The 230,686-nt window shown below is 50.0% G+C and carries 190 protein-coding genes, 1 tRNA gene, 4 pseudogenes, 1 riboswitch and 2 other annotated features (1 of these 198 cut by a window edge); of the genes and pseudogenes, 138 read left to right on the top strand and 57 right to left on the bottom strand.

The features are described from left to right. Both P6M73_RS10355 and P6M73_RS10350 read right to left on the bottom strand, forming a co-directional pair. Positions 1 to 885 carry the 5' portion of an ABC transporter ATP-binding protein gene (locus P6M73_RS10355; protein WP_277852982.1) on the bottom strand. Its footprint begins 876 nt before the window's first position, so only the first 885 of its 1,761 coding nucleotides appear in the window; the start codon lies at positions 883 to 885; its stop codon lies off the left edge, out of view. A gap of 81 nt (positions 886 to 966) precedes the next feature. Then, a complete protein-coding gene (locus P6M73_RS10350; RefSeq protein WP_277852981.1) occupies positions 967 to 1,401 on the bottom strand; it encodes a MarR family winged helix-turn-helix transcriptional regulator in 435 nt (144 codons plus the stop codon). Positions 1,402 to 1,687: 286 nt separating this feature from the next. Between P6M73_RS10350 and P6M73_RS10345 the strand changes: the two genes are divergently transcribed. Then, entirely contained in the window at positions 1,688 to 2,518 is an 831-nt protein-coding gene (locus tag P6M73_RS10345) for a ZIP family metal transporter (RefSeq protein ID WP_489666444.1), read from the top strand. Between the two features lie 152 nt (positions 2,519 to 2,670). Here the strand turns inward: P6M73_RS10345 and P6M73_RS10340 are convergent, their stop codons facing one another. Beyond that, positions 2,671 to 3,189, bottom strand: a complete 519-nt coding sequence (locus P6M73_RS10340; protein WP_277852980.1) for a QueT transporter family protein — start codon at positions 3,187 to 3,189, stop codon at positions 2,671 to 2,673. Between the two features lie 407 nt (positions 3,190 to 3,596). Here P6M73_RS10340 and P6M73_RS10335 point away from each other — a divergent pair, with 407 nt between their 5' ends. Next, on the top strand, positions 3,597 to 3,764 hold the full coding sequence (locus tag P6M73_RS10335; protein ID WP_277852979.1) for a hypothetical protein: 168 nt from the start codon (positions 3,597 to 3,599) through the stop codon (positions 3,762 to 3,764). 264 nt (positions 3,765 to 4,028) lie between these two features. After that, positions 4,029 to 5,411: an MATE family efflux transporter gene (locus tag P6M73_RS10330; RefSeq protein ID WP_277852978.1), complete on the top strand. Its 1,383-nt coding sequence runs from the start codon at positions 4,029 to 4,031 to the stop codon at positions 5,409 to 5,411. 138 nt (positions 5,412 to 5,549) lie between these two features. Here P6M73_RS10330 and P6M73_RS10325 read toward each other — a convergent pair whose 3' ends face one another. Further along, positions 5,550 to 6,188 carry a phosphate-starvation-inducible PsiE family protein gene (locus tag P6M73_RS10325; protein ID WP_277852977.1) on the bottom strand — a complete coding sequence of 213 codons (639 nt, stop codon included), beginning with the start codon at positions 6,186 to 6,188 and terminating at the stop codon, positions 5,550 to 5,552. A gap of 240 nt (positions 6,189 to 6,428) precedes the next feature. Here P6M73_RS10325 and P6M73_RS10320 point away from each other — a divergent pair, with 240 nt between their 5' ends. From P6M73_RS10320 to P6M73_RS10305, 4 genes are all read left to right on the top strand, one after another. Further along, complete coding sequence (locus P6M73_RS10320) at positions 6,429 to 8,720, top strand: hypothetical protein (protein WP_277852976.1); 2,292 nt, start codon at positions 6,429 to 6,431, stop codon at positions 8,718 to 8,720. A 99-nt stretch (positions 8,721 to 8,819) separates the two neighbouring features. Continuing rightward, the gene (locus P6M73_RS17000) at positions 8,820 to 9,209 is read left to right on the top strand and encodes a rubredoxin-like domain-containing protein (protein ID WP_277852975.1); all 390 of its coding nucleotides are present in this window, start codon (positions 8,820 to 8,822) and stop codon (positions 9,207 to 9,209) included. Between the two features lie 268 nt (positions 9,210 to 9,477). Next, on the top strand, positions 9,478 to 11,262 hold the full coding sequence (gene iorA / locus P6M73_RS10310; RefSeq protein WP_277852974.1) for an indolepyruvate ferredoxin oxidoreductase subunit alpha: 1,785 nt from the start codon (positions 9,478 to 9,480) through the stop codon (positions 11,260 to 11,262). A 1-nt stretch (position 11,263) separates the two neighbouring features. After that, positions 11,264 to 11,833: an indolepyruvate oxidoreductase subunit beta gene (locus P6M73_RS10305; protein WP_277852973.1), complete on the top strand. Its 570-nt coding sequence runs from the start codon at positions 11,264 to 11,266 to the stop codon at positions 11,831 to 11,833. Between the two features lie 542 nt (positions 11,834 to 12,375). On the opposite strand, the gene P6M73_RS10300 is transcribed toward P6M73_RS10305, so the two are convergent. From P6M73_RS10300 to P6M73_RS10275, 5 genes and pseudogenes are all read right to left on the bottom strand, one after another. After that, the gene (locus P6M73_RS10300; protein ID WP_277852972.1) at positions 12,376 to 13,674 is read right to left on the bottom strand and encodes a helix-turn-helix domain-containing protein; all 1,299 of its coding nucleotides are present in this window, start codon (positions 13,672 to 13,674) and stop codon (positions 12,376 to 12,378) included. Positions 13,675 to 13,930: 256 nt separating this feature from the next. After that, a complete protein-coding gene (locus tag P6M73_RS10295; RefSeq protein WP_277852971.1) occupies positions 13,931 to 14,149 on the bottom strand; it encodes an ErpK protein in 219 nt (72 codons plus the stop codon). Beyond that, positions 14,118 to 15,870 (bottom strand): annotated as a pseudogene (locus tag P6M73_RS16995) (IS1634 family transposase). The gene P6M73_RS10295 and the pseudogene P6M73_RS16995 overlap by 32 nt, the downstream one beginning before the upstream one ends. Positions 15,871 to 16,307: 437 nt before the next feature. Beyond that, a complete protein-coding gene (locus P6M73_RS10280; protein ID WP_277852968.1) occupies positions 16,308 to 17,456 on the bottom strand; it encodes an IS91 family transposase in 1,149 nt (382 codons plus the stop codon). Further along, complete coding sequence (locus tag P6M73_RS10275) at positions 17,456 to 18,316, bottom strand: tyrosine-type recombinase/integrase (RefSeq protein ID WP_277852967.1); 861 nt, start codon at positions 18,314 to 18,316, stop codon at positions 17,456 to 17,458. The genes P6M73_RS10280 and P6M73_RS10275 overlap by 1 nt, the downstream gene beginning before the upstream one ends. Positions 18,317 to 18,642: 326 nt before the next feature. On the opposite strand from P6M73_RS10275, the gene P6M73_RS10270 reads away from it, so the two are divergent. The 10 genes from P6M73_RS10270 to P6M73_RS10225 all read left to right on the top strand — a co-directional run bounded on the left by P6M73_RS10270 (position 18,643) and on the right by P6M73_RS10225 (position 28,625). Next, a complete protein-coding gene (locus P6M73_RS10270; RefSeq protein ID WP_277852966.1) occupies positions 18,643 to 19,443 on the top strand; it encodes an alpha/beta hydrolase in 801 nt (266 codons plus the stop codon). A gap of 144 nt (positions 19,444 to 19,587) precedes the next feature. After that, positions 19,588 to 20,007 (top strand): OsmC family protein, encoded by a 420-nt coding sequence (locus P6M73_RS10265; protein WP_277852965.1) that lies wholly within the window; start codon positions 19,588 to 19,590, stop codon positions 20,005 to 20,007. 55 nt (positions 20,008 to 20,062) lie between these two features. Then, entirely contained in the window at positions 20,063 to 20,581 is a 519-nt protein-coding gene (locus P6M73_RS10260) for an NUDIX hydrolase (RefSeq protein ID WP_277852964.1), read from the top strand. A gap of 259 nt (positions 20,582 to 20,840) precedes the next feature. Beyond that, positions 20,841 to 21,734: a M15 family metallopeptidase gene (locus tag P6M73_RS10255; protein WP_277852963.1), complete on the top strand. Its 894-nt coding sequence runs from the start codon at positions 20,841 to 20,843 to the stop codon at positions 21,732 to 21,734. Positions 21,735 to 21,739: 5 nt separating this feature from the next. Then, entirely contained in the window at positions 21,740 to 22,438 is a 699-nt protein-coding gene (locus P6M73_RS10250) for a response regulator transcription factor (RefSeq protein WP_277852962.1), read from the top strand. After that, on the top strand, positions 22,435 to 23,754 hold the full coding sequence (locus tag P6M73_RS10245; protein WP_277852961.1) for a sensor histidine kinase: 1,320 nt from the start codon (positions 22,435 to 22,437) through the stop codon (positions 23,752 to 23,754). Before P6M73_RS10250 ends, P6M73_RS10245 begins: the two co-directional genes overlap by 4 nt. Before the next feature lie 141 nt (positions 23,755 to 23,895). Then, the gene (locus P6M73_RS10240; RefSeq protein WP_277852960.1) at positions 23,896 to 24,390 is read left to right on the top strand and encodes a hypothetical protein; all 495 of its coding nucleotides are present in this window, start codon (positions 23,896 to 23,898) and stop codon (positions 24,388 to 24,390) included. Further along, complete coding sequence (locus P6M73_RS10235; protein WP_277852959.1) at positions 24,387 to 25,676, top strand: M28 family metallopeptidase; 1,290 nt, start codon at positions 24,387 to 24,389, stop codon at positions 25,674 to 25,676. The genes P6M73_RS10240 and P6M73_RS10235 overlap by 4 nt, the downstream gene beginning before the upstream one ends. Before the next feature lie 242 nt (positions 25,677 to 25,918). After that, on the top strand, positions 25,919 to 26,866 hold the full coding sequence (locus P6M73_RS10230; RefSeq protein WP_277852958.1) for a DUF4236 domain-containing protein: 948 nt from the start codon (positions 25,919 to 25,921) through the stop codon (positions 26,864 to 26,866). 412 nt (positions 26,867 to 27,278) lie between these two features. Next, positions 27,279 to 28,625 carry a GerMN domain-containing protein gene (locus P6M73_RS10225; protein WP_277852957.1) on the top strand — a complete coding sequence of 449 codons (1,347 nt, stop codon included), beginning with the start codon at positions 27,279 to 27,281 and terminating at the stop codon, positions 28,623 to 28,625. Between the two features lie 347 nt (positions 28,626 to 28,972). Here P6M73_RS10225 and P6M73_RS10220 read toward each other — a convergent pair. Next, positions 28,973 to 30,131 (bottom strand): IS3 family transposase gene (locus P6M73_RS10220; RefSeq protein ID WP_277852956.1). Its coding sequence is split into 2 segments (ribosomal slippage): positions 28,973 to 29,858 and positions 29,857 to 30,131, totalling 1,161 coding nucleotides; the frame shifts between segments, so codons are not numbered across the junction. A 224-nt stretch (positions 30,132 to 30,355) separates the two neighbouring features. Here P6M73_RS10220 and proA point away from each other — a divergent pair. Together proA and P6M73_RS10210 are read left to right on the top strand one after the other, a co-directional pair. Then, positions 30,356 to 36,121: an anti-phage protein ProA gene (gene proA, locus P6M73_RS10215; protein WP_277852955.1), complete on the top strand. Its 5,766-nt coding sequence runs from the start codon at positions 30,356 to 30,358 to the stop codon at positions 36,119 to 36,121. A gap of 191 nt (positions 36,122 to 36,312) precedes the next feature. Then, a complete protein-coding gene (locus P6M73_RS10210) occupies positions 36,313 to 37,485 on the top strand; it encodes a S1C family serine protease (RefSeq protein WP_277852954.1) in 1,173 nt (390 codons plus the stop codon). Positions 37,486 to 37,600: 115 nt separating this feature from the next. Here P6M73_RS10210 and P6M73_RS10205 read toward each other — a convergent pair whose 3' ends face one another. The 3 genes from P6M73_RS10205 to P6M73_RS10195 form a co-directional block, all read right to left on the bottom strand. Next, positions 37,601 to 37,771, bottom strand: a complete 171-nt coding sequence (locus P6M73_RS10205) for a hypothetical protein (protein WP_277852953.1) — start codon at positions 37,769 to 37,771, stop codon at positions 37,601 to 37,603. A 45-nt stretch (positions 37,772 to 37,816) separates the two neighbouring features. After that, complete coding sequence (locus P6M73_RS10200) at positions 37,817 to 37,978, bottom strand: hypothetical protein (RefSeq protein WP_277852952.1); 162 nt, start codon at positions 37,976 to 37,978, stop codon at positions 37,817 to 37,819. A 97-nt stretch (positions 37,979 to 38,075) separates the two neighbouring features. Next, the gene (locus tag P6M73_RS10195) at positions 38,076 to 38,399 is read right to left on the bottom strand and encodes a putative RNA methyltransferase (protein WP_277852951.1); all 324 of its coding nucleotides are present in this window, start codon (positions 38,397 to 38,399) and stop codon (positions 38,076 to 38,078) included. 70 nt (positions 38,400 to 38,469) lie between these two features. On the opposite strand from P6M73_RS10195, the gene P6M73_RS10190 reads away from it, so the two are divergent. The 8 genes and pseudogenes from P6M73_RS10190 to P6M73_RS10155 all read left to right on the top strand — a co-directional run bounded on the left by P6M73_RS10190 (position 38,470) and on the right by P6M73_RS10155 (position 51,180). Next, positions 38,470 to 40,014 (top strand): Mur ligase family protein, encoded by a 1,545-nt coding sequence (locus P6M73_RS10190; protein ID WP_277852950.1) that lies wholly within the window; start codon positions 38,470 to 38,472, stop codon positions 40,012 to 40,014. A gap of 125 nt (positions 40,015 to 40,139) precedes the next feature. Beyond that, the gene (murG, locus tag P6M73_RS10185; protein ID WP_277852949.1) at positions 40,140 to 41,300 is read left to right on the top strand and encodes an undecaprenyldiphospho-muramoylpentapeptide beta-N-acetylglucosaminyltransferase; all 1,161 of its coding nucleotides are present in this window, start codon (positions 40,140 to 40,142) and stop codon (positions 41,298 to 41,300) included. Between the two features lie 165 nt (positions 41,301 to 41,465). Next, positions 41,466 to 43,049 (top strand): MBL fold metallo-hydrolase RNA specificity domain-containing protein, encoded by a 1,584-nt coding sequence (locus P6M73_RS10180; RefSeq protein ID WP_277852948.1) that lies wholly within the window; start codon positions 41,466 to 41,468, stop codon positions 43,047 to 43,049. A 477-nt stretch (positions 43,050 to 43,526) separates the two neighbouring features. Next, positions 43,527 to 47,030, top strand: a pseudogene (gene nifJ, locus P6M73_RS10175) (pyruvate:ferredoxin (flavodoxin) oxidoreductase); the annotation flags it as partial. A gap of 392 nt (positions 47,031 to 47,422) precedes the next feature. Continuing rightward, positions 47,423 to 48,070, top strand: a complete 648-nt coding sequence (fsa, locus tag P6M73_RS10170) for a fructose-6-phosphate aldolase (RefSeq protein WP_277852946.1) — start codon at positions 47,423 to 47,425, stop codon at positions 48,068 to 48,070. 202 nt (positions 48,071 to 48,272) lie between these two features. Next, the gene (locus tag P6M73_RS10165; protein WP_277852945.1) at positions 48,273 to 48,911 is read left to right on the top strand and encodes a TlpA family protein disulfide reductase; all 639 of its coding nucleotides are present in this window, start codon (positions 48,273 to 48,275) and stop codon (positions 48,909 to 48,911) included. Between the two features lie 3 nt (positions 48,912 to 48,914). Then, complete coding sequence (locus P6M73_RS10160) at positions 48,915 to 49,589, top strand: cytochrome c biogenesis CcdA family protein (protein ID WP_277852944.1); 675 nt, start codon at positions 48,915 to 48,917, stop codon at positions 49,587 to 49,589. Positions 49,590 to 49,656: 67 nt separating this feature from the next. Beyond that, positions 49,657 to 51,180, top strand: a complete 1,524-nt coding sequence (locus P6M73_RS10155; protein WP_277852943.1) for a VanW family protein — start codon at positions 49,657 to 49,659, stop codon at positions 51,178 to 51,180. 72 nt (positions 51,181 to 51,252) lie between these two features. Here the strand turns inward: P6M73_RS10155 and P6M73_RS10150 are convergent, their stop codons facing one another. The 4 genes from P6M73_RS10150 to P6M73_RS10135 form a co-directional block, all read right to left on the bottom strand. Next, the gene (locus P6M73_RS10150) at positions 51,253 to 51,516 is read right to left on the bottom strand and encodes a hypothetical protein (RefSeq protein WP_277852942.1); all 264 of its coding nucleotides are present in this window, start codon (positions 51,514 to 51,516) and stop codon (positions 51,253 to 51,255) included. A gap of 13 nt (positions 51,517 to 51,529) precedes the next feature. Continuing rightward, positions 51,530 to 52,774 carry a DNA polymerase Y family protein gene (locus P6M73_RS10145; RefSeq protein WP_277852941.1) on the bottom strand — a complete coding sequence of 415 codons (1,245 nt, stop codon included), beginning with the start codon at positions 52,772 to 52,774 and terminating at the stop codon, positions 51,530 to 51,532. 277 nt (positions 52,775 to 53,051) lie between these two features. Beyond that, entirely contained in the window at positions 53,052 to 54,008 is a 957-nt protein-coding gene (locus P6M73_RS10140; RefSeq protein WP_277852940.1) for an alpha/beta hydrolase, read from the bottom strand. A gap of 348 nt (positions 54,009 to 54,356) precedes the next feature. Continuing rightward, positions 54,357 to 55,760, bottom strand: a complete 1,404-nt coding sequence (locus P6M73_RS10135; RefSeq protein ID WP_277852939.1) for an ISL3 family transposase — start codon at positions 55,758 to 55,760, stop codon at positions 54,357 to 54,359. Between the two features lie 135 nt (positions 55,761 to 55,895). Between P6M73_RS10135 and P6M73_RS10130 the strand changes: the two genes are divergently transcribed. From P6M73_RS10130 to P6M73_RS10085, 10 genes are all read left to right on the top strand, one after another. After that, positions 55,896 to 57,098, top strand: coding sequence for a vWA domain-containing protein (locus tag P6M73_RS10130; protein WP_277852938.1), 1,203 nt, complete (start codon positions 55,896 to 55,898; stop codon positions 57,096 to 57,098). Continuing rightward, a complete protein-coding gene (locus tag P6M73_RS10125) occupies positions 57,099 to 57,713 on the top strand; it encodes a hypothetical protein (protein ID WP_277852937.1) in 615 nt (204 codons plus the stop codon). Between the two features lie 9 nt (positions 57,714 to 57,722). Then, on the top strand, positions 57,723 to 58,286 hold the full coding sequence (locus P6M73_RS10120) for a hypothetical protein (protein ID WP_277852936.1): 564 nt from the start codon (positions 57,723 to 57,725) through the stop codon (positions 58,284 to 58,286). Next, entirely contained in the window at positions 58,283 to 59,446 is a 1,164-nt protein-coding gene (locus P6M73_RS10115) for a Spy0128 family protein (protein WP_277852935.1), read from the top strand. Before P6M73_RS10120 ends, P6M73_RS10115 begins: the two co-directional genes overlap by 4 nt. A gap of 32 nt (positions 59,447 to 59,478) precedes the next feature. Further along, on the top strand, positions 59,479 to 60,252 hold the full coding sequence (srtB, locus tag P6M73_RS10110; RefSeq protein WP_277852934.1) for a class B sortase: 774 nt from the start codon (positions 59,479 to 59,481) through the stop codon (positions 60,250 to 60,252). 269 nt (positions 60,253 to 60,521) lie between these two features. After that, entirely contained in the window at positions 60,522 to 62,444 is a 1,923-nt protein-coding gene (locus tag P6M73_RS10105; RefSeq protein WP_277852933.1) for a hypothetical protein, read from the top strand. 154 nt (positions 62,445 to 62,598) lie between these two features. Further along, positions 62,599 to 63,981 carry an aldehyde dehydrogenase family protein gene (locus tag P6M73_RS10100; protein ID WP_277852932.1) on the top strand — a complete coding sequence of 461 codons (1,383 nt, stop codon included), beginning with the start codon at positions 62,599 to 62,601 and terminating at the stop codon, positions 63,979 to 63,981. Positions 63,982 to 64,211: 230 nt separating this feature from the next. Then, complete coding sequence (locus P6M73_RS10095) at positions 64,212 to 64,490, top strand: metal-sensing transcriptional repressor (protein ID WP_277855760.1); 279 nt, start codon at positions 64,212 to 64,214, stop codon at positions 64,488 to 64,490. A gap of 3 nt (positions 64,491 to 64,493) precedes the next feature. Next, positions 64,494 to 66,992, top strand: a complete 2,499-nt coding sequence (locus P6M73_RS10090; RefSeq protein WP_277852931.1) for a heavy metal translocating P-type ATPase — start codon at positions 64,494 to 64,496, stop codon at positions 66,990 to 66,992. Between the two features lie 128 nt (positions 66,993 to 67,120). Continuing rightward, positions 67,121 to 67,321, top strand: coding sequence for a heavy-metal-associated domain-containing protein (locus P6M73_RS10085; protein ID WP_277852930.1), 201 nt, complete (start codon positions 67,121 to 67,123; stop codon positions 67,319 to 67,321). Positions 67,322 to 67,820: 499 nt separating this feature from the next. On the opposite strand, the gene P6M73_RS10080 is transcribed toward P6M73_RS10085, so the two are convergent. After that, positions 67,821 to 68,495, bottom strand: coding sequence for a winged helix-turn-helix transcriptional regulator (locus tag P6M73_RS10080; RefSeq protein WP_277852929.1), 675 nt, complete (start codon positions 68,493 to 68,495; stop codon positions 67,821 to 67,823). Positions 68,496 to 68,686: 191 nt separating this feature from the next. Here P6M73_RS10080 and P6M73_RS10075 point away from each other — a divergent pair, with 191 nt between their 5' ends. Further along, on the top strand, positions 68,687 to 68,863 hold the full coding sequence (locus P6M73_RS10075; RefSeq protein ID WP_277852928.1) for a hypothetical protein: 177 nt from the start codon (positions 68,687 to 68,689) through the stop codon (positions 68,861 to 68,863). Between the two features lie 195 nt (positions 68,864 to 69,058). Here P6M73_RS10075 and P6M73_RS10070 read toward each other — a convergent pair whose 3' ends face one another. The 5 genes from P6M73_RS10070 to P6M73_RS10050 form a co-directional block, all read right to left on the bottom strand. Continuing rightward, positions 69,059 to 69,916 (bottom strand): aminotransferase class IV, encoded by an 858-nt coding sequence (locus tag P6M73_RS10070; RefSeq protein ID WP_277852927.1) that lies wholly within the window; start codon positions 69,914 to 69,916, stop codon positions 69,059 to 69,061. Between the two features lie 17 nt (positions 69,917 to 69,933). Continuing rightward, positions 69,934 to 70,566, bottom strand: a complete 633-nt coding sequence (locus P6M73_RS10065; protein WP_277852926.1) for an HAD family hydrolase — start codon at positions 70,564 to 70,566, stop codon at positions 69,934 to 69,936. Positions 70,567 to 70,650: 84 nt separating this feature from the next. Beyond that, positions 70,651 to 71,136: a DUF1292 domain-containing protein gene (locus tag P6M73_RS10060; protein WP_277852925.1), complete on the bottom strand. Its 486-nt coding sequence runs from the start codon at positions 71,134 to 71,136 to the stop codon at positions 70,651 to 70,653. Between the two features lie 90 nt (positions 71,137 to 71,226). Then, a complete protein-coding gene (locus tag P6M73_RS10055; protein WP_277852924.1) occupies positions 71,227 to 72,876 on the bottom strand; it encodes a putative manganese-dependent inorganic diphosphatase in 1,650 nt (549 codons plus the stop codon). An 81-nt stretch (positions 72,877 to 72,957) separates the two neighbouring features. After that, positions 72,958 to 73,377 (bottom strand): hypothetical protein, encoded by a 420-nt coding sequence (locus P6M73_RS10050; protein ID WP_277852923.1) that lies wholly within the window; start codon positions 73,375 to 73,377, stop codon positions 72,958 to 72,960. A 211-nt stretch (positions 73,378 to 73,588) separates the two neighbouring features. Between P6M73_RS10050 and deoC the strand changes: the two genes are divergently transcribed. The 17 genes and pseudogenes from deoC (at position 73,589) to P6M73_RS09965 (ending at position 92,019) form a co-directional block, all read left to right on the top strand. Further along, positions 73,589 to 74,272: a deoxyribose-phosphate aldolase gene (gene deoC / locus P6M73_RS10045; protein WP_277852922.1), complete on the top strand. Its 684-nt coding sequence runs from the start codon at positions 73,589 to 73,591 to the stop codon at positions 74,270 to 74,272. Next, positions 74,250 to 74,606, top strand: a complete 357-nt coding sequence (locus P6M73_RS10040) for a hypothetical protein (RefSeq protein WP_277852921.1) — start codon at positions 74,250 to 74,252, stop codon at positions 74,604 to 74,606. Before deoC ends, P6M73_RS10040 begins: the two co-directional genes overlap by 23 nt. Beyond that, positions 74,599 to 75,264, top strand: a complete 666-nt coding sequence (locus tag P6M73_RS10035; protein WP_277852920.1) for a DNA-3-methyladenine glycosylase — start codon at positions 74,599 to 74,601, stop codon at positions 75,262 to 75,264. Before P6M73_RS10040 ends, P6M73_RS10035 begins: the two co-directional genes overlap by 8 nt. A 1-nt stretch (position 75,265) precedes the next feature. Then, positions 75,266 to 75,799: a hypothetical protein gene (locus tag P6M73_RS10030; protein WP_277852919.1), complete on the top strand. Its 534-nt coding sequence runs from the start codon at positions 75,266 to 75,268 to the stop codon at positions 75,797 to 75,799. Positions 75,800 to 75,886: 87 nt separating this feature from the next. Continuing rightward, on the top strand, positions 75,887 to 76,438 hold the full coding sequence (gene hpf, locus P6M73_RS10025) for a ribosome hibernation-promoting factor, HPF/YfiA family (RefSeq protein WP_277852918.1): 552 nt from the start codon (positions 75,887 to 75,889) through the stop codon (positions 76,436 to 76,438). A 180-nt stretch (positions 76,439 to 76,618) separates the two neighbouring features. Next, positions 76,619 to 76,871: a binding site (T-box leader), on the top strand. A gap of 219 nt (positions 76,872 to 77,090) precedes the next feature. After that, positions 77,091 to 77,975: a substrate-binding periplasmic protein gene (locus P6M73_RS10020; RefSeq protein WP_277852917.1), complete on the top strand. Its 885-nt coding sequence runs from the start codon at positions 77,091 to 77,093 to the stop codon at positions 77,973 to 77,975. A gap of 43 nt (positions 77,976 to 78,018) precedes the next feature. Continuing rightward, positions 78,019 to 78,684 (top strand): amino acid ABC transporter permease, encoded by a 666-nt coding sequence (locus P6M73_RS10015; RefSeq protein WP_277852916.1) that lies wholly within the window; start codon positions 78,019 to 78,021, stop codon positions 78,682 to 78,684. Positions 78,685 to 78,688: 4 nt separating this feature from the next. Further along, positions 78,689 to 79,411: an amino acid ABC transporter ATP-binding protein gene (locus P6M73_RS10010; RefSeq protein ID WP_277855759.1), complete on the top strand. Its 723-nt coding sequence runs from the start codon at positions 78,689 to 78,691 to the stop codon at positions 79,409 to 79,411. A gap of 15 nt (positions 79,412 to 79,426) precedes the next feature. Further along, the gene (locus P6M73_RS10005; RefSeq protein ID WP_277852915.1) at positions 79,427 to 80,863 is read left to right on the top strand and encodes an amidohydrolase; all 1,437 of its coding nucleotides are present in this window, start codon (positions 79,427 to 79,429) and stop codon (positions 80,861 to 80,863) included. Between the two features lie 342 nt (positions 80,864 to 81,205). Beyond that, a complete protein-coding gene (locus tag P6M73_RS10000; protein ID WP_277852914.1) occupies positions 81,206 to 81,901 on the top strand; it encodes a pirin family protein in 696 nt (231 codons plus the stop codon). A gap of 258 nt (positions 81,902 to 82,159) precedes the next feature. Next, positions 82,160 to 82,756, top strand: a pseudogene (locus P6M73_RS09995) (nitroreductase family protein). A 225-nt stretch (positions 82,757 to 82,981) separates the two neighbouring features. Next, positions 82,982 to 83,584, top strand: a complete 603-nt coding sequence (locus P6M73_RS09990) for a nitroreductase family protein (protein WP_277852913.1) — start codon at positions 82,982 to 82,984, stop codon at positions 83,582 to 83,584. A 286-nt stretch (positions 83,585 to 83,870) separates the two neighbouring features. Next, positions 83,871 to 86,384 (top strand): preprotein translocase subunit SecA, encoded by a 2,514-nt coding sequence (secA, locus tag P6M73_RS09985; RefSeq protein WP_277852912.1) that lies wholly within the window; start codon positions 83,871 to 83,873, stop codon positions 86,382 to 86,384. 245 nt (positions 86,385 to 86,629) lie between these two features. Continuing rightward, a protein-coding gene (prfB, locus tag P6M73_RS09980) for a peptide chain release factor 2 (protein WP_277852911.1) occupies positions 86,630 to 87,746 on the top strand; the annotation gives its coding sequence in 2 pieces (ribosomal slippage) (positions 86,630 to 86,707 and positions 86,709 to 87,746; 1,116 coding nt in all). Next, the gene (locus P6M73_RS09975) at positions 87,743 to 89,908 is read left to right on the top strand and encodes a Tex family protein (RefSeq protein ID WP_277852910.1); all 2,166 of its coding nucleotides are present in this window, start codon (positions 87,743 to 87,745) and stop codon (positions 89,906 to 89,908) included. The genes prfB and P6M73_RS09975 overlap by 4 nt, the downstream gene beginning before the upstream one ends. A 151-nt stretch (positions 89,909 to 90,059) precedes the next feature. Continuing rightward, positions 90,060 to 90,175, top strand: a riboswitch (FMN riboswitch). 84 nt (positions 90,176 to 90,259) lie between these two features. After that, positions 90,260 to 90,868 carry an ECF transporter S component gene (locus tag P6M73_RS09970; protein ID WP_277852909.1) on the top strand — a complete coding sequence of 203 codons (609 nt, stop codon included), beginning with the start codon at positions 90,260 to 90,262 and terminating at the stop codon, positions 90,866 to 90,868. A gap of 449 nt (positions 90,869 to 91,317) precedes the next feature. After that, positions 91,318 to 92,019 carry an SDR family oxidoreductase gene (locus P6M73_RS09965; protein WP_277852908.1) on the top strand — a complete coding sequence of 234 codons (702 nt, stop codon included), beginning with the start codon at positions 91,318 to 91,320 and terminating at the stop codon, positions 92,017 to 92,019. A 94-nt stretch (positions 92,020 to 92,113) separates the two neighbouring features. Here the strand turns inward: P6M73_RS09965 and rimI are convergent, their stop codons facing one another. From rimI to tsaE, 3 genes are read right to left on the bottom strand one after another with little or no spacing between them, the layout of a single operon-like run. Continuing rightward, a complete protein-coding gene (rimI, locus tag P6M73_RS09960; protein ID WP_277852907.1) occupies positions 92,114 to 92,569 on the bottom strand; it encodes a ribosomal protein S18-alanine N-acetyltransferase in 456 nt (151 codons plus the stop codon). Next, on the bottom strand, positions 92,547 to 93,251 hold the full coding sequence (gene tsaB, locus P6M73_RS09955; RefSeq protein ID WP_277852906.1) for a tRNA (adenosine(37)-N6)-threonylcarbamoyltransferase complex dimerization subunit type 1 TsaB: 705 nt from the start codon (positions 93,249 to 93,251) through the stop codon (positions 92,547 to 92,549). The genes rimI and tsaB overlap by 23 nt, the downstream gene beginning before the upstream one ends. Continuing rightward, positions 93,232 to 93,705, bottom strand: a complete 474-nt coding sequence (tsaE, locus tag P6M73_RS09950) for a tRNA (adenosine(37)-N6)-threonylcarbamoyltransferase complex ATPase subunit type 1 TsaE (protein WP_277852905.1) — start codon at positions 93,703 to 93,705, stop codon at positions 93,232 to 93,234. Before tsaE ends, tsaB begins: the two co-directional genes overlap by 20 nt. A gap of 96 nt (positions 93,706 to 93,801) precedes the next feature. On the opposite strand from tsaE, the gene P6M73_RS09945 reads away from it, so the two are divergent. Beyond that, positions 93,802 to 94,734 carry a metal ABC transporter substrate-binding protein gene (locus P6M73_RS09945; protein ID WP_277852904.1) on the top strand — a complete coding sequence of 311 codons (933 nt, stop codon included), beginning with the start codon at positions 93,802 to 93,804 and terminating at the stop codon, positions 94,732 to 94,734. Positions 94,735 to 94,838: 104 nt separating this feature from the next. On the opposite strand, the gene P6M73_RS09940 is transcribed toward P6M73_RS09945, so the two are convergent. Beyond that, positions 94,839 to 95,585: a metallophosphoesterase family protein gene (locus tag P6M73_RS09940; RefSeq protein ID WP_277852903.1), complete on the bottom strand. Its 747-nt coding sequence runs from the start codon at positions 95,583 to 95,585 to the stop codon at positions 94,839 to 94,841. Positions 95,586 to 95,599: 14 nt separating this feature from the next. Beyond that, positions 95,600 to 96,328, bottom strand: coding sequence for a selenium cofactor biosynthesis protein YqeC (gene yqeC / locus P6M73_RS09935; RefSeq protein ID WP_277852902.1), 729 nt, complete (start codon positions 96,326 to 96,328; stop codon positions 95,600 to 95,602). Between the two features lie 212 nt (positions 96,329 to 96,540). Here yqeC and P6M73_RS09930 point away from each other — a divergent pair, with 212 nt between their 5' ends. Then, positions 96,541 to 96,786, top strand: a complete 246-nt coding sequence (locus tag P6M73_RS09930) for a hypothetical protein (RefSeq protein WP_277852901.1) — start codon at positions 96,541 to 96,543, stop codon at positions 96,784 to 96,786. A 193-nt stretch (positions 96,787 to 96,979) separates the two neighbouring features. Here P6M73_RS09930 and P6M73_RS09925 read toward each other — a convergent pair. Next, positions 96,980 to 97,053: transfer RNA gene (locus tag P6M73_RS09925), tRNA-Trp, on the bottom strand. 243 nt (positions 97,054 to 97,296) lie between these two features. Between P6M73_RS09925 and P6M73_RS09920 the strand changes: the two genes are divergently transcribed. Then, the gene (locus tag P6M73_RS09920) at positions 97,297 to 97,779 is read left to right on the top strand and encodes a MarR family winged helix-turn-helix transcriptional regulator (protein WP_277852900.1); all 483 of its coding nucleotides are present in this window, start codon (positions 97,297 to 97,299) and stop codon (positions 97,777 to 97,779) included. Between the two features lie 26 nt (positions 97,780 to 97,805). Here P6M73_RS09920 and P6M73_RS09915 read toward each other — a convergent pair whose 3' ends face one another. Beyond that, positions 97,806 to 99,239, bottom strand: coding sequence for a sensor histidine kinase (locus P6M73_RS09915; protein WP_277852899.1), 1,434 nt, complete (start codon positions 99,237 to 99,239; stop codon positions 97,806 to 97,808). Beyond that, positions 99,240 to 99,929: a response regulator transcription factor gene (locus tag P6M73_RS09910; protein ID WP_277852898.1), complete on the bottom strand. Its 690-nt coding sequence runs from the start codon at positions 99,927 to 99,929 to the stop codon at positions 99,240 to 99,242. Between the two features lie 223 nt (positions 99,930 to 100,152). Here P6M73_RS09910 and P6M73_RS16835 point away from each other — a divergent pair. Together P6M73_RS16835 and P6M73_RS09905 are read left to right on the top strand one after the other, a co-directional pair. Next, a pseudogene (locus P6M73_RS16835) lies at positions 100,153 to 100,221 on the top strand (heavy-metal-associated domain-containing protein); the annotation flags it as partial. Positions 100,222 to 100,560: 339 nt separating this feature from the next. Next, positions 100,561 to 102,366 carry a heavy metal translocating P-type ATPase gene (locus tag P6M73_RS09905; RefSeq protein ID WP_347276333.1) on the top strand — a complete coding sequence of 602 codons (1,806 nt, stop codon included), beginning with the start codon at positions 100,561 to 100,563 and terminating at the stop codon, positions 102,364 to 102,366. Positions 102,367 to 102,809: 443 nt separating this feature from the next. On the opposite strand, the gene P6M73_RS09900 is transcribed toward P6M73_RS09905, so the two are convergent. From P6M73_RS09900 to P6M73_RS09890, 3 genes are all read right to left on the bottom strand, one after another. Next, positions 102,810 to 104,213 carry an alanine/glycine:cation symporter family protein gene (locus P6M73_RS09900; RefSeq protein ID WP_489666502.1) on the bottom strand — a complete coding sequence of 468 codons (1,404 nt, stop codon included), beginning with the start codon at positions 104,211 to 104,213 and terminating at the stop codon, positions 102,810 to 102,812. Positions 104,214 to 104,511: 298 nt separating this feature from the next. Beyond that, positions 104,512 to 105,417, bottom strand: a complete 906-nt coding sequence (locus P6M73_RS09895; RefSeq protein WP_277852895.1) for a hypothetical protein — start codon at positions 105,415 to 105,417, stop codon at positions 104,512 to 104,514. 203 nt (positions 105,418 to 105,620) lie between these two features. Next, complete coding sequence (locus tag P6M73_RS09890) at positions 105,621 to 106,613, bottom strand: IS5 family transposase (protein WP_277852894.1); 993 nt, start codon at positions 106,611 to 106,613, stop codon at positions 105,621 to 105,623. Positions 106,614 to 106,830: 217 nt separating this feature from the next. Here P6M73_RS09890 and P6M73_RS09885 point away from each other — a divergent pair, with 217 nt between their 5' ends. Beyond that, positions 106,831 to 107,991 carry a YcjF family protein gene (locus P6M73_RS09885; protein WP_277852893.1) on the top strand — a complete coding sequence of 387 codons (1,161 nt, stop codon included), beginning with the start codon at positions 106,831 to 106,833 and terminating at the stop codon, positions 107,989 to 107,991. 98 nt (positions 107,992 to 108,089) lie between these two features. Here the strand turns inward: P6M73_RS09885 and asnA are convergent, their stop codons facing one another. Further along, positions 108,090 to 109,085, bottom strand: a complete 996-nt coding sequence (gene asnA, locus P6M73_RS09880; RefSeq protein WP_489666443.1) for an aspartate--ammonia ligase — start codon at positions 109,083 to 109,085, stop codon at positions 108,090 to 108,092. Between the two features lie 409 nt (positions 109,086 to 109,494). Next, positions 109,495 to 109,992 (bottom strand): deoxycytidylate deaminase, encoded by a 498-nt coding sequence (locus P6M73_RS09875; protein WP_277852892.1) that lies wholly within the window; start codon positions 109,990 to 109,992, stop codon positions 109,495 to 109,497. A 208-nt stretch (positions 109,993 to 110,200) separates the two neighbouring features. Here P6M73_RS09875 and P6M73_RS09870 point away from each other — a divergent pair, with 208 nt between their 5' ends. Continuing rightward, positions 110,201 to 111,970 (top strand): phosphate--AMP phosphotransferase, encoded by a 1,770-nt coding sequence (locus P6M73_RS09870; RefSeq protein WP_277852891.1) that lies wholly within the window; start codon positions 110,201 to 110,203, stop codon positions 111,968 to 111,970. Positions 111,971 to 112,005: 35 nt separating this feature from the next. Here the strand turns inward: P6M73_RS09870 and P6M73_RS09865 are convergent, their stop codons facing one another. After that, positions 112,006 to 113,535 (bottom strand): Ppx/GppA family phosphatase, encoded by a 1,530-nt coding sequence (locus tag P6M73_RS09865; protein ID WP_277852890.1) that lies wholly within the window; start codon positions 113,533 to 113,535, stop codon positions 112,006 to 112,008. Between the two features lie 458 nt (positions 113,536 to 113,993). Here P6M73_RS09865 and P6M73_RS09860 point away from each other — a divergent pair, with 458 nt between their 5' ends. After that, positions 113,994 to 116,099, top strand: a complete 2,106-nt coding sequence (locus tag P6M73_RS09860) for an RNA degradosome polyphosphate kinase (RefSeq protein ID WP_277852889.1) — start codon at positions 113,994 to 113,996, stop codon at positions 116,097 to 116,099. Further along, entirely contained in the window at positions 116,080 to 116,781 is a 702-nt protein-coding gene (locus P6M73_RS09855; protein ID WP_277852888.1) for a DUF1450 domain-containing protein, read from the top strand. The genes P6M73_RS09860 and P6M73_RS09855 overlap by 20 nt, the downstream gene beginning before the upstream one ends. A gap of 342 nt (positions 116,782 to 117,123) precedes the next feature. Here the strand turns inward: P6M73_RS09855 and P6M73_RS09850 are convergent, their stop codons facing one another. Further along, on the bottom strand, positions 117,124 to 117,366 hold the full coding sequence (locus tag P6M73_RS09850; protein WP_277852887.1) for a hypothetical protein: 243 nt from the start codon (positions 117,364 to 117,366) through the stop codon (positions 117,124 to 117,126). Positions 117,367 to 117,543: 177 nt separating this feature from the next. On the opposite strand from P6M73_RS09850, the gene P6M73_RS09845 reads away from it, so the two are divergent. The 4 genes from P6M73_RS09845 (at position 117,544) to rpsA (ending at position 121,644) form a co-directional block, all read left to right on the top strand. Next, positions 117,544 to 118,212, top strand: coding sequence for a hypothetical protein (locus P6M73_RS09845; RefSeq protein WP_277852886.1), 669 nt, complete (start codon positions 117,544 to 117,546; stop codon positions 118,210 to 118,212). A gap of 440 nt (positions 118,213 to 118,652) precedes the next feature. Continuing rightward, positions 118,653 to 119,573 carry a 3'-5' exonuclease gene (locus P6M73_RS09840; RefSeq protein WP_277852885.1) on the top strand — a complete coding sequence of 307 codons (921 nt, stop codon included), beginning with the start codon at positions 118,653 to 118,655 and terminating at the stop codon, positions 119,571 to 119,573. Positions 119,574 to 119,644: 71 nt separating this feature from the next. Next, a complete protein-coding gene (locus P6M73_RS09835; RefSeq protein ID WP_277852884.1) occupies positions 119,645 to 120,082 on the top strand; it encodes a CBS domain-containing protein in 438 nt (145 codons plus the stop codon). Between the two features lie 101 nt (positions 120,083 to 120,183). Further along, complete coding sequence (rpsA, locus tag P6M73_RS09830; protein WP_277852883.1) at positions 120,184 to 121,644, top strand: 30S ribosomal protein S1; 1,461 nt, start codon at positions 120,184 to 120,186, stop codon at positions 121,642 to 121,644. A 25-nt stretch (positions 121,645 to 121,669) separates the two neighbouring features. Here the strand turns inward: rpsA and P6M73_RS09825 are convergent, their stop codons facing one another. Next, positions 121,670 to 122,098 (bottom strand): hypothetical protein, encoded by a 429-nt coding sequence (locus tag P6M73_RS09825; protein WP_277852882.1) that lies wholly within the window; start codon positions 122,096 to 122,098, stop codon positions 121,670 to 121,672. A gap of 321 nt (positions 122,099 to 122,419) precedes the next feature. Between P6M73_RS09825 and P6M73_RS09820 the strand changes: the two genes are divergently transcribed. The 28 genes from P6M73_RS09820 (at position 122,420) to P6M73_RS09685 (ending at position 151,707) form a co-directional block, all read left to right on the top strand. Then, positions 122,420 to 123,235 (top strand): sulfurtransferase, encoded by an 816-nt coding sequence (locus P6M73_RS09820; RefSeq protein WP_277852881.1) that lies wholly within the window; start codon positions 122,420 to 122,422, stop codon positions 123,233 to 123,235. A 4-nt stretch (positions 123,236 to 123,239) separates the two neighbouring features. Further along, complete coding sequence (locus tag P6M73_RS09815) at positions 123,240 to 124,160, top strand: FUSC family protein (protein ID WP_277852880.1); 921 nt, start codon at positions 123,240 to 123,242, stop codon at positions 124,158 to 124,160. Between the two features lie 266 nt (positions 124,161 to 124,426). Next, positions 124,427 to 124,744 (top strand): hypothetical protein, encoded by a 318-nt coding sequence (locus P6M73_RS09810; protein WP_277852879.1) that lies wholly within the window; start codon positions 124,427 to 124,429, stop codon positions 124,742 to 124,744. Positions 124,745 to 124,863: 119 nt separating this feature from the next. Beyond that, the gene (locus tag P6M73_RS09805; protein WP_277852878.1) at positions 124,864 to 125,433 is read left to right on the top strand and encodes a Maf family protein; all 570 of its coding nucleotides are present in this window, start codon (positions 124,864 to 124,866) and stop codon (positions 125,431 to 125,433) included. A gap of 36 nt (positions 125,434 to 125,469) precedes the next feature. After that, entirely contained in the window at positions 125,470 to 126,150 is a 681-nt protein-coding gene (gene radC, locus P6M73_RS09800) for a RadC family protein (RefSeq protein ID WP_277852877.1), read from the top strand. 11 nt (positions 126,151 to 126,161) lie between these two features. Next, on the top strand, positions 126,162 to 127,208 hold the full coding sequence (locus tag P6M73_RS09795) for a rod shape-determining protein (RefSeq protein WP_277852876.1): 1,047 nt from the start codon (positions 126,162 to 126,164) through the stop codon (positions 127,206 to 127,208). Continuing rightward, positions 127,205 to 128,053: a rod shape-determining protein MreC gene (mreC, locus tag P6M73_RS09790; RefSeq protein WP_277852875.1), complete on the top strand. Its 849-nt coding sequence runs from the start codon at positions 127,205 to 127,207 to the stop codon at positions 128,051 to 128,053. Before P6M73_RS09795 ends, mreC begins: the two co-directional genes overlap by 4 nt. After that, positions 128,053 to 128,538 carry a rod shape-determining protein MreD gene (mreD, locus tag P6M73_RS09785; RefSeq protein ID WP_277852874.1) on the top strand — a complete coding sequence of 162 codons (486 nt, stop codon included), beginning with the start codon at positions 128,053 to 128,055 and terminating at the stop codon, positions 128,536 to 128,538. Before mreC ends, mreD begins: the two co-directional genes overlap by 1 nt. A gap of 102 nt (positions 128,539 to 128,640) precedes the next feature. Beyond that, positions 128,641 to 129,438, top strand: coding sequence for a hypothetical protein (locus tag P6M73_RS09780; protein WP_277852873.1), 798 nt, complete (start codon positions 128,641 to 128,643; stop codon positions 129,436 to 129,438). A 6-nt stretch (positions 129,439 to 129,444) separates the two neighbouring features. Next, positions 129,445 to 130,566: an FtsW/RodA/SpoVE family cell cycle protein gene (locus tag P6M73_RS09775; RefSeq protein WP_277852872.1), complete on the top strand. Its 1,122-nt coding sequence runs from the start codon at positions 129,445 to 129,447 to the stop codon at positions 130,564 to 130,566. Between the two features lie 218 nt (positions 130,567 to 130,784). Then, on the top strand, positions 130,785 to 132,686 hold the full coding sequence (locus P6M73_RS09770; protein WP_277852871.1) for a TIGR03960 family B12-binding radical SAM protein: 1,902 nt from the start codon (positions 130,785 to 130,787) through the stop codon (positions 132,684 to 132,686). Continuing rightward, a complete protein-coding gene (locus P6M73_RS09765) occupies positions 132,652 to 133,344 on the top strand; it encodes a TIGR03936 family radical SAM-associated protein (RefSeq protein ID WP_277852870.1) in 693 nt (230 codons plus the stop codon). The genes P6M73_RS09770 and P6M73_RS09765 overlap by 35 nt, the downstream gene beginning before the upstream one ends. After that, positions 133,341 to 134,675, top strand: coding sequence for a ribonuclease E/G (locus P6M73_RS09760; RefSeq protein WP_277852869.1), 1,335 nt, complete (start codon positions 133,341 to 133,343; stop codon positions 134,673 to 134,675). Before P6M73_RS09765 ends, P6M73_RS09760 begins: the two co-directional genes overlap by 4 nt. A gap of 292 nt (positions 134,676 to 134,967) precedes the next feature. Next, positions 134,968 to 135,279, top strand: a complete 312-nt coding sequence (gene rplU / locus P6M73_RS09755) for a 50S ribosomal protein L21 (RefSeq protein ID WP_277852868.1) — start codon at positions 134,968 to 134,970, stop codon at positions 135,277 to 135,279. A gap of 3 nt (positions 135,280 to 135,282) precedes the next feature. After that, positions 135,283 to 135,615: a ribosomal-processing cysteine protease Prp gene (locus P6M73_RS09750; RefSeq protein WP_277852867.1), complete on the top strand. Its 333-nt coding sequence runs from the start codon at positions 135,283 to 135,285 to the stop codon at positions 135,613 to 135,615. Positions 135,616 to 135,619: 4 nt separating this feature from the next. Beyond that, complete coding sequence (gene rpmA, locus P6M73_RS09745) at positions 135,620 to 135,928, top strand: 50S ribosomal protein L27 (RefSeq protein ID WP_277852866.1); 309 nt, start codon at positions 135,620 to 135,622, stop codon at positions 135,926 to 135,928. A gap of 188 nt (positions 135,929 to 136,116) precedes the next feature. Further along, positions 136,117 to 137,394, top strand: a complete 1,278-nt coding sequence (gene obgE / locus P6M73_RS09740) for a GTPase ObgE (protein WP_277855757.1) — start codon at positions 136,117 to 136,119, stop codon at positions 137,392 to 137,394. A gap of 5 nt (positions 137,395 to 137,399) precedes the next feature. Next, positions 137,400 to 137,696 carry a ribosome assembly RNA-binding protein YhbY gene (gene yhbY, locus P6M73_RS09735; protein ID WP_277852865.1) on the top strand — a complete coding sequence of 99 codons (297 nt, stop codon included), beginning with the start codon at positions 137,400 to 137,402 and terminating at the stop codon, positions 137,694 to 137,696. Beyond that, positions 137,696 to 138,424, top strand: coding sequence for a nicotinate-nucleotide adenylyltransferase (gene nadD, locus P6M73_RS09730; protein ID WP_277852864.1), 729 nt, complete (start codon positions 137,696 to 137,698; stop codon positions 138,422 to 138,424). Before yhbY ends, nadD begins: the two co-directional genes overlap by 1 nt. Before the next feature lie 53 nt (positions 138,425 to 138,477). Then, entirely contained in the window at positions 138,478 to 139,110 is a 633-nt protein-coding gene (yqeK, locus tag P6M73_RS09725) for a bis(5'-nucleosyl)-tetraphosphatase (symmetrical) YqeK (RefSeq protein WP_277852863.1), read from the top strand. Next, on the top strand, positions 139,064 to 140,092 hold the full coding sequence (locus tag P6M73_RS09720) for an RluA family pseudouridine synthase (RefSeq protein ID WP_277852862.1): 1,029 nt from the start codon (positions 139,064 to 139,066) through the stop codon (positions 140,090 to 140,092). The genes yqeK and P6M73_RS09720 overlap by 47 nt, the downstream gene beginning before the upstream one ends. Before the next feature lie 183 nt (positions 140,093 to 140,275). Next, complete coding sequence (gene glgB, locus P6M73_RS09715) at positions 140,276 to 142,207, top strand: 1,4-alpha-glucan branching protein GlgB (RefSeq protein ID WP_277852861.1); 1,932 nt, start codon at positions 140,276 to 140,278, stop codon at positions 142,205 to 142,207. 194 nt (positions 142,208 to 142,401) lie between these two features. Beyond that, positions 142,402 to 143,535: a glucose-1-phosphate adenylyltransferase gene (locus tag P6M73_RS09710; RefSeq protein ID WP_277852860.1), complete on the top strand. Its 1,134-nt coding sequence runs from the start codon at positions 142,402 to 142,404 to the stop codon at positions 143,533 to 143,535. Continuing rightward, complete coding sequence (glgD, locus tag P6M73_RS09705; protein ID WP_277852859.1) at positions 143,535 to 144,680, top strand: glucose-1-phosphate adenylyltransferase subunit GlgD; 1,146 nt, start codon at positions 143,535 to 143,537, stop codon at positions 144,678 to 144,680. Before P6M73_RS09710 ends, glgD begins: the two co-directional genes overlap by 1 nt. Before the next feature lie 15 nt (positions 144,681 to 144,695). Further along, the gene (glgA, locus tag P6M73_RS09700) at positions 144,696 to 146,129 is read left to right on the top strand and encodes a glycogen synthase GlgA (protein WP_277852858.1); all 1,434 of its coding nucleotides are present in this window, start codon (positions 144,696 to 144,698) and stop codon (positions 146,127 to 146,129) included. A 3-nt stretch (positions 146,130 to 146,132) separates the two neighbouring features. Then, positions 146,133 to 148,562, top strand: a complete 2,430-nt coding sequence (locus P6M73_RS09695; protein WP_277852857.1) for a glycogen/starch/alpha-glucan phosphorylase — start codon at positions 146,133 to 146,135, stop codon at positions 148,560 to 148,562. A gap of 8 nt (positions 148,563 to 148,570) precedes the next feature. After that, positions 148,571 to 150,391 carry a glycoside hydrolase family 13 protein gene (locus P6M73_RS09690; protein WP_277852856.1) on the top strand — a complete coding sequence of 607 codons (1,821 nt, stop codon included), beginning with the start codon at positions 148,571 to 148,573 and terminating at the stop codon, positions 150,389 to 150,391. Between the two features lie 149 nt (positions 150,392 to 150,540). Next, positions 150,541 to 151,707 (top strand): amidohydrolase, encoded by a 1,167-nt coding sequence (locus P6M73_RS09685; protein WP_277852855.1) that lies wholly within the window; start codon positions 150,541 to 150,543, stop codon positions 151,705 to 151,707. A 420-nt stretch (positions 151,708 to 152,127) separates the two neighbouring features. Here the strand turns inward: P6M73_RS09685 and P6M73_RS09680 are convergent, their stop codons facing one another. Further along, the gene (locus P6M73_RS09680) at positions 152,128 to 153,459 is read right to left on the bottom strand and encodes a D-alanyl-D-alanine carboxypeptidase family protein (protein WP_277852854.1); all 1,332 of its coding nucleotides are present in this window, start codon (positions 153,457 to 153,459) and stop codon (positions 152,128 to 152,130) included. Positions 153,460 to 154,076: 617 nt separating this feature from the next. Between P6M73_RS09680 and P6M73_RS09675 the strand changes: the two genes are divergently transcribed. Next, on the top strand, positions 154,077 to 154,898 hold the full coding sequence (locus P6M73_RS09675) for a ComEA family DNA-binding protein (protein ID WP_277852853.1): 822 nt from the start codon (positions 154,077 to 154,079) through the stop codon (positions 154,896 to 154,898). A gap of 275 nt (positions 154,899 to 155,173) precedes the next feature. Continuing rightward, positions 155,174 to 155,977, top strand: coding sequence for a patatin-like phospholipase family protein (locus P6M73_RS09670; RefSeq protein WP_277852852.1), 804 nt, complete (start codon positions 155,174 to 155,176; stop codon positions 155,975 to 155,977). A 269-nt stretch (positions 155,978 to 156,246) separates the two neighbouring features. Here P6M73_RS09670 and P6M73_RS09665 read toward each other — a convergent pair whose 3' ends face one another. From P6M73_RS09665 to P6M73_RS09655, 3 genes are all read right to left on the bottom strand, one after another. Further along, positions 156,247 to 156,993, bottom strand: coding sequence for an NAD-dependent protein deacylase (locus P6M73_RS09665; protein WP_277852851.1), 747 nt, complete (start codon positions 156,991 to 156,993; stop codon positions 156,247 to 156,249). Positions 156,994 to 157,081: 88 nt separating this feature from the next. Then, complete coding sequence (gene gltX / locus P6M73_RS09660) at positions 157,082 to 158,545, bottom strand: glutamate--tRNA ligase (RefSeq protein WP_489666442.1); 1,464 nt, start codon at positions 158,543 to 158,545, stop codon at positions 157,082 to 157,084. A 79-nt stretch (positions 158,546 to 158,624) separates the two neighbouring features. Next, positions 158,625 to 159,572, bottom strand: coding sequence for a ComEC/Rec2 family competence protein (locus tag P6M73_RS09655; protein WP_277852849.1), 948 nt, complete (start codon positions 159,570 to 159,572; stop codon positions 158,625 to 158,627). Between the two features lie 95 nt (positions 159,573 to 159,667). Here P6M73_RS09655 and P6M73_RS09650 point away from each other — a divergent pair, with 95 nt between their 5' ends. Beyond that, on the top strand, positions 159,668 to 160,411 hold the full coding sequence (locus tag P6M73_RS09650; RefSeq protein ID WP_277852848.1) for a lysophospholipid acyltransferase family protein: 744 nt from the start codon (positions 159,668 to 159,670) through the stop codon (positions 160,409 to 160,411). A 401-nt stretch (positions 160,412 to 160,812) separates the two neighbouring features. On the opposite strand, the gene P6M73_RS09645 is transcribed toward P6M73_RS09650, so the two are convergent. After that, positions 160,813 to 161,274, bottom strand: a complete 462-nt coding sequence (locus P6M73_RS09645; RefSeq protein WP_277852847.1) for an Lrp/AsnC ligand binding domain-containing protein — start codon at positions 161,272 to 161,274, stop codon at positions 160,813 to 160,815. A gap of 416 nt (positions 161,275 to 161,690) precedes the next feature. Between P6M73_RS09645 and P6M73_RS09640 the strand changes: the two genes are divergently transcribed. Continuing rightward, positions 161,691 to 162,062, top strand: a complete 372-nt coding sequence (locus P6M73_RS09640) for a hypothetical protein (RefSeq protein ID WP_277852846.1) — start codon at positions 161,691 to 161,693, stop codon at positions 162,060 to 162,062. A 147-nt stretch (positions 162,063 to 162,209) separates the two neighbouring features. Here the strand turns inward: P6M73_RS09640 and P6M73_RS09635 are convergent, their stop codons facing one another. Beyond that, a complete protein-coding gene (locus P6M73_RS09635; protein WP_277852845.1) occupies positions 162,210 to 165,242 on the bottom strand; it encodes a vitamin B12-dependent ribonucleotide reductase in 3,033 nt (1,010 codons plus the stop codon). Positions 165,243 to 165,532: 290 nt separating this feature from the next. On the opposite strand from P6M73_RS09635, the gene P6M73_RS09630 reads away from it, so the two are divergent. The 3 genes from P6M73_RS09630 to P6M73_RS09620 are packed head-to-tail and all read left to right on the top strand — an operon-like array spanning position 165,533 to position 167,370. Beyond that, positions 165,533 to 166,030, top strand: a complete 498-nt coding sequence (locus P6M73_RS09630; protein ID WP_277852844.1) for a gamma carbonic anhydrase family protein — start codon at positions 165,533 to 165,535, stop codon at positions 166,028 to 166,030. Continuing rightward, a complete protein-coding gene (locus P6M73_RS09625; RefSeq protein ID WP_277852843.1) occupies positions 166,020 to 166,889 on the top strand; it encodes a CvfB family protein in 870 nt (289 codons plus the stop codon). The genes P6M73_RS09630 and P6M73_RS09625 overlap by 11 nt, the downstream gene beginning before the upstream one ends. Then, on the top strand, positions 166,876 to 167,370 hold the full coding sequence (locus P6M73_RS09620) for a GAF domain-containing protein (RefSeq protein ID WP_277852842.1): 495 nt from the start codon (positions 166,876 to 166,878) through the stop codon (positions 167,368 to 167,370). The genes P6M73_RS09625 and P6M73_RS09620 overlap by 14 nt, the downstream gene beginning before the upstream one ends. A gap of 330 nt (positions 167,371 to 167,700) precedes the next feature. Here the strand turns inward: P6M73_RS09620 and P6M73_RS09615 are convergent, their stop codons facing one another. Continuing rightward, positions 167,701 to 170,385 (bottom strand): cation-translocating P-type ATPase, encoded by a 2,685-nt coding sequence (locus P6M73_RS09615; RefSeq protein WP_277852841.1) that lies wholly within the window; start codon positions 170,383 to 170,385, stop codon positions 167,701 to 167,703. A 133-nt stretch (positions 170,386 to 170,518) separates the two neighbouring features. Continuing rightward, positions 170,519 to 172,420 (bottom strand): NAD(+) synthase, encoded by a 1,902-nt coding sequence (locus P6M73_RS09610; RefSeq protein ID WP_277852840.1) that lies wholly within the window; start codon positions 172,418 to 172,420, stop codon positions 170,519 to 170,521. A 637-nt stretch (positions 172,421 to 173,057) separates the two neighbouring features. On the opposite strand from P6M73_RS09610, the gene P6M73_RS09605 reads away from it, so the two are divergent. From P6M73_RS09605 to P6M73_RS09550, 12 genes are all read left to right on the top strand, one after another. Next, positions 173,058 to 176,783: a phosphoribosylformylglycinamidine synthase gene (locus P6M73_RS09605; RefSeq protein ID WP_277852839.1), complete on the top strand. Its 3,726-nt coding sequence runs from the start codon at positions 173,058 to 173,060 to the stop codon at positions 176,781 to 176,783. An 89-nt stretch (positions 176,784 to 176,872) separates the two neighbouring features. Further along, positions 176,873 to 177,352: a 5-(carboxyamino)imidazole ribonucleotide mutase gene (purE, locus tag P6M73_RS09600; RefSeq protein WP_277852838.1), complete on the top strand. Its 480-nt coding sequence runs from the start codon at positions 176,873 to 176,875 to the stop codon at positions 177,350 to 177,352. A gap of 2 nt (positions 177,353 to 177,354) precedes the next feature. Then, positions 177,355 to 178,077, top strand: a complete 723-nt coding sequence (gene purC / locus P6M73_RS09595; RefSeq protein WP_277852837.1) for a phosphoribosylaminoimidazolesuccinocarboxamide synthase — start codon at positions 177,355 to 177,357, stop codon at positions 178,075 to 178,077. Beyond that, a complete protein-coding gene (gene purF / locus P6M73_RS09590) occupies positions 178,074 to 179,471 on the top strand; it encodes an amidophosphoribosyltransferase (protein WP_277852836.1) in 1,398 nt (465 codons plus the stop codon). Before purC ends, purF begins: the two co-directional genes overlap by 4 nt. 174 nt (positions 179,472 to 179,645) lie before the next feature. After that, complete coding sequence (purM, locus tag P6M73_RS09585; RefSeq protein ID WP_277852835.1) at positions 179,646 to 180,656, top strand: phosphoribosylformylglycinamidine cyclo-ligase; 1,011 nt, start codon at positions 179,646 to 179,648, stop codon at positions 180,654 to 180,656. Further along, positions 180,644 to 181,297 (top strand): phosphoribosylglycinamide formyltransferase, encoded by a 654-nt coding sequence (gene purN, locus P6M73_RS09580; RefSeq protein ID WP_277852834.1) that lies wholly within the window; start codon positions 180,644 to 180,646, stop codon positions 181,295 to 181,297. Before purM ends, purN begins: the two co-directional genes overlap by 13 nt. Before the next feature lie 4 nt (positions 181,298 to 181,301). Beyond that, on the top strand, positions 181,302 to 182,831 hold the full coding sequence (gene purH / locus P6M73_RS09575; RefSeq protein WP_277852833.1) for a bifunctional phosphoribosylaminoimidazolecarboxamide formyltransferase/IMP cyclohydrolase: 1,530 nt from the start codon (positions 181,302 to 181,304) through the stop codon (positions 182,829 to 182,831). Between the two features lie 10 nt (positions 182,832 to 182,841). Further along, complete coding sequence (purD, locus tag P6M73_RS09570) at positions 182,842 to 184,089, top strand: phosphoribosylamine--glycine ligase (protein ID WP_277852832.1); 1,248 nt, start codon at positions 182,842 to 182,844, stop codon at positions 184,087 to 184,089. Positions 184,090 to 184,281: 192 nt separating this feature from the next. After that, complete coding sequence (locus P6M73_RS09565) at positions 184,282 to 184,701, top strand: NfeD family protein (protein ID WP_277852831.1); 420 nt, start codon at positions 184,282 to 184,284, stop codon at positions 184,699 to 184,701. A gap of 4 nt (positions 184,702 to 184,705) precedes the next feature. Next, a complete protein-coding gene (locus tag P6M73_RS09560) occupies positions 184,706 to 185,686 on the top strand; it encodes an SPFH domain-containing protein (protein WP_277852830.1) in 981 nt (326 codons plus the stop codon). Positions 185,687 to 185,885: 199 nt separating this feature from the next. After that, positions 185,886 to 186,614 (top strand): elongation factor P 5-aminopentanone reductase, encoded by a 729-nt coding sequence (ymfI, locus tag P6M73_RS09555; RefSeq protein ID WP_277852829.1) that lies wholly within the window; start codon positions 185,886 to 185,888, stop codon positions 186,612 to 186,614. 136 nt (positions 186,615 to 186,750) lie between these two features. Then, on the top strand, positions 186,751 to 187,278 hold the full coding sequence (locus P6M73_RS09550) for a TDE2712 family protein (protein ID WP_277852828.1): 528 nt from the start codon (positions 186,751 to 186,753) through the stop codon (positions 187,276 to 187,278). A 234-nt stretch (positions 187,279 to 187,512) separates the two neighbouring features. Here P6M73_RS09550 and P6M73_RS09545 read toward each other — a convergent pair whose 3' ends face one another. From P6M73_RS09545 to P6M73_RS09520, 6 genes are all read right to left on the bottom strand, one after another. Continuing rightward, a complete protein-coding gene (locus P6M73_RS09545) occupies positions 187,513 to 188,829 on the bottom strand; it encodes an aminotransferase-like domain-containing protein (protein WP_277852827.1) in 1,317 nt (438 codons plus the stop codon). Between the two features lie 194 nt (positions 188,830 to 189,023). Beyond that, positions 189,024 to 189,785, bottom strand: a complete 762-nt coding sequence (locus P6M73_RS09540; protein ID WP_277852826.1) for an aminotransferase class IV — start codon at positions 189,783 to 189,785, stop codon at positions 189,024 to 189,026. Continuing rightward, positions 189,766 to 191,274 (bottom strand): aminodeoxychorismate synthase component I, encoded by a 1,509-nt coding sequence (gene pabB, locus P6M73_RS09535; protein WP_277852825.1) that lies wholly within the window; start codon positions 191,272 to 191,274, stop codon positions 189,766 to 189,768. Before pabB ends, P6M73_RS09540 begins: the two co-directional genes overlap by 20 nt. Continuing rightward, positions 191,261 to 191,857, bottom strand: coding sequence for an anthranilate synthase component II (locus tag P6M73_RS09530; protein ID WP_277852824.1), 597 nt, complete (start codon positions 191,855 to 191,857; stop codon positions 191,261 to 191,263). Before P6M73_RS09530 ends, pabB begins: the two co-directional genes overlap by 14 nt. Positions 191,858 to 192,261: 404 nt before the next feature. Further along, positions 192,262 to 193,170: a 2-oxoacid:acceptor oxidoreductase family protein gene (locus P6M73_RS09525; protein ID WP_277852823.1), complete on the bottom strand. Its 909-nt coding sequence runs from the start codon at positions 193,168 to 193,170 to the stop codon at positions 192,262 to 192,264. Continuing rightward, on the bottom strand, positions 193,170 to 194,975 hold the full coding sequence (locus tag P6M73_RS09520; RefSeq protein ID WP_277852822.1) for a thiamine pyrophosphate-dependent enzyme: 1,806 nt from the start codon (positions 194,973 to 194,975) through the stop codon (positions 193,170 to 193,172). The genes P6M73_RS09525 and P6M73_RS09520 overlap by 1 nt, the downstream gene beginning before the upstream one ends. Before the next feature lie 561 nt (positions 194,976 to 195,536). On the opposite strand from P6M73_RS09520, the gene P6M73_RS09515 reads away from it, so the two are divergent. From P6M73_RS09515 to P6M73_RS09475, 9 genes are all read left to right on the top strand, one after another. Continuing rightward, complete coding sequence (locus tag P6M73_RS09515; protein WP_277852821.1) at positions 195,537 to 196,796, top strand: M16 family metallopeptidase; 1,260 nt, start codon at positions 195,537 to 195,539, stop codon at positions 196,794 to 196,796. Positions 196,797 to 196,927: 131 nt separating this feature from the next. Beyond that, positions 196,928 to 197,620 (top strand): regulatory protein RecX, encoded by a 693-nt coding sequence (locus tag P6M73_RS09510; protein WP_277852820.1) that lies wholly within the window; start codon positions 196,928 to 196,930, stop codon positions 197,618 to 197,620. A 198-nt stretch (positions 197,621 to 197,818) separates the two neighbouring features. Further along, complete coding sequence (locus P6M73_RS09505) at positions 197,819 to 202,156, top strand: 2-hydroxyacyl-CoA dehydratase (RefSeq protein ID WP_277852819.1); 4,338 nt, start codon at positions 197,819 to 197,821, stop codon at positions 202,154 to 202,156. Between the two features lie 135 nt (positions 202,157 to 202,291). Then, positions 202,292 to 202,504: a binding site (T-box leader), on the top strand. Positions 202,505 to 202,551: 47 nt separating this feature from the next. After that, the gene (locus P6M73_RS09500) at positions 202,552 to 203,184 is read left to right on the top strand and encodes an alpha/beta fold hydrolase (RefSeq protein ID WP_277852818.1); all 633 of its coding nucleotides are present in this window, start codon (positions 202,552 to 202,554) and stop codon (positions 203,182 to 203,184) included. 162 nt (positions 203,185 to 203,346) lie between these two features. Further along, positions 203,347 to 206,001 (top strand): valine--tRNA ligase, encoded by a 2,655-nt coding sequence (locus P6M73_RS09495; RefSeq protein ID WP_277852817.1) that lies wholly within the window; start codon positions 203,347 to 203,349, stop codon positions 205,999 to 206,001. A gap of 1 nt (position 206,002) precedes the next feature. Beyond that, positions 206,003 to 206,575 (top strand): GNAT family N-acetyltransferase, encoded by a 573-nt coding sequence (locus tag P6M73_RS09490; RefSeq protein WP_277852816.1) that lies wholly within the window; start codon positions 206,003 to 206,005, stop codon positions 206,573 to 206,575. A 125-nt stretch (positions 206,576 to 206,700) separates the two neighbouring features. Next, complete coding sequence (locus P6M73_RS09485) at positions 206,701 to 208,017, top strand: bifunctional folylpolyglutamate synthase/dihydrofolate synthase (protein WP_277852815.1); 1,317 nt, start codon at positions 206,701 to 206,703, stop codon at positions 208,015 to 208,017. 42 nt (positions 208,018 to 208,059) lie between these two features. Further along, positions 208,060 to 209,343 (top strand): serine--tRNA ligase, encoded by a 1,284-nt coding sequence (serS, locus tag P6M73_RS09480; RefSeq protein ID WP_277852814.1) that lies wholly within the window; start codon positions 208,060 to 208,062, stop codon positions 209,341 to 209,343. A 209-nt stretch (positions 209,344 to 209,552) separates the two neighbouring features. Continuing rightward, positions 209,553 to 210,152 (top strand): GrpB family protein, encoded by a 600-nt coding sequence (locus P6M73_RS09475; protein ID WP_277852813.1) that lies wholly within the window; start codon positions 209,553 to 209,555, stop codon positions 210,150 to 210,152. Positions 210,153 to 210,312: 160 nt separating this feature from the next. Here P6M73_RS09475 and P6M73_RS09470 read toward each other — a convergent pair whose 3' ends face one another. Beyond that, a complete protein-coding gene (locus P6M73_RS09470; protein WP_277852812.1) occupies positions 210,313 to 210,870 on the bottom strand; it encodes a DUF4364 family protein in 558 nt (185 codons plus the stop codon). A 337-nt stretch (positions 210,871 to 211,207) separates the two neighbouring features. Between P6M73_RS09470 and P6M73_RS09465 the strand changes: the two genes are divergently transcribed. From P6M73_RS09465 to P6M73_RS09405, 13 genes are all read left to right on the top strand, one after another. Next, entirely contained in the window at positions 211,208 to 211,879 is a 672-nt protein-coding gene (locus P6M73_RS09465; protein ID WP_277852811.1) for a single-stranded DNA-binding protein, read from the top strand. 132 nt (positions 211,880 to 212,011) lie between these two features. Continuing rightward, the gene (locus P6M73_RS09460; protein WP_277852810.1) at positions 212,012 to 212,350 is read left to right on the top strand and encodes a YflT domain-containing protein; all 339 of its coding nucleotides are present in this window, start codon (positions 212,012 to 212,014) and stop codon (positions 212,348 to 212,350) included. Positions 212,351 to 212,938: 588 nt separating this feature from the next. After that, positions 212,939 to 213,709, top strand: a complete 771-nt coding sequence (locus tag P6M73_RS09455; protein ID WP_277852809.1) for a class I SAM-dependent DNA methyltransferase — start codon at positions 212,939 to 212,941, stop codon at positions 213,707 to 213,709. Next, positions 213,702 to 214,586, top strand: a complete 885-nt coding sequence (gene hslO, locus P6M73_RS09450; protein ID WP_277852808.1) for an Hsp33 family molecular chaperone HslO — start codon at positions 213,702 to 213,704, stop codon at positions 214,584 to 214,586. Before P6M73_RS09455 ends, hslO begins: the two co-directional genes overlap by 8 nt. 98 nt (positions 214,587 to 214,684) lie before the next feature. Continuing rightward, positions 214,685 to 214,960 carry an HU family DNA-binding protein gene (locus P6M73_RS09445; protein WP_277852807.1) on the top strand — a complete coding sequence of 92 codons (276 nt, stop codon included), beginning with the start codon at positions 214,685 to 214,687 and terminating at the stop codon, positions 214,958 to 214,960. A gap of 270 nt (positions 214,961 to 215,230) precedes the next feature. Beyond that, on the top strand, positions 215,231 to 215,626 hold the full coding sequence (locus tag P6M73_RS09440) for an HNH endonuclease (protein ID WP_277852806.1): 396 nt from the start codon (positions 215,231 to 215,233) through the stop codon (positions 215,624 to 215,626). 470 nt (positions 215,627 to 216,096) lie between these two features. Then, complete coding sequence (infC, locus tag P6M73_RS09435) at positions 216,097 to 216,618, top strand: translation initiation factor IF-3 (RefSeq protein ID WP_277852805.1); 522 nt, start codon at positions 216,097 to 216,099, stop codon at positions 216,616 to 216,618. Positions 216,619 to 216,642: 24 nt separating this feature from the next. Next, positions 216,643 to 216,840: a 50S ribosomal protein L35 gene (rpmI, locus tag P6M73_RS09430; RefSeq protein WP_277852804.1), complete on the top strand. Its 198-nt coding sequence runs from the start codon at positions 216,643 to 216,645 to the stop codon at positions 216,838 to 216,840. Positions 216,841 to 216,857: 17 nt separating this feature from the next. Beyond that, positions 216,858 to 217,217, top strand: coding sequence for a 50S ribosomal protein L20 (rplT, locus tag P6M73_RS09425; RefSeq protein WP_277852803.1), 360 nt, complete (start codon positions 216,858 to 216,860; stop codon positions 217,215 to 217,217). Positions 217,218 to 217,350: 133 nt separating this feature from the next. Then, complete coding sequence (locus P6M73_RS09420; protein WP_277852802.1) at positions 217,351 to 220,272, top strand: insulinase family protein; 2,922 nt, start codon at positions 217,351 to 217,353, stop codon at positions 220,270 to 220,272. Positions 220,273 to 220,516: 244 nt separating this feature from the next. Continuing rightward, complete coding sequence (locus P6M73_RS09415) at positions 220,517 to 221,887, top strand: TrkH family potassium uptake protein (protein WP_277852801.1); 1,371 nt, start codon at positions 220,517 to 220,519, stop codon at positions 221,885 to 221,887. A gap of 154 nt (positions 221,888 to 222,041) precedes the next feature. Then, positions 222,042 to 222,716: a potassium channel family protein gene (locus tag P6M73_RS09410; protein ID WP_277855756.1), complete on the top strand. Its 675-nt coding sequence runs from the start codon at positions 222,042 to 222,044 to the stop codon at positions 222,714 to 222,716. Beyond that, positions 222,706 to 223,473, top strand: coding sequence for a TrmH family RNA methyltransferase (locus P6M73_RS09405; RefSeq protein ID WP_277852800.1), 768 nt, complete (start codon positions 222,706 to 222,708; stop codon positions 223,471 to 223,473). The genes P6M73_RS09410 and P6M73_RS09405 overlap by 11 nt, the downstream gene beginning before the upstream one ends. Before the next feature lie 324 nt (positions 223,474 to 223,797). Here the strand turns inward: P6M73_RS09405 and P6M73_RS09400 are convergent, their stop codons facing one another. From P6M73_RS09400 to P6M73_RS09390, 3 genes are all read right to left on the bottom strand, one after another. Next, the gene (locus tag P6M73_RS09400; protein ID WP_277852799.1) at positions 223,798 to 224,493 is read right to left on the bottom strand and encodes a rhodanese-like domain-containing protein; all 696 of its coding nucleotides are present in this window, start codon (positions 224,491 to 224,493) and stop codon (positions 223,798 to 223,800) included. Between the two features lie 305 nt (positions 224,494 to 224,798). Further along, entirely contained in the window at positions 224,799 to 227,225 is a 2,427-nt protein-coding gene (pheT, locus tag P6M73_RS09395; protein ID WP_277852798.1) for a phenylalanine--tRNA ligase subunit beta, read from the bottom strand. A gap of 11 nt (positions 227,226 to 227,236) precedes the next feature. Then, positions 227,237 to 228,277: a phenylalanine--tRNA ligase subunit alpha gene (locus tag P6M73_RS09390; protein ID WP_277852797.1), complete on the bottom strand. Its 1,041-nt coding sequence runs from the start codon at positions 228,275 to 228,277 to the stop codon at positions 227,237 to 227,239. 1,013 nt (positions 228,278 to 229,290) lie between these two features. Between P6M73_RS09390 and P6M73_RS09385 the strand changes: the two genes are divergently transcribed. Further along, positions 229,291 to 230,172 (top strand): YecA family protein, encoded by an 882-nt coding sequence (locus P6M73_RS09385; RefSeq protein WP_277852796.1) that lies wholly within the window; start codon positions 229,291 to 229,293, stop codon positions 230,170 to 230,172. The last annotated feature ends 514 nt before the right edge of the window (positions 230,173 to 230,686 follow it).

The raw sequence follows: 230,686 nt of genomic DNA, 5'->3' as shown, positions 1-230,686 counted from the left end.
CATCATGAAAGACATGATGACCTGCATGGCATATGCTGAGAAGACAACCATATTGGAGAAAATGGTCAGTTTCTCCATAGCCTGTGCCGCGTCAATCAGGTTTGCACCGATCCAGTAGATTGCCAGAGTCAGTCCGCTCATAACGATGTTCATCATTGGCATCATAATTGCCATGCTCCGACTGGTAAACAGCTGCGTTTCTGTCAGTTCAGCATTGGCCTTCTCGAATTTCGCTTCCTGAAAATCTTCAGCGTTATATGCTCGGACTACGCGCAGACCGGTCAGGTTCTCACGGGTAACTTTGTTCAAATTATCCGTCAGGGTCTGCATTCTTCGGAATTTTGGTATGACAAAGATCATGACGAAGGCGATCATCAGAACCATGACGAGTACCGCCACGCCGGTCGCCATCGACCATTCAAAACCCTTACCAGCTATTTTTGTGATGGCCCACACGGTCATGATGGGGGCCTTAATGATCATTTGCAAGCCCATGGTGACCAGCATCTGAATCTGAGTGACATCATTGGTTGATCGAGTGATCAGGCTGCTGGTAGAAAACCGGTTGATTTCCTCCATGGAGAAAGATTCCACCTGGTGAAACAAGTCACTGCGAAGCCTTTGGGAAAAGGAAGCGGCGATCCGGGCGGCAAAAAAACCTACAACGACGGCTGACGCGACGCTGCCCAGTGCGCACAGCATCATGTAGCCGCCCTGTGTCCAGATTTCGCTCATATCACTGCCGGGCGTTTGGACCAGCCGGGTGATTCCTGACATGTAATCCGGCAGTTTCAGGTCCAGCCAGACCTGGGCTACGATGAACACCAGACTGACCGCAAATTGTACCCACTCGTGGGACTTAAGATGTTTAAATAACTTCAACATGTAATATTTAACTCCTGTCTATGATTGATCCGTTTTTCAGTTGACTTGGTATTTTCGTGATTCTTCCGTCCGGAAAGACAGTTAGTCTTCCTTCGGGTTGTCAGGTTCCAGTACCGCGAGACGGTTCATAATCCGAACCAGCTCTCTGGCGTCCTGCTCTCCCAGCTTCTCGAGCATTCTGGTTACGACACCAAGAGCTAACTCCTGATGATTTCTGGCGATTTCTTTGCCTTCCTCAGTAATATTTACCAGGATTTTCCGACGATCGGAAGGGTCGATCTGCCTTGTGATCAGGTTTTTGCCTTCCAAACTGTTCAGTACAGCCGCAACCCGGGCCGACGTGATATTCATGGCATCGCTGATTTCACTGGGTAAAACACTGCCTCCCCGCTTCATAACGTAAAGGATCAGGAACGTTTCGCCGCGTAATGTTTCATCGACTTTCTTCTGATGATTGTTTTTTCTGAATTGATGGGATGCTTCCAGAAACTGCTGCGCAAGTTTCTCATAATTCATAAGTTGTCCTCCTTGGAATAACTAACACTGTTAGTATATTTACACTGTTAGCTTAATGTGTCAATATATTTTTTGCGAAAATCTGGTTTTCTCTTCATCTCCATGTTCGACCGCAGGATCCATTCTGGTAAAGATGCAAAAAAATCCAATCAGCGGGACCATGTGGATCACAAGGGTGAATAATTTATTAAATTCATGCCTCAGCGAGGCAGCGAATAGTCTTTTAGATTCAGTGGGCGTACAATGACAGTAGTCCTGTCATTGCAATATTACTGGAGGTGAGGTTATGACACTGATACAATGGTTTGAACGATTTGATCCTGTTCTGCAGGCATTATTCGCTACCTTATTTACCTGGGGAGTCACCGCGTTAGGTGCGTCTTTGGTTTTTTTCTTTAAATCCATCAACAAAACGGTTTTGAACGGCATGCTTGGCTTTGCGGCAGGCGTGATGATTGCAGCCAGCTTCTGGTCTTTGCTGGCACCTGGTATCGAACTGGCAGCCGAGTTAGGGCAAAAACCATATGTAACAGCAGCCACCGGGTTTCTTCTGGGCGGCGGTTTCCTGTACCTGGTCGACAAGATTTTACCCCATCTGCACATGGGATTGGAGACCAACGAAGCGGAGGGCATTAAAACGCACTGGCAGCGAAGCATCCTGCTGGTGATGGCCATTACTCTGCACAATATTCCGGAGGGACTGGCCGTTGGTGTTGCCTTTGGCGCAGTTGCCGGAGGGATCGGCAGTTCAGCGACTCTGGCAGGAGCCATCGCTTTGGCTGTCGGTATTGGGCTGCAGAATTTTCCGGAAGGGGCCGCTGTATCCATTCCGCTGCGGCGGGAAGGCATGAGTCGATCGAGGGCCTTCTGGCTGGGGCAGGCTTCAGGGATCGTCGAGCCGATTGCCGGTGTACTGGGTGCCTGGGCTGTCTTAAGGATTCAGCCGTTGCTGCCCTATGCGCTGTCTTTTGCCGCAGGTGCCATGATTTATGTAGTGGTGGAAGAACTGATTCCAGAAGCTCAGAGAGAAGAGGGCGGATCAAAAACGGATATTGCATCGCTGGGAGCAATGCTTGGCTTTGCCGTGATGATGGTCCTGGATGTTGCTTTAGGTTAGCAGTCGGAAAGGGAATGATCCTGGGTACTGGTCTTAAGTGACTGCAAAGCAGAGAGCGACGGAACCTTCGATCTTCATCGAGAGTTGCGTCGCTCTGTGCAATTAAGTGATTCAGTTCATCAATGGGAATACATCAAGGATAGAAGCAATGACTAAGAGGAGGCTGCTTTGCTGACAGGCCATTTGTCAAACTGGTCGGATATGATATAGCGTGGAAGGAATCCGGTCTGTTTTAACATCAGATAAATGGGGATGGAGATTACAGTACAGATCATAATCTCTGAAACGGCTACATAAAGCCAGGTTTCAATCACCGGAGTATTTAATACGAGTTTCAGTTCAACGGCAATAATCAGGGATAATACAGCCGGCCAAAGGGAAGCGGTGATCAAATGACGGGTTTTCCATATTAGAATCAAGGAGAGGAACGTGTGAAGCGTTCCGAACACTACATCAAACAGTCCAAAGGGTGAAAACAGATTGCTGATGAAGCAGCCTAAGGTTACAGCAGCGATGTACATCGGATTGAAAAACGCCAGCAGATTTAAAATTTCGGAAACGCGAAATTGAATGGGGCCATAACTGATGGGGGCGATGCCCAGGGTCAGAATGACATAAATAGCGGCGACGACTGCACTGACGGTTAGATTACGGATTCGATTATTATTCATAGATACTCCTTATGTCTTTCCCCCTCAACGCCAAAAAAAGATGGTTATCCCATCCCTTAGCGCCTGTTATTTTTGCATTGGGCAGTACCCGATACAAAAAAATATTGAAAGACTCCTGATTTTTTAAGTGGGTGCCGAGGGAACACTGTTCATGAGAACTTAATCAGTATAGCAAAAACCACTCATGGTTTTCAATGATTTTGGAACAGTTTTTCATCTACCAGCGGAAAGAAAGCATGGATCCCCCTGATTGGACTCGTGCAATTAGATCGTGTAAAATATGATTTAAGAGGTGATTATTGCTGATGAAAAAGATAACTTATATAAAGGCCAGCTGGTGACCGTATTGTACTTTGGCTGACAGGCTGTTGGCGAAGTTGATTGACCAGAATGAAGCTTATCGGAAGTTGGAAATCGATGTAATCGATGAAGATGAAAGACCGGACGCTGCCTCGGCATACCAATATCGGCTCGTTCCTAACTTCTGGGTAGACGACGAAAAGGTTCTGGAAGGGATTCCCAACCGCGGGAAAATTAAGGATGTCTTAGAGAAAGCTCTGGATCAAAAGGTTTGACAGGATCGATGGATAACAGGGATTGACGGTCCAACAATAGAAATAAGGAGAAGCTGAAGGGCTTCTTCTTTTTATGCTGAAGAACTAAAAAAAGCAAGATATTCAGATTGAGGACAATTCTGTTCCCCTTTGCGGTTTATCTGTCATGGCTTACCAGATCTGCGGGACATGGCAGCATTCGAAAGTGCTATACTTTTTAAATGAGAAAAAATGAGAGGCCGCATACATAAACTACTTGGTCCCTTGTTCAGGAAAGAGGTATTCATGGCAGAAGAAGCACAAACATTAAGTTTATCCAGTGAAGTTAAGCAGAGCCGGCAAAAAGTGATGCAGATTGCATGGCCTGTGTTAGTTGAACTATTCTTAGGTTCTCTGTTTGGCATGGTTGATATGATGATGCTGGGAAATATTCAGCCGACTTCGTTATCGGCTGCCTCCATTGCATCGGTGGGAATTGCCAATCAGCCGCTGTTTATCGGATTGTCCCTGGTTCAAAGTTTCAATGTGGGCGGAACGGCTATTATTGCCCGGTATTACGGAATGGGCCGGATGAAGAAACTCGGCAATATTTTTAAGCATGTCCTGATTCTGAGCATCCTTATCATTATCATCCCATTGTTTGTCCTGGCAATGACGAAAACCGCCGCGATCATGCGACTGTTGGGAGCCGGGGAAGATGTCATAACGGTCGGGACGCTGTATTTTCAGATTGTCCATTTTGGATTTATATTTCAGGCACTGACAATGTGCGGAGCTTCTGCTCTTCGCGGAGTTGGTGAAACGAAAATTCCAATGAAAATCAATCTGCTGTGCAATGGATTGAATGTATTCGGGAATGCGGTGCTGATTTACGGTTTGTTCGGAGTCCCGGCACTGGGGGTCGTCGGGGCAGGTATATCCACCGCTGCTTCACAGGTTCTCGCGGCGATTCTTGTTTATACATACCTGATTCGAGGCAAAAGCAAGATTTCGGTTCGGGACAAATTTGTTTTTGAAGGCAGTACAGTAAAGAATCTTGTCCGGATCGGCCTGCCGGCATCCTTTGAACAACTGGCCCTGCGACTGGGAATCTTCTTCTTCGTCCGAATTGTCGCATCCCTGGGTACCGTGGTCTATGCAGCCCATCAAATCGCGCTGTCCATTCTGGGATTGTCATTTAATCCCGGCCAGGCATTTGGAATTGCAGCCTCAACGCTGGTTGGCCGCTCGCTGGGGGAAGGCAAGCCGAACGATGCGGAAAACTACTCACGCAGCGCCCGTCAAATCGGATCGGTCATATCCAGCATCATTGCTGTTGCGTTCTTTGCCTTTGCCAGACAGCTGGTAGGGCTTTATACCGCAGATGAACAGATCATTCGCAATGCATCGGGCGCGCTGATGATTATTGCTCTGGTTCAACCGTTCCAATCCTCCCAGCTGATTCTGTCAGGAGCACTGCGCGGTGCCGGCGACACCGTCTGGCCCTTGATTGCCACAGTGGTTGGGGTTTTGCTGATACGAATTCAGGTGGCTTCCTTATTAGTCAATCAGATGAATCTGGGACTGTCCGGAGCCTGGATCGCCGTTCTGATTGATCAGTTTATCCGGTGGGCTCTGGTATTTTTCCGTTTCCGAACCGGAAAGTGGAAAGCGATCAAGATTCGATAACAATTGGAACAAGTCTGCTTTCCAGGTGGTTTGATCAATCCTCGATCATTTCATAAACAATTTGAGGGAATGACAGGAACGGGATTGGAAGCGATTCAAAAAAATATGCGGCCCGATTTGGGCCGCATATTTTATATATCAGTCATTGCTGACAAAGTTTGAATCGGAGATCTCGACGTCAACAATTTCACCCTGAGAGTTGATCCGGTGCAGAATGATGTTGACCGGACCGGCATCAATTTTTTCTCCGCTGTGGAGCGGTTCCTTACTGGTCCGAATTTTATGGATGAACTCTTCCAGTGTCTGGTCACCCTCCACCGGGATTTCAACGCCGAGCTTTGATTTTATATCCCGAATCTTCATGGACCCTGGGTAAATCGGATTGCAGGACCCTTTATCCCAGGTTGGCAGGAGATATTTTATGGTGGCGAAGGCGATGGCCAGGGCGATGGTACCGAGGAAAATGTCCATCATGGAGTCCGTATAGATCAGCAGTTTCCGGGCAATGACGAAGATGATCAGCTCCAGCGTGGCCCGGGTTGTATGGGTGATAAGCATGCGGATTAACTCAACTCCGACAATGAGGAGCAATGCGTTGCCCAAAAAATTCTTGAAGCTGTTATAGAACTGCTCTCTGGTGGTGGTGAGAATATGTGGGATCTGCAGGACGGAAGAAACCAGACCGGCCAGCACACCGAACAAAATCATGACCGCCAGGATCATCTCCACGATAAAAATCAATTCTTTCAATTTATTGATTAATTCGACCTTTTTCATCAAACATTCCCCCATGTTCGTTATTGGATTTTCATTCAAATCCCTGTTTGATTATTCATTAACTATACTTTAACACAGATCATACGCCGTCGTAATAAAAACATGGTATCAACGGATATTGCAGAGTGTGAATTCTGCTGAATCACTGGACTTTGCGACATTAGTGGAAAAGAGTGGGGTTTCGGGTTTCATTCAATGTTATAATCAAATCATATTGAAATCATAGGGGAGATCATTTAAATGGAAACAAGAAAATTACTTGAATACTTTTATAATTTCATCCTGTACCGACCAGAGTATCCAGCGCCCAAGAAAAGTGATCACATCGTCACCGATCAGCGCACTTATGTTCCCTATGAAAGCATTTTTGGCGGAGAATCCAACAATGGCTATAATATTTACCTTGGTGTCACGGACACAGAACTTCTGGTCGAAGCCATGGGTGAAGAGGCTCAGGAAATTCAAACCAAGACTTATTTGTGCATGATTCGAAGTGATAAGCGGGGGTACTACATCCGCAACAGCTTCTTTATCTCCCCGGTGCTGTTTGCATTGGCTAAAATGCTGAAGGAACGAAATTCTGGGACACAGCTTGATTTAAGTCTGCTGAACCGCGCGAATGATGACATGGACGAATTCATGGTGACGTTTGATCGAAAACTGGAATACCGTGAGTTGAAGGAAATATTTAATTATGTCGTCAACAAATTGAATCTCTCAGAGTATCTGCCGGAATTCCACTGCCTGATTCAAGAGAGGGATATCCTCAGCCATCATGTATCAGACGGACATCTGATGAATCTGGAAGAGATGATCAAGGATCAGACGGCAGTGCCAAGAGTGGACCTGATGGCTCAGAACATCTCGAAAGTACTCAAGATGGCCAGCCCGCTGGAAGAAGATTATACACCTGAACGGGTCAAGGAAATGACTTCACCGGAAAAGAATCCATTGAGTATGTGGCCCGGACACGACGGGATCAGTCTCAGGGAGCAGCTAGTTCTGAATCAGGCTGTCAACGGACGGGAAAAGCCGTTCAGCTTCTACCGCATGATTCGTGATCAAAGCCAGGGAATTCGCCTGATGACAGAGATCATGTCAGCCAGTCTGATTGAACGGGCGGCGGCGATGACCCGCTATTCAAAGCCGGATGACGCGTTTCATGAAGTAAGTTTCAAGGACAATAAAGAATTTGCGACCGCCTATCATATGCCGGAAGAGCGCCTCCTCAATCAGACGGTCTTGATGTTTGGAAAAGATACCGCCTTTATTCGGGAGCTGGAGAAATCCATCGGCCAGGTAATGAGCGCTGTTCAGCCAACGCCTTATTTCACGGCATACGACAAACCCTATATGGTTCAGAAATTCACTTCAAATCGAGATCTGATCCGCTTTTTGAAGGATGTATACAAAGGAACCGGGAATGGGCTGGCACGCCAGTTGAATGATGCATCTCATGACTGGGAGAATGCCAGAAAGGAATTTCGGCAGGTTCTGGATGAGGTTTTAGCCAAGCGGGAAGAGATCATGCAAGAGTATCGAACGACCTTTGGCTATCAGGAACTATTGGAAAAAGGTTCCGCCGCGTCCATGAGACTGGAGGAGCTGAAAGGAAGAATTGAGTCGAGTGAAGCTTCCCGGGATTTCAAGGAAAATGAAATGCAGAAGCGCCAGAGTCTGCTGGAAGAGCATGATGTTTCAATGAAAGAGCTCGAGATCGATATGGGATTTTTCCGTCGCTTCTTCCGTTTCCTGTTCCGCAATGACGCGAAAGTCATTCAGTATGAGTCCATGAAAGAGGAACAGAAGAAGATCGTGAACTCCATCGACGAGGAAAAGCGCGAGTTGAATCTGGTACTGGGTGAATATCATAACCTGAAAAGTGAGTTTGATTCAGTAACAGAGGATTACAAAGCCAGACAGAGCCAGTTGGAAGAATCAGCCCGCAGCATTGCCCAGTACCGGGGCAAATACGGCAAAGCATTTACTGATGAAGAAATCCTGCATCGGCTGGTTCGGGAGAACTTGCGTCAGGATCAGGGAGTGTGGCTGAGCGAGGAATATAACGATCTGCGCAAGAGGCTTCTCCTGGAAGCATTAAAAGTTCATCGTGCCTTCATGACGAATTGCCGGTCCTTTAAGACAGACATGACACTGTTTGCGATGATTCTGGAAGGGAAAGTCCAGGATCGGGATTTAAACCGGGCTTATGTCGATCTGCTGAAAGTTTTCAGCATGATGACCCCAATCCTCTATATCGCTACAGACTACGAGCCGTACTTCCTGTCAGTGGCCGGGCCGGATGACTTTAAGAATGCTTTCATTCCGGAAGCGGTGCGGATCCCATTAGCCGAAACAGTAGGGATATTGAGCAAATCAAGTCGTATTACAGCATTTAATATCGGGAAGGACCATTGGAATTTCCCGGAAACACCAGATATTATTGCCAAAAACCTGGCATCGCGCATCGTTGGGATAAAGGATCCGCAAACCTTGGATCGGTCTCTGGCAGATTTGCTAAATATCCTGTAAAAAACTGCGCCCAATGCAAATGTTTGTAAATTATATAACGATTTCAGTTATCCTGAGTTATAATAGAATTTAATAGTATTAATCACGGAGGAATTCATCATGAAAAAATGGAAATGTGAAATCTGCGGTTATATCGCAGAAGGGGAAACTGCACCTGAAGTATGCGCCGTATGCGGTGCCGGAGCGGAAGTCTTTGCTGAATCAGACGGTTCGCTGGATGAAAACACCAAGAGCTGGCTGTGCCTTTACTGTGGATTTATTTATGAATCGGAAACGCAGCCTGAAACCTGCCCTGAGTGCCAGGCCAAAGGACATAACATCTTTGTTGAGTATGATCCCGATGCAGAGCAGATGAATGATGCAGGTAACATGTACCGCTGCAATTCCTGCCGGCTGGTAACTTTTGCTGACCAGGCTCCGGAAGAATGTCCAGCCTGCGGCGCGATGACTTTCATTTCCAGAGAGGAATGGTTCAAGAAAAGAGGATAACAAATGGAAGCTCAGCTGTGAGGCTGGGTTTCTTTTTTTGGCTAAATGTCATTTTATTGTTCACTGATATTTCATAGTTGTCATTGAACCTAGTCACTGCTTGCGTTTTAGGGTTCTATTTCTGGTATTTGAAAACAACATGATATTTTCGAACGGGTAAATTGATGTATTTTGTTGAAAATGTTATCATTGTTTTGTGTTAAGTTATTAAACAGTCAATAAACCCCTGTTAAACCATTCACAACAGATAACAGGGGAAGGGGGAAAAATGAAGGAATTATTAACCGGTAATGAAGCCCTGGCGAGGGGCGCATTCGAGGCCGGAGTCCGATTTGCTTCGGCTTATCCAGGGACTCCAAGTACAGAAATCTTGGAAAATACCGCGCTCTACAAGGATGCCATCGTTGCGGAATGGGCCAACAACGAGAAAGTAGCCCTGGAGGCAGCTGCCGGTGCAGCTGTGGCAGGTGCCAGATCGTTTGCCGCAATGAAACATGTTGGGGTCAATGTAGCTGCCGATCCGCTCTTCACCTTCGCCTATACAGGCGTTAACGGGGGCTTTGTACTCATCACAGCCGATGAACCTGGACAGCATTCTTCACAGAATGAACAGGATAACCGGCATTATGCCAAGTTTGCCAAAATCCCATGCATCGAACCAAAGGATTCACCGGAGTGCAAGGATTATATGATCCGTGCATTCGAGATTTCCGAACAATTTGATACTCCGGTACTTCTGCGGGTAACAACCAGAGTCTGCCATTCCAAGGGAATTGTTGAACTGGGAGAGCGCAGAGAAGTACCGATCAAGGACTATGTCAAGGATGTCCGTAAGTACATCACTGTCCCGGCACATGCCAAGCAGCTGCGTGCCAAGGTCGAAGACCGGATCAACAGTATGAGAGAGTTCTCCAACCAGACCGCCATGAACCGGATTGAGTGGAACGATAAGAAGATCGGAATCATCGCTTCCGGCGGATGCATTGATTACGCCCATGAAGTATTCGGCGATACGGCATCCTATCTGATGATCGGCTTTTCCTATCCGCTGCCGGATGAAAAGATTCGCGAATTCTGCAGTCAGATTGAAACAGTATATGTAATTGAAGAAAATGATCCGATCATTGAAGAAGAAGCGCAGCGCTTAGGATTCACGGTTCATGGCAAGGATACCTTCCCACCATTTGGTGAGATGACACCTGATGTGATCAGACAGTCAGTCTTTGGCAAAATGCTGGACTCGGTAGATGGAACCACGGATAAGGTCGTTCCAAGACCTCCGTCACTGTGTGCCGGCTGCCCTCACAGAGGATTCTTCTATGAAGTAGGAAAACTCAAGAACACCATGATCTCAGGCGATATCGGATGCTATACGCTCGGTTTTGCTGAGCCATACAATGCCATGGATATCAATCTGTGCATGGGGGCCTCAGTATCAGTCGGTCACGGAGCTCAGCGCGTCTTTGACATGAAGCAGGACAACAAAATGAGAGTTGTCACCGTTCTGGGAGATTCAACCTTCTTCCATACCGGCATCAATTCGTTGATTAATACTGCCTACAATGGCAGCAATACCATCAATATTATCCTTGACAACCGCATCACCGGCATGACCGGACATCAGGAAAATCCTGGTTCAGGCTATACTCTGCAGGGCAAAGAGGTTCAGGAACTGGATCTGGAAGCTTTAGTCAGAGCCTGTGGCATCAAGCAGGTCGTAACGATTGATCCCAATGACCTGACAGCCGTCAAAAATGCTCTTAAATGGGCACATTCCCTGGAAGAGCCCTCGGTGATCATTACCAGATGGCCCTGTGTCCTGAAAAAACTTCAGGAAAAAGACAAAATTGAATTCGTCAATGTCTTCAAGTCGAAATGCTACGTCGATCAGGATATGTGCATCGGCTGCCGTGCTTGTACGAGAACGGGATGTCCGGCCATTGAATTCGACTTTGAACGTAAAAAATCATACATCAATCGCAACGCCTGTGTTGGCTGTACGGTCTGTCTGCAGGTATGTCCAGTGAAAGCAATCAAGAAGGAGGGGGAATAAAATGACCAAATCAATCCTGTTAGTAGGAGTGGGCGGTCAGGGAACCATCCTTGCATCGAAACTGCTCACTTTGGGCCTGATGGAAGCAGGCTATGATGTTAAAATGTCAGAAATCCACGGCATGAGCCAACGCGGAGGATCAGTCTCCAGCCAGGTACGCTATGGTAAAAAGGTGGCGGCCCCCGTGATTGAAAAGGGCGGTGCAGATATTCTGGTTTCTTTCGAAAAGATGGAAGCGTTGCGTTGGCTGGAATATCTGAAGCCTAATGGCAAGGTTGTTGTCAATAATTTTGAAATCAGCCCAATGCCCGTACTTTCCGGTAAGATGCCCTATGCCAAAGATATTCTGGAAACCATTCAGTCAAAGACTGATACTACAGTAATCAATGCAGCCGAAGAAGCTGAAAAACTCGGCAACCCGAAAGTAATGAACATTATTCTTCTGGGAACCATTGTAAAAGCCATGGGACTGGAAGACATCAACTGGAATGAACTCATTGCCAAGAATGTTAAGCCAGCTTTCATTGATCTTAATCAGAAAGCGCTTTCTGTTGGTATGAACCTGATTTAAGCCCTAAGGAACCCATTCAGTCTGTCTGAATGGGTTCCTTGATTTATAATATATTTTTTTTGAGTGTGAAATATCAGGTATCAGAAGGGCATCCAGTGACCTCATTGGGAATACCGTCATTTCGGGAATAAATCAAGAGGGATATCACTGTGTACGATCAATTGGTAGCCGGACAAATAAGTCCGATCATCGAAATAACTGGATTCAGGGAATTTGATATTTTGTGCCACTATGCCGAGCTTGTATCTTCAATATTTCGTTAATGAAGTGTTAATGGCCAGTTGAAAAACTAACTTCCAGTTTGCAGAAGTTATTTCCAGATTTTCAGAATCAAACTGATTCTCTCCTGGTCTTGTCTTTTAAAAATGAAGTTCAGAATGAACTTTGTTCACCAAAGCTGTACAATTATGGTGATCGGTACCCATTTCGTTTCATTTTTGGCAATGGCAATCCGAGGGTCAAATTTGTCCGATTTTTTGCAGGAGTAAATTCGACCCCTCGCGCCGTCGATATTTCCCGAAGCGATGGTGCCTCCGGTCAGACTATTTCTTAAGCAGTGTTGGGCGCAACGTGATATCAGCCGGTGGTATCTTCTTTGCACCCAACGCTGTTAGGAGTTCCTCCCCATACAGTGCTGCAAAGACTTCATAAGGCGACTTGTTCCCCAGATCCTTGCGGCTATAGGAATTGATATGACTCATCATCAAGTCAATATCAGCCTGAGTCAGACCATCCATAGACGTTCCTTTGGGGATGATTCGCCGCAAGAACGCATGGTTATTCTCTCCAGGTCCCCTTTGGTAAGGAGCTCTTGGTTTGCAGTAAAACACTCGGGTTCGAGACAACCCTTGCGCATTTGTTTCGATGCGGTAAGGATTACTGAACTCACTGCCGTTGTCAGAGAGCAGCACGGGGAACATTCGCTGAAACGCCTCCAGGCCCCAGATTTTCTCCAAGTAATCGAAGATATCGATCACGGACTGGGAGGTATTGGCATCACGAATAAATGCCAGCATTAACTTGGGTGTTTTAAAGTGGATCGTCAGTAATACTTTGCCCCCTTTGGTGCCTTCCACCGAGTCCATTTCACTGATGAGGATGTCCGGATTTTCCGCAAGGAAGACCAGATAATCGTCATAGGTACGAGCTTCCCGACATTTGAGGTCGACCAGGTATCCCTGTTTCAAGGGGTTGCGAAACCCCATTCGAACTTTTCGTGGCATATCAATATTACGTGCGCTGAAGATGCCTAAATCCATCCAGGTGTAGAGGGTTCGCTCATTCTGCATAATCGTGTCCCGGTTATGGATACAGATATGGTGTAACGATTGACCTTTTCGCAGAAGGGGACTGATAATGGCATCCAGCCGAAGTGCTTCTTGTTCAGTCAGTTGGATACCCTTACGCGATTGAGAGAGGACAGTTTCGTATTCGGCCTGGGCTGATTTGGCATCGTAGAGGCGCTTTTCCAATGTGCATTTGGTCTTTGTTTTACACCCGTTGCAGACATAAGGCGGGTTTGACAGTTTGGCGCAAATGTATCCCTTGTAGTCAGGGCATTTAATCCGACATTTGTGGACATTGCAGTATTTGCAGTACGCTCGACAGTTTTTATCCTGACATAGATGCTGAGCAGCGCATTCTTTGGCGTAGAGGCAGTCGTTGAACACTTTGCCGTGGCTACCAATCTTGACAAAGCGCAGGTGATTCCTGATCTCCTTGGAGATTGTGGAAGGATCCTTGTGAAGTTCGCGAGCAATCTGACGGAAGGATATCGATTCTAACAATAGGGCTTGGATCTTCAACCGTTCATCAAAAATCAGATGAGTGTACTTAGCCATTTTTCTTACCTCCAAAAGAGGAGGCACCATCAACTTCATCCTAAATCTTTGAATAAGTAAGTTCCATCTCGACTTTTGCACAAGTAACTTCTATACAACGGACAGTGAGCCATGGAATTTACTTTTTCAATTAAGGATGAAGTGTTAATTAACTCGCCTGCAACAGGCGTAAATCTTCAGATGGGAATTATTATTGTTAACTTCTCACGTTTTACCTACTCAAAGTCCTAATCAGCACCTGGTTTTGCATTTCTTATCAATCGATACTCCCAAGAAATGCCATGATTTCAGCATAAGTTTTGCCGCTTTTCTCAACAGCTTTGATCAGTTCGTTTCTTTGAATTGACCTCTGCTTTTCCTGGAGGTCTTCGAGTTCCTTCGCGGCATTATCATACTTGGCCTTGGCCTTTTCAAAATTCTCCTTTGCCTGGGCTATCTTCTCGTCAATAGAGATTGTCTTCCTCGTACGCGCCATCTTCCTCATCCCTTTCTGGCATCGCGGCCACTTTTAACAGCTCACTTAATCTCGTTGCGCTGGTTTTGATATAGTTTTCATCGATACCGAAGGCTTTCAGTATCGTCTTTTGTGTTGCGGTTATGGCGTGATCAAGCCGGTATACGTTATCCATCTGCCGCACCATTTCGATTTTTTCCAGCTCTTTCAGCGCAGCTGGAACGGTCATGTAATTCGGCTTCTTTGCCATTTCTTTCATCATTGCTTTTAGTTGCGTATAAATCTTGCACCGCACAATCAACGCCACAAATTCAATGAATATCTTCGCGGCGGCAGACTCATTCCCCGCGACTCGCAGGCTTTTATTGCCCAGGTAGGATTTGTCTCCACGGAATAGCTTCTCTGATGCATCTCGGCTCTTATACAACGAGAGCGCTTCTGCGGCTGTCATTTTTTTGGACGTGACGATCACAAAGTATCCGCAAAGATCAATTTCCTTCTCGATCACTTCGCTCTTTTCTTTTGCATAAAGAAACTTTTTTGTGCCATCATTCTTTTCATGGGTAAAGATTTCAAAATACTCATGATAGGCATCTCCGAATGTCAGCGACTTTCCCTCCTGTTTTTTAGAAATTCCGCCATTTTTTGAATTTTATCTTCCAGGCATCCACGCTCTGCACTTTCTTTTTCACTTTATGATAGAGATGGAAATATCGATCCATTTCATCATCCGCATAGAGCTTCTCCTGAATCGTCTTCCCGTAGGCCTGATATTCAGGAATCACGCAAGACCTCTTTTTCTCAAAGCTGCCTTTATGTTTCAAGATGATCTTTTCGACAAAAGAAGCCATCCCCTTGACCATGATCACGAAATCATACTGGCACGCGTCCATGTACTGAATATTTTTCTTGCTGAAATATCCTCGATCAAGAATAAAACCAATCTTGCGATAGCCATATCCTTTTGCCTTCTCCAACATAAATTGCAACTGGGACACGTCGACGATACTGCCGGGGTAGGTTTCATAAAATAGCGGCTCTTTATTATCCACATCATAGGCAATCGAATAATTGAATATGGGGACGCCCTGATCATCCTTGGGATGCCCGAATTCAGCCATCTCGATGTCGCCGGCCTGACAGTTTTTGTTGGTTGAATCGTAGGAAATATAAATCTGCTCCCGGTGATTCCGGGATGCATTCCATTGATTGAGGAATCCGACTTTGTCATCGCTTGTTATCGATGAGAGAAACCGAGATACCGTGGAGTCACTGTAGATCGTCATGTCCTCTGTTAGGAGCGGATGATTATAGGCGTAATCCGGATAGTATTGCCCGGCATTATTTTCACAGATAATAGAATAAGCAGCCAGATCAAGAAACAGTCCGACACCTCGGTTGTCCCAGTAATCGGAAAGAATTTCAGGTAGTTTGTATTCTTCCATGATCTTGCGAATGACAAGAAATGCCCCGACACGAAGGCAACTGCTGCGATCGGAATGATTCCGTTCATCGGGCAGGGCGACCTCTGGGAAAAACTTGATAAAATTTTGGTTTGGCTGCATCATCGCTGGATCCACCCTGGACTGTTTTCCAATCGTAGTTCGCTGGGGAACGTTATACTTCTTTTCGGCGTTGTAATGACGGGCATAGGTGTATTCAATATAAGTGGTTTCACCGCGCCGGTTCACCGTAATTTTGCCTGTATTTTCCGGAATCTTTACGAGAAAATCGTAGTACATTTTTACTCCTTTTTAAGAATGATATCCTACTCAATTAAGTATAGCAAAAACCCCGCATTTCCGCAACCGAAAACGTGGGGGCCAGGCTCTATTCCTTGCTTTAAATGGGTTCATTATGGAATTAATTAGTGTTGAGTAGGAGAAATCATGGGAAGTTCACAATTATGGCATAATTAGTTAGGAAAGAATTGATTCGGGGAAAATAAAAAGCCATCATATGCAGAAAAGCATTGATGACCCGAAGCAATTTTTCCTATTGGACACAATCGCGTGAACTGGATCTGGCTATGGGGATTCAATCAAACCCACCGCCTCATGGATCAGGCAAAAGAGCTGTCTCCACTCTCTAAAACTTTGGAATTGGAACATCGTTGGAAAAAAAGGGGATGCTTCGCAGCCCCACCTGGGTGGAGCTTTTTTTGTATCGGGGCCCATGGTCATTCGATCTTTTTGACACTGGCGAGACTTTGTCGCCGGATGTTTGAACTTCCACAATGTCTGCAACAATTGACGTCGATCCCGTATATGCGGTTGAGAATTTCAACTCCCGTCAGATCCTTTAAGACCGGTTTGACGATTCTCCCTTTGATCAGGATCCGGATCAGCTTAAGTTTTTTGCCTTTCGTTCGGTTGCTGAGCAATCCGTAATGCCGGATTTTGACGAATCCCTTTGGAAGAACATGCATGAGAAATCTTCGGATAAATTCCTCATGCCCAAGAGTGAGCGTTTTTTTCGTACCGGTTTTGTAGTCCTTCACCCGAAAAGTAACCGATTTGTCGCCGACCTCAAGGATCCTGGAGTTGCTGATGGCGATCCGATGGGTATATCGGCCCAAATACTCAATCACCTGGTCCGCGGATTTGAATGGTTCTTTGAGGTAGGGAATCCATTCTTTGGCATAAAGCTTCGTCAGGAATTGGTTGAATTCGCGAGGAAATTGGAGCAGGCTCAGTTCACCAGGGAAAGCCAGAGTCTTTTTGAGTGAGAGTTTTTTAAGACCGTCCAGGAATTTGCCTCGAAAGAGCTTTGAAACAACCTTAATGGGAAAGAGAAATTTCTTGCCTGAAGTCACGAATCGACCGGCATCGGTGAGACCACCGCCCAGAACGATCGCGTGAATATGCGGATGAAACGACAGGTTACTGCCCCAGGTATGAAGGACACTGATGAAGCCGATGTCCGCACCTAAAAACTTTTTGTCGCGGGCCAGATCCATCAGAGTTTCCGAGCTGGCGCTGTACAGGAGGTTGTAGAGTGCCCGTTTGTTGGCATAGATCAGTGGGTTCAACTCTTCGGGCACGGTGAAGACCGCGTGGAAATAAGGAGCATCAATGACATCTGCCTTTTGGGCATCGATCCATTTTTCCTTTTTCAGGGATTGGCAGCAGGGGCAATGGCGATTTCTGCAGGAATTGTAGTGGAAATGGGTTTTGCCGCAGTCCTGGCAAATGGTCTGGTTACCGCCCATAGCCGGTGTCTTGCAGCTCATGATCGCCTCTGCCACTTTGTTCGACTCATAGTTCATTCCGTATTGTTCCAGATAACCAAGGTAACCCTGATCAAAGACCTGCTGGATTTTGTGCATTACAAACCACCATCAAAGGGATTTGTGAAGTTGACAGGCCCGGTTCTTGCCAGATGGATGTATATGGTGGTGCTGTTTATGGATTTGTGTCCCAGCAGTTTCTGGATGGTAAGAAGATCTGTCCCACTCTCATAGAGATGAGTGGCAAATGCGTGGCGAAATGAGTGAGCGGTCACATGCTTGCTCCAGTTAAGGCTTTTCAGATGGAGAGAAATGAGACGTCCGAAAAAAGCGCTCTTCACTGGTCCATCCCCTTTTTTGTTGGGGAAAAGCCATCCCCTGGGTCGCCCATATTGATAATAATATTTTGTTAGGATGAGTACCGCTTTTTTAGAGAGCGTGGCATACCGCTCGGACCGGTTTTTCGAAGCCCGTATAAAGATTCGGCCATCCTGGTAATGGATATCTTCAAAGCGCAAATGACAAAGCTCAGACAACCGGAGTCCAGAGGAATACAGTAATGCAACGCAGGCTTTCAGTCGCAAATCGTTTATGGAGTTGATAAACGCCATGGTCTCATCCACCGAAAGAACCTCTGGAAGGTAAGACTTGATCGTCATGGCGGGAACTTCGTACCGGTCCCACGGTTGCTTCAGGAGATAGAGCCTGAAAAATCGTATTTGAGAGGTATGGGCATTGATGCTGTGGTTGGAAAGCTTCTTTGTCTTCTTCAAGTAGAGGATGTAGGTCCTGATATTTTCGTAGGATGCGTCCTTGGGCTGGATGCCCATGGAGTCAAGCCACTCGAGATAAGATTTGAGGAAGGATCGATAACTCTTTTTGGTATTTGGTGAGAGGTCCCTGAGTTCGAGATAATGTTCCATTTGAGAGAAATAGGATTCTAAAATAAATTGATCCATCGAAGTACTCCTTTTAAAAAAGCGCAGTAATGCATTGGGCATCAGCGCCTTGGGTGGAGACCTGGATGGGCAGATTAAAAAAGTTGTGTTGTTGTGGTGGCTAAAATATGGTAACATAGGCGTGCAAATAGTAGTTGCTCTCCTTTGGTTATTTGTTGTTTGTAGTGAATCCACAATAAACCATAAATGGAGGTGTAGCTACTATTTGTTTTTTTGCACGAACAAACCTCTGTCAAACCAAGAGGCATAAGTATAAAATTGTAACAAAGAACTATCGCGTAGCGATTTTGTTCAATAGAGGAGATAATATAACTGGAGGGTATCAATTGATTCGTAAAAATATTAATTACCCATTCTACGATGGGTCCAAGCGAAAAATTCGGGTTTTGCTTCCGGATGGAGCGAATAAGTCGGCAACCTATCCTGCATTATACCTGTTCGATGGTCAGAATGTGTTTGATCCGGAGGATTCCTATGTCGGTGTGACCTGGGAGGTCAGGGAAGCGATAGAGCTGCTTACAGATCAGGGGAAACTGGCACCAATGGTTATTATTGCGATTGACCACGCCGAAGAACGGCGCCTGAATGAATATGGTCCGTTCTCCATGAAATATAAACGGAGAAAAATCAAGGGGGAAGGAATTCGATTTGCCCAATTCCTGGTAGAGGAACTGATTCCATATCTGGAGAAAAAACTTCCGCTGATCCCCAAGGCTTCTTCCCGCTATTTGGCTGGGTCGTCGATGGGAGGATTGATGACGGCTTATACGGTACTGGCTTATCCGGACTTTTTCGCCAAGGCGGGAATATTTTCCCTTTGTTCATGGATCAGCAAAGATGAATTTTCGTCCTTCATGGATCAGCACCAAGTTGACTCGGATCTGGATTTTTATATTCAGGTGGGAGGACGGGAAGGGCTTGATATCAGTACTGGAAAAGAGCAAAAGAAGACCTCCCGTACCTATCTTCAGGACACTCTTGATTTTACTGAAAAACTGAAAGAAATCGGAACGAAGGAAGACCAGATTCTGCTGCGGATCGGTTCTGATGACTGGCACAGTGAGTCCTGCTGGAAGAACTATATGCCTGAGTTTCTCCAATGGCTTCAAGGGACTGAAAGAAAATAACAGGTATTGGTAGTCATCGAGCGGCAGGTTAAAGATAAACTAAGAATAAGGTTTCATAAGAATAAATATGTAAACAAAACATACTGGTTTGGCAATTTTTTTGAGGAATAGTATCAGTCATTCACTTTATGATTGGAGAAATGAATGGGTAAATATAAAGTAACAACATCACTCAGTTCAAAACGGGTGTATGAGAATCAAACCGGCTCTTTTCAGTCGGACCTTGATTTCGACGAAGTCCAGGCCCCTGGCGCGGCTCAGTATTTCCTGTCCAGCCTTGGATCGTGCAAACTGGTTTCTCTTCTGGAATTAAGAACCAGATTCCAGATAGACATAGAAGAAGCTTACCTGGAGGTCAGCGGAGAAACCGGTCGGGCTGGAACGATCGAAAATACCAGATTTCCCATCTTTCGTTTTCAGCGGATTGAATATGAATTTCATATCCGGAGCCCACATACAGATGACGAACTGATGGAATATCTCAAATATGTCAACGCAGCTTGCACTATGGGTAATTCAATTTCCGAAAAAATCGAACAAATCTATCGGATTATCCGGATTTAAATCAGCCATGAGGGGACCTCTTTTGGTATAATATAATGCAAGATGAGGTATGACTATGGAATTATTGGATATCTATGACCGGGATGGCAAGAAAAAGGGTATCACTGTATTCCGAGGTGAATATATCAGACCGGATGATTATATCCTGGTGGTTCATGTATATATTTATAACGAAAACAGAGATTTCCTGATTCAGAGAAGATCCCGAAAGAAAAAAGTCAATTCCGGCAAATGGGACATCACAGGCGGTGCTGTTCAGGCAGGAGAAGATTCCCGCTCAGCAGCCCTGCGGGAAACGAAAGAGGAGATTGGGCTTGAACTTGATCCGGATCGCATGCGCTTTGTAGGCCGCAGTGTTTCGATCAAGCATCTTGTCGACGTTTACTTTGTGGAAACTGAAGTGGATCCAGCCAACTGCTGCCTCCAGGAAGAGGAAGTATCCGAAGTGAAGCTGATACCTCCCATGAAGCTGCTGGAGGCCCTAAAGATCTCTGATTTTCAGGATCGCAGCTACGCTGAAATTGTGAAGGCTGAGGTACTGCGACTTCTGGCCGCAGAGGGAACAACTGAATAAACAAAGGAGGGACATTCGAACCAGACGTAAGCTGCCGCAGTAAGACAGGCTATTTACGCGGACGAAGCCCTCCTTTGTTATTCTTCGCCTCTTATGACGTATCTGATCCGCCAGTTAAGACTGTGTCTCTTGGAACAAGAACCATTACCAGTGCAACCTATGATGTTTCCTGGATATTCACTGGATATTTCGCGGAAATGCTTCGCTATCATAGGGTTGGATCAAAATAAGTTGTGATCTGCTGGAAGGGGGAATGATTATGAAATTTTTACAGCGAATGTTTTTAGCCGTTCTGACGATCCTGTTGGTCTCGTCATTACTGGTGGCAACCACCTTTTTACTCATTGACCAGAAAGCCGATGCCAAAGAAAAAAAATACCAGGTGCCTCAAGCCCAAACGGCAAAAGCGACCGGAAGTACCCGGCGAGTAAATCCTGTAACGGGAGTGGACACCATAACGGTCCGTACCAGTCAGGTTACTGATTTGGGTACACTGCGGCTGATCAATAGTGAGCATCAGACAAAATCGGCAGTTATGAGCCAACTTTCCAAGGCACCGGGCGGATCGTTTCAGGTTCGAAAAGATATTTTGAAGCATCTTAATCAATTTCTGGCAGAAGCGGATAAGCAAATCGGGGGAATGTATCTTTCAAGCGCATTTCGTACAGAAAGAGACCAACAGAAGATTTACCAGGAAACCGCAAACAAGAAACTGGTTCAAAAACCAGGATATTCAGAGCATCAGACAGGTCTGGCAGTTGATTTGCAGCCGGTCAAAGCATTGAAGGGATTCTACGGCGAAGACTTGAGGAAAGAAAAGGCCTTCATGGCGGCTAATTCCTGGCGCTTCGGCTTTATTCTCCGCTATCCCGAAAATAAGGTAAACATTACGGGAATTGATCATGAATACTGGCATTTCCGTTATGTGGGTCTTCCGCATGCCCAATATATGCATGAGCATGATCTGGCGCTGGAGGAATATCATGAACTTCTGAAATACAAAGGCCAGCTGGAAATCAGGGAGGGAGGTCAGGATTACACAGTTTACTGGCGTGAGGCCCGTGACGGGGTCATTCACTATCCCGGTGGAGTCGAAGCAGAGGTTTCTTCCACCAACACCGGCGCCTACATCATTACGGTGAAAAGGAAATGACAACAATGCCAAAAATTTTAATTTGCGACGACGATCCAGATATTCTTCGTTCCATCGAACTAGTTCTCAAAGGGGAAGGCTATTCCGTGGTACAGGCCCAGGATGGGCTGGAGGCGCTGGAACAGATGAACCGGCATCAGCCGGATTTGCTGATCCTGGATGTGATGATGCCAAAACTGGATGGAATCCATGCTTTAATGAAACTCCGGGAAAAAAACCATATTCCGGTCATCCTGGTAAGCGCAAAAAGCGAGATTGAGGATAAAGTGCTCGGTTTAAATGCCGGCGCCGATGATTATCTGACCAAGCCCTTCCATTCATTCGAATTGATTGCGCGGGTTAAGAGTCAGCTCAGGCGCGCACAAAGCTTCGGCAGTCCTTCGCAGCAGCCTGAATCTGGTATCTACCGGACTGGCGGCATTCGAATGGATGACCAGCGGAAAATTGTGGAAGCAGACGGTCAGGTGGTCAGTCTGACCCCGAATGAATACGGAATACTCCTGTTTCTGATCAGGAACAAGGGACTGGTGTTTACTTCCCGTCAGATCTATGAGGCAGTCTGGCAGGAGGAAGCCTACGACATCAAGAAAATTATCTCTCTGCATATATCCCACATCCGGGAGAAAATTGAGATCAACCCCAGAGATCCGGATTATTTATTCAGTATTTATGGGATGGGATATAAACTGGAGGATCGGTCATGAAGCAGGACAGCTTTAAGCGGGAACAACCGGCGCAGGGGAAATCATTAACGGGACTGCGCCAGACGGCAGAACAGATTGGCTCGAAAGCCAGAGAATGGCTTGCGCGCTATCTTGACCTGTTTCAGGAATTATATGTGGAAGAATTTCTAATCTGGTTTGCAGCTGAATTTCTATTCTTTTTGATTGCAATGGAAGTGATCCGCGGCACGCTGGCCATGCTGCTTATGGTGGTGCTACTGGGCGCATGGCTTCTCCCCATCTCCAAGTATGCCCGGGATCTGAGTCATCGCTCATTGCTCATGCTGATACCCGGTACGGCAATCCCAGCTTACGGGATTTGGCTGTTTGGAGTAATCCTGATTCAATCAGCAACGCATACCATCGCGAGTTCCTTTTTCTACCTGCTGATTGCGACCATGAGCTATGGACTGACCACCGCTTTTATATCAGGGAGGCGTGAAAACTGGATTATGCGACAGACCCTGGCCGGCAACCCGCTGACGGACCGCTCACCTCGAAGTGCGACTCGAAAGGCTATGCTGGAGGCAGTCAAAACCAAGGATCTGGTGGAGCAGGAGGTAGCAAACCGACTGAAGGCAGAACGACTGCGCACCGAGCTGATAACAAATGTTAGCCATGATATTCGAACCCCTTTGACCTCCATTCTGAATTTTTCTCAGCTCCTGGGGCAGGAGGAACTCGGTGAGGTTGGAAGGGATTACCTACAGGTGGTCGAGAAAAGCGCACGGAGAATGAAGGTGATGGTGGATGATCTTTTTACCGCCACCCGGACGGCTTCGGGGAATCTTCAGCTGACGATCGAAACCGTTGACTTAACAGAGGTACTGATGCAGACCTACGCACCCCTTCATGCTGATTTTATGGAAAAGGGGATGGAACTGGTCTGCAGCTGGGGTGACACCGTCGTACCTGTCCGGGCGGACGGAACGCAGTTGTCCCGAGTGATTCAGAATTTGCTGGTGAATGCGCTGAAATACAGTGTGCGCGATACCAGAGTCTATGTCCGGCTGACCCGGACCCAGGACAGCTGTATCATGACAGTGATTAATATATCCCGCAATAAACTGGATCAGTCTCCCGAGGAGCTGATGGAGCAGTTTGTTCGGGGGGATCAGTCCCGTCATACCGAGGGTTCGGGACTGGGGCTCTACATTGCGACGAATCTGGCTCGGGCCATGGCGGGTCAACTGGAACTGGCGATTGAAGGAGACGTCTTCGAAGCCAGACTGCAGCTGCCCCCAGCACAGTCCGCTTCCATCGGACCGGAAGATCCGACGGCGGATCGTCCGAATTGAAAAACACAGCAGGATGCAAGAAGGTGCTTCCTGCTGTGCTTTTCAATTTCCGGCAAAGGGCTTGCTGGTAAGTTTTTAGCGCCCCAGGCACGAATGGGTTATAATGGTTCTTAGAAAGAGATTGAAAGGAACCGCAGGGATATGTATCGAATCGTATTTCCTATTCTGCTGCTCATATACATCGCCGTGAAATATCGTTTAATCAGGGGGGCTGAACTTGAACCGACCGAGGGGAAAGTGCTGTATCCCAGACAGGATGCCCGCCTTGTTCACGGGGCTATGAGCATCCTGGAATCCATTTTTGTTTTGGAATTCATTTCCCATGCCACCAGGGATTCGGCCGCGTTTGGAAGGCTTGGACTGGCGATGGCATTCTTTCTGGCCGTTGATGGATGGTACTGGCTCAAGCTGAAAAATTTTTCCATTACCTATGATCAATCCGGACTGAACATTCGCAACATGTGGGGCAAGGAAAAAGTTTTTGCCTGGAATGAGATTCAGCAGGTGCACACCAGCGGTACAGGCGTCAAGCATGCCCGCCATATTACGCTCAGAACCAGTCGAGGCCGGTTCCGGATCAATGAAAAAAGCGGAGGGCTGCAGCGGTTTCGGCGGTTCATGGAGGAACAGTTATGAAATCGGGAGGCAGAGCTGTTGCGATCCTCTTGTGCCTGGTGCTGACCACAGGCTGCGCGCCGGTATATCGTCTGATTAAAGGAAGCGACCCAGTCCGAACCATTCCGGAGGAGCTGGTTCGATTGGAACGAAATGATTATATTTCAGCCATTGACCTGGCCAGAATGAACGGACATCTCTCCGTCCTGGCAGCCCGTGATGATGCCCGGCTGGCTGGAAGTACCGGTGAGGAAGAAGCAGCCGACTATGTCCGCAACGCCCTGAGTGGATCCGGTCTTTCGATGCGACTGCTGGAATTTCCCGGTGCCTGGAAGAAAAGCGCGTCGATCGGACTCATCGATCCAGAAGGGCTGGCCCGCGAGTCCTACCTGGCTTCCGGATCCCCTATGGCGAATGCCGAAGGAACATATCAACTCCGCCGGATCAACAAAGGAACGCCCGGTGAAATTGAAGCGGGGAATCTGGAAGGGGCGGTGGCACTGATCAAAGCCAATTACTTTGATTTGAACCAGTCAATCCCGCTCTATGAAGCTCAGGGAGCGAAAGCGGTGCTGGTGTATTCCGAAAAAAGTCTATTGCCTCCTCGAATTGTTTTGAATCGCCCAGCATCGATTCCGGTGCTCGGGATTTCACAGATTCAGGGAAAGGAGTGGGATCGCAGGCTGCGTGAGAAAGAGACGGTAGAGATTCGGCTGACCAATTCAGCATATGTCATTCGCGGGATCAGCCGAAATCTGGAAATTAACGCTACGCCAGACGCCACCCCAACCAGTCCGCTCCTGCTAGTCAGCGCAAGACTTGATTCACAGGATAATCCGGGAGCGGCTGAGGCAGCGTCGGCAGCAGTTCTTCTGAAAACCGCAGAGCTGATTCAGACGCTGGAAACCGACTGGGAGATTCGAATGGTACTGCTGGGGTCCAGTTACGATGGACAGGGGCCTAAAGCCTACCTTGATCAGTTGAAATCCGAAGATCTTGATCGAGAGATTCTTCTCATTCATCTGGATGGGATTGGCAGCACCAACATCAATATTGAGGCCTCATCGCAGGTGTGGGATCTAGCCAACCTGGTTCGTGACAGTTTGATTTCCGGAGGCTATCAGGTCAGTTCACAAGAAAAGCAGCCAGAGCATCCGCTGAAAGATTCCGGACTGCCTTCCATTCTGATCTCCAGTGAGCCACAGTCCCCGGATCCGCTTTCAGCTCCAGGGTCGGAGCGAATGGAAGATATGGCCAATCTTCTGATGAATCTCGTGGAGCATCTCGGCACAAATTCATCACCTTAAAATCCTTGCCCCAGTCCTCCAATGACATCACCGTCTTTTAGGGAGCGGCTTCCTGGCCAGGAGATAAGGGGCAATGGAAATGCGGAGGCTCTTCCTGTTGAGACAACAGATCAGATTTACCGCTGAATGAGCCAGGAGTCACCGCCGGAATCCGAACGAAACGGATTCTCGGCAAGCGATCAGAAAAGACGGATCCCTTTGGGAGCCGAGAATGATAAACGGCATAGCGAAAGGAGTATCATATGGGATTTAATTATCGCAAAAGCATCAGTCTGGGAAAGGGGATCCGAGTGAATTTCTCAAAGGCAGGACCTAGCATCAGCTTTGGCAAGACCGGCATGCGGTTTTCTGTCAACAGCAAGGGTCAGGCCAAGGGGACGGTAGGGATCCCCGGGAGCGGGATGTATTACAACAAGCAGGTAAATCTGTTCACGGCGATTAAACGGTTCTTTGGTTCAGATGAAAATCAGAAAAAAGCAGAGCTGGAAGAAAAGCTCCAGGATCCTCAGCTGGGCCAGGCAGATAAAAATCAGGTTCAGGAAGATCTCTTTGATAATTATCTGGAACGGATCAGAAATGTACATAAAGAGGTTGACGAAGCGATTGACTGGAACGATGTTCTGAAGAATCAGGACGGACAGACCCAGGAAAGCATAAATTTGAAAATGCTGGCCCAGCAGGTGCTGGAGGGGGATGACGAGGCCTACCTGACCGTTGTTCAGGAGATGGAACCCTTTGAGGACCTGATGGAGTTTGGCTCAGACTTTGAAGTCGGAATCATTCAGGATGATGTCCTGGGAGTTACGTTCAATGTACACAGCGAGAAAGTTGTGCCGACGGAAGTGGTGAAGATCCTCAAGTCAGGCAAGGAATCTGTAAAGCCAATGAGCAAGACCATGCGCAATGCTCTTGTCCGGGATTATGTGACCTCCACCTCTTTCCGGGTTGCCCGGGATCTGTTTGCGCTCCTGCCAGTTCAGGAGATCGTGGTGAATGCGGAAGAAGCGCTGCTGAATCCATCAACCGGCCATCAGGAAGACATGACGCTTCTGTCTGTGATTTTCCCGCGTCCGGCCTTTGAACAACTGAATTTCGAAGGCGTCGTTCCGTATGAAGCATTGAAGAACTTCCAGCACGCCATCGATTTTAAAACAACCAAAGGATTATCCCCGGTTCTGCCCCTGAAATAGAAGGGTTAATAACAACCGGCTCCCTGTTCAGGGAGCCGGTTCAGGCATTCAAAAAGAAAAAAAAGTGCTGGTTCGGTTGAATCGGCACTCCAGGTAAGTTATTAATCTTGGGGAAGATTATACTGTAACTTGTATTACAGTTCTTATTATACCGCAAAGCTATGCGGAATAATAGTAAAAATTGTATAAATATACATATCAAAAAATACGAAACAATTAAAATCTGAAGATGGCGATATCAAGGCGAGGAGTAAATTGCAGAGATTCATCGTCCTTCTTCATTTTGCTGCTTTTCACATGTCTGTAACTTAAATGTAAAGTATTTTGAAGTTGGCAGTTTATAATGGACTGTAAGCAATTAAACTTTTTAAAGATACCATAGAGATAGATAAATGGGTACGAAAGAGGGTATATGAAAAAGTTTCTCAGTCTGATCTTCGTGATTTTTATCATCACGGGATGTTCTTCTGCCAGACCAGTGATCCGTGTGAATGAAATGACCCCGGAGAAACTTGAAAGCAGTTCAACGTCCAGTGAGAGCAAGCTTCAATCGACAGGATCATCATCGGTAGTTCAGAGCATTCCAGAGAGTCAACTAAAAGGCAATGAAACAACGAAGGCGGATCAGATGATTTCGGCTTCTGATAATAACGTAACAAATCTGGTCCCAGACTCTACCAGAGATCAGGGTTCTTCAACCCGTTCGAATAATGCAAGCAAAGGAACATCCGGTGGATCCGGAGGACAGTTATCCGGAGGCAAGGATTCCTCCAAGAAGCCTGAACCTGATGAAAAAGATCAGATTCTTGAAGATCAGGTGCTTCCAAAGGTGTCCAGGTACAATCTGTTTGATTATTATCCTCTGATCCCCAATCGCCTGATCAATTACCGCAGCGATGGCATGGGCTCTTCTTCCACCATTCTTCAATATCTGCATGAAGAACCCGGCAAGGCGACTGCTCAGATCAAGCAGTCATCCGACTCAGGTTCACGCCTGAATGTCATTCGAATTACACAGGAAAAAATTAATGACCTGTACTATACCCTGGAGGTTCCATTTCGGGGAAATGTCATCGGGTGGAGAGACTATGAAGAACGAACAATCCTGATGGCTCCGATTCAGGAGGGGAATCAGTGGGTCTCCACAGGCCTCTCTTTTGAGATCGTCGCGGTGGACGAACCCCGGGAGATCAACGGAGAAATGATGACTGTCATGGATGTCAGAGTCAGCAATCAGACGGAAACGGTTCTGTTTACGTATGCGGTTGGAATCGGCCTGGTCTCCAATGACTTTATTAATCCCGACGGCACTTTGACCAATATTGTGAGTTTTGACGGACTGAAGGAAAATGTCCGGGACACCTACTACTTCCCGCTTTATTTTCCGAAAACCGGCGGGGGCTATGAACTGGTTTCCACGAAAGTGGATTATATGACCAATGATGCCACCAAAGACCTGATGACGCTGGCCTATCTTGAACAAGCGAAAGCGAAGGGACTCATTCCGGTCTTAGAAGATAAAACAAAGATACAATTTCTCTATCTGAACCAGGATATCGTACAGGTTGACCTGAATGATTCCTTCATCACTCAGCAAAATGATTCCCCGGAACTTGAGAACGCAAGGATTCAAAGCCTGGTAAACACCTTATGTCAGTACTATCAGGCAAAGGGCGTCCAGCTGACCATCAATGATCAGCGCTATGAATCAAATCAGAGAAAAATCGAACCGACTGAAGTATTAACACCGGTTTACTAAAAAAACAGACAGCGTAACAGCTGTCTGTTTTTTATGTTCAAGCTATAACCTTAAGTCCTTCAGTTAAGTGCTCAAGCTATAGCCTCAGGTTTAATGCCCCGGTTAGGGCCTTTTCTAAATAAACTCTGGTGTAATCCCTGGAATAAGCTCCTGTTTATACTCTTGTTTATGCTCTTGTTGGATGATCTTTTTTTGTCCGGATCAAAAGTAAAGGATTCACATTATTCTCCCAAGACCTGCGGAGCAATACTCAGACTATGGTTCCGATCAATTTAATTTCACTCTGCAAGAATTAAAGTGCCCCCTATTGTCAAGACACGGATTTTGATTTCATCCGAACACCTTGTTCAGGCTGCGTGATGGGTTGATTGGTTCTGGCAGAAAGCATAGGGGGTAAGGCCCCCCAGGGATGCATGCGGACGAATGGTGTTGTAGGTGTGGATGTACTTTCTGATCCCTGTGATCATGTCCTTTGGTGTCTCGTACTCCTTGATGTAGAGGTCGTCGTATTTCAGACTGCGGAAGAACCGCTCGGTCCGTACATTATCCAGTGCCTGTCCTTTGCCGTCCATGGAGACCTTAACATCGCAGGAGTCCAGGAGCTTAAGGTAGGCGGGACAGGTGAAGTGGCTCCCCTGATCCGAGTTCATGATCTCAGGCTTTCTCTCGCACAAGGCACGCCTAAGGCAGCGCAGGACAAACTCCTTCTCGAGGCTATAGCTGATCTCATAGTCGACGATCCTGCGGCTGAACCAGTCGATGATGACGAACAGGTACAAGAAGCCTTTCTTGAGGGGAACATAGGTGATGTCGATCCCCCATACCTGGTCGATTCGCTCGATAACCAGGTTCCTCAAAAGGTAGGGCCGGACGTACTGCGCGTGGTAACGTCGGGAGAGGTTCGGGCCAGGATACAGGGCCTGGATGTCCATCAGGCGCATCAGGCGCCGAACCCGCTTACGGTTGATGTCGTGGCCGGAATTGCGCAGATAGTGGGCTATCTTGCGGTAACCCCAGGCCGGGTGCTCCAGATGGATCTTGTCGATGATCGTCATGAGGGTAAGATTCTCTTCTGATTCCCCGTGGTCTATCCGGTCCTCCTTTGTACGGTAGACGCTGGTCCTGTTAACGTCAAGCAATTCGCACTGACGCTTGATGGTCAGGGCCTCATTTCCTGGGGTTACGAGTTCGGTGCGCTCCTTGTGGTCCAAAGACTTCGTCAGATTTTTTTTTTAGCCAGTCACACTCGATGCTGAGCTGACCGACTTTTTGCTGCAGGACCGCGATCTCTTCCTCTTTTTGGGCGAGCGCCTCTTCCTGCTCGGACGGTCCGCTCTGAAAGATCTGGGCTGCCCGTTCCTGGAACTGGCGGTGCCAGTTACTCAACGTGGCAGGCGCGATTTGATGGATCTGGGCTAGTTCATTGAGCGAGTGCTGTCCGCTTAAGAGCTCCAGCACGACCTTTGCTTTAAAATCAGGGCTATAGATTTTTTTCTTCTTACTCATACTCTCCATTCTATTCGGATGGAACCGGTTTGTCGTGTCTCAATTCCTGGGAGCATTATAAATAATACAGAAGAAATGAATGCTTTTCCTGATCTCTGGCAGCAGGAACTCATTGGAATGGAGCGAGTTTCCAGAAGGGGAGGGGGCTTGGTTTAGCGGTCATGTTTCTGATGGTACAGCTTGATGTATAATAAATCTAATAATGAAAACTGAGGTTACAAAATATGAATGAGAGTGTTCGGTTCAGTCTGGACTATTTACAGCATGTCAATTATGCCATGTATGTCAATTCAGCCAGAATCATTCGGCGTCTTCACATTGAGAATCATGGAGAAGAAGAAATTGCGAATGCGGAACTTCGTGTTGCTTTTTTGCCAGCAATTATGGAACCGGTGACCATACCGATTCCACGGCTGCCTGCCCGAAAAAGTGTCGATCTGGGAGATTTTAAACAGGAGCTGGGAGCTCAGCATATCCTGGATCTGACGGAGCCGGTCAAGGTGGAAATGACCCTTCAGCTGAATGCTTCCGGGCTGGAACATCAGGAAGTTTATTCCCTGACCCTTCATCCCTATGAGGACTGGTCAGGCTTTGAAACTCTGCCGGAAATCCTGGCAGCATATTCCATGCCGAATCATCCGCTGATCAAAAACCTGCTTACCCGGATGGGAGACCACCTGAAAGCGATGACCGGAGATGGAACACTGTCCGGCTACAACACCATGGATCCCAACGTGGTGCTAAAGCAGCTGTCTGCTTTGTTTACTGCGATTCGAGAGATGGGCATACGCTACATCGCACCTGGTCCTGATTTTATTCGCGCCGGGAAGCGCATTCGCCTCGTCGATGAGATCACAGAAAAAGGTTATGCCGACGGAATGGATCTGACACTCTTGTTTGCGTCTGTTCTGGAGGCAGCCGGACTGAACCCGCTGATCATCCTGCAGGAGGACTCCTGCCTGATCGGGGTTTGGCTGGAACCATCTGTTTTTCCTGAATCGGTCAATTATGACTTGTCATCGCTTACCAAACGCATCGCCCGGGGCATGAACCAGATTGCAGTACTGGACCCTGTGGCAGCTACAGAGACGGGAGGGGATTTCAATCAGGCGCTTTCGGCCGCTCAGGTTCGTCTGGAGGAAACCGACCGATTCGTTTTATCCCTGGATCTGAAGCGATCCAGGTTGGTTGGAATTCATCCGCTTCCCGTTCGTATTCTGGAAGCGGGCAAATACGTTCTGGCCCCGAGACCTCAGGCGGATTCGACGGCGGTCATCCTGCCAGAGGAGCTAAGCATGCCAGGACCTGATACGGGAGTGTCCAGCGCGAAGCTGCCGCGACAGAAAGTCTGGGAGCGTAAACTGCTGGATTTATCCCTGCGGAATCAGCTGATCAATTTTAAAGAGGATCGCGGACTCCGACTCCTCGTGCCTGACCTGGAGCAGTTTTCGCTGGACTTAATGTCCGAGAAGGACTTCAACATCATGCACTATCCCCAGGACTGGAACCTGGCTTCCGCCGGCGAACAGACTTCGCCGCTGCCCGCCCAGGATGCCGCGCTCGCCGTTGAGACTCATTGGAAGAAACTGGCTTTCGAAGAATACCGAACCGGCCGAATCCGTACCATGCTGGATGATGAGACACTGGATGAACGGGGAGTGAAGCTCACCAAAGGTGCCAGGGCCAGTCTGGAAGAAACCGGCGCCAGTTCGCTGTATGTCGGACTGGGCGAACTCTGCTGGTACTCCAGGCAGGATCCGGACACGCTTCGGAAAGCACCACTGATTCTGCTGCCCGTCGACTGCGAGACGAAAGGACATTTATCCGGACTCCTTTTGAGACCACGGGAAGAAGAAGGGCACTTCAATGTCACACTGACTGAAATGCTCAAAAATGACTTCGGCATTCTGCTTCAGGGACTGGATCCTCTGCCCATGAAGGGCGATGCCATTGATGTTCTGAAGGTCTTCAGCAAAGTCAGAAGTGCCATCATGAGAGAAAAGAAGTGGGATGTGAAAGAAAGCGCCGTCCTGGGTCTCTTCTCCTTCTCGAAATTCATCATGTGGAGTGATCTGACGCAAAACATGGAGGAATTCAAAAAGAGCAGCATGGTCAGCTCACTGCTTTCCGGGAAACTGGAATTCCCCTTTGAACCCATCCAACGAACCGAGGACTTTATCGAAGAGGAACGAGGCAGTGAAACCGTGATATATCCGGTCAGCTCTGATTCCAGCCAGTCTCTGGCCGTACTGGCCGCCAAGGCCGGAAAAACCTTCGTTCTGCATGGCCCTCCGGGTACCGGCAAAAGTCAGACGATAACCAACATTATTGCCAATGCACTGATGCAGGATCAGCGGGTTCTGTTCGTTGCGCAGAAAATGGCGGCGCTGGAGGTCGTTGAAAAGCGACTGAATCAGATTGGAATCGGTTCATTCTGTCTGGAGCTGCATTCCAATAAAGCCCGGAAAAAAGCTGTGCTGGATCAGCTGGAGCAGTCAATGAAAATTCAGCGGATTCCTAAGAACGGCTCGTTTGAAGCGGAAAAAACGAAAGTCCGCAATCGCAAAAATGACCTGAATGAAATCGTAAAAAAAATGTATCGCAAGGATGAATCCGGCTATTCCATCTACGATCTTATCTGTGACCATTCCAAATTGAGGGATTTTTCCAAGACCGTGGACTTGCAGGGAATCGTTCCGCCGGGAAGCCGGAAGGACCATGAAACCGCTTTGACCAGTCTGGCCCGATTCGGCGTCCATGCCGGAGGCCCCTATGGACACCCGCTACGCGGAATTGGTGCGATTGACTATACGCCGCTTTTGAAGGAAACCATTCGCCAGGCCGGCACCATCGAGCTGACGGACCTGCAGATGACTCTGGGCGAACTGATCCTGGCGAATGCCGACCTGGCACCGACTGACATGCTTCAGGCAGAACAGCTGCTGCCGGCTTTGCAGGCTCTGGTGGATCTGAATGACCAGAATCCTCATTTAATGGAATCAGACCCTTCCGAACTGAGGGACGCCCTGATTCAACTGAGGGATAAGCAAAGCCGGCTGACGGATTCCACGCAGCGCCTGATGCAGAAATTTAGCGAGTCCTTCCTCAATGCGGATCCCAACCGGCTGGAACGGGATTACACCCAGTACGAACAAAAGACGATTCTGGGCAAGCTGTTCCGCAAGAATCCGGTGGAAAAGGAAATGACACTTTATGCAAACCAGGGACAAATTGCCCCCGGAGAGATTCTCCCGGTACTGTCTCAGTTAAAAGAATACCAGGCACTGCGCGACCAGGTCCGACAGGATCAGGGACAGTTGGAAACCCGGGTGAAAGGGGACCTGTCTGCCGCCTCCCTGGGCGAAATCATTCCCAAACTGGAGCGATGTCTGACCACTAAAGACACCTCCATTCAGCGCAGCGCGCTGCTTAATGCCGCGCAGCAGCCTGGTATGAAAGAAAAACTTCAGCGCTATGAACTGGCCCTCGATCAGAACCGCCAGACCATCCGGTCTTTCCTTGAACTGACAGCTTTCGAGGAATCTGAACTGGCAAGCTACCAGGGAAATTACTTCGAACGCCTCTCGCGCAAACTGACCGAACTGCTGCCTGCCCTGGATGGGCTGAGAGACTGGCTGATGTACCGGCAGGCGAAAAAGCAGGCGGATGAAGCAGGCCTGCAGCCGTTTGCTGCCAGCTATGACCAGGGACGAGTCAGTGAGTCGGAACTGATTTCGATGTACCGGAAATCCATGGTGACCACTCTGCTGACCCAACGGTTGAAAAATGAACCTGTCTTATTAAACACCACCGGATACGGTCTGGATGAACAGGCAGCCCTGCTGCAGAACCAGATGGCGGAACTGGAACGGCTCGAGCGTAAAGAACTCTATTTCCATCTGGCCGGGCAGGTTCCCAATCTGGTGCTGGAATCCGTTGCCAGCAAGGAAATAGCCGTGCTTCAGCGGGCACTGCGGTCCGGAGCGCGCAATCTTTCCATACGCAATCTGTTCGCTGAAACCGATACGCTGCTTCGCCGCATTGCTCCCTGCATGCTGATGAGCCCGATGAGCGTTGCGCAATACCTCAAACCTCAGGCGGATCTGTTTGACCTGGTGGTATTCGATGAGGCGTCTCAGATCCCAACCCCGGAGGCCATCGGCGCTTTGGGCCGCGCCAAGGCGGCTATCATTGTGGGTGACCCGAAGCAGCTGCCCCCTACCAGCTTTTTCCTGACTCAGTCCAACGGTTCTGCTGAACCGGAAGAATTCCAGGATCTGGATAACATCCTGGAAGACGCCCTGGCCCTTTCCATGCCGGAAAGCTACCTGCTGTGGCATTACCGGTCACGCCATGAGAGCCTGATTGCCTTCTCAAACCGGAATTTTTACGACGGCCGCCTCTATACTTATCCTTCACCGGATGACATGGTCTCCAAGGTCAGTCTGAGAACCAATGACGGCATCTATGAGCGGGGAGGGGAGAGAGTCAATCGCAAGGAAGCAGTGGAAATTGTGGATGAAGTGATCCGACGCGTCAATGATCCATCTCAAGCCCGGCGTTCCATCGGAATTGTCACGTTCTCTGTCGTTCAGCAGAATCTGATTGAAAAAACACTGAACGATCGGATGCGGGCGGATGAATCCCTGGAACAGGCTCTACAGAACCTCCCCGAGCCCCTCTTCATCAAGAATCTGGAAAATGTTCAGGGAGATGAACGAGATGTCATTTTGTTTTCTGTCGGTTACGGACCGGATGAGGACGGTCGCCTGACGATGAATTTCGGCCCGCTGAATCAGGAGGGTGGCTGGCGCCGCCTCAATGTCGCGGTATCGCGCTCCCGGCAGGAAATGATTATATTTACGAATATTGATCCCTCTGGTTTCCAGGTTTCAGATACCACCGCCCGTGGTGTCCGTGAACTGAAAGCATTTCTGGAATTTGCCCAGAAGGGCAGTCGAATGCTCAGCCTGTCGGATCTGAAGCATCAAAGCGAAATCGAAAATCTGAACGATCAGATCGCCGAACGGCTGCGGGAGCGCGGGTGGAAAGTGGAAACTTCCATCGGAACCTCCCGGTTTAAAGTCGATCTTGGCCTGGTGGATCCCCGGGATTCCGGCCGGTTCCTGCTGGGTATTATGTGCGGCGGAGAATCCTTCCGGGAAGCCGATGCGGCCTATGATCGGGAAATTCTGCAAAATTCTGTATTAAAGGGACTGGGCTGGCAGATCCGGCGGGTTTATGCCATGGACTGGCTGGATAACGAAGTGAAAGTAATTGATGACCTTGTAAAAACTGCTCAGGATCTTCTGGCAGCAGAGCCGCAGGAGTCTCATGTTTCGCCTGAACCGAAGAATCTGGCTCCTGTCACCCGTCAGACCCCCTATGTTCCTCATGATCTGAAACAGCGCAAACTGATGATGGATGACTTCCTGAATGTGAACAACGCATCGACAATTGCGGCTGAACTAAAACTGATGATAGACACCGAGGGGCCTATTCCGCGATCATTGCTGGCCAAACGAGCCCGTGCTCTGTATGACTTGAGCCGGGTTACTCCTAAAATGGAAAAGCAGGTTGAGCTGATCCTCAATACCATTCGACCGGTCACGACAAGATCCGGAGATATGCCGGTGTACTGGCCGCAGAACATCAGCCCTGCCGAATTCGACCAGTACCGCAGGACTCTGCCCGATGACACGGACCGGCAGCTGGCGGATATCGCCCCGGAGGAAATCCTGGCCGCCCTCAAGGATGGCTTGCCGGAACCTCAGTCTGAGCGGTCACTGATCCGCCAGACGGCCGAACGGCTGGGACATCCCCAGCTCAATGTTGACAATGAGCATCTTCTCGAAGCTGTCATTAACTTCGGGATTCTGACCGATGTGCTGGAAAAAACCAGTGAGGGCCTGATTCGTCAGATTATGCCCAGGATTTCTAATCCCGTTTCGGAAATACCGTCCGAGCGGATGAATCCGGACAGACAATGATTTTTTGTCAGGCGGGAAGGTGAGCTTCCCGCCTGCTTTTTCTCAAATATAAACAGTCTCATCGATAATTTCAAAATAGTTCAATTTTCTTGTAACATTTTCAGCGTAAGATGGGTATAAGGATGATCCCCGCACAGGCCTCCGGGCAGGCGAGACATCCATAGTTCTAATGTTAGGAGAAGATGATCAGTATGAAATCTAAAATAATGGAAATAACTCTGGGTACAGCGCTTGCATTGTCAGTTCTGTCAGGCTGCGCGGTGACACAAGGTCCCGTCCAGCAAACCAGTACGCTGAATATTCAGACCATGCCGCAGATTCAGACAACTCAGTCTGTTGTGACAGCTCCCGGTAATGTGGCTCAGGGAAATACGGTGCCTGGCACACAGGCCCAGACCAAAGAAAGTGAAATCAACATTGACCGGTCACTTTCGATTCCTGATCTGGTGGAAGCCAACGCACCCGCTGTGGTTACAGTGGCTGTTAGAAAAATTACGGACGGCGGTTTGTTCGGTTCCGGCTATCAGGAAGGGGTCGGCACAGGATTTTTCATCGACGCCAACGGCATTATTGCGACCAACAATCACGTTGTGGAAGGCGCGAAAAATGTCACAATCATCCTGCACAACAGTCAGGAAGTCCCGGGCGAAGTTTTGTGGCGGGATGCCCGAAACGACCTGGCCATTGTCAAAGTCAGCGGCATTCGCGTGCCTGGGGTCGTCACCATCGGCAATTCTGACAACATTCGAGTGGGCGAGGGCGTCATTGCCATCGGAAATCCGATGAGTGCCGAATTTGCCGGAACCGTCACTCATGGCATTATTTCTGCCAAAAACCGAAAGGTACAGGTGAGTGGAGGGGTATTTGAATACATTCAGATCGATGCTGCCATCAATGGTGGAAATTCGGGCGGTCCTCTTTTCAACATGAAGGGGGAGGTCATTGGGATTAATTCCGCAAAGATCGCCCAAACCGGGATTGAAGGAATTGCCTTCTCCATCCCCATTAATGTGCTCATGGAAAAAATCGGAACGAGTTCAGAAACGAAGAATCAGACCAATGAACCGGTCAGCATCGGAGTGGCCGTCCAGGATATACCAGAGGATTTGAGAATCCAGTACGGCGTTCCGCAGGGCATCATGGTGATGGAAGTCATGGCAGGATCACCGGCTGAGGCTGCCGGCATATTGCCGGGAGACATTCTGATCAGCTTCGGCGGAGAAAAAGTGACATCCACGGTCCAGCTGAACACCATCAAGTCCCGCTACAAACCGGGCGACCGGGTTAAATTCACGATCTACCGCGACAGTGACAAGCAAACGTATGAGGGAACCATACAACTGGTCTCCGCCATGCGAAATTAGTTCGGGTTCAGAAAAAAGACAGGCTGCAGTGTGCTGCAGCCTGTCTTATCGTTTCATGAGGCTTGAAGATGAAAATATTTTTTGCCAGGTCATTCAAATGAAGCAGAGAGTTCGCCTACTGATGTTTCTGCAGGGAGTAGATCATGAAGTCAAATGTTACGGCGTCGATGACTGCAGCGATCTGCGCGATGCGTAGGTCATTTGGGGAGATCCATTGCCGGAGCAGGATTTCTTTTTGTGGGACCGTGGGCTGAAAGCTTTTCCGAAAGCGCTGTGCCCTCACCATGCCGCCTTCTTCCTGCAGTTGGTACAGTTCCCGAATTAATGCCGGTTATTCTCTTAGACCAAGCCGACGGCCGGTAAACAGATGACGGCGCAGTTCCAGAAGATGACCCGGTCCCGGGATAATCCGGAACATCCGATGCCCACTGGCCAGAATTCGAAGACTTTCTTCGATTCCGGACTGATCATCCAGCCGGATGACCCGGTCCATGGAACCAGTCGGAAGAGGCAGTCGATCAGCCAGAGCAGTAAAAATCAGCCGGTCCGGATTTTCTTTCAGCTGTAGGTCGACCGAAGGTTGGGCTGCTTCAAAGCCAATTCCGCTGCTTCCCAGAAACGGAGACAGAGAGGAACCGGTCAGGCAAAAGGGTTCCGTAGTTTGTCACACTTTCCAACAATTCCCGAAAGGGCGGCAATTGATGGAGCGCGAGTTCATTGGCGTAACAGGCTCGATCGCGGGCGTGGATTTTCACGGGGATAAAATTGATCGATCCTGATTTGGAGACATTGAAACTATGATTCGAGGTGCAGCGAACCTCATGGGAGATCATTTCCAGCGGATTGTGGCAGATCGGGCATACCATCATTCCGTTCAATCGGGCAAGTTTTTCATTGAGTTGGTTTAATTCCATTTTGCATCACCAATCTGAGTATATCATGCGTTATAATAGGGTTGATTTAATTTTGAAAGGACACGATTGCATGCGTTTGGTCAATTTGTTGAATGAAACTGAAGTGCTGGAGGAGTTTCGGCCTCTGGATAACCTTGATATTGAACGGATCACCAACGATTCCCGCCAGATCCATGCCAAAGCCCTGTATATAGCTATCCCCGGTACACACGTGGACGGCCATCGATTTCTGAGTGATGTCAAAGCACGCGGTGGGGAAGCGGCTATAGTTGAACGGATTGACCCATCCGTTCCCATCGCACAGTATCGGGTGGTTAATTCGCGACAGGCCTGGAGCAGCCTGTCGGCGGCCTATTACGGGCATCCCACGCGAGATCTCTTTGTTTACGGCATCACGGCTACGAATGGTAAAACCACCATTTCCTTTATGCTCGATGAGATTATTCGGGCGGCCGGCATCACTTCCGGACTCATTGGTACGGTAAAGATCCGGATCGGCAGAGAGGTGATTCCGGCCGCGATGACAACTCCGGAAAGCTTTGAACTTCAGGGTTATTTTGCCCGGATGAAAGAGGAGGGAGTCAACACAGTGACCATGGAAGTATCCTCCTCTGCCCTGGAACAGTTCCGCTGCGCGGATGTGCACTTTGATGTCGTCTCATTCAACAACTTTTCCAGGGAACATATAGACCAGCATGGATCGCTTGAAGCTTACTGGGAGGCCAAGGCTTCTCTGATTACCGGGGCCCGGGCCGAAACAGCAACAATCATTAATCTGTCGGATCCGGCGATTGCCCGTCTGGAGGGGAAGAGCAGCGGACAGGAAGTGACCTATTCTCTGACTCCGGGGGTTGGCGATATCTATCCGGAGGCAGTCGATTTATCGGGTGATTCACCCCGCTTTACGCTGGTTATTTCCAGGGCGATTGTACTGCGGGGATCTCATCAGGTCACGATTGAACCCCAAAAGATACCAATAGAACTTTCTACACCAGGTCAGCACACGGTCGCCAACGCGGTAGCCTGCTGTGCCATGGCGCTGTGTCAGGGAATCGACCGTGCCGCCATTCAAATGGGTCTGAAGAATTTCAAGGGACTGGAACGCCGGTTTGAACTGATTTATGATGATCAGTTCAAGATCATCGATGATCACTTTGCCAATATGAACAATATTGAGACTTCGCTGAAAAGCCTCTCCAGCCTGCATTACCGGAAACTGCGCATGGTCTACGCCATTCGGGGCAACCGCGGTGTTACGGTGAACCGGGAAAATGTTCAGACGCTGGCTCGATGGCTGCCGCTGCTGAATCTGGATGAAATCATCGTGACGGAAACTCTGGGGGAAGTGACTGATAAAGATCGGGTCCTGCCGGCGGAAAAGGCGGTATTTTTTGAGGAGATTGAAAAGACTCCGTTGAAAGTGACCTTTCGGGCTGCTATGGATGAGGCCCTGCAGTATGCTTTAAGCGTAGTGGAGCCGGGCGATATCATTTTCCTGGCCGGCACGCAGGGCATGGATCTGGGAGGACGAAAAATTCTGACGATGCTGGCTCACCGGCATCCCGAGCGGGCGGAAGAAATTCTTCGCCCCATGACGGGAAGAGTTTGCGGTTAAGAAATAACACCCATTGAGCCTCCGACCGGTCGGATCCACGGGGGATAGCAGATGAACTGTCTAAAAATCAGACTTATTCAAATGATTTTCATTTCGAGAACAAGAAGAGGAAGGAACCAAAGATTATGACGAAAGTGGTACTCACCGGTGGCGGAACAGCCGGGCATGTAATGGGCAATCTGGCGATCCTGCCGGGACTTCGGACCAGGGGCTATGAGCTGTTATACATCGGATCTCATAACGGGATTGAACGGGATTTGATCCAGAAGGAAGGAATCCCTTACCATCCGATTTCTTCGGGCAAACTGCGCCGCTACAAATCGCTGAAAAACCTGACCGACATCTTCCGCGTAGCGAAAGGTCTCACCGATGCCCTGCGGATTCTGAAACGGGAAAAACCGGATCTGATCTTCAGCAAAGGGGGATATGTTACAGTTCCAGTCGCTATGGCGGCCGCTGCTCTGAAGATCCCCTTCATTGGCCATGAATCCGATCTGACACCTGGTCTGGCCAATCGGATCGCCGCCCGCTATGCTACGAAAATGCTTGTGACGTTTCCTGAAACCAGGGACTCCTTTGGAGAAAAGGGCGTCGTAGTTGGCTCGCCGGTTCGTGATGAACTGTTCCAGGGCGATGCCGGCAGTGGACGGGAATTCATGGGCTTTACTCCGGATAAGCCGGTGCTGCTGGTTATGGGCGGATCTTTGGGCGCAAATCTTCTTAATCAGCTGGTTTGGGCAAATCTGGAACGACTGCTGCAGGATTTTCAAGTGGTCCATCTGGTGGGAAAAGGAAATGTGAATTCACAGCTGGAGCGGACTTCGGGTTATGCCCAGTATGACTATATTGGATCCCGCATGAAGGATGTACTGGCTGCTGCGGGCTATATTGTATCAAGGGCCGGATCCAATTCTATCTTCGAGTTTCTGGCGCTGAAAAAGCCGAATCTGCTGATCCCGCTGGATCTGAACCAGAGTCGGGGGGATCAGATCCACAATGCCGAATCGTTTCAGAAAGCTGGCTATTCGTTGCTGCTTCGCGAGAAAGACCTTACGGCAGAAAGCCTGTTTCAGGCACTGCAGGAGCTGAAGGCCAGGACGGAGGAATTCCGGGACAATATGGACCGGGCGATAGTGAAAGGTGGGGCAGAAAAAATACTTGCTGTCATCGAAGATACTCTCGCCAGTCGTCACCAGGATGGGAAACGGCCGGAACCCTCGGAAAATCCCCCTCTGTTCGAAAAGAACATTGTCAGAAGCAATTTGCAGAAACCTGAAGATCAGTAACATGCGGTTAATTTTTATTGAACGATGGCCTGCCGGCGAGATTCCGGCAGGCCATTCGTCTATAATGAAAGCAGAGTTGGCAATATCTTACTGAGAAAATTTATTTAAAAGACTTAGACCCATTTCGATGCTAAGACCAAATACGATGCATTACTGGAGGTAGGAATGAAATTAAAATTTTCTGGTGCAGCCGGTTCAGTGACCGGTTCGTCCCATCTGCTGGAAGTGAACGGACATCAGGTTCTTCTGGATTGTGGTTTATATCAGGGGGCGGATGCAAAGATCCGTGGAAATGACGTATTCCCGTTTGATCCGGCGAAGATTGAATACCTGATTCTGTCTCATGCCCATATTGATCACTCGGGTCGAATTCCGATGCTTTATAAAAAAGGTTTTCGCGGACGAATTATTTCTACCCCGCCGACGTACGATCTTTGCGGGATCATGCTTCGCGACTCCGCTTTCATCCAGGAACAGGATGCTGAACGAGAAAACCGCCATCGCAAGAGAGGCCGGAAACCGCTGGAAGAACCGATTTACACCATCGAGCACGCCGAAGCCGTGCTGAAACTGTTTGAGACCCTGGATTACAATGAGCAGCTTGACCTTTTCCCAGGCTTCCGGCTGCGCTTCCAGGATTCAGGTCATATGCTCGGTTCGTCGTTTGTAGAGATGTGGATTCAGGAAGAAGGCAGTGACGAGATCAAGGTCGTCTTCTCCGGAGATATCGGCAACCACAACATTCCCCTGATGCGGGAACCTCGCTACATTGACGAAGCGGATGTTCTAATCATGGAATCCACTTATGGAGATCGATTCCATGAACCACAGGTAAATGAAAATCAGAAGCTGCTGGGTATCATCAATTCTACGATTCGAAATGGCGGAAATGTGATTATTCCATCCTTCGCAGTGGGGCGTACGCAGGAAATCCTCTACGTTCTGAATGAATTCGCCGAGAACGGTCAGCTGGATAAGCGTACCCGCGTGTTTGTTGACTCCCCGCTGGCAAGCAAGGCAACAGCCGTTTTTGAAAAGCATAAGGCATATTTTGACCGGCATGCTCAGGAGCGAATGGAGCATGGCGATAATGTGCTGAGTTTTCCACAGCTTCATTTCACGGACAGCGTGGAAGACAGCATGAAGCTCAACCGGACCCGGGAAGGGCTGGTCATCATCTCCGCTTCAGGCATGGCCGAGGCTGGGCGAATTCGCCATCATTTGAAACATAATCTCTGGCGTCCCGAAAGTACGGTGGTTTTTGTCGGGTATCAGGCAGAACAGACCTTGGGGCGACTGATTCTGGACGGAAAGAAAGAAGTTCGGATATTTGGAGAGGAAATTGCCGTTGAAGCCAGAATTGAACAGTTGACAGGTTTATCCGGTCATGCGGATCAAAGAGGTCTGATTGAGTTTGTCGAAGCCTTTACCGTCAACCCGCCAAAGAAAATTTTCCTTGTGCACGGCGATGACGATGCGCAGGCGGTTTTGTCAGCCAGACTCCGGGAAAAAGGCTATCAGGTGGCCATACCGAAAGAAGGCACCATTGTAGACTGTTGTTCCAAGGAAGATCTGGAACGACCGGAAAAGACAACGATTGTTCCTGCAGAACATGTTCGTTTTACCTCCCGGTTCAAGGAACGGATTCTGGAATCCATCGGTCAGATGGATCTGAACAATATGACGGATGAACAGATTCTGGATGAAATCAGAGCGCTGCTTCATGCCAGAAAAACCAATCATCACTGATTCGATTCCATCCATTGATTTGTCAGCCTGTCCCACAGGGAAGAAACGGGATCTGTTACATTCTTCAGGTAATCGCTTCCAGGGATGTCGTATATCTGTATCAATTAACTCGGATATCTATATCATTCAGAGAATGCTCCGCGGGTTTGCTCCGGAGCATTCTTTTTCTTCTGAGTTCTGACAATTTGAACAGAATTGTGAACTAAATCAGCGCGTGATGTTCCGGTTCGGGAGATTTTGGGCTGTTTTCTGCACGGACCAATGATTCAGTCGATGTAAATCGATTTAATTGAGGCAGGCCAATCTGTTGCATTTTATTAACAATAGTATATAATTATAAAGACGGAGACGTTTTTTATAACAAAATAATCGTGTATCATTGAAATGAGTGATCCCGTGCCAGCTGTTTTATTATTGAGCTGTCCGCCGGAATCAGGGAATTTCAAAAAAATTTCATGTAAGGGAGAGATTACAGACATGAGACAAATCAAAACCATGGATGGAAATACCGCTGCTGCTCACGTATCATATGCGTTTTCAGAAGTAGCTGCGATCTATCCGATCACACCGTCTTCCCCAATGCCTGAGTCAGTAGACGAATGGGCCTCCAAAGGAAGAAAGAACTTATTCGGCACGGTCGTAAAAGTCGTGGAAATGCAGTCCGAAGCAGGAGCCGCCGGAGCAGTTCACGGTTCTTTGCAGGCAGGTTCTCTGACCAGCACATACACAGCTTCCCAGGGACTTCTGCTGATGCTTCCCAACATGTACAAGATTGCCGGTGAATTGCTTCCCGGTGTATTCCATGTTGCGGCCAGAGCACTGGCAGCCCATGCACTGTCGATTTTCGGCGACCATCAGGACGTCATGGCAGCCAGAGCTTCCGGATTTATCATGTTGGCTGAATCCAGTGTTCAGGAGGTCATGGATCTCTCCGCAGTAGCTCATCTGACGGCGATTAAGGCCAGCCTTCCGGTTTTGAATTTCTTTGATGGTTTCCGTACCTCTCATGAAGTTCAGAAGATCGAAGTTTGGACTGATGAAGAATTAGCCAAAATGGTTGACTGGGACAAGATTCAGGAATTCCGTTCCAAGTCTCTGAACCCGGAACGCCCTGTCACCAGAGGAACCGCTCAGAACCCGGACATCTATTTCCAGGGCAGAGAAGCTTCCAATCGGTACTACAATGAAGTTCCAGCCATTGTTGAGAACTACATGCATGAAGTCAGCAAAGTAACCGGTAGAAATTATGGTCTGTTCAACTATCATGGGGCAGCAGACGCAGAAAATGTCATTATCGCTATGGGATCTGTCTGTGACGCGGCTGAGGAAGTTGTAGACTACCTCGTAGCCAAGGGTGAAAAAGTTGGACTGGTCAATGTCCATCTGTATCGTCCGTTCTCAGTGAAGCATTTCCTGGATGTCGTGCCAAAGACTGCCAAGAAGATCGCAGTTCTGGATCGGACAAAGGAACCAGGCGCACACGGCGAACCCCTTTATTTGGATGTCCGCACCGCTTTCTACGATGTTGAGAATCGGCCGGAAATTGTTGGCGGACGCTATGGACTGGGATCCAAGGATGTGACCCCGGGCCAGATCATTTCCGTATTCGATAACCTCAAGCGCAACGAAGTGAAGAACGGATTTACCGTAGGTATCGTTGATGATGTTACCTTTACTTCACTGCCGACCGCAGAAGAAGTTAATATCACTCCGGCAGGCACTGTACAGTGCAAATTCTGGGGTCTTGGATCCGATGGAACGGTTGGCGCTAATAAATCCGCCATCAAGATCATCGGTGACCATACCGATCTGTACGCACAGGGTTATTTCTCCTATGACTCAAAGAAATCTGGCGGTATTACGGTTTCCCACCTCAGATTCGGAAAGAACAGAATTCGGGCACCTTACCTGATCCAGCAGGCTGATTTTATTGCCTGCCACAATCCTTCCTATGTTAACAAGTATGACCTGTTAAAGGGCATCAAGGACGGAGGAACCTTCCTGCTGAACTCTCCCTGGGCAGCAGAAGAAGTTGAAAGCAAGCTGCCGAACAAACTGAAGAGAACCCTGGCTGAAAAGAACGCTAAGTTCTACATCATCGATGCCCAGGCCATTGCTGAAGAAATCGGTCTTGGAACCCGCATCAACATGATCATGCAGTCTGGATTCTTTAAGCTGGCAAACGTTATTCCGGTTGAAGATGCCGTGCGTTATCTGAAAGACTCTGTGGTCAAGAGCTATGGCATGAAGGGCGAAAAGATCGTCAACATGAACAATGAAGCCATTGACAAGGGTGTAAACGCTCTGGTTCAGATTGAAATCAAGCCGGAGTGGAAGAACCTGCCGGATGATGCTGCCGCCAAGGCAGAAGTTCCGGAGTTCATCTCCAAGGTTCTAGTTCCAATGAATGCTCAGGAAGGCGACAACCTCCCGGTATCAGTTTTTGCCGATATCGCCGATGGTACCTTCCCGCAGGGAACTGCTGCCTTCGAAAAACGCGGAATTGCAGTCAATGTGCCTGAATGGCAGATCGATGCCTGTATCCAGTGCAACCAGTGTGCTTATGTTTGTCCGCATGCTGTCATTCGTCCATTCCTGGTAAGCGAGGAAGAAAAAGCCAACGCACCGGAAGGATTTGCAACCAAGAAAGCAATGGGCGGAAAGGCCTTCGAAGGTCTTGACTTCAAGATCCAGGTTTCAGTCCTCGACTGTACCGGATGCGGAAACTGTGCTCAGGTTTGTCCCGCACCGGAAAAAGCTCTGATCATGAAGCCAATCGAATCTCAGATGCATGAAACGGCAAACTGGGATTACGCAATGAGCCTGGCTCCTAAGAAGAATCCGATGAACCGGATGACTCTCAAGGGATCCCAGTTCGAGAAGCCGCTTCTGGAATTCTCCGGCGCCTGCGCAGGCTGTGGAGAAACTCCTTATGTCAAGCTTGTTACCCAGCTTTATGGCGAACGCATGATGATTGCCAACGCCACCGGCTGTACCTCCATCTGGGGAGCTTCCGCACCGGCAACTCCTTACACCACCAACCACCTTGGAGAAGGTCCGTCATGGGCTAACTCTCTGTTCGAAGACAACGCGGAATATGGCCTTGGCATGTACCTGGGTTATAATGCGCAGAGAGAACGGATCAAGGGAATGGTTGAAGCTTACCTCGCATCAGGCAAGGCAGAAGGCGAACTGAAGGCTGCCTTCGAGAACTTCCTGGCAAACTACAGCAAGGCCGATGAATCCAGAGCTGCCAAGAATGCAATCCTGCCGCTCATCAAGGATTCCAATGACGAGACCTTGAAGTTCCTCTACAAGAACAAAGAATTCATGTCCAAGAAGAGCCAGTGGATCTTCGGCGGAGACGGATGGGCTTATGACATCGGATACGGCGGACTGGACCACGTGCTCGCTTCCGGTGAGGATGTCAATGTTCTGGTTCTCGATACCGAAGTTTACTCCAACACCGGCGGACAGTCTTCCAAGTCTACTCCGACTGCGGCAATCGCTAAGTTTGCAGCATCCGGAAAACGGACCAAGAAGAAGGATCTCGGCATGATGGCCATGAGCTATGGTTATGTCTATGTTGCTCAGATTGGTATGGGCGCTGACAAGAACCAGGCGATGAAGGCCATCACGGAAGCAGAAGCATACAACGGACCGTCACTGGTTATCGCATATGCTCCCTGTATCAACCAGGGTCTCAAGAACGGTATGGGCATGAGCCAGGAAGAAACCAAACGCGCCGTTGAATCCGGCTACTGGGTACTCTACCGGTACAACCCGACCCTCAAGGATCAGGGCAAGAATCCGTTCACACTGGATTCCAAAGAACCCAAAATGCCATTCAGAGACTTCCTTATGGGAGAAGTTCGCTACGCTTCCCTGCTCAAAGCATTCCCAGAAGAAGCAGAAGCGCTGTTCGCCAAGACCGAACAGGACGCACGGGAACGCAGAGACAGCTATGTTCGCTTAACAGAAATGGATTTCTCCAAATACGCTGTTGCGCCAGAGCTGAAAAAGAGCGAAGACAAACCGGTTGAAACGGTTGTTCATGCATCTGCGGTAGCAAGCCCGGAATCAGCTCCCAAAGCTGGTCAGGACGTGCCCAAGGCTGAAAACAACGACAATCTGGAAGGGGAAGAGGCTGCTCCGACACATCATGCTGGAACAGACAAATAAACCCTGAATAAGTCAATTAAGGAAACCGGGAATCCTCCTGGTTTCCTTGCTTTTGCCCACTCTGCCATGAATCGGCAGGGACATCCATCCGGCAAGGCGGCTCTGTTCGGGATCGAAGGATTTCCTCTCGACTATGAAAGAGAATATGGTATGATGTTATTGGAAAAAAATGATCTAATCTGGAGGTAGCTATGAAATATTTTATAGACACAGCAAACGTTGAAGAAATCCGCAAGGCAGCAGAGCTCGGCCTGCTCTCTGGCGTCACCACCAATCCTTCCCTGATCGCCAAGGAAGGCAGAAAATTCGAAGATGTCATTAAGGAAATTACCGAACTGGTCGATGGACCCATCTCAGCGGAAGTAGTCTCACTCGAGGCAGACGGAATGCTGAAGGAAGGCCGGGAACTGGTTAAAATCCATCCTAATATCGTCATTAAAGTTCCGATGACGGCAGAAGGTTTAAAGGCGACTCATCAGTTCAAGAAAGAGAACATCAAGGTCAATGTAACACTGGTCTTCTCCGCCGAACAGGCTCTGGCAGCTGCCCGTGCCGGCGCAGCCTACGTTTCTCCGTTCATCGGCCGTGTCGATGATATGGGCATAGACGGCGTTCTCCTCATTGAAGAAATCGCCACTATTTTCAACATGTTCGATATCGATACCGAGATTATTGCGGCTTCGATCCGCAATCGCCGTCATATCGCCCAGGCAGCACTGGCTGGCGCTGATATATCAACGGTTCCCTATAAAGTTCTCATGGAATCACTGAACCATCCGCTGACCACGTCTGGAATCGAACGGTTCCTGAAAGACTGGGAAGGCGTTAAAAACCTGTAATCCATCAGTCTGAGACCCCTCTGTCAGTCTGGAAATGTTTCCGATCTGACAGGGGGTTTTGTATACGTTGCGTGAACTTTCATGGTGAAAGGCCCGCAGATCAATTTGATGCAATCAAATTTTGGTATAATAGGAGGAAAGAAAGACTCCCGGAATTAAGAATGAATGGATTACCGACGGAGTCAGAAGGAGATTCACCATCATGAATAGGCAAATCAAATCAATTCTGGCGATTATTGTTTTTATCGCCATTCTGGGAGGCCTGAAACTCGTTTATGACGCAAACGTGAAAAAAGGAACTCTGGAAGGGGTGGCCGGGAATATAACAACCTCGGGGCCGAATGTAACCCAGCCCTCGGCGGCAACAATCCCGCCGGCATCAGGAGCTTCTACTCAGCCTTCGGGTTCGACCGGAGAGCGTCCAACGGTCATGCTGCCCGATGCAACAATCTATGATGCTCAGGGCAACGCAGTGAAGCTGTCCTCGTTCCGCGGAAAAAAGACCATTATCAATGCCTGGGCCAGCTGGTGCGGACCATGCAAGGCTGAGATGCCGGATTTTGCGGAACTGGACCGGGAAGCCGGGGATGACTATCAAATCGTCATGGTAAATATCCAGGGTGGACTGGAGACCAGGGAAAATGCAGATCGATTTTTGAAAGACAATAACTTTGAGTTCAACACCATGCTGTACGATGAAGACATGGATTTTGCCCAAATGCTTGAGATCAGCAGCATTCCCACCACAATTTTCGTCGATGAGGAAGGTCAGATTCATATCTATCAGCAGGGCATGCTCAAGAAGTCACAGGTTCTTGAAGGCCTGAGCTACCTGGAGTAAGCCATGGATGCATCGGAACTGATCCTGCTGCTCATCGAAGGGATGCTGGCATTCATTTCACCCTGTTTTCTGCCGATGATTCCGGTTTACATCAGCTATCTGGCAGGTCAGGGAGAACAGAACCAGAAGACCCTGATAACCAACGCCCTGGGCTTCATCCTGGGTTTTACGGTGGTTTTTGTCAGTCTGGGTTTGACGGCCACCACTCTGGCCAAATTTTTAATTGCCGAGCGTCTTCTCCTGCAGCGCGTCGGCGGGGGACTCCTGATCCTGTTCGGGCTCAATATGACGGGTATTTTGAAGATCAGCTGGCTGAATCGTGATTTTCGATTCCATGGCCCGGCGGCCAGACAGACCTTCTTTTCATCCTTCCTGTTTGGTGTTATCATATCTTTTGGATGGAGTCCCTGTCTGGGAGCATTTCTCGGCGCGGCTCTCATCCAGGCCGGGAATTCTGCCACAGTCTGGATCGGAGGATTCAAACTGCTCATTTTCAGCCTGGGGCTTGGTATTCCTTTCCTTGTTACCGCACTTTTATTCAACAATCTGACCGGCGTGTTTCAAGGTGTCCGCCGACATTACGAGACCATCAGTCTAATTTCTGGGATCTTTCTGATAATCATGGGAATTCTGATGGTATTGGACCGTTTTACTTTTTATGCCAATGTATTCTATTAAATCTGTTTCTGACAGCTTGGAACAGGCGGGCTCATCGACAGGGTGACCCGAATTATGGAGGTTTGAATTGCAAAAGACAAAATTACTGATCATTCCGGCAATCCTGCTGGTGCTTGGCGGCTGTGCCATGGAGGTGACACCGGGAAACCTGAACCAGACAGTTCCCGTGACCCAGCCCGCTCAGACTCAATCCGTCGCGACAACTGTACCGGTGGCGACAAAACCGCCGCTGGCACCAGAAGATCAGGCGAAACTCAAAGAGTGGGAAGAAAAGATTTATCCAGGAACCACCATTAATAAAATTGATGTTTCCGGACTTACACTCGATCAGGCAAAGAAAAAAGTGGAAAAAGAACTGATGGATCCATTAAAAGACCGCCGGGTTCGTTTTTCCTACGCCAACAAGAAAAACTACATGAGCTACAATAAACTGGAAGTAGCAATTGATGAAACCGTCTATCAGCAAGCCCTGGCCAACGGCAAGGATGCCCCCGACGAAGAGAAAGTGAAGTTTATCGAGGAGGGAAAACCCCTGGAACTGGACCCGGTTCTGGTATTCAATGATGCCTATGTGCTGGAAATGATGGAAGAGATCCAGGAAAATCTGACGGCTCTGTCTCATCAGTTTGCCGCCAAACGGGTTGATGGCAAAGTGGTGCTCAAATCCGGCGCCACAGAAGAGGTGCTTGATCGGGATGCCTTCCAGGCAGCTGTCCGCGAAGCGGTGGACTTCAGTCCGAAAAACAATCCCTACATAGAAGTTCCGGTCACGAAAATTCCGGTTACCATCACTCAGGCACAGCTTGATGCGATCGACAAACGGATTGCTAGATTTTCCTCTAACTACGGCTGGTCCTATGACGCGAGAAAATTCAATGTCAAGCATGCCGCGGGCAAGATCAGCGGCAGTCTGATCATGCCGGGTCAGGAATTCTCCTTTAATCAGTCCATCGGCGGCGGTGCCGGAACATCCAACGGCTTCCAGAACTCCGGTGTATATGTCGGACTGGACATGGTTACGGAACCAGGCGGCGGAGTCTGTCAGGTTTCTTCCACCATGTACAATGTTATTCTGAAGCTTGGCATTACCCCGACTCAGCGGAAAAATCACGGAATGAGCATTGGGTACCTGCCTCCAGGCATGGATGCCGTCATTTATGCACCAAGTCTGGATCTGCGCTTTAAAAACCCTTTTGATGATCCGATCTACATCACGACAAGTGCCGACGGAGACACATTGACCTTCAATGTCTACGGAGCAGCCGACGCCATGGGCGGTTATTCCTACAAGTACGAACAGGAAGTGTACAAAGAAGAAAAGGCTGAGATCAAGGAAATGAAAGACCCGACGATTCCCAAGGGAGCCATTGTGCTGGATCCCGTCCCCCATAACGGTTCGTCAGCCCGAGTCTACAAGCTGACTTATAAAAACGGCAAGCTGATCAGTCGCAAACTGTATACGGACAATACCTATCGCCGTTCGGACGGAATCCGCCGGATCGGAACGGGCGTCGGCAGCCAGGTGAATAAAAAATGGTATTTCGAGCGTAAAGTTCTGCAATACCCCAAAGGCTGGGATGGTCCAAGATAAATAAACCACATTAAAAAACGAATGAATCGAACAAGGCCTGGAGCATTCAACTGCTCCAGGCCTTGTTCGGTTCTACATGCGATAGAGAAACCACTCGCCGGTGGAAATCTCATATTTCAGTTCAAACATCCGGATCTGTTCCTGTACCGGTCCGCTGCAGGTATAGATGTCAATGAATGAATTTCCGCTGCGTTCCCGGCGGCGGCGGCTGATCTGATCAACCATGATCGTTTCATAACCGGCATCGGACAGAATAACGCGGAAGCGAAGGGGGGTGATCCGGCCGTCTCTGGAAAAGGTGGCTACCACCTCAATGGGAATCAATAATACTTCCATGGTTTACCCTGCCTTACAGATTACTGTTCATAAATTTGAAGCCCGGTTCATCCACTCCGCCGGAGAATGGTTTCGTATCAGATGAGATGAAGGTGCCCCGGATGAGTGAATCATCCCCAAAACGCTGCCGGATCTGCAGTACAGTATCGTCCAGCTTCTCTTTTTTTTGAATCTGTTCCAGATCAAGCAAAGACAGTTGAACCACCTGATTGGATCTCAGATGGGAGAAGGAGACGCCGAGTTTGCGAACAGCCTGACCCTCCCATATTTCATCAAAGAGGGCCCTGGCAATCTCATAAAGCGCAGTCATGGAATCCGTCTGCTGGGGCAGCTGACGCTGACGCCGCCGGGTTTTGAAGTCAGTGGTGGTGTAGTGAACCGCAACGCAGGTCGTATGGAAACCGGCTGCCTTGAGTCGCGGCACCAGGGTTTCCAGCAGAGACAGCAGCGTGCGGTGGCAGGCTGGACGTTCGGTGAGATCGTGAGGCAGGGTGGTTGAATTTCCCATGCCTTTTGTCTCCAACGTGCCCTCCGGATGAACTTTGGAGGAATCTCTGCCCCAGGCAAAATTCCAGATAACCATGCCGATTTTGCCGAATTGACCGGCCAAAAAACCACGATCGCAGCGAGCCAGCTGACCAATGGTTGAGAGGTTGATGTTTCGCAGCCGTTTGGCCAGTGCCGGACCAACCATAAAAAGATCTTCAATCGGCAGTCCGTGCAGTTTGACTTCGACTTCCTCAGGATATAGCGTATGGACCAGATCAGGTTTTTTAAAATCGGAGGCCATTTTCGCGCACAGCTTGTTGGTTCCGATTCCAACATTCACAGTGAAACCCAAAGTCCGTTTGATTTCACGTCGAATCTGGTGAGCGATGCGCAGCGCTTCCGGTCGGGCCAGCGGCCCCATATCCAGAAAGCACTCATCGATGGAGTACCGTTCCAGCACGGGGCTGTAAGCGGACAGGATTTCGACCATGGCCTCACTGGCTTTGACGTAGACCTGATAACGTGGAGGCACAATCACTAGATCAGGACACTTCGCCAAGGCAGAGAACAGCGTCTCACCTGTCACGATGCCAAAGGCTTTGGCAGGTACTGACTTGGCCAGAACAATGCCGTGCCGGTTTTCCGGATCCCCGCCCACGATGGCAGGCAGCTTCCGAAGATCTCGGACAGCACCGTGAGCCAGATCCCAGACGGCGCTCCAGGCCAAATAAGCTGAGTTAACATCAACATGCAGAATAATGGATTCCATGAGCCGCCTCCTGTTGGTTTCACTGGATCCATGAACTGGATCTTCAGCTTCATTATATCGAACAAATGTTCTAATGTAAAGCGGAAGACTCCAATTATTCGTTGAGATCAGTGCGGATCAATTATCACAAAATAAACATCCAAGCTAACCACTCATCACGGGAACATCACAGTCTCCATGTGTACATCACAGTCACCATGAGTACATTACAGTTTCCCTGGTTACATCACACACCGTATACAGGAAACAGCCGGCTCCACTGGAGTCGGCTGTTTCGTTAAATATACGTTTTGTGGAATCGACGGTAAAGGTTCTCGGTGTTGTCAAGGAATGCCTCGACTCTTCGTTCATATTCTTCCCGATGCTGATAATAGCCTAACAGGTGAGGGGAGTCGGGGGCGATGTAGATCTCATTGTATCCTAGTTTGAAGCTGGCCAGGATCTTGGACATTTTTGGGGGGACCATCTGATCCGCACCGGAATGGATGAACAGGACAGGCACTTCCAGGGCCTGAATTTCGGTGAGGGGTGAAACATTTGCCAAAGAAAAACCGGCACGCCGTTTGATAATCTGGTCAATGAGCATCAGCAGCTTTTTGGAACGGGTTCCAAGGAGTCGCTCCTCAAGTCCCAGCATGACTTCCAGAAGTTCTGAAAATGAAGAATCGGCAATGGCAAAGCCGATCCGTTCATCCTGATAGAGCGTCATGAGAGCAGTAGCAGCTCCGCCTGATTCCCCGTGAAAGCCAAGGAGCGAGTCGGATCCATACCGCTGGAACATCAAATCAGCCTGAGCTTTCAGATCCCATCGCTCGAAATAGCCATAGGTATAGTTCAGTCCGCCACTGGTACCATGATATCTGGCGTCGCACATCAGGACGTTGTACCCAAGCTTTCGGTATAACTGGAGGAATTTATAGGAGGCAATGAGGTTTCGGCCTTCCCGGTGCAGCAGAATAACGCTTTTATCTGACTTTAGATCAAATAAGCGGCCGTTGATCTGATAGCCGTAATTTGAAGTAATCGACACTTCTTCATATGGAATGCTTTTTAGCTGGGCAAATTCCGATTCGCTGTAGCCCAGGCGCTTTTTCAAGTCGGCTTCAATGTCTTCATAGTCATCCTTCGGGGGGTGGATAATCCGCTCAGCAATGAGCCAGGCCCCTCCGGAAGTGAGCAGGGCACTGGCCGGGACCAGACCTGCCAGAATCATGAGGATTGTCTGAAATGGCATGGGGACCTCCTTTCCTGCATAATGCTGATAACAAATTGATACCATTATTCTATCGCATAATCATGAACTAAAAATAGATAATTAAATTTATCTTGAAAATGACTGAATCAAGGCCTGGCAACGATGAAAACATTTTCGTCCGGGGATTGTAGTACCCTCATTATTTGAGACATAAATATTCAGCGGTTTGGAGGAGTTTATTGAGTATTTATGAACATGAGCAAAAACAGACCCTCTTTTTGAAAAAAACACTCAATAAACCCGCAAAAAGATTATGATTATCATTAAAACGTTGGTACACCTAGGAAATTCAGGATTTTCAGTTATGAAGTCTATAATTTTTATGGCTCAATCATAAATTCTGTGGGATGGTGGATTCCTTACGTACGTTTTACGACTCATATCGAATAACTTGAGGAAGAAGTATTCATCATCTGGATAGCCATACCCTTGTCGACGTAGTGTCTTAATCTTGTTGTTGATCCCCTCGATTTGACCATTCGAAATACGGTAGGTCGCATAAGCTATAATCCCTTCAAAATGTCTGTCCATCAGGCGCCCAAACCACTGCAGGTGCTCATTCTCCGAGGCATAGCATACTTCCATGACCTCCGTGATCAGACTAGCCATTTCCGGCTCACTGGCGGCCTTGTACGCCTCCGAGAGCATCTCTTTGACGAGGTCAACTGTGAACAGAAGCTGGTTCTCCTGGATGAGCTGGTCGTACTTCTCCTCACTGCCAGGACGACGCGTGATCTCTGCCCTTTGGAAGAGCGTACCGCCCTTGGACAAGGGTTTGCCCTCCGCGGCCTCCCGGTCTTTGCGCTGCAGCGTCTCCCGAGAAGACATCAGGATATAGCGGGTCCTCTTGAGGGACTCAGCAGCTTTGTACTCACCCATCGCCTGAAGACGCCTCTGTTCGTCTTTGCGCACTTCAGCGACCACTTTGTCATTGAAATTCTTGATGATGTGGAAATGGTCGAAGACCGGCTGGATGTGGGGGCACTTTTCCTCAAAGGCTTCTTGGAAGTCTGAGTTCATGTCCGAGGCGACTGCTTCAACACCGTCCATCCACTCGAGACCGACGTGCTCAATGAAGTCATAGACGACCTGCTTGCGCTTGCCATGGGCGATCCAGAGGATATGGCCAGTCTCTATGTCGATGATGTGGGTGGCGTACTGGTGGCCTCGGTGAAGCTTGAATTCGTCGATACTGAGGTACTTTGCCTGCCTCTGGGGCTTGGTGAGCTTGCCGTCCAGGGTGTACATTTCCTCCAGGCGTTTCAAGTCGATCGCTTTGACTGTGTTCTTGCCAAGACCAGTAATCTCAGCGACTTGCTTGAGGTTGTAGGTTCCGATGGCGAGAAGATCCCTAGTGTATTGCAAAAGTGGTTGCGAGATCCGATGACCTTGTGCCTGAAAGGGCACCTGCTGGACTCTGGTGATCCCGCAGGTTGGGCACAGTAATTGATTCTTGTCGAATTCCAGGGAAGTATAAGTGTGCCCGAAGTTCAGGTGCCAAAGACTACATGAGGACGTATTGTTAATGTGCATGAAGCCCCCGCAGTTGGGGCAGGCGCGATCGGTGTCATCTAGCTTGAGGACTCCATGAAACTGAATCACACTTTTACCGGAAACGGCAGTATGCTGTGAACTATGCGTATTAGTAAACCCAATAAGAGACGAAGGGATGTGCAGATAATTTTGGGAATCAGTGATTGTATTAGCTTGTTCATCCTGTGTATAATTCATTCAGAGCCTCCGCTGTGTTTGGATTTGTACATCCGTCCAGATGCATTTCCATCATAGCGCGGGGCTCGTTCTATTATCAAATGTTATGCCGGTTTGGGGAATGGATCTAGTCGGTCAATCCCACAGAATTTGTGATTGACCCTAAAAAATACGAAAATAGCAGCCAAGGAATTCGGCGAGAAATTGCTGAAAGGGGGGTCCACTACCCGACTGGCGGTGGTCGTTTATGGCTCGGGGCTGGTTGATTCAACAGTATTCTTTGATTCAGCTACAAAGACTCAATTTACGCAATATATTGATTCCATTAATCAAAACGGATATTACGCCAACAACTATGATTCCGGCGGCACAAATATCCAGGCAGGGCTTCACGAGGCGGACCGGATTCTTTATTCAGCTCAGTCTACGGGTACTTTGAAGAATATCGTCCTGCTGAGTGATGGACAGCCTACTCACAGTTACCCCATTGTCGGCACGGCAACCTATGCAAAGTGTTCTTCGAATCATACCAGGTGGGATCAAACTGGCGGGACTTTGACGAATATTCGGTGGTCAGAACCGCTTGCAGTGGATTATGGCATCCTGGTCGGCTCAGGCAGTGATTACACAATGAATTATAATGCCATTGTCAGGGCGACTTGCAGTCACGGTCAAACCGAATTATATTGGGTTGGGAAATTTGATGTGAATGGACAGTTCAGTTCTGGTTCGGGTACCAACAATGGGATTGCAACGATCTGGGAAGCAAACCAAACCAAGGCAAAGGGCACGACGGTCTATTCCATTGCTCTGCAGGCCGGAACAAATGGCGAGGCAGTATTGAAAGCGGTTGCCTCTGACGGAACTCTGGGAAAGGGCTATTTCCGAATTGCTGCCAATGAAACCAATGTCCCCAGGGTTTTGACGAATGCCTTTGCCTCGATTGCCGGCAGCATCGCAATCGCTGCATCCAATTCCCGAGTCACCGACCCCATGGGCGATAAGGTAGCGTTGGAGTTTTCGGGAGCCAGCCCTGTTTCTACGAATGACCTGACCGTATACCGGGCCGGTCTGGCTGATGTCTATCTGAGCCAGGGCAGTCTGACCTATGATCCGGTCACCCGGTCGATTCTATGGCAGGCAGGCAATGTGAATGAAGGAAATGACCCAACGATGATCTACCGGGTCGGAGTTCGGCCGGGAGTCACCATTTTGCCTGGCGAAATCGTTGATACCAATAAAGAAACGACCTTTGAATATACAGACTATCTGCAAAATCCGGTGGTGAAGGAATTTCCTCTCCCCAAGGTCAATGTGGGAGGCGGAACGATCCTGGTACACTGGTACCGGGTGAACTAGTTGGGAGAACCGGTGAACTCCGAGGGGGTACCGGTCGAAGAACCGCAGTTCGCTCAACAGATCCAGCCCGCCGACTATTTTGAATTCAATGGCACGAGTGCTCTGAACTACAACACAAGTTATTTAGTCACAGCTCAGGTGTTTGCGGATTATGAATATCGGGAATTCGTCTGGAACGACCTGACAGGATCCGCCCCATCGGTGAGTGTTACAATCCCGGCAGGAGACAGCAGCCAGGAAGTCTGGTTTGGCTATTATCTCGATGAGCTGTCCGATTTGCGCATTGTGAAAACAATTGTGGGGAATGAAACAGATCCCGAGCAGAAATTCCTGTTTCAGGTAACAGGAACTGACGCGAAGACCGCAGGCATCGACCTGACCGTTTCTCTTTCCGGAAATTCAGAACTTCTGATAAAGGATCTGCCCAAGGGGAATTATACGGTTCGGGAACTGACCGAATGGTCCTGGCGGTATACGCCGGATCAACAGCAGATCGATGTGGCGACGAACCCCAGAAGTACTGCTGAATTCAGCTTCCGTAACCAGAAGACATCGGACCAATGGCTCTCGGGCGATTCCTGGATCCGAAATATTTTTCAATTACTTGGTAAATAGGAGGTAGGGATGAAATCAAATAAAATATTGAATCTGGGCTCCCTGATGAAATCCTCCGGTATGTTCCTGGTAGTCGGACTGATTCTGCTCTTTGGAATCGGATCAACGTATTCCCTGCTTGTATCCAAATCGGACCAGGTGATGAACAGTTTTTCGCAGGGGGTGGTTTCAGTCGAAATCATGGAATCCTTCGATGGACAGACCAAGCGGGATGTGACTGTTGCCAATACGGGCAATGTTTCGGCATATGTCCGGGCAGCCATTCTGGTGACCTGGAGAGACGCTTCTGGAAATATCATCGGGAAACAGCCCGAACTGGGAACGGACTATACCCTCGAACTCAACCGGACAGACTGGTTTATGCAGGATGGATTTTTCTACCATCGCGCTCCCGTGGGCTCAGGTGAGGTTTCCAGCGTTCTGATTCAGGAGGCCAGACAGCTCAGGCCAAATGCGAACAGCCAGCTTTCCATCGAAATACTCGGATCCGGAATCCAGAGCACGCCGTCCTTGGCGGTGGAAGAGGCCTGGAACGTAGCTGTGGTCAATCATCGGCTGGAGGTGTCTCCATGAAGAAAATGCTGACCACTCTGGTTCTCCTGCTGCTTTTGACTGTACCGGGACAAATTGTTCAGGCCCAGCCTGCCTCGGTTACCTATGAGGGAGGAGCTGAGAAATATGTATTTTTCCCTGGTTCGGATTTCTCAGACAGCGATTTATTCCCTGAGTTTAAGAACGCGATGCCCGGAGATGTCATTCATCAGGACATCGCGATCAGGAATAATTACAAAGGGAGTAAGGCAGTCCGTATCTTCTTGAGGGCCGAGGCGCATAGCGGAACAGCTAATCCGATCAGTGAACCGACTGCATCATCAGAAACACTCCCTACGATGCAGGACTTTCTCAGTCAGCTGACCATGACCGTCTGGCAGGGCGATCAACCCATCTACCACGGCTCTCCGGATCAGACAAGGGGGTTGACCAGGAATGTCCTTCTTGGCGTATTCACTCTTGGTCAGACGAGCAATCTGCGGGTCGAACTGGAAGTGCCGACTGAACTGAATAATCGCTATGCCAGCCGAATCGGCGAAGTGGATTGGATATTTCTGGCTGAAGAGATCGGTTCATTTTCCCCGGTTCAGGTGACGCTGACCGCAGAAAAATTTCTGGATGGGAAAGCTCCTGTCGGGAATAAATTCAACTTCCTGCTGAAGGATTCTGCCAATTCAGTACTTCAGCGCAAGCCGAATCGGGGAGGGCAGATCTTATTCGATACCTTGCTGATTGATAGCCCTGGTACTCATGTATACTATGTTTCTGAGGAAACCGGAAAGGATCAGACCATTACCTATGATCCCACGGTTTATGAGGTGCAGATTACGGTCCAGGGATTAACCGATGAGGTGGATGTGAGGATCGTCAACCAGACGACCAACATCCCCAGTGAACTGGTTTTCCGGAATGTGACGAATGGAACCAGTCCGGAAGGGCCGAAAGATCCTGACCCTGAAAATCCAGGTCCACCGGACAAGCCAACTCCCCCAAACCCTACAGATCCCGCCAATCCCACGGATCCGGGAAATCCACCCAAGACAGGAGATGAGTCAGCACCGCTTCTATGGGGCATGGTGTTTCTGCTAGGGGTTGCCGGAATGATTTATGTCATCTATGACGATCGCCGCAAGGCTGCCGGAAAGAGGAACAAAGTGAAAGCCTCACAGCAGCCGGATTGATCGATTGAAATACAAAGGAAGGACCACCACAAATGAATAAGACCGTGCGATGGCTGGTGATCCTGATGGCAGGACTCATGATTGGCTTGTCTGGGTTTCAGCTGTACTCAATCATCTCTGAATATACGGCTGGGGAAAGTGGATATGATCAGCTGACCAGCCAATTTGTCCGCTTGGAATCCAGCACGCAGCCGATAAGGAATCAATCATCGGAAGCAAACCCTTCCGAGAGTCATCCCGAAAACCCTGTCCAGGTGGATCTGCCGGCTCTGGCATCGCTTTATCCGGATGTTGTTGGCTGGATTTACAGTGATAACGGAAAAATCAATTACCCGATCGTCCGGGGAAAAGATAATCAACAATACCTTCACCGTATGGTGGATGGGACTGAGAATAAAGCCGGCAGCATTTTTATGGATTCTCGCAATCAGGCTGCTTTCAGTGATTATCACACGATCCTCTACGGGCATAATATGAAGAATGACTCGATGTTCGGAACTCTGCCTGACTACTCGAAACCGGGTTATTTTGAGGTCCATCCCATGATGTGGCTCATTACTCCGAACATTACCTTTCGGCTGGATCTGTTTGCCGGATTTGTGACCCCGGCTGACTCTGATACGTATCAGCTGATCTCTGATGCCGGGGACTTGCCGGGATTTATACAGGCCATGAAGGCCCGATCAGAGTTTCAAAGTCCTATCTCCACAGAGGCCGCTGGTCAGATCGTAACCCTGTCCACCTGTGCTTATGACTTTGATGAGGCGCGCTATGTTGTTCTGGCCATGATGACGCCTGTCCAGTAAGGCCACGAGGTTGTTCGGAGCACCTTTGACAGGCCGTGGCAGATCCTGCACTCCTACCTCGGGAGGCAGGATCTTTTTTGCGTTCAATGCTACTGCTGGAAGGACGACGACGGGGCTTTTGATGATTTTGGCCGATATCGTGTGAAAAAAAAGTATATTTTACTAAAACTTGGTAAACAAACGCTCCGGAAGCGCTGACTTCAGGGTTTTTGCATTATAATATGATTAGATTTACCCTGGCACAGATTACTCTTTAAGGAGGAACAATAATGAAAGACGACGGAATTGTAAAAAAGACACAAGAGACGATACAGGAAACCATACATGAAAAGGTGGTTCCCGCCGCCAAGGAAGGGCTTGAAACTGCTCAGGAGTTATTTGGCAAGGGAGCGAATCTGGTAGGCGAACTGCTGAAGGATGCCGGCAAGAAAACAGAGCATGTTGCTGAAACAGCTGAAGAAGTCCGTAAGGATGCAGCCAAGGTAATCAGCCGTACCGGTGAAAAGCTGATTGCGACCAAGAATGACGCGATGGCTCATTTTAAAAAGAACTCTGAGGAAACAGCTCAAAAGGTGGCCAAGGTAAAGGAAGACGTGACAAAGGATGCGGAAGCAGCCGGAGCACAGGCTGTCCTGTTCAGCAAGACGAAAGCTGAAGATTTAGGCAAGGCAGTCCCGAAAAAAGGGAAGAAGGTTGTAAAGACCGCTGCCGGTATGGCCGTTCTGGCCGCAGCCGCTGCCGGAGCATATGCCTACTATAAGAATCGCAAGGACCGGGAAGAAGCCGTCAAGGCAGAATTCTCAGAGAAGATGAAAAAATGGAATGAAATGGGAGATGCGGAACTTCTTGAAGCGGAAACCGAAATCCCGGCAAAAATGCATGTACGTCCCACCAAAATATACCAGGTCGGACAGAATGCCCTCCTGGGCGAGGACATCGTAGTCAACCTGTCTTTCCCTGGGGAAGATCTGACTGAATTCAACCCGGACGATCTGGCAGAGCCGATCAACCCGGTCGAAGAACTGAGAAAGAAAGCGGAGCTTGCCATGGGCACAGCCGGGGAGACCGCCCGCCGGGTCGCAGAGACGGTGGGAGACAAAGCCAAGGAAGTATATTCGATCGCCAGTGAAAAGGCTGACGAATTCAAAGAAATGCTGGCTGAAAAACGCCAGGCTGCCCTGGATGAGAAAGATGCTTTTATTCAGGACAATGAAGAAGGACTCGATTCCATGGAAAATGACCTGAAACATGGGTTCAAGGAAGCGAAGAAAGCAGCAGCCGAGGAAGCAGAGGAACTGTTTGAAACCGCCCAAAAGCAGGACGAACAGATCATTCATCAGGTTCAGGATCTGGAAGAATCCTCTGAAGACATTATCCAGAACAATCGGGAAGGCTTGGAAAAGCTGACCGAAGACCTGGAAGAAACCTTTGGTGAAGCAAAGTCCGCCGTGGAAGACAAGGCCGATGACCTCTTCGAAAATAAGATGGAATCCGGAAGCGATGATCCGACTCCGGAAGAAAATCTGGTCGAGAATCCCTATGGCCTGGATGAAATCTCCTGGGAAGACGATGAATCGGTGATCATGCAGAAAACTGAAGAAATTCGGCAGAAAACCTCCGAAGGATTCCAGAATCTGAAGGAGAAACTTCTGGATGCCAAGGATTATCTCCAGGAACGGGTGAACCGGATGAAGACGGAGGCCGAGGAAGCGGATGCTGAGGAATTCTACACCGAAGAACTCGAAGTCACCATTCACAATCGGGGCAATAAGGATTATTTCTTCAGCCCGATGCTGATTCAGCGCTATAACTCCAGATCCCGGGTTACTGCTCCGGTTCCGATTCATGAAGAAGGCACAACGCTGGAACAGCGAATCATTAAGCCAGGCGAAACCTATCAGGGAACCGTAGTTCTGAGAAAGACGGATTCAGATGATGCAGTGATCATGTTTGAAGACATGCTCATGAAAAATTCAGTGGCGATTCTTTTGAACAGTGAACTGGATGATCTGTTTATGGAAGAGGAATCCTATGACATGCAGGATGATCTGCTGTTTGAGGGCATCGAGGGCGACCTGGAAGACTATGATTTCGCGGATGAAACCGGAGTCGACCTGGAGCTGGATGATCTGGAGGTAGAAGAAGCGGAAGAACTCAGCTTTGATTTCCCCGAAGAGGATCCCAACCACTAAAAACGATTCAACATAACGGAAACGGTCGGAGAACTCATCCGTGAGTTCTCCTTTCGTTTGAGAGTAGAATACCAAACAGAAATTAGCCGGGTGAATATCTGTGGAGGCGGACAAAGTGCATCCTGGATGTGAATCCGAAAAATAAGGAGAATTTATGATCCACGAAACAGTGCAAGCCTGCCGGGCCTATTACGCGACAGGCGTTGCCCGGCAAATGACGGTTCGTCTGAATGCCCTCAAACGCCTCCATATTGCGCTTCGGGAGAAGGAGGCGGATCTGGTGAGGGCTCTGGAGCAGGAGCTGGGGAAACCGTCTTTTGAAGCTTTTATGACCGAATTTGCTACAGTCTACCGGGAGATCGAGTATGTGACGGCGCATTTGGAAGAGTGGGCCAAACCGGAAACGGTCCCCCGCTCCATCGATACCATGATGGCAAGGACGGAAATAATCCGAGAACCCCTAGGCGTGGTGCTCATAATCGTCCCGACAAATTATCCGGTTCAGCTGGCGCTGATGCCTTTAATCTCGGCAATCAGCGCGGGCAATACCGCAGTGATACGTATGAGCGGATCTTTGCCGAATGTGTCCAGCGAACTGCGCGATCTGATTCGACGGGTCTTCCGGCCCGGTCATGTGGAGCTGATTGACGGCACGCAGGATCCTCACAATGAACTTCTCCAGCAGCGTTTTGACAAGATTCTGTTTACCGGGAGCACGCATACCGCGACGAAAATCATGTCAGTAGCTGCCCGTACGCTTACTCCAGTTCTTCTGGAACTGGGCGGAAAGAATCCGGCCATCGTGCTGCGCGATGCTGACGTCGTGGCGGCAGCCCGGAAAATCGCCTGGGGAAAATTTGTCAATGCCGGCCAGACCTGCGTTGCGCCGGATCATGTGTATGTCCACCGCGAGGTTGCCGCAGCCTTTCTCGAAGAATTAAAGCGGGCCATCGATGAGTTTTACGGCGATGACCCGGCTCTTGGCCCTCATTACAGCCGGATCGGGAATCAGCGTCATTTCGATCGGCTCTGTCAGCTTTTGACCGCAGATCTGAACCTGGTGAAAGGCGGTCGGATTCTGGCAGAAGAACGCTATATCGCCCCCACGGTGGCAACTGATGTCCCTTTGGATCATCCGCTACTTCGGGATGAAATATTCGGCCCCATTTTGCCGGTTCTCGAATATCGCGACATCAATTCAGTCATCGAGCAGATCCGAGCAAAAGAAAAGCCCCTGGCGGCTTACGTCTTTGGCCAGAAAGAGGCCTTTGCCCGTAAAGTCCTTCTGCGCCTTCCCAGCGGGGGAGGGTGTGTCAATGACACATTGCTCCAGGTTAGTGCTCAGGGCGCGCCATTCGGCGGCGTAGGGCATTCTGGCATGGGTTCCTACCATGGTCGATATGGCTTTGAAGCTTTTTCTCATCAGCGGACGGTGGTAACCTCTCCGGCCAATCTGATGAATTCCATGCTGTATCCTCCCTATGAGAGCTGGAAGGAAAAACTTCTTCGCCGGGTTCTTACAAAAAAGCTGAAGTAAGGATCTTTCAGTCCCGGCGGCGGACGATCCCGTCATCCGATCTGATCACGCAGCCGGCTGTGAATCAAGTGATCAAAGACCATGAAAGACTCTTCTGTCCTGCTGCCCTGGCAGGTTTTCAGAAGAGTCTTTTGCCATCTTGACATCAATCAGAGGAAGAGGGTATACTGAAGATGCACCCCACCCCAGGGGGGGGGAGGAGGAACCGAATGACAACAAAAGCAATACCCATGAATCAGGAACGCAAATTGGCACTAACTCAGTTAAAGACCGCTCGGGGCCAGCTCGACGGGATAATACGAATGATTGAAACCGGTCGCTACTGCATTGATATTTCCAATCAGATCCTGGCAGCTCAGGCCCTGCTTCGAAAAGCTCAAAAGCATATTCTGGTCCAGCATATGGAACATTGTGTACTGGATGCGATGAACAGCGAGGATCCGGTTCTTAAGCAGGAGAAAACGGCGGAGATTGCCGCCCTGATGGAAAAATTACTGGAGGCTAAATAACCGATGAAAAAGACGTATGAAGTAGGCGGCATGGACTGCGTGGCCTGCGCCCAGTCCATCGAACGGGTGCTGGGACGTCAGGAAGGCGTAACGGCTGCCACGGTCAACTATGGAAACAATAAATTATATCTGGATTACGATGAGAATCTGATTTCGGATGAACTGATCCATCAGAAGGTGGAAAAACTGGGGTTCCATCTGACACAGGATGAAATCAGCCGTCAGACGGAAGCGGCGGCTGAACTGCGGAAAAAGCAGTTTACTGTGGAGGGCATGGACTGTGTAGCCTGCGCCCAATCCATTGAACGGGTGCTGGGGAAAAAAGACGGTGTCGACTCTGCCGTCGTCAACTATGCCAGCGGCAAGCTCTATCTGTCGTATGACCCGGCTCTGATTAAAACCGACGAAGTGGAAGCTGCCGTGGATAAGCTTGGATTCCATCTGCGGGAAGAAAGCACGGCAGCAACTGAGGTGCAGGCGGTCAATCCATACCGCATCCGGCTGATTGTCAGCATGGCGTTTACGATTCCTCTGCTTGTCATTGCGATGGGACCGATGCTTGGCCTGCAGCTGCCTGCCGTCATCGCACCGGATCACCAGCCTCTGAATTTCGCGCTGCTGCAGCTGACGCTGACGCTGCCGGTTCTTTTTGTCAGCCGGCGGTTCTATACATCAGGATATGCGAACCTGTTCCGGGGTAATCCTAACATGGATACGCTCATTGCGCTGGGAACGACCGCGGCGTTTGGCTTTTCGGTCTATCAGCTTCTGCTGGTGGCCGGCGGCGAGCATCACGCCGTGCACAACATCTATTTCGAGTCGGCAGCCACCATCCTGGCTTTGATTACGCTGGGGAAGTTTCTTGAGAACATCTCCAAGGGGCGGACCAGTCAGGCTATTAAGAAACTGATGGGACTTCGACCGGACAAGGCAACGATCATCCGCAACGATCAGGAAGTTGTTATCCCGGTTGACGATCTGGTGCGAGGCGATATCATCCTGCTGAAGCCGGGATCCTCAGCGCCCGCAGACGGAGAGGTTCTGGAAGGCAGCAACTATATGGACGAATCCATGCTGACCGGAGAATCCATTCCGGTGGCTAAAGGTCCCGGTGCCGAAATTTACACCGCTTCAACCTCCAGCGGCGGAACCATTCGCTACCGGGCAACAAAAGTAGGGAGTGAAACAGCGCTATCTTCCATCATCCGACTGGTCGAGGACGCGCAGGCGACAAAAGCGCCGATTGCCAGACTGGCAGATATCATTTCCGGATATTTCGTACCGGTCGTTATTGTCATCGCCATCGTGTCCGCCCTGTTCTGGCTGATGCGCGGCGAAGGCACAGCCTTTGCCATGACGATTCTGGTTTCCGTTCTGGTCATTGCCTGCCCCTGTGCCCTGGGTCTGGCTACCCCGACGGCCATTATGGTGGGAACGGGCAAAGGCGCTGAAAACGGAATTCTGATTAAATCCGGAGAGGCACTGGAACAGGCTCATCGGATCAATGCACTGGTGTTGGACAAAACCGGTACCCTGACTCAGGGGAAACCCGTTGTCACCGATGTGCTGCCGCAAGGGGACTTCACCACTCAGGAATTAATCCAGGCGGCGGCTTCACTGGAAGCGGATTCAGAGCATCCTCTGGGACGGGCTATGATTGATTTTGCCCGGGAAGGTCAAATCCCGCTGAAACGGACAGAACAGTTCAAAACATTAACCGGAATGGGCATCCAGGCTGAAATTGATGGCGTCCTCTGGTCCATTGGGAACGAACGTCTGATGACCACCAGGTCCCAGCAGATGGCAGACCCGATTGTCCGACAGGCGGAGGAACTGGCTCAGAACGGCAAGACCCCGATGTTCGTGGCCCGTCAGCATCAGGTCATCGGCATCATCGCCGTCGCGGATACGATCAAGCCGACATCCCGGGAAGCCGTGGATCAGCTGAAGCAAATGGGAATTCGAACTATCATGCTTACAGGCGACAATCAGCGCACTGCCCAGGCCATTGCGGCTCAGCTGGGAATCGACGAGGTGGTGGCTGAAGTCATGCCCCAGGATAAGATTCAGACCATCGAGAACCTGAAACAGGAAGGTTTCATCACCGGCATGGTCGGAGACGGCATCAATGACGCTCCGGCACTGGCAGCCGCACATGTAGGCATCGCCATCGGCAGCGGGACCGATGTGGCCATGGAATCTGCGGACATTGTTCTGATGCATGACGACATCATGGACGTTGCCTCAGCCATCGATCTGTCCCGAAAAACCATTCGAAACATCAAGCAGAATCTGTTCTGGGCATTTTTCTATAATGTCATCGGCATCCCTGTCGCCATGGGTCTGCTGTATCTGTTCACGCAAAATCATTCCTTGCTGCTCAATCCCATGATTGCCGCTTTCGCCATGAGCATGTCGTCCGTCAGCGTCCTGACCAATGCCCTCAGACTCAGAGGGTACAAGCCGCCCCGCGCCACAGCCCGGACAAAGGCAGCGGAATAAGCATCTGACCAAATAACACAGACCAGATCCAACCACAAGGTTTACCCCTTCATATAAAAAGCGATTTGAAGCGATTGAATCAACGAATCAGTATAAAAAATCAAAAAATGAATTAGGAGGAACTCAGAATGAAAGTAAGAATTGAAGGAATGTCCTGTTCCGGCTGCAGCGCCCGTGTGGAAAAAGCCATGAAGGCTCTGGCGGGAATTAAGGAAGTCCGGGTTGACTTGGCGGACCACAGCGCGACATATGCCGGTGAGGTTTCGGAGGCTGCCGTTCGTGAAGCGATTGAGGACATCGGCTACGAAGTCAAGGGCTTTGAAGCCTAAGAGATGATATGACTGGATAATTCAAGGCAACGCCTTGATTTATCCGCTTCAGAAAAGGAAAAGGCCGGATCCGACGCTTTCCATGGTGTCGGATCCGGCTTATTTGATAGTCGTTAACTCGGCTTACTGTTGACCTACTGGAATCATTCTGGAATCTTCCTTGTGACTGCCTCGTATCATCTGAGCCTCCCAGGGGGCTCTTGTCGGTGTTGCGGCTGCTTAGGGCCTGTCGCAATCGAGTGACTGACAGATTGTAAATCCGGTTGACCAAAATCAGTGGGAGGGAATCCTGCAGGAGGAATCAAGTTCGAGCATTCTCTTTTGATGGCAGACAAGAACAGCCACAGGCGAGCAGGGATGCTGTCCTGTGGCTGGTATGCGTCTGGTTCTATCAGGGATAGGTGAATGATTTGCTGAATGGATGGTAAATGGACCAGCTCCAGGGAATGCCGACTGAGCCAGTCATTCGGGTCTTTGAGCCGATCGATACAAACAGTTTCTAGATCTGTCCCGGTTCCGGCAATTCGATCTTGTAGCCTTTTCCCCAGATGGTCTGGATCATGTTGCGATAAGGCCCCAGTTTGTTGCGAAGACTCTTGACGTGTGTGTCGATGGTTCTGGAATCACCAAGGAAATCATATCCCCAGACCTGGATTAGCAGAGTCTCCCGGCTAAAGTAATTGCCTGTGCGCGTGATAAGAAAGACCAAAAGATCAAATTCTTTCGGCGTCAGCTTTACTTCCTTGCCTTCAAGGTTGAATCGCTTCTGGTAATAGTCTATTTCCATCCCCATAAGTCGGAAATAGCGGGGGTCATCACTGGTTCCGAAATGGTGGAAGCTCTGTCGATCTACAAGCTGCCGAATGGTGTTCATATCGTCCGTTTTCTCGAAAAAATCGATAAAGGGAAATTCTTCCGCCAGGTTGAAGTCTTCGGGGGCTCCATAAACCAGAATTGGATGGACTGAGAGGTGTTCGAACCGTTTGAAAAAATCCTTTTCTGAGATGAAGGGCATTTCGCAATTAATCAGATAAATGGAAATCAGTTCCCGGTTGCTGATCTCGATGGCTTCGATGCCATTGTCCGCTTCATAAACCTTATAGGAATCCTGAAGTACATTTCTTATTTTGCGCCGGATGTCTCCGTCTCGTTCCGCTACTAAAATACTCAGCAAAATTTTCACCGCCTGTCATGATGTCTTTCGTTAATAGGTCAAAGTAAGATGAATAAAAATTCTTATTCCATTATATCTCATAGTTATCAAAAAGCTTTGGTATGCCAAAGATTAGTCTATGTTATAATAATCGTATAGTATAAACAAATTATAAAGAGGAGCGGGCTCGAAAGGCCTGCCGGGAGGGAAGCATGAAGTTAAAAAGCAAAATGCTCATCGTACTGGGAGCTATGGCAGCCGGTGCCATGGTTCAAAAGTATGTCCAGGACCACAAGGCTGAGCTGGACCAATTCGTGAATGACTATGGCGCCATGATCGAAGAAACCTATCAGGAAGATGATTTAATCGAGCCTTCCGCCAGATCCTAGCATATCAGACACTTCACAGACAGGGTGGCTTCATCAGCTCTGTCTATTTTTTTTATTGGCATCAGAGTGAAAAAGCCGTTCGTTATAGTTGTGAAGAAATCTTTATAAATAAAAGTAATTTAAAACAATTAATATTTATCGATTTAGAACAACTAATAAACCTTAAGTATTTCACCATTCTTTTCTTTATACTTTTCACATATTGGCTTCGCTATGAATAATTCTGGTATGCACGGCCTGACTTTCTGATATCTCTCGATAAGAATTCAAGTCCTTCATGATCTCCCGATCAAAAGCGGACATGAGGTCCAGCAGGATGGGAAGACGGGCGGACTGAAACGGATGCTCGCCAATGCTTCGAATGGGAAGAATCTTCGGCGACGTCCCGCTGACAAAGGCCCCCTGGAAGGAAGTGACCGAATCTGCTGGTATGAGTTCTTCCCGGACGGGTATGCCCTGCGCCTGAGCGGTTGAGATGATCCGTTGGCGGGTCACGCCGGGAAGTACGCTATGCAGCGGCGGGGTGATCAGGGAAGTGCCATCGGTGAAAAACACATTGGAACGGGAGCCTTCCGTGATGAAGCGATGTCGATCCACCAGGATCAGCTCGTAAGCGCCCGTTTCCCGCCGTCTGGCTTCCACAAGATTTGTAAGTTCCGGGTTCGTAATCTTGGCATTCGGGTCGGATCGGTCATAAGGCATCAGTTCGGTATGAACTCCGGATTCATACAGGCTTTTTTCGGGATAGGACGATGGACTTTCAAACAGATAGACGTCCTGGTTTTTCACATCCAGGATCACCTTCACATTGAAACTGGATTTGGCCTGAGCCTGAATAAAGTGATCGGTCATCGCAAGGAATGAGGAGAAGGACATAAAGTCAGTGACTCCTTTTTTTCGTGCCGTGCTGCAGAATCGATTATAATGCTCCCGAAAAAACAGGGCAGCCCGGTCGATCACCCGGATCACTTCGTAGACCAGGCCGGAGCCCTGCGGGATGGTCAGGTGAGCTTTCTCGTAAAGGCGGTTGTTCTTCATGATTTTTTCCGTCATAGGGATCTCCTTTCCGGCTAACTCCAGTGAAGCACTGGAAAATATGGGTTTTTTTTATGATTAATCAGATAGGCCTGTCCCATCCGATCCATGAGTGGCTTGTCGCTGAGGGAGTCTGAATACATGACAGACTCGGTCCAGTCGACTGGGTCCTGTCCCAGGTATTCCATCAGGCGGTGAATCTTTTCATCGCCTTTATTGTTTCGACCGATCATTTTTCCGGTGAATATTCCATCCTTGATCTCAAATCGGGTGCCCATGGCTTTTTCAATATAAGGCGAGCGCTCAAATTCTCTGATATAGAATTCCGGGGAAGCGGAGATCAGGATCACCCGCATGCCTTCCTCGTGATGATTCTTCAGGCGCCGGATTCCGTCCTGATAGAGCATGGGCTTGACGCTTTCTTCCATGAAGCGGCGGGAAAGCTGGTTCAGGTCGGATTCGGTCAGACCCCGCAGCACTTTCAGATTTTGTTCTTTCGACGCCTTCTCATCATGAAACCCCAGGAGAAAACCCAGAGCAGCCAACGCGCTGTTTGGCAAATAGAGGGCTTTTCGAGGTTCATGGCGGATCAGAAATTTTATGAGCTCCACCTGGGTCTCGCGTTTTGTAAGGGTGTAATCCACATCAAAGATTGCTAAGCGATCCATAGCTTGCCTCCTGTCTGATTCATTGAAAAAAGGCTGGGCATTCAGTGCCTCAGCCCTTGTGATTACTTCGAGACTGGTCAGGGATTACTTGTCTTCATCCTCTGCTTCGTCCATTTCGTCATACTCCTGCTCGAATTCACCGTTCTCATGAACGTTGTCATCGTCATGGAAGTCAGCATCCAGGTCGTCGTCGTCTTCATCTTCGTCGTCGTCCTCATCACCGAATTCATCCATGAATTCGTTGTAGGCGGCAGCGACTTCGTTGAATTCGTCTTCCGTCAGGAATTCGAGATCGCCTTCTTCGCCTACGGAGCGAAGGGGCGTTACGGTTCCATCCGGGTTTTCAACCAGTACGTACACGGAATCATTGTATTCGAACTCATCAACCACCGGATATTCTTCCGAGGTGCCGTCCTCATTTTCCATCATCACAGTGACGCCATGCTCGTGCTCATGGTCATGGTCGTGATTGCAGTGTTCATCGTGAACATGGTCATGGTCGTGATTGCAATGTTCATCATGAACATGCTCTTCTCCGTGTACGTTCTTATCTTTCATATCTTCAGACATATAATGATCCTCCGCTTTCAAATGATTAGTATTAGTATAGCTTATTCTTCCCCCTGCATAAAGTAAATAATGTGAGAACAAGCAGGGAGATCAACCTCTTTTTTTATTCATGACCACTGAAGTCAGTACCGGAATGACCTGTTTTTTCCGGGACAGGACGCCGGGCAGATCGATGGAATTGTTCTGGATTGTCTGGTTGAAGGCCTTTTCAATCAATCCTTTCTCAGGACCGGTCACGACCAGTTCGGAGGATTCCTTGAAAATGTCTGTGATCAGCAGGCCGTATATCGTATAACCGGCCTCCCTGGCTCGGGTGTCCATCAGCTGGAGGAGTTCGTCCTTCATACTGGAAAGGGCAGAGGAGTCGAGGGAATATACCTGGGATATGCCGATTTTCTGGTCATCCACGGTGAAGGTCTTGAAATCCTGAGCCAGCAGATCCTTCGGAGTTCTGCCCTCCAGGGACGTCCCCGCCCGGAACATATCCATGGCGAAGGGTTCGGGATTCAGATCCGCGATTTTTGCCAGGCGTTCCAGCGTCAGTCGGTCTGCCTGCGTGGACGTGGGGGACTTGAAGAACAAGGTATCCGATATGATCGCTGCGCAGAGCAAGCCGGCAATCTTGCGGGACGGGCGGATGCCGTTCTCGAAGAAAATGTTGGCAATGATGGTGGAGGTGGAGCCTACCGGCTCGTTCCTGAAATAGATCGGGGAACCCGTTGCTACATCCGCCACCCGGTGGTGATCGATGATTTCGAGAATCTCTGCGTTCTCCAGTCCGTCCACGCTTTGGCTGCGCTCATTGTGATCGACCAGGATTACTTTCTTCTTCTGGGAAGAAATCAGATGGTAGCGGGACAATGTCCCCTTGACCCGTTTTTCTGCTGTGACGATGGGATAGCTGCGAAAGCGAGTTTCTGCCATGACGGGGGACACATCTTCGATAAAGTCGTCCTGAGTGAAATAGATGATATGATCCTTTGTCATGACGTATTCCACTGGCACCGCCTGAGGCAGAAGACGGGCGGCGGTAAAGGTATCGTAGGGGGTCTGGAGAACAGTGACTTGGCGCTGTTCTGCCAGTTCGCGAATGCCCTCGCTCATGTGATGATTGCCGGTAATGATCAGGAAGGCGGCACCGCCTTCTATGGCGGTCTGCTGCAGATCCCCCAGATTGCCGGTGATGGCGGCATCACCGTCTTCGATCATGATCTGAGCGTCGTCCGGATGGAGGTTGACGACTACCATCTTGCCGGTAATGGGACGGGGGGATTCCGGGATGTAGAGAGGGACAGCGGATAAGGTGTCAAGAATGTTCTCCAGGGGAGTATCTGACTTGGACAGCACGTTGGTATCCCACACGTCCATATAGGAGCGGGTGACGTTGGAGATGGATACCACGCCCTTGAGCAGTTCCTCTTCGTCCACGACGACCAGGCTGTTGACCGCGTTTTTGTTCATCAGATTCCATGCCATTTTCAGCGAAATATCTGCTTCGACCGGCTGGGTTGTATCATAGGACAGATCCCCGACCCGCAGCTTCATGGTTTCCATGTACTGAGGTTCACCGACGCCAAAGTAATCCAGGATGAACCGGGTTTCGCGATTGATCGCCCCCAGGCGGATCGGGACGGCCTGGACATGTCCCTGCTTGTTTTTATATTCCGCATAGGCAATCGCCGCAATAATGGAATCCGTGTCCGGATTCTTATGGCCTGTGATATAGACTGTTTCTTTCACGATGCAAACTCCTCTCATTGACTGATCCGTCTGAATTTTTATTTTTCAGTAAGAAAAAAGTACCTGTGCAGGTACTTTGTCCTAGGTGCGCTGACGCTTGATGTTTCCTTTGATGTTGCGGATGATTTCATCCACCGATAGATCGCCTTCCACCAGCTGGGTCCGATCTGTGATATTCACCACGTTCATGATCGTGACAACTTCAGAGGCATCTTTGCCTTTTTCACCCTTCAATCCCTGGACCAGCACTTCATTCCCCTGACGGATACTTATAAAAGCCGGTTCTTTAAAGCCGGACTTCTTGTACTGGCAACGGGTAACGTTTCTGGATCCGACCGGTTTTACTACCATGCTGACATTGAGCACATTCCAAAACAGAAATTTTTTCGTCCGGTCTATTTTTACAGATAAAACATTTCCATAAACCGGGGTAATCCGGTCGCCATGCTGCTCCATGAAAGTTTCCATCTGATATTCTTCGAACTTGTTTTTTATTCCCATAGTGATTTCCTTTCATCGAGAGGTAGATATCCTAGAAATTATAACATAAAACCGCAGCGGGATTCCTTAATTTAGTTCCATGGTTGAAAAATGTTGACAGATTTGTGACTTTTCACGGAATGAGTTGCTATAGTGCGTGTTGTACCATTTACTTTTTCGATACACTTAACTGGTATAATAGAGAAAACGACGCGTTGAAAAGAGGTTTATTATGGAATATTCGAAACATCAGCTGGCACAATTGATGGATCATACCCTGCTGAAGGCGGATGCCACCAAAGAACAGCTCAGACAGCTCTGTGACGAAGCCAGGACCTACCATACCTGGTCCGTCTGCATCAATCCCTCCAACTTGGAACAGGCGAAAGAATACCTTGAGGGCAGTGAGGTCAAACTGTGTACGGTGGTTGGATTCCCGCTGGGACAGATGACCAGCGAAGCGAAGGCTTATGAGACAGCCGAAGCAGTTTTTCGGGGAGCTGACGAAATCGATATGGTGATTAATGTCGGCCGCGTGAAAGACGGTGACTATGACTATGTCCGGGAGGACATCCAGGCGGTGGTCAATGCGGCTCAGGATAAACTGACCAAGGTCATTCTGGAAACCTGTCTGCTGGAACAGGATGAGATTGTGAAGGTCTGCCAGATTGCCAAAGCGGCAGGAGCTGACTTTGTCAAAACCAGTACCGGCTTTTCCACAGCCGGCGCCAAAGCGGAGGATGTCCGGCTGATGCGGGAGACAGTGGGACCGGAAATGGGCGTCAAAGCCTCCGGCGGCATCAGAACTCTTGCCGATGCAATCACCATGATCGATGCAGGCGCGACTCGCCTGGGCGTGTCGGCCAGCGTAAAAATACTGGAAGGTGTAAGCGATGACACTAAGGAAAACTATTAAAGCGGGATTATTAAAAGATATCATTAAGCTGCCGGACGATATCCAGGAGGACACCCTGGTGGAAATTACCGTTCGGGAAGTTCATCCGGCAGGAGACCATAAGGATCAGGATGATCACAAGAAAACATTTGAAGAGATGAAAAACCTGTTCGAATCCAGGATTCGGGCCGCTTCGACCCAGCTCAACTTCACGGAGGAAGTGTTCCTGCTGGATGAAGTGGAGTGGCAGGATTTGAATGAGATTAAATCGTACTTTGAAAGCCAGGGATATGGTGTCCGGATCGATCAGCAGGATCGACGGGTCAGAATCAAGATCCTCTGGCGCTATGCATAGAATCACTGACCAAAGTTTTTTTGAGCAGGATGCGATTGCCCTGGCCCGGGATCTGCTGGGCAAGCTGATCGTCCATCAAGTCAACGGACAGTCACTCATTCTGCGCATTACCGAGACGGAAGCCTACATGGGAGCGGAAGATCTTGCCAGCCACAGCCGCGGCGGGCGAATCACTCCACGAAACCGGGTTATGTTCGGAGACGCCGGAAGGGCCTACCTGTTCCTGATCTACGGTCTTCACTGGTGCTTCAACATCACGGCAAACCGGCCGGGCTTGCACGAAGCCGTGCTGATTCGGGCCGGAGTGCCGGTAATGGGAGAAGAGGTGATGGCGGCCCATCGCATGACAAGCGGATCAGGATTGTCCGGTTCCCGGCAGATTGCCAATGGTCCGGGCAAGCTCTGCCAGGCTTTGGGATTGAATCGGACGCATTACGGCATAGATTTAAAGGATCAAGCCAATGAACTCCTCTGGATCGCCTCGGATGATTATGTGGCGGAAGCCATTGAAGAGGATGTTCGGATCGGCATCGATTATGCCGGGAAAGACCGGGACCGACCGTGGCGGTTTTATATTAACAATGAGCCGGTCAGTCTCACCCGCGAGCAGCGGGAGAAAAGACATAAAGGAAAACGCAGGACAGGAAGAAGAGGATAAGATGTTTTTACAAAGACGAAAGATGAACGCCCGAGTTGGAGTAGAGCCGAATATTGACAATGTGGCAGATGACCTGCTCCTCAGGATGGAGGGCCGCTGGTATCTGGCCTATTCAGGCTGTCCGCTGTGGCAGAAGCCTGAAATCAATACGGTGAGCTTCAATTTTCATCCCCGCCATCTGGGGGAAGAACTGGTTCTGGAGGACCGGGTGGAATACATAAAGAACGGCAAAATGAGATTTCGACTGGGTTTTGACTATCCCGTCGAAGGCATTTTCAATACCTTTCGCTGGAAGGGCAAGGGGGTCAATCGAACATTCCGCAACCATTTTGAAGTCACCCTGATTACGGAAGACTTTATGGTTCTGTTTTTCGAAAAAACACTGACCAGTCCGACTTCCATCGATATCCTCACCCGGGAGAGGCTGGCTGGAAAAGACTTGATGGTACGGATTTTTGATCAGATCCGGAACAATGAGACCATCCCAGCTTACCTCAAAGATGTCCGCCAAGTGCGGCAGACTCAGCAATTATGAGGTGTTTTATTGGCCTTGTGCCTTGAGTTATCGGCCAATAAAGGGTAAAATAGAACTAACAACAAAATACTAAACGAGGTGACAGATATGAAAGGATCAATTTACTTCAAGGACATGCGGAATTCTGACGCACTGGAAGATCTGATGGTCAAGAAACTGTCCAAGCTTGATAAATACTTCAAGTCAGAGGCAGATGCCAAAGTCACCATGTCCACGATCAAAAAGACGAACTTCAAGGTAGAAGTATTGATACCCTTCAATGGTTTGTTTTTAAGAGCTGAGGAAACCACCGATGATATGCATAAATCCATCGATCGGGTGGTTGAAAAAATTGAACGTCAGCTCAGAAGATACAAAACAAAGATTGAAAAACGCCACACCAAAGAATCGGTTCGTTTCCCTGATTTCAACCAGGCGGCCTTTGCTGAAAATGCAGAACCTGTGCCAGGTGAGGAAGAACCAAGAATTGTCCGGACCAAGAGTTTCGAACTGAAGCCCATGACGGAAGAGGAAGCAATCCTTCAGATGGAGTTGCTTGGCCATGATTTCTATGTCTTTGAAGATCTCAGCGGCATCACCAGCGTGATCTACAAGCGGAAAGATGGAAATTACGGTTTAATTGAACGAGCCACCATCTAGTCCCAAGACCAGCATGTAAAGCAGCTCCCCGGCTCAGTCCGGGGAGCTTTCCTGTTTCCGGGGGGCAGATCCAACCAAAGTGATCGCAGGTTCAGCTGCCGGAACGCGAATAAAATTACAATTTATTTTATAAATATACTTTACGAACCCCGATCCCTGTGATAGAGTGAATGGCATAGCAGAAAAGCTTTGATAAGAACCAGTAACCTGTAATGACCAGATGAAGAGAATGTGCGGTTGGTGCGAGCACATGGAGGTCTGCCGGTGAACACGTCTTTGAGCTGACGGGCGAACCCTCGAATGGGGCAGTAGTCTGATCCGGATCCTCGCACCCGTTACCGTGCAAAAGTATGATTGTACTTGATGAGGTTGACATCGTGAGGTGTCGATAAATGAGAGGTGGAACCACGTGAGCAGCGCTCCCGTCCTCTGGCATAGATGGCCAGAGAACGGGAGCTTTTTGATTGTCTCAGACCGAACAATAAAGACCGTTGGACTCAGAGTGAGGCGGATTTTCGAGACAGATGGACTCAAGAAACAGGAGGGCATAGGAACATGCATCATACGAATTACAGAACAGCTCGATAGAAGTCGATTCGATCAGAACCATACCAGGAAATATGAACTAAAACCAAGCAAAGGGGAGAAACAAATGAAAAACCAAATGAAAAAGCAATGGAAACAGAACCTGGTGAGCGTGATCACCGGACTGGTCATGATGGGGATATTGAGCAGCTGTTCGTCTCTTAATCCGGCTCAGTCAATTGGGAAAAACGCCAGCCGGCTGGAAGCCATCAAAGCCAAAGGGGTATTGTCGGTGGCGATGGAGCCATACTTTGCGCCGAATGAGTTTATCGACCCATCCAAGACCGGGGATGACAGGTACGTCGGCAGCGACGTTGAAATGGCGAAGTATATTGCTCAGAAGCTCGGCGTCGAGCTGGAGATCGTTCCGCTTGAATTTTCTGCCGTTCTCTCCAGCATTACGGAAGGTAAGTATGATCTGGCCATCAGCGCACTGGCCTACACGCCGGCCCGGGCTCAGGCGATGATCCTGTCCGATGGCTATTACTTTTCCGAGGATTCACCGGGCTACGGACTGGTGATCCGCTCAGAAGACAAGGAAGTCATCAAATCGGCTGCCGATCTGGCGAATCAAGTGGTGGTGGCTCAGTCCGGCTCGCTGCAGGAACTCTTTGCCAACGACCAGATTCCGGTGAAAAAAGAGCTGAAGCGGGTTTCCTCAACCACAGACGGCCTGCTGATGGTTCAGGAAAACAAAGCGGACGCCATCGTCGTTGCCAAATCCATGGCGCAGCTCTACATTGATGCGAATAAGGGCTGCGGCCTGGAAATTGTTCAGGGATTTGAATTTACAGTGGACAAAGCTCTGGACGGAACCCGGGTGGGGATCCCGCTCGGAGAGGAAGAACTGGCGGCTGAAGTCAATCGCATCATTGCCGAGCTGCTGGCCTCCGGGCAGTACGAAAAGTGGTACAACGATTATTCCGAATACGCCAAAAAACTCGGTCTGTAATGACGCTGAAGGCTGCAGCGATGAAAAGATAAGGTGAGGTAAAATGCTAGATACATTGATCCAGCTCTGGAACAAATACAATTATGTTTATATCGACGGTCTGGTGGGAACCTTGTCTTTAGCCGCGGTGACTGTACTGGCCGCAACGCTGCTGGGAACTGTCATCGCAATCATGAAGCTTTCCCGGTTTAGGATCTGTCATCTCATCACTGGAACCTATATCAGTGTTCTGCGTGGAACCCCGATTCTCCTGCAGCTGTATTTCTTCTGGCTGCTCCTGCCGAAAGTCCTTCCTTTTGACATCTCCGACATGGCCTGCATCATTATTGCCCTGATCATCAACGCCAGTTCCTATGTGGCGGAAATTGTCCGGGCCGGCATTCAGGCGGTGGACAGGGGCCAGGTGGAAGCAGCCCGCTCCCTGGGAATTACCGCGGTTAATACGATGCGGACCATTGTCCTGCCTCAGGCAGTCAAGAACATCCTGCCGGCTCTGGGCAATGAATACATTAATATGGTCAAGCAGACTTCACTGGCTTCCGTCTTTTTCGTGCCCGAACTGATGACATCTTACAAGACAGTCCAATCCGCCACGTTTCTGGCCGTGCCGTCGCTCATCATTGTTGGAATGATTTACTTTGTTTTGATCAAGCTGCTGGAACAAGGGCTTGATCTGGTGGAAAGGAGGCTGGCCCGCAATGAAGCCTGAAGCACTGATCCAGGTTGAGCACCTGAATAAATTCTTTGGCAAGCTGCAAGTTCTGAAGGATATCAGTGAGACGATCCGAGAAGGGGAAATTGTCTCCATCATCGGCCCGTCCGGCAGCGGTAAGAGTACATTCTTACGGTGCCTGAATCTGCTGGAACGCCCTACTTCAGGCAAAGTCCTGTTTGAAGGCGTTGATCTGGCGGACAAGAACATAGATCTGGATCGTCACCGGCAGGACATTGGCATGGTGTTCCAGCAGTTCAATGTATTTCCGCACCTCAAGGTCATCGACAACATTACGCTGGCACCAATGCTGGAGAAAAAAATGTCCCGGCAGGACGCACAAGCCAGAGCCAGCGAGCTGCTGGACCGGGTAGGTCTCCTCGACAAGCGGGATGAATACCCCACCCGGATCTCCGGGGGCCAGAAGCAGCGTCTGGCGATTGTCCGTGCCCTGGCCATGGATCCGAAGGTCATGCTCTTTGATGAACCAACCAGCGCACTGGATCCGGAGATGGTCAAGGAAGTCCTGGACGTGATCAAGGAACTGACCCGGACTGGCATGACCATCGTTATTGTCACTCATGAAATGGGCTTTGCCCGTGAGGTGAGCGACCGGATTCTGTTTATGGATGAAGGAGTCATTCAGGAACAGGGGACACCGGACATGATATTTAACCACCCGCAAAATCCCCGTACGAAAGAATTTTTGAGCAAGATGCTCTGATCAGGAGAAGAAGCGATGAGACCATTGACACAAATTGATCGAACAATCACCAGCAAAACCGAACTCCTGCTGGATCTGAGCGACCGGATCTGGCACCTGGCAGAGCTGCCCTATGAGGAATTCGAATCCGCGGCGCTGCTTCAGCAGGCGCTGGGAGCCGAAGGATTTGCCGTCGAGACCGGGACAGCCCTCATGCCGACAGCTTTCATTGCCCGCTGGGGGCAGGGCAGCCCGGTCATGGGATTTCTGGGAGAGTATGACGCCCTGGATGGCCTGAGTCAGCAGGCAGGACTCACCCAGCCCGGACCCCTGGGGAATTGCTCTGCCGGTCATGGCTGCGGGCACAATGCCTTGGGTGTTGGATCGCTGGGAGCTGCCCTGGCACTCAAGGAATACCTGGAATCCAATCAACTGTCGGGAACCGTCGTATATTATGGCTGTCCCGCGGAAGAAGGGGCCGGCAGCAAGCAGTTTCTGGCCCGAGCCGGTGTATTTGATCCGGTGGATTTTATTTACACCTGGCATCCGTCAGATCTCAATCAAGTCCAGTCCACCCGGACGGTGGCCATCATGGGCGCGAATTTCAGTTTCAAAGGGATAACAGCGCATGCCGGAAGTACGCCTCATCTGGGGCGGAGCGCACTGGACGCGGCCGAGCTTATGAGTGTCGGGGTCAATTACCTGCGGGAGCATATGATCGACGGAGCCAGGATTCACTACGCCTATGCCTATGCCGGCGGCACAGCTCCCAATGTGGTCCAGGATCGGGCCACCGTCAAGTATGAAGTCCGCTCGCCCAAAGTCAGTCAGGTCAAGGAGCTGTTTGAGCGGGTTGCTGACGTTTCGCGGGGAGCTGCTCTCATGACGGGCACCCAGACAGAATACGAGATTACCATGGGCTTTTCGGATTATATTCCCAATGAGCCGCTGGCAGCCATTGCCAGCGAAGCCTTCCTGGAGGTCGGTGCTCCGCCCTGGGATGAAGCAGACTTTGCGCTTGCCCGAGCCTATCGGGACAGTTTCAGCGAGACGACCCGTCAGAGCATGAACGAATCAATTCGGGAGATGTTCGGCGAGGACCGGCTGGCAGAAATCCAGAGCAATCCGCTGGACACCGAAGTTCATCCTTATTCGGCAGGTCCGACCCGCTACGTGTCCGGCTCAACGGACGTAGGGGATGTCTGTTATGTCGCCCCCACGGTGAATTTCAATGTAGCCGCAGCATTCATTGGTAATGTCGGCCACACCTGGCAGATGACGGGACAGTCTGGGAGTTCCCTGGCCCGGAAAGGGATGCTGACGGCGGCCCGCGTGATGGCTCTGGCCGCAGTGAAGACGATGGAGCAGCCAGAAGTGATCGCCAGGGCAAAGGAATTTGTGCGCAAACAGAACGGCGGAGCCTATCGCTGCCCCTTGCCGGAGGAACTCCAGCCTCCAGTGGGGCGGTACTGATCCAATTTACACAGACCTTCACAAGACCCGATCCCGGAGCTGCCGGGATCGGGTCTTGTCAGTTGAAGCCATTCCCTAATCTCTGCATCGTCGTATGTAGTGAAGCAAGGGAAATCAAATGATGATGATCAGGCGATAAAAATCAAACGATGGAAATCAGGCGATAAGGATTGTGAGATGACGTTGAGGCAGATAATCAGGGTTTGAACAAATGAGAGATTTTGACAGGGCAAGAAAAGAGGTTGACATCAATCGGGAGAACCTGATATATTAACATTAGTTACATAAAGTAATCAACGAATGATAAATAACAATAGTTAATGCGAAACAAAGGAGAAACCAATGAAGGTTATAGATCATAAAACCATGGGCAGCAGTGATTTGGGCTGGCTGCAGAGTATTTTTCATTTTTCGTTTGCTGAATACCGGAATCCGGAGAAAGTTCAGTTTGGCGCACTGCGCGTCATCAATGACGATCTCATTCATCCCCACACCGGCTTTGAGAAGCATCCGCACCGTGATATGGAGATCATCTCCTATGTCGTTGAGGGAGAACTTTCTCATAAGGACAGCATGGGCAATGAAAGCGTACTGAAACGAGGCGAGGTCCAGTATATGAGTGCCGGAACCGGCGTTTATCACAGCGAACATAACCGGGGAGACGAAATGCTCCGAATCCTTCAGATCTGGGTATTTCCGGATCAGCGCAATCATCAGCCAAATTACGGCGAATATCGCTTCCCCTGGGAAGACAGAGTCAATCGCTGGTTCCCGCTGGTTTCATCGCAAACCGGGCAGGCGCCGATCCGGATTCATCAGGATGCCGCATTCCATGTCATCAGCCTGGAGGCTGGCAAGGAAGCTTATTTTGCGGTAGGTGCCGGCCGGCAGGCTTATCTGATTCAGATGGAAGGCGAGTCGGTCATTAACGGTGAGCTGGTTGGCGGGAAGAATGCCGTGGAAAGCCAGGAAGAGGATTTTACCATCAAAGCGCGTACAACTTCTCATATCCTGGTGATCGAGCTGGCAATGAGCTGATCGTCAGACGGGAGTGGACGAACCCCATATTCTTGGCGGAATCCGGTGTGGGATCGCACCCTTTGGCATATGTTATAAAATAAAAAAGTTATAAAAACAAGCTAAGCTCCAGTTGACAATCATTATCAGTTATGTTTAAATCAGATTAGAGGTTACGAATGGTAACAGAAAGACGATTAGTAACTTAGTTACATCAAAATACATCAAAATACATCAAAATACAGTAAATCAATACGAAATCTTAAGGAGACCAACAATATGAACACAGTATTAAACGCCATCAGCCAGAGAAGATCCCAGTACGCCATTTCCCCGAAGTCGCCGATTTCAGAAGCCCGAGTTTCCGAAATTGTGAAGACCGCGGTCAAATATGTCCCTTCCGCCTTCAACTCACAGCAGCACCGCGTGATTGTCCTGTTCGGGGAGCAGAACCATAAGCTCTGGGAGATCACCAAAGAGGAACTCAAATTGATTGTACCGGCGGATCAGTTTGGCCCGACGGAACAGAAGATCAATAGTTTCCAGAACTCTTTCGGAACTGTGGTGTTCTTCGAAGAGAACTCCGTGGTCACCGGTCTGGCGGAGCAGTTTCCGACCTATGCCCACAATTTCCCCATCTGGTCCGAGCAGTCCAACGGAATGCTGTAGTCTGCAATCTGGAATGCACTGGCAGAAGAGGGACTGGGTGCTTCTCTCCAGCACTACAACGAAGTTATTTCGGACTCAGTCAAGAGTGAATGGAACATCCCGGCGAGCTGGAGAATGGTTGCCCAGATGCCCTTCGGAGCACCTGTTGCGGAGCCAGGTGAGAAAGCTTACCCGGATGCGGATGCCTTCGTCAAGATCTACCAGTAAATAATCAGATATGGATAACGGAGCCGGTGAACGCCGGCTCCGTTTTAGTCCTTGAGGGAGATATTCCGCAAGATCTGGCGCTCCCTTCATTCGCCGAAATGATCGGCCGATTGCTCAATTGAATGGAGGGGGTTAAAATGAGAAGAAACAGCCAGCATCTGCTGTTGATCACAGCGGCGGAAATCAGAACTAAAATTTGGCAAATTTGCGCAGGAGGAGAACGTTATGAATGCGATCCTTACAGGACTTAAAAAAAGAAGATCACGCTATGAGCTGAAGCCTGACATTCCGATCAGTGATGACCAGCTCGCAGAGCTGATTGGCAATATATTCAAGACCATGCCTTCACCGATGAACTGCCAATCCTCCCGGGCAGTCCTTCTCTTTGGGGAGGACCATCTGAAGCTGTGGCGAATCACTTTGGAAGAAATGAAGAAAACTGCTTCGGAAGCCGGATATGCCAAAGGTTTGAAGAAAGTTGAAACGTCGTTCCAAAGCGGTTATGGTACCATACTCTTCTATGAGGATGGGGCAATCGTCAGAGAGCTGGAGGAGAAGTACCCCAAGTACGCCCACAACTTCCCAGTCTGGTCAGCCCAGACCAGCGGGATGCACCAGATTGCAGTCTGGTCGGCACTGGCGGATGAGGGGATTGGTGCTTCGCTCCAGCATTATAATGAACTGATCGACGAACGGGTTCGGATGGAATGGAATATACCGGACCAGTGGAAGCTGTACGCTCAGATGCCCTTTGGCCGGGCAGTGGATGTACCAAAGGAAAAGGACATCAAGCCCCTGGAGGAACGAGTGATCATTCATCGAGGCTGATTGATGCAGAAGAGCCCACCTTGGACATCCGTCGCCCTCAGTGTCTGCCCTGCAGTATGAGATCCCCCTGAATCATCCCTTGAAGAGCGGTTTTCTGCCGGTCGCGATGGTTCAGGGGGTTTTATGCTTTCACCAGGATGTGACAGCAGACTGGATTGAATGAAATGTTTCAGATTGAATAATTGTTATGATTGAATGGATATAGGTCATAATTTCCCCTCAAGGGTGTAAGGTGGTATAATATAGCTTGTGAAAAAGTGCGTATAAACCGTATACGGAGGAAAAAATGGGAATACTGAATAAAATCTTCGGAACTTACTCGGACAGGGAAGTCAAGCGGATCTACCCGATGGTGGAGAAGATCAACGCCCTGGAAAGCGGGTATCAAAAGCTCTCCGATGATGAATTGAAAAATAAAACAATTGAGTTCAAGGAGCGCCTGGCTCAGGGCGAAACACTGGATGATATTCTGGTGGAAGCTTTTGCCACCGTGCGCGAAGCATCAGTGCGCGTTTTGGGAATGCGTCATTTTGATGTCCAGCTCATCGGCGGAATCGTCCTGCATCAGGGACGTATCGCGGAAATGAAAACCGGTGAAGGGAAAACGCTGGTGGCCACGCTGCCGTGTTACCTCAACGGGCTGACCGGCAATGGCGTCCATGTCGTTACGGTCAATGATTACCTGGCGAAATTACAGGGTGAATGGATGGGGCAGCTTTATAACTTCCTCGGCCTTTCCACCGGGATTATCCTGCATGGCCTGACCAACCAGGAACGGCGCGATGCCTATCACAGCGATATTACGTACGGAACCAACAATGAGTTCGGATTTGACTATCTGAGAGACAACATGGTTGTTTACGAGGAAGAAATGGTTCAGCGCAAGCTGAATTTCGCCATCGTGGATGAAGTCGACTCCATTCTCATTGATGAAGCCAGAACCCCGCTGATTATTTCCGGCGAAGGGGACAAGAGTACGGAGATGTACAAGGTCGCTGATCTCTTCGTGAAACGGCTCAAGGATGAGGCTGACTTCACAGTGGATGAGAAGGCTCATTCCGTCATTCTGACAGAGGACGGCATTACCAGGGTGGAGCGTTACTTCAACCTGGACAATTTCGGAGATACCGCGCATATGGAGCTGCAGCACCATATCAACCAGGCTCTGAAAGCCAATTATCTGTTCAAGGCAGATAAAGACTATATGGTCAAGGACGGCGAAATCATCATTGTTGATGAATTCACGGGTCGTCTGATGGAAGGCCGGCGCTACTCCGACGGACTGCATCAGGCCATCGAAGCCAAGGAGAACGTGGATGTTCTGAAGGAATCCAAGACTCTGGCAACGATCACGTTCCAGAACTATTTCCGGATGTACCAGAAGCTCTCGGGTATGACCGGTACAGCTCTGACGGAAGAAAATGAATTCCGATCCACCTATAACCTGGACGTTATTGTCATACCGACCAATATGCCGGTCGTTCGACTGGATCATCCGGATGTCGTCTACAAGACGGTAGCAGGAAAATACAAAGGACTGATTCAGGAAATTGTGGAGACTTATCAGAAAGGCCAGCCAGTTCTGGTTGGTACGACCTCTGTGGAAAAGTCCGAACTGGTATCGGAACTCCTGAAACGGGAACGCGTTCCGCACCAGGTTCTCAATGCCCGCTATCATGACAAGGAAGCTGAGATTGTATCACATGCCGGTGAAAGAGGCATGGTTACCATCGCAACCAATATGGCCGGACGTGGAACAGACATCAAGCTGGGCGAAGGAGTCAAGGAACTGGGGGGATTAAAGATCCTGGGTACGGAACGCCATGAAGCCCGCCGGATTGACAATCAGCTGCGCGGCCGTTCCGGCCGTCAGGGAGACCCCGGAGAATCCCGGTTCTACATTTCGCTGGATGACGATCTGATGCGGATCTTCGGTGGTGAAACCCTCAAATCCCGTGTTTCCAAGCTCGGGCTGGGAGATGACGAGGCGATTGAATCCAAGCTCGTTTCCGGTGCCATTGAAAATGCCCAGAAGAAAGTGGAAGGCAACAACTTTGATGCCCGTAAGACTCTGCTGGGATATGATGATGTCATGAATCAGCAGCGTGAGATTATCTATCGTCAGCGCCGTGAAGTCATGCAGGGCAATGACATTTCCGAAAGCATCCAGTCCATGATCGCTCGCGCGGTGGAGAACAGCGTTCAGCGTTTTCTGCAGGATGGCCAGGACACCCGCGAAGATTATGCCAACCTGGCACGGTTTATGCAGATTCTGGTAGCTCAGGCCAAACCAACGCCGGCGGAGGACCTGCAGGCGATGGATCAGGCAGCCATCACAGCTCATTACATTGAAGCCGCCATGGTCAAGTACCATGAAAAGGAACAGAAGTATCCGGAACAGATCCGGGAACTGGAGCGGGTCGTCCTGCTTCGGGTTGTCGACAACAAGTGGATGGATCACATCGACAACATGGACAAACTCAAACGAGGCATCGGACTGCGGGCCTACAAGCAGCAGGATCCGGTACAGGCCTATCAGTTTGAGGGGACTGACATGTTCAACGAGATGATCGACACCATCGACGAGGAAACCACTCGGTTCCTCCTGAATGTTGAGATCCGGACACAGGAAGACATTGAGCGGGAACAGGTTGCCAAAGAAACGGCAACCAACCAGGATGACTCTCTGCCCAATACACCCCAAGTCCGGAAGGATAAAAAGGTCGGCCGCAATGATCCGTGTCCATGCGGATCGGGTAAAAAATACAAAAATTGCCACGGTCGCACAGAACGGGGTTAACCCGGATTCTTAACATGGGATGGAAGGGAACTCTGACACAGGGTTCCCTTCCGTGCCCCCCAGAAGATGATGGAGTCAGAAACGGCTGATCTCCGGCTCGACCGGCAGAGAGCGACTGGTGCCATCCAGGACTGGATCTGAGCCGCAGCCTGGTCCAGACCGATTCCGATTGTTTCCTTTATTCATGACCTTGTATGTTCCACACAGAATCTACAGATATCCAAACAGCTCAAGAGGTGAAAGAAATGTATTTAAAGTTAGCCGAAGCCCTGCAGAAGATCAATGAGCAGGAAGAAAAAATCAATTCGATAAAGGAGAGTCTTTGACGTCCCAAGACTGACCCTGCGGTTGTCGGAGCTGAACATGAAAATGTCGGAGCCGACCTTTTGGGATGATCCGGAGTCTGCCCGTGAATTAAGTCAGGAGGCGGCCGGACTGGAAGACCGGTTAAAGAATCTAAGGACCTTTGAGGAACAGCTCAGCGATATTCAGGTGCTGGCCGAACTGTCCGAAGATGACGAAGATACCGAGAAACAAATCTATAAGGATTATCTGGCACTGGACGAAGCATTGGACCAATACCTGCTGCAGCTTCATCTGGACGGACCCTATGATGCCAATAACGCCATCCTGAATCTCCATGTCGGGGTGGGCGGTACGGACGCTCAGGACTTCACCCAGATGCTGATGCGCATGTATCTGCGCTGGGCTGAGAAGAAGGGCTTTAAAACAGAGCTGCTGAACCAGCTCGATGGCGAGGAAGCTGGGATCCGGGAAGCGGTGATCAAGATCACCGGAGAGTATGCCTACGGCTATCTGCGAAGTGAAAAGGGAATCCATCGCCTGGTGCGAATTTCCCCGTTCAACACCAACGGCAAGCGCCAGACGTCGTTTGCTTCGGTGGAGGTTCTTCCCGAACTGAAACAGAATCAGGATGTACAGATTAATCCGGATGACCTGAAGATCGACACCTATCGGTCCGGCGGTGCAGGCGGCCAGCACGTCAACAAAACCGAATCGGCGGTTCGGATCACCCATCTGCCCACCGGCATCATTGTACAGTGTCAGAATGAACGCAGCCAGCACAACAACCGGGAAGTCGCCATGGACCTGTTAAAGTCCAAGCTGGTTGAACTCAAGGAACGGGCACATATGGAAAAGATCGAAGAGCTGACCGGGGAGCAGAAAGACATGAGCTGGGGCTCCCAGATTCGATCCTATGTGTTCAATCCGTATCAGATGGTGAAGGACCACCGCACCCTGGCTGAGACCACCGATGTATACGGGGTGCTGGACGGAAACATCGATTTATTTATTAATGCCTATTTACAGGCCAGAGTACAGGGGGATTTACAGGAATGATGAGACTGGAAGAACAGATCGCACAGGAACTGGGGATCAGGACGGAGCAGGTAGAGGCAGTGGTTGCGCTCCTTGACGAAGGCAACACGGTTCCGTTTATTGCCCGTTACCGGAAAGAAAAAACCGGTTCACTGGATGATGAAGTTCTGCGTAAACTCTCTGAGCGGCTGACCTACCTGAGAAATTTCAATGCCAAGCGGGAGGATATCGAGCGTCTGATTACAGAACAGGGCAATATGACCGAAGACATTCTGGAAGCCCTGCGTCAGGCCTCGACGGTGACGGAACTGGATGACATCTACCGTCCTTTCCGGCCCAAGAAGCGGACCCGGGCGATCATCGCGATGGAGAAGGGTTTGAAGCCACTGGCAGATTATATTTTGGCCGGGCAAGGCGAAGTTCTGCCGGCAGCTCAGGAGTATGTGGACGAGGAGAAGGGAATCAAGTCGGAGGACGAAGCGATCGCCTATGCCCTGGATATCCTGGCGGAGCAATTTTCAGACGATGCCGAGAACCGGAAATGGATTCGGGATTATGCTCAGAAGCTGGCAGCCATCACCTCCACCGGATCTGGCGAAAATTCACCCTACGAGATGTATTTTGATTTCAATGAACCGATCCGCGCCATCCCCGGTCACCGCATCCTCGCGCTGAACCGCGGGGAAAAGGAAGGGGTTCTGAAAGTCAGCATCGAACTGGATCAGCAGATCATTGAAGACCATATGCTGGATCATCTGGAAACAATCAACAGCAAGAATCGGACCTATCTGGTCCGGGCAGTCAAAGATTCCCTGAAGCGCCTGATCTGGCCCTCCATTGAACGCGAAGTCCGCAATCAGCTGACCGAAAAAGCAGAAGCAGGGGCCATTGATGTCTTTTCCAAGAACTTGTCAGCCTTGCTGCTTCAGGCACCGGTCAAAGGCAAACGCGTGATGGGTTATGATCCGGGATTCCGCACGGGCTGCAAGATTGCAGTGCTGGACGAAAACGGTAAATACCTTGAATCCACCGCGGTTTTCCCCACAGTGCCGCGCAACGACGTGGCGGGAACCATTCGCACGCTGAAAGCGCTGATTCGGAAACATAAGGTGGAAGTTATCTCCCTTGGCAACGGGACCGCCTCCCGGGAATCCGAAGAGGTTCTGGCACAGCTGATTGCCGAACTGAAGAAAGATCAGATCGAGGTCGGCTATGTAGTTACCAACGAGGCAGGAGCATCTGTCTACTCTGCTTCCCAGCTGGCGACTCAGGAATATCCTGACCTGGATGTTACCGTCCGCGGAGCGATCTCCATCGGCCGTCGGCTCCAGGATCCGCTGGCGGAGCTGGTCAAGATCGATCCCAAGAGCATTGGCGTTGGTCAGTATCAGCATGATATTGATCAGAAAAAGCTGGATGAGTCTCTCACCGGCGTCGTTGAAGACTGCGTCAACAGTGTGGGCGTGGATCTGAATACCGCCACACCGAGCCTGTTAACCTATGTATCCGGAATTAACAAGACCCTGGCTGACAATATTATTCTTTATCGGGATGAGGTCTCCGGCTTCAAGTCCCGGAAAGAGCTGTCCAAGGTCAAGCGCCTGGGCCCCAAGGCATTTGAACAGTGTGCCGGGTTCCTGCGGGTGCCTGAATCCGACGAGATTCTGGACCGTACCGGGGTTCATCCGGAGTCCTATCATGTAGCCCGTGAGCTGCTGGAGCTGCTGGGCTATCAGAAGTCTGACGTGCGTTCCGGCGGGTTGGATGACCTCAAAGCCAGGGCAGACCGCTATCCGATGAGCAAACTCAGTGAAGAAACAAAGGCAGGAATTCCAACGCTCCAGGATATTATCAAGGAGCTGATGAAGCCCGGCCGGGATCCTCGGGAGGAGCTGCCGCAGCCAATCTTCAAGACCGGAATCCTGGAACTGAAGGATCTGGAAGAAGGCATGATCCTGCAGGGGACTGTCCGCAACGTGTCTGATTTCGGCGCATTCGTGGATATCGGAGTGCATCAGGACGGCCTGGTCCATATCAGTCAGCTGGCCGACCGATTTGTCAAAAATCCCATGGAAGTCGTCAAGGTCGGAGACATTGTTGAAGTCCGCGTCATCGGAGTTGATCTGGGCCGGCGCCGAATTTCGCTTTCCATGAAGGGAATGGGAAAAACCGCTAAGCGCTGATTGAGGCTGGATTCTGGTCAAAAAAGTCGGAGCCTGCGCCTCAACACCGGATTCAGATCATGGTTTTCAATTCGACAGAGCTTTGATGAAATCTTCACGAACCCGTTGCCAGATTCGATCGCATGTAATATAATACAGATGTAAAATAAATAAATATCTTCAGGGCGGGGTGTAAGTCCCCACCGGCGGTATAGCCCGCGAGCCTTAACAGGCTGATCCGTTGCAACTACGGAGCCGACAGTATAGTCTGGATGAAAGAAGAGATTAGTATGATAATCGAAGCCCTGGCATTTTGCCGGGGTTTTTTTGTCACTCTACTTCTGAAGATATCAAATCTCAGGAGGTTTTATTATGTTAAACACCAGGACATCCACCCAAGTTACCGTGAAAGGCGCTCTGCTTGTCGCCATTGCCTTCATCTTCACTTACTTTGAATTCCCGATTCTTCCGTCCGTGCCATGGCTCAAACTTGATTTTTCAATGGTGCCGCTCCTGCTTGGCGCACTGGCGCTGGGACCTGGAACCGGTGTGCTTCTCACCGCACTGCTGCAGGTGATCCTGTTCGCAACCAAATCAAGCACCGGCGGAGTCGGAGAAATTGCAAATTTTATCGTGATCTCCACCATGATTGTTGTTGTCAGCCTGGTCTATAAGAAGCACCGCAACCTCACCGGTCTGGTAACTGGTCTGCTGCTCGGAACCCTTGGCTTTACCCTTGCGGCGGTACTGGCCAACAAATTCATTCTGGTTCCGCTGTTCTTCCCCGGTGAATTCCCCGGAGGTCAGGCAGCCTATGAGACGTACCTTTACAGGATGGTTCCTCTGTTCAATGCGATCAAGGGTGTTTCAGTCGCATTGCTGTCCGCGCTCTTGTATTCCAGACTTGAGCGGTTTCTGAAAGTGGAATCTTCCAAATCAGTCAGCCAGCTGGAAAATACTCGTCTGCGCAAAGCCAACTAAGCCCCTGCTGATCAGAATATCGTAAAAAGAAGTCGATCCATGTGATCGCCGATTCATCACCACCCCGTCCCACCAAGGCCTTGAGCCGGAAGGGGACGGGGTGGTTCTTTGAGCGGAATTAGACCGATCTGCGCAATCAGGCGAGAAGTGAACATGTAGGAGACACAACTTTTCCGAATTTTCGCATACAGGTGACAGCAGTTAGCTCAGAGATACCAGTGGCCAGAGATGACAGACCAGCCAGTAGCCAGAGAAGACAGACCAGCCAGTAGCCAGAGAAGTGAGAGTAGCCAGTGAAGCTACAGAAGCAAGAAAAGCGAGAGAAGTGAGAGAATCGAGAAAAGTTCAGACAGGATTTCATCCAGAGAGGTTGGAAGATGGCAATCAACCCTCCACTCTGAACGAATGGTATGATAGGGATATAGTATTTACCCAAGGAGGTTCATGCAATGGAACAGCAAACAGTTGTCGTCACAGGGGCTGGCAGCGGACTGGGGGCAGCCCTGGTGAGGAAATACTCTGAAAAGGGGGCTCATGTGTGTCTGATTGGTCGAACCGAGGATAAGCTTCAGACCGTGGCGGCAAGCCTTGTGGGAAGCTGGGACTGCTTTGAGGCGGATATCTCGCAGGTGGCCCAGATTCGAAACGTGATTCAATCAATCCTGGACCGGCGGGGCAGGATTGATGTTTTGATCAACAGTGCGGGCGTCATCGCGCTGGGAGCGGCACAGGAGCTCATGGAGTCCTCCGTCCATGAAATGATTGACACCAATCTCAAGGGCACTATCTTCACTTCCCAGGCGGTCCTGCCTCATTTTAAGGAGCGAAATCAGGGAATTCTGGTGAACATCATTTCCACCGCCGGTCAGGAAGGGAAAGCCGGAGAATCCGTCTATTGTGCCAGCAAATTTGGAGTAAGAGGATTTACCGAAAGTCTTCAGGTGGAGCTGAAAGATACGGATATCCGGGTGATGGCAGCCTATATGGGCGGTATGAATACAGAATTCTGGGACGGAATCTTTCCGGCGGAGAAAACAGCCCGACTGATGGATCCCAGAGATATCGCCGACCTGCTCATTAATAACATTGAATCCAGACCAAATCTTTCGGTCACATCAGTGACCATTAAAAATCATATGGGGAAGAAATAGGCCATCCGAACAGTCAGAAAAATACATACTGAAATATTCCCTGAACGTGAAAAAAAAGAGCCTGCGGGCTCTTTTTCCATATGTTATAGCTGAGTTACCTTTCTGACTGGGGCAGTTTCAGAGACATGACGTGGGCATCCTCTTTATCAGGATAAAAGCCCTTGCGGTAGCCGGCATACTGAAAACCGGCCGACTCATACAGCCGGATGGCAGCCTGGTTTGATACCCTGACTTCCAGAAACATGACGGCCATGCTGCGCTCCCTCATATCCTCAATCAATGCCTGGAGCAGACGGCCTGCAATTCCCCGACCCCGCATTTGAGGGTGAACCGCGATATTGGTGATCTGTACTTCATCAAACACCAGCCAGGCACCGGCATAGCCTACCGTTTGGCCATCCGCCCGGGCTGTCAGGTAATAGGCCTGCTCATTGTGCAGCTCTGCCTGAATCGCTTCCCGAGACCAGGGTGATGAAAAACTCAGAGCATTGATCTGATGAATGGCCTCCAGATCCTGCTCCTCCATCCTATGAATCGAGAACGTGTCCATGTTTGGCCTCATACTCCCGCTGTGCCTGCGGCTTTCTCATGTAGCGGGGCAAAGTGGTATCTCCGGGTGGAATCTGGCGGTCGACATCGGACTTGCATAATCTGGCCAGGTTGGATGCCCGTTGAATGACGGAATCCTCTGCCAGTCTGGCCTGAGGGAATGCGGACTGAATCGCTTCTCGATATTTGATCAGCCCGTCGCCTGCAATGAGGAGAGGTTCACCTTCCCTGAAATGGGATTTCAGTTCAGCCAGATCCCTGACCTCGGGGCTGAGCAGTTCCGTTTGACCCTGCGGGGTATTCTGGATGGCGGCGCTGTAAAACGTCTGTTTCAGCGCGTCATGCAGAATCAGAATATTCCGGTCTGAATGCTTCAGGGACTGGGCGGATGCCGCAAAGGAGTGATAGCCGTACAACGGGATATTCAAGGCATAAGACATTGCCTCAAGTACCGACAGTCCAATGCGGAGACCGGTGAAGGAACCAGGTCCGAGATTGACGCACAGATGAGTCAAATCCCGCGGGGTTACATCGGTTTTTTGCATCAGGTCCTCGATCATTGGCATCAGCAGCACGGAATGCTGTTTTCCAAAATTCATATTGTACTCTGCCAGCAGCTCTTCATCGCGCATCAGGGCGACGGAGCAGTTGGACCCAGAGGTATCAGCGGCAAGTATCAACATGGGGCAGGCTCCTTTCAGACTGGGATGTACTCCAGTTCATGGCAATTTTACGCTCATCGGGCGACTCTCCGAGGGACAGGTTAATTTTCAAAAAGTCATCAGGCAGGATGCTTCCAATCAGGTCGCTCCACTCGATGACGCTGATGTCGGTGCTGTAGATGATTTCTTCAAAGCCAAGATCAAGGATTTCATCTTCTTCGTGAACCCGATAGACATCGAAATGGTTCAGTTGGCCGGGGATCGGCCTCGGGAGGGGATAGCTGTTTAAGATTGTGAAGGTTGGGGAGCTGACATCGCCCCCGTAACCCAATCCCCGGGCAAGTCCTTTGACAAAGTGGGTCTTGCCGGCACCCAGGTCTCCGTCCAGAAGCAGGACATCGCCGGCTCGAAGACAGGAGGCCAGCTGTTCTCCCAACCGCATGGTTTCTTGTGTGGATTTCGTAATATAATTCATTGGTTTGCTCTCTTTGCTCTATTTTCATACTTTTGTAAACTAAAAAATTTCTTGCTAGTATATAATACAGGAAACACGTGGAAAAGGGAAAGATCAATGAAAATATTAAAATCCGGCTTACTGATCCTGATGGCAGGGATTTTTTTGACAGCCTGCGCCCAGACCGGAGAAAGCCAGACCCAGCAGGGTATGACATCGTCTGAATCCGGGCCCCGGGAACGAAATCTGAATATCCTGACTTCAGCGAAGATTGTAGCAGATATGATTGATTCATTATCTGAAGGTCAGCATACTATTCGATATATGACGGAATCCGAATCAGATCTCCGGAGCATTGTTCCGAATCCAGAAATGATGACTGAAGGGGACTACCAGGCATTTTTCTATGTTGGTGCCAGCTATGAACCATTTATTCGGGAGTTTACGGAAAAAATCGACAAGAACAAAGTGAATGTCGTGAATATTTCTCGGGGCATTGATATTCTCCGGCATAAAATCAATAAACTGGATCATGAAAACTACTATTACCTGATGAATTCGACGAATTATAAGATTGCTTTGAACAGCATTAAAAATTCGCTGCAGGAAATGGATCCGGCCAGAAAACAGAAATATGATGAACGCTTCGTTGCCGTTTCCCGAAAAATCGATGATTTTCAGGGGCGCGTCAAGGACTTTATGTCTGACGAGGATCAGCTGGTGTTCGTTGTGGACTCGGATTTGACTGCGTATGTGGTGAAAGAATATCGCAAGGATCCGCTGCTGATTACCAATTTTATCGAGCGCAAGTTAAGTGAAGAATCGCTGAATCTGTCCAATGCCTCTCAGCCAACTGCTCTAAATGGCGCTGAAAAACGGATCTTTCTTTATTCAGATGATGTATCCCTGCAGAAATATGCGGATGACATTACAAAGTATCGCCTGATTCCGGTTCGGATTACGCTGTATGACCCATCAGAGACTCTGGTGGAATCATTCTTCTTTAACTTTGAGCGGATTCAGGATGCGATTTCGCCCCTGGGGAATTAATTCGAGACTGCGATAAGTCGGCCTGAACCGAAATATCTTTCCTTCGATCGGAAGCTTGCCCAGGTAACAATGAAACCTGTATGCGCCATAACGCATACAGGTTTTTAGATTCCCTGAAGGATTCGCTCCCACAAGGGAGAAGGTAGTCCGGCGGACCGGATCTTCTCAGCGGCCAGGGCGGCATCATAGGCGACAGAGCGCTTTTCAAGGGTAAAGGTTTCATCATCGTAAATCAAGTACTGAGCCTTCGGGTTGTGGTTTCTGGGCTGGCCGACGCTTCCGCAGTTGATAAGGTAACGGGCCTTGGAATCAAGCTTCACAACGGTGTCTTCCGCCAGTGAAAGAAAGACTGGGCGACCATCCTTAATAAAAAAATAACCCGGAATATGGGTGTGGCCATGAAACGCCAGCCCCAGTCCCAGTCGTTCGAGTTTGGACAGGGAAAGCGTCAGGTACGGTGAACGTACGTCTCCCGGCATTAAATAGTAAAACCGCTGGGCTCCGTAGGGCGAGCCGTGAGAGAGGTAGATGGCGTCATCGCTCCATTCATAAGGCAGCTGACTGAGCCAGTCGTGATCGGCCGGACTAAGTCTAGTTCGGGTATATTCAGCAGATTCCCTGGCTAAGGGATTGAAATGTTTCAATTCGTTCCAGTCCAGCTGGACTTGCTCATGATTTCCTCGGATGACGATGGCCTCGGACTGGCGGATTCGCTTCACGCACTTGCCGGGATCCGCTCCGTAGCCAATGATATCGCCCAGTACGTAGAGCTGACCCGGCCCGCAGTCTTCCAATACAGCGGTCAGAGCTTCCAGATTGCCATGGATGTCGCTGAGCATGATATGTTTCAACGGGCAGGTACCTCCTAGATTAATTCGTAGGTTTCGTTTAATAACGAACCGATAATGATTCGGTCCGGTGAGGCGGGGGACTTTGCGATTTCACGTGCCAGGTCCCGGGCATATTCTTCGGTTATCGGATTCTCCACCTTGTTGATGAACAGAACCGTGGTACCTTTCGCATTGCGGAACATCATATCCGGATGCAGCACCAGTTTCTTAATATCTTCCCGAGTAATGATATCCCCAACCTTTTTGCCCGTTAAATCACAGAAGACATCGAGATTATGGACGGTTTCGACGGATATCTTGAGACCCAGACAACCGATATCCAATATTGCGATTGTGACATCCGTGGTCTTCGGAAGATCCGGTTCATTGGGGCGCCAGGCTTTGACGGGGCGCTGTCTGGATTCGTCACATTCAATCAGACACAAGTCAAAGCACTCCATCTGACGCTCGAGAACATCCAGGGGCAATCCCCGCATGGTGTTGTCCTGGTCCAGGTCATAAGCCAGAACGTAGACCCCCGGCTTGGGGTACTCGCATAAAGAATAATCCTGCCGGAATTCATAATCGACAAAGTCGATCTCTTTCTCTGGGATGCGCTCCATACTGATCGTATTGGAAACCAGTACGCGCCGTTGGGAGCGGTTTTCTCTGGCCAGAATCCGGATCAGCATGGTTTTCCCACCAGATCCGATCAGAGCTGCAGCGTGATGAGTTTGGTCTAGAATGAGCCTGGACAGGTTCATGGAACACCTCCGCATGATCGTTTGATAGCTTATTATAACAGTGTCATTATTAAAATTGGAGAAAAGAGTTGTTAATTTACAGTCATTTCCTTAGGGGCTCCTGTGGCAAGGGAGAAGATCTTTCGGCAGGCTCTCCCTGTGAAAAATCCAGTTCCAATAATCGAACGCATGTACTATAATAGTGGTATCAGATCAGTTGAAAGGAGAACGCCATGGAAGCAGGTCAGATCAATATGGAAGTCATTGCTGAATTTATCCAGGGAAGAATCATTCCTCGCAGAATCCGCTATTACGATCTTGCTTCGGCAGAATACCGGGAGCGGGATATCCGAAAAATTAGTTATGAGATGCGTAACCAGAAAGAAACACAATTCGGCATTGAATTTTCGGACACTGAATCCGCAATCCTGAACTACAGTCACCGGACGAATCAGTGGCGGATGGTGGAACACCTTTAGTCCGAGAAATTTCTTTCTGTTTTTGAGCATGGGCCGATGTTCCGCCCTCGGAAAAATACCATACACCAGATCAGCAGGTCAAAACAATTATGAGAGAAGAAAAACAACAGGGCAAGGCTATGGTTGACATGCAACAGAGCCGCCGTGAGGTTAAGCAGATAAAAAGAACCGAAGCGTTTGCTTCGGTTCTTTCTGGCAGGGGTAGCAGGGCTCGAACCCACATTAACGGTTTTGGAGACCGTTGCTCTACCATTGAACTATACCCCTTTGCTCTTGAAAACTACTTTATTATTATAAGCAATTTATTAACTCCTTGTCAACGAAATTTGTGATATTTTGTGAGCTCAGGCTGATTTGGAGAAACACTCCAAGGTGGCGGTGGGCGGGAACTTATAATTAAGCAAATATTTACCGTCATTTCACAACGTAGTTATTAATTTGACAATATTTGAATAAAGTGTAAAATAATAGCAGGACGAAATCAATCCAAAAGCAGGGGGAACAAGTTCGATGAATGAGTCATTAAAACTCGAAAACCAACTTTGCTTTGCGGTTTACGCCCTGTCCAGGGAAATCACGAAAATTTACCGTCCGTTTTTGCACCATCTAGGCTTGACCTATACCCAGTATCTGGTGATGATCGTACTTTGGGAAAAAGACGGCATCGCATTAAAAGATCTGGGCAAAAGCTTGAATCTGGATTCCGGCACACTCACTCCCTTGCTGAAAAAGCTGGAAGTTGAAGGGCTGATTGACCGGAAGCGTGACTTCAAAGACGAACGAAATTTGTTGATTTACCTGACAGAAAGTGGCCAGGAGCTGTTGAAAAAGGCAGAAGCAGTCCCTCAGAAGGTCCGTTGCCGGATTCCTTTGGAAGATAAGGAGATCAGCCACGTACGATCGAAGCTTCAGGAAATGCTCAACGCCATGATGAGCCTGCCTGAGGTCGAAGAGGATTATGTCAGCCAGGTAATGTCAGAAGAGAAAAAGTAAAGCGAATGAAAAGGTTCGGACAGCCATCAAGATGGCTGTCCATTTGTTTTTCTATTGGCCTCCTCTGATATTGGGGGAGGAGCATTCCTGAATTTCAAGGTAAAGGTTGTTCCCTTGCCAACCTTGGAAGTGACATGGATCATCGCCTTGTGATTGTCCATGATCCGCTTGACAATGGTAAGACCGATGCCTGATCCCTCGACTTCTTCCCGGGAGCGGTCAACCCGGTAAAATCGTTCGAAAATATAGGGGAGATCTTCGGATGGGATGCCAACGCCATTGTCCCGTATGTCCAGGTAGGTAAAGGTGGCGTCTTTTTTCAGGGTCAGAAAAATCCGTCCGTTTTCCGGAGTAAACTTCATGGCGTTGTGAAGCAGGTTGATGACTACCTGGTAGAGGGAATGGTAATCGCCAATGATGTAGTAGCGATCTCTGCGATAAAACTCGAAGGACAGGTGGATATTCTTTTCCTTGGCGACCCCCAGGAAATTATTGTAGATATCCTGGCACAGGGAGCGCAGGTTTACTTCCTTGTACTGGTGGGTATTGGATTCTGCTTCAAATTCCTTCAGGACATTCAAATTGCCCAGAAGTTTGCCAAAACGGATGACTTCATTGTTGAGGGAGGACAGACGATCCGGCGAAATTGGGACGACTCCGTCAATCATGGCTTCCAGATTCATTTGAAGAACATTCAGCGGATTTCGCAGTTCATGCGATATATCGGATATTAGTCGGCGGCGCAGGGTATCCTGCTGATCCATTTTTTCTCCCAAAACATTGATGCTCTGGCGCAGCTGTTCAATTTCCACAATATCGGTTTTCAGGTTTTCTCTGGTTTTAAAGTTACCCTGAGAGAGCATGAAGCTCGTCGACGCAATGGAAGAGATCGGCTCTGACAGCTGATTGGACAGGAAGAAAGAGAACAGGAAAATTAACAGGGAGCCAATGATAGCGCTGGCCAGTACGGACAGCGTCAGGCTGAACAGAAACTGTTCTTCATTCTTTGAGATTAACAAGGGTGTAAACTGTCCGATGGTGACGTATCCGACGGTGTCGCCGTCAACCAGAACCGGATGGCGGGTGAATTTAAACTGTTCCAGATTCAAAGGGGGCGATCCTTCCGGCTGACGTGTGGTCAGTTGAGCCAGGACCAGTTCCGGTTCCAACTGCCAGATTACTTTGCCCATCCGGTCTTCGAGCTTGACTGAAAAGCCGGAGATGGATGCTTCCCGAATGACGCTGGTACCGGAATCTACCGTCCAGCCGGTTTTTCCGTTTGATACATAGGCATCCCGGAATTCCCCGACGATTCGTTCATCTCTGGACTCCTGGTTGGCCCGTATATAGATGGAATACTGACGGTTGATGTTGAAGTTGATGATGATGTAAGTGAGGATCAATGCCAGAAGAGCGGATACCGTGATGGCTACCGCCAGTTTGTAACGGATGGTATTCAATTACAGATCACCGCCGAATTTATAACCCAGCTTAAAAACGGTGAGGATGTATTTCGGATTCTTGGTGTCCTCTTCAATTTTCTTTCGGATGTTCTTAATATGGACATCGATGGTTCGGTCCACACCATCAAAATCCACGCCCAGTACTTTTTCTATAAGCAGTTCCCGAGACATGACGACTCCCTGATTGGAAGCCAGGATTTCCAAAATATCAAACTCAATGGGGGTCAGGGCCACGTTTTCACCGCGAAGCCGGATTTCGCGCCGCTCCTTGTCGATGATGAGTTCCCCGTTGTTGTAAGAAAAAGTATTTGGATTGACCACCGGTTCATTCAAGCGGCGGAACAGGGCATTGATGCGGGCTGTCAGCTCCCGGGGAGAGAATGGCTTGACCAGGTATTCATCTGCGCCCATCTCCAACCCCTGGATGCGGTCTTCCAGTGCTGATTTCGCAGTGAGCATGAAGACATAGGTGGAACTTTTTTTGCGGATTTTGCGGCAAATTTCTTCACCGGACAGGTCGGGCAGCATCAGATCTAAAATGACGAGATCAAAGGATTCCTGTTCAAACAGCTCAAGACCGCGATAGCCGCGGGTGGCAGTTTTCACTTCATACCCCTCTTTTTTCAAATAGGCTTCAATGGCTTCCAAAACGGAAACTTCATCTTCGATGACTAGTATTTTACTCATATCGCTCTCCTTTGGACCATATGCTCCTATTATATCACGCCAGGATGCAAGGCAAAGGCCGCCCATTCCGGCATCTGTGCGAATTAGTCGCAAATGACAGGGGAATGACTAACTGAGAGGATTTCAGGATATAATTAAATCAGAGTAAGACTGTATGAATTAGGAGGACACCATGAATACAATCAACATTAGACTTTACGGCATGACGTGAGCATCCTGTGCCGCTAAGATTGAACGGGAAATTCAGGAAATTCCAGGGGTGGAATCCGCTTCCATCAGCCTGCCGAATGAATCCCTTCGAATTCTGGCGCCACAAGGTATCGGGGATGCCGTAATCCAACAAGCTGAAAAAATAGTCGCACACCATGAACCGCAAGTGCGGTTTCGTCCGGTGAGAAGTCCGGAATCCGGGATCAAGCCGGGCAGATCACACCCTGGTGAGGGGGAGCCCCACGATCATGAGGCCCATGAAGATGGCCACAGTCATGGGCACAGTCATGACCATGGGGACGATGCGGACAAAACCGGACCATTTGGAATCCCGCTGCTTCATTGGAATCTGCTTCGAATTGTTGTATCACTTGGATTATTCCTTGGCTCATTTCTCGCCCCCAGACCCTGGTCTGACTTCATGCTCTTTGTGGCATACGGGTTGGCAGGATATGAGATCGTTCTGGCTGCGCTGCGCAACCTGACCAGAGGACTGGTTTTTGACGAGAATTTCCTGATGACCCTGGCTACCGTCGGAGCCTTTGCCATAGGCGAATATCAGGAAGCGGTCGGTGTCATGCTGTTTTACATGATCGGTGAATATTTTCAGGATCTGGCCGTGCATCGTTCCAGAAAAAGCATCAAGGATCTCCTGGATATCCGTCCTGATTATGCCATGGTTCTGGTAGACGGAGAATTGATTCGGCGCAACCCCCTGGAAGTTGCAGTAGAGGATCTGATTGTAGTGCGCCCAGGGGAAAGAGTACCCTTGGATGGAATGGTAACCGAGGGGTATTCGCAGCTGGACACAAAAGCCCTCACCGGCGAGTCCATCCCCAGGGAAATTCAGACGGGTGACGAAATTCTCTCTGGATCCGTCAACATTACCTCGGCCCTGACCATCCGCGTGACCAGGCCATACGGAGAGTCCACTGTTTCGCGCATCATGGATCTGGTGGAGAATTCAGCTCATCAGAAAGGCAAGACCGAGAAGTTCATCACGAAGTTCGCCCGGGTCTATACACCGGCAGTCGTTCTCCTGGCCTCAGTGGTCGCTTTCCTGGTGCCGCTGATTTTATCTGAACCATTTAGCCCATGGATTCGCAAAGGTCTGATCTTCCTGGTTGTCAGCTGTCCCTGCGCGTTGGTTATCTCCATTCCTCTTGGCTTTTTCGGAGGACTGGGGCTGGCATCCCGCCATGGCATCCTGATAAAAGGATCCAACTTTCTGGAAGAACTGAAAAACCTGGATACCATCGTTCTGGACAAGACCGGAACCGTAACCAAAGGAACGTTCGAAGTAACACAGATTGAGCCGGCAGAAGGCGTCGAAGTGGATGAAGTTCTGAAACTGGCCGCCCTGGCGGAATTGGACTCACCGCATCCCATTGCTAAGTCCATTCTGGATCAGTTGGATGAAGCGCCGCAACGTTCGAGTCTGATTTCTGCCGAAGAAATCAGAGGGAAGGGACGAAAGGCCACCCTGCCGGACGGCACCATTATATGGGCCGGCAACCAGAAGTTAATGCAAGATCTGGGCATTTCCCTTGAGCCACCGGAAGGAACCATCGTCTATGTCGCACGTCAATCTGCGGGGGAGACGCAATACCTGGGATCTCTTCAGATCGAAGACGAACTGAAGCCGGATTCGAAGCAGGCGATTGCTGATCTTAAATCCATGGGTGTCAGTCACCTGGTGATGTTGTCAGGTGATAACCGGACTATCGTGAAAAAAGTAGCAGCTCAGAGCGGAATCGATGATTATCGTGCGGAACTCCTGCCGCAGGATAAGGTGACCGCTGTGGAGGAAATCACCCAGAAGCAGGGACAGGGGAAGTTTACCGCCTTTGCCGGCGATGGTCTGAATGATACGCCTGTGCTTAAAATGGCAGACATCGGAATCTCCATGGGATCCATCGGATCCAGTGCTGCCATCGAAGCCTCTGATGTCGTACTGATGGATGACTCGCTGCTGAAAATACCACTGGCCATTAACATCTCCCGACTGACTAACCGGATTGTCCTTCAGAATGTCATCCTGGCTCTCGGCATTAAACTGGCGGTAATGATTCACTCCGTCTTCTTTAATGAAAACATCTGGCTGGCCATCTTTGCCGATGTAGGCGTTGCACTCCTGGCAGTGCTTAATGCCTCCCGACTGTCCCGCATGGACCCCGCATACACCCCAACTCAGGGTACACAGATGCTGAAATCGAAGGCAGCGTGATACGAACAAAATAGATAGAACAGGATCCCGGTGTTTCCAAGCCGGGATCCTGTTTTATAGGGGGAGGAGCATACCCAGTCAGTTCAGATATCCAGTCAGTTCAGATATCCAGTCATTATAGAAATCTCGGTACTTCAGATGATCAATCAATATCGCTTCACATATGTTTTACTTGGTGGCAACTCGATCTATCCTGATCTGATTAAGCCCCGAATAATGAATCAACACCATAACGAAACAGGATCTCTTCCCCTGATTTTGATCGGATCAGTCGGCGGTCATGAAATCAGTCAATATTAATCCCTAATTTCAGGTAACATTGGTTTCTGGACAATGGGGTTTGCTTCCTAGTAGATAGATCAGATCAGAGTATACAATTGATTTGGATCGGATTCAAAGCATAAAAAGAAACCGGCCATTGGCCGGTTTCCGAAGAGTATGCGTTATTTTTTCGGGCGTTTCAGCGCGCTTTCATATTCAGCGGGTGAAGTGCGGATGCGGTTGGGATCCCTGAAGAAATCCTTAACCAGTTTAGCAACGACACCAGACAGAGCAATCAGGGCGATGAGGTTCGGGATGGCCATTAGACCATTGAGGGTATCGGAAATATCCCAGACGATTGTCAGGGCGCCGATGGCTCCTACGATGGTGCTGAGAACGAAGACGATGCGGTAGGGGATAATAGCCTTGGAGCCTACCAGATATTCCATACACTTTTCACCATAGTAGCACCAGCCAACGATGGTGGTGAAGGCGAACAGGAGGATTCCGAAGGTAACGATGAGGCCGCCGCCAGTAAAGCCGCTGTTGAAGGCCTGGGTGGTCAGAGCGGCGCCGGTGAAGGCTTTGCCGGTGTTGGGGTCAATTTTGTCTGCCATGCCGGAGGTCAGAATAACCAGAGCGGTCATGGAGCAGATCATGATGGTGTCAACGAAAACTTCGAATGCGCCCCAGAGGCCCTGGCGAACCGGGTGGTCCGTGGTGGCAGCGGCGTGGGCGATTGGAGCGGAGCCAAGACCGGCTTCATTGGTGAATACACCGCGGGCAACACCAAATCTCATGGCCTGCATCACTGTGTATCCAAGGATTCCGCCGCCGGCAGCTTCAAGACTGAAAGCTCTTCCGAAAATCAGGCCAAATGCTGCGGGGATCTGCTTTGCTTCGATGACGAGGATGACAAGAGCGCCGAGGATATAGGCAGCTGCCATGAAAGGAACGATCTTTTCAGCAAACTGACCGATTCGCTTGATTCCACCGATCAGAATAACGCCCGCAGCAACTGCGATGATGATACCCATTGCCAGCTTGGGAATTCCGAAGGAGCTTTCCATCGCGGCTGCGATGGAGTTTGCCTGCGTCATGGATCCGATACCGAAAGCAGCCAAGGCTCCGAAAATGGCGAAAATGGTTGCGAGCCACTTCATGCCGAGACCGTTGGTGATGTAGTACATCGGTCCACCGGAATATTCGCCTGCTTCGTTTCTTTCACGATAGGCAATCGAGAGGGTTACTTCAGCAAATTTTGTGGTCATACCGATGATGGCGGCAAACCACATCCAGAAGACTGCTCCGGGTCCGCCGGAAGCAATGGCAGTTGCGACACCGGCGATGTTTCCGGTTCCAACAGTAGCGGCCAGAGCGGTTGAGACGGCCTGGAAGGGGGTGATTCCGCCTTCAGCAGCTGCGGTTTTGTCGAACATCTTGCCAAAGGTGTTCTTCATGACAAAGCCGAATCTGCGGTAGACGACCAGTCCAGTAACGAATACGAGAATAAGTCCTGCTCCAATCAGTAAGATCAGCATGGGGGGTCCCCAGACTATACCGTTGACCTCGCTGTTCAGTTTCATGAATGCGTCCAAACTAATTACCTCCTATTAAATAAAATGTTTACAATTAAATTATAATCAAAAATTACCCTTGATAACGCTTGATATTAACGCATTGTAAAAGTTTACCAATCTAACAGAATGGAGGGCGGCTAAAAGATGCAAAAGAGTGGTTTCGTAATAAAAACCACTCTCCGATGGAAATTTAATTATGAACAGGAATTAAATTGACAAAAATAAAACAAAAACCAGTAAAAACTGATGATTAATATTTTATCAATCTGAGAAATAGAAGGTTTGTCAATAGGTTGTATCAAATTTATTTTTTGAAATTCTGAAGATAGATCATGTTTTCCAGAATCAGCGAACCTCTCCAGTCTCTCAGGGAATCCGGGTGAACGGGTTCTTCCCCCCAGGTCCAGCTGATATTCCAGTAACCTTCCTCGGTTACGTTGTTTTCCAGGTGTGTGGTGAAGAAGTCTGCCGTTGATTGAATCGAGGGATAGTAGAGACTCCTGGGTGAATTCAGAAAGAAGGTGGGGGTAGTGATGTATTCATCTGACAGATACATGGCCTGATCCGAGGTTACTGTGCTCTGGATCAGCTGTTGCAGTCGTTGCACTACTTCCGCGGACAGAAGGTCGCCTCGAGTATCGTAAAGCATTTCGGTTGCTTTGGCAAAGTTGGCAAGCTCATGGGGGGAGGGCACAAAGTCCGCTTCCATCAGCTGTTTCAGGGCAACCCTGACAATAGTTTCAGCCTTTTCAGCTAAGCTGGTTCGATGCGATCCGGCCACCAGAATGAAAGCTGCCAGTTCGACGGTAGGATTCCAGCCCCAGAATTCGTTCTCCGGACTGTAGTGCCACCAGGGGGCGTGTGGGAAGTCATTCATTGCCGGCATCGTTGCGGCCCAGCGATCACCGGCCAGGGTAGATTCCAGATAATCCAGCAGATGTTCCACCATTTGTGCAGACATTTCGGGCAAGCCGATTTCCTGCAAAATCTGGGTTGCAGCCCAGGTTTGAATGGGGGATGAAGCGGAAGAACGAATATCAGGTTCCAGACCATGTCCAAATCCACCGTCTGGATTTTGGTAGGCCGCCAGAGCTTTCAGTACATCCTGAGCGGATCCGTCCTCAAAGTGGTAATACCAGCGAGCGACATCAAGGGCCCTTCCGTTTCGAATGAGCCAGGTTCGGATTGAGCGCAATTTAGATGATCCCATGGTTCTTTCCTCCTCCCTTTGCTGAGGCCTATGAGATCGTTGATCTCATAGGCATAGATGATCTACGGAAACACTGATTATTTGAGGTTAACGTTTCCCAGTTCGGTCATTATGTTGTTTTTTTACTCATGGGGGCACAAAAATGCTGGATTTTAGTGCGATTTGAGCCCATTTTGTGGGCTAACCCCTAATTTTGGGCGCACTTATCCCATGCAGAATTCTTTCGTTCGTTTTGCACGAATACAATTCAACAAATTGGCGCTGGCAAACAAGATGTTGAATCTATTCAAATTTTTGCTGATCCCCCGATAGACTACTTTGGCATAACCAAAGAACCGTTTGACGATCAAAAATGGGTGCTCCACTTTGCTTCGAACGGATGATTTGCGTTGTTCAATTGCCCGGTCCCACTGGATCCCGGGATAGTTCTTATTGGTCTTGATCTTGGAAGGGCGAACATTGCTGCGAAATTCAATAGTAGATAAGTGCGGATCCTCGGTGAATTCTTTTCTTGACTCGACTCCATTATAGCCGGAATCTCCGTAAGCTACTTCATCATCGGGACGAATCAGTTTGTGTGTCTCGTTTATGTCATGGACATTGGCCGCAGTCCCTGTGACTGTATGGACATACCCACTGCCGGCGCAAACTCCGGTATGAACCTTCATCCCAAAGTACCACTGATTGCCTTTCTTTGTCTGGTGCATCTCAGGGTCTCGTTCTCCCGTCTGGTTCTTGGTAGAACTGGGGGCTGCAATAATGGTGGCATCCACGATGGTGCCGCCATGCATCATTAGTCCGGCAGATTCCAAGCGTCTGGTGACATCATGAAAGATCTTCTCCCCCAAGAGATGGCTTTCCATTAAATGGCGAAAGTGAAGAAGCGTGGTTGCGTCAGGCACTTGCTGCGAGATGAAGTCCAGCCGCATGAATTTGCGCATGGCATAACTGTCATAGATGGCGTCTTCCATTGCAACATCGGAGAGGTTAAACCAATTTTGCATCAGGTACATCCGAAGCATTGTTTCAATTTCGATGGGCTTTCTGCCGCGTTTTCCCTGAGGATAGTAGGGGCGAATCATCTCGATCCAATCTTTCCAGGGAATGATAGTTTCCATAGAATCAAGAAACTCTTCTCTCTTTGTAGTCTTGCGGCGATGTGCGTATTCAAAATCACTGAGAGTCTGCTGCTTCATAAGAAAAACCTCGCTGGTAACGTAATACTTAAATTATATCGTGAGAGCGTTCCTCAGAGTTACAGAAAACAGAATTAATCAGCGTTTCCCTAAGTTTCATCGGTGATTCCATTATACGCCCATTCCGAGAGGATGGGTCCAGACGATTTCGTGGGAGACCTGCTATACTGTTAGTAAACAAGTACCACAGCAAGACGGACACGTGAGGTGAGTGCATATGGCGATATTCAGCCGCAGCAAAAGAAAATCTCCGGTAAGGGATCTTACCATGGGAGTGGATTTGATAGGAGAAATTCTTAACCGGACCGATCAGGAAATGGCAGATATGCCGCCGGTCAATATCATGCTCATTGGCAAAACCGGTGTCGGGAAATCTACTCTGATCAACGAGATTTTTCGTGAGAATCTGGCGGATACCGGGATCGGAGCTCCGGTGACGCCGCATCTATTAAAAATAACAAAAACCGGCGTACCATTGACGCTGTACGATACCAAAGGTCTGGAACTGTCTGAGGAAGCGCAGCGCATGGTTCAGCATGAAGTGGTCGGTCTGCTGAAAGAAAAAGATTTGGCAGCGGATCCAAAGGAAAAGATTCACTGCGTCTGGTTTTGCATCAGCAGCCTGTCGCGCCGGCTGGAAAAAACCGAAAGAATCTGGATCAACGCGCTGGCGTTGCAGCTGCCGGTCATCGTGGTTCTGACTCAGGCGCTGGAGGAATCCGGAACCAGGGAACTGAAGGAATACATTGAACAGGAATGCCCGCAGATACGAGCCTGTATTCCGGTCATTGCCAGAGACTATTCCATCGGACCGCATACTCTTCCGAGCTTTGGTCTGAAAGAGTTGATGCTGACCACCTTTCGAAATATTCCGGATGAATCCCAGCGGGCTTTTATCAACGCCCAGCGCGTGGACATCGATAAGAAGGCCGAACTGGCCTCGCGCTGGGCGAGACGCTTTGTCTATGAGACCTTTGCCGTTGGATTTATTCCGATTCCTTTTGCCGATGCGCCGATTATCGCCACCTCGCAGGTGACCATGATCGCCAAAATCACGGCTATATTTGGAATCTCCTACGACCGGGCTATGCTCACCTCACTGGTGGGTGCCATGGCCGGGATCGGGGGAGCAGTGGTGACCGGCAGGACTTTGACCACCAACATCCTGAAGCTGGTACCGGGGGCCGGAACGCTGGTTACCGGAGTGATTTCAGGATCTACCGCTGCAGCCATTACGCTGACGATGTCCAAGGTCTACATCAGTGCGCTGCGCGAGGTCAGTCTGAGAGAGTACGCCGGTGAGAGGGTCCTGCCGGAAGAAATTCGCTATCTGGTGGAGACAGAGATGAGAAAGTACATGGAACGAACAAGGAAATGATTGACTGGTTCATTCGATAAAACTTAAAGGGAGCCATTCTGCCCAGGCAGGTGGCTCCCTTTGAGATAAAAAGGCCGATTTCAGCGATCGAGTGAACGCTAGAGCAAATCGATGCCCTTTTGGGCCAGTTCATCGATCATGGCCTGGGGCCAGATGCTGCACTGGACTTCTCCGATATGATACTTGTGGAGCAGGAACTGACAGATCCTGGACTGGCCAATGCCGCCGCCGTAGGTCAAGGGAAGTTCTCCGGCCAGAAGCGCCTGATGGAAGGGCAGGTGGGACCGATCTTCCATTCCGCGGGCAATCAGCTGATGCGACAAAGTGTCCGGATCTACCCGGATTCCCATGGAGGACAACTCCAGAGCATCATCCAGGATACTGTTGTAGAAAATCAGATCGCCGTTCAGGCTCCAGTCATCATAATCCGGCGCGCGGCCGTCGTGGGGCAGACCATTGGACAAAGGTGCCCCGATGCCGATAATGAAGATCGCCTTATTCTCCCGAACGAAGGCTCTTTCCCGTTCTTTGGTCGTCAGCCCGGGATAAAGATCCAGCAGTTCCTGACTGGTGATATAGGTAATTTCAGGCGGGAGCTGAGGAATCAGATGGGGATAATCGGCATGAAGCTTCTTTTCCAGATCCAGGAAGATGGAGTAAATAATATCTACCTGATGCTTGAGGTAGTCCACGGAGCGCTCATAGGGAGAGATGATTTTTTCGAAATCCCACTGGTCGACATAGATTGAATGGATTTCATCCAGCACTTCATCCCGGCGAATGGCGTTCATGTTAGTATAAAGACCTTCTCCAAAGGAAAAATCATACTTTTTGAGAGCCATGCGTTTCCACTTGGCCAGGGAATGGACGATTTCAATCTTGCCGGCCTCTTCCATGTGGCGGGCTGAAAATGCGACCGGACGCTCCACTCCGTTCAGATTGTCATTGAGCCCGGTCTGCTCCATGACAAACATGGGAGCGGATACCCGAGTCAGGTTCATGCGGGCGGCCAGTTCGTGCTCGAAATACACTTTGATTTTTTTGATGGCTTGCTGTGTCTCTTTGACGGTCATCTTTGGTTCATAACGTTCCATGGTTGATTCCTCCATTTTTTTCGTCTGGTGAGGTCGGTTCATTCTAACTCCAGAGACAATCAAAACAGCCTTTCGTCTCTGCTCATGCATCATGAACAGGGACGAAAGGCTGCTTCCGCGGTACCACCCTGATTAGTCAAATTGACTCTCTTGTCGGATACTGACATATCCTGATCTTTGATAACGGTGATCCATCCGTCAGGGGTTACTGAGTTCACCCTTGAAGCTCCGGGCTGTTACAACTTTCCGGTATCCTGGTCGCCGGACTTTCACCATCACCGGCTCGCTTTCGACTCATACCTTATGGAAAGAAGCTTCCCTTCTTTGCTGTTGGTTGAATTATAGAAAAGTTGAATATATATGTCAAGATCATGTATATGTATACATCAAAAAAATGCGAATTTAATATTTATTCAGATTCCAGACCTTCCTCTCCGGCCAGGACCTGTTCATAAAGAATGCCGTTGATGTCAAGAAGGTGCAAGGCAAAATCATCCATGCGGTAACCTACTTTATAATAGATTTTTGTAATGCCAGACTGGATAATGGCTTTGGTACAGTTCAGACAGGGGAAGTGGGTGACATAGATGGTGCAGTCTCGAACCGGAATTCCTTCCTTGGCACAATAGGAAATGCAGTTTAGTTCCGCGTGCTGGGTTGCGATGCAGTGACCTTCCCGCATGGCGTGACCGACTTCCGAGCAGTGCGGCGTCTTACGGCCGACTGAACCATTGTAGCCTGTCGCGACGATGCGGTTTTCCTTATTCACGATGATTGCGCCCACATTTGCCCGATCGCAGGTAGAGCGTTCTGCCGCGAGACGGGCCAGATTCATGAAATAATGAGGCCAGTCCTGGCGTTCCTTCAGTTCTTTGGTGCTTTTCACATATTCATAACTCGGTTGCATGGAATCACATCCTCTGATATTTTTCTCATTATATCATGAAGACAAGGGACTTCAGCCAGCCGGAAGTTGTAACCAGACTTTAAAAATAACGAAAAATGACCGTATGTTCTTCCGCTTTTTGCTAGAATGTAGCTAATAAAGGGCTGTCTCAAAATAATTCGGGTGAGAATCTCTTGTCAAACCAATGAAATATCAGGAAGGTGAAACCATGGGAAAAAAAGAATCCGAGGACAAGAAGAAGAAGAATAAGAATAAGCTAAAGAGCGATGAAAATAGAAAAGAAACCAGGAAAATGATCAGCCAGACTGTTCCCCAGGCCATTGATCCCAATGAACTCAATGGGGATGAACTGAACACCGATGATCGATTCCAAACCGAACTGGCCCTGGACCGTCCAACGGGCAAGGAAACGGAATCAGCCCGGGAAGTGAAATCCGATATGTTTATCATATCGCCCGAGGAAAAAATCGAATCTGAATTTCCTGCGGAAATCCATGAAATTCTTGAAGTCAATGATGAGGATACCCTGGCCGAACATCTGGCTTATTTGCAGCGCCGGCTGATGGAATTGAAGGTACCGGTCATGATCATCCTGGAGGGGGCCTATGCCTCGGGCAAGGGGCGGATTACGAACGAGCTTCTCTTGGGGCTGGATGCCCGGCACACGCATTTTATTGAAACCAGACCGCCCTCGGAGGAAGATCTGAAGAAACCATTCCTGACCCGGTATCTTGAAACGCTTCCCGATTATCAGACGTTTAACATCTACTACCGGAGCTGGTACTCCATGTACAATTACTATAAAAATCGCTTGGGGGATTCATCTCATTATAAAAATCCGGAAATCCTGATCAATGAAATCAAAGCGTTCGAAAAAGGACTGGCAGACGATGGATACGTCATTATCAAGTTCAAGATTAAAATAGATCCGGAAAAGCAGAAAGACAACATTCGAAAAATGATGGAGTCGCCCCTGACCACGTGGAAGGCGCAGGAGTTTGACAAAGATAATAACGAAGTCTATGTGCGTGAAATGGAAAAAATCATGAAACTCACGGATGAACCTTACGCGCCGTGGTATATAGTCGAATACACCAAAAAGTCAGAAAGTACGATAATCGTCATGAAAAAGGTGATAGAACTGCTGGATAAACGGTTGAAGGAAGTAGAAGCCAGGCAGCCGGTTCAGCCCATGGATCGCGACGGGGATTTCACCGGTCAGACCGAAGGTCCGCTCCAGCAAGTGGATCTGTCCCTGGATTTGACGGCAACGGAATATTCTGACCAGCTGAAGGTGCTGCAGAAACAGATGCGGGAGGTTCAGCATGCCCTGTATCTGAAACGAATTCCGCTGGTGCTGGTCTTTGAAGGCTGGGATGCAGCAGGCAAGGGTGGGGCGATTCACCGGATTCTCGCCGAGCTGGATCCAACCAACTATACGGTTCATACTACAGCAGCCCCCAATGATCTGGAGAAGAACCATCATTACCTCTGGCGCTTCGCGGCGAAATTCCCCCGGGCCGGTCATATCTGGATCTGGGACAGAAGCTGGTATGGGCGAGTTATGGTGGAACGGATCGAAGGGTATGCCACTGACTTGGAATGGTCCAGGGCTTACAACGAAATCAATCATTTTGAAAAAATCCTGACCAACTATGGTGCCATCGTACTCAAATTCTTCCTTCACATTGATAAGAATACCCAGCTGGCCCGCTTTGAAGCAAGGCAGAATAATCCGGCAAAGTCCTGGAAGATTACCGATGAAGACTGGCGTAATCGGGATAAATGGGACAAATATACCGAAGCGGTCAATGACCTGATCGAAAAAACCAGTCAGCCGGAAGCCCCCTGGTATATTGTCGAAGCGAACTCCAAGAAATATGCCAGAATCAAAATCCTGAAGGAAATCATTAAGGCCTGTGATCAGCGGCTGGATAACATTGACATGAAAGATTCCATCGGACGGAAAAAGAAATAGACTCGAATCGACATGAAATCAAAAACGCAGGCCGTTCAATGGCCTGCGTTTTTTGGCAGTGGATTCTTTTTCTGGAAGAAATCCAGGGCGACGCCGAAAGAACTTCGGAATTCATGGCTGTGAAAGGAAAAATCTTCTCTGGCAAACTGGATGGTAATCTGATCGGGGAGATAAATCTCCAGCTTCGACTTGGTCAGATTCATCTCCAGTGGGGCCGGGTTTGAGGCCGAGGCGTATGAAATGGCCTTCGCCAGCTTCAGGATCAAGCCCAGTTTGCGGATCACCCGAATATCTCGCTGGGTCAGCAATCTTTTTCCCAGGTATTCCTTCAGGATGTCATCCGAGGAACCGGAAGTGGCGCTGCAGGCCGCTAACAGGATCTGTTTTTGGGACAGACCGTGTATCGGCGCATTCAGGATGCTGTAGAACGTGTTGCGGTCTCGCTGGAAAAAATTGATGTTCTTCCCGATATCATGCAGGAACGTCGTGGTCTTCATGACTTTCTTCATGTGGCGAATCTCCGGCTCAAGGGAAGACAGTTGATCGAAGAGCGGCTCTGTGATCTGCCAGAGGTCTTCACCATCATAATCCTCAGACATATGATTCTGAATGAAATTGCGCAGGGAGAACTCCAAAACATCAGGGACAAACTTTCGGTTGCCCAGAAGGTATTCAAACAGGATTCCATCCCGGACACCGGCTCCGGAAACAAACAGTTTTTCGCTTCCCAGATAATCGGCCAGAGTTTCGATCAGGATCAGCGATCCGGTATAAATGTCATCACGGTCCCGGGGCAGGCCGCGAGGTCTTTGACCGGAGTGATTCTTCCAGTTGACGACCAGGCTTGCAATCTCATGCAGATCATTGCGATCCAGGGAGTAATTATGAGCGATGAACTCACCCTGACTCTTGCGCAGCCGATCTATTTTTCCGGTAGTTCGTACGGAGCCGCCGATGCCGATCAGAGGCAGGCCTTTTGCCTGAGACAGCCAGGGCAGCATCTTGAACTGATCAATCAAAAAGACTTTCAACCGTTCGATCTGCTGATCAGTAGCCTTGGCGGACAGATCGAACATCTCCATCAGGGGGATGGACCCCAGCCGAAGGCTGACTGACTCGACCAGCAGCCGATTCCTGATCAGGATCAGCTCGGTTGAGGAACCTCCGATATCGAAAGCCAGAGCGTGCTTAATATCAAGTGTGTTGACACAGCCAAGGTAATCATAATACGCCTCCTCCAGACCTGACAGGATTCGGACTTCTGTACCCAGGGCTTTGCGAGCCCGGCTGAGGAACTGATTCTGATTCTTGGCACGCCGCACCGCTTCCGTTGCCACGCAAAGAACTTCCCGTACTCCCTTGGTATGCATCGTTATCGCAAAATGTGCCAACACCTGAATTGCATAATCCATTCGCTTCTGATCCAGGTAGCCATCTGCTGACATGTCCTGCCCCAGACGGGCAGAGTGCTTGATTTGATCCGTGATCCGATATGACGTCCCCTGAATATCCAGAATGACCAGTCGGATGGAGTTGGATCCAATATCGATGATCCCTAATTTCATGGTTCTCCACATCCTCTCTGATTACTATAGTACCATTTTACAGAAGGGATGGCATACGAGAAACGGGTAAAACATTGACTGGCAAATTGGCCTGGATGGATGGCGCAGAGGAAAAGCACCATCATGTTCAAATCAATCGGAAAGCCCCTCTGCGTCAGCGGTCAGATCCTGGGATAAATGAGCAGAGACAGAGACTGAGACTGAGACTGAGACTGAGACTGAGACCGAGACTGTAATTGAGATAGAGATAAAATTTGAAGACCGAGAAAAAACAGATTTGGAATGGATCCAAGTAACTTTCTCTTTGGAAATCCTGATGCTCACAGAAGTTTTGATAATATTCGTGAGATTCTGAGGTATTAACCCAAAATTAACAATCCATTCAAACCATAATGATAAAATGATACTAATGCAGGAGTCAGGATGGTTCCTGCTAACCAGCAAAGGAAGGGGAGCTAATGGAAGAAATTATTCTGACTCATGAAAACTACATCAACCGTGAACTTTCCTTTATGGAATTTAACCAGAGGGTTTTGGAAGAAGCGAGAGATCTGAGCAATCCGTTGTTTGAACGCTTGAAATTCGCGTCCATTGTCACTTCGAATCTGGAAGAATTCTATATGATTCGATATGGCTCTTTGTCGGATCAAATCGCCGCCGGACTGAAAAAAACGGATCCATCCGGTCTCACGCCGAAGGAACAGACCCGTGCCATCGATGACCGAACCCGAAAGCTGCTGGCCGATCTTTATAAGACATTCAATGAGGAGCTGATTCCAGCTGCCCGCAGCGTTCAGTTTCGGATTCTGCACCGTGAGGAACTCAAGCCGGAGCAACTCAGCTATTTGAACCAGCTTTATGAGGACAGCATTTTTCCAGTGTTGACTCCAATGGTCATTGATTCATCCCGGCCCTTCCCACTGATTATGAACAATACCCTCAATATCGCCTTGCATCTGCTGGATTCTGAGGGCCGCGCCTTTTTGGGAACGGTTCAGGTTCCATCGGTGCTTGACCGGTTCTATCGGATCCCCGGAGGCAAAGCCAGACAGTTCATATTACTGGAGGATATTATCAAGCTTCATTTGTCGAATCTTTTCGACGCATATCAGATTCAGGATCTTGTCTGCTACAAGGTCACAAGGAATGCGGATCTGGAATATGACGAAGATGATGCTCAGGATCTCTTGATGGTGATTAAGGAAACGTTAAAGCAAAGAAAATGGGGCAGGGTGCTGAAGCTTGAAGTGGAACACACGATTTCGGATGATCTGCTGAATATGCTGATTGACCGGTTTGAAATTGAGATGTCCAATGTCTTTCGGCTGGATGGCCCCCTGGATCTGACTTTTCTTTCAAAAATCGCGAATCTGCCAGGCCATGAGGGTTTGAAGTTTGAATCAATCCAGTCCATGCCAGTTCCTGAAATCACCTTGGCTCAGGATATCTTTAAAGCCATTGCCAAGCAGGATATTTTGATTCATCATCCCTATGAAAGCTTTGATTCAGTCATTCAGCTGGTTCGAACATCGGCAAAGGACCCGAATGTTCTGGCAATCAAGATGACGCTGTACCGGGTGTCAGGAAATTCTCCGATCGTAGAGGCCCTGGCTGAAGCTGCGGAGAACGGAAAACAGGTTACCGTACTGGTGGAATTGAAAGCGCGTTTTGATGAAGAAAACAATATCAACTGGGCACTGCGGCTGGAGAAAGCAGGCTGCCACGTGATCTACGGCATTGTTGGATTAAAGACTCACTGCAAGGCTCTTCTGATCATTCGGCGGGAGAACAACAAAATTCAGCGTTATGTCCATCTGGGAACGGGGAATTACAATGATGTGACAGCACGTCTGTACACCGACATTGGACTTCTGACGATTCGACAGGAACTCGGAGAGGATATCTCGAACATGTTCAATCGTCTGTCAGGGCAGACGCTGATAAAGACCTTGAATAAAGTGTCCATGGCTCCGGATTATATGAGAGAACGCTTTAGCGAGCTCATACGAAACGAAGCACGCCATGCCCGTCAGGGGAAAAAAGCTCGAATTATTGCCAAAATGAATTCTCTGGTGGACAAGGAGATTATCCAGGAGCTATACAAGGCATCACGAGATGGCGTAGAGATTGACCTCATTGTCCGTGGAATCTGCTGCCTTCGTCCCAATGTCAAGGGACTGTCTGAGAATATCAGAGTGAGGAGCCTCGTGGGTCGATTTCTTGAACACTCACGTATTTTCTATTTTTACGATAATGGAAAAGATAATTATTATATCTCCAGTGCTGACTGGATGGAGCGCAATCTCAACAAGCGAATTGAACTGCTCATCCCGGTAGAGGACAAAAAATGCAAGGAAAAGCTCAGGGAACTACTTTCCATAACCATGTCGGACACAGCCAAATCTAGAATCCTGTTATCAGACGGTACTTATCGCAGGGTCGAACCCAAAGGCCAACCATTCAACTCTCAGGAAGCATTTATTGAACTTTCGCGCAAGCGATTTGAAAAATTCAAAAAGAAATTAAATAAAGAAGGTGTTCAGGATGAAGATCAGTCTATGTAAACATACCAAGGATGTAGAAAAATCCGCCAAGTTTCTGGAGCGCAATCTACGTAATGTGAAAATAGAAATCAAGGGTTGCATCGGTCAATGCGATGATTGCGATAAAAAGCTGGTTGCGAAAATTGACGGCAAGGATGTTCAGGCAAAGGATGCCTATGGTTTGTTGAAAGAGATCAGAAAGTACCTGAAGAAAAAAGATAAACTGGAATTTCTGAATGAAGAAGCCATGAAGCAGACCAAGAAAGAAATGAAGGAAGCCAAAGAGGCCAAAGTGGCCAAAGACGCCAAAGAAGCCAAGGAAGATCGCAAGGCTGAAAAGGAAGAAAAGAAGAAGTCCGGCAAAGACTCGAAGGAACAACAGAACAAAGCGGATGGGGAAGAGCATGAGACTCAGACGACTGGACGTAATTCGAAACAATCGGATGAACCGGTTCAGGCGAAAATCGAAGGAAATGAGATTGTTCTGACAGTCCCGAACGAGACGTTTTCGATGGACCATATGAAGATTTCAGTTCATTTCGGCTCATTCGGTCAACAGTCTTCCACCTACGAGGTGGTTAAGACGAAAAAAACAGAGGAAGATAAATTAAATGAGAAAGAAGAAGCCAAAGTCCGGGAAAAGGCTTCGGTCATGACATTCAGTGTGCCCAATCTGCTTCCGTCGGAAGAAGAACCAGATTAGGATCGATCCGGGTGTAGGTCTCAACTTGAATAGGATTGCCTTTTGCATGGATTCAGATCCGGCTTAGTCAGGAACAGAGCTGTTTGGACTGACAGCCTGAACAATCGGAGTGTCCGAATCAATGAGCCGTACAGCTCTAAGCCGGATCATTTGTCGAGGATCCGATTCAGATCTGCCTGAAGAGATATGAACAGGAATGAATAGCCAACGTCTGATTTGGGAAAACAGACATTGGCTATTTTTGTTTGTGTTAACTTTCGGGGAGCAGTAGAAGTGGATGAGAAGGATCAGGATTTACATGCGCTAAGAAGCGGTGCAATCGACTGACTCAGGATTTACAAATCAGGGTGTTTCCGGTTCTTTTGTCAGGTCTTCAAAAATAGGTTCCAATCCGCAGGTCACTTGTTCTTTCGCCTCATCATTATGTTCCATTCTCTTGACCAGGACCCGGTACTTTTCATCATGGCCTTCACGGAACTTTTGGACTGATACCAGATTTTTGGTGTCCTGACAGTCAGCGGGAAGGTTACGGGCATGGCTGTTGGCTTCTTCGAGCGTGTCAAAAATCTTCTTGTAGATGATCATGAGGGACCCTCCTATTTGGATGGATTTGAATTGATAATCTTAGTGTAGTAGAAGGATGTGAAGAGGGTTTTAATAAATGTTGATATTTCTTTATTATTTTCCGATTGTCCTCTGGCGAATTTCGGATAACAGTTGTCCGGATAACCTGTTACGATGAAAAAAAGTGGAGATGAAAGAATGATTCGTTTTGTACAAAGCGGAAATTTGATGCCGGATGACCCGGGAACACTGAGTGTCAGTGAGGAAAACACGGTTTTAAGACTGGAGTATGAGCTGGATTATTTAATTCAGCTTGTGAAAGAGTGGGATGCAGATCTGTTGTTTCTGGTTGCTGAAAAAATCGATCCGGATCAATTAACGGATCGGGTTAGAGCTTTGTTTCGGGATAAACTGGCACAAATACCACAAGTCCGGATTATTAGTCCGGTGGGATCGAAGGTTTCTGACGTGTTAGCAAAAAATAAAGAACAAATCCCGGAAAACATATTTCTAATGACTGAATTTGAAAGTCTGTATCTGGATGAACTCGGCCTTGCTTTGCATGGTGGATTTGTGAGGCGGGAAGGGAATTCCGATCGATTTCTTCCCAATCTGAAGCATATCCACCCACAGTGGCCTAATTTTCTGCTGCTTCCGTTGAGTGCTTCCAGTGAGTTGAATTCGGAGAATGAGAAAGAACTCAGGCGGTTTGACTATTGCACGCTCAGACCTTGGATCAATCTGGTTTCGGAGCAGGTTTCCCATACCGACGATGATGCTGACCTGGCTGCACATTGCATTTTGGGCTCTCTGATGAATGGTCAGATTCAGCTGAAAAAGGTTAAAATACCGGATTACCATTCCTGAGACCTTTCAAACAAGGCGATGGGTAATCAGTCTGATATATCGCACAGAACATTCAGTCCGTCCCAGTCGGTGACGGACCTTTTTAATGTCAAGTTGCTCTGGATCGTAAAAAATGAATGAATCATGAAACAGTACAGGAATAACTGCGCCATCCCCAGGATGTTGCCGAAACTTCGTTCTCTTATGATATAATTGATTCCGGTGACTTTAGGGATTGTGGTTATCGTTTTGGAATTTCAAGTTTTTTTACAGCCGGGTTTCAGACCGGAGGGGCAGCCCTCCGAACAGATGATCTTTCATACTTTCTTATGAACGGATTTACACGGAACATTGTTTCCTTATGTCATTGGCTGCCTGAATCAAGGACTCAGATGAGGCACCAGCTGCATCAGCCGGAATAACCGGCCTATACCAACGAAGGATGGTTTGCGAAGATCGTTATGGATTATGTCGTCATCGACCTGGAATTTAATAATATGCAGGGTGTTTACCAGAACATGAAGCAGTACCTGAATCGGGAAGATACCGGAAAACGAAGGCTTTATCCCAATGAGATCATTCAGATCGGGGCAGTCCGGCTGAAGGAAAACCTGACGGAAGGGGAAGGTCTCAATCTGGTTATAAAAAACACATTTTATAAGAACTTGAACCCGCTGATCAGCCAAATGACTGGAGTTACTCAGGCCATGATGGATGAAGGTATCCGATATCCTGAGGCGATCAGCAAATTGGATCGATTCTGCAAAAATACTGTGATTGTAACCTGGGGTGTTTCGGACATATACGAAATTATTCGAAACTGCCATATGCACCAGACTCCGATCACTGTGCTTGGCCAGCGCTATCTGGATTTGCAGGCCTGGATCGGACAGAAATTGGGAGGGAATCCAACCCCCAGTCTGAAAAGCGTTATGGAAGAATTTTCAATTGAAGTCGATGATACCAGACTTCACGACGGTTATTATGATGCCCTGTCCACTGCCCGGGTTCTCCGAGCGGTTCTTGAGCGTTATGGCAGGCTGGATGGCCTGAAGAACACCCGGGTATTGTTTACCTCTGATTCGATCTACATTACGGATATTCAGGTAAGAGATGTTCCGGATGAGGAAATCACTACAATCTGCCCCTTATGCGAAGGTCATATTGTGTATGATATTTCAATGGCTAATGAACATGGCCGAATTCGTTCGATGTATCATTGTGAGGCATGCATGAGTTCCTTCATTGAAGATATATCGGTTAAGGAAAACATGCTGGGCTATCGGAAGTTTTTCAAAAAAATTAAAAAGGTTCCACAGGATTTCTTCCGTGCCATTATTGGTCAGCGACAGGCGAACCGCAATCGAAATTACAGGCAATAAAAAAATAAAAAAAATTCCTACTCCACCCGATTTCGTGATACACTATTACTACCAATGTACAGGAGATGTAAATGAACATCATGTTTTTTCTCACGCCGAAGCGTGAGACAGTCTTTGAATCGATGGACGCTACACTGCAGCAGGTACTGGAGCGCATGGACCATCACAGGCTGACCGCAATTCCGGTCATTGATGATCAGGGAAAGTATATCGGTACGATGACGGAAGGGGATATTCTTCGAGTCATAAAGTCTCGCCCCGACCACTCATTCAATACGGTTGCCCGCTATTCTGTCGAACAGATCCCCCGTCGAACGGTTCATAAAAGCGTGAAAGTGGATGAGACGATTGAAGACATTGTCAACCTTGCCATGACGCAGAATTTTGTGCCGGTGGTTGATGATGAAGGGATATATATTGGCATCGTTAAGCGAGCAGATATTATTGAGTACTGTTACAAGTCCATGATTGACAAGTCCAAGATTAATAAGTCCGTAAGGGCTCTTTAATAAAAATGCTGAGGAATCTCTTCAGCATTATTTATCGAAAGATAAATAACAAGATTTTCGGCTACCCGTAAAGTGCGGATGGCCCAGGAGGGAATAGTAGAATGGAAAACGAAAACAAGAACACTCAGGAAGAGATTTTGACTTCCCAGAGTCCGGTGGAAGAAACCGTCGCTGCTGAAACCGCAGTAGAAGAAACCACCAACGAAGTGCAGGAAGAGGTTGCAGCAGAAGTTGCCGCTGAGCCTGTCGAAGAAGCTGAGGAAGCTGAAATGTCAATGGAACAGGGTATGGCCGAGATGTCAACAATGAGCATCAAGCCCGGTCAGGTTCTGAACGGAAAGGTCATCAAAGTTACCCCTGACAATGTGTTCGTCAACATAAATTACATGTCCGACGGCATTGTTCCTAAGAATGAATTCATCAACAATCCGGATGCAGATCTTACCGAGCTCATCAAGGAAGGCGATGAAATCAAGGTTTCCGTCATGAAAGTCAATGACGGAGAAGGCAATGTCCTTTTGTCCAAGAGAAGAGCTGAAGCTGATGCGTCTGTTCAGAATATTGAACGCGCAATGGCCGAAGGAACTTCTGTTATGGCGAAAGTCAAAGAAGCCGTTAAGGGTGGACTTCGTGTTGAAGTAATGGGACTTCAGGGATTCATGCCCGCGTCCTTAGCTTCTGATTCCTACATTCCTGACCTCTCCGTACTGGCAGGCAAGGAAATGGAAGTCAAAGTCATCGAGTTCGATCGCGCCAAGAAGAGAGCCGTCGTATCCAGAAAAGAACTGGATCGTGCTGAAAAAGCTGTTAAGCGTGAAGAAACGCTGAAGACTCTTGAAAAAGGAGCAATGGTTGACGGTACTGTCACCAAGCTCATGAACTACGGTGCATTCATCGATATCGGCGGCATCGAAGGCCTCGCTCATATCTCTGACCTGTCATGGGGACGGATCAAGCATCCTTCGGACATTGTCAACGAAGGCGATCAGGTCAAAGTAATCGTTCGTGAAATCAATCCGACCACTGGAAAGATCAGCCTGTCCATGAAGACTTCCGAGTCCGATCCATGGAACAACATTGAAAAGTACCAGGTCGGCGAATCCTACCCTGGAAAAGTTATGAACATCATCAAATCCGGAGCGTTCGTTGAACTGGAACCCGGACTGGAAGGATATCTGCACATCTCCGAGCTGGCTGAAGGCCAGGTAGAGAAGGTTGAAGATGTCGTCCAGAAGGGACAGGAAATCTCCGTACGGGTGAAGGATTTCAATACTTCAACCAAGAAGATGTCCCTGACGATGAGAGAAGGCAGCCTTGAAAGAGAATTCTCCAGAGGAGAGCGTCCTGCCCGCCGTGAACGTTTCGAAAACATGGGCGAGCGCAAAGAAAGAGAACCAAGACAGAGAAGAGAACGTCCGCAGAGATCCTCCTCCAACCGTGGCAGCTTTGCTGAAAAACGTCAGGTCGACAGAGGCTATCATGATTCCGCAGACAATCTGACACTGGGAGATCTGTTCGGCGATCTGAAAGAGAAGATGAACTTCGGAGACGACGAAAACTAAATTAAAATAATGAAGAAGCGGTGATTCACCGCTTCTTTTGCTGTTCATGGAACTGTGTCGGAGGGGAAGCCTCAGGAATGCGTTCAGGATCGTTTGAATCATCAGGCCCTGGCTGCGGGAGTTCAGCAGGGACAGTTATTGGATCATTGCTGGCCCACAGAAGCGGTACCGTGGATGCGGAGGGGATTCCTGCAGTCTTTGTTCGCGCAATCCAGTGGACCCCGACGGCCCATCCAACCAGGGAAACTCCTGCCAGTGTCGTCAGGAGATATCCAAACAGGTTCGGTCTGGTATCGATCAGGGCAAAACCCAGATGAAAGAACAGGGCGGACAGCGGCAGGATCAAAAGGGACAGCAACAGGACGCGAAGCCGTCTTGGTGCCTGCTTGCTCTTAATCGTTCCGAGAAACACTTCCAGCAAAATTCCCAGAATGATTTCGCCCAGAAGCTCCATTTGACACCTCCTGAAAATGGCATCGATGCCGTTCATTTTGGATCATTTTAGCAGTGCAAAATGAAATCCGGATTAAACCAAAATGATTAACTGGGTTTTATGCAGCAGTGATGTATTCATGACGCAGCACTACTGAAGCAGATTATTAGAGTAATAAACAAGAAATGTTGGATCTGTCAGCCTGACCGGATTGATCATGAATTTAATCTCAGTTGAAACATTTTTGATAACATCCCGCCGCTGTCTTCTCTTTTTGTCGAAATTTACCCCGTAATTTGGTAAGGTAGGACTACAGAGAAAATTACTATGTGAGGAGCCATCATGAAAAATTTTATTAATCCGGAAGATCTTGAACAGTTGGAGCAAGTAATTCTGATCGATGTTCGACAGGATCTGCAGGATCCTAACTATGGAAGAAACGCGTATGAAACGGAGCATCTTGAAAATGCCTTTTATCTTAGTTTGGAAGAGGACTTATCCGGCCCTGTGACTCCGGATACCGGGAATCATCCACTTCCTGAGCAGAGTTCCCTGAAAGCCAGACTTCAGGAAATTGGCGCGTCCAATGACTCAATCCTTGTGGTGTATGATGAGGGAAGCAATTTTACAGCAGCCAGGGGCTGGTTTGTATTAAAGTATTATGGACTGGAAAATGTCTTTGTGCTGAACGGAGGCTTTGCAGCCGCGAAAGAGGCGGGAGTTGCGACATCTACAGAGATACCGACTGCTCAAAAGAGCTGGATTGATTTGTCGGAAACCTCAATAATGGTTGCTGACTATGAGGAAATCAAGACCTATGCTGAGTCACCGAAAGATGGACAGATCCTGATTGACTCCAGAGCCCCCGAGAGATATCGCGGGGAAGTCGAGCCGCTTTATGATAAAGCGGGACATATTCCAGGGGCAGTCAATTATTTTTATATGGATAATTATGATGAACATGGGCGGCTGAGGTCTGGTCAGGAACTGGAAGAACGATTTGCCGGACTGAAAGGCAAGTCAGACATCATCGTTTCCTGCGGTTCTGGCGTAACGGCCTGTGCGAACTATATCGCATTGGAAGAAATTGGCCTGCAGCCCAGATTATATGTCGGTTCCTACAGCCAATGGCTGAAGAAAGGGAATGAAGTGGAGTAAATTCATGATGCAGTATATCGGGATGCGAACTCTGAAAACGGGGTTGACCGTATTTTTGGCCGGATTGGTGGCTCAGGCGATTAATCCGCAAGATCAATTTGTTCTTCTGTTCACCGCTGTGATTGCCCTGGAAAGCTCGGTTGCTTCCTCCTTCGAAATCGGAATGAAGCGAGTGGCGGCCACTATTATAGGAGCTTTCAGCGCCATCCTGTTATATTCGTCTGGTTTGCCTTTGCCTGTATCGGCTGCCCTGTCAGTGATGCTCCTGATCATCGTAGCCAATCGCCTGGGGCAGACCGGTTCCATCGGGATATCCGGCAGTGTGACAATCCTGATCCTCCTGAACGGCTATGCGGGACAAAACCCTTATTTCTTCACTTACATTCGACTCAGGGACACGATTCTCGCCGTTGCCTTGGCTCTGATCGTGAATCTGCTGATCTTTCCGCCTCGCGCCGCCAAGCGGATTCGCCGGCAGGAACAGCTGCTATACGATAATACGCTGGCTATGGTGGAGAAAATCTATTTGTACCGTGTTGCCGATAATCTGGAAGATTATCGATCCGAGGTCCAGCAGCTGGCCAGCGATGTACAGACAGCGGCCACTGAACTGGGCATTGTCAAAAGTATCGAGGACAAGCGCCTGGCAGTTTATAAAAAACTGTTGTCGACTTACCAGAAGATCTACATTTACTCTGAGAATCTCGCGTTGATGGGCAAAGAGATGCGTGTCACAGACGCCAATCAGAAGCAGTTGACGGATCTGTTCGGACATGAAGAAGTCCTGGAAGCAGAGTGGAACGAAGAGGACATTACTCGTAACGAAGTGATTTACAATTACACGCTGGATCGGCTCATCAGCAATTTAAAGGAAATTAAAGCCTATGAGCAGCAACTGAGCGAATTGCCGGCGATAAACCGATAAAGCCAGACCGTCGATTTCAGGCATGAACTCATACATTTCAACGCCTGAGCAGAAATTTGCGCTCAGTTCAGATACAGGAAGGGGTTTGTCTCAGCAGAAACCTGAATTTTCAAAGCAATGCGTAACGGCTCGTTATGCATTGCTTTGCTTTTGGTGAGGATACCAGCAGATGCAATAGATCAGTCCATTGAAAGCACATCCTCACCGGAGGAGTAAAAACGCTGGTTAGGAGAAAATATTCAGAGCTGGAGCATAACCAAGCTGGGGTGGAAAAAAGAAAACCTGGTGAGAAAAGAGGAACAGGAGTAAAACCGAAGAGCATGAGGAAATGCTCGTATCAGGAGAGAGATGAAGAGCATATGCTCAGATCAGGTGAATCGACTGAGATGAAGAGTATATGGTGTCGTGCAAAATACACATTCCAATGGAATACAGTACTGCGACAGAACGATCCTCCCATTGAATTAAGTGCCCTGGTCGGAAACAGAACTGATGCAGTCTTTCTCCTCCTGAGTGATGGGAGTAATGTATGGAAGCGGTTCTTCAAGGTCATAATGAAGGAGGTTAGGCATGGGAGTGGCTGATGAAATGGATCAGGTTAATTTCCCGACGGTTCCCGGGAACTGTTGAACCTAAATAATGCCAATGGTAAGATGTATAAGAGTGATTGCACTCAAATAATCAAGTAGTTAAGGAATCTTTCATGAATATCATTTTGGCATCTGAGTCTCCAAGGCGTTTGGAACTGATGAAATATTTGACGGATGATTATCTCGTAATCCCATCGGATTTTCAGGAAAGGGAGGTCTCTTTCAACGGAGATCCAATTCATTACTGCAAGGAACTGGCCTATCAGAAAGCCAGAACTGTCTCTGAAAAATACCCGGATGATCTGATTCTTGGCTCCGATACCATTGTAGTGATTGATGGGCTGATCCTGAATAAACCACAAGATCGGGCAGAAGCCAGGGAAATGATTCAGCGGCTTCAGGGACGGGTCCATGAGGTCATGACAGCCTTTGCTATTCTCAACCCAACCCAGGAGATCAAGGTTATCGATCAGGTCGCAACCAGGGTTTGTTTCGCGCCGATGACGGACGGAGAAATCGAATCCTATCTGGAACAGGGTGACTTTCGGGGAAAAGCGGGAGCCTATGCCATACAGGGCGCAGCTGCGCCGTTCATTGATTTTATCGAGGGAGATTTCTACACCGTCGTAGGATTGCCCGTGGCCCGGCTGTATAAAGAATTCAGAAAGCTGGGTGTAATTTAAGATACTGGGGAAATCTCAATCAATCAGGAGATTTCGATGGAACAACGTGTCAGAGACCTGCCTGCGCAGGAGAGACCGCAGGAACGACTGGAAAAATATGGGGCACAGTCTTTGTCCAATGCCGAACTGCTGGCAGTGATTTTGCGTACCGGAACCGCCCGGGACGGTATCCTCAATTTGTCGGCTCGTCTGTTAAAGGATTTTGGCGGACTGAACGGCGTGCTGGAAGCGGACTTATATGAGCTGACTCAGCACAGTGGGATCAAAGCAGTCAAAGCAACACAGATCCTGGCTGTGGCAGAACTGGCCAAGCGTTACCGCAATTTTCGCTCCGGCGATGAGTATCGGGTCAGCAGTCCGAAGGATGCGGCTGACCTTGTCATGAACGAAATGAGGGACCTCAAAAAAGAAATTCTTAAGGTCCTGATTCTCAATACCAAGAATATAGTGACGGCTGCAGTGGATGCTTCGGTGGGGACCTTGTCCTCATCCATCGTTCATCCCAGGGACATATTCCGGGATGCGATCCGCCGCAGCGCAGCCAGCATTATATTGATCCATAATCACCCCTCAGGAGATCCCACTCCTTCGGGGGATGATATCAATTCAACCAGAAGAGTAAAAGAAGCCGGAAAAATCGTTGGAATCGAGCTGCTGGACCACCTGATCATCGGAGACGGTCGATTCATCAGCCTGAAGGAGAAAGGTTACTTTTAGAGGAGCATTCGATGAAATTTTTCAAGAAAAACAGTGAATTAGCAATTGACCTGGGGACGACCAATTCCCTGGTTTACGTCAAGGAAAAGGGCATCGTGTTTCGTGAGCCCACCGTAGTGTGTTACAATACGGAACTGGACCAGGTGGAATCTGTCGGAGAAGAAGCCCGCAAGATGATCGGCCGGACTCCCGGCAATATGATTGCAGTGCGGCCGATTAAAGACGGAGTTGTAGCGGAGTTTGACCGAACCTGTGAACTGCTGCGGTATCTGGTTAAAAAGTCTGTAGCCAAAACAGCGTTTACCAATCCCCGGGCCATTGTCTCCCATCCCGCCGGCGTGACTCAGGTGGAGCGTTCCGCCCTGATGCGCGCGGTGGAGGAATCGGTAGGGGAAGATGTCCTGCTCATGGAGTCCGCGCTGTGCGCGGCCATGGGAGCCGGACTCCCGGTCTTTGATCCGCTGGGAACCATGGTAGTGGATCTGGGGGGAGGTACAACGGAAGTGGCCGTAATTTCCTTAGGCGGCATTGTTATTTCCAGGTCGCTCCGGATCGGCGGGGAAGAGCTCGATGAGGCAATCATTTCCTATGTTCGCAAGCAGTACAATCTTCTGATTGGAGAGCGTACGGCAGAAGACATCAAAATCAACCTGGGTACCGCCTATAAGTTTGAAGAAGAGGAAGACGACCATAACTATACGGAGCTCGATTACGAGAAATCCATGAAAGTGAAAGGCCGTGATCTGGATACTGGCCTGCCCAAAGATATAACAGTTACGGAAGGGGATGTAGCGAAAGCCCTGGAATATCCGGTCTCGACCATCGTTGAAGCCATTGTTACAACCCTGGAAAAGACACCGCCGGAACTGTCTGCCGACATCATGGACCGCGGAATCACCATCACCGGCGGAGGCGCGCTGCTGCGTGGCATCGACACATTGATTTCCAAGGAAACCAAGATGCCTGTCTTCATCGCGGATCATCCGTTGGATTGCGTCGTGGTGGGGGCGGGAATCGCGCTGAACCGCTTTGACGATCTGGTGCGAAACCTCAAATGAGAAAATTCAAGAAACCGAAATTAGTCATCGCGACAGCGGTGATCACGGTCCTCTTATGTGCCCTTATGGCCTATTCGGAACTGACCAAAAGTCATGGTCCGGTTTCCGGAACGGCCGGACTGGTTCTGAACCCGGTTCAGCGGATCGGCTACATGGCCAATATCAAAGTGGAAGAGTTCATCGACTTTTATTTTCACTTTCAGGAGGTCCGTCAGGAAAATGAATCACTGAAGCAAAAGCTGGCTGAAACGGAGTCCAAGATTCGTCAGTTTGACCAGATTCAGAAAGAGAATATTGAACTGAAAGCCATGTTTCAGTTCAAGGACCGCCACAGCCAGTATCAGTACATCGGTACAAATGTCATCAACCGTTCGCTCTCGCCGCTTTCACCTTCGTACACCCTGGACAAGGGTACGAAGGACGGAATTCGCAAAGGCATGGTCGTGATCACCTATGAAGGACTGGCAGGACAGATCACGGAAGTGTTTGACCACCATTCCCTGTTGGAAACTATCTCTTCGGAGAATGTGAAAGTATCGGTCATCTCAGCCGGGTCCCGCGAATTTGAAGGAATGTTGTCCGGTACATCCATTCTGGGGCGATCCAATATGGCGATTCTGACTGAAATGTCCCTCGAATCAGCGATCAAACCGGGAGATGACATTGTCACTTCCGGAATCGGCGGGTATTACCCGCCGGACATCTACGTAGGCAAGATTGAATCCGTTGCGGAGGACCGGGGAAAACTGATGAAAACCGCCGTGGTCCGACCGGTGGTCCAATTTAACGGTACAGAGCAATTCTATATTGTGCTGCCCCAGAACATGGAGGATCTGACATACTGATGCGGAAAAAATTTAAACTCTTATTAGTTACGATCCTGTTGTTTTTTCTGGAAACTCAGCTGGCCCGATTCCGCTGGAACGGAGTAGCACTGCCTCTGACGTTTACCTTTGGACTGGCCATGGCTGTTGTGGGAGATGAATGGGATGCCATCTTCATGGCACTGGTCACAGGTTTTCTGGGAGACCTTTATTCCACCCACCTGTTTGGCTTGAATATGCTTTTGAACCTGTATGTCTTCCTGGGCATGCATATGGGGAAATCCTATTTGCGTCAGGAGAAAAATTTACTGATGGCAGTGGTGATGGCGGGAGCTGCATTTCTGCGGTATACGCTTCATTATGGAATCAATGCTCTGACCGGATTGCCTCAGACCTTTCGCCCAATCCCGCTCCTGAGTCTGATGGTGCTGGTTCTGGGACTTCCGTTCCTCCTGGTGATCCGACGCCTGTACCTGGTTAATGTGCGGAAAACCAGGCTGACTTGAAGACTGCGCAAGCAGTTTTTCTTTTTCCCGAACCACCGATGATAGAAGCCATACCTGGGCATCATGTGTGATAACGCAGTGTACGATACAAAGGAGCTCATTATGAATATTTCGATCCTGGCACCCAAAGGGGGCGTCGGCTCCAGTACCCTGGCAGTCCTCCTGGCAAACGTTCGCTCATTGAATCGTCCGATGATCCTGGTGGATGCCGCGCCAGACCCTTCCCTTGACATCTATACGGCAACAGACCATCTGATGCCGGAATCCGCGGAGAACCTGACCGAACAGGCCGTAGCATGGGCTGAAAACTGCCGCCGGATCCGTCTGGAAGCAGAGGAAATCCAAGCGCAGCTGCCCCCGTTTCTGGGGATCGAGCAACAGGACCTGATCATCGACTGGGGGGTTCCAACAGAAGACGCCATTCATTTTCTGGCCGGTAATCCAATGGAAGTGATTGTTGTTCTGACCCAGGACAATCAAGTTCTGCGGTCGGCAGATCGTCTCCTGGGGCGCCTTCGGCAGGCCGGTATTCGCTGCCGCTTTGTCATCAGCCATCTGCAAGAGGCTGATGCGGCAGACCTGGCAGACCTGGACGAAGTATTTGATCTGGTGGAGGAAGACTATCTTGGGGCAATCCCATGGAATCCTGCGCTTCGTATTCAGATGAATCGGGGGAATCTGGCAGAGTTGGATCAGTCAGTGCAAACCAGCCTGGAGCAAATCAATGAGCGAATTGAGGAGCAGGCAGCTGATTCGGATGAGGACGTTGACACCACCATAGAAGAAGAAAATCCGGAACTGCCGGAAGGGACAGCTGCTCCAGTTGAGACTGAGCAGGCGGGATCCGGAGTTCTCTCAAACATCAGACGATTTTTCAAGAATTTCGGGAAAGGAAGATAGCAATTCATGAGTTTCATTCGACGATTATTCCACTTTCGATTGCGCGATCTGCTTTACCTGGATTTTATCCTGTTCTTTACGGTAATGGGCATTGTGGCTTTCGGAATCCGGAATATCTTTATTTCCACCCAGGCAAATTACGGCACTCGATACGTTCGGCTGCAGCTGATCTTTCTGGCCGTAAGCCTGGTCGTGCTCTTCATCATTTATGCCTTGGACTACAAGCGGGTAATCCCGCTGATTCCATACTTTTACTGGTTCATCAATCTGCTGCTGATCTCCGTGCTGTTTACCGAATCCAGAGGCGGCGCCTCCGGATGGTTTCAGCTGGGGCCGATCTCGATCCAGCCAGCAGAACTGGCGAAATTGTCGATTCTTTTGATCACCGCCAAGAATATGGAGGATATCAAGGGAAAGATCAATGAACCGAAGAATTTCCTCCTGGTCGTCGGATACGCCTTGCTTCCGATGTTCCTGATGATGCTTCAGCCGGAAATGGGCCTGACCATGGTGTCGTTCTTTATCGTTTTGTCCATCGTTTTTATCATGGGACTGAAGCTCCGCGTCATCTTCGGGGGATTCGCCCTGCTGCTGGCGGCAATTGTCGGTGCTCTGTCCACCAGCATTATTCCGGATCATTGGAGAAGCCGAATTTATGCGTTTATCGCACTCTCCGGAGATGCCTCCGGATATGATACCTTCCAGCTCGATACAGCCCGGATCTCCATTGGTTCGGGACAGATGATGGGAGCAGAGGACCCGGGATACTACAACTGGATCCCGGTCAACTTTACCGACTTTATTTTCGCGGTCATCGGTGAAAACTTTGGATTTGCCGGAGCCATGGCTCTGCTGGCCGCCTTTGCCCTGGTCCTCTGGCGGCTGATTGTCATAGCCCGCAAGTCCCCGGATATTTTCTCCCGGTCCATTGCTGCGGGAATGTTCGGACTGCTGCTATTTTCCATTCTGCAGAATATCGGCATGACGATTGGCATAATGCCGATCTCCGGAATCACCCTGCCCTATGTGTCCTATGGCGGTTCGTCGCTTCTGACCAATATGATGGCGCTGGGCGTGGTACTTAATGTAAATCGCCGCCGCCGCGCGCCTCGCCCGCTTCTGCGCTGATCATTCACGCGGGATCAGTCAATTTCATCAACCGAGGGATTTCTTTTGCGGGAAGTCCCTTTTTTCAATTCCTGCCTGATATGCTAAAATAGAATGATTCACTGCTGTTCCTGGCGGACAGCAATGCGGAAAAGTTTGGTGCCGCAGAAATCCCCGAGGGATGGACGGACCTGCTGTTTTAGTGATTCGAAAAATAGAAAGAGATAAGGAAGAACACATTGGAGAAAAAGAAATTCACAATAAATCCCAGCCGGAAGCTGGACGATGATGTCCTGTTCCGGGTGGAGAAACCCGCCCGCTACACGGGCGGTGAACTGAATATGATCCGGAAAGACCCGCAGACGGTAAACCTTCGCTTTGCGTTCTGCTTCCCGGATCTGTACGAGGTCGGGATGAGCCATCTCGGATCAAGGATTCTGTATCACACGATGAATGCCCGCCCCGATACTTACTGTGAGCGGGCGTTCTGCCCCAATCCGGATCTGGAAGCGATCATGCGGGAGGAAGGCATCGCCCTGTCAACACTGGAAACGGGCACCTGTCTTCAGGAGTTTGATCTGGTCGGATTCACGCTCCAGTACGAGATGAGCTATACCAATATCCTGAATATGCTGGAACTTTCGGGAATTCCGCTGAAATCAGCCGAGCGGGGTGAACATGACCCTCTGGTCATGGCCGGAGGACCGTGTGCTTCCAATCCGGAGCCGCTGCATCAGTTCATTGACTTCTTTGAAATCGGTGAGGGTGAATTCATGATGGATGAGGTTCTGTCGGTCTGTCGTCAGGCCAAGGAGAACGGCGCGACCCGCCGGGAAACTCTCCAAGCCCTGGCCCAGGTACCTGGAGTGTATGTACCGAGCTTCTATGATGTGACCTATCAGGAAGACGGGACGATTAAGCAGCGAGTGAAGCTGTGGGACAAAGCACCGGATCATGTTCAAAAACAGCTGATCCGGGATTTCGACGCCGTCTCATTTCCTGATCAGATCATCGTTCCTTACTGCGAGCCAACCCATGACCGGATCATGGTAGAAACATTCCGCGGCTGTACCAGAGGCTGCCGTTTCTGCATGGCGGGCATGATTTATCGACCGGTACGGGAAAAACGATCCGATACGATTCTGGCCCTGGCTGATGAACTGATCCGACAGACGGGCTATGAAGAAATTTCCCTGACCAGTTTGTCGACGTGTGATTATTCGGACATCGAACGGCTGATCACTCAGCTGGTGGATAAATATCAGGATGAGAAAATCGCTGTCTCGCTGCCATCCATTCGCGTGGATGCCTTTGGCGTGGAGCTGATCAATGAAATACAGAAAATCCGCAAGACCGGCCTGACGTTCGCGCCGGAGGCCGGTTCCCAGAGAATGAGGGACATTATCAACAAAAATGTAACCGAAGAAGATATCCTCAAGGCGACCTACAGCGCCTTTTCCATGGGCTGGTCCACCATCAAGCTCTATACCATGATCGGTCTGCCCTATGAAACAACGGAAGATGCCATTGCCATCGCCGAACTGGCGGAGAAGATTGTCGGTCAGTATTACGCGGTTCCCAAAGAACAGCGGCAAAAAGGGCTGAAGGTCAATCTGTCGACCAGTATCTTCATCCCCAAACCTTTTACGCCGTTCCAGTGGGCTCCGCAGGAATCAAGAGAACGGGTACTGGAGAAGGTCTACGAAATCAAACATCACCTCAAGACCCGGGCAATTCAGTTTTCCTGGCATGAATCCGAACTCTCCCGTCTGGAAGCTGTCGTATCCAGAGGAGATCGCAGGGTTTCCGATCTGATCCTGAGAGCATTTGAACTTGGTGCGAAAATGGATGGCTGGACAGAGTTGTTCAATCTCGAGGCTTGGAATCAGGCCATTGACCAGACGGGCTTGGACGTAGATTTCTACGCATTCCGGGAACGCTCCTACGATGAGGTGCTGCCATGGGATTTCGTCGATATCGGAGTGAAAAAAGAATATCTCATCGCGGAAAATGAAAAGGCCAAAGCGGCCATTACGACACGGGACTGCCGCGATGGCTGCACGCTGTGCGGCATTAATGAGACTTACGGAAGGGGGATTTGCTTCAATGGCAGTTTACTTCATTCAGCACACCAAAGCTGATTCCATTAAATTTGTCGGTCATCTGGACCTGCAAAAGGCTTTGCAGCGCAATCTGTCGCGCTCCGGACTGAAAATGGCATTCTCCAAAGGCTTCAACCCCCATATGCTGATGTCTTCGGCTCAGCCGTTGTCTGTAGGAATGTCATCCGACGCGGAGTACATCACCGTTGAGCTGCTGGATGCTCCGGAAGCCGGGGCGGTTCAGGATGCGCTGAACGCATCCGCGCCGGAAGGGATCCATTACCCCAAGGTCATCCAGGTTGAACCGTGGACACCGGCCCCCATGGCACTGCTCGACGCGGTGAAGACCCAGATCCGGATGCCATCGACCGAAGCGTTTGCGGAACGTCTCAAACAGATTATTGAAGAGACGGGACCTCTGACGGTTCTGACCAGAAATAAAAAAGGGATCGAAAAGGAAAAGGATCTGCGGCCGATGATCCTGCCCGGAGCAGAGGTCACGTGGGATCAGGGGTTCACGGTGCTGACGGTCATGACCATGGCCGGAAGCAGGAATCACCTGAATCTGGATCACCTGATTCAGTACCTGCGGGAAAATACAGAGGGTCTGTCGCCGGATCGGTTTATTCATCTGAAACGTCTGGAAATGTACACGAACAAGGACGGTCAGTATCTATCCCTGGGAGATGTCCGATGAGGCAGCTTTTCATCGAGCGCGACGGCTTTTTACGGATCGCCCTGACTCAGGAGGGGGCCATGAAGGCTCTTCGGGTGCTGAAGGATCCCCAACAGCCGCTGGAAGGGGACATCTATCAGGCCACCATTAAGAATGTCTCATCCGCTCAGTCTGCCGTGTTTGTCGATCTGGGCACCGGCCGTAATGCCTACCTGTATGTGCGTTCTCCCAAGGCGTTGGGCAAGTATCATGTGGGCGACCGGCTTCCCGTAGAAATTCTCCGATCCCAGGTTGGGAAAAAGGGCGCGAAGGTTACTGAGGGTGTCTCCCTGACCGATGGGGATCTGGTGGTGATGGCCGGGCGGGGACACAGTTACTCCCGGAATCTGGATCGTTCCGAATTTGAGCGAATTCATGGTGCCCCTCCGGAAGTTCCGGGGTTCCACATCCTCTATCGCAGCGGTTCTCTGAACATTGAGCCGCATCAACTCAACCTGCGAGTTCAGGGGGTGGCCCAACGCCTTCGTCAGATCCTGGATCAGGCGGAGCAAACCCTGGTGCCCGGACGCCTCTATCGCGATCTGGGATACCTGGAAGACCTGCTGCAGGATGGGGTCGATATGATCCACTCCAACGACCCTGTTATTTCAGCGTCGCTTCGCCAGCAGGGCTATGTTGTGACAGAGTATCCAGACTTTGTCCACCTCTTCGCCAGTCACGGCCTGGAGCAGGCCGTGGATCGCCTGCGGCATAAAACTGTAGCCTTGCCGGGGGGCGGAACGCTGGTCATTGAAGAGACTGAAGCCCTGACAGCCATTGATGTCAACAGCGCGGCCCGCGGCAGTCAGGGCCATCGACTGAGTGCCTATGAGCTGAATCAGACCGCTCTGCGAGCATCCCTGGAACAGATCGAACTGCGCAGTCTCTCAGGAATCATTGTGATTGACTTTGTGGCAATGGAACGGGAAGCAGACGCCCAGCGACTGTGGCAGACTGCAAGCGAACTGACGGAATCAATGCGTCCTCTGACCAAAGCCTACCCGCTGACAGAGCTTGGACTGATGCAGATTGCACGCCGCCGCCGAGGGGAGAGTGTCAATCAGTTTCTGTTTTCTCGGGAAGGGACAAGGAAAGTGCCGGTTTCTCCCACGTATCTATATAAACTCATCCGAATCAAACTGGATGATCCCGCATGGTCTATGAAGCAGTTTGAAATTACACTGGATCCGATCTATACGCTGGAGCGCCAGGCCCTGGAGCAGCTGATCACGCAGGATTATCCCGACTATCAGATTCGCTGGGAATTTCGGCGTGATGTTGATACGGTCAAAGTCGTGCCAATCTTAAGTTGAGCGTGATGGGATTACTGCAAAATCCTTCCCCCGGACTGGTCAAACCCTGACCGAAGGGCCCCGTCGAGGGAAAAGACACCATCCAGAATGAAACTACATTTATGTTGGCTTAGCTTAAAAAGTCATTCACTTTAAGCTGCAATTCGGAACTATCGAAGGTTCTGAAAATTATATTGGACATCTGCATTGCGTTGTGATAATATTATTCGGTAAGGCCGCACAGTAACGGTTTATAAACACTCAGGTGTACCGGAATGGCGAGTATCTGATAAGAGGAGGTGTTTTTCCGATTATGTATGCTGTATTAAAAACAGGCGGCAAACAGTACAAAGTTTCCGAAGGCGACGTGATTTACGTTGAGAAGTTGGTTGCTGATGTTGATTCAACCGTTGAATTGACTGATGTACTGGCAATTGCCGGTGACAATGGGATTACCGTTGGTTCACCAACCGTTGAAGGAGCTAAAGTTGTTTGCAAAGTGTTAGCTCAGGACAAAGCAAAGAAGATCATTGTTTTCAAGTATAAGGCTAAGAAAGATTACAGAAGAAAACAGGGTCACAGACAGCCATATACCAAGCTTCAAGTTGAACAGATCCAGGCATAGGCCATGATCACTGTCACAATGAAACGATCAGACGGCGGCATCACAGGGTTTACCTATGAAGGGCATGCCGGATATGCTGATCACGGACAGGACATCGTCTGCAGCGCAGTGACGGCTCAATTGATGATGACTTACAATGGATTAGAAACCGTGCTCGGGATCCCGCTGGATCTTGACATGGCATCCGATGGCGGTTATTTTTCATTCAGTTTGAAGGATCCTGCTGAAGCAAATGTGGCGAAAGCCCAGGTCTTAATGGAGACATTGAAACTTGGACTGTTAGCAATTCAAACACAATACGAAGAAAATATTACACTCATAGAAGAGGAGGTGTAACACAATGCTTATACTTAACCTGCAATTTTTTGCTCATAAAAAGGGAGTAGGTTCATCCAAGAACGGACGTGATTCTGAATCCAAGCGTCTTGGCGTGAAGTCTGCTGACGGACAGTTCGTACTGGCCGGCAATATCCTGGTTCGCCAGAGAGGCACCAAGATCCATCCCGGTACCAACGTGGGCAGAGGCAAGGATGACACTTTATTTGCGACGGTTGACGGCATCGTGAGATTCGAGAGACTTGGCAAAGATAAGAAGAAAGCCAGTGTTTATCCCAGAGTAGAACAGGAAACACAGGAAGCAGTCCAGTAGGGCGCTTTTCAGGGAAAAGAAAGACCTGCCTTGTGCAGGTCTTTCTTTGTTTCAGGCACGTTGGATCATAACCTGGTCCGCGCGGAGTCGTCCAATGGTGAATAATTTAAGAAAGTCAGGGACAGGCTCGGTGGCAGGGGTGTTCCTTTAGTATAATGAAGAGTAAAGGAAGGTTGATCACAATGAATATGTTTATTGATTACACCAGCGTCTATTTGAAATCAGGCAATGGCGGAAACGGAGCGATTTCGTTCCGAAGAGAAAAATACATCCCGCTCGGCGGACCCGATGGCGGTGACGGCGGTCGCGGCGGCTCCATTATCTTTGAAGCGAACGAGGGAATGACCACTCTGCTGGACCTCAAGTACAAGCGCAGATATGTGGCCGAAAATGGCATGAACGGCTCTGGAGCCAAATGCTATGGCAAAGTCGGAGCCGATGTTGTCATTCAGGTACCGGTGGGTACCGTCCTGAAGGAAAAGACCTCCGGGAAGATCATTGCGGACATGAAAGAACACGGCACGCGGATCACGGTGCTCAAAGGCGGTAAAGGCGGAAAAGGCAATGCCAAGTTTGCCACGCCCACCCGGCAGGCACCAGATTTTGCCGAACCCGGCATGCCTGGCGAAGAAATGGAAGTCATCCTGGAACTTAAGGTTCTGGCAGATGTCGGACTGGTCGGTTTCCCCAATGTCGGGAAAAGCACGATTTTGTCCATGGTTTCAAAGGCTCAGCCCAAAATTGCCGATTATCATTTTACGACTTTGTCGCCCAATCTCGGCGTCGTCAGCCTCAAGGGAATTGAACCCTTTGTGATTGCAGACATCCCCGGTATTATTGAGGGAGCCAGTGAAGGCGTTGGCCTGGGACTGCAGTTTTTACGCCACATCGAACGGACCCGAATCCTGATCCACGTCGTGGATATTTCCGGATCCGAGGGCCGCAATCCGATTGAGGATTTTGACAAGATCAATGAAGAGCTGAAAAGTTATTCCGAGATTCTGGCTGCGCGCCCGCAGATCGTGGTCGCCAATAAAGCGGACATGATGGAAGCGGACAGTCAGTTCGAGGAATTCAAAGAGTATGTCAAGGCGAAAGGCTATGACCGGATTCACCTGATCAGTGCCGGCGCCAGCATCGGACTGGAAGCGCTCATGAAAGACGCGGCTCAGCTTCTGTCGATCACGCCGCCCCAGCCGGATCTTTATGGTCCCGAAGACATGTACATTCCGGAGGACAAGCACTTCACTTACGAAATCGAGGTCAACGAAGACGGCGTTTATGTTGTATCCGGATCCTTCGTGGAGCGAATTCTTGATTCAACCAACATCAACAATCCCGATCACATGCGCTATTTCCATAAAGTTCTGCGCAACAAAGGCGTCATCGATGACCTGATTGCCCGTGGCATTCAGGACGGAGATATGGTACGCATGCGGGACTTTGAATTTGAGTTTATGAGGTAAACAGCATGATTACAACAAAGCAAAGAGCCTATTTGCGCGGCCTGGCCAACAGCCTTGATGCCATTTTCCAGATCGGCAAGAACGGAATTGAAGTTAACTTTCTGACCCAGGTCGAACAGGCCCTGGAAAAGAGGGAACTGATTAAGATCAGCGTGCTGGAAAGCGCTGACATGACAGCCCGGGAGGCTTCGGAACAGATTTGCGCCAAATTGGGCTGCGAAGGAGTTCAGGCCATTGGCAACAAGCTGGTGATCTATCGCCAGGCCAAAGAGAAGGCCAACCGGCATATTGATCTGCCCTAATGAAGCGGGGCATCGTCGGCGGAACGTTTGATCCTATCCACGTTGCTCACTGCTATCTGATGGAAGAGTGTGCCGAGCTGCTGGATCTGGATCAGCTTCTGGTGATTCCCAATGGGGATCCACCCCATAAAGATGACGGAGTCACCCAGGCCAGCCACCGCCTGGCCATGGCAGAACTGGCAACCAGAGACTATGACCGGCTGGAAGTCAGTGATATGGAAATCAAAGAATCTCAGGTCAGCTACACCTGGCTGACCCTCACCCGATTGAAGAAACAGTATCCCGAGGATGAGCTCTATTTCATCATGGGAGGGGATTCAATGGCTCAGTTCAGAAGCTGGAAGCAGCCTGAAACAATACTGCGGCTGGCCCACCTGGTCTGTTTTGACCGACCCGGTCATCGCCGGGAGGAAGTCATGGCTTCAGCAGACTGGATTCGGTCCCAGGGCGGACATGTCACGCTGATTGATTCCCTGGAGCTGGAGATTTCTTCGACCGACATTCGGCAGCGGGTGGCGTCGGGACGCCCCCACCGGTCGTTCCTGCATCCGGCTGTCTACCAGTATATTCATGAGCAGGGTCTGTATCAGACGGCAGAACCAATGATCGAAGTGGCCGAAGAGACGGCACTGACTGAAGAGACTCCAGAGACTGCAGAGACTCCAGAGACCGCTGGGGAAGCTATCCCAAGGGAACCCGGTGGAGCCGGCTCGGAAATCAACGAGTAATGATCCGGCTTGTCCCCGGGTTTGCTGGAACGGACCGTATGAGGATCAATGCGATGGGCAGGACGAAAGACATCAAGAGATACCTGAAGAATAATCTGGATAAACGGCGCTACGAGCACACATTGAACACCCGACACACAGCCGAACAGCTGGCAAAGGCTCATGTGTGCTTTGAGTCGCGGTCCCAGCGCCGAATGTTTCTGAAAAAAGTCCGTCTGGCAGCCCTGCTGCATGATGCAGACAAGGGGCAGAATCCGGAGCGGCTCTGGCAGCAGCTGGCGGCAGAAGGGTCGAATGACCTGGCGCTGATTAAGCCCTACCGGGAAGTCTGGCATGCTTTTTCAGCAGCCATAACTGCCAGAGACCGCTTCGGAGTGACCGATCCGGATCTGTTGAATGCCCTGCGGTATCATACGACGGGGCGGGCCGGCATGTCGGACCTGGAGAAAATAATCTATCTGGCCGATTATATCGAGCCGGGCCGCCACTTTCCGGGCGTGGAGGAGATTCGTCAGGCATCTCAGCTGGGCCTGGACGAAGGCTGCCTGGCGGCGCTGCGGCACGCAGCCAGTTATTTGCAGCAGCGGGGAGCAGAGATCTGTCCGTACACACTGGACGCAGGGAGGGAACTGAGCAGGCATGGCAACACCGAAAGAAACCAGACCAAGAAATGTCCTTCGGATTGAAGTGGACGAAAAATACCAGGGAAAACGACTGAGGGATTTCCTGCGGGACGAATTGAAGCTGTCCGGCCGCAACATCAAGCGGCTGGCTATGGACCGTCAGATCTACATTGGGCGCAAAAGCGTCCATCTGGATTACCGGATTCAAGGCAAGGAACTCCTTCGGATTAATCTGGACCGGGAGGAGAGCCAGGATATGCTGGAAGTTCCCATGGACCTGGCTATTGTCTATGAGGATTCCAGTCTCATCGTGGTGAACAAACCGCCCTTCCTGGTAGTGCATCCGACGAAAAATCATAAGGACGATACCCTGACCAACGGGTTGCTCTGGCACTTTAAGGAACATCACGACCCGGCCATTGTCCGACTGGTTTCACGCCTGGACATGAACACCTCCGGACTGGTTCTGGTGGCAAAAAATCAGTTTACTCATTCCGCCTTTGCCCGCTACCGGGGAGGCGAGAAGCCTGTTAAGACCTATCTTGGCATTACGGAAGGAATCTGGGATCACCGACAAGGAACGATGGACGGTCCGATCTACTGGCCAGATCCGGACGATCATCGCCGCTGCGTCCACGAGCTGGGTCAGCCCAGTTTGACTCATTATGAAGTGCTGACCGAATTTTCCGGCTTCAGCCTGGTCAAGTTTGTCCTGGGCAGTGGTCGAACCCATCAAATCCGGGTGCACGCCAGCCACATGGGACACCCCCTGGTGGGGGATGAACTGTATGGCGGGCCCCTGCTGAGCGAGCGTCCCCGTCAGCTGCTCCATGCCTGGCGACTGGAACTTCTGCATCCCATGACCAAAGAATGGATTCGACTGGAAGCACCGGTGCCCCCAGATATGGAGGTTTTCATCCGGGAACAAGGCGGAACCTTCAATGCGTCTGAAGCAGAGCGCACGATTGACTGGGAAGCGGTTGGGACCGTTTCCGGCGGCGGGGTGGGGGATTCGAACAATAATGAACAGTCAATCGGCCTTTAAACGTTAAATTTGTATAAAATCATCTCAATTGGAGGCTTGGATTCACCCTAATCCAAGTCTTTTTTGTTATTATATTGTTAAGAGGTTTTAATAATTTGAATTAACAGTAAACCGCACTTGCTATTGAAAAAATGAAATCAATTTCGACTGGAATTCATTGAATTGATTCCAACAGGAGAGAAAATGACGATCAACAAAAGAAGTAAAGTACCTGCAAAGGCGGGTCCCGTAGTGGATCCGGGATATCTGTTCAACAAGGGCGAAAATTACCAGGCATACCGCTACCTCGGAGCGCACCGCGAGGGCGAGGGCTGGGTTTTCCGCGTCTGGGCTCCCCGTGCCGCGCACATTGAACTGACCGGTGAATTCAATCACTGGGGGGGCCAGCCCATGGCTCGCCAGGAGGATACCGGCATCTGGGAAGGTCGGGTGGACGGTGATGTGGAAGGGGCACTGTATAAATACCGGATCTTCCATCATGACGGCAAGGTGGTCCTGAAATCGGATCCGTTTGCCTTTGCCAGTGAAGTGCGTCCCGGGACAGCGTCCCGAGTCTCTGAACTGCAGCCCATGACCTGGCATGATGCCAACTGGCTGCGTCAGCGGCGGGCGTTCAATCCCTACAAGAATCCCCTGAGCATCTATGAGGTTCACCTGGGGTCGTGGATGCGTCATCCGGACGGGCGCTTCTACAACTATTCAGAACTGAAGGAACGGCTGATTCCCTATGTCAGCGAAATGGGCTACACCCATATCGAGATCATGCCCATCATGGAACATCCCAATGATGAGTCCTGGGGCTATCAGGTCACCGGATTCTATTCACCGACCAGCCGCTACGGGACAGCGGAGATGTTCCGGGAATTTGTTGATGCGGCGCATCAAGCCGGGATTGGAATCATTCTGGACTGGGTACCGAGCCATTATGTGACCGATGAACACGGACTGCGCTACTTTGATGGCACGGCCACCTATGAGCCGATGGACTACAACAAGGCTTACAACGAAGGCTGGGGAACGATGCATTTCGACTTCTCCAAGCACGAAGTGCAAAGCTTTCTGATTTCCAATGCCTGGTACTATATCAACGAATTCCACGTCGACGGCCTGCGGCTGGATGCGGTTTCTTCCATGATTTACCTTGACTATGCCGGAAAGAGCTTTATCCCCAATGAACAGGGCGGAAATACCGATCTGGCCGCCCTGGAGTTCCTGAAGCAGCTCAACACGGTTATCCGAGCTCATTTCCCCGGGGTGCTCATGATGGCAGAAGAGTCCACGGCTTATGCCGGCATGACGGAGCCGGTGGAAGAAGGGGGCCTGGGCTTCCATTACAAATGGAATATGGGCTGGATGAACGATATTCTGCGCTATATCGAAATCCTGCCGGAACATCGGGTTTTCAACCAGCGGCTTCTGAATTTCTCCTTCATGTATGCTTTCAAGGAAAAGTACATCCTGCCTTTTTCCCATGATGAAGTGGTGCATGGCAAGAAATCCCTGGTGGAAAAACAGCCGATGGATCTCTACAACAAGTTCGCCGGCTTCCGGCTGCTCATGAGCTATATGTTCATGCATCCGGGCAAAAAATTAAACTTCATGACCAATGACATTGCCCAGTGGATGGAATGGCGCTACTATACAGAACTGGAATGGGTTGGGCTGCAGAATGAGAAGCACGCCGGGGCTCAGAACCTGATGCGGCAGCTGAATCAGCTCTACAGCCGCGAACGGTGCCTGTATGAGAATGAAACGGAAAGTGACTGCATCGACATTCTGGATGTTGAAAATCCCCAGTGCCTGGTTAAGTTCCTGCGCCGGGGCGGCCGCAAGAAGGACTTCATGGTATGCCTGTTCAACTTTGATTATGCCCAACTCGAGGGGATCCGAATCGGAGTCCCTTATGAGGGGGTTTATGAAGAAGTCATCAATACGGAACTGCGGGAGTTCGGCGGCGTCTGGAATGAAACTCAGGGCCGGTTTGAATCGAAAAAGGGGGAGACCGACGGCATGCCTTACTATATCGAAGTCATCAGTCCCTCTTTGTCGGGTTTAATCATTCGGCCGGTTGCTCTCAAAGGTGACCGCAGACGCAGCATAGACATTAAAAACTGATCAGATCAAAAAATTCGGATCAAAAGAAATCAGATCAACATAAGAAAGAACTTACTCGTCTTTCCCTGCAAAGGAGCACAAAATACAGACAGAAAGGATACGCTACCGTACGGTCAGCTCCAGGATCGGAACTTAAGACCGGCACTGCCGGTAATTGCAGGAATCACAGGAAGGCAAGGTAGCAGGGAGTTAGCATGAAGGATATGATGCTCGCAATGATCCTGGCCGGTGGCCAGGGATCCAGACTGGGTCCTCTCACCAGGAACCTGGCCAAACCAGCCGTTCCATTTGGTGGAAAATACCGAATTATTGATTTTGTCCTGTCCAACTGTGCCAATTCTAAAATCCGCAAGGCCGCGGTCCTGACTCAGTACCAGCCGCTGATTCTGAATGAGCATATTGGAAACGGAAGCCCCTGGGACCTGAACGGAAGGGACGGCGGCGTATCCATTCTCCAGCCCTTTGCCTCAGCGACTGAGGAAAAATGGTTTAAGGGGACGGCTCATGCCATTTATCAGAACCTGCCCTACATCGAAGCCGTGGACGCGGAATATGTCCTGATTCTGTCCGGTGACCATGTCTATAAAATGAACTATGAAAAGATGCTGAATTTCCATAAGGAAAAGAAAGCCGCTTTGACCATTGCCGTCATTGAAGTGCCATGGGACGAAGCTTCCCGATTCGGCATCATGGCAACCGACGAGAATATGTTCATCACCGAGTTCGCGGAAAAGCCGAAGGAACCCAAGAGCAATCTGGCATCCATGGGCATCTACATCTTCAGTTTTGACGCGCTGAAGAAATATCTCACCATCAAGGACGAAAACGGCGATGGCATGATTGATTTCGGTCATGACGTGATTCCCCGTATGATCAAGGATCAGGAGGCGGTCGTGGCGTATCCCTTCAAGGGCTACTGGAAGGACGTTGGAACCATTGAATCGCTCTGGGAAGCTAATATGGATCTGATCGATCCAGACTCCGAGCTGAAAATTCAGGATCAGTCCTGGAGAATTTACTCGGTCAATCATACGATGCCGCCGCAGTATATCACCAGTGATGCCAAAGTGAGGGAATCACTGATCGTTGAAGGCTGCATTGTTCACGGCGAAGTCTGCCATTCTGTACTGTCCATGGGCGTCCGGATCGGCAAAGGATCCCTGGTCAAGGATTCCATCATTATGTCTAATACGGTCATCGGGGACAACTGTGTCATCAACAAGGCGATGATCGGTGAAAACTGCCGGATCGCCGACGGGCAGACCATAGGCGATGGTCAGACCATTCAGGTGGTTGCGGAATCCAGTGTCGTAGGAGGTGCAGAATAATGGCTAAAATTAACCGGGTCTTAGGCCTGATCAATCTGGTGGAACCTGATTTTCAGATGAAATCCCTGACGGCACATCGACCGGTGGCAGCCATTCCGTTTGGCGGGCGTTATCGAATCATCGACTTTGTGCTCTCCAACATGAGTGCTGCCGGCATTGACACCATCGGCATCTATCTGCAGGACAAGGAACGGTCCCTGATGGACCATATCCGCTCCGGCAGGCCCTGGGACATGGACCGCATGTCCGGAGGTATCTTCTATTTCTCGCTGCACTCCACGCCCGATCACAGCTATGATCTCAAGGGCGACATCATGAACTACTACAACAACATCGATATCATGGACAAGTCAAACTGCGAGTATGCAGTCATTGCCGGCTCCAACATGGTCATGAACATCGACCTGAAGGAAGTGGTGGACGCCCATGTCGAGTCCAAGGCTGACGTAACGGTGGTCTATAAGAATTACGACTCCTGCGATCCCTACTATAACAATGCCTATGTAGTAAATACCGATGACGATGGCAAAGTTCGTTCGTTCGGCATTAAGATTGTCAAGCGAGCCGGTCAGAATACGACGGAGATGACCAAGGTGTCCACGGAGATCTATGTTCTCAAAGTCAGCCTGCTCAAGGAACTGATTGAGGATGCCGTCTCCAGCGGCGGCTCTGTCTATATGCGGGAGGTTCTCCATGACGCGGCCCGGCTCTACAATTACCGCGGTCACGAATTCAAGGGCTTTATCGCCTTCATCTCATCCATCGGCAATTATTACAACTCCAATATGGATTTGCTTAATGAGAAGCACCTGATGGATCTGTTTTATGGCAGCACGAAGATCAATACGAAGATTCGGAACGAAAATCCTTCATACTACGGACCGGAATCAAACGTCACCAATTCTCTGATCGCGAATGGGTGCGAAATTGAAGGGGAAGTAGTGAACTCCATTCTGTTCCGTCGGGTCATTGTTGAAAAAGGGGCACGGATTGAAAACTCCATCATTATGCAAAACGGAACCATCAAAGCCGGTGCGAACCTGAAGAATTGCATTGCGGATAAAAATGTCATCGTGTCAGAAGGACAGATCATGTCCGGAACCGAAAAAAATCCGCTGGTTCTGGTCAAAGATTCAGTGATTTAAGGAAAGGGAAACACCATGAAAGTACTTTTCGTCACATCAGAATGTCATCCTTTCATAAAAACCGGAGGACTGGGCGATGTCGCCTGGTCCTTGCCCCGTGCGCTGAAAGAAGAAGGAATCGAAGTGGCGGTGATTCTGCCGAAATATACTCAGATCCCTTCCCGCTATCGGGATAAAATGAAGCATGTGGCCCACTTTACGGTGAATGTATCCTACCGCCAGCAGTACTGCGGGGTCGAAAGCTTAAAAATCGACGGGATTACTTACTATTTCATCGACAGCATGTATTATTTCGACCGGGAAGGCACTTACGGCTACATTGACGATGGCGAGCGGTTTTCCTTCTTTTCCCAGGCTGTCATCGAAGCAATGGAGAAGATCTCGTTTATTCCGGATGTCCTTCATTGCAATGACTGGCATACGGCTATCATTCCGCTCCTCCTCAAAGTCAAGTATTCCTGGATCGAAGCATATCAGGACATCAAGACCGTCCTGACGATCCACAACCTGAAATTTCAGGGGATTTTCCCTTTTGAAGCACTGGGTGACCTCCTGTCTGTAGGTGATTCTGTCATGGTCGATACCGGAGTGGAATACTATGGCAATGTCAATTACATGAAGGGCGGAATCAATTACGCGGACTGGGTGACAACCGTTTCTCCCACCTACGCCCGGGAGATCAAATACCCCTTCTATGGCGAGGGACTTCATGGACTGATGAGCCGGATCGATTCCAAACTGACCGGCATCCTTAACGGCATCGATACGAAAATCAATGATCCTTCAACGGATCAGTTTATTCCGTTCAATTATTCCCTGAAGGACCTCTCCGGCAAGAAACTGTGCAAACGGGCTCTGCAGGACGAACTGGGACTGCCGCAAAAAGAGGTTCCGCTCATCGGAATCATCTCCCGTTTGACAGACCAGAAAGGGTTTGATATTCTTGCTAAAGGTCTGGAAGAACTCCTGAATCAGGAACTCCAGATGGTGGTTGTCGGAACCGGAGAACGAAAGTATGAGGATATGTTCAACTACTTCGCATTTCAGTATCCCGAGAAGATCTCCAGTCAGATTAAATTTGATCTGGGGCTGGCTCAGCGCGTATACGCTGGATGTGATATGATTCTTGTGCCGTCCCAGTTTGAACCCTGCGGTCTGACTCAGATGATTGCCATGCGCTATGGGACGGTGCCGATTGTCCGGGAGACCGGCGGTCTGGCAGATACTGTCATCCCGTACAACCAATATACAAAAAAAGGTCTTGGCTTTACCTTCGCGAATTATGATGCCTTTGATCTGAAAGATGCCGTCTATCGGGCATTGTATGTTTACCAGGACCAAAATGCCTGGCAGGACATCGTGCGCGCGGATATGGCGGCGGATCACAGCTGGCTTCGGTCAGCCAGTGAATATGAGGCGATTTATCGCGATATCACAGGAATGGAGTAACGAATGATGCAATTAACGACACAACAGTTCAAAGATGACTTCAAGCGGACACTGTTGAGAAAATTCCCAGTGGAGCTGGAAGAGGCTTCAGATTATGAGCTGTTCCAGACCTTGGGATCCCTGGTCAAGGAGTACCAGGCAGAGAACTGGTCGAAAACACAGAAAAAGTACAAGCAATATAAAGAAAAGCAGGCCTACTATTTTTCCATCGAGTTTCTCCTGGGACGACTTTTGGGCAGCAACCTGCTTAACTTAGGTATCCGGGAAACCGCTAAGGCGGGACTGCGGGAACTGGGACTGGATCTGGAGAAGATCGAGGCCTATGAAGTGGACCCCGGCCTGGGCAATGGGGGATTGGGCCGACTGGCAGCCTGTTTTATGGATTCCATGGCATCCTCGGGAATTCCGGGATCCGGCATGGGAATCCGTTATAAATACGGACTGTTCCGGCAGAAGTTCGTGAATGGCTATCAGGTCGAGCTGCCTGAAAATTGGCTGCGGGACGGCAATGTCTGGGAATATCGGCGATCGGATGAAGCGCTGACCGTGAAATTCTACGGCGATGCCTGGATGGAACCTCAGGCGGACGGATCCCTCAAATGCCATCACAATGGTTATGAGGAAGTTCTGGCAGTACCCTATGATACGGCCATGATCGGATATGAGAATAAAACCGTAAATTCACTGCGGCTCTGGTCCGCGGAAGAACCCTATCTGGCCACCGGCTCGGTTTCGACCGATCTGACCGGTTTTCATTCCGGACTGGAACGCAAACGGAGCATTGAAGCAATATCCGAAGCCCTTTATCCGGATGATTCCAATTACGAAGGACGTCTGCTGCGGTTGAAACAGGAATATTTCTTTGTGTCAGCCGGTGTTCAGGATATCATCCGGCGATTTAAGGAATTGGGCGAACCCATTCATACCATCCATGAATTTGTGGCGATCCACATCAATGACACCCATCCGGCCCTGTGCATTCCTGAATTCATGAGAATTCTGCTGGATGAGGAGAAGCTGGAGTGGGAAGACGCCTGGGCAATTACCCAGAAAACCATGAGTTACACCAATCACACGATCATGTCCGAAGCATTGGAAAAGTGGCCGCTGGACATGATGAAGAATCTGCTTCCGCGGATCTATCTGGTTATTGAAGCCATTGATCAGAGAATGCGCCGCAAGATTTTGCAGAAGACAAAGGACCCGGTTCTGGTAGATTCCATGGCGGTAATCGGAAATGGACAGGTCCGGATGGCTCACATGGCCATTTTCGGTAGCCACTCCATTAACGGTGTCGCCAAGCTTCATACCGATATACTGACGAAGCAGGAATTGAAAGATTTTTATAAGCTGTATCCCTACAAGTTCAATAACAAGACAAATGGCATCGCGCACCGGCGCTGGCTGATGCTGGCCAACGAAGAGCTTTCCGAACTCCTCGATGATACCATTGGCACATCCTGGCGGCGCAACCCCTCCGATCTGAAATTGTTCAAGGAATACAAGCGCAATTCTCAAGTCCAGGAAGAAGTGGAGAAAATCAAGCACCACAACAAGGAACACCTGGCCCGCTTCATTTTGTCAGCCAACCAGATTCAGGTGGATCCGTCCTCCATTTTTGATGTCCATATTAAGCGGCTTCATGCCTACAAACGGCAGCTGCTCAATGCGATGCATATCCTGCACCTGTATCATGAGATCCTGGAGAATCCAAATTTCACCATGCAGCCCAGGACGTTTCTGTTTGCGGCCAAGGCAGCCCCGGGATATTTCTACGCCAAGCAGATCATTAAGTTCATCAACAGCCTGGCGAAGCAGATTAATCACGATCCGAGGGTGAAAGGCCTGATTAAAGTCGTCTTCCTGGAAAACTACGGCGTGACTCTGGCGGAAAAAATCATTCCGGCAACGGAAGTCTCCGAACAGATCTCCACAACCACGAAGGAAGCCTCGGGCACCTCCAACATGAAGTTCATGATGAACGGAGCTGTCACGCTGGCAACGCTGGACGGAGCCAACGTTGAAATTCTGCGGGAAGTAGGGGACCCCAACATCGTGATTTTCGGACTCAATGAGCACGAAGTCCTGGATTATTACCGCAATGGCGGCTATGTCGCCCGAGATATCTACAATTCCAATCCGAATGTCAAACGAGTGCTGGATTCCTTAACCAACGGGTTTATTCCCGGAATCCAGACGGAAGGCTGGGATATTTTCCGCTCCCTGGTGGATTACAACGATGAGTATTTCCTGCTGAAGGATTTCGATTCCTATGTCGAAGCCCAGGCTAAAATCAACAACCTTTATAAGGACCGGTTCGTCTGGAACAAGATGTCCATTGAAAACATCTCTTCCTCCGGCGCGTTTTCCGCGGACAATACGGTCCGTCAGTATGCGGTGGGAATCTGGGGAACCAGAAGCTATGAACGATAGGATAATATATGAGCAGTCTCCATGAGATTTATTTCAATTCACATGATCTAAACTGTAAAAATCCCTTCGGGGCAGTGACGCCGGATACCAGCATCGGATTTGAAATTCAGACCGGAGCGTTGAATCAGGTGACCTGCTACCTGAATTACTACCATGAAAAAGCGGGGGAGAAACAGGTACGAACGCTCCTCATGAACCGGGCGGGTGGCAGCCATACTGCCACCCTTGTTCCTGATGCTACCGGATTATGGTTCTACTGGTTTTCCGTCAGTATCCAGGGTCATACCACCTTTTTCGGCAACAGTCATGATGCTTTGGGCGGGCTGGCAGTCCCCTACGAGCAGGAGTTTCGCCTGCGGCCCTTTCAGATTACGGTTCATGAATATACCAGACCGGCTCCTGACTGGTATAAGAACGCCATTTTTTATCAGATATTCCCGGATCGATTTTTCAACGGCAATGACGATGGCCGCATCTCCAATCCAAAGCCGGGAAGCTTTTTGTATGCCAACTGGTACGACTCCCCCTGCTATGTGAAAAACACCAAAGGTGAAATCGAGCGCTGGGAGTTTTCCGGCGGAAATCTGGAAGGCATCAGAAAAAAGGTGGGATATCTCAAAGGCCTGGGAATCACGGGAATCTATCTGAATCCTATCTTTGAAGCCCGGTCGAACCATCGCTATGACACCGGAGACTATCATAAAATTGATCCGATGCTGGGCACCAATGAGATGTTTTCGGAACTGATGGAAGAACTGAATCGGGAAGGGATCAACGTGATCCTGGATGGAGTCTTCAACCACACGGGGGATGATTCCCGCTACTTCAACGCCAGAGGGACCTATGACACCACTGGGGCGTCTCAGAGCCTGAAATCTCCATATATTGACTGGTATAACTTCCGCCAGTACCCCTCGAGCTACGAATGCTGGTGGGGTGTTACAGACCTTCCCAATGTCAATGAAAGCAGTCCCAGTTATCAGCATTTCATTATGAATGATGAAAACGGGGTGGTGCCTTACTGGCTACGGATGGGGGTCAGGGGATGGCGGCTGGACGTAGCGGATGAACTGCCGGATTTCTTTATCCGGGGAATCAGACAGGCGATGGACCGGCTGGACAACAGTCATGAGCTGGTGCTGATCGGAGAAGTCTGGGAAGATGCCTCCAATAAAATTGCCTATTCCACTCGGCGGGAATATTTCCTGGGACATGAACTCCACGGCGTCATGAATTATCCGATGAAGGACTCCATCATACGGTATCTGAACGGGCAGATCCGGGCAGAGGATATTTACCGCATCCTCATGTCATTAAAAGAAAATTACCCCAGGGAAGCCTTCTATTCCAATTTAAACTCCCTGGGTACTCATGACACGCGCAGAATCCGGACCGAGTTCAACAGCAATGTGCTGCTGCGCCTGGCGGTGCATCTTTTGCTGACGCTGCCGGGTGTACCCTGCATCTACTACGGCGATGAAGCCGGCCTCCAGGGAGAACGGGATCCCCATAATCGAGCGACCTTCCCCTGGGGCCGGGAAGATCAGGAAGTCCTGGCGATGTATCAGGCTGCCATCAGACTCCGGCAGAGCGATCCAATATTCACCCATGGTGAATTTTATCCATTCTTCCAGGAACCGATCTTCGGTTATATACGAACCGATGGAACAACGCATCACCTTTTTGCCTGCAATCCGACTTCAGTTCAGCAGGAGATTCATCAAGAAGTTCCGCTTCTGGGAATCGTCCATCAGACCATTCCACCGTATGAATTTATCCATTTCATCTCCGAGGCGGGATCGAATCGAATCGACAGCTCAAAATCATAACAGATTTTGAGCTGTTCGTTTTTCATAACTATATTTTTGACAAGCGAACAGACTACAAGGCAAAGACGTTGTGATATAATTAAAACATCATAAACACAGCCTGTTTATAAACAAAACTTAAGAAAAACAAAAGGAATGGTGATTATTTGATGGAAATTCTTGACAAGGTAAAAGGAATTGAGGATTATATCATTTCATTCAGAAGAAAGCTTCATGAAAATCCTGAACTGAGCGGAAAAGAATTTGAAACTCAAAAGAGCATTATGGAAGAATTGGATCAGCTTGGAATTCCTTACCGCAAAGTTGGATCAGCTTCATTGATCGCAACCCTCAAGGGCGGAAAACCTGGCAAAACAGTTGCCCTGCGCGGTGACATTGATGCCCTTCCCATCATTGAAGAAGCAGATGTTGAGTTTAAATCCAAGAATCATGGAATCATGCATGCCTGCGGTCATGACGCTCATGGAGCAATGCTTTTGGGCGCAGCGAAAATCCTTTCAGAAATGAAGGATGAGATTCCCGGTGAAGTCCGCTTCTTCTTCCAGGAAGGGGAAGAAACCTTCAGCGGTGCCAAGAAGATTGTCGCAGAAGGCGGTATGGACGGGGTCGATGCTGCGTTCGCACTTCATGGCATGAGTGATCTGGATACCGGATATGCCAATATACAGGATGGATACCGCATGGCTGGCTGCGACACCATCTATATTAAATTCGAAGGAATCTCAGGGCATGGATCAACGCCCCACAATGCAAAGGATACGATCTATCCGGCCGCTCAGTTTGTCCTGGAGATGCAGGGAATTGTTACGAAGAACAATGATGCGCAAAATCCGCTCGTCATGTCCGTTGGCAAGTTTCATGGCGGCACAAAAGCCAATATTATTGCCAAATTTACCGAACTTGACATCACCCTGCGTTATTTCAATCCGAAATCAAGGGAAATAGCTCATGCAGCCATCAAGCGTCATGCCAAAGCGATTGCCGATGCCTGGGAATTGAAAGTCGATGTTAATATCGAAGAAAGCGCTCTGAGCCTTTACAATGACCCTTCAATTGCCGCCATTGCCCGCAAGTCCTACGAAAAAATCGCCGGACCGGATAAACAAAAGGATTTAAACCGTTATATGGGCTCTGAGGATGCACCGTACTACTTCCAGAAAGCACCTGGCGCATTTGCGTTCCTTGGGTTCAAGAACCCCGCCATCGATGCCATATACGCCCCACATCATGAACGCTTCAAGATTGATGAAGATTACATGAAGTACGGTACAGCCCTCCATGTTCAGTTTGCGCTGGATTTCCTGAATCAGGATTAATCTCTCTGCTTCAGCGAAACCGACAGGGCAACCCAGGATCCGGGATCTGCATGACAAAGCGCGACAGCCTTGAACAACATGACAACGGCTAAATCACAAAGGGATATCACAAAGGCAAATCACAAAGGGTATATCACATCGTAATTAAACCCACAAAAAGGAACTTCGGCTGAAGTTCCTTTTTGTGGGTTTTTCCAATGAAAGCTGATTTAGAAGATCAGATCCTGGTGTGACGCTTACTGGATTGCGGACGATCCAAAAAGCATTAGATCCATGAAGGGTTAGGTCCACGAAACAAGATCCATCAGATCCCAATAAACAGTACACCATAGAAAAGGATCCTTGAACCAGAAGAGTTTCCTGCAGGAATTGAAATCCCGGAGGAGAGCCGATCGATCGCATCAGAACGATCAGGAGAGATTAAAAGTTGGAGCGATTGATGACTCCCTGCCGTTTTCGTTCCTCTGCCAGTTTCTTTCGCTTTTCATCTCGGATCAGCTGTTCTTCTTCCAGCAGTTTGCGGGCAGTACGAAGTTGAGCCTGCTTTTTTCTGGAGCGTCTCATCAAGTTGAATGTTCGAATGGTAAGAACCAGTATGATTAGGAAGAATAAGACTACTCCTATTTGAAGAATCCAGCGAAGAATTTGATCGAGAAGGCTCTCCTGGGGAAGTGAATCCGTCGTCTCATCGGGGTTCACGGACCGGTTCGAGAGCAGATTGACAGATCCGATGACTTTGTTATAAACAACAACTTCGGCGCTGCCCATCAGTTGATTTTCTTTGATGTTTTCATCCTGGTACTCCGCTGGGATGAAGTTCAGGGAGAATTCCGGTGTAATTGTGCCATTCGGAATCAAATGGTAGACATCTGCTTCCGCTTTTAAATCCAGGATGTTTCCGTCTGACAACGGAAGATTGGAAATGATCGAATCTTTCTTGATCAGCTGGACTGCCTGAAAGTTCTGGAAACACCAGTCAAACAAGGTCTTCGAATTGACATAGCCTGCTTCGCTGGTTTGTGAATGCCCGAGAGCGACAATAAATTGACCTTGCTCGGTCTGTACAGTACCGACGTAGCTGTTGTCCAGCGGCTGGTCAAACGTGCCTTCCTTGGCAAAGCCTGAGACAAGCTGAGGAAGATGAAATTCGGAGTCGGGGTTGAACTGCTGATTCGTATTCTGAATGGTTCTCGGTTCGGGTACCATATTGCTGGGCACAAAGGAATAAGTGGTCTGCCGATTCAACTGTGTCAGCAGCGGATAGGCCAGCGAAGCACGCATAACTTTTCCCAGGTCTCGCGTCGTCGTATAGTCCGTTGTGACGGAAGCTGTCAAATAGGTAGTCACAGTTGTATCACTAAGGCTTAAATCAGTGATTTTCTGACGGATGGCTTCAATGAACTGACCGTCATTTTCAAAGATGGATGAAAGAGCCACTGCTGCATCCTGGGAATTCGCCAGGAGGATGGAGCTGAGCAGTTGTCTTACGGAAAGGCGCTCACCGGACTTCAAGCCGGCTGCACCGGAAGGTCCTGTAATTTTCGTGCTCATTTGTTGGGCCTCCTGTGAGACGAGCACAAAATCATCGGGATTCTTCTCGTCCAGGACAACCATGGCAATGAGCATCGGCAGCATCGCGTCCGTCGAGATCCGTTCCTCAGGCTGTTTGGCATAAAGTTCAGTTCCGGTCCGCGCATCCATGACAAATACAGAATTGGAAGTCACAGACGGTACAGCCGGGATTTGATCCAATCCATAGGCTGTTCTTGCAGAAAACGGCTGAAGCAAAAACAGAAATGCCAGAAGCATCAGAATGAATTTATGATAATAGTGATTCTTAATAGTAATGATAAGGCAGCACCTCCAAGATCCTCAGCGCTTTACTACCGCCGGTTGCGGCTGAGTGCGTCGCCTGCGAGGCATCTCTTAAAATTATAGCAAATCCCACCCCAAATAACTATTGAAACATCAGAAGGATTCACTCTTCCATTTCAAACTGGAATTCCTGAACGAACAGCTTGTGATCCTGTCTGGCGGGTTTGGGTAAGAAAGATGGTTTTTTAGTAGATTTGACCAGCCTGATCGGCAAAGCGATGTTTAAATCAAGAATGAATCCGGAAATATCATCAGAGAGATTTCGAATCCGTTGAGAAGGGCGGAATAAATGTTCAGGAAGAGCTGAACGGGAACGAAAGATCCGGTTTCCCATTCTCAGGGGTGGACCTATTCTTGAGAGCATTACGGAACCGATCAATAGGAAGGGGAGATTACTTAATAATTTTCCGACAGGAGCGGAGGAAATAGATGATATGCATGCAATGAGAGGTTGGAATAGGATCCCGGGAATGAGTCGGTGGGAGGGCAGTGCCATGTCGGAGATGTCAGAAGTGACGTCCGCTGACTTCCACAGGAACGGGGCAGGAATGCCAGATCGACCTCAGCGGGTCCACGGCAAGTTTAGAGACGCTGTAAGATGGGCAGTAATGTTATTCACCCTCCAGTGTTCGCGCAGAGCACAGAGGCGCAGGACTATTGTGGCATGGATGATGATACTGATGCTGGTATGTCTCTCAGGGTGCCGAATTGCCGGCGGGACTCAAGGAATTCGGGTTTCCACCAAAGTTGAGGATTTAGAATCGATCGCTGATTCATCCAAAATCAGCACTTCGATTTCAAAAACAGCCGAATCAGGGGAAACTCAAGGGGAAAGCTCTCGGAGTGCCCTGATTGTGTGTGAGGCAAAAGGTCAGGTTCAACAGCCGGGGGTTTATGATTTACCCGAAGGAAGCCGGGTTTCGGACCTGATTCGAATGGCTGGCGGAATTTCACATTCCGGGTCTTTGGATTGGGTCAATCAGGCCAGAAAGCTCAGTGACGGAGAGGTGGTATTCATCCCGCCGTCCGGTATCAAGAAAGAAGAGTATGAAGCGATGACCATTGGAGGAGCGAGCGCTTCCCCGGAAAGTACTTCCGCCGCTGGAGAAGAGAAGACGAGTCAGATCGACATTAATACAGCGACTGAAGATCAGTTGCAGACAGTTCCGGGAATTGGCCCGGTGACGGCGAAAAACATCGTGGATTACAGAACTCAGAACGGACCCTTCAAAACCCTGGAAGAATTAAAAAATGTAAATCGAATTGGGGATAAAACATACGATAAACTCAAGGATTATTTTATGGTTTCTCCATGAAGCCTGATCGGTAAATGCAGTTTATGCTGGAATGTATGAGACAAATGAAAGATCGATGGCACAAGGTGACAACTTATAAAGAAATGACGAATCAAAGGTCATAAAAATTTCATCATCGAATTTTTAATTAATTTAAAAAATATCGCCTTACTATCTAAACTGTTAATTAATAAGGGATATTAATGCCTCGTTTTATAAATCAGCTAATTCTTCCCATTCCAAATGGACGGAATCAGTGATAACATAATAACATCATGAGAAAGTGAGCTGATACAATGCGATTTGGTTTATATCTCAAAGGCGGCGGCGCAAAAGGCGCATTTCAGGCTGGAATCCTTTGTGCTTTCTGGCAAAGGGGTGTTCGGTATTCCGTCGTTGCAGGAACTTCCATCGGTGCCATCAATGGCTGGTATGTCATGCACAATGCCTATCCGGAGCTGGAACGGCTGTATAAGAATATGGCTCCCCAGTATCAGGATTTGACTTTTTCCGGAAAAGTGATCGATAACTCCTACCTGATGGAGGATCTCAGGAAAGTCCCTGGTACCCAAAATCATCAAATTGAGGCCTTTTACGTCAACTACAGTCAGGTGAAGGACGGCAAGCTAAAGGAAATAACGGAGGATATCAAGGGAGCTGACTCTTCCTATGCTCTCGAACGAATTCGCTGGAGTTCCTTATTGCCCTACAATTACCCGGAGATGTCTGTGGATGAGTTCCGACGCCATGCCGGCGAAACGGACCTGAGTCTCAAATTCAAAGAGGATTTGGGAAACCACATTTATGATGGTTTTCAACTCGATGGGGGAATGACAAATAATGCCCTCATTCGCAATGTGTTCCATCATTCCGGAGAACGCGTCATCATCATTGGGTATAACGGCAGCCGCGATGAGTATCTGGAATGCCTCAAGGCACTTCCGGTGTCCGAGCGGGAACGGATCATCTATATTTCAGCTGATGAACCGTTTGGTGTATCCGATACTTATAACTTTGATCCGAAATTCTTATCCCAGCGCTTTCAGGAAGGATACGAAAAAGGCATCAATTATCCCCTGGTCAAATTAATCAGCGCGTAGCAATTATTAATAGTAAGACAACGAGAATCCCCTGCCGCGGCAGGGGATTCTCGTTGTCTTACGGGGGAGAGTGCCTCCGAGTATTTATGTTTTACAAAGTTTTGGAACTCATGAATTAATTTTGAAATCAAAACTGAAAATCAAACTGAAATTCACGAGACATTTCGCAAAAAACTAATCTGGGAATTAGGCAGGGACGCAATCCTGGAAATTGATCGGGACACCTGTCAGAAAATGAGCTTTGTAAAAGGCCAGGAAATTTCATCGATTTATTCGGAGAAGAAATCTGGAAAAAGCTCACGAAGCGTCTTCCCAATTTCACCATTGATCTCGGTAACACCAGGGCTCAGTGCGTAAGGGGTAGGATCCCGATTGATGATGACGACCGGGAGCTTTTTCTCCAGGAAGAGGGTCGGAAGGGAGGCTGCCGGGTAGACCCGCAGGGAAGTTCCAAGCACCAGGAGGAGATCACATTGATCAGCGGTCATCCAGGCATCACCAATTCGGGGGACACTTTCATCAAACAGAACCACATCGGGACGAATAAGCCCTCCGCATTCACAATGGGGCGACTGCCCCGGGGTCATCATTTGTATCGGATCATAAGGCGTTTCACATTTGTCACAGTAATACCGCTTCAGTGTTCCATGCAGTTCTATTACCCGTTCCGATCCGGCCTCTAAATGAAGTGAATCGATGTTCTGAGTAATGATTGCATGGACTTTGCCGGTGGCTTCCAGATGAGCCAGCAGACGATAGGACTCATCCGGAAGGATTCCGGTATAGTTTAGTCTGGTTCTGAGGTAATCGTAAAAAAGTTCCGTCTGATTGAGATAAAAATCATGGGACAGAATGGTTTCCGGGTTGTAGCCAAAGAAATTCTGGCTGTATAAGCCGTTTTTTGACCGGAAATCGGGAATTCCTGCTTCGGTGGACAGGCCAGCACCTGACATGACCAGGATGCGCTGGGCAGAGTCCAGCTTCATGCGAGCTGTTCGGATCATTTTATCTTCCATTTGAGCACCGCCTTTCGAGGTAGTCATTTTATTATATTCCGACAGGAAGGAAACAAAAAGGTCATCAAGTGATGACCTTTTCGATGGATTATACGGAGAGAATGGCCTCCTCCAGAAGCTTGATGCCGATGTTCAAGCGCCGGAGAGATTCCTCACGGCCCAAAATATCCGCGATTTCGAACGCTCCGCCGGGCGTATACTGCATTCCGGAGAGTGCGGTTCGAACCGGCCAGAGCATCTGTCCATTCTTAATGCCCATCTCCTGAGCCAGCCCCATCAGTGCGTCATGAATTCTCTGGTAGTCCCACTCTGGAAGTAATTCCAGAACGGGCAGAGCTTTCTGAAGGGAGGTCAGTGCAATTTCGGGAGTGGTTTTCATTTTTTTATGGACGTGCATGGCGGTATCGTAAACGGGGAGTTCTTTCAGGAACTCAATTTGTCCGGGAATTTCCGACAGAACTTCTGTCCGTTCGTGCAGCACGGCTGCGATTTTTCGAGTGTCCAGCTCAGTTCCCGCTGTAACTTGTTCGATCCAGGGGAGAACGACAGCATGGAATGTTTCTGCATCCATCGCCTTGAGATACTGCTGATTCATCCAGCGCAGCTTGGCGTTGTCGAAGATGGCGGGGGATTTGTTGATTTTATGATAGTCAAATACACGGATCAGATCCTCCAGCGAGAAAATCTCATCGTTTGTACCGGGATTCCATCCCAGCAGCGCAATATAGTTGAGAACCGCTTCCGGCAGATAGCCTTTGTCTAAAAGATCCTGGAAGGAGGCGTCGCCGCTTCGCTTTGACAGCTTGTTCTGAGCATCTTTCATAATGGGCGGGCAGTGGACATAGATCGGAATGTCCCAGCCAAAGGCCTCATAAAGGCGATTGTACTTGGGGGCGGAGGAAAGGTACTCGGATCCGCGCACGACATGACTGATCTCCATCAGGTGATCATCGACGACGTTGGCAAAGTTATAGGTCGGCAGACCGTCACTTTTCAGAAGAACCATGTCTTCCAGTTCCTGATTGTCGACCGTGATTTTGCCATAAATGGCATCCTCAAACACCGTTTCGCCCTCGGTCGGGTTGTTCTGGCGGATGACATACGGCATGCCGGAAGCCAGCTTTTCGGCGATTTCCTCCTTAGTCAGGTGGAGACAGTGCTTATCATACTTGAAGGGCCGCTTTAAGGCTTCGGAGTGGGCCCGAAGCGTATCCAGACGTTCCTTGTCGCAGAAGCAGTAATAGGCCTCTCCCTTTTCCACGAGCTCTTCGGCATATTTCTTATAGATTGGGCGACGTTCAGACTGGATGTACGGGCCATAGCCCTTGTCTTTATCCGGACCTTCATCATAATGCAGACCCGACTTTTCCAGCGAATTCAAGACGACATCGACAGAGCCTTCCACGAAGCGCTCCTGATCCGTGTCTTCGATTCTGAGAATAAAGTCGCCGCCTTCGTGCTTGGCGATCAGGTACTCATATAAGGCGGTTCTCAGGTTTCCGATATGCATGTATCCAGTGGGACTGGGGGCAAACCGTGTTCTGATTTTCATATTTCCAACTCCTAACATTAAAAAAATCCGACATTACTCGGAATAAATCTCTGACTTTATTATACATGAAAAGGCGGATTCAGTGAACCCAGCGCAGGAAGATCCCATCGGATGACAAAACTTTCGTTCCCTGGAGATCAGTCCGGAAAGAGGAGAGATTCTGTTCCCGGATCATTGCCAGTACTTCCGGAGAGGGATGACCGAAGGGGTTATTAACACCACAGCTGATGCCGATCACCAGGGGATTCAATTTTTTTAATAAGATCGGGGTACAGGACGTGGCTGAGCCATGGTGACCTGCTCTCAGAAAATCAATTCGAATATCGGGGATTTGGGAAAATTCATCTTTTTCCAGATCAGCCAGAAACAGGCAGCGGATGTTCTGATACTGCATCAGCCAGACACTGGAATAGTTATTTGGGTTTTCGTAGGATTTGAGCAGCGGGTGGAGGCAGGTCATGGACCAGTCAGCCTGTTCCAGTTTCATGCCCCGATGGGGATGAATTACCGGGATTCTGCAGTCTTCCAAATGCTGCCTGATGTCGGCCAACAGGTCGTTGCCGGCAAGGTCGTGCGGCAGCATCACCTGTTTCACTTCGAAGTTGTCAAGCACCATCCTTGCTCCCCCCAGATGATCATCATGAGGATGCGTCAGAATCAGGAGATCCAAGGAATGGATCCCCAGGTCCTGGAGATAGCGTTTGAGAGTGAGAGAACACTCCGGTGGGCCGCAGTCAATTAAAATACGCTGATCCTGAAACTCAATCAGAGTGGAATCGCCTTGCCCCACATCAATGACATGAATTTTGACCGGATCCCGGTTCATCAGAATCGGCAGGTTGGCGTATATGGCTTGATTGCCTGAAATTAGACAGGAGCAGCGCTGCGGGCCAAAGACCGACAGCAGCGTCAAGGTCAGCAGCACCGGAAGGACGAAAGCCAGGATCCAGCGCAGGCAGCGAGGTTTTGTTCTCAAGCGATGCCGTAAGCGGGCAAGTTGAATTTTCCATTGCAGCCAGTGTTTCAACTGTTGTCACCTCCTCAACAGACTATGATATAATAGTTCCGTTTCAGCAGAATATGATACAATCGAAGCAGAATAAGTTGTAATGGAGAATAACAATGGGAACTGTAACCACCCTCATACGATATGCTCCCTCATTTGTCGGGTTTGCACTGCGCAAACTGACCTTTAATCAGGAGAAGAAAAAACTGGATGTCAAGGAACTTAGGTTAAGAGCTTACCACATTATCCGCAATCATACGGATTCGATCCTTGGAGCGGCCAAAGCCAATGTTATTACGGAAGGCAAGGAAAACATCCCGAAGCAAGGTCCCGTCCTTTTTGTCGGCAACCATCAGAGTCTGTTTGACGTGGTGGCTCATTTGAACCAGATGGATCAACCCACCATTTTTGTGGCCAAGAAAGAACTGGAAAGCTGGCCAGTCTTTGGCAAGTGGATGACAGACATGGGCTGTCTGTTTCTGGATCGGGAGGATCCAAGGGCTGCAGTCCAGGTCATCAACGAAGCGGCCAGAAGAATGCGGGAAGAGGGGGTCAATGGGGTCATTTATCCGGAAGGAACCAGATCCCGCTCCAGCCAGGTCCATGAATTCCAGAAGGGGAGCTTTAAACTGGCGGAAAAAGCGAAGGCACCGGTTGTCCCGGTGATGATTGATGGAGCCTATCGCGTTTTTGAAGGAGAAGGCAAGCTCCAGGAAAATCAAACAATTTATATGAAATTCCTCCCGCCGATCTATCTGGATCAGCTGACCAAGGAAGAGGAAAAGGTGATCCATAAAACGGTCAGACACATGATTGAAGAGGAGATTCGACTTCTCCATGAAGCCAAGGGGATTTCCTGAAGAAATCCCTGGTACTATTGAACAGCTTGAACGTCGCGAAAATGCCGGGTGACCCCGGCATCTTCTTTTTTGTTCTCCAAAATATATTTGGGACATAATAACTTTCTATCTGTCTATTTACGAACAGAAAAGACCGGCTACTTTTGGACGATTGGTTCCGGCATAAAGACATTGGTTCCGGCAATAAACACTTCAGGTCATTTTGATCCTTCAGGAATTTCATCCGGAAAGACATTGAAAGCTGAATCGAGACAAGGATCACTTCATGTGCTGACTTCACGGTAAAGCAAAAAGCCCTTTCAGCCTCTGACCCTGATGAATCAGGGGGTGGCCAAAAGGGCGATTGTTTGAATCCTAAGTGCCAAAATCCATTTCAATGGACTTCAGCAGCCTGCTGCAGACTAGAGCCGAACGTTGCGGTCGACTGGCTGAGACAGGGAAATGAATGTATCTGTTCTCTGAACTCCGGGAATCAGGTTGATGCTGCTCAGCAGCAGTTCCTGCAGGTGAGAAATGTTTTTGCAGATAACTTTCGCGAAAAGCGTGTAAGCTCCTGTGGTGTAGTGAAGTTCAACAATCTCTTTGATTTTGCCCATTTCACTGACTGCATCCTGGAATGACGAAGTCTTGTCCAGATATACGCCGATGAAACAGCATACATCATATCCAAGCTTGGGCATATCAAGAAGAATCTTGGTTCCCTTAATAATCCCCAGATCTTCCATTTTCTTCATGCGAACATGGATTGTACCTCCAGAGACATGACAAATTCTGGCGATTTCCAGGTAAGGTGTTCTTGCATCCTTGATCAAAATATCAAGAATCTGCAGATCCAGATCGTCCAATTGTACACTTGCTGCCATAAAGTTCCCTCAACTCCCTTATTGATTAAAAAATTACCCAGGTTTTCTTTATAAATAAATGAATCCGAAGTAGAAGCTCGAAATATTGCCAATTTTCTGCCTCGATACGTTTTAATTATAACCATTTGAATTTAATTGTAAAGGGGTTTTTTCACTTTTGTTATGAAACTATTAAAAAAAGTTCGATAAGTAGCCTTAATCCTTTTTGGAAACCCTTTTAATCTGTTTATATTATAAATATCAAATTCGTATAACTATACATCGATATGAATCTCATAAAAATATTGGCCTGTATCATGGATTTTTTAAGAAGGTGAGTCCTTCGCCCGGATAATCGCTCGTGATTCAAGGAAAAGACTTGAAACAGATCCGGCTTTTCATTAAAATAGATTTGTGTCTGTGAGGGAGGAATTCATATGAGACTTACAAACAATCTGATCCTGGACGTGATTCTTACGGTGCTTTATGCATTTTTAGTCATGATTGCGTTCAATCTCGCCAATATCTATTACCTGAGGAAAGTCAGCATGAACAAATGGTATATGCTGGCAACATCCATCGTCCTGTTCGGAGCCGCGCTGGCACTGCTCGCGTATTATCCGAATTCACTCTGGCATCTGATTCCTTTGACGTTCTCGCTGTTTGCTTTTTTATGGTTCTTTGATCTGCGCCGCAAGCTGAAGATTAAAAAGACGACAAAGCAAATCGTTATGAAGCCAAAGGCCAAGCCAAACCGCGCAAAGCTGGCTTCAAAACCAGATGTGACAGAGAACAACAAGAAGAAGTAACCACGCGGGTGATTCAATCATTTCAAAATAACACGGACGGCTCAATGAGCCGTCCGTGTTATTTTTGATGCTGGCAGCCGGATGCCGCCGGACAGTATCGGCCTTATGCCGATCTACCCAGGGGCAGAATCCGGAAATGCGGGACTGTTATGAACAACCGGTAGTGGTGCCGCAGTCCAGACATACCTTGCAGGTTCCATTCATAACCATGCGGGTCGAAGAGCAGTTGGAGCAAACCGATCCATACAGCTTTTCACCGTTTTCCTCAGCATCCTTGATCAGTGCCTGGGTGGATACCGGAGAGTAGGAAGGTTCCCCAACGGAGTCCTCATCTTTTTGAACGCCTCTTAACGGGAATGGCTTATAGGCGGGATGGAAATTGTCCAGTTCATTTTCTTCAGGCTTGACCTGGCATCTGGAGAAATCGCCCATTTCAATATCAATAATCTTGGAAATAAGATCTGAGATGGAAGTCACATGCTTGATGTAGGGATGCTTGGAAACAAAACCATAGGGTTCGTATTTCTGACCTCTGAGCATCTTGGCGATATCCTGAGCCGGGATATGATACTGGAGCATAACGGAGATTGTCTTGGACAGGGAATTGAGCAATCCGGTGATCAGAGTGCCTTCGCGATCCGTGGTCATGAATATCTCGGAAATAGTGCCTTCCGCATCACGATTTACCGTAACGTAGATTTTAACATCTTCTACCTGAGCCGGATGGGTGCGACCGGTACGGACTCCCAGGGGCTTGTTTCGCTTGGAGACCGTCTTCTCAAGGGCATCCTTTGCTTCTTTGGCATAACGCAGAAGTTCTGGGTAGATCAGGTTTTCCAGTTCAGCTTCCGTCATATTGTCTTCCAGGCGGGTGTTCAGAGGCTGAGCAAATTTGGAGCCGTCGCGATAGAGCGAAATCCCCTTGACCCCTTTGCGCCAGGCATTGATCGCCACTTCCTTGAAGTCTTCCACAGTGGCATTTTTGGGCAGATTGACGGTTTTGCTGATCGCTCCGGAGACAAGGGGCGTCAGGGCCGCCACCATGAGGACATGTCCGTTGTGGTGGATAAACCGGGTGCCTGTTCCGCAGGTATTTGCCGTGTCAAAGATTGCCAGATGCTCTTCCTTCAGATAAGGTGCTCCTTCGATCTTTCCGTCCAGAATCATGCCGTCCTTTTCCTTGGAGATATAATCAAGAATTGCCTGGGTCTCTTCCGCCGGGTAGCCCAAATTGCCCAAAGCTTCTTCGATGACCGGATTGGCAATCGTCATATAGCCGCCGCCGGACAGCTTCTTGTATACCACATGGGAGAAGAACGGTTCGATGGAGGTAGCTGCGCAATCCATCGCGAAGGAAATCGTTCCGGTCGGGGCGATGACAGAGACCTGGGCATTGCGGTAGCCGTTTTCTGTTCCCAGATTCAGCGCGCTGACCCATTCTTCCTTCAGCGCCTTGGATAATGCCGGCTGCTTGATGCTTGCCAGCAGTTCATGATTTACCTTGAGCGGTTCGTAATTGAGGCCGCTTAAGGGCTCGTTGACCGCACCGGCGACAATGGCGTGATTTTTGATAACCCGGAGCATGTAATCGCGGTTCAGCTGGTAAGCCTCGAAGGGTCCTACCTCCTTAGCCATGAGAGCAGATACGGCATAGCTTCTGCCGGTCAGCAGACCCATGATTCCCGCAGCATAGGAACGGGCTTCATCGGAGTCATAAGGGATGCCAGAAGCCATCAGCAGGGATGCCAGATTGGCAATTCCGAGTCCGGTTGTCCGGAAGACATGTGTCTTGCGGGCGATATCTTCTGTCGGGAACTGACCCCATTGAATGGAAGCTTCCAGGAGCAGCTGAGCCAGGGAAACCATGTGGAGGAATCCTTCGACATCAAATGTGTTGCTGTTGCGGTCAAAGAACCGATACAGGTTAATGGAGGCCAGGTTGCAGCTGGTGTCGTCAAGGAAGGCATACTCGCCGCAGGGGTTGGTGGAATTGAGACGGTTATGCGGTGCCATGTACTGGCCGTCTTCGCCCGCCGGGCAGGTGTGCCAGGCATTGAAGGTATCGGTGTACTGGGGAGCCGGATCGGCGCACTTCCAGGCAGCTTCATTAAATTCATTCCAAAGCTTATCCACTGAAATTTCCCGGTTGACCCGATCATCGATCCGGCCCTTGAGGGTAATGGTTGCATCCGGATTTTTATCCAGATTTACGACCTTTTCCATGAATGCATCAGAAATTCGCAGAGAGTTGTTGGAGTTCTGACCGGAGACCGTTTCATAAGCTTCGCCTTCAAAAGAACCATCGTAGCCCATCTTGGCCAGTGCCCGGACTTTATCCTCTTCTTTCGCTTTCCACTGGATGAACGTTTCAATTTCGGGATGATCGATATCCAGACATACCATTTTAGCAGCCCGGCGAGTCGTGCCGCCGGATTTGATCGCGCCGGCGTTGCGGTCCAGCCCCTTCAAAAAGCTCATCAGTCCGGAGGATACACCGCCGCCGGAAAGTTTCTCACCGGAGGCCCGCAGGGCGGAGAAGTTGGTGCCGGTTCCGGAGCCGCCCTTGAACAGCTTGGTTTCAGATACATACTGTTCAGAGATTGAGTGCGACCCCAGCAGTTTATCCTCGATGGACAGGATAAAGCAGGCGGAAGCCTGAGTGCGGGAGTAGGCATCTGCTGATGGCACTACCTTCTGCACAATGGGATCATAGTAATAGGTATTGTTTGGATTGCCCGTAATTCCATAGCTCTGCTTCAACCCGGTGTTGAACCACTGCGGGGAGTTGGGAGCGTACATTTGGTTGAGCAGGCCGTATACCAGTTCATCATAAAAAATAGATTTTTGCTCATCTGTGGTCAGGATGCCTTCTTCGACCAGGGCGTCGCGCCAGAAGGAGACCATCCGGTCAGCCACCATTTTCATGGAATTTTCATAGCCCAGGCTGTTATTGACGCCGGCTTTGCGGAAATATTTGGAAGCTATGATGTCGACGGAGTTTTGCGAGTAGAAATCCGGGAATTCCAGGTTTTTCATATCCGTCAGGATACGGCCGGTTTTATAGTCCTTAAGCAGGACATCCCGCTTCGCCCATTTAAACAGATCATAGACTGTTTTTTTCTTGTTTTTATCCAGTTCCTTGGTAAAATGCCTCTTCAGAATATCGTTTAATCGTTTCATGAGTTTCCTCCGTTATTCGTTCAAGTGTTATTATAATACTATATATTGTGTTTGAGAAGATCTTGAACCACAATAACTAGACTCGCAATCTAATTGCGAAAGACAGGCATGTAGTTGCGAAAGTCATACTAATTCTTGTGTCATATGTAAAACGAATCCAAATTCGGCCCTTGGAGTACGGTTTATTATGTGAACAATAAGAAAGTGCTCGAACACTGGAAACCTTCTATCGAAGGACTCTTAAAGTATGATAATATCATGATAGGACAATCATTCAAAGGAGCTTTCACATGAATTCAAGAGATCAGATCACAGCGCCTTCCTCCTGTTTTGTGGCGGAAGGAGTTCGGCTTTCCGGGCAGGTCAGCCTGGAAGACCACAGCAGCATATGGTATAACGCAGTTCTTCGCGGAGACGGTCCTGTTTCGATCGGAATGTATACCAATATACAGGACCTCTCGATGGTTCACTGTGATCCCAACAAAGAGTTACATATTGGAAATTATGTAACCATAGGCCACCAGGCAATGATTCATAATTTACAAATTGGATACAATTCATTGATTGGTATGGGAGCCATTTTGCTGGATGACGTAATCGTCGGTGAGAACTGCATCGTTGGAGCAGGCAGTCTGGTAACCCAGGGAACCATCATTCCCGACGGCCAGGTGTGGTTCGGTTCACCCGCCAAATATCGCAGAGACATCACATCGGAGGAAGTAGAGGCCAATCGCATCTCAGCCCTCCATTATTCTGAATTAGCAAAGGAGCATCAGCATGAATTATAAACTGGGCGAAGTCAATGAAATGAGCGTCAAGCGGGAAGCCCCGTTCGGCGTGTATCTGGACGCCGGAACCGGCAATACCAGCGATGATGTGCTTCTGCCGGCTGGCAGCATGACACAGAAAGTTGAGCTGGGAGAAATCATCCCGGTCTTCATCTATCGGGATTCCGAAGATCGGATCATTGCCACCATGAAGGAGCCGCTCATCCGAGTGGGAGAAGTAAGAAAACTGAAAGTCGTGGGATCCAATCAAAGTGGTTCCTTTATCAACATCGGCCTGGAACGAGATGTATTTGTTCCAAAGAAAGAACAGAAATATCTCATCGAAACCGGCAAAGAATACTTATTTAAGTTATATGTTGATAAAACGGACCGGCTGTGTGCCACCACCGATGTCAGTGGAGCTCTGGAACTCCCTCCGGAAGGGACATTTGAGCGCAACGATACCGTGACGGCAAGGATTGTCGGCCGTCAGCAGAACGGCGCGCTTCAGGCCGCCATCAATGATACCTACAAAGCGATCCTGTTCAAGGATGAATTTTTCACGGATGTCCAGCCGGGCGATGTGATTGAGGCGAGAATCCTGAAGTTCCTGGATGACGGCAAGCCATCCCTGACTCTGCGCAGTGAACTGAAGAAGGAACGTCAGGATCTGAAGCAGGAAATTCTCAGTGCGCTGCGGGCCGAAGGCGGTTCAATCCCATACAATGACCGCAGCACGCCCGAAGAAATCAAGCAGCGGTTCAATACTTCAAAGAATTATTTCAAAATCGCGCTGGGCAACTTGATGAAGACGGGGAAAGTCTACCAGGACGAAACCGGCACGCACCTGAAGAAGGGAAACGAAGATGATAAGCGTTAAGAATACGGGATTGACACTCGATCAAAAAATGGACAGCATGGTACGTGTTATCAAAGCGCAGGCTGAAGGGGAATCGGATCCGCTGGCACTCGTGTGCAACGCGACCGCAATCATGGAAGCTTATCTGGAGGATATCAACTGGATCGGTTACTATCTGATCCGAAACCAGGAGCTGGTTCTTGGTCCGTTCCAGGGGAAACCGGCCTGCAGCCGGATCAAGATCGGAGAGGGGGTCTGCGGTACTGCTGTCGAACAGAAGAAGAGCATGCGTGTGGCCGATGTGGATGAATTTCCGGGTCATATTGCCTGTGACAGTGCCTCCCGATCTGAAATTGTCGTTCCCGTCTTCTATCAGGGCGAGGTGATCGCTGTCATAGACTGTGACAGTCCCTCCCTGAATCGTTTTTCCGAGAGGGAAGTGCAGGCTCTCGAGCAAATCGCGGAATTCCTGTCCGACCGGATTTACCGGATCATTCACTAATCGGTGCGACCATCGATAGGATCTATACCCCACAAGAACCAGGAATGAACACCATGGTTTTTTAAAATCAAATAATGATCTATTTTCGACCGAAGAACAGGTGCCGTCTCTCAAATCGGAGATCGGCACCTGTTCTTTTGTTGACGGAGAGAAGTCAATAAGATTGAAGAGACCGGATGCTCAGCATGAGCCTGGAATTCATGCTACCGCCTGCGGGCTCAGACCAGGGGAGGGAATACGGGCTGTGACGGAACGGTAAGTCAATGATACCCACGAAAATGAAAAAAGAATGCTGCCTTGCGCAAGGCAGCATTCACAAAGGATTTGATGTTAGAATTCGTTATCGGAGTGGTCTTTGTCAAAGATCCGCTCAATGGCTTTGATCAGTTCATTGACCGCCAGCGGGATGAGCGCAAAGCCGATGACGATCAGCCAGTCCTTGGCCGGCAGGGCATGTACCCCGAAAGCGTTGGCCAGGAAGGGCACTTCAATAACGACAAGCTGAAGCAGCAGTCCCAAAACAATGGATCCAGCCAGATAGATATTGCTGAACAGACCGACCTGGAATATGCTCTTGATCGGGTTGCGCATGGACAGTGAGTAGAACAGCTGGGACGCAGCCAGCACGACAAAGGCCATGGTTCTGGCATAAACCAGCGCATCATTGTGTTCGAGGTCGGAGGTCATCTGGGAGAAAGGAACACCGCGTTCCATCAGACCCCAGACAAAAGCACCAAGCGTCAGCAGACCGATGAGGGTACCGCCGATAATTGCACGAACGCCTGCTCCGTTGGAGAAGAAGCTGTCCTTGGGATTTCTCGGCTTTTTCAGCATGGCATCCGGATCGCCAGGATCTACGCCCAGAGAAATCGCCGGGAAGGTATCCGTCACCAGATTGACCCAGAGAATCTGAGTTGCCAGCAGGGGAATGGGCCAGCCCAGAAGGACTGCGAAGAAGATCGAGATGATCTCACCAAGGTTGCAGGACAGGAGGAAGATGACAGCTTTCTTAATGTTGGCATAAATATTTCTGCCTTCTTCGACTGCGCGGACAATCGTGGTGAAGTTGTCGTCAGTCAGAATCATATCGGCAGCGCCTTTGCTGACGTCCGTTCCGGTGATGCCCATGGCGACACCGATGTCAGCGAATTTCAGGGACGGTGCGTCATTGACTCCGTCACCGGTCATGGAGACGATGTTGCCATGGCTCTTGAACGCCCGGACAATTTTGACCTTATGTTCCGGTGAGACACGGGCAAAGACACGCCAGTTGTTGATGTTTTCAATGAATTCCGCTTCATCCATTTCTTCAATTTCGGAACCGGTAAGCGCCTGTTCCTTTTTATCCGCGATGCCAAGTTCTTTCGCAATCGCGACAGCGGTGTTTTTATGATCTCCGGTGATCATGATGGTCTTAACGCCGGCCCGCTTGGCGATGGCGACGGAATCCTTGACTTCCAGTCTGGGCGGGTCGATCATGCCGACCATGCCAAGGAATATCAGGTCATGTTCCATTTCTTCAGGTTCAGCCACATGGTCGATGAACTTGTAGGCGGCACCCAGGACACGCAGGGCTTCATTACTCAGGTTCTCCGCTTCGGCCAGATAGGTATCCCGAATCTGGCTGGTCATGGGTACTACTCTGCCATCGACATAGGCTTTGGTGGAGATCTTGAGCAGATTATCCACAGCACCTTTTGTATGGACAACATACCGGTCGTATTCCCGGTTGCAGGTGCTCATGAGTTTTCGGTCGGAATCAAACGGCTTTTCGGAAACTCGCGGGAATTCCTTGTTCAAGGCTTCCTTGGTTAATCCGATCCGGTTGCCGTAAACAATAAAGGCAATTTCCGTCGGGTCACCGGTAGTCTGTTCGGGGTTGGCAGTAGCATCGGAGCACAGAACGAAAGATTTAACGAGCATGCGTTCATCTTCATCGGATTCAACTTGATTGATGTCCGCGTCGATCTGATGCATGTTCTCGTAGGTGTAAGACTTCACGACTGTCATTTTGTTCTGGGTCAGCGTTCCGGTTTTATCAGAACAGATGACATTAACAGAACCTAATGTTTCAACGGAAGGCAGTTTTTTGACAATGGCATTGTTTTTGCTCATTCGGGTAACGCCCAGCGCCAGAACAATCGCGACAATGGCAGGGAGTCCTTCGGGAATGGCTGCGACAGCCAGAGAGATGGCAGTCAGAAGCATGTCTTTGGCTCCGCGATTCTGCAGGATTCCCACAACGAGCATGACACCGGCAACGCCCAGACAGATAAATCCGAGGATTTTTCCGAAATGATCCAGACGCTTCTGCAGTGGGGTCATTTCTTCATTATCTTCTTCCAGAATCTTCGCGATTTTTCCGATTTCAGATTCAACGGCATTGGCAACAACGACACCGACACCGCGGCCGTAGGTGGCAAGAGTGGTCATGAACGCCATGTTCTTACGGTCGCCCAGGGGCAGATTATCGGTATCAGCGACAAAGCTGGCGTATTTTTCCGAAGGTACGGATTCACCGGTCAGGGCGGATTCCTCAATCTGCAGATTGGAGGATTCGATCAGTCGCAGATCCGCCGGAATAAACCGGCCGGCATCGATTTCGACGATATCGCCGGGTACAATTTCCTGTGAGTCGACTTCAACGACCTGCCCGTTGCGGCGAACATAAGCCCGCGGCGTGGTGAGCTTCTTGAGGGCTTCCATGGCCTGCTCGGCCTTGTTTTCCTGGAAAACGCCGATGACAGCATTCAGGAGTACGACGACGATAATAATGACGGCTTCGGCATAGTCGCCCATGAAGGCGGATAAAACCGTGGCGGCAAGCAGGATATAGATCATCGTATCCTGAAGCTGCGCGAGGAACATCGACAGGATCGATTTCCGCTTCTGCTCGGGCAGACGGTTGTAACCGTACTGTTCAAGCCGTTTGGCCACTTCTTCGCTGGAGAGACCTTGTTCAAGGTCGACATTCAGCTCCGACAGGACCTGTTCTGTGGATTTGTTAAACCACATGCTGTTCTTCACCTCTTTCAACTGATTTGTGACTCATCTGAAAACACAATAACTGTATTTTAACACGATGTAGTAATTAATACCATATTAAAGTGTAATTTTTATCATCAACATTCGGGGCGGCGAAGGGCTCTCAATCCTTCATCCAGGCCCTCCAGGTGACATCGGAGGGCATTTTCCAGTCTCCTCGGGGGGACAGCGCGACGGAACCGACCTTGGGACCATCGGGCAATGCGGAGCGCTTGAACTGATTGGTGAAAAACCGTCGGATGAACACGTTCAGCCAGTGATGGATGATGTCGCTGGAATAGCGGTCCCGGAATGCGTGGCCAGCCAGAAAGGCGATTTTTTCCGGGGTTGCCCCGTAGCGCATCATATGGTACAGGAAGAAATCATGCAGCTCATATGGTCCGATCAGATCTTCGGTTTTCTGAGCGATTTCACCATTCTGAGCTTTCGGCAGCAGTTCCGGTGATACCGGAGTATCCAGGATGTCTTCCAGAATCCGGCGAACCGATTCAGGGGATTCATGGACGGCTGCGTAGCGTACCAGATAGCGAACCAGAGTCTTGGGAACGGAGGCATTGACACCATACATGCTCATGTGGTCGCCATTGTAGGTTGCCCAGCCCAGGGCCAGTTCGGATAAATCACCGGTTCCCACCACAATCCCGCCTTCCTTGTTTGCCAGATCCATCAGAATCTGAGTCCGCTCGCGTGCCTGGGTATTTTCATAGGTGGCGTCGTGCTGGGCCGGATCATGTCCGATATCCCGGAAGTGCTGCAGAGAGGCCTCCACAATGTTGATCTCCCTCAGATCGGTTCCCATTTCCCGGCACAGGCTGATGGCATTCTGATACGTCCGGTCCGTGGTCCCGAAGCCCGGCATGGTAACGGTAAGGATGGCAGATGGGTTCGCTCCGTTGATTCGCAGGGCTTTCTGGATGACCAGAAGAGCGAGGGTCGAATCCAGACCGCCGGAAATGCCGATGACGCAGTGGTTGGTTCCGATGGCCCGAAGCCGCTTGGCCAGCCCATGGGCCTGAATGGCAAAGATCTCCCGGCACCGCCGGACCATATCGGAATCATCTCGCGGAATAAACGGCGTGGGATCCACCGGGCGGTCAAACCCGGTCAGGTCCGGTTGGACCAGATCAAAGGAAACCGTCTGATAAGTGGTTCGGGCCACGCTGTCCGCCATGCTGGTGGAGCGCCGACGTTCATTGTTCAGCCGGTCGGCATCAATCCAGCCATGAATCCATTCGCTGTCCAGCTGAAACCGCTCGTTTTCCGCCAGAATCACGCCGTTTTCAGCAATAAGCAGGTGTCCTGAGAACACCACATCCGTCGAGGATTCATGAACCCCGGTGGAAGCATAAAGGTAGGCTCCCAGTAGCCGGGCACTCTGATTCTGGATTAAGCTGCGGCGATAGTCTGACTTTGCAATGAGTTCATTGGACGCTGACAGGTTCAAAATCACCTGGGCACCGGCCAGTGCGAGATCCGTCGATGGGGGAGACGGTGCCCAAAGATCCTCGCACAGCTCGATGCCCAAGGTGACTCCCTGGCTCTGGAACAACAGGCGGCCAAACGGAATCTCATCCGCACCCCAGGAAATGGACTGGATTGGTTCAGCCAGTTCAGCCGGTGAAAACCAGCGCTTTTCGTAAAATTCATTGGAATTGGGCAGATAACTTTTGGGGACGATTCCCAGGATCCGGCCATTCTGCATGGCAACGGCACAGTTGTAGAGACGACGGCCAATCCGGATCGGAGCGCCGACAGCAAAAAACAGATTGCTCCCTGATGAGGCTTTCCGAATTTTGTTCAAGGCCAGATCCGATTCCTCCAGGAGCTGATCCTGTAAGAACAAATCTCCGCAGGTGTATCCCGTGACGCAGAGCTCAGGAAATACTGCGACCGATATTTTCTTCTCATTCAGTTGTTCCAGCAGGGTTATAATTTCCGCTGCATTGGCAGCCGGGTTGGCCACAGATACTTTAGAACAGACGGCAGCTGCTTTTAAAAAATTCATTGTTCACCTCGATTACGGCGGAACCTTCCGCCCGTGTATCCTACTCCATTTCATTATATAGCATCCTGCTCTGACTGGGTCACTCACCGGACGAAAAGAACCAGCCTTCGGACGAAAACAACCGTCATTGGGCGAAAAAGTAGCAGGCGATGGATGGAAGCAAGCAGTGTTCTGAACATAACGAAGCCGGCGCCGAACGGTATGAAGCGGCCAGGGGGAGTTAAGCGCCTGTCGGGAAGCTGATGGGAAGGAGTGATTTACTGAATCACGGTTGGATTCAGCGCGGCATTTCACAGCTTGACCCGCAGATCACGGCGGATGACTGGCTGTTCCTGCAGCCTCATTCGCTCGCTCCTTGTGCTTTTCCGACGGCACAACCTGACGAACCTTGATGGTATCACGGGAAAGGCTTGGGCCATCCGGGGATTTGGTCTGAATCCGGATTCAAATGGAGTCGTTGGGGAAGTTGCTTTCTATGATCTGAATCTATTGGATAAAATCAGTCATTCAGGCAAAATGTGAAAAGAATAAGGTATGTACCGAACGATTAACGAAGATTAGTGGTTTAATGTTGACCTATAGACGATTATTTAATATGATTAATGTGTTAATAGTTCGCTATGTTAAGGAGGAAATCATGCAGGAGCATTTCGAGGTGTATGTCGAAAAAAAACCGGGTCTGGAGATCCAAAGCGACGCCCTGACCAGGGAGTTAAATGATTCCGGATTATGCCGCGCGCGGGTTCGAGTCATTAATCGATATTTAATGGCCAACCTTTCAAAAGATGAGTATCGTGATTCCATATATAAAGTTTTTGCCGACAAGAATGCCGATCAGATCTATTTCTCTTTGGAGGAAGCGGCACAAAACAATCCATATCTCATCACCGAGCTGCTGCCGGGTCAGTTCGACATGAGAGCCAATGCGGCAGAAGAATGTCTGCAGCTGATTTATGGAAATTTCAACGCGAAAGTGAAATTTCAAACTCTGATTGTTTTTGGCGAAGAGCTGACGGCCGAGCAGCGCGCAGCCATCCGAAAAACGCTGATTAATCCAGTGGAAATGCGGGAAGGCAGTCTGGCTGCTGCATTCCAGGATTCTCTGCCGGATCGCAATCTTCCCCCTGTCTATGCCGGCTTCAGCAAACTGGATGAGTCCGGACTGAAGGAATTCTATGACAGCCGCCAGCTGGCCATGAGTCTGGCTGATCTGGCCTGCATTCAGGAATACTTCCTGGCTGAAGGACGCGATCCCAACGAAACGGAACTTAAGGTGCTGGATACCTACTGGTCGGATCACTGCCGGCATACGACGTTCCAGACTGAACTGACCGGCGTCGAGTTCCTTCCGGGAACCGAGCAGGAAGAGGCAGCCTATCAAATGTACTGTGCTCTGCGTGAGAGACTGGGCAGGGCCAGCCGGCCGCAGACGCTGATGGAACTGGCCACCATCGGGACAAAGGCGTTGAAAGCATCCGGCCAGGTGACGGATCTGGATGAGTCAGAAGAAATCAACGCCTGCAGCATCATTCGCTCCCTCCGCACAGAGGAAGGTACAGAACCTACCATTATTCAGTTCAAGAACGAAACCCATAATCATCCGACTGAAATCGAACCCTTCGGCGGGGCGGCAACCTGCCTGGGTGGAGCAATCCGGGATCCTTTGGCCGGTCGGGCTTATGTCTATCAGGCCATGCGCGTCACCGGGGCAATGGATCCGACGCAGGATCCGGCTCAGACATTGGCCGGCAAGCTGCCGCAGAAGACCATTTCCCTTCAGGCGGCTCGCGGCTACTCCAGCTATGGCAATCAGATCGGTCTGGCAGCAGGGGTAGTTCATGAAATTTACCATCCCGGGTATGTAGCGAAACGCATGGAAGTGGGTGCTGTCATTGGATCCGCACCCGTTCACAGTGTGGTTCGCAAACAGCCCCAGGCCGGCGATGTCGTTCTTCTGGTCGGCGGTCGGACCGGACGCGACGGAGTTGGTGGTGCCACCGGTTCTTCCAAGATCCATGACGTGACCTCCATGGAAACCTCCGGAGCTGAAGTCCAAAAGGGAAATGCTCCCACCGAGCGCAAGCTCCAGCGTCTGCTGCGCAACGATGCAGCGCGCCGTCTCATCAAGCGCTGCAATGACTTTGGTGCCGGCGGCGTCAGCGTTGCCGTGGGCGAACTGGCTGAAGGCCTGGCCATCGATCTGGATCAGGTGCCATTGAAGTATCAGGGACTGACCGCCACCGAAACAGCGGTCTCAGAATCTCAGGAACGAATGGCCATGGTCATCACACCGGCTGATCTTGCTGAATTCACCGGCTATCTGGACCAGGAAAACCTCGAATCTGCAGTCATTGCAACGGTGACGGACGACGCCCGGCTGGTGATGAACTGGCGTGGTCAGACCGTCGTCGATCTCAAGCGCAGTTTTCTTGACTCGGCCGGTGCCAGTCAGTATCAGGCGGTTGTCATTGAACCGGCAGGTCTGCTCCCCGGCGAAGCCTCGGGTGAATTGACCCGGGAACGAATTCTGAACGAACTGGATCAGCTGAATAACCAAAGTCAGAAAAGCCTCCACGAACTGTTCGACTCCACCAATGGATGTGCCACAGTCACTCTGCCTTATGGCGGACGTGATCAGGAGACCGAAGCGTCTCACATGGCAGCGCTTATTCCGGTCGGCGATGCCGTATCCAGGGATGCCAGCGTCATGACCTACGGCTTTGATCCTTTCGTTTCTCAGGCAGATCAGTTCAAAGGAGCCTATCTGGCCGTCGTTGAATCATTAGGCAAGATGGCGGCTTCCGGAGCCGGAATTGACAACGCCAGACTGTCTTTTCAGGAATATTTCCAAAAGCTGGGCAACTCGGCGGTCACTTGGGGCAAGCCCATGAAATCGCTGCTGGGGGCATTGAAGGCTCAGCTGGATTTCGGAACGCCGGCGATTGGCGGAAAAGATTCCATGAGCGGCACCTTTGGTGAGATCCATGTTCCGCCCACGCTGATTTCCTTCGCGGTCAACACGATGCCGGGAGAACGGGTTCTGTCCAATGCACTGAAGGGCAGCGGCATCCTGTACCAGGTGGTGACTACCGGGGCCGATGGATACCCCGAGGCGGCACAGTTGCTGGCAGCTTCCCGGCTGATTCAGGCAGCCAATGAACAGAATATGATTCTGGCCTGTGACACCACCGCCCGCGGCAGCGTGATGACGCTGCTCAACATGGCCTGGGGCAACCAGGCCGGGATGGACGTCACCTTGATTAAACCGTACTTTGAACGCCGGCCAGCCGACTTCCTGCTGGAAATCGACCCGGCTCTGGAAGCTCAATGGCTTGTCCTGGCGTCTTCTTATGACATTCAGCCCCAGCGCCTGGGCACTGCGAATCCTTCAGGCAGACTGTGCCTCAACGGAATCGAACTCACCGCGGCTGAAACCCGCGAAGCGGCTCACCGGAGGCTGAGTCCTGTTTTCCGCCGCAGCCGCAAAGATGGCGACGCGGTCGAAAACCTCGCCGGCCCGAAGGTCGCTCCTTCGGATCCAGCACCTGCAGCCATGGAGTGCCCCAGGGTTCTGATTACCGTGTTCCCCGGGTCCAACTGCGAGTACGACCTGGCCAGAGCATTCCGCAAGGCAGGAGCCGATCCGTCAGTGTTTGTCTTCCGCAACCGCGATCAGGCAGACATCCGGCAATCGGTCGGGGACCTGGCCCGCGAGATTCGCCGGAGCCAGATTCTCATGATTCCCGGCGGCTTCTCCGCAGGCGATGAACCGGACGGATCGGGCAAATTCATTGCCAACGTCCTGCGCAATCCGGAAATCGCCTCAGCCATTCAAGATCTGCTGGAGGTTCGCCAGGGACTGATTCTGGGTATCTGCAACGGATTCCAGGCTTTGGTCCGGCTGGGCCTGCTCCCGTACGGCCGCATCGTCGAGCCGCGAGAGGACATGCCGATGCTCGCTTCCAACGAGATCGGACGACATATGGACACAATTTCCAGAGTTCGCGTTGCCTCCAACGCTTCCCCCTGGCTTGCCTATGTCCGGCCGGGTGAAGTGTTCTCGGTGCCGATCTCTCACGGAGAAGGACGGTTCATGGCTCCCTCAGACGTACTGGAGCAATTAAAACAGAACGGTCAGATCATCACTCAGTACTGCGATCCATCAGGAAATGCGACCATGGCCCAGCCCCACAATCCCAACGGATCACTGCTGGCCATCGAAGGCATTATTTCCCCCAATGGCCGTGTTCTGGGTAAGATGGGGCACAATGAACGCTGGCAGGAAGGCCTGTTCCGGAACTATCCCGGAGAGTTTGACATGAAGCTGTTCCAGGCCGGTGTGGATTATTTCAGACGAAAGTAAGAGTTATCCCGGAAGACGAAAACCGGGGGAATATAGCTGCTGTGATCCGAATCGGATTGACGAAAAAGAACATACAGGAGAGGTAATTGATGAAAGTTGGAATCATTTTTGGAAGCCGGTCCGATCAGGACATCATGAAAAAAGCCTATGACATCCTCACAGACCTGGGGATCGAAAGTGAAAGCTACGTGCTGTCAGCCCATCGCGTGCCTGAACAGCTCCATGCCACCATCCGGCGGCTGGAAGAAGAGGGGACGGAAGTATTTATCGCCGGAGCCGGTCTGGCGGCCCATCTGCCGGGAGTGATCGCATCGCTCACGGTCAAGCCGGTCATCGGAGTCCCGCTCAAGGGAGCCCTGGAAGGACTGGATGCTCTCCTGTCCATCGTCCAGATGCCGAAGCAGATTCCGGTAGCGACCGTTGGCATTAACAATGCCGCCAACGCCGGCATGCTGGCGGCTCAGATCCTGGGAGTCAAGTACCCCGAGGTCGCTCAGCGGCTGAATGACTATCGCAGTTCAATGAAAGAGAACTTTTTAAAAGAAAATAACGGAAAGGTGGAATATTAATCATGGCAAAGAAACTGGAGCAGCTCTACGAGGGAAAAGCCAAGAAGGTTTACGCAAGCGACAAGGAAGATCTCGTTATCATTCATTATAAAGATGACGCGACGGCATTCAACGGCGAGAAGAAAGGTCAGATTGAAGACAAGGGAGTGTTGAACAATTCCATTACTTCAGCCATTTTCACCATGCTGAACGAAAGTGGGATTCCGACGCATTTTGTGGAACAGCTCAATGAACGGGAACAGCTTTGCAAAAAAGTCCGGATTATCCCGCTGGAAGTTATCGTCCGCAATCTGGCGGCGGGCTCCATGGCCAAGCGCCTCGGTCTGGTCGAGGGCAGAGAACTTCTGACCACGGTCTTTGAGCTCAGCTACAAGGATGACTCCCTGGGCGATCCGCTGATCAACGATTATCATGCCATTGCCATTGGAGCGGCTACCCGCGAGGAGCTGGATGCCATCTACGCCATCACCGCGAAAATCAATGAAATTCTGAAAGCTTTCTTCCTGGAACAGAATGTGATTCTTGTCGATTTCAAGCTTGAATTCGGCAAGGACAGCCAGGGCAACATCATACTCGCCGACGAGATTTCTCCGGATACCTGCCGGTTCTGGGATGCCGTTACCCGCGAAAAGCTCGATAAAGACCGGTTCCGGCGCGACCTGGGCAACGTCAGGGAAGCGTATGTGGAAATGCTCGGACGCATTACAAAGAAGGTATCCAGATGATTTTTCTCAACAAAGAAGATGATGATAAACTGCACGAGGAGTGCGGCGTCTTTGGAATCAATTCCTTTTCCGGCCGGGATGTCGCGGAGAAAGTCTACTACGGATTGTATGCCCTCCAGCACCGCGGTCAGGAGTCGGCGGGAATCGCCAGCAACCTCAACGGCGAGATTATTTTAAAGAAAAGCATGGGCCTGGTTCAGGATGTTTTCAACAACCAGGACATCCAGGAACTGCGCGGAGATATCGCCATCGGTCATGTGCGCTACTCCACCAGCGGCGAATCCAGCGTCATCAACGCGCAGCCCCTGGTGGGAAAATCCCGCCTGGGCCAGATGTGCATCGCCCATAACGGAACTCTGGTAAATGCCGGAATTCTGCGTGAACTGCTCGAAGATTCCGGAACCATGTTCCAGACCACCATCGATTCCGAAGTGATCCTGAACCTGATTGTCCGCAGCGGCAACAAGGATCTGATCCGAAGCCTGAAGGAAACGCTGAATGTCATCAAAGGAGCGTTTGCCCTGACCATGACAATGGGCGAATATCTGATCGGAATCCGGGATCCCTACGGCATCCGCCCGCTGATTCTTGGAAAGACGGAAGACAATTATGTTCTGGCATCTGAATCCTGCGCCCTTGACGTCATTGGTGCCCGGATCGTTCGCGACATTGAGCCGGGCGAAATGGTCATTATTGAGAAGGATCAGGTCACATCCATCAAATACTCCGAAAAGACCCAGCACCGCGTGTGTTCCTTTGAATACATCTATTTCGCCCGGCCCGATTCGACTATGGACGGCGTCAGCGTTTACGATGCCCGACTGCGCATGGGTGCCACCCTGTATGATGAGCATCCCGTGGAAGCGGATCTGGTCATCGGCGTGCCCGACTCAGGCATAGCTGCCGCCCTCGGCTTTTCCAGACATTCCGGCATTCCGTTCGACACCGGATTTGTCAAAAATAAATACATCGGCCGTACCTTCATCGCCCCCTCTCAGGAATTGAGAGAGAAAGCAGTCAACATTAAGCTCAATGCCATGCGTAGTGTCGTGGAAGGCAAACGAGTGGTGCTGATCGATGATTCCATCGTGCGCGGAACCACCAGCCGCAAACTCATTGAAACCCTGCGCTTTGCCGGAGCCAGGGAGATCCATTTCCGGGTATCCTCGCCCATGGTGCAGCATCCCTGCTACTTTGGCATCGATACGCCCTACCGCGAACACCTGATTGCCGCCGTGAAGTCCAAGGAAGAGATTCGTCAGGAAATCGGAGCTGACTCCCTGGAATTTATCTCCGAACCGGGGCTGCTTAAAGCGCTGGATCATGATAATGGCTACTGCACCGGCTGTTTCTCCGGTATTTATCCCATGTCGATCCCGCAGGAAGAAGAGTAGCCGGCAGTCTGTCGTCAAGGCAGGCAGAGAATTAGGCAGGGAACAGGCAGACAGGCTGTCATTCAGGGATGAAAACAGGAAGTCATTAAGGTATGGAAAACACTCAGATCAACCGGATGTATGAATCATAAAGGGCCATCTGGGCAACCATTTGAAAAATGAGAGGGGAAGACTATGACAGATTATAAATCAGCAGGCGTGGATATTCACGAGGGATACCGGACGGTCGAGAAAATCAAGGCGTATGCCAAGCGGACACTTAACCCGGACGTGCTGTCCGTGTTAGGTTCTTTCGGAGCGTTTATGCGGATTCCGGCAGGATATAAAAAACCCGTGCTGGTATCAGGGACAGATGGGGTAGGAACCAAGCTCAAGATCGCCTTTGCCATGGATCGGTATGATACCATCGGCATCGACGCGGTGGCGATGTGCGTCAATGACATTTTATGCCACGGCGCCCGGCCGATGTTTTTCCTGGATTACCTGGCATGCGGCAAGCTGGATTCCAATGTAGCGGCGGATATTGTCAAAGGCGTGTCGGATGGCTGCCTCATGGGCAATCTCGCTCTGGTGGGCGGTGAAACCGCCGAAATGCCGGGCTTTTACGAGCCGGGAGAATATGATATTGCCGGGTTCTGTGTTGGCGTGGTGGAAGAAGATGAGATCATTGACGGCCGGGATATTCAGGCCGGGGACGTTCTGATCGGACTGCCCTCATCCGGATTCCACTCCAATGGCTATTCCCTGGTACGCAAGCTCTTTACGGATCTGTCCGAGCCATTCCAGGGCAAAACCATGGGCGAGGTTCTGCTGACGCCAACCCGGATTTATGTCAAGTCCGTCCAAGCTCTCCTGGAAAAGGTGAAAGTCCATGGCATGGCCCATATTACCGGCGGCGGTTTCATTGAGAATATCCCCCGGATGTTCCATGACGATCGCTTCCAGGCAGTGGTTGACACCAAAAGCTATGAGGTGCCAGAACTCTTTATGGAGGCGATCCGCCGCGGGGCGGATGAAAAATCCATTTACAACACGTTCAACATGGGCATCGGCTTTACACTGTGCGTCGCCCCGGAAGCCGTGGAGGAAGCACTGGCCATCCTGTCCGCCCAGGGCGAAGCACCGGTCGTTCTGGGCCGGGTGGAGCTTCGCGGTGAGGCGGAGGAAGCCATATGCCTGCAGTAAAGCCCCGCGCCCGGGTTATGGTCCTGACTTCGGGTTCCGGAACGAACATGGAAGCCGTAGTGAAATTCAGTCTGGAGCCTGACGCACCCTATGAAGTGGTCAAAGTCCTGTCGGACCGGCCCTGCGCGGCGCTGGAGAAAGCCAGTCGCTATGGGATTCCCACAGCCGAGCTGAACCGGCATGAACCGGAGTTCAATGATCGCTTAGCCCGGGAGACGGCAGGTGCCGATGTCATCGTACTGGCCGGCTATCTCTCGATTATGCGAAGAGATCTGGTCCGTCAGTTTGAGGGCCGGCTGATCAATATCCATCCCTCCCTGCTGCCCAAGTTTGGCGGGCGGGGCATGTATGGCATCCATGTGCATGAAGCGGTCCTGGAAGCCAAAGAGACAGAATCCGGCTGCACCTGTCATCTGGTCAGTGAAGCCGTGGATCAGGGACCGATCCTGGTCCAGAAGAAAGTCGCGGTTTTGCCGACGGACAATCCCAGAGACCTGCAGGTTCGAATATTGCCATTGGAACATCAGTGCCTGGTGGAAGGACTGCTCCAGGTTGTCAGAGGTCTTGGAACCTCATTGGGTGATTCAACGGAAGAAGAGAATCAGGGAATCGTGAATCAGAACACAGAAGGGGAAAAATAAGCTGATGAATGCATTGATATCTGTTTTTTATAAAGAAGGAGTTCTTGAACTGGCCCGGTTTCTGATGGATCAGGGCTATGACATTCTTTCGTCGGGCGGCACAGCCCGATATCTTAAGGAAGCGGGGATTCCGGTACGGGGCGTGGAAAGCGTCACCGGGTTTCCGGAAATTCTGGATGGCCGGGTGAAAACGCTCCATCCCAACATCCACGGGGGCATCCTGGCCCGCCGGGATGATGCTTCCCACATGGAGACCCTGGCCCGGGAGCAGATTGAGCCGATTGATGTCGTCTGCGTCAATCTCTATCCATTTGAGGAGAAACTGAAAGAGGGTCTGTCCTTCGAGGAAATGATCGAGTTCATCGATATCGGCGGTCCCTCCATGCTCCGTTCGGCTGCCAAAAATTTCAGCGGCGTCTATGTACTGTCGGATCCGGCACAATATCCGGAGTTCATGAAGCGTCTGCAGTCTGGCAAGGAACTGGAATCTTACCGGAGACAGCTGGCTCTGGAAGTCTTCCGCCGGACCAGCGCCTATGATCACAGCATCAGCCAATGGCTGGAAGCTCAGTCAAAAACCGATCAGGCAATGGATGCGGGCTCCGAAGAGCTGTTCCCGGAAACGCTCACGCTCAAATTGCATAAACTCCAGGATCTGCGCTACGGGGAGAACCCGCACCAGAAGGGAGCTTTCTACGGAATAGAGGACCAGTCGGGCTTCATGACAACCCTGACTCAGCTGAACGGAAAGAGCATGGGTTATATCAACTTCAAGGATCTGGAATCCGCCTGGCGAATTGTCTGTGATTTTGACGAACCGTGCTGCGCGGCGGTCAAGCACAACACTCCATGCGGCGTCGCGCTGGGCAGCGATGCCCTGGGCGCCTATACCCGGGCTCATGACTGTGATCCGGTCTCCATTTTCGGCGGCATTGTCGCGGTCAATCGCGAAGTGGACGGACCAACCGCAGAGAAAATGCTGGAAACCATGCTCCACATCGTCTGCGCGCCCGGTTTTACCGAGGAGGCGCTAGAACGCCTGCGCACCCGCAAGAACCTGATCGTGATTCAGATGAATGACCAGCCCAGCCGGTCCCTGTCGGTCATTTCAACGGACGGCGGCCTCCTGCTGCAGGAGGAAGATCAGATGCTGGTGGACGATCTGAAGGTAGTAACGGAGAAAGCACCGTCGCCGGAAGAAATGGAAGAACTCTTATTCGCCATGAAGGTGGTGAAGTTTGTCAAATCCAACGCCATTGTTGTCACCCGCGACCGTGCGGCCATCGGCATTGGCGGAGGGTTCGTCAATCGGATTGACGCTGCCCGCTATGCGCTGGAGCATGCCGGGGAAGGGGTTACGCTGGCTTCTGATGCCTTCTTCCCATTCCCGGACGTTGTCGAGGCGGCTCATGCCCATGGCATCCGCGCCATCATTCAACCGGGCGGATCCGTGAAGGATGAAGCATCCATTCAGCGCTGCAACGAACTCGGACTGGCCATGGTCTTCACGGGCCTGCGCCACTTCAGACATTAGGAGAACTGCGATGAAAATCATGTTGATCGGTTCAGGCGGGCGGGAACATGCTCTGGCCTGGAAACTGGCTCAATCGGATCTGGTGGAGGAAGTAGTGGCAATCCCGGGAAATCCAGGAATTGCGCGGGAACCCAAATGTCGCTGCCTGGAGCTGTCGGAGCACGCGGCGATGGCGGAGTTTGCCACCGCCCATGGGATAGATCTGACGGTTGTCGGGCCTGAAGGTCCCCTGGTCGAAGGGATTGCGGATCTGTTCCGGTCCCGGGGACTGGCCATTTTCGGACCCGGTCAGGCAGAAGCTCAGCTGGAAGGATCCAAGGATTTTGCCAAGCGCTTCATGATGAAGCACGGGGCAGCGACGGCCCGCTATCAGAGTTTTACGGATTCGGTCCAGGCAAAAGATTATGTCAGGACTCAGTCCTTTCCCCTGGTGGTCAAAGCCTCCGGGCTGTGTGCCGGCAAAGGAGTCATCATTTGCCAGAACGAGGCGCAGGCGCTGGAAGCACTGGCTGAACTGATGGAGAATCATTGTTTCCAGGAGGCGGGATCTACCGTCGTGATTGAGGAGTTCCTCACCGGTCCGGAAGTATCAATCCTGTCTCTTTATGACGGCGAGAATATTCATATCCTGGGATCCGCCATGGACCACAAACGCGCCTTCGACGGCGATCTGGGTCCAAATACCGGCGGCATGGGCACCATTGCTCCGGCCCCGTTCTTCAGTCCGGCGGCCCAGGCTGATTTTCTGGAGAATATCCTGAAGCCGACGGAGCGGGGACTCAAGGCTTCCGGGATGAAGGATCCGGCCTGCATCTTCTTCGGACTGATGCTGACCCCCGATGGGGTGAAGCTCCTGGAATACAATATGCGCTTTGGTGATCCGGAAACGCAGTCGGTTCTGATGGTGCTGGAGTCCGATCTGGCACAGATCCTGGACAAGGCTGTCCATGGCCAGCTAACTCCGGCGGATATTCAGATCGCGGATGAAACGGCGCTGTGCGTGATTGGCGCGGCCCAGGGGTATCCTGGCGTCTATGCCAAAGGCATTCCTCTCAAGTTCAATCCCAGTCCGGACATTAAGGTCTTTCTCGCCGGAGCGACAGAACAGGATGGGGAATTAAGATCCAGCGGCGGCCGCATCTTTGGTGCCTGTGCCAGAGGCAGCCGGGAAGAAGCCAGATCCCGGATCATGGATTTCCTGGAGCAGTTCCGGGATCAGCCGATTTTCTGGCGCAGGGATATCGGAGGCCATAAATAGCCCCATATTCCGAAAACCGCCACTTTACATGCAGTCTCATATAGCCTGAAAATAGATTTAACATTCACCACTCGTCGCCAGGCCACGGTCTGGGGACATTTTTTTTGTAACCGTTAATCAGCTTTTAATAAACATCGGTTAGGATGAAGGAAATAGCAGACAGGTGCTGACCTGGACTGGAGGGAAAAACAAATGATGTGGCTATGGGCAGCGCTCATCGTAATCGTCGTAGTCCTGGATATGACCACGAGCAATATACTTTATTCCTGGATGGGGCTTGGTTTTCTGGCAGCCATTGCTGCGGAAAGCTTCGGAGTCTCCCTGCCGGGACAGATCGTAATTGCCTGTCTGGTCGGTTCGGTTTCTTTTGTCTTTGGATCGTACATCAGCCGGAAGTATGTCCGGCGCAATATCGACCAGACACCGATCCTGACCGATAAAATCGTGGGGACCGTACATACGGCAGACCGTGAAATCACAGAGGAAACGCAGTACAAGATTAATGGAATCTACTGGCTGCTGCGCAATGAAGGACCGACCATTCATCCAGGGGAACAATTCCGCATCGTCGGAATTAAAAACAATAGATTATATATCGTAAAGGAGAATTAAAGTTATGTGGGGATGGATCATTGGAGTAATTATCGCACTGCTTGTTCTTGTCATCATTCTCTCGTCGGTCAAGGTTGTCAACACCGGATATGTCTATGTCGTTGAACGGCTGGGGCAGTTCTATCGTGTCCTGCAGCCCGGACTGCACATCATTATCCCGTTCATGGATTTTGTCCGCAAGAAAATTTCCATGAAGCAGCAGATCCTGGACATCGAGCCGCAGAATGTAATTACCAAGGACAACGTCAAAATTTCTGTGGACAATGTTATCTTCTATCAGGTGCTCAATGCCAAGGACGCTGTCTACAACATTGAAAACTATGTCTACGGTATCATGTACTCGACAATCACCAATATGAGAAACATCATTGGTGACATGTCACTGGATGAAGTCCTGGCTGGCCGTGACAAGATCAACTCGAAGCTGCTTGATATTGTCGACGCCATTACCGATGCTTATGGCATCAAAATTTTATCCGTCGAAATCAAGAACATCGTGCCGCCGGAAGAAATCCAGAACGCCATGGAAAAACAGATGAAGGCAGAACGTGAGAAACGGGCCGCCATCCTGATTGCTGAAGGTGACCGGAATTCCTCGATTGCCAGAGCTGAAGGTGAAAAGCAGTCTAACATCCTGCGGGCCGAAGCTGAAAAAGAAGCCAACATCCGCCGGGCAGAAGGTCTGAAAGAATCCCAGCTTCTGGAAGCCCAGGGTCGCGCGCGTGCCATCGAGCTCCTGGCAGAGGCAGACGCAACAGCCATTATGCGGGTAAACCGCTCCATCATTGATTCAGGCACAGATGCCAGAGTCATTGCGCTCAAACAGGTGGAAGCGCTGAAGGAACTTTCCAAGAACCCGGCCAACAAGCTGATCCTGCCTGCAGAAGGCATGGCTTCCCTTGGATCCATCGCCGCGTTGACGGATATCATCAAGAACTCACCGCAGAATGCCCCGGTTCAGCCTCCGGCACAGCCGCTGGCATAAGTCGGGACCAGACAATAAAATAAGACATCTCCCCCAAGACCGCTCTGGCGGCCGGACCTGGAGAACACAAAGTAAGCCTTCCCCATGGGAAGGCTTATCTTTTGCCTGCAACTGCGCTATAATGGTTCTGTTAAGCGAATCAGTTTCCCGGAGATCAACGATCCGGCGGACTGCACTATTTTCGAAACAAGGATATATCATGAATAAAGTAGCAATCATCACCGGTTCCTCGCGGGGGATCGGGAAAAGCATCGCAAGGGAACTCGCCTTGCAGGGTATATTTGTCATCATCAATTATCGAACCGATGAGGACCGGGCCTTGCAGGCTCTGGAGGAAATCCGCCGAATGGGCGGAAATGGTTCAATCTGTCAGGCAGACGTTTCAAAGTACGAGGAGGCAGCCCGTCTGGTAAAGTACACCGTTGATCTGTGCGGACAGCTCGATATCCTCGTGAACAATGCCGGCGTCAGTCATCACGGACTGCTGATGGATACCACGGAAGGGCAGTATGACCGCCTCATGGACACGAATCTGAAAGGAACCTTCAATGTGACTCGCCACGCCCTGCCGCATCTTCTGGCACGCAGGGGGTCGATTTTGAACATTTCCAGTATATGGTCCCAGCACGGAGCAGCCAATGAAGTCGTATATTCCATGACCAAGGCCGGCATCAACGCCTTCACCAAGTCCCTGGCCAAGGAAATGGCCCCCATGGGAATCCGGGTGAACTGTATTGCGCCCGGAATCATTGATACCGAGATGAATCACAACCTGACTCAGGAAGAAAAGGACAATATGGTATGCTATCTGGCATCGAACCGGCTGGGAACTGTACTGGATGTGGCAAAAACCGCGCAGTTTCTCCTGTCGGAGGAAGCCGCCTACATCAATGGCCAGATTATTACCATTGACGGCGGGTTGCTGTAATGGGAAGCAGGAAGCAGGAATTTAGAGCCGGAAGGCAGATTCACACTGCCGGGTAAAAGAAAATTGCCGATTCGGGCACCAAATTAACAGAGAAAGAGTAAAATAGGGATAGATAGAAAATTTGGAGGGAATAACTATGCTGAAAGAAATTAAGATCAACACCAAAGCCCTGGAGACCATGCTGTTCATCTGGGCATCCATCAAGGACCGCGAGAAGATCCACGAGAGATTCCTGGATGAGCTGGCTCACTCCCCGGAAATGGGCTCCGCCTACGACAGTGAATTCAATGCAAGCAGCGTTCGCACGGTTCTCTCGGCGATTTCCAACCGCGAGCGGCTGAACGGACCGACAAAAAAAGAATCCCGGTTCTGGAATTACAATATGTGGATGCTGGAAGATCCGGCCATGACACAGCAGATGCTCACACCCATCAAGACATTGAACATTGATGAGGTTAAGGAGTCCGCCGGAGCGGCGTTCCCCTATGAGACGGTCGAAGTGGTGTTCTACCCCGGACAGTTTGAAACCTCCCAGCAGAAGGAAAATAAGCTCTTTATCAACTTCTTCTCCGTGAAAACGGATATTGTGGATCCCGATACCGTCCTGATCTCGGGCAAGCCGCTGAAGGATTTCGTCATGGATGAAATCCGGTCGATGAAGTAGCACCTCAATCAATCCAGGTATTTCAGACGCACCGGTTGATCGAAAGACAAGCAGGGCAGACACTCCAGCCGGGCAGCTCAAGCAGAGCAGACACTCAAACAAAGTAGCTCAGACAGAGTGGATATTCAACACGATGAAGTGGATAAGATCAACCCGAACCAATCATCGCAACGGAAAAGGCAGCGAACCCTCTGAGGGGAATCGCTGCCTTAGTTTTTTTGAGGATTCGAATTGCTATAAATAGATATCCTTGGTTACGGGTTTGGCCGTACTGATGGCTTTCATTTCCATCAGAAGCTCCTGAATGCCTTTTTCAATGGCTTTCTTCTCGACCCGGGAAAGGGAGATTCGCAGACCCCGGACTTCACGGGTCACCGAGAATTCTACATCAGAACGGAAGCGGAAGCCCCTGGCATCCAGATTGTCCAGCAATTCCATGGTGCGGAAATCCTGCGGCAGCTCGATGTAGGCATACATGCCGCATTGCGGTACCTGGAAGGGGTAAGGGCAGTCCTTGAGGCATTCGCTGAGCAGCGTGCACTTTTCTTCGATCCGCTCTTTCAGGGTGCGGATGTGTTTGTGATAAGCGTCACTGGTCAGATAGCGATGAAGCACATCCTGACTGATCAGGGAAGCCCCGGTGTTCATGTAATTATTGGTGTGGGAGATGTCCTCGACCAGCGTGTCCGGCACGATAATGGCACACAGACGAAGGGACGGGCTGATGGTCTTGGAGAAGCTGCGAATGTAGATCACGCGGTCAGGAGCCTGATGAAACAAGCTGTTTTCATCGGAAAGCTCCATGAGATAATCATCTTCCACGATATAGAAGTCATATTCACGGGCCAGGCTGAGCAGCCGGCTACGCTGTTCTTTGGACAGGGTGGTGCCTAGTGGATTGTGGTTCCGGGTCATCGTAAAAAAATACCGGAACTCGTGATTTTTTGCCTTCTCTTCCAGGGTGTCCAAATCCAGCCCTTGCAAGGTCCGTTCCACGGACAGGATATTTTGGCCAAAGACATCCATGGCCCCAACCAGAAGGTTGTAGGTCGGATTTTCCACGAGGATTTTCTGGCCGTTGCGGATGGTCATGGCAATAATCAGACTCAGAAAATTCTGAGTTCCTGACAGAATAAAGATGTTCTCGCTGGATACCGGCGGATTCTGCGTCAGACCCAGGTGCTCTCTCAGTTTGCCATAGCCTCGGGAGTAACTGTAGTTGATGATGGACATGTTGTTCTCCCGGAAAGACGACGCATAGGCTTTTTCCATGGAGTCGAAGGGCAGGTAGGATGAGAGGGGGATTCCGGAGTAAAAGTCAAAATCCCAGCCGCCGTCCTTGCGCCGGTGGTTGATGAAATACCCGGATTTCGGGGCGGAGTATATGACTCCCTGATCCTCCAGTTCGGAATAGGCTTTAATCACCGTGGAGTTGGAGCAGGAAAATCGGATCGCCATTCCCCGAATTGACGGCAGTTTGGATTGGTACGTTCCCTTCGAAATTTCATTTTTGACATAATCCATGATTTCTGTGTACTTGAAATTCATCATTTGACCCTCCGTTTGCTATGGCTAAAGTATAGCACAAAGGGAGTACAGTTTTTATTGATTGGTTACAGAACACAACAGATTGATTTGAAGCGGTACAGATCATTGACATTCTCCCCATTGCTCAACCGGCAATTTCTGTTAATTATTAGGAATTGCCGGGTAATTTCTGATTACCCGGCAATCCGCACAAATGATTATATCTGCTGTTCGGTTTTAACCTGTTCCAAAACCAGTCGCTGCAGTTTTAGCGCTGTACCGGTTTCGTCAAAGAGTTTGCTGCCCAGGCGACGGACCGGCATGATTCCCATCAGGGAATTGGTGACGAAGCATTCCTGCATTTCGTCAACGGACGCCCTGGTCAGAACGATCTCGGTGACCTCCGCATGCTGCAGCACAAACCGTCTCATGATGCCGGGCAGGAGTCCGCAGAAGACAGGAGGTGTGTAGATTCTGCCCTTTGAGACAAAGAAGATATTGGAAACCGAGCCTTCGCAGATTTCCTCCCGACTGTTCAAAAAAATCAGATCATCGAGTCCGCAGGAGGCCGCTGCCCGCTTCTCCAGAATATTGTCTCCGTAATTCAGGGTTTTATGACGGGTCAGAGGGGAGGTTTCATTGCGACGGACCTTACTGTATCCCAATTGGAAGCCCTTTCTTCGGGATTCCTCCGTGTAGGGATTCGGACGAATGGTAAGTACTGTATTGTGCTCGGAAACCATGAGTTTTACCGCATGATGAGGGAGCAGATCCGTACTGATGCCGTTTGATTCCAGGTGCTGCGTGAGGCAAAGAGTAAAGTCAGCAGGGGAGATGCTCCGCGGAATCCCCAGTTCTTTCATAGAATGATTCAGCCGCTCCAGATGCCAGTTCAGCAACACGGGCTGGCCATCTTCCACAGCAATGGTTTCAAAGACGCCCAGACCGAACTGAAAGCCTTCATCCAAGAGGAGTTTCATTTGGTACCCCCAGTTCCTTCAAAAGCGCCCTGGCTTTCAGCATAGTTTCCTCATACTCAAATTCCAGTTCCGATTCGCAGGTAATGCCGCCGCCGACACCGATGTGATACCGGCCTTGCTGATGCACAGCCGTGCGGATCACAATGTTGAAGTCACAGTCACCGCTCAGGGAAATCCAGCCCATGGAACCGGTATACAGATTCCGCCTGGAGTGCTCCAGTTCATCAATGATTTCCATGGCCCGGTATTTGGGCGCACCAGTGATGGATCCTCCGGGAAACGCGGACTCCAAAAGATCCACAACCGTCAGATGATCTCTCAGACGGCCGGTGATATTGGAAACAAGATGGAAGACTGTGGCGTGGGTTTCTACTGCAAACAGTTCATCAACGATGACGCTGCCGGGAACGCATACGCGGTTCAGATCATTCCGTTCCAGATCGACAATCATGAGCAGCTCGCTGCGGTCTTTCTCCGATTGCTCCAGCTCTTTTTTCAATGCTTCGTCTTCCTTTGCGGTCTGGCCGCGCTTTCTCGTGCCCTTGATCGGACGGGTTGACACCTGACGCTGCTTCATCTGCAGAAACCGCTCCGGAGAAGCGCTGATGATCTGAAAATCTCCATACTGAAAATACCCACCAAAAGGAGAGGGATTGCTTCGACGAAGCCGGCGGAATAATTCATAGGGATCCATCGAGGATTCAACCAGCAGCTGCTGGGTCATATTGGCAATATAGATATCCCCCTCCACAATGTAGTCGATCATCCGGCCCAGGGCGGTCAAATAATCCCTGTGGGTGAAATTGGCTGTGAGACTGCCCGGTCCAAGCCGGACGGCTGCTTCGGATTCGAAAGCGCTTCTGCGGGCTGCCTCGGCGGCCAGGAGTTCCAGTTCCCGCATCTGTTCCAACAGCCATTCCTGGGATTTCTGTTGGGCTGAGGGTTCCGCTGTGCTCCTGGCGGGCCAAGAGAGTTCAGGCGCTTTCGCATGCGCCGCTGGGGAGTCAGTGACTGGGGTATCCGCTGCAGCTTGTGGAATCGTTGCAGTTTGAGGGTCAGTAACAATCAGATGCAGTTTATGCTCTTCATGATCGGCGATGATGAACTGATGGTAAAAAACCAGCAGAGCATCGGGAATCGCAAGCTCCTGATCCATGGAAGAGGCGATGCCCTGTTTTTTTCTGCCGTAATCATAGGAGAAATAGCCGATCGCTCCCGATGCCAGGGGAAGTCCGGCAGGGGTTGCTTCATAGTGGTCCTTCAGATAGCGGCACAGAAAATCTTCAAAGGATTCCTCCTGAAGAACTCCGTTCACACGGAATCCATCCGCCTGCTCCAGTTTCAAGTAAGGCTTTCGACCGATCAACGAATAGCGGCCCAGCTTGCCGGTCTTGGACGAATCCAGAAAAACGGCATCTGTTTCTTCGTGAATCAGATCAAAAATTGAAGCAATCTCCACATCGTGGTCTAGTGTGTTAATGAGCTGCATGGTCTGGCTTCTCCTGGAGGCAGATTTGACAGAAATTGGCAAGAAGTTGTGTTCCGTACTCTGTCAGGACGGCTTCGGGATGAAACTGAACGCCGTAAATCGGCAGCGTTGCATGCTTGAGTGCCATGATCACGTCGTCTTCACTGCGGGCTGTGACCTGAAGCTGAGGCGGCAGATTGTTCTCTGTAACCACCAGAGAATGGTACCGGGTTACTTGAAAGCGGGGCGGCAGTCCCTGAAACAGACCGGTTCCGTCATGGGTAAGGAAAGACAGTTTGCCATGCATCGGCCGCTGGCCTTTTTCCACACATCCCCCGAAGGCCTGCCCAATCACCTGGTGACCCAGACAAACCCCCAGGATGGGAATTAATCCCTGAAATTCGGCTAACACCTTGTGACAGACTGCTGCATCCTGTGGCCGCTTCGGACCCGGCGAAAGAATGAGACCGTTTGGATTCAACGCTTGAATTTGCTCGGTCGTCACGTCGTCTGAGCGCACAACCAGGACTTCATGCCCCATATGTTCCAGATCGGCCGCCAGATTGTAAACAAAGGAATCATAATTATCAATCAAATAAAACACAAAAAAACCTCCCCCTATTTAACGATTTACAGTCGTTATCCTTAAACTGGTTGAGGTCCGTAACCTGTATATGTTGATTATATGAAAGGCCTGACCGGGATGCAAGTCAAACCGTACGAATTACCGGATTCTCCGAATTATTGGATCCTATCTGTTTTTTTCAAGTGCGTGACGAATCGGACAGTTCATGCGATTGTGGATCAGTTTTTATTCCGCTCCTGCCCTGACAGTGACGATGCTGGCCTTCGATCTCTCTGCTCCGAGGTAGAACCCCTGAAGCCGGGTCACGCCTTCAGGGGTTCTGAAATTCAAAGGTTCATTCGTTCAAAGGTTCATTCGTTCAAAGGTTCATTCGTTCAAAGGTTCATAAGTTCAGGTTTCGAATTACCTGCCGAATTCGGGGATCAGTTTTGCTCAAACTGGTCTTTTCCTACTCCGCAGAGGGGACAGGTCCAGTCGGACGGGACTTCTTCCCACGGGGTGCCTGGGTCCACGCCGTTGTCGGGATCACCGGCCACCGGGTCATAGACATACCCGCACACGGTGCAGACATACGTTGGCATCTCTGTGTTCATCGGAGTTGCCGATTCTGAGGGAATGGGCGACGGCGCTTCCGGCACGACTTCGTAACCTGCCGGATCCATCGGATGGGCAGCTTTGGCGGATTCATCCTGCTCGGGCCGGAATTCTTCCGGCAGCTGCTCGGTTGACCTTGTCACCGGTACTGCGGCCGAGGCGCCCATGAACTGGCGGCCGTAGGCGAAGGCTGCCAGATTGGCCTGTATGGTTTTGGGCGGAACTTTCATCTCGATTGCCTTGATGAAGTTCTCTTCCTTGATGTCAACCACTGTGCTGAGGGCGCCGATGAGGATTGTATTCGCCACTTTGATGTTCCCGAGCTTCTTCGCCTCTGCTTCTGAATCTATGGGAATGAGGCGGACGTTGCGGGTGCGGATCTGATTCTCAATGTCGCCGGGATATACTTCTTTTTCCATCAGGACGGGATTGGGATAGATTTCCTTCTGGTTCATGAGAACCAGACCGCCCGGGATAACTTCATCGACAAACCGCAGCGTTTCCAGTTTCTCAAGGCCCAGCAGGACGCTGGCTGAATTTTTTGGTACATTTGGCGTCGGAACTTTTTTGCCGAATCGAACCGAGCCGTTGATTTTCCCGCCGCGCTGGGACAGTCCGATCACGTCATTGGTTGCAACTTCATAGCCTTCGAGGAAGGCTGCCTGAGCAATAAGATCCGTTGTCAGAACCAGACCTTGTCCGCCGACACCGGCGATCAGGATGGTTACGATCTCCATTATGCCTTTACCTCCTCTTTTTTCTGAGCCAGGGGTTTGATCGCGCCGACCGGGCAGACCTGGGAACAGACGGAGCAGCCCACGCACATGTCAGCGTGGATGTGGGATTTCAGAGCTTCAATGCCTTCGTACTTCTGCATATTGATCGGCGGGCAGTTGGTATTGACGCAGCTGCGGCAGCCGATGCAGATTTTTTCATCCACATAGAAGGGCGGATTGACTATCTTAAAGTTGAGGGCACAGGGCCGGGTTGTGATAATGACTGAGATTCCGGGCCGCTTCATCGCGTCTTTGAGTTTCTTGTGGAATTCCTTGACCTGGAACTGATCCACGACCTCGACATCTTCGAGTCCCATGGCTTTGACAATGTTGTAGATCGAGACATAATGCTCCGGAGCTTCCTTGGAATCGTCCGAGAACAATTCGTTGGTCGTCATGGTCTTCTGTCCGCCGGTCATTGCGGTGGTTCGATTGTCCATGCAGATAACGGTGATATTTTCCTTGATGTCGGAGAGCTGGACCATGCCGGAGAGCCCGGAATGGAAGAACGTGCCGTCGCCGATGGTTGCAACCAAGGGTTTATCGATGCCTGCCAGCCGGTTGGCCTTCGCCATGCCCAGAACCATGCCCAGGGAAGCGCCCATGGAAATGTTGGTTTTGTGAACCTGGAAGGGCGGGAGAATACCCAGCGAGTAGCAGCCAATATCACCGACCACCGTGGCTTTGAGTTTCTTTAAGCTGTCAAATACGGGACGGTGCGGGCAGCCGGCACAGAGCATCGGTGTCCGGTCAACGGTTTTCAGCGGCTCCATGACATCGGGTTCCGTGGCGGTGATGACGCCGGCTTCTGCCAGGGCGTGGCGGACCGCTTCAAAATCCAGCTCCCCGGTGAAGGAAAAGAATTTTTTCCCCTCACAGTCAATTCCGCCGGCTTTGAGTTCCTTTTCCATCACTGGCATCATTTCTTCGGCCACCAGGACCTTCCGGTAATGGCTGGCAGCTTCCCGGAGCTTCTCCACCGGCAATGGCCAGACCATGGCCAGTTTGTAGATGTCTGCCGCGGGAGCAATTTCCTTGATAACGCCGGATACGAGCCCCGAGGTAATGATCAGCGTATCATGTCCCTGGCGTTCCCAGGTATTCAGATGATACGTTTCATTGAACTTTGCCAGGTTCTCCATGCGGTCTTTCATGAAGTACTGCTGGGCATTGGAATAGGGCGGAAGCATGCAGAAGTTGGAGGGATCTTCCTCAAAACCTGCAATATGGGAATCCTTGCGCTCATTCAGCACCACTACGCCGCGGGCATGGCACAGCCGGGACATAATGCGCAGCATCACAGGGGTCTCAAACTGCTCAGAGAGCCTGATAGCTTCCCTGGTATAATCCAGTGCCTCCTGCGGGGTTGCCGGATCAAGCACGGGAATATTGGCAAACTGAGCCAGCATGCGCGAGTCCTGCTCGTTCTGGGAACTGGTCAGGCCTGGATCGTCTCCAATGGCGAGAACAAAGGCTCCTTTGGTTCTGGTCTGGGTAAATGTCATAAAGGGATCCAGGGCGATGTTGAGTCCCACGTGTTTCATGACGCAGAGGCTGCGGGCGCCGGTAATGGATGAGCCGATGGCCATTTCCAGGGCTACTTTTTCGTTGGTTGCCCAGTTGGCATCCACTTCTTTCATCTTCATCAGCGTATCGGTGATCGATACCGTGGGTGAGCCGGGATAGGCTGCGGAAACCTTGCCGCCGGCCTCCCAGAAGCCCCGGGCGACCGCCTCGTTTCCGGTGATAACCACTTTTTCAGTCATTCGAAAGAACACCTCCATGTATTCGTAGCATTGTGCAGTCTACTCCAATTATAAACATTTTAAGTAAACAATTTCAATGAATCGAAAACTTTGATCCGTTCATCCATAACGTACTTGTCCCGTCAGGATGGAAAAAATCAGAACGTTTCGTTGCGGTTTTGTCGGCTTCCCTTATTTGATTGTGCAAAATCAAATAGAAAGACTCGGAAAGAATCAAAATCAAGAAACGATAGAATCCGGGAAAAGGAATCATGATGAAAAGGATATCGCAATGATCTTAAAAGAAAAGGAGAAAGCCGGGAAAGTCCAATGAAGTCCGGGAATTGCCGGAAGCACGCGGAAGGATTCGGATTGATTCGGAAGGGTTCGAAAGGATCCGAAAGGATCCGAAAGGGTAAGAGGCTAAGGATTGGTATGAGTGGGTTTGGAAATGGAGCAGTATGAGAATCACCCCGAAAGAACCGGAATGATTCTCAAACTTTTGTTTGTGAACGGGAAAGATAGTAATAATTCTTTGGCTGACTTATAATGGAGGCTAGATTGTGAAAAAGGATGGAACATATGCCTGATATTAAAGAACTTTACCTAACAAACGGTCTGCGTTTGATAACTATAAAAAAAGACAGCCAGATCATGGCGCTGAACCTGGGGTTCCGGGTTGGCTCCATGATGGATCCCCCCAAGCAGAAAGGAATGACCCACGTTCTGGAACATATGCTGTTCACCGGAACGACCCGGCGCAGCCATGATGCCATTAACGAAGAGTTTGAGTTTCTGGGCGGCGACGTCAACGCTTTTACGGATCTGACGCAATTGATCCTTTCGGTATCCGCCTTGTCCGGTGAAATGGAAGCGGCTCTGGACCTGGTGTCCGATCTGGTTCAAAACACCGACCTGACTCAGTCGGAGCTGGACCGGGAACGGTCCGTCATACTCAGTGAATATAAAGAAGGGCTGGAGGATCTGGAGACCATTTCCTATGATCTGCTTTATGCCAGGGCCTGGCCGGAGGAGCCGCTCCGGTACGATGTGATCGGTGATGAAGCATCCATCGCGGCGGTGACGCTGGCAGATCTGAAACGCCACCGGCTTCAGTACCTGACACCGGATCAGGCGACCCTGGTGCTGGCTTCCCATGAGCCACATGAAGTAATGCAGGAAAGGGTCCGTCGCTATTTCGAGAGCTGGCCTGCCCGAGGCGTTCAGTCATTTTATTTCCATGATTCGCCAAACCATACCGGAGAATGGGAAACCCCCACAGACTCTTCGGAAATGGCGACGGTGACGCTGCTTTATCATTTTCCGGATCTGGATCCGGCTCAGGAAACTGCCCTGAAAGTGTTGAACCGCCGGCTGGGCGACTCCGACAACTCTCTGCTGTTCCGGGAAATCCGGTTAAAGCGGGGCCTGTCCTATGATATTTATTCGGGGCTGGATCTGACCCCCCACGTACGGACACTGGAAGTTTATTGTGCCACGGAACCGGAAAATGTTCAGATGGTCCTTCAGATCATTCTGAACATCATCGCGGATCTCAAAGCGGGGCGAATTCCCCTGACGGAGAAAGATCTCCAGCTGTCCCAGAAAATGCATCGAACTCATATCGCAGCACTGCTGGACGATACCCCGGCACTGTGCAGCTATGTGGCGGCCAACGCGCTGGATGACCGGGCGCTGCTTCATTATGAGGAAGAGCTCCGGGAGATGGAAAACCTGTCGGTGGATGAACTGCGTCAGGTAGCCCAGCTGGTGTTTTCTACTCCGACGATCTCTCTGCTTATACCACAGCATGACGAAGAAGAGGCTGATTCTTTCGCTTAGAGTGGCAGTCACTCAGGCAGCCAGTCAGCTCACCGGACCCGCCCGCGGCTGTCAGCGGCACAGGGGATACAGCAAGCTGGCTGGCCCAGGGGTTGGGGCCGGCTGCAATCCACGACCAGGAGGTGGCATTGATGCATATTAAACGAATTGAACCGGCGACCGGAAAAAAAGGGTATGTCAAGGTCTCAGCAGCCTGGGAAGAGCATGAAGCGAATCTGACGCCCCAGGACTGGAGCGATCTGATGGAGGACCCCGAATCTCCCGAATTCCTTTTATCTCAGGAAGTCGCATTCCGAAGAAGTCTGCGTCCGGAATCCCGCATCGAGTTGCCGGAGCTGCGCGAACTGATTGTGGAAGATGAACTGGTGAAAGCCCGGGAAGCGGGACTTCACCTGCTTGATATACGTATGCGAACTCGTAAAGAGGTCCGCGACAAGCTGAAGGAGAAAGATTTTTCCGACCGAGCCATTGAGGCGACCCTGGAGAGCCTTGCTTCGTATGGTTTTCTGGATGACGAAAAATTCGCGCAGGCTTATCTGAAAGAACGGATCCGTCAGCGCGGCTCCAGAGCTATCGAACAGGAACTGGCCCAGAAGGGCGTAGATCGCGAGATCGCCCAGGACCTGCTCGAGGACATGAGCGATGCGGAAGAATCCCACGCACTGGCGGCCTGCCGGAAAAAGGTTCTGAGTCTGAAAAACCGAGGATTGGAAGAGAACAAAATTCGGGAAAAAGTTTATCGGTTTCTCCTCTCACGGGGCTATGATTACAATTTGATCAAAAAGGTTTATAATATGACTTTAGAACAGGCTGAGGAAGAATGATTTAACCTCAATTTAACCATCCGGCTCCACTTGCCTGCTATGATGAGATAATAATATCCGCCATCCGGCCGCTGTGCCGCGGGAGCGCCCGCGCCGCCAACCAGCCGAATGAAACAAACGATAAAAAATTTATAACAAATCTCTGTTTTCTGCACCGGACCCGGGTCTGGCTGGCAGACCATCAAAGAGGGGATGTACATGTCATTAAAATACAGTATTGGCCTGGATGTCGGTTCCACCACAGTTAAAATCATTGTTCTCAATGATGAACACGACATGATTTATTCCACCTACCGCCGCCATTTCTCCGATGTGAGAAGTACAGTCCGGGGCATCGTGGAAGAGGTTTATGAATTATTGGGTGATGTGCCGGTGACCATCAATGCAGCCGGCTCCGGCGGATTTGGCGTCGCTGCACTGTTGAACATCCCGTTTTCTCAGGAAGTGATCGCCTGTACCCGGGCGGTGGAGACCTATATTCCGCAGACGGATGTTGCCATTGAGCTGGGCGGTGAAGATGCCAAGATCACATTCTTTGGCAAAGCCATGGATCAGCGCATGAACGGCACTTGTGCCGGGGGCACGGGAGCGTTCATCGATCAAATGGCCAGTCTCCTGAAGACGGATGCTCAGGGTCTCAATGACCTGGCAAAAAATCATACGACCATTTACCCCATCGCAGCCCGCTGCGGTGTATTTGCCAAGACCGACGTGCAGCCCCTGATCAATGAGGGCGCTCGGCCGGAGGACATTGCAGCCTCCGTGTTCCAGGCGGTAGTGAATCAGACCATTTCCGGTCTGGCCTGCGGCCGTCCGATTCGGGGCAACATCGCCTTCTTAGGCGGTCCGCTGTTCTTCTTGTCGGAACTGAGACAGCGTTTCATTGAGACGCTGAACCTTTCCGATGAGGCTGTCATCAGTCCGGAACACTCCAATCTGTTCGTCGCCATCGGTGCGGCGCTGATCTCGGAAGAATCCGATGCGGTGAACTTCTACACCGTGGTCGAGCGACTGCGCAGGAAGCGGGAAATCACACTGAATGAAGTCGAGCGCCTGCGGCCACTGTTTGAAACGGAGGCGGAGCTGACAGAGTTCCGGGCGCGCCACGATCGCGAACGGGTGAACCGGGTAGCCATCGATGAGGTGGAAGGACCGCTCTTCCTTGGGATTGATGCCGGTTCCACCACCTCCAAGGTTGCCCTGGTGGACCGGGATCGGAATCTGGTCTATTCCTTCTACGGTTCCAATGAAGGCAAACCGCTGGATAAAGTCGTCGAAGAGGTCAAGAAAGTATATGAAGCACTCCATGACAAGGTCTGGATTGCCAACTCCTGCGTAACCGGTTATGGCGAATCGCTGATCCGCGAGGCCCTTGGCGTCGACATCGGCGAGATTGAGACCATTGCCCATTACAAGGCTTCCGATCACTTCCTCCATGGCGTGGACTTTATCCTGGATATTGGCGGGCAGGACATGAAATGCCTGCGCATTAAAAACGGCGTCATTGATTCCATTTTGCTCAATGAAGCCTGTTCCTCCGGCTGCGGCTCGTTCATCGAGACCTTTGCCCGGGGACTCAATACCACGCCGCAGGGCTTCGCAGGGGAAGCTTTGACCAGCCGCGCCCCGGTGGATCTGGGAACGCGCTGCACGGTGTTCATGAACTCCCGGGTCAAACAGGCCCAGAAAGAGGGAGCCAGCGTGGGCGACATCTCCGCAGGACTGTCCTACTCGGTTATTAAGAATGCCCTGTATAAAGTTATTAAGATTCGCAACCCCAAAGAAATGGGGGAGAAGATCATCGTTCAGGGCGGTACATTCCATAATGATGCCGTACTGCGGGCCTTTGAACTGGTTTCGGGTGTGCAGGCCGTGCGCCCGGACATTGCCGGCCTCATGGGCGCCTATGGAGCTGCTTTGATTGCCCGGGAACGGTTTGAGGAAGGCCACCAATCGACCCTGCGGAGCCGGTCCGATATCGAACAGTTCAGCTATGAAACGGATCTTCGCCGCTGCGGCCTGTGTGCCAACAACTGTCAGCTTACGATCAATAAATTTACCGGCGGGAAGCAGTTCATTTCGGGCAACCGGTGTGAGCGTCCGTTGGGCAACCTGGAGAAATCCACCATTCCCAACGCCTTTGCCTATAAATTTGAACGAACCTTCAAATACTATAAGCCATTGAAGAAAGAAGAGGCCCGACGCGGCGTCATCGGCATTCCACGGGTGCTGAACCTGTATGAGAATTATCCCTTCTGGCATACGGTTCTGACGGATCTGGGCTTTTCGGTGCTGCTCTCACCCCAGTCGTCCAAACAGCTCTATGAGATGGGCATTGAGACCATTCCTTCGGAATCGGTCTGCTATCCCGGGAAACTGGTGCATGGTCACATTGAGTGGCTGATTCGAAAAAAGCCGGATCTCATCTTCTATCCCTGCATTCCCTTTGAGGAAAAGGAATTCAAGGGAGCTGACAATTTCTACAACTGCCCCATTGTGACCTCCTATCCGGAAGTCATTAAGAACAACGTGGACAATCTCAAGGAAAGCTCCATTCCCTTCCTGAACCCGTTCCTGAACATTGGTGACCGCGACAAACTGGCTCGCCGGCTGTATCAGATCTTCAAGAACCGGTGCGATATCTCCCTGTCAGAATGGGAAGCGGCCTGCCGCAAAGGCTTTGCCGAACGCGATGCGTATAAGGCCGACATTCGCCGGTTTGGCGAAGAAACCCTGGAATATCTCCGCAAACACCAGATCAAAGGCATTGTTCTGGGCGGACGGCCTTACCATGTTGATCCGGAAGTGCACCACGGCATCCCGGAGGTGATTACCTCCTTTGGCATGGCGGTGCTGAGCGAAGATTCCATCTGCCATCTGGACCAGACCGAGGAGCGGCAGCTTCGGGTCGTGGATCAGTGGACCTACCATTCCCGGCTCTACCACGCCGCCTCTGTGGTCAGCGCCCGGGAGGACCTGGAACTGGTTCAGCTCAACTCCTTCGGCTGCGGGCTGGATGCAGTGACGACCGACCAGGTTCAGGAGATCCTCTCCGGCGTCGGCAAGATCTACACCTGCCTGAAAATCGATGAAGGCAACAATCTGGGCGCGGCCCGCATTCGGATCCGGTCGCTCAAGGCAGCCATGGAAGAGCGTCAGCGCAATCAGTACGTACCGGTACCCGAAGCGATTGACTGTACCCCCATCACGTTCACCAAAGAAATGAAAAGGCAGCATACCATTATTTCACCTCAGCTTTCACCCATACACCTCCAGTTTGTCGAGGCTGCTCTCCAGTATTCCGGATTCCGGGTCGTTCTGCTGCCTGAAGTCGACAAAGGTGCGGTTGAAGCGGGTCTGAAGTATGTCAATAATGACGCCTGTTATCCCAGCATCCTGGTCACGGGCCAGCTGATCAATGCGCTGCAGTCCGGTGAATATGACCTGGACAACACGACAGTGGTCATCACCCAGACCGGCGGCGGCTGCCGTGCCACCAACTATGTGGCCTTCATCCGCAAAGCGCTGCGCGATGCCGGGTTTGCCAATGTACCCTGCGTTCCACTCTCGGTTCAGGGATTTGAAAGCCATCCGGGCATGGCGTTTGATCTGCCCACGCTGTCCCGGGCCGCTCAGGGACTGATCTACGGCGATCTGCTGATGCGGGTGCTGTATAAGGTCCGGCCTTATGAGAAGGTCGCCGGTTCAGCCAACGCCCTCTATGACCACTGGGTCAACCGCTGCATCCGGAGCCTGAAAAAGGGCAGTTTCCTGGAATACGAACGCAACTGCAAGGCCATCGTAAAAGACTTCGATGAATTCCCGATCCATGAAAATCTGGTGAAGCCAAAGGTTGGACTGGTAGGGGAAATCCTTGTCAAGTTCCACCCGACGGCGAATAATTCAGTGGTAGACATTATCGAAAGCGAAGGGGCGGAAGCCGTAATGCCGGATCTGATGGATTTCTTCCTCTATTCCGCACTGGATTCCGACTACAAGCATAAGTACCTGGGAGGCTCCATGACCTCAGCCCTGGGCGGACATGCCGGCATTGCCGGTATTGAGTTCTTCCGCAAGGCGATGAAGAAGGCCCTGAAAACGTCCAATCGGTTTTACCCGCCGGCCTCAATCTATGATCTGGCGAAAAAGACCGAACCAATCCTGCAGCTGGGCAACATGACCGGAGAAGGCTGGTTCCTGACCGGTGAAATGCTGGAACTGCTGCATGAAGGCGTCCACAATATTATCTGCATGCAGCCCTTTGCCTGCCTCCCGAATCATGTTACAGGCAAGGGCATGATCAAGAAGCTGCGGGAAATTCACCCCGAAGCCAATATCGCGGCCATCGACTATGATCCAGGCGCGTCGGAGGTCAACCAGCTCAATCGGATTAAGCTGATGCTGTCGGTAGCGTTTAAGAACCTGGCGGGGAAGGAAATCATTGAACTCAATCCGAGCCTGACCCAAAAAGTCGGCAGCCGCCTGGTTGAAGTTTTAGCCAAAGAAGGCTATAATAGCCTCATTGAAGATAACTAATCCATCACCGATGATGAAGGATTCCTTGCGATTCTGATTCATTGCGGCTTTGAATCATTGAGATTCTGATTCGTGAAACCCAGTGATGCAGGGATCTTTATTCCATGAAGCAGACGGCTCCATGAACTGAATAGCAAAAGCGCATACAGAAAAGAGGAGTATGTTCGGGGACCCTTTGCAGAGAATCGATCCAAGGCTGAAAGATCGACAGGGGAAAGGAACGGAAGGTAGCTTTTCGAGCTGTCCCGGAGAAAATTTAGTAACCGGGAACGGTCCGGATGACCGTTATCTGATGAGAGCCCATCTCAGGTGGGAATTAAGGTGGTACCGCGGGTCTTCGTCCTTATGTGACGAAGGCCCTTTTTTATTTTAATTTTTTTGGGGAGGAGCAACCGATGAAAGAAGAAAAAGTCGAACGGCGGATTATCCAATCAGAATACCAGGATTTGAAGATCAACTGCACCTTGCTGGAAAATCCAGACTCAAGAGGCCTGTGTGTCCTTTTCCCGGGGAAGGGTTATACAGTTGACAAACCGCTGCTGTATTATGCCACCCGTCTGGCGATGCAAAAAGGATACAATCTGCTGATTCTGTCCTACGGCGAATTCAGTCTGAATGAGCGCACCAGGCATGCTATGGGAAATCTGGTGTCAGGTGTCGTGGACGAGGTTCTGACCGGAGAAGATCGAAGCGGCGACCTGGTCTTTCTGGGGAAAAGCGTGGGAGCACTGTTTGCCTCGGACGCCGCGCAGCGCCAGAATCAGCCGGTCCGCTGCGTCTATCTGACGCCCATTGATCAGATGGTGGACACCATGGCCCTTCAGATCGGGATCATCAACTTCATGGCCTTCACCGGCAGCGAAGACCACCTGCTCGATCATGAGAAGGCCCTGGAAACCCTCGGCGAGGCGGCTTCCAGGCTCAAGGTTTATCCGGGAGCTGACCACAGCCTCAACGCCGGCACCATTTCGGAATCAGTTCGGATTCTTTCAGATGTACTGGAAGAGATTGGCCGGTTTATCGAATAAGCGGCCTGGCTGATGAGGCATCAGCGAACCATGAACCCAAGACACTGCAACTGGTTTTAAAGTACAAATTTTTGAAACAGGAGTCGCGAAGCCGTCAATTCAGCAGGATTCTGCTGAATCGGGGCGGTTCGAACAGATTGCCTGAAGGAAGGATGATAAAAGATGGAAGACAAGCGCATGAAAACGGATCTGGCGACAACCTATGATCCCAGGCAATTTGAAGAACGACTGACCAAAACCTGGCTCGAGGCAGGCTATTTTTCCCCGACCGTTGATCCGGACAAGAAACCATATACCATTGTCATGCCGCCGCCTAATATTACCGGCAAGCTTCATATGGGCCATGCCCTGGACAATGCACTGCAGGATATACTGATCCGGTTCCGCCGGATGCAGGGATACTCCACGCTGTGGCTGCCAGGCCAGGATCATGCGTCCATCGCTACCGAAGTGAAAGTCGAGAATGAACTTCTGGCCAAAGGGATTGTGAAATCAGAAATCGGCCGGGAGAAGTTCCTGGAGTACACCTGGGACTGGGCGAAAGAATACCGCGAAAAGATTAAGGGTCAGCTGGACCGGCTGGGCTGCTCGGTGGATTATACCAGAGAAGCCTTTACCATGGATGAAAATCTGTCCCGGGCCGTGCGGCACACCTTTGTCAAGCTGTACAACGAGGGACTGATCTACCGCGGCCAGCGGATAACCAACTGGTGCCCCAAGTGCCTGACCGCGATTTCCGATGCAGAAATGCAGTATGAGGAAAGAAACGGCCATTTCTGGCACATCAAGTACCCATTCACCGATGGCTCCGGCTATCTGGAAATTGCCACCACGCGTCCTGAGACGATGCTGGGAGATACGGCCGTGGCGGTTCATCCGGAAGATGAACGGTTCCGTCACCTGGTCGGAAAGACGATCCGGCTGCCGCTGACGGACCGGGAGATTCCGGTCATCGCGGATTCCTATGTGGACATGGACTTTGGTACGGGCTGCGTCAAGATCACGCCGGCCCACGATCCCAATGACTACCAGGTCGGGCTGCGCCATGGTCTCCAGGAGATCGTCATGATGGATGAGGAAGGCCGGATCAACGAAAAGGGCTACGCTTATCAGGGACTGGACCGCTATGCGGCCAGAGAAGCCATTTTGAACGATTTGCAGGCGCAGGGACTGCTGCTCAAAACCCGGGACATCGTGCACAATGTATCAACCCACGACCGCTGCGGCACGACCATTGAACCCATGATTTCCAACCAGTGGTACGTCAAAATGGAACCGCTGGCCCAGCCGGCCATCGACGCGGTTCGCACCAAGGAGATTCAGTTCATTCCCGAACGAATGGAGAAGACCTATTACAACTGGATGGAAAACATTCAGGACTGGTGCATCTCGCGTCAGCTGTGGTGGGGACATCAGATTCCCGTCTGGTACTGCGAGACCTGCGGTGAGGTCATTGCCGCGGAGGAAACTCCGGACTACTGTCCTTCCTGCCGGAGCGAGCGCCTGCGTCAGGATGAGGATGTCCTGGATACCTGGTTCTCATCCGCTCTGTGGCCGTTCTCAACCTTAGGCTGGCCGGAACAGACTCCGGATCTGGATTACTTCTATCCCACCAGCACCCTGGTGACTGGCTATGACATCATCTTCTTCTGGGTGGCCCGCATGATCTTCTCCGGAATGCACAACATGGGCAAAAAGCCCTTTGATACCGTTCTGTTCCATGGCATCGTCCGTGACGAGCAGGGCCGCAAGATGAGCAAGTCGTTGGGCAACGGCATTGATCCGCTGGATGTCATTGACCAGTACGGCGCGGATGCGCTGCGCTACATGCTCGTTACCGGCAATGCTCCGGGCAATGACATTCGCTACAACGACGACAAGGTGGAATCAGCCCGTAACTTTGCCAATAAGATCTGGAACGCATCACGGTTCGCCATGATGAACCTGGATGCCGACCTGATGAAGCGGTATGAGGGCTGTGAGGAATATTCTCTGGCGGATCAGTGGATTCTGCATCGCAACAATGAAGTGATCCGCGAAGTCAGCGAAAACCTGGAACGCTTTGAAATCGGAATCGCACTCCAGAAAGTTTATGACTTCCTGTGGACTGAATTCTGTGACTGGTACATCGAACTGAGCAAGACTGCGTTCACCGGAGCTGATGAAAAGGCCAAAGGCGTCACCATGAACGTTCTGGTCAAGGTGCTGTCGGATGGATTGAAGCTGCTCCATCCGGTCATGCCCTTTATCACCGAGGAAATCTATACCCATCTGACCGGAGAGGAAACCATCACGCTGGCAGCCTGGCCCATTTATGAAGATCGCTTCTCCTTCGGTGAGGAAGCCCGTCATATGGACCATATCATTGCTGCCATCAAGGCAATCCGGACGATTCGGCAGGAAATGAACGTTCATCCCGGCCGCAAAGCCAAGACCTACATTCTACCGGCAGCAGACGCCAGAGAAGCCTTTGGGCAGAGCGGTGCCTACCTGGAACGGCTGGGTTTTGCCAGTGAAGTGATTTTAGTGGAGTCCAAGGAAGGACTGGCCGATACGGTCACTCTGGTCACCCCGGGCGGAGAAATCTTTCTGCCCCTGCTTGATCTGATCGACAAGGAAAAGGAACTGGAGCGTCTGGGCAAGGAAATTAAAAAATATCAGGGAGAAGTCAGCCGGATTGAAGGCAAGCTCTCCAATGAGAAATTTGTGGCCAAAGCGCCGGAGAAAGTAATTACCGAGGAACGGGTCAAATTGGAGCAGTATCGCGATCTGCTGGCGAAAACCCAGAAGAGTTACGACGAAACGCTGGTGCTGTAACATGGAGCTGATGACGGAACGTCTGCTGCTCCGCCCCGTATGCGAGGGCGACATCGAGGAAATCACCAGAATTTGCCAGGACCCGCAGATCTATCAGAACACCTTGCTGATCCCCCGGCCCTATACCAGAGATCATGCCCTGGCGTGGCTGGGAACGATTGAAACCAGCCGCCGCGAAGGGCGGGCCGGACATGATTTCGCGATCTGTCTGAAGGAATCGGGGAAGTTTATCGGAGTGATCGGCCTGTCGCCGTTCAACCGGCATGATGAAACAGAAGCCGGCTACTGGCTGGATCGAACTTACTGGGGGCAGGGCTATATGACGGAAAGCCTGAAGCGGGTGATCGAGTTTGCTCTGACCCAGGGTGTTCACCGCGTCATTGCCAGGCATTTCTCTTGGAACAAGGCTTCCGGCCGGGTGATGGAGAAGGCGGGGATGAAGCAGGAGGGCGTGCTCCGGCAGGCTGTGAAAAAGGACGGGGCATATCTGGATCTCGTCTGCTATGGCATCCTGAAGAATGAAGTCAGAGTCTCCCCGGGACGCGATCGTCAGGGTGATTACAGCGCCCGGTAGGACTGTTGGCAATCAGAACCGGAAGGGGAACCCACGGACCCCTTCCGGCTCTTTCTATGCTAAAATAGACTATATCAAACGAACCGAATCAGAAAATCGGATCGTGCATTCGGAGTATGAGTACTATGGATATTAAAGAAGCAATGGCCTTCATCACCGGGACCCAGAAATTTGGCCAGAACCTGGGACTGTCCCGCATGGAATGTATGCTCAGCAAGTTGGGAAATCCGCATCTGGATCTGCGAGTGATCCATATCGCCGGAACCAACGGAAAGGGGTCGGTGGCTGCCATCACCTCGGAAGTGCTGATGAAGCACGGGTATACCGTTGGATTGTATATCTCGCCCTATATCGAAGAATTTAATGAACGAATCCAGATTAACCGGAAGAATATTGACGATGCCGATCTGGCCTTCTATACGGAAAAAGTCGCGGGAGCCGTGGCCGAGTGCGTTGCGGAAGGCTTGGAGCATCCGACGGAATTTGAGATCATCACCACGGTCATGTTTCTGTATTTTCAGGCAAAGCAGCCGGATTTCTGCGTGATCGAAGTCGGTTTGGGCGGCGATCTGGATTCCACCAACGTGGTTTCACCGCTGCTGTCGATAATAACTTCCATCAGCTTTGACCACATGAATGTGCTGGGAAACACCATTGGCGAAATCGCTCAGGCCAAGGCCGGCATCATCAAACCCGGGGTGCCGGTGGTGGCCTATCCGCAGCTGCCTGAAGCGGAGCGGGTGATTATGGAACGGGCCCGGCTCATGGAGAGCCCGATTGAGTTTGTCGATCCAAATCACGTCTCATTCCTTGGCTTTGCCGAGGAAACAGGGGTTCAGCGAGTGCGTTATGAAGCCGGAACCTGGGACTTTGAAGCGAACCTGCGGCTCCTGGGCGTGCATCAGCAGGTCAATTCCCTGCTGGCGGTGTCGGCTCTGTATCGGCTTTCTCAGGTCGCGGGCCTGAATTTGTTGCCGGATCTGGTCGCCGAAGCAGTGGAGACGGTCCATTGGATGGGGCGCTTTGAGATCATGAACCATGATCCGCTGGTGATCATTGACGGAGCTCATAATGTCGATGGCATCCGGCAGCTCAAGAATTCGCTGAATTTTTACTATCCGGACCGCCCTTATATTCTGATCCTTGGAATTCTGGCCGATAAGGATACCCATCAGATGGCGGATCTGATTGCCCGCGACGCGAACGCTGTGATCTGCGTGACCCCCAATTCTACCCGGGCTTCTCTGGCACAGGATCTCTATCAATACATTCATACATTCAATGACCACGTAACCTGGGAAGAGGAATACGACACGGCGCTGTCCAGCGCGCTGCGGCAATGTCCGGATGACGGTTATGTCATCGCGTCCGGTTCCCTCTATATGGTGGGTGACATGCGGCGCACCATGCGGCAGAGATTCGGTCTGCCCTATGAGCACTAATCGGTTTTAACAAACGGGACGCACAATAAACGGGAGGAAATTATGATAGATATCAAATTGCTCAGAAATCAGCCGGATCTGGTCCGGGAGAATTTAAAAAAGAAATTCCAGGAGGCCAAGCTGCCGCTGGTGGATGAGGTACTGGAACTCGACATCAATTACCGGGCCGCCCTGACGGAAGCAGAAACCCTGAAGAGTCAGCGCAATGCGCTGTCCAAAGAAATCGGCAAGCTGATGGGGCAGGGCAAACGCGACGAGGCGGAAGCGATTAAGGTGAAAGTACAGCAGGAAGCCGATCGTCTGGCGGAGCTGGATGTCGAAGCGAAACGCCTGGCGGAAGAAATCCGGGTTCGTATGATGGTGATTCCGAATATCATTGATGATTCAGTGCCCATCGGCCGCGATGATTCCGAGAATGTCGAAGTGGAACGATTTGGCGAAGCCCTCGTCCCGGACTTTGAAATTCCTTATCACATGGATATCGTCGAAGCCCTCGACGGAGCCAGCATGGATACGGCCCGCAGAACCTCAGGCAATGGCTTCTGGTTCCTGAAAGGCGACATGGCGCGGCTTCATTCCGCCATCATGAGCTATGCTCGGGATTTCATGATTGACAAGGGATTTACCTACTGCATTCCGCCTTACATGATTCGCGCCAACGTAGTAGAAGGCGTCATGAGCTTCACCGAACGCGACAACATGATGTACAAAGTCGATGGGGAAGATCTCTACCTGATCGGTACGTCCGAACATTCCATGATCGGCCAGTATATCGACAGCATCATCCGGCCGGAGGAACTGCCCCTGACCCTGACATCCTCTTCCCCCTGCTTCCGCAAGGAAGTCGGCGCCCACGGCATTGAGGAACGCGGATTATACCGGGTACATCAATTTGAAAAACAGGAAATGATCGTGATCTGCGAACCCGCCGAATCCATGGACTGGTTCCATAAAATGGCAGACATTACGGTGGAGTTCTTCAGGACGCTGGATATTCCGGTTCGCAAGCTCGAATGCTGTTCCGGCGACCTGGCTGATCTGAAGGTCAAATCCGTAGACGTGGAAGCCTGGTCTCCCCGTCAGCAGAAATTCTTCGAGGTCGGTTCCTGCTCGAATCTGGGGGACGCTCAATCGCGCCGGCTTTCCATTCGAGCCAAGGGATCGGACGGAACATACTTCCCCCATACCCTGAACAATACCGTGGTGGCCCCGCCCCGCATGCTCATAGCCTTCCTCGAAAACAACTACCAGGAAGACGGCACAGTCCTGATTCCCGCAGTTCTTCAGCCTTACATGGGCAATAAGACAAGAATCGTAAAGCCGTAAGCCAGTCGGGCACCCGCCCATAGGGAAAGAACAGGAGCTATTCTGCCATTTGACAGGATAGCTCTTGCTGATGACGGGAAAATAAGGAAAGTCCAACCTGAATCCAACTCTTTGGTCATGCCGAATTTCAGGGAGACGCCTTCAATTCTCACCGAGGGTTGCCGGGAACAGATCATGGGAACGACTCTGCAGAATCGAGGTGGTGCGGGATGAGTAAGAAATTGAGTGAAATGACATTGGAAGAACTCTGGCAGTTATTTCCGATTTACCTGACGAAACACCAATCCTGCTGGTCGGACTGGTATGAAGAGGAACTGAATCTCTTGAGGTCTGTCCTGCCATTGGGTTCTGTTTCTCGGATCAGTCACATTGGCAGTACAGCAGTTGATTCAATCTGGGCAAAGCCGATTATTGATATTCTGGTTGAAGCCCGGGATCATCAGGAAGAGATCAGGCGTTGCCTGGCAGCGGCAGGTTATACCTGCATGTCAGAGAGTGAAACCCGAGTGTCATTTAATAAGGGATACTCGGAGAACGGATTTGCCCAGCGCGTATTTCACTTGCATCTGCGTCGGGAGGGAGACCATGATGAGCTGTATTTCCGCGACTATCTACTGACGTACCCGGAAATTGCCGCGGAGTATGAACAACTGAAACTGGCACTCTGGAAACAGTATGAGCATGATCGGGACGGCTACACCAATGCTAAGCACGAATTCATCGCAAGGCATACCCAGGATGCCAGACAGGCATTTCAAGGCAGGTATGAAAGAGCCGCCCTCCCGGATGGCTTCAAACTTCCCACATAAAGAACCGTGATATTTGCTCCGCCAAAGGCGGCGCAGGTGCGATCCACAGGAACTCTCATTTGTGTCTCAGGATTAAAAAAGAACAGGTTTGCATTCAAACCTGTTCTACAATATTTTCTCTATGCCAGCCAGTCTTTGATTATCAGGGACCGACTGGTATTTATTCTTCCCGGGAAGGGGAAGTTTCGGTATCGCGATTGGCGGTTAGAAGGTTAAGGAATTGATAGTAAATTACTTCCGGATTGCGTTTCCAGTTATCGCAGATATATTCGGCATCTGCCTGACTGGGCACTTCAATACCCAGATTGAAAATCATCCGCCGGCCTTCCTTGGCATGAATCTCAACCAGACAGCGGCCGTCCTCTACCGGGGAGTATGAAGCATGGATCGTGTTCTTCTCAATGAGCTCATTCTTCATTTCTTCCATATAGACATCGATCATGGAACGCTTATGGACATCCAGATTCGAGGAGAAGAGTTCCAGCATGGAACGGCCAGAATCTGTAATCTCAACGTACTCATCCAGACCATCCTTGTCCAGGAGAATGAAGCGTCCGTCTTTCAATCCGTAAATGGAATCCTGGAAGTTATAATAGCTCATCAGGAGATTATCCAGCATAATCATGGACAAGTCATGCTTGGTCATGGCATACCGGGCGTTAACCAGGGCGTACAAGATCAATATTTTATTTTCAGCAATGTTTCTATTGTCCTGCATAATGTCCTCCAAAAAACAATCATATATCCTATAATATCACATCAAACACGAATCCCAGGGCAGGGAACTCTGAAATGAGAGAATAATTTCAGCAAATTCCTTGGGCAGAGCATGCGGCCTGACCCGGAAGAAATGATCAAGTGCATTTCTGTGATAGTCAGGCAGAATGCGCCCGGACAAGAAGTGCATAACAGAAGGAATCGAACACTGATTTAAAAAAACCAGTACAGTCAAAACTGAAAGAATATTGAAATCGAATACACATTTTGCTATTATTAGGAAGTATAACTGGGTCCATGCGATAGTAAAAAAAGAGATAAACATTTTGGGGGAGACCATGGAACATAAGGAAAATTGCAATTTGATCAAACTGGAAGGGACCGTCTGCAGTGAACTGGCGTTTTCGCACGAGCTGTATGACGAAAAATTCAATGTGTTCACCCTATCGGTGCAGCGCCTCAGCGATAAAACAGATGACATTCAAGTCACAATCGCTGAAAAAAGCCTGAATGGGCAAATTCTGACTCTTGGCCAGAAAATAATAGTTCAGGGCCAGCTGCGAAGCTACAACAAAATGGAAGGCGGCAGGAACAAGCTCATTCTGACAGTGTTTGCGCGGTCACTTGGAGAAGTCGCTGAAGGAACACCGGATCCAAACCACATCGAGCTGGAGGGGTATGTCTGCAAGAAGCCTGTTTTTCGGACCACTCCCTTTGGCAGGGAGATCGCAGATCTGCTGGTTGCTGTTAATCGGGCATACAAAAAATCCGATTATATTCCGGCAATCGCCTGGGGCAGAAATGCCCGGTTTGCGGAACATCTCAATGTCGGGGACAAAATTCGACTGGAAGGAAGATTCCAAAGCCGCCAATACCAGAAATGTTTCGGCACAAACGAGCGTGAAATCTGCACGGCCTATGAAGTTTCGATCGGCCGTCTGGAACATTTGGAGAAAAGTGACGAAGACACTGCCATGGACTGCGAAGAAACGATGTCTTCAATGGCCTAGCAGCAGCGGCGACCAGGCATGGACACAAAAAATTAACCAGAAATGACCGAAGGATAACGAGTCTTGCGGCAGTCTTTTCGGGCTATAATGATTGTAAATCAGTCAATGCTCAGGAGGCTGGCGAAGCGGGTTATGCTGAAGAACAAAATTGAAATATATAATAATCAGGATGAAGTGACAAAACGCATCCATGAATTGAAGCAAACAGGATACCATGACACGGACATGTATGTCATTGCCAAGGGGGAGCATCGGATCGACAATATCAAAGGCCGCCTGGAAACACTGGCGGATGAGTCGAAATCCACTGATGTGAGCTTGTGGGATAAGTTCAGGAATCTGGTTGGCGCACAGGAAGAATTTGAAAATGCGTTTACCCGCCTCGGAGTAGAGGACGACGAGATTGAAATCTTTACGAATGCGATTGAGTCTGGCAAACTGCTTCTGATCATTGCCAATGATGAACTGTAAAACAGACGCCTGATCCGATCACCCCCTGATTAAGCAGTGAACGGAACGGGAAAGATATCAAAATCATTCAGACCGTTCAGAACCTGAAGAGGGGCTGGGCCAAAAAGCAATTGAGCAAGCACTCCGGAGCAATCCCAAGGAGTGCTTGCTCAAATATTTGCAGGCCAGTGGCTGATCCGTCATGATCAAAAAAACGAAAAATTATCCGGTCGGAATGACGTCCAAGCAGTCACATTCAAGTGAATCACAACGATCCCGAAGAAAGATCCGGTGGAAGCAGTCCGATGAAATTTCTCGAAGAACCATCCAAAGGATAAATTCAGATGAATCATCTCGAGGATTCAACCGAAGGAAGCAGTCGATGAATCTTCCCGATCCATTATCCTCCAACTTATAAGCCTGGGGTGACATATTTTTGAACTTCGACGTGGTTAACAAATTACGGCACAAATACAAGGTGACATTATCACAGACCATCAACAAACATCTCCGTTAAGTCATTTCCCTGAGTGAATGAATGAGTTATAATAGGAATAGCGCTAATTTTCAATCACAATCAGCGCTGTCGAACATGGAAAGGAACTCATTATGTATCAGGATTTTTCAGCTATCTACGAAGAGAAGATCAAAGAGGATTTTGATTATCAGGCTATGGCTGATTTCATTCTGGGTCAGATGCGTCAATTTCACGTGAAGGGGAAGTACGCCCTGGATATGGGATGTGGGACTGGCAATGCCGGTTTGATGATCCTGCCCAGTCTGGAACGGATGATTCTGTGCGATCCATCTGAAGAGATGCTGACCCTGGCCAGAAATAAATACTCCGGTTCCGGGCAGGCCACTTTTTTAAAAGGGGAGGCTCCCACATTTCTGTATCCGGATCGGTTTGACCTTATTATTTCAGTTCTTGATATTCCGAATTACTTGGACTCACTGGAACTGGAGGCATTTCTGCACAACAGCTACCGGAACCTTGAACATACAGGGATTTTGATCTTTGATATCTCCAGCGTCCATAAGCTGACCAAAGCAGCAATGACCGGAGTGTTCGTCTATGATGACGAGGATTATTTTCATGTTTGGGAGAATCAGCTGGTAGGGAAAACCCTCGAGCTGACTATTAATGCGTTTATCCGGACCAGGGGAAAGAGTGCTGGACGATATGATCCACCGCTTTATCACCGGGTTACGGAAGAGCAGGTCATGCATCTGCATACAGAAGAAGAAATTGATGAAACAGCACAAAATGCCGGATTTATGATTGCCGGGAAATACGACGGTTATACAGAAAAACCCGCTTCTCCGGGTTCTGAGAGAATCGTCTATGTGCTTACAAAAGGAGTTACGATAAATGGATAAACTGATTCGAGCAACCGCCATGAATGGCATGGTACGGATAATTGCCGCGGATACGAGAGAGATAGTTGATGAAGCCAGGCGCCTTCATGAGCTCCCGGCGACCGGTACGGTCCTCCTGGGGCGCATGCTCACCGGCGGACTGATGATGGGCGCGGTCCTGAAGAATGAATCGGATCGCCTGACGGTTCAGATCAAGGGAGATGGACCATCCATGGGCTGCCTTGTCACATCAGGCATGAACCTTGAGGTTAAAGGCTATCTAGGCAATCCGGAGATGGAGCTTCCGCTGAATGAGCACGGCCGCTTTGATGTAGCCGGAGCCGTCGGCAGGGAAGGAAAATTTACGGTGATTATGGATATGGGATTAAAGGAGCCTTATGTCTCCAGTGTTCCAATCTATACCGGCGAGATTGCGGAAGATATCGCCTATTATTACACGGTATCAGAACAACTGCCTACGGCAGTGCTGCTTGGCGAAAGCCTGAATCCGGATCTGACGGTTCAGGCAGCGGGCGGACTGATGGTTCAGATGATGCCCGGACATGATCCCATGCTGGCAGATCTGATTACTTTCCGGCTGGAAGAAATTCCACCGCTGTCCAGTCTGCTGTGCGATGGAAATTCAATTCACGAAATCCTGAACATGCTCTTTGACGACATGGATTTGATCATTAATGCGGAAGCTCAGCCTCGTTATTTCTGCGATTGCTCCAGAGAGCGGGTGGAGCGAGCATTTATTTCCATCGGCTTAAGAGAACTGAAGCAGCTTCATGAAGAAGGACGAACGGAGGAACTGGTATGCCAGTTCTGTAATAAGCGTTACTTATTCTCGAAGGAGGATATTGGCAAAATTATCACTGAGATTTCAAAAAATTAGCTGATAATGTCACCATTTCGTAATCACTAAATATAAAACCAAATTTATAATTTTAATTGAGATATATATATAAAACATTTTTCGAGGGGGATTTGGTTTTGAACAGGACAGATGTAATAGCACTCATCGCTGAAGAAGAATCGATGACAAAAAAGAAAGCAGAGGAGATCGTTCGGCTGATCATCGACACGATGAAAGTCGCACTGATCGATGGAGAAAAGGTCCAAATCACAGGATTTGGCACGTTTGAGGTGAAGGACCGTGCACCACGCATTGGAAGGAACCCGAAAACGAATGAAGAAGTCAAAATTGACGCCTTCAGGAAACCTGTGTTCAGACCAAGTCAAACACTAAAAGAACGGATCAATAAGTAGAATGGCTTTGCCATTCTTCTTTCTTTTTTGTAACGTTGTAATAAACTACAAATTATAACGGTGACAAATTATAATTCGGTGATTGCAGTGATACTCAGATCCTGTCTTACTCCGGTAAGATTCACCTTTCGATTTGGATAGGACACAGACAGTACCGCACAGTAATGCACATCACCGCTCAGCACCGTTCAGCACTGCTCGCTTGGTAACAGATGTTCGAATAAGTTTCGGTTTGTGGTATAATAAAGAAAAGGAAGGAGGTTTTGCTTATTGTCACATTGTATCGTATGCGGCCAGCCAGGGGATAAGCACCATGTAATTCACAAATCAGAGGGCGGATTGGAAACACCGCTTAATTACATTTATCTATGTCCGGAACATCACCGGGGTGGGCTAGGCCCGCATCAAAATCCGGAGACAGACCTGGCATTCAAACTGGAAATGCAGAAGAACCTGGAGAGCATTTTCTCCAATCGGTATTATTCTGCCATGGAAATCCGTTCGATCAGTCAATTGAGCAATTCCAACATGAAAAAATTCATGAAGACCAACCGTCTGCACAAAGAAGGCTATGAGCGCAATGATATCATCTTCTTCCTGATGGGTGGAAACATTTACCGTCATGATTATGCCAATCCTATGTTCCTTGAACGCATTCGTCTGTAAGAGGTTAATACCCCCAGCTCTGATCTTTCATATAACTGGGAATTCACGTAATCAGCTGTTCAAAATATTTGAGTAAAAATTTCAGATAAATTTTCTCGATGGGGGAGGAATGCGTTCCTCTCTTTTTTTCGCCAGATGATTCGGCCGACGGCTGATCATCCTCTGCCATCCTATCGTTTGGATGGTTGATTCTCGCATCACCGCTAAAAATCAAGCGATTGTTGGACTCATATCCTGCAGCGGCGAAAGAATTTTGCGAAGTTCCAATATTTTCTTGACAACAGAGCTGCATTCCTTTATCATAGAAAAGTACGAAGCAGAAACTGCCGTTTCTCACCTGCCGGATATTGTTTTGTCAGGTCATGCTAAACTGGAAATCAAGTATGCGATCGTCGGTCAACCGATGAACGCATAACTGTTAGAGTTTACGAAGGACGGCGTGATGCCGTCCTTATTTATTATCCCCGGAGGTGAAAAATATAAGCAAGAATTACCCGACCAACAACGAGATCAGAGAGAAAGAAGTCAGAGTTGTGACCTACGACGGAGAACAGCTTGGAATTATGTCTTCGAAGGAAGCTCAGCGGATCGCTGATGAAAAAGAAATGGATTTAGTCATGATCGCTCCTACCGCCACTCCTCCTGTCTGTCGCATCATGGATTACGGCAAGTTTATCTATGAACAAACCAAGAAAGAAAAAGAGGCAAAAAAGAAGCAGCGCACGGTAGAGATCAAGGAAATCAGATTCTCACCAAACATTGAAGAACATGATATGACCACCAAGGCCAACAACGCACTCAAGTTCCTGAAAGACGGTGACAAGGTCAAGGTAACAATCCGATTCCGTGGGCGGGAAGCAGATCACAGCCATAAAGGCTACGATCTCATGAAAGAGTTTTTTGCCAAAGTCGAAGAATTCGGAACCATTGAAAAGCCAGCCACCATGGAAGGCAGAAATATGACAATGGTGATCACATCCAACGTAAAATAATCAATTCACAGGAGGAACCTTATCATGCCAAAAATGAAAACTCACAGAGGGGCTGCCAAGCGCTTTGGCAAAACCGGAACTGGAAAATTCAAAAGATCCAAGGCCTTCAAGAGCCATATTCTGACCAAGAAGTCAGCTAAGAGAAAGAGAAACTTAAGAAAGACAGGATATGTCTCCACTGCCCAGGAAAAAGTAATCAGAAGATTACTTCCTTACATTTAGAAGGAGGATCAAGATAAATGGCAAGAGTAAAAAGAGCGGTCAACGCAAAGAAGAATCATAGAAAAGTCCTGAAGCTTGCAAAGGGCTACTACGCCGGAAAATCCAAGCTGTTCCGTACAGCGAATGAAACCGTCATCCGGGCCCTGAGAAACGCCTATGTCGGCAGAAGACTGAAAAAGAGAGATTTCAGAAAGCTCTGGATCGCTCGTATCAACGCAGCGGCCAGATTGAACGGAATGACCTATTCCACGTTCATGAACGGACTGAAGAGAGCGGGAATCGAAATCAACCGCAAGATGCTGTCTGAGATCGCAATCCACGATCCTCAAGGATTTGCAAACCTCATTGCTCAGGCAAAGAGCGTAAGAGAAGCATAATACTTTTTTCAGAAGAGCCCATCCGGGCTTTTTCTGTTTTTTGGGAGGATTTTTTAAGTTAGACAGTTGTCGAACAAGAAGAAGTGATCGGAATATGATAAAATGTAAGCAGATTGTTTCAAAGGAGCATATTATGACCAATAATGACATTTTGCACGGTTTCCGTCGGGTGGGAGAGCAACCCTCCAAGGAAACAGGTTCGACCATTGTGTATTACGAACATGAAACCTCCGGTGCCCACCTGGTGCATCTTCAGAACGAAGATCCCCACATGGCTTTTGGCATTGGTTTCCGGACGCTGCCGGAGGATTCTACCGGTGTAGCCCATATTCTGGAGCACTCAGTGCTGTCCGGATCCCGAAAGTTCAAGACCAGGGAACCATTCATGGAACTGCTGAAAGGATCCATGAATACATTCCTGAATGCGATGACGTTTCCGGATATGACGATTTATCCCATTTCCTCCCAGAATCGCAAGGATCTGCGCAATCTGATCGATGTCTACATGGATGCTGTCCTGTTCCCCAGAATTCATGAAATGAAAGAGATCTTCCTGCAGGAAGGCTGGCATCATCATATTCTCTCACCGGATGAACCCATTACTTACAATGGCGTAGTCTACAATGAAATGAAGGGGGCGTATTCTTCCCCGGAGGCCAATGTAGCCATCCAGGTAGCACGTGCATTGAACCAGGGGACAACGTATGACCACGAATCCGGCGGGTACCCCTATGACATCCCCCGGTTAAGCTATGAGGGCCTGAAGGAATTCCATACGAAATATTATCACCCATCCAACAGCATGATTTATCTGTATGGCGACATTGACCGGGAGGATCTGCTGCGGCTTCTGGATGAAGAATACCTCTGCCATTTCCAGCGGAAGAATCCGGACTCTGACCTGGTTTTAAAAGAACAGGAGCCTGGGATCAAACGCTTTGACTTTGAGTATCCCGCCGATGAGAATCAAACGGCGAAGGAGCACTCTTACCTGTCCTATGCTGTATCCCTGGGGCACGCTGATTCGGTGGATGACTATTTTATCAATACCATTCTCAATGAGGTCCTGATCCAGTCTGAATCTTCTCCGATCAAACAAGCTCTTCTGGAAAAGGGACTGGGCGAAGATTTCATGAGCCTGTCCGGTGACACCTATTACCTTGACTTTGGACTGGCAGCGAAGCACACGGCAGATGGCCGGCTCGATGAGTTTGTCGGTGTGATCGAATCAACCCTGAAGCACATGACGGAGCAGGGGATTGATGAGAAATTGCTGCTGGCCGCTTTGAACCGGACGGAATTCAAGCTGCGGGAAGCCCGCGGAACCCTGAAAGGCATCATCTACTTCATCAATGTCATGAGTGCATGGCGCTATGGCAATGATGCAGCCAGCTACCTCAACTTCGATGATGTGTTTGCCCGGATGCGTCTTGGCATGAAAGAAGGATTGTTTGAACGCATCATCCAGGAGCGGATTCTCAACAATCCGGTGAAGATCCTGGCGATCCATCGTCCCAAAGCGAACCTGTTCGGCGAACTGGACCGCAAGGTGGAAGAAGAGCTGGCTGAGCTCAAGGCGGGCCTGTCCCAGGAAGCATTGGCAGATCTGATTGCGGAAAATGAGAAGCTGCTGAAATTCCAGACAACGGAGGATTCCAAGGAAGACAAGGCAACGATCCCTCATCTTGACCTGTCAGACATCGACCGACACATCCCCCATATCGAGGAGGAGAGTGTCCGTCTGGGCAATGCCGATCTGCTGTTCCATCCCTGGAACTCATCGGATATCAGTTATCTGACCGCTGCGTTCTCCATGGCACCCCTGGAACGGGAAGACATTGTCTGGGCCGGCTATCTGGCTGCTGTGCTGGGAATCATCGGAACTGACAAATATACGTACTCTGAACTCAATAATGAAATCAACATCTATACCTCAGGACTGCATTTCTCTCCCAGCGTATTTAAAAAACTGAGCGGTCCGGATGAATACGAAGCACGATTCAATGTCTACAGCTCCGCAATGGGTGACTACTACCCCAAGATGTTTGAATTCCTGGATGAAGTCCTTTTCCGGACGGGCTTTTCCGATAATAAGCGCCTGAAGGAAATTTTCCTGATGCTGCGGTCCAATTTGGAGTCCAGCTTCGACTTCCAGGGTCATACCATCGTCATGCAGCGCGTTGCCTCATTCTTCAATCAGGCATCCCGCTATCTGGAAGAACTCTCGGGCATTGATTTTTACGATCACCTGAATCTTCTGCTGAAGGACTTTGACGGCAACTCGGATCTGATCCAGACGAATCTTCGCCGCGTCGCCAAGGGCCTGTTCGGTTCTCAGGACCTGGTGCTGAGTCTGACGGGAGAACCGGAACGCAAGTCAGAACTGATGGATGCAGCTGCCGACTTTATCCGGAGACTGCCCCAGGGAAGTGCCCGGCCAGCGGTGCCGCTTGTCTTTGAACTGGGACATCGCAAGGAAGGACTGACCTCCGCCTCCGGAGTGCAGTATGCGGCGAAGGGGTACAATCTGAAAAAGCTTGGTTTTGAGTATACGGGAGAAATGGTTGTTCTGGCGTCGATTCTATCAATGGATTATCTCCACAACGCGATCCGTGCCCGCGGCGGGGCTTACGGAGCCGGAATTTCCATCGATCCGTTCGGCAATGCCGTTACGTATTCCTATCGGGATCCCAATCTGAGAAATACGGTCAATGTTTATGACGGAATGAGTGATTTCCTGCGCAATTTCGCACTGGATGAGGATGATGTCAAAAACTACATCATCGGTACCATGCCGCGGTTTAATCCGCCCTTGACCGCCTCGGACATCAACACTCTGGTACTGGCTCGGCGATTTTCCGGTTCATCAGAAGCGGAAATCGAGAAGCGGATGAGCCAGGCCATTGATACGAGAAAAGACAGCATCATGGCCAAAGCCCAGCTGATGGATCAGCTGATGAAGCAGGATTATCTGTGCGTACTGGGAAGCCAGGACAAGATTAACCAGGAAAAAGATCTGTTCAGCGTGATTCGCCCCATCAAGATCAACCAGTAGCAGCAAGCGTGCCAGTACCAGTTCGATCATGGCTTGGAATGACGCTGTTCCAGGGAATGGCAAATAACGTAAAATTTACATTCAATCTTTAGGGGAACAGTTGAACTTCTGACAAAGTCGGAGTATCCTTTGTTAAGAGATGAATCAGAACTAAAAAACGAAAACCAGTCTGGCCCTTTGGACCGCTGCCTCGCGGCAGCGGTCTATTGAACGGCGCGGATTGGACTTGAATTGAGGAATCACTATGACTTTACCAAAGAAAGTTTCATTGCCAAAAATGCTGAAAATAGAAATGAATCCAGTCCGGGTCCTGGCTATGGGATTCGCCCTGGTCATTCTGCTGGGGGGACTGCTGCTCATGCTGCCCATTTCCAGCCAGGCTGGAACAGTGACACCATTTATTGACTCCCTGTTTATATCCACCAGCGCGGTTTGCGTAACCGGTCTGGTTACAGTGGATACAGGAACCCACTGGACCTATTTTGGAAAAACCGTGATCATCAGCCTGATACAGATCGGCGGGCTGGGTTTTATGACCTTTGCCACATTAACTGCTGTCTTCATGGGCAAAAAACTGGGACTCAAGGAGCGCCTGCTGATGCAGGAAGCGTACAACGCCATGAACCTGCAGGGAATCATTAAGATGGTCCGGTATGTGGTTGGATTCACGTTTGGTGTCGAGCTGGCGGGAGCACTGATACTGATGACGCAGTTCATTCCCATGGTCGGTTGGGCAGAGGGGATCTATTACGGCATATTCCATTCAATTTCTGCCTTCTGCAACGCCGGTTTCGATCTGATGGGGAACTTTGCCTCACTGACTGGTGTCAATACCAACAAGATCATCCTGACAACGATCATGACCCTCATCGCGGTGTCCGGTCTTGGATTCTCAGTCTGGATGGAAATCTGGAACTTCAAGTCCATTACTCGGTTGTCACTCCACGCCAAGCTTGTCCTATCGACAACGCTGTTCCTGATTTTCGGCGGGGCATTGCTGTTCTTTATCTTTGAATATTCCAATTCAGCTACCATGGGTTCCATGAGCTTTCTTGATAAAGTGACCAATTCCATGTTTGCGTCGATTACCCCGAGGACAGCTGGTTTCAATGCAATTTCCATCCCGGATATGTCCATGGCATCCCGTCTGCTGACCATCATTCTGATGTTTATCGGCGGATCTCCCGGATCCACGGCCGGTGGTATCAAAACAACCGCCATCAGTATTCTGTTCCTGACCGTGCTTTGCGTCCTCAAGGGCCGCCATGACCCGGAAGCCTTTGGCCGCCGGATTGATAAGGACAGTGTGTTCAAAGCCTTTGCCGTGGTAGTCATTGGCTTGGGTATTGTATTCGGCGTGACGCTGGTCATGAGCTTTTTTGAGTCCGCTCAGGGAACGTCGATGGAAGCGCTGATCTTCGAAGCCACATCCGCGTTTGCTACGGTCGGGCTGAGCGAGGGGATTACTCCCGATGTTCAATTTACCTCCAAAGCAGCTCTGATTGCCGGAATGTACTTTGGACGGGTCGGCCCCATCACAGTCCTCCTGGCACTATCCCGGCAGAAGACGCCGGCTCAGATCGCTTACCCGGAAGGGAAGATTCTGATCGGGTAAGAGTACTCAGGCAGAGCATCGTGTGTCCCGGACAGACATGAAACGGGAGATATGAAACGGGAGATATTGAAGGAAAGTATAACAGATCACACAACCCACTCGGGGATCGAGAAAAGCAACCCGCCATCATGCGGGATGAGAAAGGTGTTAAAGAATTATGGCAAAGCAATTTATCGTCGTCGGATTGGGCCGTTTTGGCATTTCCGTAGCAGAAACGCTCTCAGAACTGGGACATGATGTCCTGGCCATCGACAAGGATGAAAATGTCATTCAGGATATTGCCGATAAAGTGACCCATGCGGTCCAGCTGGACGCAACGGATGAATATGCCCTGCGCACGTTGGGAGTCCGTAATTTTGACGTTGCCGTCGTCACGATTGGTTCCAATATCCAGGCATCCATTATGATTACCTTGCTGCTTAAGGAAGCGGGCGTAAAATACGTCATATGCAAAGGCCAGTCAGAACTCCATAAGAAGGTTCTTTTGAAAATCGGGGCAGACCGGGTCGTGCTTCCGGAGAAGGATATGGGTTACCGGGTTGCCCACAATCTGGTTTCATCCAACCTGGTGGACCTGATTGAACTGTCCGATGATTACCAGATCATTGAGATGAATGCACCAGACAGCTGGATTGGCAGAACCATTAAGGATCTGGATGTTCGGGCAAACTATGGCATTACGGTTTTGGCTCTGCGCAGCAAAACGGATGATATTAATATTTCTCCGACAGCGGATGTGGTCATCCCGCCGGAATCTGTCATTATTGCGGTCGGAACCAATGAAGACCTGCTTCATCTGGAGCACACGGTTCTGGCCGATGAAGACTAACATTACAAGCCTTCAGAATCCCAGACTGAGAGAGCTGCGAAAGCTCAAGGAGCGAAAATACCGGGAGCGGACGGGTACATTTCTGATTGAAGGACAGCGGTTTCTTAAGGAAGCGCTGCGCCAGCAGGTTGAAATTGACTGCGTTATCGTTCAGGATGAAATACTGCTGGAGGGACTGGATCTCAAGTCGGAGTGTGAGATCCTGATCGTTCCGCCGGACCTGATGAAGGACCTGGCAGGCACGGTGACGCCCCAGGGGATCCTCGCTCAGACCCGAATTCCCGCTCCATCCTCAGACGCATTTGAGAAAACCAGCGGCCTGTGGCTGTATCTGGACGAGATTCGAGATCCGGGGAATCTTGGCACGATTATCCGAACTGCTCATGCGTTCGGCCTGGATGGTCTGATTCTGTCCAAGGGCTGTGCGGACCCTTATCAGGAAAAAGTATTGCGCAGCACCATGGGCAGCATCTTTCAGGTGCCCCTCATGCTGAATCAGGATACAGCATGGCTGAATCAGCGCCTGACCCAGGGAGCGACGCTCTATCTGGCTGACTTTCAGGATGCGGTTGAACTTCCGGCGGTAGATCCATCCGGCGCCAGCATTGTGGTTATTGGAAATGAGGCTCATGGCGTCAGCGACACCATTCGCGCGCTGCCTCACGTTACCATCCGAATTCCCATGCCTGGCGGCGCTGAGAGCCTGAACGCGGCGGTGGCTGCTGCTCTGATGATGTATGATCTGAAAATCCGCTGAACCGGATCGAGGGATGGATGAACCCTCCCGGAGTCATCGGGTTAAAACCGTTTTGGCATCACTGGTAGTCATTGATCGATCGGACATTCATAAGAACATGAATCAAACCGGAAGCAATGACCCAATAATAAGATGCCATGAATCATAACAGAAGTAAGATCCAAAACAGAAATATGATACATCAAAACAGCCTGGACCCTCATTTCGACGATCCAGGCTGTTTTGATGTTTATCTGTCCGATACTTGGAGTCCTTTGGCATTCCCGTCACTCGGCAATTGTTTTTGAATTTCTGTCATTTTTCAGTCATGATACCGCGTGTGACTTACTTAACCAGATCACCGGTGAACGAGTTGACTCCTCCCAGGTCGAAAACCACCGCATACTGCAGTTTCTTGAGCTGCTTGGCGGCAGTAGCCGAACGATTGCCGCTCCGGCAATAGAGGAGAATGGTCTTGTTCTTGTCTGGTACCTGGGAAGCAATGACTTTCTGGATGTCGTTGAGTGGGATATTAAGGGCTCCGGCCAGATGGCCTTCGGCAAATTCCTGAGGTGTCCGCACATCGATGAGCACAGCCGCGTCGCCCAGATGCATCTGAAGATTTGGACCAAGATTAATAGGGGCTATTATGGTTGATGAGTTTTCTTTGATCAAGCGGCTGGAGATTGCTGTTGCCTGGGGCGGATAGGATTCCCGGATGGCATCCTGAATCGTGAACTCCACCAGTGCACCCGGTTTGTAGGACGGAGATCCAGCTGGCAGCTGGATACTCAGCATGTCATTGGTCAGGCGGTACAGCGCGGGGGCTTCCGTCACAAATACGGTGCCATTTGTCAGGATGACGCCCTGGATCGTAATGGTATTCTGTCCGCCGGCCGGCGCTGTCGTGCCGGCGGGCTGTGAGCTGACAGTCGTTGACGGAGTGGGTTGAGCACAGGCGGTCAAACCAAAGGATGTGAGCAGCAGGATCGACAGGAATCGAACCGCTGGATGACTCAGGCGATTGATTTTTTTTAACATAGTTGTTGTCTCCTTGTTGCATCGCAGGTTATTGATTGTTAGCAGGAATGGAATCTTATGATGGATTGGATGGCACATTCCTGACCAGCGGAGTTCTTCCGGATCCGTTGCCGTGCCATTGACTCTATTTTATACCAGAGTGAAGGATCTTCAAGCTTATTTTGGTTACAAAAACAGCGATGCCGTTTAAGGCACCGCTGTTTGACTTTCGAAATATTCTTGACACCCGGAGGAATTTCAGACAGAACATTGCTGCTGGAAAGACCTCGAATAAGCGAAGGCCTGGTTCAGTACAGATAATGGGATTACTTATCCCGGATCTCGGCACCCGCTGCAGTCCGCAGCGTGCTGATGATCTGGTTCATCATGGTTTCAATGTCGGAGGCAGACAGCGTTTTCTCGTCCGATCCGATCCACAGGCGCAGGGTCAGAGACTTTTTCCCTTCAGGAATTTGCGTGCCGCGGTATTCTTCAATGAACTTCAGATCCCGAACCTGATCCTTGATCGCCTGTTCAATCTGATGCCAGGTGACCTGCTCATCGAGAAGCATGGAGAGATCCTGTTCAACCAGCGGGTAGGTCGGCAGATGACGGAACATGTTGTCGCGAGAAGGATAGGGGATCATGACATCAAAGTTCAATTCGGCCAAAGCAGCGTATACCCGTTTAATTCCGGCTGCCTGGGCTGATTTCATGGAAAGAAGTCCCATGGAGCCCATGGTCTGGCCGGCACAGGTCAGATTGAGCCAGGCTTTGCGATCGGCCCAGGCAGGCTGATCTTCCCGGTTGAAGGACAGCGGGAATGCCATGGCAACCCGGGGCAGACTTTCAAGGATGCCTTTCAGTTCGCGGAAGAGCCGTTCCGGATCATCTCCGACCAGAGCAATGCCCAGATGCTTTTCATGCACCGGCAGAACCTCTGAGGGATCCGACGGACTGAATGTCTTGTCCTTGCGGAAGATCTGAGTCATTTCGAAAATTTTGAAGGACTCAAAGTAGCGGCTGTTTTTTTCGATGGCTTCCAGAAGCCCGGGAATCAGAGAGTTCCGGATGCCCGCGGTTTCCGGTGAGGGCGGTGCTGACAGCCGGAGCAAGTCCGACGGTTCTTCTCCGGCTGCCCGGACATAGCTTTCATCAATCCAGGGGTAGGTAAAAACTTCCTGCAGACCGCAGCGGAAAGCCAGGTATTCCCGGGTCTGACGCTCCAGATCCGGCTTCTTCTGGTTGACCGGCCCATCCAGAGAGATGGTGGGCGGGGTAAACTCAAAGTTCTCATATCCGATCATCCGGGCCACTTCTTCCAGAACATCATCCCGCAGGCTGACATCGCCGGTTGCTCTCCAGTGTGGGACCAGAACCCGGAAGGATTCTCCGGCATCTTCAACGCTGAAGCCGAGAGGAGCCAGGGTGGCGCTCATCTGCGCTGTAGAAATATCCTGACCCAGGCGGGTATTCAGGAAGGATTTTTCAACAGTGATGACCGGAGCTTCGGTGGGATTAGGGTATTCATCATGGTAGGCCACGATTCGGGCATCAGGCAGCGTCTGGCCAAGAATAGACTGGAATACGCCCAGGGCTTCATCGACCCGCTGGGTGTTGATGGCTTTTTCGAAGCGCATGGAAGCTTCCGTCCGAAGTCCGTGAATCTGGGTAGTTTTGCGGATTCCGGTGGGTTCAAAGGAGGCGACTTCGAGAATCATTTCGGTAGTCTGGGGCAAGATGGAATCGTTCAGTCCGCCCATGATTCCGGCCAGCCCCAGAGGATCTTTGGAATCGCAGATCAAAAGATCGTGTTCCTTCAGATCCAGGATCCGCCCGTCCAGCAGTTCTAAGGTTTCGCCGGGGCGAGCCGCGCGCACCTGAATTCCTTCCTTGACATGGGAATAGTCAAAGCCGTGGGTGGGCTGTCCGGTGGCCAGCATGACGTAGTTGGTCATGTCAACGATGTTGTTGATGGGACGCATTCCCACCTTCCAGAGCTTGAGCTGGAGCTCCCAGGGAGAGGGGGCGACTTCCAGATTCGTGATGTGGGTCGCGCTGTAGCGCATGCAGCGGCTGGGATCTTCGATCACAACAGGGAAGGAAGGAATTCCTTCGGACGGGGCAAACCGGGGGAGAGTCTTGAGGGGCATCTGGTAAATGGAAGCCAGCTCACGGGCCAGACCATAGTGACCCCACAGATCAGGCCGGTTGGTCATGGACTTGTTATCAATTTCCAGGATGATGTCATCCAAACCCAGAACGTCAGCAATGGGCTGTCCCGGAACCGCGTCAAAGGCAGTAATGTCCATGATTTCAGTTTCAGCTTTGGGGGGGAGCAGTTCTTCCAGTCGGCCGACTTCTGAAGCACCGCAGATCATGCCGAAGGATTCCTCACCGCGCAGCTGGCTGTTCTGAATGGCGACCGGTTCGCCTTCGCCATGCCAGCGCACGAAGGAGCCAGGCAGGGCTGCGACGACCATCTGGCCGGGGGCAAGGTTTGAACCGCCGCAGACAATCTGCACCGGCTCCCCGCGCCCGATGTCAGTCAGAACCAGACGCAGCCGGTCAGCCTGCGGGTGAGGCTTGACATCCAGAATTTTTCCGGCCACGATGTGGTCCAGGCCGTCGGCCGGATTATAGGTGCCCTCCACTTCCACGGTCCGCATGGTGAGGTCGTAGGAGAGTTTCTCCATGGTCAGGTCAGCCGGCAGATCGACATATTCCCGGATCCAGTTTAATGATACTAACATATTGATTCCTCCTACTTGAATTGAGTCAGAAAGCGAAGATCAGCCGAATGGAACAGGCGGACGTCGTCAACGCCGTAACGCATCATGACGAGCCGGTCCAGACCGATATTAATATAGAATCCGGTCCACTCCGTGGGATCCAGTCCGGCACTGCGCAGTACATTGGGGTGGGGCACGCCGCCCGGCATGACTTCGATCCAGCCTACGTTCTTGCAGACCCGGCAGCCGCTTCCGCCGCAAACCAGGCATTTCATGTCAATTTCAAAGCCGGGCTCTACGAAGGGGAAGAATCCAGCCCGCATGCGGACATCAACTTCCTGGCCGAAGACTTTCTCCAAAATGGTTTTTACCAGCAGTTTTCCAGAGGCGAAGGAGAAGTCGCGATCCACGATCAGGGCTTCGTACTGGAAGAAGGCCCGTTCATGCCGCGCATCCGTATTTTCGTTGCGATAAACACGGCCGGGATAGACAAACCGGGCCGGCGCGCCGTGTTCCCGGAGATGACGTACCGAACCTCCGGTCAGATGCGGCCGCAGACACAAGCGCTGTTCCGCTTCTTTATCCTCTGTCCCTTCCAGCCAGAAGGTATCCATGGATTCACGGGCAGGGTGGGAGGGCGGGAAGTTCATGTGGTCAAAGGCAAATTTCTCACTGGTAATTTCCACTTCCTCATATACATGGAATCCCAGGGACCGGAACGCATCATTGAGGTCATAGCACATCTGGGTGATCGGGTGCAGTCCGCCCAGAACCGGCGCAATGCCCGGAAGCGTCAGGTCAAGCTCGTGCTCCATTACGGATCCCTGCGCGATGATTTCTTCTTCCCGGTTGGCAATCGCATCGCTCAATGCCGTTTTCACGACGTTTGCCGCCTGACCGACCGTTTTCTTTTCTTCCGGGGATAATTTCCCCAGTTCTTTCAGAATCCCCGTCAGGGAGCCTTTCTTGCCTAATACCGACTGACGCACCAGATTCAGCTCATCCACATTGGCGGCCTGAGTGATCTTTTGCAGTGCTTCCACTTTTAACTGTTCTAATTTTTCCAGCATCATTTTTCCTCCGTTTCAAAATTAAAAATCCCATGGAATAATCCATGGGACGAAGTTTCGCGGTACCACCCTGGTTGCAGAACTTTTCTGCCACTCATTCCCTTTTCACGGCGGGTTCCCGTCACAGACTACATATCACCTGTGCCACTGTTGGGATGAACTTCAATCAGCTCGATGCCTGGCAGGCTTTCAGCCCCTGACCTGCCTTCTCTGTCCGGCTCTTCTGCGGATCTACTCTTCCCATTCAAACGTGTTTACCTATCTATCATAAAGAAAAGGGTGAATTAAGTCAACGGAAAACAATAAGGTGGATGAATCGGTCGGATGAAGTGAAAAAGTTCAGTTCTTCCAACAGAGATATCAATGAATGGAACGGTGGAGGAAGATAGGGACAGCTGTTGAAAATCAGGAATACCATCTGATCAGGTGCGAATGAGTATATAATCGAATGAACTCTCGAATTGAGGCGAGACAACTCAGCAATACTTAATTTATCTGGTTTTATCCTCCGGATCACAAATCCAGCCAGGGTTTTCCTGTTCTGTGCAGATTACTTGGCGGACTTCTTACGGGTGAAATGAGGCTGTTGACTGATTATTCGGCGGTGAAATTATCGCGACCCGCCAAGTTAGCGAAATCGGTACAATCATTCTTCTCACAGCAGAATTGCGATTTAAAGGATCCATTCCTACTGACAATTAGTTCGATAATCTGGGAAATGTAAATTGTGGATTCCGGTATGGCAGAAGCCGGAGAGGAGCGATGACGATAGCAGAGCCGTGGATTCGGGAGATTGTAATAGTCTTTAAAATCCGTGTATAATTCATACAAAGACTATATCGCGCCTGGATTTATGATTTCGCAAAGATGATTTTTCATCATGCTGAGAAGCTTGTGAATCATATAATGAATTATCCGTCTGTGTTGCCGGAACAGCGATGTTTTTTCAATCGGTCAATCATGCCAAGGTTGTGATTGTGCTGCTTGTATCAACAAATTTGAGGAGGACAAGATAAATGCCTGAAAGTCTAATCCCATTTTCCAGACTATTAAACGACGGGGAAAAGGTTGATTTTATTTCCATTAAATTCGCCGAATATAGCCCCATAATTACAGTTCAAGAGGAATACTGCGTGAATCCTGGCTGCAGTTGTACGGATGTGGTTCTCCGATTTTTTGAAATGTCTGACGAAGGAAAGCCCATTAATGAGTTGTTTTTATTAAGGTTGGACATGAGTACCTGGAAAGTTACTGGGAAGACAATTCTCAACAAAACGATAAAAGCTGAACAAATGATTCAGGAATTTGAAGCTGACATTGACCAACTGAAGTCCAAGTTGCTGTCACATTATGTGCGAGCTAAAGAATATGGAAAAAAGAATTATTTAGATTACATTTCTGGCAATACGATAAAGATGATCCTGGATGGAGATATGGTAACATACGCTGAGATTTTTGGCGGTTTAGACTATGATAATTTTAAATTTGCATGGAATGAAACGGAGAAGTGGACTTTTGATGACCAGTATTGTTCCAATCCAAAATGTCTTTGCAATGAGGTCGTGCTGTCATTCTATAAAATTAATTTATCTAAGCAAACACAGGAGCCAGAGTTTGCTGTCAGAATGAATTTAAAAAATTTCAAATATAATGTTGAGTATAATAATAATGAACAAAATCAGATTTCTGAGATCATTTCATTCCTAAAGGGGAATAAGCCAGAGGTCATTAAGGCTTTACGGAGTAGATACAATGAGGTTAAGCGTGCTTCAAAAGAAATAATTAAGAAATCAGCCTCGAAAGAAAAAGAAGAAGCGCTGCCTAATGTAAAAATTGGGCGAAATGATCCCTGCCCATGCGGAAGCGGTAAGAAATATAAAAAATGCTGCGGAAAATGAAAATAAGGGAAAAACTGACTTATTCAGTTTCTTCGTGATGAAACCACATGCCTGGGGCACTTTCAATATAAATTTTTGCTGGGTTTGGCTAGGGAACTGCAGTCGTCAGAGAGTGTGAAACGGCATGTCACCGCCAGTACACCGAGAGAGGAGAGTTCCCAACTCGAGACTAGCATCCCTTGGGAAGACCGGGTCGAGCTAATACGCTGCCAGGATTTTCAGGCACATGCGACGGATCGACGTGCGAGACTTTTTTTCTTTGAAACATAACAAGCATCAAACGACTTGACTGGATATTAATCAAACGTTTGATGCTTGTTCTTTGTTTCATTCAACTAACAATCTTTGTCTTGGGAATGCGAATTCTTGCGGTTTTATAAAGAATGTGCTCCCAATAAGTCGTTATCGCTCAGAGCGAGGTGATAATGAATCGTAACAGCATTTATGTGGGTTTACGAGCTGATAGCGAGGAAATGACAAACCGGGAAACATAAACCTCAAAAACCAGGGGCTG

Origin of the sequence: Anaerococcoides asporogena (assembly GCF_029590275.1) — a bacterium.
Taxonomy (GTDB): domain Bacteria; phylum Bacillota; class Clostridia; order Clostridiales; family Clostridiaceae; genus JG1575.
This window is presented reverse-complemented; position numbering and strand designations above follow the sequence as displayed.

Excerpts from the sequence above, each read along its gene's own strand:
- P6M73_RS10325 (WP_277852977.1), bottom strand. The coding sequence starts at position 6,188 with ATGAAAAAGGTCGAATTAATCAATAAATTGAAAGAATTGATTTTTATC.
- P6M73_RS10235 (WP_277852959.1), top strand. The coding sequence starts at position 24,387 with ATGAAATCGGGAGGCAGAGCTGTTGCGATCCTCTTGTGCCTGGTGCTG.
- P6M73_RS10065 (WP_277852926.1), bottom strand. The coding sequence starts at position 70,566 with ATGGATCGCTTAGCAATCTTTGATGTGGATTACACCCTTACAAAACGC.
- P6M73_RS10245 (WP_277852961.1), top strand. The coding sequence starts at position 22,435 with ATGAAGCAGGACAGCTTTAAGCGGGAACAACCGGCGCAGGGGAAATCA.
- P6M73_RS09890 (WP_277852894.1), bottom strand. The coding sequence starts at position 106,613 with ATGAAGCAGCAGACTCTCAGTGATTTTGAATACGCACATCGCCGCAAG.
- P6M73_RS10275 (WP_277852967.1), bottom strand. The coding sequence starts at position 18,316 with ATGGATCAATTTATTTTAGAATCCTATTTCTCTCAAATGGAACATTAT.
- P6M73_RS09875 (WP_277852892.1), bottom strand. The coding sequence starts at position 109,992 with ATGCAACCGAGTTATGAATATGTGAAAAGCACCAAAGAACTGAAGGAA.
- P6M73_RS09910 (WP_277852898.1), bottom strand. The coding sequence starts at position 99,929 with ATGAGTAAAATACTAGTCATCGAAGATGAAGTTTCCGTTTTGGAAGCC.
- P6M73_RS09545 (WP_277852827.1), bottom strand. The coding sequence starts at position 188,829 with ATGATGAATTTCAAGTACACAGAAATCATGGATTATGTCAAAAATGAA.
- asnA (WP_489666443.1), bottom strand. The coding sequence starts at position 109,085 with ATGGAACGTTATGAACCAAAGATGACCGTCAAAGAGACACAGCAAGCC.
- P6M73_RS09990 (WP_277852913.1), top strand. The coding sequence starts at position 82,982 with ATGAATGCGATCCTTACAGGACTTAAAAAAAGAAGATCACGCTATGAG.
- tsaE (WP_277852905.1), bottom strand. The coding sequence starts at position 93,705 with ATGAATTATATTACGAAATCCACACAAGAAACCATGCGGTTGGGAGAA.
- P6M73_RS09690 (WP_277852856.1), top strand. The coding sequence starts at position 148,571 with ATGAGCAGTCTCCATGAGATTTATTTCAATTCACATGATCTAAACTGT.
- purF (WP_277852836.1), top strand. The coding sequence starts at position 178,074 with ATGATTTTTCTCAACAAAGAAGATGATGATAAACTGCACGAGGAGTGC.
- P6M73_RS10150 (WP_277852942.1), bottom strand. The coding sequence starts at position 51,516 with ATGGAAGTATTATTGATTCCCATTGAGGTGGTAGCCACCTTTTCCAGA.
- P6M73_RS09805 (WP_277852878.1), top strand. The coding sequence starts at position 124,864 with ATGAATATCATTTTGGCATCTGAGTCTCCAAGGCGTTTGGAACTGATG.
- iorA (WP_277852974.1), top strand. The coding sequence starts at position 9,478 with ATGAAGGAATTATTAACCGGTAATGAAGCCCTGGCGAGGGGCGCATTC.
- P6M73_RS09515 (WP_277852821.1), top strand. The coding sequence starts at position 195,537 with ATGCCTGATATTAAAGAACTTTACCTAACAAACGGTCTGCGTTTGATA.
- P6M73_RS09905 (WP_347276333.1), top strand. The coding sequence starts at position 100,561 with ATGCTCTTTGTGGCATACGGGTTGGCAGGATATGAGATCGTTCTGGCT.
- deoC (WP_277852922.1), top strand. The coding sequence starts at position 73,589 with ATGGAATATTCGAAACATCAGCTGGCACAATTGATGGATCATACCCTG.
- rimI (WP_277852907.1), bottom strand. The coding sequence starts at position 92,569 with ATGGACACGTTCTCGATTCATAGGATGGAGGAGCAGGATCTGGAGGCC.
- rpmI (WP_277852804.1), top strand. The coding sequence starts at position 216,643 with ATGCCAAAAATGAAAACTCACAGAGGGGCTGCCAAGCGCTTTGGCAAA.
- P6M73_RS09510 (WP_277852820.1), top strand. The coding sequence starts at position 196,928 with ATGCATATTAAACGAATTGAACCGGCGACCGGAAAAAAAGGGTATGTC.
- P6M73_RS10295 (WP_277852971.1), bottom strand. The coding sequence starts at position 14,149 with ATGGCGCGTACGAGGAAGACAATCTCTATTGACGAGAAGATAGCCCAG.
- P6M73_RS09820 (WP_277852881.1), top strand. The coding sequence starts at position 122,420 with ATGAAAAATTTTATTAATCCGGAAGATCTTGAACAGTTGGAGCAAGTA.
- P6M73_RS09695 (WP_277852857.1), top strand. The coding sequence starts at position 146,133 with ATGATGCAATTAACGACACAACAGTTCAAAGATGACTTCAAGCGGACA.
- glgD (WP_277852859.1), top strand. The coding sequence starts at position 143,535 with ATGGCTAAAATTAACCGGGTCTTAGGCCTGATCAATCTGGTGGAACCT.
- ymfI (WP_277852829.1), top strand. The coding sequence starts at position 185,886 with ATGAATAAAGTAGCAATCATCACCGGTTCCTCGCGGGGGATCGGGAAA.
- P6M73_RS09495 (WP_277852817.1), top strand. The coding sequence starts at position 203,347 with ATGGAAGACAAGCGCATGAAAACGGATCTGGCGACAACCTATGATCCC.
- P6M73_RS09670 (WP_277852852.1), top strand. The coding sequence starts at position 155,174 with ATGCGATTTGGTTTATATCTCAAAGGCGGCGGCGCAAAAGGCGCATTT.
- P6M73_RS09525 (WP_277852823.1), bottom strand. The coding sequence starts at position 193,170 with ATGGAGATCGTAACCATCCTGATCGCCGGTGTCGGCGGACAAGGTCTG.
- P6M73_RS09640 (WP_277852846.1), top strand. The coding sequence starts at position 161,691 with ATGAGACTTACAAACAATCTGATCCTGGACGTGATTCTTACGGTGCTT.
- P6M73_RS10330 (WP_277852978.1), top strand. The coding sequence starts at position 4,029 with ATGGCAGAAGAAGCACAAACATTAAGTTTATCCAGTGAAGTTAAGCAG.
- P6M73_RS09550 (WP_277852828.1), top strand. The coding sequence starts at position 186,751 with ATGCTGAAAGAAATTAAGATCAACACCAAAGCCCTGGAGACCATGCTG.
- P6M73_RS10160 (WP_277852944.1), top strand. The coding sequence starts at position 48,915 with ATGGATGCATCGGAACTGATCCTGCTGCTCATCGAAGGGATGCTGGCA.
- rplU (WP_277852868.1), top strand. The coding sequence starts at position 134,968 with ATGTATGCTGTATTAAAAACAGGCGGCAAACAGTACAAAGTTTCCGAA.
- P6M73_RS09860 (WP_277852889.1), top strand. The coding sequence starts at position 113,994 with ATGGAAGAAATTATTCTGACTCATGAAAACTACATCAACCGTGAACTT.
- purD (WP_277852832.1), top strand. The coding sequence starts at position 182,842 with ATGAAAATCATGTTGATCGGTTCAGGCGGGCGGGAACATGCTCTGGCC.
- hpf (WP_277852918.1), top strand. The coding sequence starts at position 75,887 with ATGAAAGGATCAATTTACTTCAAGGACATGCGGAATTCTGACGCACTG.
- P6M73_RS09795 (WP_277852876.1), top strand. The coding sequence starts at position 126,162 with ATGAAATTTTTCAAGAAAAACAGTGAATTAGCAATTGACCTGGGGACG.
- yqeK (WP_277852863.1), top strand. The coding sequence starts at position 138,478 with ATGGGCAGGACGAAAGACATCAAGAGATACCTGAAGAATAATCTGGAT.
- P6M73_RS10225 (WP_277852957.1), top strand. The coding sequence starts at position 27,279 with ATGAAAAAGTTTCTCAGTCTGATCTTCGTGATTTTTATCATCACGGGA.
- P6M73_RS10250 (WP_277852962.1), top strand. The coding sequence starts at position 21,740 with ATGCCAAAAATTTTAATTTGCGACGACGATCCAGATATTCTTCGTTCC.
- radC (WP_277852877.1), top strand. The coding sequence starts at position 125,470 with ATGGAACAACGTGTCAGAGACCTGCCTGCGCAGGAGAGACCGCAGGAA.
- P6M73_RS10255 (WP_277852963.1), top strand. The coding sequence starts at position 20,841 with ATGAAATTTTTACAGCGAATGTTTTTAGCCGTTCTGACGATCCTGTTG.
- P6M73_RS09870 (WP_277852891.1), top strand. The coding sequence starts at position 110,201 with ATGGGAAAAAAAGAATCCGAGGACAAGAAGAAGAAGAATAAGAATAAG.
- P6M73_RS10000 (WP_277852914.1), top strand. The coding sequence starts at position 81,206 with ATGAAGGTTATAGATCATAAAACCATGGGCAGCAGTGATTTGGGCTGG.
- P6M73_RS09760 (WP_277852869.1), top strand. The coding sequence starts at position 133,341 with ATGAGGCAGCTTTTCATCGAGCGCGACGGCTTTTTACGGATCGCCCTG.
- P6M73_RS09645 (WP_277852847.1), bottom strand. The coding sequence starts at position 161,274 with ATGGCAGCAAGTGTACAATTGGACGATCTGGATCTGCAGATTCTTGAT.
- P6M73_RS09390 (WP_277852797.1), bottom strand. The coding sequence starts at position 228,277 with ATGATGCTGGAAAAATTAGAACAGTTAAAAGTGGAAGCACTGCAAAAG.
- P6M73_RS09750 (WP_277852867.1), top strand. The coding sequence starts at position 135,283 with ATGATCACTGTCACAATGAAACGATCAGACGGCGGCATCACAGGGTTT.
- P6M73_RS09630 (WP_277852844.1), top strand. The coding sequence starts at position 165,533 with ATGAATTCAAGAGATCAGATCACAGCGCCTTCCTCCTGTTTTGTGGCG.
- P6M73_RS09775 (WP_277852872.1), top strand. The coding sequence starts at position 129,445 with ATGAGTTTCATTCGACGATTATTCCACTTTCGATTGCGCGATCTGCTT.
- P6M73_RS09710 (WP_277852860.1), top strand. The coding sequence starts at position 142,402 with ATGAAGGATATGATGCTCGCAATGATCCTGGCCGGTGGCCAGGGATCC.
- purM (WP_277852835.1), top strand. The coding sequence starts at position 179,646 with ATGACAGATTATAAATCAGCAGGCGTGGATATTCACGAGGGATACCGG.
- P6M73_RS10050 (WP_277852923.1), bottom strand. The coding sequence starts at position 73,377 with ATGGGAATAAAAAACAAGTTCGAAGAATATCAGATGGAAACTTTCATG.
- P6M73_RS09565 (WP_277852831.1), top strand. The coding sequence starts at position 184,282 with ATGATGTGGCTATGGGCAGCGCTCATCGTAATCGTCGTAGTCCTGGAT.
- rplT (WP_277852803.1), top strand. The coding sequence starts at position 216,858 with ATGGCAAGAGTAAAAAGAGCGGTCAACGCAAAGAAGAATCATAGAAAA.
- P6M73_RS09505 (WP_277852819.1), top strand. The coding sequence starts at position 197,819 with ATGTCATTAAAATACAGTATTGGCCTGGATGTCGGTTCCACCACAGTT.
- tsaB (WP_277852906.1), bottom strand. The coding sequence starts at position 93,251 with ATGTTGATACTTGCCGCTGATACCTCTGGGTCCAACTGCTCCGTCGCC.
- mreC (WP_277852875.1), top strand. The coding sequence starts at position 127,205 with ATGAGAAAATTCAAGAAACCGAAATTAGTCATCGCGACAGCGGTGATC.
- gltX (WP_489666442.1), bottom strand. The coding sequence starts at position 158,545 with ATGAAAATCAGAACACGGTTTGCCCCCAGTCCCACTGGATACATGCAT.
- P6M73_RS10280 (WP_277852968.1), bottom strand. The coding sequence starts at position 17,456 with ATGCACAAAATCCAGCAGGTCTTTGATCAGGGTTACCTTGGTTATCTG.
- yhbY (WP_277852865.1), top strand. The coding sequence starts at position 137,400 with ATGATTACAACAAAGCAAAGAGCCTATTTGCGCGGCCTGGCCAACAGC.
- P6M73_RS10260 (WP_277852964.1), top strand. The coding sequence starts at position 20,063 with ATGGAATTATTGGATATCTATGACCGGGATGGCAAGAAAAAGGGTATC.
- P6M73_RS10345 (WP_489666444.1), top strand. The coding sequence starts at position 1,688 with ATGACACTGATACAATGGTTTGAACGATTTGATCCTGTTCTGCAGGCA.
- P6M73_RS10340 (WP_277852980.1), bottom strand. The coding sequence starts at position 3,189 with ATGAATAATAATCGAATCCGTAATCTAACCGTCAGTGCAGTCGTCGCC.
- P6M73_RS09970 (WP_277852909.1), top strand. The coding sequence starts at position 90,260 with ATGTTAAACACCAGGACATCCACCCAAGTTACCGTGAAAGGCGCTCTG.
- serS (WP_277852814.1), top strand. The coding sequence starts at position 208,060 with ATGATAGATATCAAATTGCTCAGAAATCAGCCGGATCTGGTCCGGGAG.
- P6M73_RS09840 (WP_277852885.1), top strand. The coding sequence starts at position 118,653 with ATGGATTATGTCGTCATCGACCTGGAATTTAATAATATGCAGGGTGTT.
- srtB (WP_277852934.1), top strand. The coding sequence starts at position 59,479 with ATGAATAAGACCGTGCGATGGCTGGTGATCCTGATGGCAGGACTCATG.
- P6M73_RS10145 (WP_277852941.1), bottom strand. The coding sequence starts at position 52,774 with ATGGAATCCATTATTCTGCATGTTGATGTTAACTCAGCTTATTTGGCC.
- P6M73_RS09835 (WP_277852884.1), top strand. The coding sequence starts at position 119,645 with ATGAACATCATGTTTTTTCTCACGCCGAAGCGTGAGACAGTCTTTGAA.
- P6M73_RS10200 (WP_277852952.1), bottom strand. The coding sequence starts at position 37,978 with ATGGACCGGGTCATCCGGCTGGATGATCAGTCCGGAATCGAAGAAAGT.
- P6M73_RS09885 (WP_277852893.1), top strand. The coding sequence starts at position 106,831 with ATGGCGATATTCAGCCGCAGCAAAAGAAAATCTCCGGTAAGGGATCTT.
- secA (WP_277852912.1), top strand. The coding sequence starts at position 83,871 with ATGGGAATACTGAATAAAATCTTCGGAACTTACTCGGACAGGGAAGTC.
- P6M73_RS10135 (WP_277852939.1), bottom strand. The coding sequence starts at position 55,760 with ATGAATTATACACAGGATGAACAAGCTAATACAATCACTGATTCCCAA.
- P6M73_RS09855 (WP_277852888.1), top strand. The coding sequence starts at position 116,080 with ATGAAGATCAGTCTATGTAAACATACCAAGGATGTAGAAAAATCCGCC.
- P6M73_RS09895 (WP_277852895.1), bottom strand. The coding sequence starts at position 105,417 with ATGGGATCATCTAAATTGCGCTCAATCCGAACCTGGCTCATTCGAAAC.
- P6M73_RS09635 (WP_277852845.1), bottom strand. The coding sequence starts at position 165,242 with ATGAAACGATTAAACGATATTCTGAAGAGGCATTTTACCAAGGAACTG.
- P6M73_RS10085 (WP_277852930.1), top strand. The coding sequence starts at position 67,121 with ATGAAAGTAAGAATTGAAGGAATGTCCTGTTCCGGCTGCAGCGCCCGT.
- P6M73_RS09420 (WP_277852802.1), top strand. The coding sequence starts at position 217,351 with ATGACCAATAATGACATTTTGCACGGTTTCCGTCGGGTGGGAGAGCAA.
- P6M73_RS09865 (WP_277852890.1), bottom strand. The coding sequence starts at position 113,535 with ATGAAATTAGGGATCATCGATATTGGATCCAACTCCATCCGACTGGTC.
- P6M73_RS10190 (WP_277852950.1), top strand. The coding sequence starts at position 38,470 with ATGCGTTTGGTCAATTTGTTGAATGAAACTGAAGTGCTGGAGGAGTTT.
- glgB (WP_277852861.1), top strand. The coding sequence starts at position 140,276 with ATGACGATCAACAAAAGAAGTAAAGTACCTGCAAAGGCGGGTCCCGTA.
- P6M73_RS09780 (WP_277852873.1), top strand. The coding sequence starts at position 128,641 with ATGAATATTTCGATCCTGGCACCCAAAGGGGGCGTCGGCTCCAGTACC.
- P6M73_RS10105 (WP_277852933.1), top strand. The coding sequence starts at position 60,522 with ATGAAAGACGACGGAATTGTAAAAAAGACACAAGAGACGATACAGGAA.
- P6M73_RS09620 (WP_277852842.1), top strand. The coding sequence starts at position 166,876 with ATGATAAGCGTTAAGAATACGGGATTGACACTCGATCAAAAAATGGAC.
- P6M73_RS10095 (WP_277855760.1), top strand. The coding sequence starts at position 64,212 with ATGAATCAGGAACGCAAATTGGCACTAACTCAGTTAAAGACCGCTCGG.
- P6M73_RS09720 (WP_277852862.1), top strand. The coding sequence starts at position 139,064 with ATGGCAACACCGAAAGAAACCAGACCAAGAAATGTCCTTCGGATTGAA.
- P6M73_RS09815 (WP_277852880.1), top strand. The coding sequence starts at position 123,240 with ATGATGCAGTATATCGGGATGCGAACTCTGAAAACGGGGTTGACCGTA.
- P6M73_RS10090 (WP_277852931.1), top strand. The coding sequence starts at position 64,494 with ATGAAAAAGACGTATGAAGTAGGCGGCATGGACTGCGTGGCCTGCGCC.
- P6M73_RS10075 (WP_277852928.1), top strand. The coding sequence starts at position 68,687 with ATGAAGTTAAAAAGCAAAATGCTCATCGTACTGGGAGCTATGGCAGCC.
- P6M73_RS10140 (WP_277852940.1), bottom strand. The coding sequence starts at position 54,008 with ATGCCATTTCAGACAATCCTCATGATTCTGGCAGGTCTGGTCCCGGCC.
- mreD (WP_277852874.1), top strand. The coding sequence starts at position 128,053 with ATGCGGAAAAAATTTAAACTCTTATTAGTTACGATCCTGTTGTTTTTT.
- P6M73_RS10040 (WP_277852921.1), top strand. The coding sequence starts at position 74,250 with ATGACACTAAGGAAAACTATTAAAGCGGGATTATTAAAAGATATCATT.
- P6M73_RS09685 (WP_277852855.1), top strand. The coding sequence starts at position 150,541 with ATGGAAATTCTTGACAAGGTAAAAGGAATTGAGGATTATATCATTTCA.
- P6M73_RS10060 (WP_277852925.1), bottom strand. The coding sequence starts at position 71,136 with ATGTCTGAAGATATGAAAGATAAGAACGTACACGGAGAAGAGCATGTT.
- P6M73_RS09610 (WP_277852840.1), bottom strand. The coding sequence starts at position 172,420 with ATGAATTTTTTAAAAGCAGCTGCCGTCTGTTCTAAAGTATCTGTGGCC.
- purH (WP_277852833.1), top strand. The coding sequence starts at position 181,302 with ATGAATGCATTGATATCTGTTTTTTATAAAGAAGGAGTTCTTGAACTG.
- P6M73_RS09650 (WP_277852848.1), top strand. The coding sequence starts at position 159,668 with ATGGGAACTGTAACCACCCTCATACGATATGCTCCCTCATTTGTCGGG.
- P6M73_RS10030 (WP_277852919.1), top strand. The coding sequence starts at position 75,266 with ATGTTTTTACAAAGACGAAAGATGAACGCCCGAGTTGGAGTAGAGCCG.
- P6M73_RS09470 (WP_277852812.1), bottom strand. The coding sequence starts at position 210,870 with ATGCAGGACAATAGAAACATTGCTGAAAATAAAATATTGATCTTGTAC.
- P6M73_RS09460 (WP_277852810.1), top strand. The coding sequence starts at position 212,012 with ATGCTGAAGAACAAAATTGAAATATATAATAATCAGGATGAAGTGACA.
- purC (WP_277852837.1), top strand. The coding sequence starts at position 177,355 with ATGGCAAAGAAACTGGAGCAGCTCTACGAGGGAAAAGCCAAGAAGGTT.
- P6M73_RS10020 (WP_277852917.1), top strand. The coding sequence starts at position 77,091 with ATGAAAAACCAAATGAAAAAGCAATGGAAACAGAACCTGGTGAGCGTG.
- P6M73_RS09540 (WP_277852826.1), bottom strand. The coding sequence starts at position 189,785 with ATGAAACTCCTCTTGGATGAAGGCTTTCAGTTCGGTCTGGGCGTCTTT.
- P6M73_RS10015 (WP_277852916.1), top strand. The coding sequence starts at position 78,019 with ATGCTAGATACATTGATCCAGCTCTGGAACAAATACAATTATGTTTAT.
- P6M73_RS09845 (WP_277852886.1), top strand. The coding sequence starts at position 117,544 with ATGATTCGTTTTGTACAAAGCGGAAATTTGATGCCGGATGACCCGGGA.
- glgA (WP_277852858.1), top strand. The coding sequence starts at position 144,696 with ATGAAAGTACTTTTCGTCACATCAGAATGTCATCCTTTCATAAAAACC.
- P6M73_RS09615 (WP_277852841.1), bottom strand. The coding sequence starts at position 170,385 with ATGTGGTTTAACAAATCCACAGAACAGGTCCTGTCGGAGCTGAATGTC.
- P6M73_RS09520 (WP_277852822.1), bottom strand. The coding sequence starts at position 194,975 with ATGACTGAAAAAGTGGTTATCACCGGAAACGAGGCGGTCGCCCGGGGC.
- nadD (WP_277852864.1), top strand. The coding sequence starts at position 137,696 with ATGAAGCGGGGCATCGTCGGCGGAACGTTTGATCCTATCCACGTTGCT.
- P6M73_RS09945 (WP_277852904.1), top strand. The coding sequence starts at position 93,802 with ATGAAAATATTAAAATCCGGCTTACTGATCCTGATGGCAGGGATTTTT.
- hslO (WP_277852808.1), top strand. The coding sequence starts at position 213,702 with ATGGATAAACTGATTCGAGCAACCGCCATGAATGGCATGGTACGGATA.
- P6M73_RS10350 (WP_277852981.1), bottom strand. The coding sequence starts at position 1,401 with ATGAATTATGAGAAACTTGCGCAGCAGTTTCTGGAAGCATCCCATCAA.
- P6M73_RS09475 (WP_277852813.1), top strand. The coding sequence starts at position 209,553 with ATGAGTAAGAAATTGAGTGAAATGACATTGGAAGAACTCTGGCAGTTA.
- pabB (WP_277852825.1), bottom strand. The coding sequence starts at position 191,274 with ATGCAGCTCATTAACACACTAGACCACGATGTGGAGATTGCTTCAATT.
- P6M73_RS09400 (WP_277852799.1), bottom strand. The coding sequence starts at position 224,493 with ATGTTAAAAAAAATCAATCGCCTGAGTCATCCAGCGGTTCGATTCCTG.
- murG (WP_277852949.1), top strand. The coding sequence starts at position 40,140 with ATGACGAAAGTGGTACTCACCGGTGGCGGAACAGCCGGGCATGTAATG.
- P6M73_RS10195 (WP_277852951.1), bottom strand. The coding sequence starts at position 38,399 with ATGGAATTAAACCAACTCAATGAAAAACTTGCCCGATTGAACGGAATG.
- fsa (WP_277852946.1), top strand. The coding sequence starts at position 47,423 with ATGAAATATTTTATAGACACAGCAAACGTTGAAGAAATCCGCAAGGCA.
- P6M73_RS09625 (WP_277852843.1), top strand. The coding sequence starts at position 166,020 with ATGAATTATAAACTGGGCGAAGTCAATGAAATGAGCGTCAAGCGGGAA.
- yqeC (WP_277852902.1), bottom strand. The coding sequence starts at position 96,328 with ATGAACCTGTCCAGGCTCATTCTAGACCAAACTCATCACGCTGCAGCT.
- P6M73_RS09825 (WP_277852882.1), bottom strand. The coding sequence starts at position 122,098 with ATGGAGCTTCTGGGCGAAATCATTCTGGGAATTTTGCTGGAAGTGTTT.
- P6M73_RS09850 (WP_277852887.1), bottom strand. The coding sequence starts at position 117,366 with ATGATCATCTACAAGAAGATTTTTGACACGCTCGAAGAAGCCAACAGC.
- P6M73_RS09560 (WP_277852830.1), top strand. The coding sequence starts at position 184,706 with ATGTGGGGATGGATCATTGGAGTAATTATCGCACTGCTTGTTCTTGTC.
- obgE (WP_277855757.1), top strand. The coding sequence starts at position 136,117 with ATGTTTATTGATTACACCAGCGTCTATTTGAAATCAGGCAATGGCGGA.
- P6M73_RS09765 (WP_277852870.1), top strand. The coding sequence starts at position 132,652 with ATGGCAGTTTACTTCATTCAGCACACCAAAGCTGATTCCATTAAATTT.
- P6M73_RS09490 (WP_277852816.1), top strand. The coding sequence starts at position 206,003 with ATGGAGCTGATGACGGAACGTCTGCTGCTCCGCCCCGTATGCGAGGGC.
- P6M73_RS10265 (WP_277852965.1), top strand. The coding sequence starts at position 19,588 with ATGGGTAAATATAAAGTAACAACATCACTCAGTTCAAAACGGGTGTAT.
- proA (WP_277852955.1), top strand. The coding sequence starts at position 30,356 with ATGAATGAGAGTGTTCGGTTCAGTCTGGACTATTTACAGCATGTCAAT.
- purE (WP_277852838.1), top strand. The coding sequence starts at position 176,873 with ATGAAAGTTGGAATCATTTTTGGAAGCCGGTCCGATCAGGACATCATG.
- P6M73_RS09415 (WP_277852801.1), top strand. The coding sequence starts at position 220,517 with ATGACTTTACCAAAGAAAGTTTCATTGCCAAAAATGCTGAAAATAGAA.
- P6M73_RS10230 (WP_277852958.1), top strand. The coding sequence starts at position 25,919 with ATGGGATTTAATTATCGCAAAAGCATCAGTCTGGGAAAGGGGATCCGA.
- P6M73_RS10035 (WP_277852920.1), top strand. The coding sequence starts at position 74,599 with ATGCATAGAATCACTGACCAAAGTTTTTTTGAGCAGGATGCGATTGCC.
- P6M73_RS09405 (WP_277852800.1), top strand. The coding sequence starts at position 222,706 with ATGAAGACTAACATTACAAGCCTTCAGAATCCCAGACTGAGAGAGCTG.
- P6M73_RS10120 (WP_277852936.1), top strand. The coding sequence starts at position 57,723 with ATGAAATCAAATAAAATATTGAATCTGGGCTCCCTGATGAAATCCTCC.
- P6M73_RS10210 (WP_277852954.1), top strand. The coding sequence starts at position 36,313 with ATGAAATCTAAAATAATGGAAATAACTCTGGGTACAGCGCTTGCATTG.
- P6M73_RS10070 (WP_277852927.1), bottom strand. The coding sequence starts at position 69,916 with ATGACGGAAAAAATCATGAAGAACAACCGCCTTTACGAGAAAGCTCAC.
- P6M73_RS09455 (WP_277852809.1), top strand. The coding sequence starts at position 212,939 with ATGTATCAGGATTTTTCAGCTATCTACGAAGAGAAGATCAAAGAGGAT.
- P6M73_RS09900 (WP_489666502.1), bottom strand. The coding sequence starts at position 104,213 with ATGAAACTGAACAGCGAGGTCAACGGTATAGTCTGGGGACCCCCCATG.
- P6M73_RS10005 (WP_277852915.1), top strand. The coding sequence starts at position 79,427 with ATGAGACCATTGACACAAATTGATCGAACAATCACCAGCAAAACCGAA.
- P6M73_RS10320 (WP_277852976.1), top strand. The coding sequence starts at position 6,429 with ATGGAAACAAGAAAATTACTTGAATACTTTTATAATTTCATCCTGTAC.
- P6M73_RS17000 (WP_277852975.1), top strand. The coding sequence starts at position 8,820 with ATGAAAAAATGGAAATGTGAAATCTGCGGTTATATCGCAGAAGGGGAA.
- P6M73_RS09500 (WP_277852818.1), top strand. The coding sequence starts at position 202,552 with ATGAAAGAAGAAAAAGTCGAACGGCGGATTATCCAATCAGAATACCAG.
- P6M73_RS09465 (WP_277852811.1), top strand. The coding sequence starts at position 211,208 with ATGGAACATAAGGAAAATTGCAATTTGATCAAACTGGAAGGGACCGTC.
- P6M73_RS09975 (WP_277852910.1), top strand. The coding sequence starts at position 87,743 with ATGATGAGACTGGAAGAACAGATCGCACAGGAACTGGGGATCAGGACG.
- P6M73_RS09930 (WP_277852901.1), top strand. The coding sequence starts at position 96,541 with ATGGAAGCAGGTCAGATCAATATGGAAGTCATTGCTGAATTTATCCAG.
- P6M73_RS09965 (WP_277852908.1), top strand. The coding sequence starts at position 91,318 with ATGGAACAGCAAACAGTTGTCGTCACAGGGGCTGGCAGCGGACTGGGG.
- P6M73_RS09385 (WP_277852796.1), top strand. The coding sequence starts at position 229,291 with ATGCCTGAAAGTCTAATCCCATTTTCCAGACTATTAAACGACGGGGAA.
- rpmA (WP_277852866.1), top strand. The coding sequence starts at position 135,620 with ATGCTTATACTTAACCTGCAATTTTTTGCTCATAAAAAGGGAGTAGGT.
- P6M73_RS09920 (WP_277852900.1), top strand. The coding sequence starts at position 97,297 with ATGAATGAGTCATTAAAACTCGAAAACCAACTTTGCTTTGCGGTTTAC.
- P6M73_RS09605 (WP_277852839.1), top strand. The coding sequence starts at position 173,058 with ATGCAGGAGCATTTCGAGGTGTATGTCGAAAAAAAACCGGGTCTGGAG.
- P6M73_RS09485 (WP_277852815.1), top strand. The coding sequence starts at position 206,701 with ATGGATATTAAAGAAGCAATGGCCTTCATCACCGGGACCCAGAAATTT.
- purN (WP_277852834.1), top strand. The coding sequence starts at position 180,644 with ATGCCTGCAGTAAAGCCCCGCGCCCGGGTTATGGTCCTGACTTCGGGT.
- P6M73_RS09675 (WP_277852853.1), top strand. The coding sequence starts at position 154,077 with ATGTCGGAGATGTCAGAAGTGACGTCCGCTGACTTCCACAGGAACGGG.
- P6M73_RS10240 (WP_277852960.1), top strand. The coding sequence starts at position 23,896 with ATGTATCGAATCGTATTTCCTATTCTGCTGCTCATATACATCGCCGTG.
- P6M73_RS10115 (WP_277852935.1), top strand. The coding sequence starts at position 58,283 with ATGAAGAAAATGCTGACCACTCTGGTTCTCCTGCTGCTTTTGACTGTA.
- P6M73_RS10180 (WP_277852948.1), top strand. The coding sequence starts at position 41,466 with ATGAAATTAAAATTTTCTGGTGCAGCCGGTTCAGTGACCGGTTCGTCC.
- P6M73_RS10205 (WP_277852953.1), bottom strand. The coding sequence starts at position 37,771 with ATGGTGAGGGCACAGCGCTTTCGGAAAAGCTTTCAGCCCACGGTCCCA.
- P6M73_RS10300 (WP_277852972.1), bottom strand. The coding sequence starts at position 13,674 with ATGGCTAAGTACACTCATCTGATTTTTGATGAACGGTTGAAGATCCAA.
- rpsA (WP_277852883.1), top strand. The coding sequence starts at position 120,184 with ATGGAAAACGAAAACAAGAACACTCAGGAAGAGATTTTGACTTCCCAG.
- P6M73_RS10165 (WP_277852945.1), top strand. The coding sequence starts at position 48,273 with ATGAATAGGCAAATCAAATCAATTCTGGCGATTATTGTTTTTATCGCC.
- pheT (WP_277852798.1), bottom strand. The coding sequence starts at position 227,225 with ATGTTAGTATCATTAAACTGGATCCGGGAATATGTCGATCTGCCGGCT.
- P6M73_RS09665 (WP_277852851.1), bottom strand. The coding sequence starts at position 156,993 with ATGGAAGATAAAATGATCCGAACAGCTCGCATGAAGCTGGACTCTGCC.
- P6M73_RS10100 (WP_277852932.1), top strand. The coding sequence starts at position 62,599 with ATGATCCACGAAACAGTGCAAGCCTGCCGGGCCTATTACGCGACAGGC.
- P6M73_RS10305 (WP_277852973.1), top strand. The coding sequence starts at position 11,264 with ATGACCAAATCAATCCTGTTAGTAGGAGTGGGCGGTCAGGGAACCATC.